Genomic DNA, 177,704 nt, shown 5'->3' with positions numbered 1-177,704 from the left:
TATGGTTTTAAGTGGCATCATCATGTTTTTTTTAACCTATACAAAACATTAATTATTTGTTTTTCAGTGTTTTAATTTTTTTATAGGCAAATAAAATAAGAGAAAACTTGGATTACAACATAGAAGTAATAAAATTAAGTTGAGATTAAGTTTTTTCATAACGTTGCTATTTAAATTATTTGATGCTTAAATTTGTAGGACGTATCTATGTTTTTACAGAATTTTCTTCCTATAAGTATTTTTATAAAAATTGCTTTCAATGGTTACTGTTATGGACAAGTAGCTGGAATGGGGACTCGCCGTTGTCGGCTTAGAGTTCCTTGGTAAAATTCTTTAATTAAACAATTGAGTTTGTATTAGGAGAGAAAAGAAAATGCTAAGGCTGATCTTCGCTCATTAAGATGACATCAATCAATTTTTGAAATTTCCTTGCAGCTTGTCTGGAATTCTGCTTATGATATTTGTTATCATCGTCAAAATAAAAGTCTGACATTTCAATCTTTTGGGATGATTCATTACTTATCACTTTTACTTCATAGAAATCGTAGTGGCTATTTTTCTTTTTTCCTTTAAATTTAGAATTATAGATGGCCTCTTTGTTGGTCTCCAATTCCTGCCACACAGCTCCAATATCAGTTTCTTTTTTCTCAGTTGTTTCACAACAATTTATTTCTAATACGTAAGATTTGTTTGCTTCTTTCCAAAAAAGAAAAGATTTAATATTCCCACTGCTGCATTTGCATTCGTTTAGAATAGGACAGCCTATACACCCGGTTTTATATATTAGAATCTTATCGGTTTCCTTATTCTTAAGTAAGTCTAAAGCATAAGAATGAGCCTGCATATTAACAGAGTCGAAGGTGCGATCCTGTGCATTAGAAATGCTATATAACACTATAAAGAAGCTAATTAAAAGATAATTTCTCATAAGTAATCATTTTTTCCAGTTAACTATATTTCATTCTGGTGTGATAATTAATTGTTAATATACTTATGTTTTTTAAATATAATGCAATTTATGGGCGTGAAGATGAGGGAAACCGCAATTAACTGGCTTGTGCCGGAAGTTTTTTAATTCTTTTTCTAAAAATCGTTATTGATCCTTAATCTGCTATAGTAAATTCTGACGGGAAGTATTATTCATCCAAAATCCCGACTTCCTTTAAATATTGTAAAACTTCCTCTTTAGGTAAAGCTTTTATGGTTCGGCCTTTAAAACCCGTAGTGGTTTCAGCCATAAATAGGGAATTTAAAATAGCTTCTTCGGTAGCTTCAATGACGGCCATAAACAGCGGCGACATCAAATCGTTGGGCACTACTTCTTGTGTTAGGGTTTTGGTCTCTATTTTATAAGGAATCCTCATTCCTTTGGCGGTAGAAAAAGCGATCACATAATCGCCGCTGCCGTTGGAAGCGATTCCACCGGTTTTTGCCAGTCCGAGGAATGCTCGTTTAGCCAGGCGTTCCAGGTTTCGGTTGTTCAGTGGTGCATCGGTAGCGACCACCATCATACAGGAACCATCTACATTATTCTGTAAATTATTGCTAAAACTGTAGTTTCCCAGCTTTTGTCCTACAGGTACGCCGGCAATTTGCAAAACCCCGCCAAAATTACTTTGCGCCAAAACGCCTAAGGTATAACCGCCCAGGCTTTCGGGAAGTTTTCGTGAAGCTGAGCCAATCCCACCTTTATAACCAAAAGCAACGGTGCCCGTCCCGGCGCCAACATTTCCTTCAGCCACTTTGCCGATTTTCGCATTTTGAATTGCTGAAATTACGTCAGCATTGGTCACATGTTGCCCGCGGATATTATTCAAATAGCCATCGTTAGTTTCGCCAACCACGACATTTACCGAGCGTACGTCTTCATTTTTGGGCTGGTTTAGCGTATATTTTATCACCGCATCCATCGCGGTAGGAACGTTTAAGGTGTTGGTAAGGATCACCGGAGTTTCCAGGTTTCCCAGTTCATTAATTTGTGTGCTGCCGGCCAGTTTTCCGAAGCCATTTCCCACAAAAACCGCTGCGGGTACTTTCTGCTGAAAAATATTCCCGCCGTGCGGAAGAATAGCCGTCACGCCGGTACGCACCGAATCTCCTTTAACCAGCGTAGTATGCCCGACTTTTACCCCTTCAACATCGGTAATAGCGTTTAATTCTCCTCTTTCCATTACCCCAATTTTCAGAGGAATTTCTTCCACACGTTGCTGCGCGTTTAAGGTATTCAGCATTAAAAATACTAAGGAAGTGAGCAGGACGTAATTTTTCATTGATAACTGGATTCTTAAATTTTCATAAAGTGGAAAGTTACGAAATACTTTGAATGGCAATTTTCGAAATTAATAGAAGGATTTTTTTCGACGGCTTACTTTTGTACATCCTTTTTCGCAGAATATGTGGACAACACCCCGAGATTCAGGATGGGCGATTTTTTCAATCGGGCATCCGCGGGGTTTTGGTCACGGTTTTTGGCATTTTGCCAAAAAATTCCTTGAAAAAGGCGTCTTTTTCTTTGCTTCGTTTCTTTTGGACGAGCAAAAGAAATGAAGGGCAGGTAAAAACGAACTAGGATTCAAGTAGAAATAACAAGAAAAGAAAATGTGAATGAAGAAGTTATTCCTTTCAATATTAACCTGCTGTAGTTCAAATTATAGATTGTATCTTTGCACCCGCTTTTGGGAGACTGTAAAAAGTTTTTAAAACGTCATCCTGAACTTGTTTCAGGATCTAAGTTGTTCACAATGCAATTATATTAGAATCCCGAAGCAAATTCGGGATAAAGTCTGAACCAGGTTCAGCTTGACGAAAAAAAGATTTTAGAAGCAGCTTTGAAAATAGAATATTATGAGGACAAAGTCGATAAAGAAGAACCGTATTAATGTAGTAACCCTTGGTTGCAGCAAGAATGTGTATGATAGTGAGGTGTTGATGGGGCAGCTTAAGGGCAACAATAAAGACGTGGTGCACGAGCAGGACGGTAATATTGTGGTGATTAATACCTGCGGATTTATAGACAACGCCAAAGAAGAATCGGTAAATACCATCCTGGAGTTTGTAGAACAGAAACAACAGGGTGAAGTAGATAAAGTTTTTGTAACCGGTTGTTTAAGCGAGCGTTACAAGCCAGATCTTCAAAAAGAAATCCCTGATGTAGACCAGTATTTTGGTACTACAGAACTTCCCGGATTATTAAAAGCCCTGGAAGCCGATTATAAACACGAATTGCTTGGGGAGCGTCTAACCACAACTCCCAAGAATTACGCTTATCTTAAAATTGCCGAAGGTTGTGACAGGCCCTGTTCTTTTTGTGCGATTCCTTTAATGCGCGGTGGCCATAAATCGACTCCAATTGAAGACCTGGTTACAGAAGCGAAGAATCTTGCGGCAAATGGCGTAAAAGAATTAATTCTTATCGCACAGGATCTAACCTATTACGGACTTGATCTTTATAAGAAAAGAAATTTAGCCGAATTGCTTGAAAACCTTGCTAAGGTTGAAGGCATTGAGTGGATTAGGTTGCATTATGCATTTCCAACCGGTTTCCCAATGGATGTGCTGGATGTGATGAAACGTGAGCCTAAGATCTGTAATTATATCGATATTCCGTTACAGCATATCAATACTGAATTGTTGAAATCTATGCGTCGCGGAACTACTAGCGAAAAAACTACAAAACTACTAAAAGATTTCAGGAAATATGTTCCTGAAATGGCCATTAGAACCACACTTATTGTAGGTTACCCGGGAGAAACCCAGGAGCAGTTTGAGGAAATGAGAGATTGGGTAGAGGAGATGCGTTTTGAGCGTTTAGGCTGCTTTACTTATTCTCACGAAGAAAACACACACGCCTATAATTTGGAAGACGATGTGCCACAAGAGGTAAAACAAGATCGTGCCAACCAGATTATGGAAATACAGAGCCAGATTTCCTGGGAATTAAATCAGCAAAAAATTGGTCAGATCTTTAAAGTTGTGATCGATAGAAAAGAAGGGAACTACTTTGTAGGTAGAACCGAGTTTGATTCACCTGATGTAGATAACGAAGTTTTAATCGATGCCACTACCGTTTACTTAAAAACCGGGGAATTTTACGAAGTAAAAGTGACCGATGCCGCTGATTTCGATCTATATGCCGAACCAATTCACGCAGCTCCAAAACCACAAAGAAAGGAATTGAAAGTAAAGAGCGTTTAAAATCTCCTGGCTTTAGTTTCAGTTTGGGTGAAAAGCTCACTCATTTTAAGAAAGGAATCTACCGCTTTGAATTTATTAAATTCCAAAAGGATAGGTTTCTGGTGTTAATTCATTTTGTGGTTGCAACTTTAAAGGGTGCAGTGCCGTGGTTTTATCAATATGGATAAATGCATCATAACGAGCCGATATTCTTGACGGAACATAATTGCCACGCTCCCTTTCCGGATGGTAAACTACCCCAATCGCACGGTGTTTTATCTTTTCAGAAAAAGCATCATTTAATTCCTGATTTTCATCAAAAATAATAAGTTTATTTTCCGGCCCGCTTTTATGTAATTTATACTCCAAACTGTTTGGGATTGCTTCGGGAACTTTCATTTTTTGCATGGGTGCACCCCAGTTTCTACCGGCCATAACAGATCCTGAATAAGAACCAAATCCAACCAGTACCACCCCTTCTTTGCTGTGCTGTTCCCTTACTAATTGGCCAACATTTACTAATCCGCTTGCTGCCATATCTGTAGCCCTTGCATCCCCAATATGAGTGTTATGTTCCCAGATAATCACTTTAGCCTCATCAGGGTGATGATCCATAAGTCGGTTTAATGTTTCCACCATATGCCGGTCGCGAACATTCCAGGAATCGTCACCAAACCCGGCCATAGCTTTATAATATTTTTCAGCGTTTGCCATAACCAAAGCATTTAGCTCGGCATTTAAACCTGCTTCTTCTGCGCCGTCATAACTATGCGCTTTTTCTCTCACTTGTTTTAGCAATTGTACCACCTCATTCTTACAATCTCCTTTTGAAGTAGAGAAAACAGAAGCATAGGAATCTTTTTCTTTAAAAGGTTCAAAACAATTAAGAGCATCTTTTGCTAATTCAGCCGTTTCCGGGTCTTCCTGCTGGAGATAATTAACTATAGAATTCATAGATTCCCAGAGGCTATAGACATCAAGACCATAAAAGCCAATTTTTTCCTCCTGTTTTCTCTTCAAATTAAAATCTTTTAACCAGGTTGCAAAAGCGGCAGTATCCCAATTGGCCCACATCCAGGTAGGCCAGCGATTAAATTCTTTTAAGACCTCCTGAATATTTTCTCCTGAATTCTTATAAGATTTAATCCATTTATTGATTTTATAACAATCTGGCCAGTCACCTTCAACCGCTATAAAAGAAAATCCTTTTTCATTTATAAGCCGTTTAGATATTTGTGCTCGCCAGGTATAATATTCGTGGGTTCCATGACTGGCTTCCCCCAGGAGTACATATTTTGCATCTCCTATTTTTTCCAGTAAAGGATCTAAATCGGCAGAACTTTCCAACCGGTGATAAAATTTTTCAATTTCAGGCTTTTGAATTTTATCTGAAGACATACTTAGCATATTAGGTTAATAGTCTTAAGATAAGCATTTATGCAGAAAACAGGATTTTTGGAGATTATAAAAAAAGTATAAATCCTTCAGATTATGAGGAGAAATTATTGAAAAGGATTTTAGGATTTGGAGTTGCTGTTCTTCTTCCTTTTTTTATAATCCAGTAATATATAAATAAGATAGGCAACCAAGCCTATTCCACCTATCCAGTAGAGCCCGTCTTTTAATTTGGAAGGATCTTCAGCAAAATAAGCGATGGCTATTGTTAAAGGCAGCATTCCGCAGAGGGTGGCATAAATAAACTTTTTTAAATCCATTCCCAGCATACCCGCGATAAAACTGATAGAATCGTTAGATAAAAAGGGGGAAATCCTGAATAGAATTACCGATCCAAATCCATAATTTCCAATCCAGAAATCCATTTTCTTCAAATTATCCTCCCCAAATATTTTAGTAAGAAATACCCCTTTTAATTTTTCACCAATAAAATATCCAATATAGGAAGCAAGTACCACACCGGTTAATGAAATAAGGCTTCCCCACCAAACACCATAAGCCATAACCGCCACGATTATAGGGATCCAGGAAGGAAAAATAATTAGGAACATTTGAAGAATAATAAACAAAATAATAGCTACCGGTCCCCAAACGCCAAAATCTTTAAAATATGCCCGGGTTATTTCTGTATTACCGTTAGTTAAAACCCTTATAGTGGTATCTACAAAGTCCTTGAAACCTGGGAGTGTAAAGTAAGCTGTTAGTAATAAAAGTAATATTACCCCGGAAAGAATAAAAGAAGAATATTTGGAAGCTGAATTCTTCAAACCTTATATAATTTTATAATAGAAATAAAAAGTTACAAAATTATATATGATTGATTTTAAACTTAATAACTTTTAAAGTAGAATTTCCCCTCCTTTTGGCTATCTGTTTTAATTATACTGATAGAAAATTCCCTGCGGAAAAGGAGTCCATAAACAGGCTTTAAGTCCGGAGGCTTTTAATGCAGAATTCGTCCAGGTGTTGCAGGTTTTAAAAAGGTGGAAAGAAGTTTTAGCTAAATAGAACGCATCATCCTGATAATAGTTTAGATCTGAAACAGGGTGAATTTCACTATTATTTTCAGCGTTTACAGTTTCTAAAATATATTCAGTTAGCTTTTTATATTGATCTTCTGAAACTGAAATTTTAACCAGGTTTTCTGAAACTGGTACTTTTTGATAAAACCGGGTATGTAGGGCGCTTTGAGATTTTAAGAAAAGTGCTTTAAAAGCAACATTGAGTTTTAGATCTTCCCACTGCGGGGTATTTCTATAAAAATTAAGATCACCCCAACCAAACCCTATAATTTCTGAATTTTGCGGATTTGATAGGGTGTGCTTAGGTTTAAAAATACTATCCCAATTAATGATTTCAGAATGGACCGGAAGCAAAATATCGGTGTGCATATCCTGTTTGTAGTGGTAGATTTCAATATTCGCGTTTTTAGTTTCAAAATTAGAATTTACGGGAATTAACGAACCAATTAATGCCATCACCAGATAAACTATAGCGGGAGATAACAGGATCAAAAGGAATTTGAAGAAGTAGCGTAAAGCTTGTTTCATTCTTTTAAGATATTGAATTTCGTTCAGTTTGTCATATTTCTAGTTTGATAAAAATAAAACGTAAATAGGTCATTTTTTATAAAATTAATCGTCATTACGAACGGAGTGAAGTAACCTGTCAAATTCTATTAATGGTCTACAGATGCTTCGTACCTCGCAATGACAAAGATTATATCATGGAAAATTCAGCTTTTGCTTTTGTTATAGATTTTGAAAGCCATCAATATTTTATTCAGTTTAAATTTTTAAAATAATTATTATCTTTCCTGTAATATTCTAAAACTTATGCCACAAATTTCTAAAAAAGTCACTTTTTTCCGAAGAAACTATTTCTTCATTATGGGAGGAATTTGGGGATTAATGGGAGTTTTAATGATTATTTTTCAAGTCATGGACGTTATGGCTTATGGTTATACGCTTATCGGCCTTATTTATGCTGTTGTAGGATATTTGAAAAGAGATCTGGCATTAGAATTTATAAGCTGGGATGATGAAAAAATAGAGATTAGTGAGTGGCAGCAAAGCACACGATCTTATAAATGGGAGAATATTGACGGAATTAATGTTTCAGCAACTAATCTAACTATTAAATCGGGTCCGGCTGATGGCACTATGGTAGAGCTTAAAGGTTATACCAACGCTGATATTGAAAAACTAAAAACCGAATTGATTCCCGCGCAAACTTTAGCGACTGCCTGATGCAAAAAATAGTAAAACATACCAGCTTCTTTAAGAAGAATCTATACTTTATTCTCGCTGTTTTCTGGCTTCTTTTGGGCCTGGCAAACTATATTTTTGTTGAGGGAAGTGTAGCGATTTTAATATCTTGCCTGTATTTAGTTTCCGGTTTATTGTATGCCTGGCTCGCGTTTAAACAAAAAGATAGAAATACAGAATATATTGCCTGGGACGATGAAAAATTGGTTGTAGCGAGGTTACATCAAAAACCTAAAACTTATAAATTTGGCCCGGAATTAAATATTGACGTAAGCAATTACCACTTGATTATTAAAGCTCCAAAAGCTAAAGGAGATATAGTTGAATTAAAGGGATTTTTAGAAGAGGACATAGATTTACTGCGGGAAAAATTCGGGAAGCAGGCTATGGCCTAATCTCTAATTTTTGAAATCAGTTTAAAATCAATACTATCAGCTTCATTTAATTTATACTGAAAAATAGCTTCCCCGGCTATATGCCCATCTTCGTAAGCGGCCCAAATAAAACGCTGATTCAAAATTTCGGTATCTATAAAACGCATCGTGCCGCCTAAAACAGATTCGTCAGGAATAAGTTGAGCATTTCGTTCTAAAGAGGTTACAATAAAAGTTTCAGGGTTTTGCATCGTATCAAAGTCTTCAGTAAAAACTATAGGATTCCGACTTTTCAATAATCTTAATTCCTTTTCCAGCAAATCATTTTCAATCTTTAAATCGTTAAGATCGGCTTCAAGATTATCTATTCGCAATTTTGTTTTTTCCTTTTCCGCTTCGTTAGTGCAACTAAGTAATAATATTATTGCTGGGAGTAAAAATATTTTTTTCATAAGTCTAAATTAAGAGAATTAATCTCTGGCAAATGAAAAGAAATTCATAAAAAATAAACGAATTTTCAGATTGTTATATTAAGATTTAAACTTCAGTTCATAAAATAAGTCCAGTCTTTATTTATAATTCCTGCATTACTAAATAAGTAGTATAAGCAAGGTAGGCCACTAATAGAATTAAAGCTTCCCAGCGATCCAGTCTTCTTCTCTTACCGGTAAACATAGCTAAAAGTAGAAATAATGTTCCACCGGCCAGGATATAAAGGTCCTGGTTGAAATTTAAATTGAAATTAATTGGATTTATAATTGATGCTGCAGATAGAATAAGGAAAATATTAAAGATGTTAGAACCAATAATATTACCCACAGCAATGTCGGCATTCTTTTTGGCCGCAGCTACCACCGAGGTGGCCAGTTCGGGCAGGGAAGTTCCCGCAGCCACGACAGTAAGACCAATAATTTTTTGACTAATTCCCATACTTTCGGCAATTTCTATTGCATTATTTACTACCAGTTGGCCCCCTAAAACCAGACCCGCGAGGCCGCCAATAATAAAAATGGTAGTTTTTAAAGGAGACAGGAGTTTGATGTTATCTTCTTCTACCACATCGTCATTTTTGAGTTGTTTGTACACATAAAATAGAAATGCCAGGAAACAGAATAGTAGAATAAATCCGTCTAAAGTACTTAGTATACTGGGTTGATCGGGAGAAATAACCTGATCGTTTACCATCATAAAAAGAATTACTACCGCTATAAGTGAAATAGGAATTTCCTTCCACGCAGTACTGGATTGTACTGCCAGCGGAGTAATAAGCCCTGTAATTCCCAGGATAATAAACAGGTTGAAATTATTACTACCTATCACATTTCCAAAAACGATATCTGAATACCCATCGGCAGCGGCAAAGGTGTTCACCACCAACTCTGGTGCAGAAGTTCCAAAAGCTACAATGGTTAAACCAATAGCAAGGTTAGAAATATTAAATTTTTTGGCCAGGGCAGAAGCACCTTCAACCATATAATTGGCTCCAAAAATTAGGACTACCAGTCCTAAAACAAGTAAAATTGCAGGTAATATCATTATTCGTTAATTTCATTTAATAAAACCGGTTTTCCTAAGCCAAGCTCTTCCAGTTTTTCCATCTGTGTTTCGGCATCTCCAACGATTAAAAAGTACATTTTTTCGGGGTTTATATATTTTTCAGCCAATTCTCTTATATCTAAAACGGTAAGCTCATTTACCATTTTCTCCCGCTGCTTAATGTAATTATACTCACGGCCAAAAGTGCTAATTTCACTAAGCATATCCAGTTTTGAATTTAAAGTTTCAAACTTCCTGGCGTTGCTTTTAATCATAAAGCCACGGGTGACTTCCATATCTTCCCCGTCAAAATTATGCGGATAATTTTCTATAATTTCTTTAATAAGTTTTACCGCATCAAAAGTAATATTACTGCGAACGCCGCTGGAAATTAGAAATAAACCTTGATTTTTTCCTGCATTAAATCCAGAGCGAATTCCGTAGGTGTAGCCTTTGCCTTCCCGTAATTCCTGGGTGAGCTGCGAGGCAAATCCGCCGCCGCCTAAACGATAATTCATAACTTCGGCTGCATAAAAATCATCATCGGTAGCGGCCAGGGCAGGAGCACCAAAGCGTAAAACCGATTGCTTGGCGCCCGGAACATCGTAAAAATAAATTTGAGATTCCTGTGGGAGTTCAAGCTGAGCAACTTCTGGCATTTTAACCGATTTTGGTGGCCAGGCTACCGAAAGCGCCCGAATACCTTTTACCGCATCTTCTTTTTCTATTGCGCCCACTACGTGAAAAACACTGCGTTTAGGACTAAGATTTGCTGAATAATAATCTTTAAGATCTTCCAGGGTGATATTATTTACCGAAGATTCGGTACCTAAATTATTATGTCCTAAAATATGGTTTTCGCCATAAATTAGCTTCCTAAATTCGTTATTGGCAACACTATTTGGATCGGCTTTTTGTTGCTGAATTCTGCTAAGCGCTTGCTGTTTTACCAGTTTGAATTCGGTAGAATCCCAGCGAGGTTCCAATAATATTTCCTGAACCAAATCTATGGTTTTAGCATAATTTTTTGCGAGTGTGCTGCCACTTAAAACAATTTTTTCATCTTCCGCATTTACATTAATATCGGCTCCTAATAATTGAATGGCTTCTTCCAGTTCTTCGGGAGTCTTATTTTTAGTTCCTTTGGTCATTAAATTAGCCAAAAGATTAGAAACGCCTACTTTATTAGGGCTTTCCAGTAATAATCCGCCTTGCATCTCCAGGCTAAATTTTACCAGTGGAACTTCATTATTAGTGATTCCATAAACCTTAAGCCCGGAAGGAAGTATATTTTCCCAAATTTTTGGGACTGTCAATTCAGGTGCGCTGCTATATGGAGGTTCTACACTTCGGTCAAAACTGGAAGGAGTTTTTTGGTAAGAAGCGTCTGCAGATGCATTCACTTCTTCTTCAGCATTTTCAACTATTTTTTCTTCTATAACTTCAGCTTCTTCAGAATTTTCTAAAGCAAGTGCCACCTGCGCTTGCGGAACAAAACTTGTAGCGACAAAATGTTTTCCTTTTATATATTTTTCATAAACACGTTTTACATCTTCCGGCGTAACCGCAAGTATTTTTTCTACATCTTTATTAATATAATTCGGATCGTTTGCAAAAATCTGATATTGTGCCAGCTGAAATCCTTTGCCTAAAACACTGGCCAGGCTATTATAGAAGTCGGTTTCCTGTTGTGCTTTAATTCGTCTTAGATCCCGCTCGGGAATACCTTTGGCTTCAAAATTTTTAAAGGTTTCAAAAACCGCGCTTTCTACGGAATCTAAATCAACTTCATTATAAGCGGTAACCTGCAGCATTAGTTGTCCCGCTAATTCTGAAGTGTAATCATACATTCTAACCCGATCTGTAAGTTCTTTTTCTGATACCAGGTTTTGATACAACGGCGCGTTTTTTCCCTCGCTTAAATATTTTGCCAGCACTTCTAAAGCATAGGTGTCTTCGTGGTAGGAATATACGGCCGGCCACGCGATAGTTAGTTGGGGAAGCCGCGCAAAATTATCTTGGTAATAGAGTTTTTTAGTTTCGGAAAGTGCTACCAATTGCTTTTCTTCTCGTTCAATTTTGGGACCACGCGGTATTCCATCAAAATATTTGTGAATCCATTCTTTGGCTTGCTCCTTATCAAAATCGCCAGCAATACTTAAGGTTACATTATTGGGGACATACCAATTGTTATAAAACTCCTTTACATCCTGAAGCGTAGCATTTTGAAGATCTTCTAACGAGCCAATTACCTGCCAGTTATATGGATGATCCTCAGGATATAAATTCTTATCTATCACATACATAGTATGGCCATAAGGGCGGTTATCCACCCCCTGTCTTTTTTCGTTTTTTACTACCTGTTTTTCTTTTGCAAGCACGGGTTCTGTAACCGTGTTGATAAAATAACCAAGTTTATCGGCTTCAGCCCAGATCATTTTTTCCAAAGCGTCTTTTGGTACGGTTTGAAAATAATTGGTGCGATCCCGGCTGGTAGAACCATTGGCACCAGAGCCTCCAATTCTCGCGCTTAGTTTATCAAGGCCACCTTTTCCAAGATTTTCAGATTCTAAAAAAAGTAAATGCTCAAAAAGATGGGCAAAACCGGTTCGGCCTTCTTTTTCACGGGCAGAACCTACGTGTGCGGTTAATGCTACCGCTACAACGGGATCTGATTTATCTACGTGAAAAATAACGTTTAAGCCATTTTCTAAGGTGTATGTTTCAAAATCTACATTAAAATCAGTTGGTTCCTGGGATTGGATATTTTGAGAAATTGCAAAGCTGCAAAGCAGTAAAAGTATAATTCTGAATTTCATTAAGTTCAATTTTAGCAAACCAAAATTAGTGTTTATTTCGATTGTTTCAGAATAAATCATTGGAGTCCTAAATATAAAAAGCCACGAATACACGAATATTAGGTTTTGTTATTGCGAGACCTGTTTAGCGTTTGTTGTTTACTTTAAATTTTAAGCTTAAAAACCCTCAAATGAGCGTAGAATAAATTAGTGAATTTGTGGTAAGAGAAAGAGTTTCGTTAAGAAAAATACCTGCGAGGTTAAAAGAAACCTCGCAGGATAATTCAATAAAATTATTCGTGCATTCGTGGCAAAAGAATTCTAATCTTTTAAAGTCTGAATTTATTATTATTTACCAAAAAAACTGAATTTGCGAAGAACAATTTCCCGTTCTCCCAGAATGCCCGGAATAATGGATTATCTACCATATAAATAACACTTCCGCTTCCCATTCTTTCTTCACCAAATACAAGTGAATTTTTAAGATTTTTAATAGCAGAATTCCCTGCAAAGCCTGCTACGATTTCCGGTTTTTGAATAAAGGCAACGTTGTAACCTTCATCGAGTAATTTATAGCTATCGCTGCTTAATTTTAAACTCAAATAGGTGTCGCTGTAGCCAAAAGCCATTGGGTGGGTATTGTCCAATTTGGTTTTTACAATGCTTCCCGTGATCATATTTTTTGCGCTTTCCCGCTCTCTTTGTGCATACGGAATTAAATTCCCTGTAGCCGTAGAATCTTTGGTTTCCGACTTGTTTTCTTTAAGATTAAAACCATCTTTCCCAGCAAAAATGCCTACAGCATGACCAATGGCAATAAGTTTTCCGCCATTGCTTACCCAGTCTTTTACCTTCTTCAAGGTATCTTCATCTAAAACACTGGAATAATTACCTTCCGGCATTATTAGGACATCAAATTGAGGCAGGTCTATATTCTCAAAATAATCGGTATTTAAAGAGGTGAGAGGATAATTAAGATCCTGTTCGAAAAAGTACCAAATCTCGCCATAATTTAAAGAAGAAGTGCCTTCGCCTTTTAAAACAGCAACTTTTGGCGGATTGATAAGTTTCACTTCCGGAGAGCCAAAATCGGGTCCGCTACCGGCAAAACTGGTGTTTGCCGCGATAAGTTGTCGTTGATGTTTATTTGCGATTTCAACTACAGTTTTGTCAAAATCTTCTTTGGTCTTATTATCACTTTTTGTGATGATTAAACTTCCATGATCAAATTTCTTTCCTTCACTGGTAAAAGGAATTTCCGTAAAACGCACTTTAATATTTTCCTTTAGCAATTCGGCTAAAAATTGGGCATCCTGCATGGCGTTCCATTTTGTAACATAACCAGCTCCCGATGGATTTGCCGTATTTTTTCTTTCGGTATTTGTAGAATTTGTTTCTGAAGAAACTTCGCGTGTGCTCGCTACTGCTTCTAAACCGTAGGCGTAGGGCAAGCTCCAGGCAGTAATATCGTAAGTAAGGGAATCGGTTAGGGTAGTGGAAGGCTCAAAAAGCACGTTCACCATCTTACCTTTTGGCTGATTTGTATTGATCACCAGGGTGTTTTTATCAGCATTGAATCTGCCTGTTTTTCCTTCTGTATAATTAAATCCGTTTAGCCTTCCAGAAGCTGCTTTTTGATATTGTATTTCGTGCTTATCGAGCAATTCTTTTAGCGAAGCGATCTTATCAGGATTTCCTTTTACTGCGTAAGATTTGTATTCCAGCTCTGTATTATCAAAATATTTCTTGAATTCAGTATTTAAAGCATCGATATTTTTAGTAGCAACCTCAATAGTTGACAACCCGGTGGTGTGATGGTGCGCTACACGGTCTTTTAAAGTGAGTTCGTAACCTTCATCGGTATTAATTCCCAATCCGGCACGTCCGTGACCAGCTTGCTCGTAGGTCATTCCAATCGCTCCCATATAGGTTGGATAAGTATCACCATAACTTGGGTATAGCAAATCAAATCGTTCTTTGGTAAAAAATAACCAGCCTTCTTTATCAAAATATTGGGCGTGGTTTTTTCCTATTTCGGTTTGAAATTCCCTTTGGAAAGGGGTGATAATTTCGTGAAAAGGCTCTGCCGCGGGAGCAAAATAATAAGGCTCATTAATGCCCTGTTCGTGAAAATCTACGTGAATATGTGGCATCCACTGGTTATAGATTTTAAGTCTTTGCTGCGTTTCAACCTGCGTGGCCCAGGCCCAGTCGCGGTTAAGATCGAATAAATAATGGTTTGGTCTCCCGCCCGGCCAGGGTTCGTGGTGTTCGGCTGCTGCTTGCAATGGGCTGTAGGGCTCAGCTTTTACCTGGTTGTACCAGTTTACGTATCTATCTCGCCCATCAGGATTTACGTTGGGGTCTATAATTACCACGGTATTTTCCAGCCAATCCTGTTTTTCGATGATCAAGGCATATAAAGTTTTCATCGCAGCTTCGGTACTGGAAGCTTCATTGCCGTGCACATTATAACTTAACCAAACAATGGCTTTATCGGCTTCTCCATCAGTTTCAGAAATTCCGGTGTTTGCAAGATGCTTGTTTCTAATCTCTTCCAGGTTTTGCAAATTTTCTTCCGAAGAAATTACCGCATAAGTAAGTGGGCGCCTTTCGTTGGTTTTTCCGTAAGTATGGTATTGTACCAGCGGAGAATTTTTAGCTACCTGTTCAAAATAATTTACCACATCGGCGTGGCGGGAGAATTGTTCGCCAATCTCGTAGCCTAGAAATTCTTCCGGACTTTGTAATTGCGCATTGGTTTGTAAACCTAAAAAAAGAAAGACGACAGCGAGTAAAGTTGATTTCATTAATTGATTTTAAATGTTGAATGCCTTTGTAAACCACCTCGGGTTTCTAGATAAGCGATTAAATCTTGTTTTCGTCAAGCTGAACTTGTTTCAGCTTCTAGCATGTTTCATATTAATTAGATCTTAGATCCTGAAATAAATTCAGGATGACGGCTTTAAGCAAAATCAAAAATGCCTACCACAAATAATCGAGTAAAAACAGTATCTAACGCCAAATTAACTAAAAATTAGCGAATAAAATTCTTAACTTCGGTATCTTTACCATCCAAAAAATTGCTAATGCCAACCGAGTGTATTCCGTACAAAGAAACCAATTATTTTACCGAGCTTATTTTAGATTATCTCGTTGAAAAAGAGGAGTTAAAAACTTTCTATAATCGCTTTCCAAACCTGGAAAATTTTAAAGCGCAAATAGAAGAAAAGTCATCTTTTCCGATAAAAACGCGAGAAATTCTGGTAAAAGCTTTAAAAGAGCAATATTCCGGATTGGAAATTTCAGAAGCCACTCAAAGAAATATTGATGCGCTGGCAGAAGAAAAAACCTTTACCGTAGTAACCGGGCATCAACTTAATTTATTTACCGGTCCGCTTTATTTTTTATATAAAATTGTTTCTACAATTAATCTTACCCGAAAATTAAAAGAAAAATATCCTGAAAATAATCTCGTGCCGGTGTATTGGATGGCCACCGAAGATCACGATTTTGAGGAGATCAATTTCTTTAATTTAAACGGGAAAAAGTTTCAGTGGGCCAATGCGCCAAAAAATGCCGAAAATGATGCCGTAGGAAATTTATCTACCGATGGCCTCGAGGATGTTTTTAAACTTTTTTCAGCTGAAATTGGTGGGGGGAAAGATGCCGATTATTTAAAGGAACTATTTAAAAAAGCTTACCTGCAGCACGATAATCTTGCCGAGGCAACTTTATATCTCGCCAATGAACTTTTTAAGCAAGAAGGTTTGGTGATACTGGATGCGCAGCGAAAAGAACTCAAAAAGCTTTTTATCCCTTATGCCAAAAATGAACTTTTAGAACAAATTTCGCATAAAACTACCACGAAAACTGCCGAAAAACTGAATGATCTTGGATATAATGTTCAGGTGAATCCAAGGGAAATCAACCTGTTTTATTTGAATAATGGTTTACGGGAAAGAATTATTGAAAAAGATGGCGAATATTTTGTGCACGAAACCGAAATACAATGGCGCAAGAATGAAATTTTAAAGGAATTAAAGGAATTTCCGGAAAAATTTAGTCCAAATGTAATGCTTCGTCCTTTATACCAGGAAGTGATTTTACCCAACCTTTGTTATATAGGCGGTGGCGGTGAGATCGCGTACTGGCTGGAATTAAAAGAATATTTTGAGGCCGAAAATGTTGTTTTTCCGGTTTTATTGCTTCGGAATTCGGCTTTAATCCAATCAGCAAAACTGGATGAAAAGCGAAAGAAATTAAATATTTCAAACAAAGAATTATTTCTAAAACAGCACGAACTTATCAATAGAAAAGTGCGACAAATTTCAAATATAGATATTGATTTTTCTGAACAGAAAGAACATTTGGTGGCGCAATTTCAGGAGATGTATAATTTGGCAGAGAAAACCGATAAATCTTTTCTTGGCGCGGTAAAAGCCCAGGAAGTAAAACAATTAAAAGGCCTCGATAATCTCGAAAAACGTCTTTTAAAAGCACAAAAACGAAAACTGGAAGATGAGGTAAGTAGAATTACAGAGCTTCAGAATGAGCTCTTTCCGAATAAAGGTTTACAGGAACGCCAGACCAATTTTTCGGAAATTTATGCCGAATACGGTTCCGAATTGATTTCAGTATTATTAAAAGAATTAGACCCGCTACAAGCGGAATTTAAAATTTTGACTTTTGGAAAAGAATAAAATGCATACCATAGATATGGACCTGGTAGAAATGACGCTAGACGTTATGAAATATGCCATAGACCGTATCTCTAACATTACTCCCGAAATGGGAGCACCCAAAAAAGAAGAAGAATTATTTAGAATTGTTGGTGAGACCGTTACCCCGGAAGGGATTGGTGGCGAAAACGCTTTTCAGCTTTTTCGTGATGTTTTGGTGAAAGCCACGGTGCCAATAGATCATCCAAGGCATTTGGCCTTTGTACCCGCAGCACCAACCCGGGCAGCAATTATGTTCGATTTAGTGACCTCGGCTTCCAGTATTCACGGTGCGTACTGGATGGAAGGTGCCGGCGGAATTTTTTGTGAAAACCAGGCAATGAAATGGTTGGTTTCACTTACCGGATTGCCCGAAGGTGCTTTTGGCGTTTTTACCAGTGGTGGCACAGCGGCAAATCTTTCGGCTATGGTGGCCGCAAGAGAAGCCTGGCGTGACCGCGATAGCCAGAATGTAGGAAAAAAAGCTTTGATGCTCACGTCTCACGGGGCGCATAGTTCTATTCAGGCTATGGCAAAAGTGATTGATGCCGATGTGGTGATGATAGATTGTGAAGAAGAAAATCTTACCGGTCGCGAACTACAGAATGGGATTAATGAATTGGAGGAAAAAGACCGAAATCGTCTTTTTGCCGTGGTAGCTACAGGTGGAACTACAAATGCGGGTATTATAGATCAATTAGATACCATTGCTGATGTTTGTGAAAAAGAAAATGTATGGTTTCACGTAGACTGCGCATACGGTGGCGGTGCTTTGGCAGCTCCTTCGGTTAGGCATTTATTTAATGGAGTTGAGCGAGCCGATAGTATTACCATAGATCCGCATAAGTGGTTATTTTCTCCTTACGATTGTGGAGCGGTTATATATAAAGACCTGGAATTGGCGAAAAATGCGCATTCCCAGAAAGGTGCCTACCTGGAAATTTTTAAAGATGAAGGAGCCCAGGGTTTCAACCCGGCCGATTATCAAATTCAGTTAACAAGAAGAATTAGAGGAATGCCTCTTTGGTTTTCTTTAGCGATGCACGGTACCAATAAATACCGTCAGGCCATTGAAACCGGAATTGAACTTGCTAAAAAAGCAGCTAAAAAGATTGAAGAACGGGATAATTTGGAGTTAGTAAGACCGGCTAGTTTATCGGTGGTTTTATTCCGAAGAAAAGGATGGAGCCCTGAAGAATATAAAGACTGGACGTATAAGAATCATCGGGAAGGCCTGGCGTTAGTAACGCCAACTACCTGGAAAAAGGAAACCGTAGTTCGTTTTTGTTTTATCAATCCTGATACTACTGAAGAAGATATTGATATGATTTTGGATACTATGAATTAGAATTTATTAGGTTCTTTATAACGTCATCCTGAATTTATTTCAGGATATAGGTTTTGGATAAAAAATCTGTTAGAATTCCGAAGTAAAATCGGGATAAAGTCTGAAACAGGTTAGCATTGGCGTATTTTTAAAATGCTTGTATCTAGGCTTATTATCTACTATAATCTAAATCGAAATCTGCCTGATTTGGAAGGCTCTTCTTTCATTTTTTGCTCGCCCAACAAACGAAACAAAAAAAGGCGTCCTATGTGGAGGTGTTTTTTTGGCTTCAAGGCCAAAAAATCGCAAATCAGCAGCTAAATTTTTTCCAAGGCTTCAAAAATTATTTACGCTGCTGATTTGCTACACTTACACACGGAAATTACAACTCGCTAAGCTCGTCGAACCTCAATTTCCTACAAGCTAAATACTTTTTTATCACGCGTCTTAGCTTGACGGGGGTTACCATTTTTAATAACAACTTTTTTAATCAATCTCATAATTTAACCGCATCGTAATAGATGCGGTTTTTTTCTTATCGCCTGTATTATAAGCGCCACTCCAGCTATAATCTTCCCCACTATTTTGACCGGTGATTTGGAAAACGCCCATATTGGCATTTTTAAGTTCACCTAAACTACCCCCGCTATTTTCGGCAATTCGTTCTGCTCTTAAGCGGGCATCTTCAGTAGCTTTAGAGATCATTTCAATTTTAAGATCGGCGAGTTTGGTATAATAATATCTAGGTGGTGTAGAATTAAACTGAACACCTTTGTTAAGAAGTTCAGTGATTTCACGAGAAACTTCTTCTACAAGTTCCACATCTGCAGATTCAATTTTTACATTCTGGGTAAGCTGGTAGCCCTGGAAGATGCTGCCCACATAATTTCCATTCTGGTATTGATTTTCACGCTGCTCTGATGTTTGCACCGAATTAAAAACAATATTATCTTCTTTAATTCCTTTTTCTATTAGGTAGGTTCTTACCGTTTCTTTATCAGAATTCAAATCGTTGTACGCTGCTTCTAGATTGGGGCTCATTCGGCTAAAACTACCTTCCCAAACAATAAGGTCTGAGGTGAAATTTTCGCTTCCGGAACCGGTTACCGAAATAACTCCATCGGGATTTGCCCTGCTCACATAAGATTCTCCCAGGAACCAGGCAGCAATCACAATTGCAATAGCAAAAATTATAGCACTTATATATTTCATTTTTGATAAAATTTTATTCAGAATAAAGATAGAAAATAAACCCGCTGGTTATTTTATTTTTGGCTCAAATTCTTACTTTTGCCTATGCAAAAAAACGTACTCATTTTAGACTTCGGCTCGCAGTACACGCAACTGATTGCAAGGCGTGTGAGAGAACTCAATATTTACTGCGAAATTGTTCCATTCAACAAAATTCCAGACGATATTTCAAGCTTTAAAGCGGTAATCCTTTCGGGGAGTCCGTTTTCTGTACGGGGAGAAGATGCTCCGCATCCAGATCTCTCTAAGATTCGTGGGAAACTACCAATCCTGGCAGTATGTTATGGAGCGCAGTATTTTGCCCATTTCCATGGAGGAAAAGTAGAGGCTTCAGAGACGAGGGAATATGGAAGAGCAAATCTTTCGGTAATAAAAGATGGCGAAACCTTGTTTGACGGGATTATGGAAAATTCCCAGGTTTGGATGAGCCATAGTGATACCATAAAAGAATTGCCGGCCAACAGTGTGAGAATTGCCAGTACTACAGATGTTCTTAATGCAGCTTACCGAATTGAAGGCGAACAAACTTTTGGAATACAATTTCATCCTGAAGTTTATCATTCTACCGACGGAAAGCAATTGCTGGAAAACTTTTTAGTGAAAATTGCCGATGTAGCGCAAACCTGGACACCGGGTAAATTTGTTGATCTAACGGTTTCAGAATTAAAGGAAAAAATAGGAGACGATAAAGTAGTCTTAGGTTTAAGCGGTGGCGTAGATTCTAGTGTTGCTGCGGTTTTATTGCATAAAGCTATTGGGAAAAACCTTTATTGCATCTTTGTAAATAACGGTTTGCTTCGTAAAGGAGAATTTGAAAGCGTTTTAGACCAGTATAAAGATATGGGGCTAAATGTAAAGGGAGTTGATGCTTCGGCACGATTTCTGGATGCCCTTTCAGGAGTAAGTGATCCCGAAGAAAAACGAAAAGCTATTGGAAATGCGTTTATTGAAGTTTTTGATGACGAAGCGCACAAAATAAAAGACGTAACCTGGCTAGCACAGGGAACTATATATCCCGATGTTATTGAATCGGTTTCGGTAAACGGAGGTCCTTCCGCAACCATAAAGTCGCACCATAATGTTGGTGGATTGCCAGATTTTATGAAACTAAAGATCGTTGAGCCTTTAAAAATGCTTTTTAAAGATGAAGTGCGAAGAGTAGGCGCCGAAATGGGAATTGATGATGAACTGTTAGGCAGACATCCATTTCCGGGTCCGGGACTTGCTATTAGAATTCTGGGAGATATTACCGCTGAAAAAGTTCGTATTTTGCAGGAAGTAGATCATATCTTTATCCAGGGATTAAGAGACTGGATGTTGTATGATAAAGTATGGCAGGCTGGCGCTATTTTGCTACCAGTAAGCTCTGTTGGAGTTATGGGAGATGAGCGTACTTATGAGAAAGTAGTAGCCTTAAGAGCCGTAGAATCTACTGATGGAATGACGGCAGACTGGGTGAATTTACCTTACGAATTTTTGCAAAAAACCTCGAATACTATAATAAATCGGGTTAAAGGCGTTAATAGAGTAGTGTATGATATAAGCTCAAAACCACCGGCTACTATAGAATGGGAATAAAATTTGAGCTTAATTAAACTCTCTTTGAGAGATTAAACCAATAAATATGAAATACCTTTTAATAGTTTGTTTTTTATTTCAGCTGTCTACTCTTTCGGCGTCAGCCCAGGAATTTAAATACCATACGGTAGAAGCCGGGGAAACTGTTTACAGCATCGCTAAAGCCTACAATATTTCAGAAGAAGCGATCTATAAATACAATCCCGATGCTAAAGGCAATCTAGAGGTATCTTCAAAATTAGTGATTCCATTAAGTCAACAGGAAAAAGAAGTTTCGGCTGAGACTGAGGATATTCAGTTTATCAGCCATACAGTAAAGCGAAAAGAAACTTTATATAGACTTTCCAAGGATTATAACGTTGAAATTGATGAGATTAAAAGGTTTAATAAGCACCTTTATTCAGAAGAATTACAGCGTGGTGAAGAGATCTCAATTCCGCAGCGAAAAAAAGCTTCAGGGAATACCGAATTAGCTTCTTCCAGAGAGCTTGATATTCCTAAAGCTGTTAATCAAGAAATTTCAGAAACTCGTGAGCACGTAGTTTTACCAAAGGAAACCAAATACGGGATAGCTCGTAAATATGGGATTACGGTAAAAGAACTGGAAGAATTAAACCCAAAAGTAGATGTGTTAAAGCCCGGTGTTATGATACGCGTAGGTACCGATGTTTTAAACGAACCGGTAATTCTAACCGATGAGGTTTTTGAATTTTATGAAGTAAAACCTAAAGAAACTTTATTCGGACTTTCAAGAAAGTTTGATGTTCCGCAGGATTCGCTAATTTCTTTAAACCCGGCTTTAGAAGATGGTTTGAAAATAGGAATGGTTTTAAAAGTACCCAATACCGGTGCAGGAGAAGGAAATCTTGAAGAAGGCGAAACCGAAGAATTAGCCAGTGATACCGAAGGTACAGATGCAGGGAAAAGGTTAGATTTAACTAATAACCTAAGCAATTTTGACACGAAACAACTGGTAGTCTTTTTGCCCTATAATTTGAATCAAATAGACCAGGATTCTATTGCTAATTATAAAGACGCGATTTTAGAAGATCGGGTTTTACGTATTTCCCTGGATTTTTACAGTGGTGTACTTATGGCGGTGGAAGAGGCGAAAAGCCTTGGAATTTCTACCCAACTTAAAACTTTTGATACTCGTAGAAGTGTGCAGGAGGTTACTAATATTATTAATAGCAATAATTTTAGTAATGTAGATGCCGTAATTGGACCATTGTTACAAAATACCATAGAGGCTACGGCTTCTAAATTAACGCAGTATAATGTTCCGGTAATAAGTCCGTTGTCCAACCGCGAGATGCGATCTTACCCAAATCTTTTTCAGTCCCGTCCAACCGATGAAATTCTGAAAAATGCGATGTTCGATTACCTGCAGAAAAATTCGGGTGGCAAAAATATAGTTATTATTGCCGATGGAGCTAAAAACCAGGTTAAGAACGAACTGACTCAAGTTTTACCAAATTCAAGAGTAATTCTTCCTTCAGCGAATTATTTAAGTGCAGAAAAAATTCAGGCTCAACTTTCAGAAACCCAGGAAAACTGGGTAATTCTTGAGTCTTCTAATGTTGGTTTGTTGAGCAGTGCAACTTCAGCATTAAACCGTTTGGCAAGAAACCACCAAATTAAATTATTTACTACAGAGAAGAATAGTGGTTACGAAGATGATAATGTAGATAATGAGCATTTAGGGCGACTTAATTTCCATTATCCTTCGGTAGACAAGGAATTTGACACTGCATCTTCAGAAGAATTTATAGAAGCTTATAAAGAGGAATTTGATATGATTCCCAATCAATATGTAATTAGAGGTTACGATCTTACTATGGATGTGCTGTTGAGATTAGCTTCTGCTGAAGATCTTTACGATTCTTTTGAAAAGTATACCGGTTTTACCGAATACCACGAGAATAAATTTCATTATACTTCAAAACGCAATGGCGGTTTCTTTAATGACGCCGTTTATATTATGAGTTTAGATGAGGAACTTAATTTAAAAGTTGTTAATGACCAGCAAAGTAATTTATACCGGGAGTTTAAGGACTGAGGCCGAACACCTTAAAAGTGGTGCTAAAATTATTACCGATGCCCCAACCGATAATCACGGTAAAGGCGAGGCGTTTTCTCCTACAGACACTGTGGCCACCGCTTTAGCGAGTTGTATGCTTACCGTTATGGGAATTAAAGCAGAAGATCTAAAACTCAATTTAAAAGGCACTACTGCTGAAGTTACTAAAACCATGGAGGCAAATCCCAGGAGAATCTCTAAAGTGGAAATTGCAATAACTTTTCCCGAAAAATATTCGGAAAAATCGAAGAAAATCCTGGAACATACTGCAAAAACCTGCCCGGTTCTACAAAGTCTTCATCCAGATATGGAGAAGCTCATTAGCTTTAATTATTTATGAAAAGCTACTGTTTCCTTCTAATTTTAATCTTCTCTGTACAGGTTTTTGCGCAGGAAAATGATAAAATAAGCTGGAATGCAGAAGAATCTTTAAGCTGGAACGATTTTAAAGCAAGTCCTAAAAAGCATCTTCCATATAAAGCGAATACCAATTCGGGCCTATCCTTCTCCTGGAATGCTACCGAAAGTAGCAGCGGAATAGAACTTAATTATGAAGTTGGCAGCAACTTTTATCCAAACCGCTCCTGGGTGAAAGAAATTGAAGAGGTAGATTATTTGCTGGCACACGAGCAATTACATTTTGATATTACCGAGTTGCACGCCAGGAAACTTAGAAAAGCGCTGAAAAATTACGAGCCCGGCCCAAAGATGAAAAAAGAATTAAACGATATTTATTCTGAAATAGAACAGCAGCGCCGGCAAATGCAAAATCGGTTTGATAAAGAAACCAACCACAGTATTAATAAGGAAGTCGAGTTTAAATGGCGTTTGTTTATAAAGCAGGAATTAGAAAAATTAAGTGAATTTTCCAGCTAAAGTGTTGAAACTTCTTTCTTCGCAGTTTCAAATTCATCCATCATTTCTTTTACAATTTCAGCGGCGGGTTTTATCTCGTTGATTAATCCTGAGATTTGGCCAATTTCAAGTTCTCCTTCTTCCAGGTCGCCTTCAAACATTCCTTTTTTAGCGCGAGCCCGACCTAAAAGTTCAATAAGTTGTTCTTTTGAAGGATTTTCAGCATATAATTTTTGAACATCTTCAAAGAATTTATTTTTCAGGAGTCTTACTGGAGCGAGTTCTTTAAGGGTTAGTTTAGTATCACCTTCCTGGGCTTTCACCACCATTTCTTTAAAATTCTGGTGCGAAGAAGCTTCGGGAGTGGCCACAAATCGGCTACCTACCTGGACTGCGTCGGCGCCTAAAACCATTGCTGCCAGCATTCCGCGGCCGGTGGCAATTCCGCCTGCGGCAATCAATGGAATATTGATTTTTTCTTTCACCATTGGAATTAAAGTAAAAGTGGTAGTTTCATCTCTACCATTATGCCCGCCGGCTTCAAAACCTTCAGCCACTACAGCATCTACGCCGGCTTCCTGAGACTTAAGGGCGAATTTCACTCCGCTAACTACGTGTACCACTTTAATTCCCTGTTTCTGTAAATGTTTGGTCCAGGTTTTAGGATTTCCAGCAGAAGTAAAAACGATTTCCACTTTTTCCTGGATAATAATTTCCATGATCTTATCAATATCCGGATAGAGTAGGGGTACGTTTACCGCAAATGGCTTATTGGTAGCATTTTTACATTTTTCAATATGTTCTTTAAGGATTTCGGGATACATAGAGCCTGCACCAATAACCCCTAATCCGCCGGCATTACTAACGGCGCTGGCAAGTTTCCAGCCGCTGGCCCAAACCATACCGGCCTGGATAATTGGATATTTTATATTAAAAAGCTGTGTGATTTTATTGTTGGGCATTGCTTAAATTTTCCTCGAATTTAAGAAATAACCCCCGAACCTAATAATTCTTCGCCCTCATACCAGGCTACAAATTGACCCTCGGTAATTGAAGCTTGAGGTTCATCAAAAATCACATACATTCCAGCCTCGGTTTGATGCAATGTTGCATCTTGTAAGGGTTGGCGATAGCGGATTCTGGCTTTTACCTTTAAAGTTTCATCAGTATTTATTGCAAGGTCTTTTCTAACCCAATGCACTTCGTCCTTATTGATAAAAAGTCCTTTTCTATAAATTCCCGGGTGATTTTTTCCCTGTCCGGTATAAATTACATTATCCACCACGTCGGTATCTATTACAAACAGTGGTTCTGGAGTTCCACCTACGGCAAGGCCTTTTCGCTGTCCTTTGGTGAAATAATGAGCGCCCTGGTGTTTTCCAACAACTTTTCCATCTGCAGTAGAATACTCATATTTTTTTGCCAGAAAATCGAGTTCTTCTTTTTTGTTGCTGAATTCAGGAATTTCAGCAGAAAATAAGTCTTTTTCGGCTTCAATTTCTATGATCTTGCCTTCTTTAGGTTGTAATTTTTGCTGAAGAAAATCTGGTAATCTTACTTTTCCTATAAAACATAATCCTTGCGAATCCTTTTTATCGGCAGTAACCAGGTTTTGTTCTGAAGCAATTTTTCTTACTTCAGATTTCTGTAATTCGCCTATGGGAAATAAGGTTTTTGAAAGCTGCTCTTGCGTTAGCTGACAAAGAAAATAAGACTGGTCTTTATTATTGTCTTTTCCGGAAAGTAATTGATAAATGGTTTCCCCGTTTTCCTGAATTTCTCCTTTTCGGCAATAGTGACCGGTAGCGACATAATCGGCACCTAATGAAAGGGCAATTTTCATAAAAACATCGAATTTGATCTCGCGGTTACAAAGAACATCGGGATTTGGCGTACGGCCACGTTCGTATTCATTGAACATATAATCAACGATACGTTCTTTATACTGTTCGCTAAGATCTACGGTTTGAAAAGGAATTCCCAGTTTATCGGCTACCATCATAGCATCATTGCTGTCATCCAGCCAGGGGCATTCGTCAGAAATAGTTACCGAATCGTCGTGCCAGTTTTTCATAAAAAGGCCAATTACATCGTAACCCTGCTGTTGCAAAAGATACGCTGACACACTGGAATCTACTCCGCCCGATAAACCTACGACTACTTTCTTTTTCATAAACCTATAATTGAAATCCTTTCTGCATAAAGTCGGAAAAGGGAGTGCAAAATTACGAAATTTTAGGAGAAAGGTTTATTGGGAAAATGTAGTAAAATAATAATGGGCAGCACAAGCCACCCATTAAATAATAATAATATTTATCGATTATTTTTCGAAGGTTAGGCTAACACCAGGTAATGAGGGGACTGAAAATATAAAGCGACTGTCTCCTGAAAATTCAACATTTCCCGTTTGTCTACCAAAGAAAGGTAAATTGAAAGTATACTGGCCATTACTATTTCTTTCCCAATCTGCCGTACTAGTTTCTGACAGACATTCACCTTCAACCTCCTCATAAACTTCGGAATTTGCCGTATTGTTGGCTTGGAAAGTAATATTAGAATTAAGATTGCATTGACTTAATTCATCATCAGAAAATTCATTTTCTAATTCAACTACATACCAGGTGCCAAGAATAGGATCACCATCTCCATTAGCATCATCATCTTCACTGCAGGAGGTTAATAGGGCAATACTAAAAAGCATTAAAAAAAGTTTCTTCATAACGTAGGTTTTTATCTTTTGTAAATATACAATTTTAAGTAAGTAATAGAATTAAGCGTAAATAAGGATTAATTATTGTATAAAATTGCTAAAACGTATTTGTTGATTTGTTTAAACAAAATATATTTTGATTAAATATTTAACTATTGTCTCAAAATAATTAACAAACATTAAACAATTAATAATGGGTTTCTCGTTTACTTTTACGCTATAACAAAAAATTAGAACTATGAAAACTATTAAATTTACAAAACTTGCCCTACTGGCATTCCTGGCTTTTGGTCTCTTTTCCTGTAGTGACGATGACGACGGAGGAGATGTTATTATGCCAACAAACACAATTGCTGATTTTGTGGCCGAAAATGATGATTATTCTTCTTTACAAGCTGCTTTAGAAGTAACCGGATTGGATGCTACTTTAGATGGCTCTGCTAATTACACAGTTTTTGCCCCAAATAACGCTGCCTTTAATTCATTTTTATCGGCTAACGGATTCAGTAGTCTTGATGAAGTGCCCACAGATGTTTTAACAGAAATTCTTTTAAACCACGTTCAGGAAGGTGAAATCACCTCTGGTGCGCTTTCTACCGGCTATATTGAAAGTATGGCTACCGGTATGGCTTCAGATTCACCTTTGAGCCTTTATATTAATACCGACGACGGGGTAATGATTAACGGAGTTTCAACCGTAACAACTGCCGATGTTGAAGTAGACAATGGAGTGATTCACGCTGTTAATGCTGTTATTGGACTGCCTGATATTACCACTTTTGCCACTGCCGATCCTAATTTTGATATTCTTGTACAGGCGCTTACTGCAGATGAGTCGTTTACGTTTGTAGAAACTTTAATGATGACAGACGCCCCGGCACCATTTACTGTTTTTGCCCCTACTAATGCTGCTTTCGCTGATGTACTTGCCGAGTTAGAGTTAGCAGGTTTGGGTGATATTCCAGCCGATCTTTTATCAAGTATTTTAACCTACCACGTAGTTGCCAGTTCAAATGTTCGTGCAGGTGATCTTAGTGATGGTATGATGGTAGAAACTCTTGAAACAGGAAGTTTCACTATCAACCTGGGAGATAATGTAACTATTACTGATGAAAATGGAAGAACAGCAACAATTATCGCTACCAATATTCAGGCGAATAATGGTGTAATTCACGCTTTAAATACTGTACTTCTTCCTGAAAATGATGCGATTGAAATAGAAACAAATACTATCGCAGATTTCGTAGCCGGAAACGAGAATTATTCTTCTTTACTTGTTGCTTTAGAAAAGACAGGTTTAACTTCAACCTTTACCGGTACCGATGAGTATACTGTTTTTGCTCCTGATAACGCTGCTTTTACAGCCTTTTTGAATGATAACGGATTCAATAGTCTTGATGAAGTACCTGAAGCCTTATTAACCCAGGTACTATTAAACCACGTTCAACCGGGTACAATTATGTCTGGTGATCTAAGTACAGGTTATATTCCAGGTTTGGCCGTATGGGGAGCTTCAGAAGAACCTTTAAGTATGTATATTAATACTGAAGACGGAGTAACGATTAATGGAATTTCTTCTGTAACCACTGCAGATGTTGAAGCTGATAATGGTGTAATTCACGCGGTAGATGCTGTAATTGGCTTACCAGATGTAACAACTTTTGCCACTGCCGATCCTAATTTTGATGTTCTTGTACAGGCCCTAACAAGAGAAGAGTCTTTTACATTTGTTGAAACACTTATGATGAGTGAAGATCCTGCTCCTTTTACTGTTTTCGCTCCTACAAATGATGCTTTTGTTGCATTATTAGATGAACTTGGAGTTGATTCTCTTGCAGATATTGATGCTGCAACTTTGGAAGCTGTTTTAAACTACCACGTAGTTGCCGGAGCAAACGTAAGATCTGGAGATCTATCTGATGATATGATGGTAGAAACTTTACAGGGAGGTGAATTTACCGTAAACCTGGGAGATAATGTAGTTATTACTGATGAAAGGGAAAGAACTGCCACAGTTATCGCAGCCGATGTTCAGGCTACCAATGGTGTAATTCACGCGCTAGATACTGTTCTGCTTCCTGCTGAATAATTTTTGATTGATTTAATAAAAGGTAAAAGCCCCGGGAAATTAATTTCTGGGGCTTTTTTAGTTGGTACTTAAAAGTTTTAAATGTCATCCTGAATTTATTTCAGAGCCTGCTCCGAAATTTTCGGAGATCTAAATTGTCAATAAAAACAAGTTAGAAGCTGAAACAAGCTCAGCTTGACGAAAGAAAATTTATTCTTCAGCTTTATCTACAACCAGTCTTTCATCGCGGTTAGCGATTTCCCAGGCAGTAAGAAAAACTAATTGTGCTCTTTTCTTTAAAGCTTCATATTCAATTTTTTCAGCGGTATCTGTTGGTTTGTGATAATCTGGGTGAACCCCGTTAAAGTAAAAAATTACCGGAATATTATTTTTCGCGAAGTTGTAATGGTCACTTCGGTAATAAAAACGGTTAGGATCATTTTCATCATTATAAGTATAATCCAGTTCCATATTCATATATTCTGAATTCACATTTTCACTAAGTTCGTGAAGATCTGTACTTAATTTATCACTTCCTATAAGGTAAATATAATTATCGTTCCCTTCGTGATCCTTGTCTATACGGCCAATCATATCCATATTAAGATTGGCAACGGTATTAGCTAAAGGAAATACAGGATTTTCTACATAATATTTTGAGCCTAAAAGGCCTTTTTCTTCACCGGTTAAATGGATAAAAAGGATAGATCTTTTAGGAGTATATCCATCTTTTTGAGCTTCTTTAAACGCCTCAGCAACTTCCAGGATAGCCATTGGGCCAGAACCACCGTCGTCTGCTCCATTAAAAATATTCCCTTCATCATCTACACCTACGTGATCGTAATGTGAGGTGATCACTAAGATTTCTTCAGGTTTTTCACTTCCCTTAATATATCCCAATACATTTTCTGAAGCTTTAAGCTTTCCATTAAAGAATTCAGTTGGAATTTCCTGGTAGTAGTTTGAATATCCTTCTGGCGCTTCAATCCCCATTTTTTGATATTCATTTACAATAAATTCGGCTGCTTTTTTCTGTCCCGGTTCTCCGGTATTTCTACCTTCGTACTCGTCACTTGCAAAAGTGGTAAGATTATTTTGTAATTCAGATGTTGTAATGGTTTCAGCATACTCCATCGGGTTTGCATTTTCAACATTTTTTTGTGTGCCACAGGCTACCACTCCGGCAGTTACGGCCACTAAAAGCATTTTTTTCATAGTTTATGTAATTTTTTTATTAGATACTTCGTTAAATAATCCCGAAGTTTTTATTAAAGTCGCAGCAAGATAGCAGTTTCAGATTAATTTTCAGAGAGGTCTTCAAAAAATTCTTTTCCCAACGACAATGGAGATCTATATAAATTAAGATTTACTTGGGAATATATTTCCCATAATTCTTAATTAGCTTTTCCAGTGATTGTTGCTAGTTTAGTACTTTTTCTATTGTTTCTTTTGTAAGTGGAGCCATAACTTTATAACCTGCTAGATTTGGGTGAACCCCATCTTCTGAATATTGTTTGGGTAAACCTTCTTTTTTATCTTTTAGCGGCGTAAAAAGATCTAGATAAGTATGGTTATTTTCCCCGGCAAATTTTGCTAACCAGGTATTGATTTCGGCTATTTTTTGAACTGGTTCCAATCCGGGGCGCCAGGGATAATCGTAAACGGGTAGGATAGAAGCAAGAATAACTTTAATATTATTGGCCTGGGCAAGTTGTGCCATTGCCTTAATGTTATTGGTAATCATTTCTACGGAAGAAAATCCAGTGTTTCCCGCTATGTCGTTGGTGCCAGCAAGAATTACTACCGCTTTGGGGTTAAGTGCTACCACATCTGGCATAAACCGAATAAGCATTTGTGGGGTTGTTTGTCCACTTATTCCGCGGCCGCCGAAATTATTTTTCTCGAAGAATTGCGGCTGTGCATTTACCCAGTCTTCGGTTATGGAATTACCCATAAAGACCACATCGGGATAATTTTTAGTTTCAATTATTTTTTCATTTTCAGTTTTATACTTTTTAAGATTGGCCCAATCCTGTTCCATAAGTTCAGGGTATTCTGTTTTTTGCGAAAATGAGAAATTGCTTAAAAGGATTACAACAGAAATTAAAATTACTTTTTTCATAAGTTTAAAAGTATAAAATTGAATTTATTCTGTCTCAAAAATTTAATCAAAAAAAGTATTAAAACCCCACCGATACCTTTGTACGCAATAAAGTGTTTATCTCGGGTTGATTGCCAAAAATGGTACTTGCCCCAACATCTATATTTACATTATTAAAATTTCCTCTTAGCCCGGCACCAACTTCTGTTTGAGGATACAGAAGATCCATATGTGGAGTGCTGATTCGTTCTTCATGATTAAAGGACGGAGTTAAATATCGGCCAAAAAGATAAAAGCTAAACCGCTGGTTAAATTTGTTTTCAAAATTGGCACTAAAGCTGCCGTGAAATCCGGGAGCTTTGTTATTAAAAATAGTGTTTTGCTGCGCTTAAAGTGATTAGAAGTTTATCGGTTTCATAATTAAATGTTTGATTGTTTAATTTATAATAGCCTAAGCCATCAAAAGTATTTTGTGCTTTGTATCGTGAGGTGTATAAATTACTGGATGTTAATTCTTGGTTATTTAATTTGTTTGAGCGTTCCTGGGCGTCTTTATCTAAAAAGGACAAAAGAAATATTAAGGAAAGGAGATGAATAGGTGATGACAATTTTCTCATAAAAATATTGAATTATAATGCATCAGACTTTTAAAAATATACTGGTTTTTATTTTTTAAAAGAGGTTAAAGCTTAATAAACAGTAATGTAGAAATTATTAGGGACTTTAGGGCTAAAGAAATATTAAATATGCTAAAGGCTGATAATTAGGTGGTTTGTGAAAAGCCTGAAAAAACTTATAGAAAAGCTTGTGTGTTTTTGTAAAAGCTTGTTATATTTGCATCCGCTAAGCAGAAAAGCTTAGCATTTTATTGGAGGAATGGCAGAGTGGTCGATTGCGGCAGTCTTGAAAACTGTTGACTGTAACAGGTCCGGGGGTTCGAATCCCTCTTCCTCCGCAACTTATCTTACAAAATATCACAAAAAGCCCCAAACCCTATGGTTTTGGGGCTTTTTTATTTTTCAATATTTCAAAAAATACCAAAGAATATCAAGCTAGGAGGTGTCAAATTCGGTGTCACTTGAATAACTGAAATTAGTGACACCTTTATGATGAATATTCCTACAAAAATATTTTAACATTTTGATTTTTAGTGTTTTATGATTGATATAATTTCGTACTTTAGAAATGTATTAATCTAAAAAATCTAAAGTCATGGATACAAATTTCTTCCATATTTTTTATCTAAGAGGTGGCGCAAAAAATTCTTTATCACCAATCTACCTTCGCGTCACACTAAGAGGTAAGCGAGCAGCCACTAGTCTTCGTAGAAAAATTTCCACTGAAGATTGGAATTCTTCAGCAGGAAGGGCCAAGGGGAATACTGAGAAAGCGAAAATTCTGAATAGATATTTATCCAAAGTTGAAAACGACCTCTATATATCTCATCAAAAACTTTTAGAAAAGGGAACGAAGTTTACTGCTCAGGACTTGGTGGACACATTTTTAGGAAAAGACAAAAAAAGAGAAGACCAGGAAAAGATGCTTCTAGATATTTTCCAGGAGCATAATGATCGTATGAATAGACTTGTAGGTAAAGATTTTGCCGCAGGAACGGCTGAAAGATATAGAACGGCTAAAAAGCATGTAGAAAATTATATAAAGAAGGAGTACAAAACTTCTGATATTCCCGTAAAAGATGTAAATCTCAAATTTATTACCGGGTTTGAATATTATTTAAAAACTGAAAGAAACTGTGCGCATAATTCAGCCATTAAATACGTGACAAATTTTAAAAAAATCATTCGTATAGCATTATCCAACGAATGGATAACAAAAGACCCTTTTCAGAATTGGAAAGGTAAATTAAAAATAGTAGACCGGGAGTTTCTAACAGAAGGGGAACTTCAGGCTTTGATATCAAAAGAAATTAAAAACGAGCGGCTGGGTTTGATTAAAGATATTTTTACGTTTAGTTGTTTCACAGGGCTTAGTTATGCTGAGGTAAAAAAACTCTCAGAAAAAGATGTGGTTATTGGTATTGATGGTAAGAGATGGATAAAAACTAAGAGAACAAAGACCAAGACCAGATGCAGTGTTCCAATTCTTCCGGTAGCAGAGGCTATATTGGAAAAATATTCTTCGCACCCCAAGGTAAGTGAGAAGCGTTTACTTCCAATTTTCAGCAATCAAAAAACGAATGCTTATATTAAGGAAATAGCAGATCTCTGTGGCATCAATAAAAACCTGACATTTCATTTGGCCAGGCATACCTTTGCTACAACTGTAACACTATCTAACGGAGTCCCTATTGAGAGTGTTAGTAAAATGCTGGGGCATAAAAACCTGCAGACTACACAACATTATGCGAAGATTTTGGATAAAAAGGTCAGTGATGATATGGCTGTTCTGAAAGATCATTTAATATCCAAAAATTTCTGGGGCAAGGGCTAATTAAGGTTTTATATCGGCTTATTACTTGAACTAATCTGGCGATCAAAGTATAGAGGTGTTCCTTTTAACTAGTCCAAAAAATGGACTAGTAGAAAACAGGTAGGGTACTAGCTAAAAACGAGCTTTGAAGTAGCTTTGGTTCTCCTATGTTCTAAAAAATAAACAAAGGCGCTATCGCGCTTTAAACATATCAAACTTTGGCCAGTAAGTTTTATAATTTTAATCCTTTCCATAAACCTTTCCTTTATGTTTTCAGCTTTTGCCGCCTTTTAAAAAGAAAAAGAGGGCAAATAGTATCAATTAGCTGAAAACGGTAGTTTCCTTCTACAAAGACAATATTGTTCGGCTTATCATTGTAGTCTAAGCAGAGCTCCATAGCTTTTTTGTTAGGAATAAATGCCTCATAATTCTTTTTAACCTCCAGCAATTTTTGCTTTTGGGCACAATTTTTAAGCCTGCATGCAGTTGCCGGTGAGATATGAAAGATATTACCAATGCCTAATACAGAAAGGGGAGCGGGTGCTTCTTTATAATTGAAGTGAGGAGATAGAAAATGATAGGTACTGCCTTTTATCTGTACGCTTTTCTTTCTCCTTACTTTTCTCCAGAAGTCTTTATGTAGATATCCATAAATAATGGCCCCTGTAATAGCTTTAATGTTTCGATAGGAATCAAAATCCACCGGATAGGAAAGCCTGACTTTCCAGTTATTATCGCTTCTTGTTCTTTCAAAGGATTTAATGATATAATACCCGGTTTTTGTGTTGTATTTCAGCCATCCTTTTTCTATCAGGAATTGGATATACTTTATGGTAGTTTTTCGGGAGCTGATTTCTTCAGTGAGTTCCAGAAATAGGAGTTCCTCATTATCAAGTTTTGTCTTTCCGCATTTATAGAGCAGTTTTAAGGCCAAAAAGAATTGTAGCTTTTTTGCATAGCCTTGTTGCTGTGCGTCTATAAATAGCTGAATGGGAACTGAGATTTCCGAAGTCATTTTGCTAAGAATTAGAACAGACCCTACTTTTTCTATGCCGATTGATAAAATCTTTAATATCCTTCAGGCTGTAATAGATCTTTCCTTTCACCTGAGCAAATTCAATAAGTCCTTCTTCCCGCCAGTTTTGCGCCGTTTTAGCGCTTATTTTAAATAGCTGAATAAAATCGGCATTATCCAGTAGAATAATTCCGGGATCTTTAATTTGCCGTAGTTTGAATTCCCTGGTAAGCTCTTCTATCTTAGCTTCCAGGGAATGCATACTTACTAAAAATGGATGCTTGTTTGTTTTCATAATTTCATCAGTTTGTCATTACATTTTTTGAATCGATAAGTGTCTTCTCTGAAATCGTTCCTTACCAGGATTAATCATATCCTCAATATTTGTCCCAGGACAAATATTTTGTACAATCCTGCTTTAAACCAATACCGGTTTAAAAGACAATAAATTCCTAAAAAGATTTTTAGATAAGTACTCTTGTCAGCGAAGTCAAATCAAATATTATGGACAAAAGAGTACTATAATGGCTAAAATTTCAGCTATTTAAAATTAAATAATATTTTGATTTTAAAACACTTAAGTGTGATTTTTTTGGGAGCATTAAATTTGATGCCATTTGTGATATTTTGATAATGTAAAACTTAAAAATCAGCCTTCAAGATCACAAATTCAACCAAAAGACACTAAATAAAATGATGGCTTTAAAACCATTTACTTTTTTCATCTGGAGCATTTTCCTTTTGGACGTCAAAAAGAGCGAAAAAGTAGAAAAGAATGATAATTTCCGTTCTTTAAATTCATTTACTTCTTTCAGCGCCTTCGCATTACCTTTTGATGCCGCTATATCTTCAGGCTTTGAAATTATAGAGGAGCTATAAATAGCCCAGCGGTTTATGCGCTCCGGTTAATTTCAAAGCTTGTTCCTTGAGCAGCAAAAGGGAAGACGGTAAAAAAAGGTTTTAAAAGAAAAAGGACTAAAATCTGGATCGGGGAATTATTTATAAAAATCAGGATGGGTATCGTCTTGTTCATAATCCCTTATACGATTTGCGTAATTATTTTTAGGATCTGCAGCTTCCATAATTGACATCAAAATTGCCAAAGTGGGGTTTACTTTATTCTTCTCCATATCCTTCGTTATGGCGATCACTGCATTGATTCTTTTCTTAATGATATTTTCAATCCTCCTGCCGGTAGGTCCAAAATTTTCTTTGGGAGAAATCTCGTTGTAAAAGAAAAAATCCAGCATTCCGGCCAATGCTTCAGAATGTGTTTTGTAATGAGTCCTGGAAAATTGTTGAAAGCGTTCGGCTATTTTCTTTTCGATGGTAATGTTCTTAACCTCCTTCATAATTTCATTTTTTTGAGGTTTACTGGTTTTTTGAACCATTTTATTGGGGATTCAAGCCCAAAACCAGTAAATCCAGAATTTTATAATATCTCTATCGTTTTTAATCACTTGGTAAACAGATAATTAAATCAGAAAAGGTAAGCGTAACGCGGCTCTGCCCGTTACCCTCTTGCTTTACCTTTTCGTCCCACAGGGACAAAAATTTCAACTATTAAATAGAATTTAATAGCTCTTTAATTACTGAGAAATCGAATCTCATTTTTTATGATTGGAAAAGAAAATCTTTGAAATTAATTATAGGTATAAGGGGAAATAATTGAGAATTCTGTAAAATGAAAAGGAGGAAGGAAGCTGAAAGCGGAATTGATTTTTATGTAATCTAATAAAAGGACTTAAGTGGAAAACCAGATCCTGGAATGAAGCGTTTCCGTCATTTCTGCGGAAGAAGCGAAATGGAAGGTGAAGGTTTTTCGCTTGTGTCAGGTGCCAGTGAATGAAGCTCTTTAGCCTGGAGGTACGTAGGACTAAAGTGCTGAATGGAGTGAAAACCGCTCATTTAACTCCAAAAATTATTTAATTCTCTATTTTATTCTTAATATATTGTTAATAACTATAGAATGAACTTCTTAAACTACGAACGGATAATTTATAGCTTTGGATTCCCTACTATTTTAATTTTAAAGAGAACTCGCATAGAATGAAATCAAACCTTAGATAGATAAGATTTCCAAAGTATTTAGAGTTTTTTAGATATAAATTATTTCCTATTTGGAATGGGAACAATATTATACCGGGGAATTAAAATTAGAAGATTACAATATTACTCAAATGCATTAATGTAATTGACGGCGGCGAAGCCATGTGTTTTTTTACAATAATGTATCAATTTGGAAGGAATTACTGCTGATAAACTTATTCATCTAACTAATGAAAATCTGAGTTTTATCTTTTTTCCATATAGTTTTGCCAGGTTACAAGAACATATTTCTTTTTTCCGTTTTCATACCTGGTAAGAAAACCAAATTCATATACAAAGAGGTAAACTTCCTTTTTGCTGTTTTTCCAGAAATGTGTAAAGAAATTAGGATCGAAGCCGTGTTGTTTTAAAATGTCAGCTCTAACCGTAGCTTTCCCTGCTTTGTTGAAGCTTTTTAGAATTCGTCTATTGGTTTTTAACTGGCGATCTACCTTTGCATAAAAACCTGCAGCTCCTTCTTTGGTTTTTTGATAATGCCAGGCACTTTTGCAATAGGGATCGCAGAACTTTTTATCTGGACGGCCCTCCAATTTTTTATTACAGGCCAGGCAATATTTTTCAGTCTCCATAATTAAAAAGCCGTTTTAGTCGTATAATATACGGATAATAAACGTTTTAGGGTTTAAGTCTGTTTACATTTATATACCAATAAATGAGCAGGCAATATGGATAGGAAGTATATTACTCTAAAGAATTTAATCATTGATAAGGAAAAATGTATAGGATTAAAATTCTTCAGCGATAAAGTAGTGCAGGCGATGGTGGACAACTTACCAGATATACAATGGAGTGAGAAGTTTCGCATGAATTATATTTTAAACTCACCCGAGAACCTTGAACTTATATTTAGGACCTTCCGTGGGGTTGCCTGGATCAATTGTAATCATTTTTATGCTAAGGCCAGTTTTGGACGCGAGGAAGAACCTGTGAACATTCAACAACTGCAAAATAGGGAAGAGGTAAGCGGAAAGCGATATTGCCCTGGAAGTTACCTGAAAAAGTTAGAATTAAAGCGGTATGCCAATAGTACGATCAAAACCTATGTTTCTTGTTTCGAAACATTCATAAATCATTATAGTAATAGGGAGATAAAGGATTTGAATGAAGAAGATGTAAGATTATATCTTCAGAAATTGATACGAGAGGATTTCTCTCATTCTTATATTAACCAGGCCATTAATGCTATTAAATTCTATTATGAAGTAGTACTGGAAATGCCCAATAGGTTTTATGCCATAGAACGTCCAAGACCTATAGAACAACTGCCTAAAGTGCTTGCTAAAGAAGAAATAGTTGCTATTATTGAGAATACGAATAATATTAAGCACCGATGTATTGTAAGCCTGCTTTATTCGGCCGGTTTAAGAAGAATTGAACTCTTAAATTTAAAATTGGAAGATATTGATAGTAAGAGGATGGTGATTAAGGTAAGATCGGGGAAGGGAAATAAAGATAGGTTTACAATCCTAAGCGAAAAATTACTTGGTGATCTACGAAAATACTATAAAGAATGGCGACCGACTAATTTTTTGTTTGAAGGCCCGGGCAGGAAAGCCTATAGTCCCGAAAGTGTTTCTTGTATAGTGAGAAATGCTGCTGAAAAAGCGAAGATCAAGAAGCGAGTGACACCTCATATGTTACGACATTCCTTTGCAACCCATCTTTTAGAGAATGGAACCGATTTACGATATATCCAGGTACTGCTAGGACATAGAAGCACCAAAACCACAGAAATTTATACGCACGTGGCTACAAATATTTTTTTAAAGATCAAAAATCCACTAGATTAGTCAGGTAAAGACATAATAGATATAAATGTAATACTGCATTTATACATACGTTGGCAACAAGCTAAAAAAACAATACTAACTGAATGACAACAATCGAAATAAGAAAAATAATTGCTGATTCTGAATATTCTGATTGGTTGAATTCTGTAAACTTACAAATTGTATATCCACATTTGGACTTTGACCAAACTTTAACTGGATTTAGTAGTGTTTTTAAATTTTTAGAACAACAAATTGATGGATGGTCAAAATTCGGAGAAAACATACCAAATGAACTAAAAGCATCAAAAAAACAGTTTTCAAATTTTAAAACAAGACTAGAAAACTATATAAATGCTTACGTTATTAACCAAAATTATAACGAAAGCCAATTAAACAGCTACTGGAATTCGGAAAAAAACCAAATTCAAAACAATAAAAATCTATTCGTTTACGATTCACCACAATCTGAATTTCTAATTAAAATTCATAGAGAAGTTCCTAAATATTATTCTGGAGCTTATAATTTTATAATGGGTAATTATAATATTTCCAATAAAGATTCAATGATTGGACATATTTTAGCTTATGAATTTGAATTAAAAGATTATACGGAATTAACCAAACGTAGAAACAAGGAAAAATCTTCAATTGGTCGTTTAAGAAATGACTTTAGAAATCAGCTATCTGAAAGCGAAACTCATTTATCAGAACATCTAAAATCTGCCAATGTTGAGTTTGATAATTACACACGAAAAATTGACGACCTAAAAACTGAAAAAGAAACGAATTTTGATGATTGGTTTGTTAAATCTAAAAAAGAGTTTACTGAATTCGATACCTCTTCAAAGGAAAAAATTACAGATTTAGAGCATACTTATGAGGAATTATTGAGATTGAAAAAGCCAGCTGAATATTGGAATCAAAGAGCAACAAAACTTAATAAAGAGGGATGGAAAGCTATTTATTGGTTAGTTGGTTTAGTTGCATTTGCGTGCGTTACATTGTATCTATTATTATGGCTAACACCAGACGGAATGTTATTGAGCTTTATAAAAGGGCAAGCAAGTGCAATTAAATGGTCTATTATCTATGTAACATTTATTTCATTTTTAGCATTTGGAATACGTGCATTAAATAAAGTTGCTTTTAGTTCATTTCACCTTGCGAGAGATGCAGAAGAAAGAGAACAATTGACATATGTGTATTTATCACTAATTAAAGATTCAGCAGTTGATGAAAAAGAAAAGTCTTTAATTATGCAATCACTGTTTAGTAGAGCAGATACTGGATTATTAAAAGGCGATTCTGGACCAGCAATGCCGAACGATATTAGTACAAAAATATTTGGTGGAAATTAAAAGCCAGTTGCCAACAATGTATAAAATTAATTGCTTGGTTTTAGCCTACTTACGAAAATCCTCGCAGATTTTCTATTCGGTTTTTATTTGCTAAATTAGTAACTTAAACCACGCAACTAATCTTATACGAGACCGTTACATACAATTTTAAAACAACTAAAATGATAAAAAACAACATTCTAAAACTTTTAATACTAGCCATATTTCCAGTTTTAATTTCTGGAATAATCCGACACGATGTGGATAAAGAAAAATATATCGAGCTTGCTAAACGCGCAGAATTTCAAAGTGTTGGTGAAATTTGGATTAATACCTATTTTTCCGGTTCTGCCGTGTTAATTTCCGATAAATATGTCTTAACAGCAGCGCATAATGTTATTGAGAGCGATACGCGAATAGATACAATAAATAATAATGGGCAAATATTTTACGCTAATGTTCCAATTAATCATCGAGTGGTAAAATCTGATAGTTTATTTGTAAGATTAGATAATAAACGTCTTTCTGTAGATGAAGTGATAGTGCACCCTAAGTACCTTTCTGATATTGACAGGGGAGAATACGACTTAGTTCTTTTAAAATTAAAGAAACCTGTAAAAAACATTGAACCTGCCAACCTAAGTTTTTCAACAGATGAGATAAATTCTAATGTCACAGGTGTAGGATACGGAGCATCAGGTGTGGCAGACAAAGAAGATGTTTCAATGAAAATGGAGAAATTAGCAGGACAGAACGTAGTTGATTCGATTGGCGGATTATCTGAAAATGGATTAAAAATTTATTTGTTTTCCGACTTCGACTCTCCTGATGATCCTCGAGCAAACAAGCTTGGCAGCCCCACGCCTAGAGAACTTGAATATTTAAGTGCCGCAGGAGATAGTGGAGGTGGTTTATTTAGAGAAAACCAAAACAATAGAATGGAACTGATAGCTATTAATAAAGGCACTCAATTTGACCACAGACAATTTCAAAAAACAATTCATTATGGTCAAACAATGAGATGGACTCGATTAGCTCCGTTTCAAGAATGGATATCGAAAACTGTATGTAACAACATATAAAAACAATGCTTAACCTGACTGAATCGAAAGTCCGTGCTCGCTTGCTCAGCGGATTGTCCTGCGGACAATCACGCGCGCCAGCTCTGTTTTTATACGAGACGTTATACCAAATTATTAAAAAGAAAATCAACTATGCGACATCTTAAATTCTTAACTCTGCTTTTATTCATTTTCACAACTCAAAATTTCTATTCTCAAGAAAATCGTTTGGTCGATAAAAAAATAGATTTATTTTTAAGTAATTTAACTGGAGAAGAATTTTCAGGGACAATATTGGTAGCAAAAGGAGATAGTATTCTCCAGAAACGAGCTTATGGATTAGCTAGTAAAGAACTAGATGTAAAAAATAAAATTGATACAAAGTTTAATATAGCTTCAATAACAAAAACATTTACTGCAGTTGCCATTCTTCAACTATATGAAGAGGGGAAGATTGATTTAGAAACACCGATTGGAAAATATTTGAAAGACTACCCAAATGAGAAGGTTAGAAATTCTGTAACCATATCTCAATTATTAACTCATACCGCTGGATTGCCCAACTTTTATGTAACTAACTTTTTAGACAAATGTAAATTTGGATTTGAAGAAGTAAAGGACTTTGTACCATTATTTGTGAATGATACCCTACTTTCAGAGCCAGGAACGGAATACCATTATGATGCAGCTGGATATGTATTACTTGGATTAATTATAGAAGAAGTTACTGGCACAAATTATTATGATTACCTTAAAGAAAATATATTTCAAAAAGCTAAAATGTCAAATACTTCAGCTTTTGGTGTTGAAGCAATAATAGAAAATAAAGCTAATGGCTATACTTTTGCCGGTGATACAACCCAACCCTTAAGGAATAATATTTTCTATTTATCAAAAGCTTCACCTGGAGGTTTTCATTATTCCACTGTCGAAGATTTATTCAATTTCAACAAAGCACTTTTCAACGACGAATTAATAAGTAAAAAAACTTTGGATTTAATGATCGAACCAAGAGTTAAAGGTTATAACACACATTTAGGCTATGGAATAGATATAGATCAACGGTATGAGGAAGTTATTCTAGGTCATAGCGGAGGATGGTATGGAATCAGTGGTGAGATAATCTATTTACCAGAATCAGATTATACCATAACAATTTTATCGAACGTAGATTCAAGTACGGATTCAGGGAAAGCAATGGTATCTGACTTCTTTAAAGAATTACTAGCAGGTAAAATGGAGGAGAAATAACTTGGTATAACAACTTATAAAAACAATGCTATCATAGTGCTTAATCCTTAGTCTGTGCTCGTTTGCTTAGCGGATTGTCCTGCGGACAATCACGCCCGCCAGCTCGCACAGTTTTTATACGGGACGTTGTGTGCAATACCCGAAAAACCGTTAATGATTGAAAAATCCAACTACTGATTTAAAAAATGTCTAAACTTTCTGAATATAGAGAAAAACTTAATCTTACACAAGATGAACTGGCTGAAAAGGCAGGCATATCAGTCCGTACCATTCAAAGAATTGAATCTGGAGCAAAACCAAAAGGACATACTTTGAGAACATTGTCAGAAGTATTAAAGATTTCCGAAAATGATTTAAGAGAAAATAAATTAGAAACTAAACTCATCGATTTTAAATTGGTCAAAATCATTAATCTTTCATCAATTGTAGGTATTGTTCTTCCACCGATTAACATACTACTTCCTTTCTTCATTATGAAACGTAATAAAGAAATCAACGAAGTCACAAAACAAATCATTTCTATTCAAATTTTATGGACAATAATTGCATTTACTTGCTTCATATTAAGCCCATTTGTGAGAAAATGGTTCGATATAAGCAATCAATTGACCCTCATAATAATCATACTTTCTGTACTTGTCAACTTGTTTATTATAGTTAGAAATACTATTTCAATTGATAAAAACCAAAAACTCTTTATTTGTCTGAATTTTAGTTTTTTATAAAAATTGTCAGCTTATTGTCGTTTGATTGTCAGGTGCTTTAGCAACCCTTTATCAAAGAATTTTAAGATACTTGCAAAGTAAAAACATCAATCAAATCAATAATGAAAATGTACAAATCAATTTTAGCAATTATCTTATGCTTTACTCTACAATTGGGTTTTTCTCAAGTAAGTAAAGACTCATCAATTTTTCTAAACCTTAAAAAAGCAGACAGCCTTATCTTTAATGAAGGGTTTAACAAATGTAATTACGATGCTTTGAAAGAAGTCCTTCATAAGGATTTAGAATTTTTTCACGACCAAAATGGTACTCAAAATTTAGAACAATTTTACAACTCATTTTCTAAAAGCATTTGTTCAAACGTAAATTTCAAACCCATTAGAAAATTAATCAATGAAACACTTCAAGTTTATCCTCTTAAAAACGAAGGGGAAATTTATGGAGCCATACAAACGGGAGAGCATATATTTTATATTAAAGAACCTAACAAAGAAATTTATGCAACCGAACAAGGAAAGTTTATCCACACTTGGGTGTTAGAAAACGGAAAATGGAAAGTAAAAAGAATATTGAGCTACGAACATAGTCCACCAGCAAAAGAATATGGAGCTAAATTCAATGCTGATTATACTTACGAACTATTTGACAACGACAAACAAATTGAAAAACTATTAGCAAAACATAAAATTCCATCGATTTCAATTGGTTATATAAAAAACGGAGAATTACAACAAGTTCGAAATTTTGGTTTTCAAGAAAAAGGTAAACCTATTTCTTCTCAAAGTATATACAAAGTAGCTTCATTAACAAAACCCATTGTAGCAATGGTGGTGCTAAAATTAATTGAGGATGGAAGCTGGAAGTTGGATGAACCTGTTTCGAAATACTTTATAGATGATGATATAGCAAAAAGCCAATATCTTAATAAACTTACCACAAGACATATTTTGTCGCATCAGTCTGGTTTTCCTAATTGGAGGTATTTAACAGAAGATAAAAAATTGTCTTTTCAGTATGAACCTGGAACAAAATGGCAATATTCTGGAGAAGGTTTTGAATATCTTCGAAAAGCAATTGAGAAAAAAATGGGTCGTCCATTTGATAAAATTGCGCAAGAAAAATTATTTAATCCACTTGGAATGAATAAAACATTTTTTAATTGGACAGCAAATTTCGATGAAAATTTATACGCAGTAGAACACGATGAAAATGAAAACTCTATAAACTATGAAAAGTACACAAATACAAATGCTGCCGCAAATTTGATGACTACAGCAGAAGATTATTCTAAATTTTTGGTTCATATATTGAATGGGGCTGGCTTATCAGAAAATCTATATAATGAATTTTTAACACCTCAATCTCACGAAAAAGAGGGTATTGATTGGAGTTTGGGAATGCAAATGCTATTGGATTTACCAAATAACGAAACTGCATTTATGCATACTGGTGGAGATTATGGAACAAAAACCATTGCTTTAATCTTAAAAAATTCCAAACAAGGTTTAGTCTTATTTTCAAATTCAGAAAATGGAATGGTTCTTTGGCAAAAAATTATTTCGGAATATTTTGGAGAAACTGGACAAGAAATTGTGAGAAGAAATTTAGAATAAAGCAGCGAAAAAGTACTGCACACAACAACGTATATAACTCATAGCTAGTTATTTAAAAATTCAAAGTTAGTACATATTTGCAAAATCGCCAAATTTTTTAATTTGGCTTTTTGCATTTATAAGGAAAAATAAAAATTCAAAAATTCGGCTTGTGTTTAACCGAAAAATCTGTACCTTTTTATACGCTACAAGCCATATACAAGACCGTTGCCCACAATCGCTCAAAATAAGAGAACGTGAAAATCTATAAGGCAAATAATCCTGGCAAAGAATGACGGGTAAGCGAACTGATATGCAGGACGGATTAATTGCAGACGAGCACTCAGCTGGTGGAAAACGCAGACAATGCGGAGCGGACTGATAAAGAAAACGGATTTAGAATGATAAATTTCGGACTTCCACTCAAACGGAGGAATACGCAAGTAATACGCGTCGGACTGATAATTACAAAGTATTGAAGCGGACTATCACTCGGCTGGGATTAAAAACGGACAAAGGAACGTGCTCACTCAAACGTATCGCGACAGTGGGCAACACTATATAAAAACAATGCTATCTTAGTGATGAGTTCAGCGTTTGGGCTTGTTTGCACTGCCGATTGTCCTGCGGACAATCGGGCTCGCTGGCTCGCACTGTTTTTATACGCAACGTTGTGCACCATTGCATTAAAAATTGAGGAAAGAAGTAAATGAATCTGACTCGACACTATAAAGAGCTTTACGAAAGTTCAATCAAAAAAATCGGAAAAGGCGATTATCAAACGGATTCCCTAATTGATTCTCCATTTGATAAAAGATTTGGAATAACCTTACTTATCAGACCGCCTCAAGAAATTAAAAATGAAATTGAGCCATTCTTAGAAGAATTAAAACAAATAGATTCTTCTCAATATTATTATCCAAATTCAGACATTCATATCACAGTAATGTCAATCATTTCGTGTTATGAAGGTTTTCAAATAGATCAAATTTCGGTTTCTGACTACTCCAATTTGATAAAGCAGAGTTTAAAAGGAATTGACAAATTCGAAATAAAATTCCAGGGAATTACAGTTTCTGATTCAGGAATAATGATTCAAGGTTTTCCAGAAAATGAGATGTTGAACAATATGAGAAACAATTTAAGGACAAATTTTAAAAATTCAAATCTGGAGCAATCTATTGACAAAAGATATACGATCCAAACTGCACACGCTACAATAGTTAGATTTAGAAAAGAACTTCAAAATAACAAAGCGTTTTTAGCAGGTATCGAGAAATATAAAAACTATGATTTTGGAAGTTTTGAGATAAAGGAATTGGAATTGGTTTTCAACGATTGGTATCAAAGAGAACAAAACTCGATATTGTTAGGTAAATTTGAACTATAGCAACGTTGCACAACAAAATATAAAAACAATGCTAACTTAGTGTCGAATCGAAACTTTGTGGGTATTTGGTAAGTCTGGTTTTTCCTGCGGAAAAATCATTGCTCGCCCGCTCGCACAGTTTTTATACGAGACGTTAGCCATAATTTAACCGCCAACCCAAATGAAAAGGGAGGATTTGAAATATGAATACATCAAGAAAAGGATTATTCAAGAACAGCAGTTTTTTCAATGGCTTCAAGTTTTATTCAGACTTAATATTGAGATAAATCAAGGATACAATCATAATTCAGCGGACCTATTCGTAGTCAAATTGTATCAGCTCTTGACTGAAGGAAAAACTTATTGTGAAGATGTTATTTCCAGATTGCCCTCGTCCGAAATCGAAAAAATTCATTTTTTTGAACATATTTTAAAGTTCATCGGACAATTTGAAACTGACATTTCAATAGCTGAGCTTGACTTTTTGGAGTACAAAAGACACAATATCTGCCACATTTTTCAGAATGGTTATGAACAAGTACAAGCCGATTTAAGAATCAAAAAGCATCTTAAAAACCGAGAATTATCGGAGATAGATAAAAATTTAAATAGCATAATCGGTTCTGAAGAAAACGAGTTTGAAGTGCAGAAAAAACTCTTTAAAAAGTACTATTCCTTGATTGAAAAATTAAGAACTGACTTGATAAGTATTCAAAAACAAGGAAACGGTGAAAAAAACTATGGCTAATAACTAAGCGTTCGTGTGGCCGGTACGGCCAAACATGAACGCCCTGTTGACTAAACCGGTTCTTTCCCGGTCAGCCATATATGGGGATTAGTTTGTTTTTAGGAGAGAAAATTTGGTAGTAGGTCATCTAAATCTCTATGCAAGATGTCGGCTTTGGATTATAGATCCTGGGTATAATTGCTTTTTACACTGTTTCTTTTACTGCTACTTACAGTATTTACTGTCATTTTGATCGTTTTAAAGCATAATTTTCCTGTTACGCCCGGAAGAATCGTTTCTTATACTCATTTATTTGATTGTTTTCTTAGTTTTTCTATCCAGTATCCTGGTGGGCCTCGGGCCGTAAAAGTAGTAAGGGTTACCAGTTTTCCTTTTTTACACACTGGGCAAAGCTGGTGTTGTAATGGTTTACGCTCATTGAGTTGTATCCGTCCCAGCCTTTTTCGTAGCTTGGTAATCGTAATTTTTTTATGGTAGGTACTCAAGATTCCATAATGTCGGATGCGAACAAAGCCTTTGGGAAGTACGTGAAGCGCGAACCGCCTTATGAACGCTGCATCGGATAAACGTAACAAGGATTTCTTTCCCCCGAGGCGGTAATCCTTTACAGTAAATGTAACGCTTTCATTATCCAAGTTTTTTATCCGGTGGTTACTGATGGCGATTTTGTGGGTATATCGGCCAAGATATTCCACCACCTGGGCGGGACCTAAAAATGGACGCTTGCAGTAAACTACCCATTTGTGTTTGAACAGGCTTTCATAGAAGTCCGTGGATTGCGATTCCAGTTCCTTGCGAAGGGAAGCCACAAAACGAGCTCTAAAAACGGTGCTCATAGCCTTGACCGGGAACAGGTATTTGCCTTTGCTTTTTGCAGATTTCCATTGACCACTTTGGGTAATACCACCCCCGGGAACAATACAATGCAGGTGGGGATGCAAAGACAGGTTTTGTCCCCAGGTGTGCAGGATAGCGATCATCCCCGGTTTGGCACCTAGAAATTTATGGTTATATGAAAACCCCTTGATTACCTGCCAGGCTATTTTAAATAGTAGGGCATACATTTTTTTAGGTTCGTACAGGCATAGGCGGTTGAGGGCTGATGGCAAGGTAAAGACCACGTGGAAGTAAGGCACGTTTAGAAGTTCTTCTTCCCGTGCCCGGATCCATTCCTCCTTTTTATGTCCCTGGCACTTGGGACAATGACGGTTCCGGCAACTATTGTAACTAAGGTGAAGCTTATGGCAGGAAGGATTGTTACAGCGGTCGATATGGCCACCCAGGGCAGCAGTGCGGCATTTGCGCAAGGCGTGCAGGGTTCTTACTTGCCAGCTGTTGTAACAATATTTGGATAAAGATTCCGTGTTCCTTTCCAGCACCTGGGCCACCTCGTGGGCAGCAGGTTTCACTCCTTATAGAGCCGATCCAACGGACTGAAGGGCTTCTGCCTACCGAGTTGTGCCACGTGAAGGTAGGTGAGTGTGGTTTGGATATCTGCGTGTCCCAGTAAATCTTTGACACTGATAATATCCAATCCCATTTCCAAAAGGTGGGTGGCATAGCTGTGCCGAAGGCTGTGGGTAGTGATTCCTTTTTGGATCCCGCTTTGTTTACGGGCTTCCCGAACAATCCATTGCACTCCCATTGCCGATAACTGGGATGGATTGCCCTTCCTGTCGTAGCCATTGAAACACCAGGTGGTAGGATGATCTGCAGCGATATACTTTTTTAGACCCCGGATCTGCATTTGGGATAATGGAACATAACGGTCTTTTCTGCCTTTGCCCTGACGGATGTGAAGCATTTTACGATCAAAATCCAGGTCTTTCAGTTGAAGGCTGCGAAGTTCAAAACAGCGAAGGCCGCAGCCATAAAGCATCGCCAGTACCAACCGGTGTTTGAGCAGTTTTGGGGTTTTAAGCAGTTGCTTGATCTCACTGCGGCTTAGTACCACTGGAAGTTTTTGGGGCCGTTCTATAGAAGGTAACATAACCCGCATTGCTTTCATCCCGGAGATTCGATAGGCATAGCGAAGACCATAGACCGTATGTTTAAAAAAACTATCTGATGGTGTTTTATGTTGGGACTTTAAAATGTGCAGGTAGTCCAAAACCTGTTCTTCATCAAGGTCCAGGGGACTACATTTAAAATGGAGGGACATATGCGCAAGGCATCGGGCATAGTTGGTAAGGGTACTTTGGCTTTTACCGGCGAGTTCTACGGAACGCTTTAATTTACGGTACAGCTGATCAAACTCGGGTACAGAATTACAGGCCCTCTCTATGAGGGTAGTACTTTTTTTTCATAACTTTCAATGAATTAATTACACAATACCTAAAGGTAGTGAATAGTGATTTAGATCTCTGAAGCTACCTTTAGGTTTAGTTCAACAATATATAAAACAACGCACTAACTAGTCCTAAGTCGAAAGTCCGTTTAAGATGGGCAGCCTACTAGCATTTTTTATATTAAAAGTTGGCACCAAGCCATTTCAACTACATAAGGAGAAATTCGGGTCAAGAAGAAATTGATTATATTAGCTATATGAAAATAAAAGATAGTATAAAAGCTAAATTGTTTGATTTTACCACACTATGTAAATTATATAATGTGAAGAATCTTTATGCTTTCGGATCTGCCACTACAGAAAGATTTGATGAAGCTTCAAGTGACATAGATCTACTTATTGAAATAGAAGAAAATGATCCATTAGAAAGAGGAGAAAAACTTTTAGCTATTTGGGATAAATTAGAAGAATTCTTCCAAAGAAAAGTTGATTTGTTGACTGAGTCTTCTCTTAAAAATCCTGTTCTCAGAAAAAATATTGAGGCTACTAAAATTCTTATCTATGACGGAAAAAGGCAAGAAGTATCTCTCTGATATATTAATGGCTATTGACTTGATAGAGAATTTTATAGCTGACACACCAGATTTTATCTCTTACCAAGAGGATTTAAAAACACAAAGCGCTATAGAGAGACAATTAGCGATAATTGGTGAAGCCCTAAACAAATTAAAACAATATGAATCTGATCTGTCTATCCAGCATGATAAACAGATAATTGGGTTTAGAAACCGACTTGTTCACGCATATGATAGTATTGATAATACTATTGTGTGGGTAATTGTAAAAAGACATTTACAGGAATTTAAACTGGAAATAAAGAAATTAGCATTTACCAATAACATATAAAGAAAAAGCTCAAACCTGTCTCAATTTGAAACCCCTTGCTTAATTACCACCACTACTTTAGCTCAGACAATTAAATAGTTCTAATTAGGAAAACTTGTACGATTTAAAACGAATTTTAATAACCTCAAAGAAGGATAGTTCGATTAGCTAAAAAATAATTGATAATAGATGAAGTTTAAAGTTTTAAAAATAGTCATTTTAATATTTTTATTCTGGGGCTGTAATAGAAATAATGAAGAAAGAATCTATCGTTTTGTTATTGAGAATGATTCAGGTTATGATATCAACCTGGAAATTTTTGAAAGTGATAGTAATGATTTTGTGAAAATTTTTACTATCCCAAATTCAGACTTTGTTAGTAAAGATTTTCAATCCTCGGATATGGGTAGAGTTTATGGAATTCAGGATTTTTTTGAAGGAGATTCCGTGAATGTAATTTATGGGAATAACTTAAAAATAGAATCTTATAAATGTGAATTTTTAGAGACAGAAAATAATGGTTGTAGTCAGGATGGTAATATTATAAATGATGGCGATCCGCGGTGTGAACGCGATAGGGTAGGAGACCTTTATAAAAGAACCTATACATTTATACCTGAAACTTTTTAGAGCCAAACCTCAATGAGAGCGGATAGTGATAAATCAAATCGGCAGTAGATTTAAAAGTATCTCAGAGTTAAAGTTTGGTTAAAGGTGTCAAATTCGGTTACACTTAAAATGCCCCCCTTCTGAAGCGCCAGTATTTATGAGATATTCGCATTTTTGGATAGTTCCTCTTCCTCCGCCACTTAACTTACAGAATAGCTTAAAAAGCCCCAAAACTCACCGTTTTGGGGCTTTTTTGTTTTTGAGTATTTCAAAAGTACTATAGAACATCAAACTATTCGGTTACACCTTCATTTCTGATGTTCATATTCTGTTACACTTTAAAAGTAGAAGGGATTGGTGTCCGCTGGTTGTTTAATGAAACTCTTTTTCCTGGAAGCACGAAATGGGAATGTGCTGAGTGGAATATTTGATCGATCTTTTACCTCCAGAAAATACGTAATTCATGATTTTATTCTTAATATTTTGTTAATAACTATAAGAAAAACGCTTTATACTTGTGTGGATAATTTATAGATTTGGATTCCCTACACTAATTATAATTCAAAGTTTACTCGCATAGATAAAATGAAGTCGGTTATCATAAATAGATGCGAATTCTATATACTTTTCGAGTTTTTAAACTTAAAGTAAGCCCTGATTATATTTAATTAGGAAATTAAAAATAGCAGATTCATCGCTAAAAGCAAGTGTATCAATGTAATTGACGGCGGCGAAGCCATGTAATTTTTTGATTAAGATGTATGGCTTTAAAAAAGGGAATAACCAGAATGCATTTTAATATATAAGGATAAAGGTTGAGTATTTTTCTCCATATAGGTTTGCCAGGTTACAAGAATATATTTCTTTTATTCTTCAGGATATTTAAAAACAAAAAAGCCGAAATAAATTCGGCTTTTTCAGTCACTTTAGGACAACCATCTTTCAAAATTTAAAGGATGGCCCCTCTTGCCCATAAAGTGTCCCCAACACGTTTGTTTTTAATTAATTAGCTCCTTCTGTATCAGAACAACTCCAGTTCTCCATATCGTCCCAATCATCTTCTTCATATTCCTCTGTCCATAAACTACAATCCTTGTAACTTTCATAAAAGTTGATAACGGCCTGTCTATAATCTTCACAATTTTCTTCTGTTGGATTATTAATGTAAGTATTGGCTACGGTCATCACATCTTCATAAGAGTTTTCAAAATCGGTACAGCCTGCACTTATATCGTCCGTCTCCTCAATACTGTCATCATCTTCGGAACATGCAGTGAGAAATACAAGTGAAAAGAATGTTAACAGTGATAAAAATTTTATTCTTTGATTCATAATATTGATTTATTGGTTAATAAATTACTTATTACATATTCTTAAACCAGGTTTCAAATTTACTCCCCAGTACCGGCACAGGTTCCTGTTTTCCGTTTACAGCATTTAGGAGGCCCATAATCCATAAAACAAGCAGGCAAAGCGAACCTGCAAAGCTTGCAACCCATCCTAAGACTGGAATAAGTCCTACTATAAAAATGGCAAAGCCAACAAGGCACAATCCCAGAGATTGTTTTATATGATAAGTAGCAAACTCGTTGTTTTTATCTTTATTCATTATAAAAGCTGCTACCAGGCCTATTAGGGTTAGATAAGCTATAATTCCTATAGATTTGTCTTCGGTTTTCTCAATATTTTCGGCTAAACTTTCTTGGTTTTCCATAGTTGAATTTATAAGACGTGTTTTTATAGACTAAATTTTACACCTGCACCTAATACTAATTGGCCGCCGTCTATAATCACATATTTCACTTCAGCAAAAGGAGTGATATTACTATCTATATTAAAATTGGCACCTGCTCCCAGGTTTAGTCCAAACCGGCCATCGCTGGATTCAACACCTCCAAAACTTTCATCTCCCCAGTCAAAACTTACATGGGTATAATTAAGTCCGCCAAGGCCATAGAAACCCAGGTTTTCATTATTCACAAAATAATAGTTTGCATTTCCATTAATCTCCCACCAGTTTAGACTTCCACCATATTGATCACCCGGGAAATAATAGATAAAGGCCGGTGAAATGCTCAGGTTTTCAAGAATGGGAAATTCAGCATTAGCTCCAGCACCAATAGCTTCTACTTCGGTTCCATAATTTAGCATTACGCCAATTCGAGTGTCTTGTTGAGCTGAACTCACATAAATTCCTGTAAAAAAGAAAAAAATAGCTGCTAGTAATTTAGTTTTCATAATGAAGGTTTAATTAGTCGGTTTTCGTTTTGATTTCTGAGTGTGAAGATGCAAGCATTATCTTCGGTTTTCAAGACTTAATGAGTATAAGCACCTTATGAATTAGTTAAATGAAGAATTGTAATAATTGGGTTGTTTCAGCTAAAAAATCAGTTTCTCTAAGTCAAAACCCTGTTTCCCTAATATAAAAGCGTATTTTATCCTTAATTTTTTATTAATTGACTAATAACAATTAAATTAGGTAAGCAATAAATTTAAAAGCCGCTCCTTAACATTTAATTCCACCCTTTAGAAGAATAAATTTTCGAAAAGATGAAAGTAGCTATAATAGACGATGAAGTACACTGCGTAGAAGGCCTGGTGCTCCACCTGCGTAAAAATTTTCCTGATGCTGAAATCATCTATAAAGGCACCCGGCCGGAATCTGCTCTAGAAGTTTTGCCAAACACCAAAGTAGATTTAATTTTTCTTGATGTGGAAATGCCGGGAATGAATGGCTTTGAACTGTTAGATCAATTACCGGAAACCAATTTTGATGTAATTTTTACCACTGCCTACAGTCAATATGCCGCCCAGGCTTTTAAAGCTAAGGCTGTAAACTATTTGCTGAAACCTATAGATGAAACCGAATTTAGGGAGGCAATTTTAGACTGGCAGGAAGAACGCAAGAAGAAAAACAATCTTTCTTCTGAAAAAATAAGCGACTTGCTTACTTATATGCGGCGGGAAGGTATTTTAAAAAATAAAATAGCCCTCCCGGTGGCCGATGGGTATGAGTTTATTGAAACTAATGAAATTCTCTATGCACAAAGTCAGAATAACTACACGCAGCTTTTTCTCTCTGATAAGCGAAAACTGGTGCTTAGTAAAACCCTGAAAGAATTTGAAAAACTACTTGACAAGTATTTCTTTATTCGCATTCACAAATCTTACCTCATCAATCCAAACTATATGAAAAAATATTACAAAAATGATGGTGGCTATTTGGTCATGCAGGATGGGAAAACCATTCCTGTAAGCAAAACCAAAAAAGATTTAATCACCAGTCTTTTTGATGCCATCACTAAAACTTCCTAAACCTGATAAAACCTATGGCACTGCTTCAGTTTAGAAATTTCAGTATATTAATTTTGGTGATTTTTCCTGCAATATTTTTCCTCTCTGCCGGTTTATCAGCCCAGCCTAAAATAGACAGTCTAACCACTCAATTTCAGCAGACCGAAAGTGATTCGCTTAAAGTAGTCACACAAATTCAATTAAGCCGGCAAATTCATCGTGAGGCACATAATGAGGAGGAAGAATTACAGTATGCACAAGGAGCGGTGCAAAAAGCGCTGCAGTTAAACGATACCTTGCTGTACGCCCTCGCTTTAGATAATTTAGGACTTTTATTTCGTTACCATCAAAATTACGACGAATCTTTACCGCTGCATACAAAAGCCTACAACCTGGTAAAAGACAAAGACATCAATCCGCTTAACAAGATGATATTTGCCAACAATGCTGGAGTAGCGGGGCGGTATAATCATAATTATGATACGGCGGTTTCCTATTATATGGAAGCGCTTAAAATTGCTGAAAGGGAAAACGATCTTAAAAATATTGCTATTGCCAGCAATGGTATTGGCAACGCTTTAACTTCCATTCCTGGCCGTGCTGACCAGGCTTTGGACTATTTTGAGCGATCCCTGGAAGCCGAAAAAGAACGTAATAACAGTCTTGGTGTGGCAATGAATTACCTTTCTATTGGAGATTATTATATCGATAAAAGTAATTTCACAAAAGCCAGGGAGTATTTAAACGAACTTTTGGAAATTAACCGAGAGCGAGAAGACCAATACGGTTTGGCGATTACCAACGAATTTTTAGGGAAATCTTATTTGGTAGAAGGCCGAAATTTGAACCGGGCCAAAGAATTCTTTACTATTTCTCTTGAAGGTTTTCAACAAATGGGAGACAGGCAAAAACAAGCTGAAATTTTATCCAGCCTGGGCGATATTGAGCAAAAACAAGGCCGGCCTATAAGTGCAGAAGAATATTACCAAAATTCACTTGACCTGGCTTCAGGCTTAAACTTACACGGTTTGCTCATGCAAAATTACCTGCGAATGGCCCATCTAAAGGAAGAGACCGGTGAACCCGCTGAAGCTTTATCTTATTACAAGCAGGGAAAAGCTTATGAAGACAGCATAAAACTAAGTGAACAGAATGTAGAAATAGCAGCCCTGGTAAGAAAATACGACCTGGAAAAGAAGGAAAATCGAATTGAATTGCTTCAAAAAGACCGGGCACTACAAGAAGCCCGGCTGGATACCCAGGAACAATTACTGGAAGAACGCCGAATTTTAATGCTATTGATGGGAATAGGATTATTGCTCATTTTAATCATTTTCTTTTTGCAATACCGCAATGCCCAAACAAAAAAGAAAACCAACGCACGTATTTTAAAGGAAGAGAAGGAAAAAATGAAAGCGATTTACGAGCGTAACCTTGCCCGTGCTGAAATTTTGGTAACCCGCCTGCAAATAAATCCGCATTTTTTATTTAATAGTCTTAATGCAATTACCTACCTCATCCAAACCAAGGAAAACGAAAAGGCTATGAAGTACCTGGTAGTTTTTAGTCGTTATACCCGAATGGTTTTGGAAACCTCTCAAAAACATATTATTCCGCTTAGTGAAGAAATAAAACTCACCCGTTACTACCTAACCCTGGAAGAAAATCGTTTTGAAAAAGATTTCACTTACGAGATTAAGGTAGAAGAATCAGCAGTAAAAGGCATTAGTATTCCCCCGCTTTTACTGCAGCCTTTTATTGAAAATGCGATTTGGCACGGCTTGTTGCCCAGCAAACGCGATAAAAAACAACTGCTTATAAATATTATTCCTAATGAAAAGGAAATCACTATAATTATAGACGATAATGGAGTAGGCCGAAAAAATGCCGGGAGAAAAACAACCTCTGGTAAAAAACATAAAAGTATGGGAATGCAAATAATTCAGGAGCGTATAAGCCTTTATAACAAAAGCTATTCAGGAAAGATTACCTATGAAATTATCGATAAAAAAGATGAAAATTGTAAACCTGAAGGAACAAGGGTGGTGTTAACACTCCAAAGAATTGAAGGAAAAAAACCAGATGATAACTTCAATAAATTTGAAGCCCTCCCTTCCGAAGCGGAAATTTCTTAAATGAATACGATTATAGGTTTTTCTCTTTTTAATCATACTGGAATTTAGTGGGATTAGACATAAAACTTAATTGAAAGGGTAAGTTCTCCCAACATTTATACTTTAAAATTTGAAAAAGCCCCAAACAGTACATTTGGGGCTTTTTCTTTCTGTAATCTCCAATTACTTCAAGCATAGTTTATTAAAGATCGCAAGCTTTCTCTGCTTCTTCCATGAGATCTTTCATTGTAAAAACTCCATCTTCACCATGCGTTGGTACCCAATCTCGATTGTTGCCTAAAAACGAGTCTCTATCAAGTTCTAAAAGACCTATAAGCACTTCTGCGACTATTCTGCCGCCCACGGGGCCCAGGCCTTCTCCTGATGAGAACTGTGTGTCATCATCCTGTCTACCTATTACTTCTGCTTCTGCCAAAATATAATACCAAAGCGGTATGCCTGCAGACAAATCAACATCCTCCATTTTCACCTTGTTGTTCACAAAGTCTACCACTTGCTCAATTTCGCTTTCTTCCCTTTGCATATGTCTCGCAACATTTTCTCCAGAAGGTAGAAGAAAGCTTTGCCCTCTTCTAAAATTCCTTGTTGCTAAAGATTTATCATTGGGATCATCAGAGGGCACAAAAGGTAATTCCAGTAAAATAGGGGCCAGGGTGGTATCCAGTTTTTCGGCCTTTTGGAAATCTGTACCAAAATCGAAAAAAGCGTCCCACTCAATAGCCTGGTCGCTACTGGTAATTCTTGAAAAACCTTTTCCAAATTCACTAGAAAAGATACTTTTCATATCGCCGTCTTGTTGTAGTTTTAAATTCTGCGCAATCATAGTATGACCGAATCTAAATGCTGCTACAGAAAATTCTACCGGAATAAAAGCACTATAGATAGGTTTATAAAATTTACGGCCATTACCTAAAATATCAGCCACTAAATATTTCCCGCACATTATTGGTAGAAATTCATTAACAACAACCCATTGATAATGCCATGTGGTTATTTTTCTTGCTTCTTCGTATAAATGCTCAGGACTATAATCTGAATTAGCGTCTTTAAGCATTTTATAATTGGCATTATAAAATCTAATTAAAGCTAGCTGCATTTGAGAAATCACCCTGTTTTCATCATTTCTGGGATCTCCAATTACAGCAGTTCCCTTTCCATTCCGTTGCAGATCATGCTTTTCCGTAGCTTTATTTTGATCCATATTATTGTTACTCAATGCGGTTAACAGATAAAAACCTTCCTCTCTTGGTCGGTATAAAAAAGGATCATCCTCGGGGCCACCTCCAAAAACACTATCCAGATCTAAATTAGCAGAACGTGAGTTTTCAATTTCATTTGGATTATTAATACTACTAAAACTTGTAGAGGTATCAAAAGTAATATCATGGTCTATAAACTGACCAAAAAATACCATTCCTAACGGAACTGAATCAGTAAATTTAGGAGAATTACCTCCATTCATTGGTCCATCTATTTTCCCCAACCCAGCTAACTGCGATGGCGGATTATAAAGTGGAGGCAATTCTCTAAACATTCTGCCAAAACGGCCAAAACTTTCTTTTTCAAAAGAATGATGCGAACAAAGCACGTTTTTACCCTCAAAACTGTGCATTCCATGGTGATTTGAATCTGACATGATAAACTGGTTTTTAATTATTAATAAAATTTTTAATACGGTATATCCCTGGAGCCTATAGATATTTCATCTTGCGGGTGCAATTTGAAATACGCTAAGCCGGGTATAATAGTTTATCTATCACCTTCTAATTGATCATAAAAAATGACCGTCTAGGGTGAATAGAGCTAAAATCGGGATATAAATAACCCGGGATTATAAAAGATTGTAGGGGATATGTTGAGGGTATAATCTTAAAATAAACCTGTGTTGGGATTAGGGTTTATTTTCTTTGATTCTAATAAAAAAACTTGAAATTACACTTAATTTAGAAAGAGTTTCATTCAAATATAAATACCAAAAACTACTGAAAATTAGCGCTTTAAATCAACTTTGAAGCAATGTAATAAAAAATTTTAACTATTCTTCTTAAAAGAAAAATATTTTTCAGCTTCAATTTAATGCTACTATTTTTTTAAGAAGTCATAATTTTTATCACTTTACCTCTAAAGGGGTATCTACTTAATAATAGTTTAACCTTTTTGAGCAATGTTTATGAAAAATTTAAAAAACCTTATTTTCTATAGTTAGAACCTGCACTTATTTTTACGAATTCACGCTATAAAAATAATTTTTTAAAACTAACTAATGATTTTTCAAAACTCTAACCTTCAGCAAAATGAGCCAAGTTATGTAATAAAGAAAATGTTTTTTGTCATTTTCTGTTGTATTTTTTTATTAACTACCAATAATACCTACGGCCAGTTTTTTGAAAAAGAAGATTCATTTATTGAAAAATCTGGAGATGCTTCGGTTATCTTGCTTCCAATTTCGGCCTTTGCTACTTCTTTAATTTTAAAAGATAAAACCGGGTCCTGGCAATTTACAAAGGGGTTTTTACTCAATTTGGCAGTAACCGGCGCAGGAAAGTATTTAATAAATAAAGAACGGCCGCTACAGGGTGGAGGTTATGCTTTCCCTTCTGGACATACCTCGGTTGCTTTTCAGGGGGCTTCATTTTTTCATCGTAGATATGGTTTTAAATATAGTATTCCCGCCTATATTCTTGCCGGTTTTACGGGATATAGTAGATTAAATGCGAAACGACACGATGGCTGGGATGTGCTTGCAGGTGCGGCAATAGGAATAGGTAGCACTTTCTTTTTCACCACTCCCTATGAAGATCAACAAATGGAAGTCACTTTTTCCAGTGGAGATGATGCTTATCTCCTGGGTTTTAGATACACATTTTAAATAGTAATTTTCGTTATTTCTTTAGCTGTTTGGGAATACCGGACGTAGGTTTATCACTAATTTCAAGCCTGAAAATGAATGTATTAGCTTTTGCCTTCCTGGCAAAAAATTAGGATAATGTGATTTTCATCATTTTTATAAAATTATTCTTGCTATAGGTTTGCATACTTACTGAACTAATTTACAGTGGTATGAATGTACTTATTTTGACAGATCTCTCTGAGGTAGCAAGAAACGCCGGAAGTTATGCAGTACAGTTTCTGGGCGATATTCCGGTGAATTTTTATATGCTTAATATAAGAGAATTTAATCCTGAAGCCAGCCTGGAAGAGGAAAAGAAGGAGCTTGCCCTAAGAAAGTTGCACCAAAGAATGGACGAACTTCAGGAAATAAGTCAGAATAAAGATCACAAATTTTTCGCTTTATATTCAGAAAGTGATCTCCTAACAGCCACTCGTAAATATGCCGATGAAAAAAATGTAGACCTTATTGTAATGGGGGCGGCTCATAAAGGCCATTCTCCCTTCACAATTATTGGTAACCATACTTATGAAGTCATTAAAAAAATAAGATATAATATCTTAGCGGTAGCTGAGCATTGCCAGTATAAACCTCTAAAGAAAATGATATTCCCAATAGCTTATTCCACTTCCCTAAACAAAGATGTTCTTGCCATCTTTAATAAACCACAAATAGCTGAAGGTGCAGCTTTAACCGTGGTAGAAGTAGGAGATCCCGCGAAGGGAGTAGACGTGGAAGCCGGAAGAGAAATTTTCTCTCAAATTAAGACCAGGAAAGTGAAACTGATACCATTTAAAGATAAAAACATTTTTTCTGATGATAACCTACAAAAAATCCAGGATCGTTTTGATATGATCGTTATGATGGGAAAAAACCTGGGCTTATGCGATAGTTTTCTTCATACCAAGCGCGGCATTTATTCTAAAGTATCAAATTCACTTCCCATTCTGGTGTTACATTAAGTTTAAAAACAATCTATTTTTAAATCAAATTATTTTTTACCAGCCCTTGTAAGCTCCCGGTAAAGAAATTCTTTCAGCTCCTGGTTTTCCAATTCTAATCTTCTGTTTTCTTCTAATAAGGAAGACTGCACTTCCAGTTCAATAAAAGTTACTATAAGTCCGTTAATTACTTCTTCATTTTCAGAAAAACAAGGTTGAATACACTTTAAGAATCTGCGTTCATCATTTATTTTAATTTCTTTTTTGAGCACGGTTTCAGTAATTAAAACACCTCTAATATTTTCAATAAAAGAGCTGTGTTTCATCTTTTCTTTAATCCCGCAAATATTCCTTTCTAAATGTTCTTTCTTCAGCTCAAAAAGTTTTCCAGCGGCCGGGGTAAAATCTTTTAAATATAATTGAGCATCAATAAAAAGCTGAGGAACAATAGAATTTTCAAAATACTGGTTTAAAAAATTATTCTGGATAGAACTATTGCGCATAGTATCTTCCTGAATTTTATGAGTAGAGATCATGATGTTACGATTATTGAATAAAACAAATTAGAGAATTCGGAGTGCCAGAATTTTGGCAAACCGAATTCTCATTATAAAAATGCCCGGGTAATTTTGCCTGGCTAAATCTTGTTTAGCCTTGCTTTAAATTAACCCCCGACTTTCCTTCTGCCCTTCATTTTCTTTTCTTCAAGTTTACGTGCAGCTTTTTCTTGTTTTCGTGCTTTTAAATCGACTTTTGAAGGTTTTAATTTTGCACCTCGCTTTGCCATTTTATTATAATTTTAATGTGAACAAAAATTTTAACTAAACACATGCCTGTAGTAAAACCTTTATATAGCGAGTTGGGTTTCCCGCTAAGGGAAATAATAAATAACTTGAGGCAAGCCTCAAAACTTTCAAATCTCGATAATCGAGTAAGTTATAATTGAAATAAAGGATACAGGTTACGTAAGCACACTCGCGAGTGCTTAATAAGTCGGAAAGATGATCTTAAGTTTAGAAAAAGCCTGGTTCATAGCTAAATCACTAAAAATTAAAATATTAACCTGCAATTTACAACCTTCTTTCATATAAACCAAAAAGAAAAAATAAAGGCAAGAAAGAAGATTTGGAATGGGGCAGGGGAATTATTAAATCCCGGAAGTGGAGTTTTAAGTTTAAAAATCTTCTTTTTGTACCTTTAGAATTGGTATTTTCAAATTATTAATCGGGAGTGAGAAATAGCAGTATTTATGGAGAGTCTTATTAGGAAAACTATGGAAAGGACCCTGGGGGAAGAAATTTCTGCAGAAATGCTTACCGATTTAAATAAACTATCTTTTGAAAAAACCTATGAGAAAAAGGAATATTTAGTTGAAGCCGGTAGCACCTGTAATTACCAGTTTTTTATTCTTGAAGGAGCTTGTTTTTCTTATTACCTTAGTGAAAAAGGCGATAAAAATGTTATCCAACTGGCTATTGAAGAATACTGGATAACAGATGCTTCCAGTTATTTTAGAGGTACCGAAGCTGTTTCAACTATTGAGGCGCTGGAACCCACCAGGGCATTACTTATTAAGAAAGAAAACTTTGAAAAACTATGCCGTATGCACCCGTTATTCGATAGGTTTTTTAGAATTTTACTCCAAAATTCATTAGCTTCCTTACATACAAGAATTGCCAAAACTATTAGTGAAGATGCAGATCATAGATATAAAAATTTTTCAAAACGCTACCCGCATTTTATTAAACGCATTCCCCAATATCTTATCGCATCTTACCTGGGAATTAAACCCCAATCTTTAAGCAGGATTCGTAAGAAGCTCTATTAAACTCCCGGTTTATTAACATAGGTGAATTAATTTAATAAGTTTCTTAGCCATCTTTGTATATCTATTTTTTAAGTAACTTAAAAAGTAGAATCTTACAGATGCCTTTTTGAAAAATAGGCTTCGTAAGTTGTTAAGATTTTTATCTCGATTATCAGGTAAAGTTATATTCAATATTATAAAAAAGAAATATGAAAGTTAAAATATGGTCAGATGTAAGATGTCCTTTTTGCTACATTGGAAAGAAAAAATTTGAAGCTGCGCTGGCAAAATTTCCGCAGGAGAATGAAGTGGAGGTTGAATGGAAAAGTTATCAATTAGACCCTAATCTACAAACAGATCCTAATCTTAGCACCCTGGAGTATTTTGTTAAAACAAAAGGTGTAAGCGAAGCACAGGCAAGAGAAATGTTTAGCGGCGCAACCAATATGGCTGCTGAAGTAGGTCTTAAGTTCAACCTGGAAACTTCGGTTACCGCCAACTCGTTTATGGCACACAGGCTTATTCAATTAGCTAAATCTAAAGGCCTGGGAAATGAAATTGAAGAAGCCCTGTTTAAGGCTCATTTTGAAGAAGCAAAAAATATAGATGATGCTGAAGTTTTACAGGAAATAGGTATTTCTATAGGGCTAAAAGCTGAAGTAGTAAAAAACACCCTACAATCTGATGCTTTTGCTTATGATGTGAAACAGGACGAAATGGAAGCCCGTAATATTGGGGTAAGAGGTGTTCCGTTTTTTGTGATAGATGATAAATATGCTATCTCTGGAGCTCAGCCATCAGATGCTTTTTTACAAACCCTGGAGAAAGCCTGGGAAGAATTTAAACCAAAGAAAAATCAGTTGGAAATTTCTAAAGGAGATTCGTGTTCAACTGAGGGAAATTGTGATTAAAAAAATAGAATTATGAAAATAGCACTAATAGGCGCCACAGGTTTCGTGGGATCTGAAGTTTTAAAAGAGGCATTAACTAGAGGCCATGAAGTAACCGCCATTGCGCGTAATACAGAAAATATTGCTGAAGCCCATTTGCTTAAAAAAGTAGATGTAGATGTGAAAAATATAGAAAAACTGGCCAACGCAGTTAAGGATAGTGAGGTTGTGATAAGTGCATTTAATCCGGGTTGGTCTAATCCTAATATTTATAATGATTATTTAGAAGGAGCCAAAGCTATACAACAGGCCGTAAAAAAAGCTGGTGTAAAGCGATTAATAGTTGTTGGCGGTGCTGGTAGCCTGTTTTTAAATGAAAGAACAAGGGTGATAGATTCTCCAAATTTTCCGGAAGAAATTAAACCCGGAGCAACGGCGGCCAGCGAATATCTTGAAATTCTTAAAAGAGAAAAAGAGCTGGATTGGACTTTCTTTAGCCCTGCAATTGGTATGGCTCCCGGGAAACCTCAAGAACGTAGAAATACTTATAGAAAAGGCTTTGAAAAGCCCGTATTTGATGAGGATGGGAAAAGCGAGTTATCTGTGCAGGATACTGCCGTGGTCCTGGTAGATGAAGCCGAGAATGCAGCACATATAAATCAACGCTTTACAGCAGCCTATTAAACAATGAAACTTTATTAATTAATCTAAACTAAATATTATGAAACAAGTATTTTCTTTTTTGTTTGTCGCTTTTTTAAGCACAAGCATTTTCGCACAAACAACCTGGAAAGCCGATCCGGCTCATACCCAGGTTTCTTTTGACATTGTACACCTCGGAATTGCCGAAATAGAAGGTCAATTTGGAGAATTTGAAGGCAGTATTACAGCATCTGAAGACGATTTTAGTAATGCTGAATACGAAATGGAAATAGATGTAGCCTCTATTAATACTGGAGTAGACAGAAGGGACGGCCACCTTAAAAGTGCTGATTTCTTTGATGTAGAAAACCATCCTAAGATGAGTTTTAAAAGTAATTCTTCAGAAAAAATTGGTGATAATAAATATAAAGTGACCGGAGATCTTACTTTTCATGGCGTTACAAAACCTGTTACTTTAGAGGTTTGGCATCGTGGTACGGTAGAAAATCCGCAGAGTAAAAATTTAACTTCAGGTTTTGCAATTACAGGAACCATAAAACGATCTGACTTTAATTTAGGAGCCAATTTCCCTGAGCCAATGCTTAGTGATGAGGTAAATATTGAAGTAGACGGAGAATTCATTAAACAATAAATATTTAGAGGAGGCTATAAATTCCTGTTTAAAAAAATTTAGCCTCCTCTTTTTAAAATAAATAGAATGTCAACCCTTTCAGATTTTAATAAATTCACAGCCAACCTGCCCAGGCAGGAGCAACCAATGCCCGTTTTGTTTATTGGTCATGGTTCACCTATGAATGGCATTCAGGATAACGAATTTAGTTCCGGTTGGAAGAAAATGGCTAAAGACATGCCTACTCCAAAAGCTGTTTTGGTAGTTTCGGCCCATTGGCTCACGAACGGAACCAGAATTACCAGTATGGAATTTCCCAAAACCATTCATGATTTTGGAGGTTTCCCTCAGGAATTATTTCAGGTTCAGTATCCTGCGCCGGGAAGTCCTACAATAGCCCGGGAAACTAAAAACCTGGTAAAATCTACGGCGATTGTAGAAGATCATGATTGGGGTTTAGATCATGGCGCCTGGACCGTAGTTAGGCATATGTACCCCGAAGCAAATATTCCTGTTTTACAACTTAGTATAGACCATAATAAAGACGAAAACTATCATTTTGAGCTTACTAAAGAACTCATGGAACATAGAAATAAAGGAGTTTTAATTATTGGTAGCGGTAATATGGTTCATAATCTAAGAATGTTGGCCTGGGATAAAATAGAAGAACCGGGTTATGGTTACGATTGGGCTTTGGAGATGAATGCTAAATTCAAAAAGTATATTTCTGAAGGCGATTTTAGTAGGCTTATTAATTATAAAAACCTTGGAGCTGAGGCGAAACTGGCCATTCCTACTCCAGAACATTATATTCCCTTGCTTTACACTCTTGGGCTCAAAGCTAAAAATGAAAAACTTTCCTTTTTTAATGATAAAGCCGTAGCGGGTTCTCTAACAATGACTTCAGTTAAAATCGGCTGATGCTGTTTCTTTCTAAAATAAATGTCTTTAAATTCTTTAGAAAATATTCTAAAATGAATTTCTGAATATTAAATCTTCGAAAACGTTTGAATATTTTCCTTTAAACTGATACCCGTCATTTTTCAACACTTCCTTTGCATATAATTTTGTGGTTATAAAAGCAGTAAAGATGATGACCACAACGCCACTTACCGACCTGGAAATTGCCCAAAAGATTGATTTAAAACCTATTACTGAAATTGCCAAAAAATTAGCTCTTGATGCTGAAGAAATTGAAATGTACGGAAAGTACAAAGCCAAACTTCCGCTAAATAGAATTAATAAAGAAAAGATAAAAAATAACAACCTTATCCTGGTTTCGGCAATTTCCCCAACTCCCGCCGGTGAAGGGAAAACAACCGTTTCTATAAGACTTTCTGAAGCTTTAAACCAACTTGGCAAAAAAACTACGGTGGTTTTGCGTGAACCTTCTTTAGGTCCTGTTTTTGGTATTAAGGGTGGCGCCACAGGAGGAGGTTTTTCTCAGGTTCTTCCTATGGAAGATATAAATCTTCATTTTACGGGAGATTTTTCAGCGATAGAAAAAGCTCATAATCTTCTTGCTGCCCTGGTAGATAATAATTATAGTCAAAAATAAATAATCTGGGACTTGACCCTCGTACTATTTCGCTTAAAAGAGTGATGGATGTCAACGATCGTGCGCTTAGAAATATTGTAATTGGCCTTGGAGGAACAGGTTCTGGAATTCCACGGGAAAGCGGATTTGACATTACTGCGGCTTCAGAAATTATGGCCATAATGTGCCTTGCCGAAAACCTGGACGATTTAAAAGGACGTTTAGGAAATATTTTTATTGGTTATACTTATGGAAAAAAGCCAATTTTTGCACGAGATCTTAATGCTGAAGGTGCAATGGCTACCTTACTTAAAGACGCGCTTAAACCAAACCTGGTACAAACTATTGAAGGTAATCCCGCCATTATTCATTTAGGTCCTTTTGCAAATATTGCCCAGGGAACCAACTCAGTTATTGCCACGCGAATGGGAATGAGCCTTTCAGATTATACGGTGACCGAGGCTGGTTTTGGCTTTGATCTTGGTGCAGAAAAATTTCTTGATATTAAATGCCAAAGCGCCGGTTTGGCGCCTAAAGTGGTGGTAATGACCACTACTATTAGGGCTCTTAAGTATCACGGTGGAGCCGATTTAAAAACACTTACAATTCCTAATGTTGAAGCTTTAATTAATGGGCTTCCCAACCTTGAGAAACACCTGGAGAATGCAAAATTGTATAATATAACTCCCGTTATTGCCATTAACAGGTTTTATAATGATAGCGATGAAGAAATACAGGTTATTTTTGATTTGGCCCGAAAATTAAATATTAAAGTTGCCCTTTCTGATGGTTGGGCAAAAGGTGGAGCAGGAGCGTTAGACCTGGCGGCCAAAGTAATAGAAGCTATTGAAGAAAATAGTTCTGATTTTAAACCCCTGTACAAATGGGAACAGGATGTGGTGACTAAAATTGAAACTATTGCGAAAAAAATATATGGGGCTAATAGGGTAGAATTTTCATCTAAAGCAAAGAAAAACCTGAAGACTATTTTAGATCTGGGACTGGAGGAATTGCCAGTTTGTATTGCAAAAACTCAAAAATCATTATCAGATAATCCGGCGCTATTAGGAAGACCTACAGGATTTACACTCACTGTTAGGGAGATTGAAATAGCTGCCGGTGCAGGCTTTCTTATACCTATAACCGGTGATATGATGCGAATGCCGGGATTACCTGTACATCCTGCTTCAGAAAATATAACAGTAGATTTGGAAGGAAATATTTCGGGGCTGGTTTAAGGGTAAGATCTATTTTTTTTTCAAATAAAAAAACCTTCCGGCGAATACCGGAAGGTTTTTAACTTTTTAAAAGGTTTACTCTTTAACGGGGTAAAAATGCGCTTAGGCAATTTATTCTGCAGTTTTTGTAAATAATTCTCCTGCTTTAAGCCTTCGGTTGTATTCCTTTAAGTCATTTCTAACTTCACCAGACATTATATATAGGCCTATAATATTGGGGAAAGACATAATTAAAATCATCATATCAGAGAAATCAAGCACAGCTCCCAGTCCTACTGAAGCACCAATCACTACAAAAACCAGGAACATAGATTTGAAAACCAATTCGCTCCTGTTGGTTTTTCCGAATATATAGGTCCACGCTCTTAACCCGTAATAAGACCAGGAAATCATAGTAGAAAATGCAAAGAGAAAAACCACAATACTCAACACATAAGGAAACCACGGCATTACGGTAGCAAAAGCTCCAGAGGTAAGTTGTACCCCACCAACGCCCTCTACCTCGTGCATGCCGGTAAAAATAAGAACAAGTGCAGTTAAAGTACAGATAATTACCGTGTCTATAAAAGGTTCAATTAACGCTACATAGCCTTCAGAAGCTGGATGCCTGGTTTTTCCGGCACTATGAGCTATTGCCGCCGAACCAACTCCAGATTCGCTAGAGAATGCAGCCCTTTGAAATCCTACAATAAGTACGCCTATCACTCCACCTTTTAAGGCTGTTGCATTAAAAGCGCCATTATAAATCGCAGAAAATGCTGCACCTATATTTTCAAAATTTACACCAATAACCACAAGCGCAGAAACCACATATATTAGAGCCATTAAGGGAACAATCTTCCCGGTTACTTTGCCTATACTCTCAATGCCACCAAGAATAACTAAACCTACAAGGCCTGAAAGAGCGAGGCCAAAATAAAAACCATTTCCTTCCATAAATTCAAACTGACTGGCAAGAATCTCGAAAGATTGATTGGCCTGAAACATATTCCCTCCACCTAGTGTTGCTCCGATACACAGTACTGCAAAGAAAACAGCCAGAACTTTCCCAAAACTTTTCATATTTCTTCGTTCCAGCCCGTGTTGTAAATAATTCATAGGACCACCAAAAATCTTTCCTTCTTTATTAATAACCCTATATTTAATTCCAAGGGTACATTCCACAAATTTTGAAGCCATACCTAAAAGTCCGGCGATAATCATCCAAAAAGTTGCTCCGGCTCCTCCCAAAGATATAGCGATAGCCACACCGGCGATATTTCCCAGTCCTACGGTAGCAGAAACTGCGGTTGCCATGGTTTGAAAATGAGTGATCTTACCCGGGGCGGTAGGGTCATCATATTTTCCGCGTGCGAGGTCTATAGAATGTTTTACCCCTTTAAAATTGATAAAACCCATTTTAACGGTAAAAAATGCAGCACCAAATATTAACCAAATAACTATAAGAGGAATATTATGGGTTTTGGGGTCTCCATTTGGGTGAGTAACTGGCAGGGGAGTAGGGTATTTAATTTCGGCTAAATTATGAGCGCCTGTTTTAATAAGATGATCGCTGTTATTGGAATCGTAAATTACATCTCCGGCTTTGGTTAAGTGTTTTAGATTTCCGCTTGTAGTGGCATAAATATTTAAATCACCTTTATTTTCGGAATTTACTATGGCAATAAGATCTCCTTCATTCACATTCTTCCCTTCATTAATTTTCCATTCCTTAAGTAAATAGCGATCATTTACCGAAGGACTCCAACCCGGGATGGGCACTTTAGCAACTTCAGCATACACTACAGGATCATAAATTCCAAATGTGGTAAACGGGTCCCAGAATAAGAAATTCCCCAGGCTTTCTACCAGCGGAACAGCAGCACCATTAAAATGTTCGGTAATTGCTTTAGGTTTTATTTTAAACTCCCGGGTAAGAGTGGCACCTTTACTATCTGTGATTTTGACTTTATAAGGAATTCCTTCGGTAAGACCGTAAGCCGATTTTGATTCAAGCCCAGTATTTTTATCAGACCATTTATAGGTATAGGGAGGTTGCCCACCTGAAACCTCCAAATCAATAAATCCGTCATTAATTAAATTAGAAATATTTCCAGCTTTAGCATCTATCTTAAGTTGCTGGGCATTTAACATTGAAAGCGGAAGTAAAAGGATTAAAAGAAAATATTTTTTCATAGTTTAATTTCTAAATTTGAAACTCCACACCGCTAAAAAGCAGCGTTTCTTCCTAAAGAAATCATTGGGTTTGCTTTTATGTATTTTAATTTAATCTTTGGATGAAAACGAAGTGATAAAAAAAGGGAAAATCATTCAAATTAGAAGAAACTCTTAGGTCACCTTATTTTCATCAGGTAGATAAAATTATAAATAAGAAAAGCATAAGTTCCCGTGACCGCCGAGAAGAAAAATAAAATGGTTTTTAGCCTGGTTTTATTTTTTATGAAATTTGAAAAATTAGCTGTAAATATAATGTATAATCCTTAGTTAGAAAAATTGAAAAACACACATTTAAATTGGAAAAGATTAAGGTTGCTTCTCAAATATTTTAGAAGCGCATAATTTTTTCCTATTTTTAGTTTCTTAAACCTGCCATAACATGAAGAACATTTTAGTAGCCGTAGACCGTAAAAATGATGCTGATTTACTTATTTCACACGCGGTTAATATTGCTAAATTAACAAACGCCAAAATCTGGATAATTCACGTAACTGTAGCTGATCCTGATGATTTTCTTGCCCGGGAGGCCGGACCTCAATATGTTTATGAAAAGAGAGCTGAGGACCGAAAAAAAGAAAAAGCTACCATAGAAAAGTGGGCCGAAGATGTTGCAAAAGATCATAATGTAGAAGTAGAGGGCCGTATAATTGAAGGTTCTGTAATAAAGTCTATTAAAAAGTTGGTAGATGAGTGTAATATTGATTTGGTAGTTGCCGGCCACAAGAAAAAAAACCTGGTGTATGGCCTGTTTACCTCAAACAAGAAAAAAGATCTTATAGACGAACTTCAAATTCCTTTATTAGCGGTCCCGCTAGGATAGATTTCTCATTTTCTGAGATAATAATGCGATTTAGCTCTTAAATTAAAAGTTAAGTGCAAGATCGCTTTGTTTTAATTCAAAAAGTTGCATTGTGCGATTCTTATCGTAATTCTAAACACACTTTGAATCTGTAGAGGAATTTTTTTAAAAAAATATTCTTTTAATTTTTTTAGGAATAAAGATTTAAGTCCATGTTATAAATTGTTAAACCTTTTTTATAGGCTAACTTGTTCATTAACTTTAAGATATAACCATAAAAACAAAAAATTATGAGTATCGTAAAAGTTATTGAAGTAATTGCAAGTTCAACAGAGAGTTTTGATGATGCAACCAGAAATGCCCTTGCAGAGGCTTCTAAAAGTGTAAAAAATATAGAATCGGTTTACGTGAAAGAGATGCACGCGAATGTGATTAATAATAAAATTGCTTCGTACGCAGTGAACGCGAAGATATCATTTAAAAAAGAGAGCTAAATTTAGTTCGTTTGAGTTTTGGGGAAGTAGTTTATTAATTAAACGCTTCCCCATTTTTATGTTTACTTCCCATTCAAAGCCCCTAAAATCCTAAATTTCTATATTATTCGAATTTGTTTTCTTCTGGAAAATTATACAGAATTTTCCTAAAAATAAATCTCTATTTTATTACAAAGTTGATTAATACAGGATTTCCCCCGTTTCAAAAATGTATTAATAGTTTTAAATTAAAGGTGAACTTTTTTGGATAATAACTTTAGAATATGGTGGAAAATTACCTTTAAAAATTCTGGACAAATTATTTTGAGGGCTAAAAGCTTCAATAATATCTTTTCAGTAAAATAAGTTTTTACCACTACTTTTTTATAGCGAATTTCTATATAGGTTCTATGTCTAACCTTAATATTTGTGCTATGAATCCTTTTTATATTTTTTTGGAGAATTACAAAACAGCCACATCAGGGTTTCATTTTCTGGCTAAACTATTTATTTTATTAATTCTGGCCTGGATAGTAGTTGCGGCTATTTTTGCAGTATTAGGAACTCTTAACCTAATATTTTAGGCTGCTATTTTATAAAGTAACTAAGATAGCTTTTTGGCTGTCCCGGGTTAGCTTTGCGCCGGCATCACAAAACTGAAAACAGTTTCTTTGTCTGAAGAGCTTACTTTTATCTCTCCATTGTGTGCTGCTGCAATTTCTGAGGCAATATAAAGCCCCAGGCCTAAACCTTTTTTGGGCTCTTCTCCTTCAAGACGATAAAATGGTTGAAATAATTTTTCCCTTACTTCTTTAGGGATTTTCGTCCCATTGTTAGTAATTTCTAATTTAAACTCTCCATTTAAGCATACCGCTTCAAGTTCTATAGATTCATCTGGTGTACCATGAGTTACTGCATTTCCTAAAAGGTTAGAACATAATTGTGCAATACGGTCTGGATCACAATTTACCGGATTTTCTAATTGAATCTTAGAAGAAATTTTCTGTTGGGGAGAAATAATCTTTAATTCGTTAATCACCTGTTTCAATACATCTTCCAGTTTTTTGGAATCGGCAGTTTTATTAAGCTTTATACCTTCTCCCAGGCGGCCGCGGGCAAAATCTAAAAGATTATCTATTAAACCTTCCATCCTGATGCTGGTAGATTTAATAAGGGAAGCATTCCGCTTTACAATATCTTCCTTACTAAATTTCATTAAAATTTCAGCACTCATTCGCGTAGTGGCGATGGGGTTTTTTAGATCGTGACCTAAAATTGCAATAAATTGTTCCCGCAATTCAGCTATTTGGTGTTCTTCGTTTAATTCTGCAACTGCATTCTCCTTTTCTTCAATTGCTTCCAGGTGAAAGCTAATTAATTCAGCATAGAGTTGAAACATCCCTCTAATTTCTTCGGTATCAATTTTAGCTATCTTTTTATCTATGGCGCAAATAGTACCAAAAAAACTTCCATCTTTTTTATATAAAGGAACCGAAATATAACTTGAAAAACCATACATCGCGGGAGTTGGATGCTTGGCATAAGTTTCGCTTGTGGCTACATTATCTATAAAAACAGCCTGTTCGTGCTGGCGTACCTCGTTACAAATAGTAGTTTCTACTTTTAATTCATCTCCGGGTTTTAAGCCGAATTTAATTTTATCGTTTACAGCGCAGGTAATCCATTTATCTTCTGTGACCCGGGCAATAGCGGTAAAACCCATCCCGGTTGTAAGACAAATAATATCCAATAACTGAGTAACGATGGGGATTTTATTAATATTTGCAACGTCTGCTTTATAATTTTTATGCGTAGTGGAAGTCTTAATAAGAATAATTTTTTGTGTATAAAAAGTTTATAAAATTAGTAAAAATTTTCGATTTCTGAAATAGGTCCAATTCAGTTTACGCGCTTTATATCAATTTTTTACCTGTTCATTACCAAAAAAATGTAGTCTGGATCATTCCTTATTATTTCACCTGTTTTGCTACATAACTTTAAGATATAATTAAATACAAGCTTGTACCTAAACCGTTTATAAATCTTAAAAATTAATTGTTATGAAAACATTAGTCGTTATTTTGATGCTTGTGAGCTTTAGCTTTAGTAGCTACGCCCAGAGAATTACACAACTGGAAGAAACAAGAATTGCTTATTCTCCTCTTGTTCTCGAGGCAACCGATAATCCCGATGAATACCGCTATAATGTGAGCGATAGTTTTGCTGCTGAATTCACTAAAAATCCGATGGCATTTATGGAGTCTTATTTTGATATTTCTAAATTTATTGAAGAAGTGAAATATAAAGATTATGATAGTTATTTAGTACGTTTCCAATCTAGTAAAGGATTTCTTGAAGCCAATTATTCAAAAGAAGGAGTATTAAACCGAACCAGGCAACTATTTAAAGATATTGCTTTGCCTCTCGCAGTAAGAAATGAATTATGGAGACAAACCGAAGGCTGGAGTATGGTAAAGAATAATTACAAAGCCAGGGGGCAGGGGAAGCTTCTGGATAAAGAACTTTATCGAATTAAAGTTGTGAAAAATGATAAATCAAAGATTATTAAAATTGATCCTAAAAATATAAATGAAGAGCGTGTGGCCGGTATGTAATTTCTTCAGAAACTTTAACTAATGCCTGTAAAGTATAAACTTCAGTCTAAATGAAGCTTTTAAAAAACTTTACAGGCTTTTTTATGCTTTATATCAAATAGGAGACTATTCACAGCATAAAATATATCCCTGGTAGCAGAATTAGGTTTATTCATTCACTAAATTATTTGATATCAATTACTTAGATTCAAAAAAAAATATTCAACAAGAAAAAATAGTTTTAAATTACATGGGTATATCTCAAATGTAAAATTATGAAAGCACTTGTTGTAGATGATGAAGAACTGGCAAGAAGAAGAGTGCTTAACCTGCTTGCTGAAGTAAAGGAAATTGAAGTTTTGGGAGAATGCTCCAATGGGAAATCGGCGATTACTCAAATTAATAAGCTTAAGCCGGGACTTGTTTTTCTTGATATTAGTATGAAAGATATGAGTGGATTTGAAGTGCTGCAGAAGCTTCATGTGAACCCAAAACCGATAGTTGTATTTGTTACTGCTTATGATAATTATGCCACAAAAGCTTTTGATGTAGATGCGTTCGATTTTCTTCTGAAACCCTTTCGCGACGAGCGGTTTTTTAAAACTATAAAAAAAGTACTTAATATCTCAAATAATGAAGTTCAGGAAAATTTTGAAAAACGCCTGCAAACTTTATTTGAAGTTTATAGCAAAGACAGGAAAACTTCCAAAATTCCCTTAAAACTTCCGGTTAGGCAGGGTAATAAAACCGTTTTACTAACACCCAACGAGATTAGTTATATCTGTGCTTCTGGCTATTATGCTGAAATTTATACTGAAAATAGTAAATATTTACTGCGGGAATCTTTAAATAACCTTGAAGAGTTTTTTAAAAACCATGCCTTTTTCAGAATTCATAGATCGGCCATTATTAATCTGAATCATATTAAAGAAATTGTGCATTCAGATTTCTCTGAAGTAGATGTAAAAATGAGAGACAATAAATTATTACGCATCAGCAAATCCAATAAAAAGGAATTATTCGATAAACTCGGAATTTAAAGAACCTCAAGATGAGCTTTTCAGCCTTAAAAAATAAATATATAGACGTAAAGCTTATTTTGCTTTTGGCGGCTTTCTACACGTTATTCAACCTGGTATATTTAGGCAAACTGGCTTATATGCGCGCCTTCGTTTCCCGGGAGACCGTAGAATCCTGGCACGACATTTTTATCCATAATTTGCTTATAGACTGGATTATTGTAGTGGTTTATATGAGCCTGATTGCGATAAGTACTAAGCGCCTTTTAAATAAAAATTATTCGTGGATAAAAATTTTTTTACTGCATACCTTATTTTCAATATTAATAGGGTTTGTAATTCGTTTTTTCTTTGATCTCTACGGAATTTTACTCGGGCTCATGACTTTTGCCGACTATAGTTTAAAAGCCAGTATAGACCAAATGATATTCGTAATAGATCTTAATTTTTTGATCTACTTTGCGATGATTTTTATCATCTACACCTATTATTATTTAAAACAGGTAAAAGAGACCGAGAAGCAAAAGACGCTACTGGAATCTCAACTTACCAATACGCGTATGAAGATGTTATCTTCTCAGCTACAGCCGCATTTTTTATTCAATACCTTAAACTCTATTTCGGTTTTAGTTGAAATAGATGCTAAAAAAGCCCAGGATACCATTGCAGATCTAAGCGACCTGCTTCGTGAAATTTTATACAGTAGCGAGAACTATAAAGTTACCCTGAGAAAGGAATTACGAATGCTGGACTATTATTTAAATATTCTCACTCTTAGGTTTTCAGATCATTTGATAATCGAGAAGAATATAGACGAAAGCCTGTTAGATCATTTAGTGCCATCACTGCTATTACAACCCATTATAGAAAATTCGGTTAAACACGGTTATTCTTACCATAATATACATTTAAAAATTGTGATCAATATTTTTAAATCCAGAGGGTTCCTGGTGCTTAGTGTATACAATAATGGAAAACCACTTACCGAAAAACAAGAGGCTTTGTTAGAAAAAGGAGTGGGGATTTCTAATACCAGGGATCGTTTACTTACGCTTTACGGAAAAAGGGCCAGTTTTAAAATACGCAATAAAGAGGCTGGAGTAGAAACCATAATAAAAATTCCCTTTTCCAAAACCTGATTATAAGCTTAAACGTTCCCCGTTTTTACTGGCAGATTCATATATTTTTTCCAGGATTATAATATCCTTCAATCCATCTTCCCCGGGAACCATAACCTTTTTATCGTTGATAATTGCCAGGGCATCATCATCCATTTGTACAGCTTGCTGATTTTTCCCGAATGGAGCTAAAACAGTCCCATCGCTGGCTTTTCCTTTCACCCCCGAGTATGATTGGAAAGGTCTTAAATAATACCAGCCATCTTTGCAATCTACTTCAAGATTATTCATACTTTCTCCAAAACTGGTTCTGCAATTAGCAGTAATTCCGTTAGGAAATTCAAGATCAAAAACCGTAGTTTCATCAACTTCATCAAAAATTTCTGGTCTGTTAATTATATGTTTTGCACTCACCGAGATTGGTTCTAAGCCAGTGGTATAGCGCGCTGCATTTAACGGGTAAACGCCCATATCATACATAGCACCGCCACCCATTTCTTTTTCCAGTTTCCAGGGATTCATAGGGTCTCCATAATAACCGGCTTCGGCTTTTAGGTTTTTCATCTTACCAAAAGGTTTGGTTTCAGCCCATTTCATTAAGGTTTGCGTATTTTTTTCGTGCTGCATTCTATAACCAATAGAAAGTTTTACCCCATTTTTATTACAGGCCTCAATTATTTGTTGGCATTCTTCCGAGGTTTTTGCCATAGGCTTTTCACACCAAACGTGTTTCCCTGCATTGGCGGCCTTAATTGCATACTTTGCGTGAAGCCCCGTGGGTACCACAATATAGATTACATCTATATCATCGTTATTGGCAATCTCATCCATATTTTCATAATTATACACGTTTTGATCTTTAATCCCGTATTTCTTTTGCCATACCGGTATTTTCTCAGGACTTCCAGTTACAATACCTCGTAATTCGCAATAATCGGTTTCCTGAAGCGCCGGTGCAAGTTGTCCGGTACTGTAGTTTCCAAGCCCTACCAGGGCTACGCCTAATTTTTCTTTATTTTTATGAAGTAGAAAATTGGGAATTGGAAGTGTAGTAGCGGCCACAAATAGCCCTGATTTTTTAATAAATGTCCTGCGATCTTGCATAATTATGTTTTTTGCCTGAACCCAAAAGTTACTCAAGCTTTTTTAAAATTTGCAGTCAAAAATTATATTTAACTATTTTTTAAAAACTGATTACCAGTGCTAAGTATGAATTTTCTTAACTTAAAAGTCAAATCAAAACCTGATTAATTATGAAAAAAATACTTTTTTTAACCGGTGATTTCGCTGAAGATTATGAAACTATGGTTCCTTTCCAGATGTTAGAAATGTTGGGCTACACCGTGCATACGGTATGCCCGGGAAAAAAGAAAGGCGACAAGATAAAAACTGCAATTCACGATTTTGAAGGAGACCAAACCTACACTGAAAAACCAGGTCATTTGTTTGAACTCAATTATTCTTTTGATGAGGTATTTGCAGACGATTATAACGGATTTGTAATGGCCGGCGGCCGGGCACCAGAATATCTTAGGCTGAATAAAAAAGTAATTGAAATCACTAAGCATTTCTTTGAAAAAGATAAACCGGTGGCTTCTATTTGCCACGCTATCCAAATTCTTACCGTAGCAAAAGTTTTAAAAGGCAGAACACTCACCGCATACCCCACAATTGGTCCAGAAATAGAACTGGTAGGAGGGAATTATAAAGAAGTTAAGCCTACTGAAGCAGTGGTAGATGGCAACCTGGTAACATCACCAGCCTGGCCGGGTCACGCCGCATTTATTAGAGAATTTGTAAAATTACTCGGGGCAAAAATTGAGATTTAAGATTGGGGCTTAACCACCCCTTTCTTCAGTTGCGCTGAATTCATTCCCCTCCTTGAAAAGGAGGGGAGGTTTTTTTATCTATCACTTTGCAAATTCAGTGATTTTTCCCTCAATAAATTCCTGAATTTCTTCCGGAGGGGTTTTAAAATCGAACCATTGTATATCGTGGTCTTTTCTAAACCAGGTAAGCTGTCTTTTTGCGAATCTTCGGGTGTTTTTCTTAATTTCTGAAACTGCCGTTTCGAGGGAAATTTTTCCTTCCAAATAACTAAAAAGTTCTTTATAGCCTACGGTGTTTAAAGCATTTAAATGTTTGTGAGCAAAAAGTTTTTCTGCTTCTTCCAGTAATCCTTCATTCATCATTAAATCTACACGCCGGTTTATACGTTCATAGATTATTTCACGATCGGCAGTAAGGCCTATGCTTATCGGGATAAAATCACGCTGTTTTTTAGGCTGATTTAAATAAGAGGAATATGGTTTTCCTGAAGTTATGCAAACTTCTAGCGCTCTTATAACTCGCTGCGGATTTTCAACATCGGCTACATTATAATATTCAGGATCGTATTTTTGGAGTTCCTTTTGTAAAGGAACCAATCCATTTTCTTCATACTTTAAGTTCAAATTTTCCCTAATTTCTGCAGGAACTTCGGGAAAATAATCCAGGCCTTGCAGAACGCTTTTGGTGTATAAACCGCTGCCGCCTACCATTATCACAACATCGTGATTCTGGAAAATTTCTTCTAATTTCTGAATCGCATCAGCTTCAAAATCGCCCACATTATAAGCATCTTCAATAGAAATATGTTGAATAAAATGATGTTTCGCAGCTTCCAGTTCTTCGGTTGAAGGGACTGCGGTGCCAATTCGCATTTCCTTATAAAACTGCCGGGAATCTGCTGAAATTATTTCAGTATTAAACTTTTTAGCGAGATTGATGGCCAGGGAAGTTTTACCGATAGCGGTAGGCCCAACTACATTAAGCAAGTAATTAGTGTTCATGAAGTGGTTTTCCGCAGTTATGGCAAAATTCAGCATCATCCATATGTTTGGTTTCGTTGCAATGCGGGCAAACCTGGGTATTGGTAGGAATCTTATTTTTTTGAGCCCGGGTAATTTCAGAAGTCACAATACCGGTTGGTACGGCAATAATTCCGTAACCTACAATCATAATAAATGATGCGATAAACCTACCAAGCGGAGTAATGGGGTGAATATCTCCAAATCCCACGGTAGTAAGGGTAACAATCGCCCAATAAATACTAAGCGGAATATTATCAAAACCTCCTTCTTCTCCTTCAACCAAATGCATTACCGTTCCCATAATTACACAAATAATAAGCACGGCAAAGAGGAAAACAATAATTTTTGGACGGCTGTTACGTAAGGCTAATAAAAGTCGGTTGGATTCGCCTATATAACGTGTAATCTTTAAAATTCTAAATACTCTAAGCAATCTTAAGGCTCTTACTGCAAAAAGTAAATTATGACCCCCAAATAGAAAAGCCAGATAGGTGGGAAGGGTGGAGAGTAAATCTACAATACCATAGAAACTAAAAATATAATTTTTAGGTTTTTTAATAGCAATAATCCTTAAAATGTATTCTATGGTGAAAATTATGGTAATAATCCATTCAGCAATATAAAAATGCCAGTAATACTTTAAGTTAAGGCTGCTTACGCTTTCCAGCATTACCAGGATAATACTTATGGCGATAACAACAAGTAGAGCAACGTCAAAAAATTTACCCGCCGGGGTATCGGCTTCGTAAATTATTTCGTGGATTTTAGACTTCCAGCCTGGTTTGGGTTGCGTTCTGCTCAAAAATAGAATTTTTAGGAATTATTCAAATTTAAATAAATTGCTGAAGCATCTAAGTAAATTAAAATTTATTTAAGTAGCTGGCGCTAATGGTATAATTTTTAACCGGGAATTTCGGCGTAAATAGCTTTGAATAATATGTTGGGCGTCGCGATCGTTTTTCATAGGGGTAATTATAGATCTAATAATATCTATATTATTAATCTGGTGGTTTAAATTGAAATATCCAATTCCTTTAAATTCACCATCTTCCACCAGCAATGCACTTTTTTCGTCTATATCACGACCACGATCTATAACCAGCATATGCTGGGTTTTATAAGAATGCTGATTGATTAATGCTCTCACTTTCTCATTATAAGCTTCAGCCGATTCTTCTTTTATACAGGCACCGTTGCATTTTTCTATGGTATAATTAAAGCAGTTTCCATTGCCTTTTTCAAGATTACAGAGCCTGGGGCAGAGTTCATATTTTGTTATCCACATCTCTAAAACGTTGCGAGCTCGTTTTAAAGAAGAAAAAGTAGTGATACTATTTTTCTTACCGGCACGACCAATTTTTAAATTAATATAACCCTCGTTATCGGCAGAGTGGTAGAGGGCGTGGCTAAAGATATTCTTTTTTAAAACCTTATTGAATTTAGGCTTATTATGTTTTATCTCCTGATTTTCTTTTAAAAGTGCTGCCAGTTCGTTTCCCGTGGCTTCAAAACTAACCGAGCTAACTTCTTTCTGCATTTCACGAGCTTTACGCTGCTCGTTGGTAAAATGCTGGGTTACTCGCTTTTTAATATTCCTGCTTTTTCCAATGTAAATAATCTCACCTTCTTCATTATGAAAGTAATAAACGCCCGTAATTCCCGGTAAATCTTCAAGGATATAAACAAGCCGGGTATCTATTTGACGTTTTGATTCTAATTTTACCGCATCTTTTAGAATATTCTTTTCAATATCTTTTGCGAGTAGCATTTTAAAAAGCTTTACAGTTGCCTGGGCATCTCCACTGGCACGATGCCTGTCACTTAAAGGAATTCCAAGAGCTCTAACAAGTTTTCCTAAACTATAAGAAGCCTGGCCGGGAATAAGTTTTTTAGAAAGTTCTACGGTACATAGTGATCTTCTTTCAAAATCAAAACCAAGTCTTTTAAATTCGGTTCTAAGAATTCTATAATCAAATTTAGCATTGTGGGCTACCAGTACACAATCTTCTGTAATTTCTACAATGCGCCTGGCTACTTCGTAAAATTTTGGAGCATTACGAAGCATATCGTTATTAATTCCCGTGAGGTTAACCACAAAGGGTTGAATTGGTTTTTCGGGATTTACAAGGCTTATAAATTGGTCTACTACTTTTAAACCATCAAATTTATAAATTGCGATTTCTGTAATTCCTTCTTCGTTATATTTACCACCGGTGGTTTCTATGTCTACTACTGCGTACAAAAAAAATTTTCTATCTCTTAATAATTCCTTTCACCAAAAATATCACTCCCTATGCGTACCATATTACTACCGCAATCTAAAGCGATTTTATAATCTCCGCTCATTCCCATAGAAAGGATATTCATATTTGAATATGTCTCTTTAAAATCGTTAAAAACCGATTTAAGGTGTTCAAATTCTTTTTTAACCTGAGTTTCATCATCAGTAAAAGTGGCCATTCCCATAAGTCCTTTTACTTTTACGCGATCTAAACTTTTAAACTTTTCTGAATCTAATATTTCACGAGCTTCTTCTGCTGAAATGCCATACTTACTATCCTCTTCGGCAATTTTAATTTGCAGAAGACAATCTATAGACCGGTCATTTTTGTCGGCTTCTTTATTAATTTCTTTCAATAATTTTAAACTATCTACCGCGTGAATAAGGGAAACATAAGGCGCCATATATTTTACCTTATTTCGCTGTACGTGGCCCACCATATGCCATTTAATATCTTTTGGAAGTTCTTCCCATTTATCAGTCATTTCCTGAATTTTATTCTCTCCAAAATGTCTTTGGCCGGCCTCGTAGGCTTCTAGAAGATCTTCTGTAGGTTTGGTTTTAGAAATAGCCACTAAAGTGACATCTTCAGGCAGTTCAGTTTTATATTTTTTTATATTTTCAGAAATACTCATGCAATCAATTTTTAGTTGGTTTCAAACTCGTAGATGGTAAGGCCGTTTAAAAGTTTGGGTTCAATATAGGTGCTTTTGGGAGGCATGGTTAAACCTTCGTCGGCTGTTTCTTTTATTTCTTCAATACTTAAGGGGAGCATTCCAAAACCGACTGCAAATTCACCTTTATCTATACGGGTTTTAAGCTCAATTAAATCATTTTTACCGTGAATATAAGAAATACGCTTATCATTTCTAAGGTCTTTAATTCCCAAAATTGGCTGTAGCACTTTCTTATACAGAATATATGGGTCTAATTTAGTCAAAGAATCTCCAAATTCATAGTTTGTTTTTCGTAAATAAAGCGAATAAAATTCCCCGTCTAAATACATATTAAAATGATGCTTTTGCTGGGGTTTATAAACTTCCATCCCGTGGTTTTCAATTCTGAAATATTCATCCAATTGGATAAGAAATTCTTCTTTGGTATTCCCGTTTAAATCGGTAATGAGTCTGCTGTATTCGTGGATATTAAGGTTACTTTCTGAAATAAGGTAACTCATAAAATAGTTGTAGGGTTCTTTCCCCGTATGGTTGGAATTAGCCTTCCTGGATTCCTGTGCCAGTAAATAAGAAGAAGCGCTCCTATGATGACCATCTGCAATATACAAATGCGGCATTTGGTCAAATTCTTCTTTAATTTGACTTAATAAATCTTCCTCGTCAATTTTCCAGAGATAATGAATTTCCCGGTTTACGGTGGCAAATTCGTATTCGGCTCGAGTTTGCATAACCTGCTCAATCACCTCATTTATCTTGGAATTATCGGGATAGGTGAGCAGAACCGGCTCGGTATTAAAGCCCACTACTTTTAGATAATCTTTAAACAAAGTTTCACGGCTCGCAATTGTATCTTCGTGTTTTTTAATGAGGTTATTCTCATAATCTTCGGCACTGGCAGCAGCAATAATACCACAACAAGTAGTTTCCCTGCTTACTATTTTATAAAGATAATAGGCCGGTTTTTCATCTTTTATAAATGAATTTTCTTCCCTGAATTCCAGGTAGCGATTTTTTACCATCTGGAAGCGCTGCCCACCAGTTATCTCGTGCTGAAATTTATAACCCGGATTCAGAATATGTAAAAATGAATACGGGTTATACTGCAAAATCGCTCTTATTTCAGCTTCAGTATAATCTTCAAAAGATTTTGTAGCTACAAGGCCGGCTTTGGCCCGTTGCGGTCTAACCGCTCTAAATGGAAGTATTTTGGTCAAATTCTACAAATAATTTAGCTGAATTGTGAAGAAACCTTTTCGGCTTTTTTACTTTCAGAATAGTCATAAAAACCTTCACCAGATTTTATTCCCAGTTTCCCGGCCATCACCATATTAGTCAATAGAGGACAGGGTGCGTATTTCGGATTTTTAAAACCGTCGTACATCACTTCCAGAATTGAGTGGCAAACATCTAAACCAATAAAGTCGGCTAATTGAAGCGGGCCCATTGGGTGCGCCATTCCAAGTTTCATTACGGTATCTATCTCTTTTACTCCCGCAACGCCATTATAATAGGTTTCAATCGCCTCGTTAATCATTGGCATTAAAATTCGGTTAGCCACAAAACCGGGATAGTCATTCGCTTCAACCGGAACTTTATTTAGTTTTTCTGAAAGCTCCATAATAGCCGAGGTAACTTCGTTGCTGGTGCTGTAGCCACGAATAATCTCTACCAGTTTCATAATTGGCACCGGGTTCATAAAATGCATTCCAATAACACGCTCTGGATTAGAAACTACTGAAGCGATTTTTGTAATAGAAATTGAAGAAGTATTACTCGCTAAAATGGTTTCTGCTGAGCAATTTTCGTCCAGTTGCTTAAAGATCTTGAGTTTTAGGTCTTCATTTTCTGTAGCAGCTTCAACTACAAGATCAATTTCTTTAACACCTTTAGGGATATCGGTATACGTGGTGATGTTGTTAAGCGTTGCTTCTTTATCTGCCGCACTTATTTTTTCTTTAGAAACCATTCGGTCTAAATTCCCAGAAATAGTTTTCATTCCCTTATCCAGACTTTCTTCTGAAATGTCTATAAGGTTTACTTTGTATCCAAATTGGGCAAAAGTGTGGGCGATCCCGTTGCCCATAGTTCCTGCTCCAATAACTGCTATATTTTTCATTTTGTGTGGTTTTTTATATGAATTTCAGTTTTAAAATCGACTGAAATAGATTTTATATTACTTACTAAAACTTTCAATAACTCCGTTGGCAACGCGCAAGGCTTCAGCGCCCTGCTCCAGCGTCACTATTGGAGTGGTATTATTATTTATGGCGTCGGCAAAAGTTTCCAACTCGTCTAAAATGGCGTTGTTTGGAGAAACATCAGGATTATCAAAATAGATTTGTTTTTTTACTCCTTCTGCATTTTGCAAGATCATCGCGTAATCATCTTCTTTTTCGGGGGCGTCTTTCATTTTCACCACCTCGCATTTTTTCTCCAGAAAATCTACCGAAATATAAGCGTCTCGCTGAAAAAACCTGGATTTACGCATATTTTTCATTGAAATTCGGCTGGCGGTTAAGTTGGCCACACACCCGTTTTCAAATTCAATTCTAGCGTTGGCAATATCTGGCGTATCACTAATTACTGAAACTCCGCTGGCATTGATATTTTTCACCTTCGACTTTACTACGCTTAGAACAGCATCAATATCGTGAATCATTAAATCCAGAACTACAGGAACATCTGTGCCACGCGGGTTAAATTCCGCAAGGCGATGCGCCTCAATAAACATAGGGTTTTCAATTCGGGAAGCTACAGCTCTAAAGGCAGGGTTAAAGCGTTCTACGTGACCAACCTGGCCTTTTACGCCGTGTTTTTTTGCTAAAGCGATAAGTTCTTCGGCTTCTGCAAAAGTGTTGGTAATGGGTTTTTCTATAAAAAGATGTTTACCTGCGGTAATTGTTTTTTTAGCTACTTCAAAATGGGAAAGGGTAGGGGTTACTACATCTACCACATCTACCGCGGCGATGAGTTCTTCTATAGTATCGAATTTTTTATAACCGAATTCCGCAGAAATCTTTTCAGCATTTTCTGAATTGGCATCGTAAAAACCTACAAGCTCATATTTTTCAGATTGGTTGAGTAATTTCAAATGTATCTTTCCTAAGTGTCCTGCACCAAGCACGCCTACTTTCAGCATATTATTTAGCATTTTTCACAAAAATAGTATTTTGATTGCAAATAGTTTAGCAATAAAGAGGAGAATCTCCCCCGTTTTCGCTTGGCATCTTTGACTTCTAATGAGTATTTTTGCAGTTTAAAGGGTGAAAAAGTGATTGAAGATAACTATAGACATAAGGGGAAAAGACAGCAGTTGGTAAAAACCGTAAAGAAAAAGGGAATTACCGATAAAGCCGTTTTAGGTGCAATTGGGAAAATTCCCAGGCATCTCTTTATGGATAGTAGTTTTGAAGATCACGCCTACCAGGATAAAGCTTTTCCTATTGCTGCAGACCAAACGATTTCTCAACCTTATACAGTAGCTTTTCAAACCGAAAAACTGGAGATTGAAAAAGGCGATAAGGTTCTTGAAATCGGAACCGGTAGCGGTTATCAAACCGCGGTTTTATGTGAGCTTGGTGCAAAAGTTTACAGCATAGAACGCCAGCGAGAGCTTTATAGAAAAACAAAAATGTTTTTGAATAAAATAGGCTATCGGCCTAAGCATCTTAGTTTTGGAGATGGCTACAAAGGAATGCCAGATTATGCACCTTTTGATAAAATAATTGTAACAGCCGGCGCTCCTTTTGTTCCTAAAGATCTTTTAGGGCAGTTAAAGGTTGGAGGCAGGATGGTAATTCCTGTAGGAGACGATGTGCAAACTATGACCCTTTTTATAAGAAAATCTCCTACAGAATTCGATAAAACCGAATTCGGACAATTTAGGTTCGTGCCTTTACTTGGCGATAAGAATTAGAAAAATATAATTCAATTAAGTTAGTTATTATAGTAGGTAGAACTTATTTTAATCTTCGTGGAATATCCATACGTTCGTGTAAAATCCTTATAATCTCTATAATGTTGTTTTCCGTTTTTCGGTAAAATATTAGATGAGATTTCACTTTCGTAACTCGATAATTTTTTCGTGTTTGCTCGGCAGATTTTCCGGTCATAAAATTATCTGTTACAAATTCTATTTCTTCAATTATCAGGTTGTAGTATCTATCAGCTTGTGTTCTAGACCATTTTTTGAGTGTATAAAACCAAATATTTTCTAAATCCTCAATCGCTTGCTGACTTATACCATATTTTTTACTCATCGATATTGGAATGTAATTTTTTTAAGTGCTCCCTTGGATCAAAATTTTCTACAAACCCACTTTCTTCACCAATTTCTAAAGCTTTGATCAGTTCTAACTCTTTCCGTTCTTCTCTCTCCAATAATCTCAACGCTGATTGAATAACTTCGTTAGCCGAATTATATCTTCCAGATTTCACCTCTTCATTGATGAAATCTTCAAAATAATCTCCAAGCGATATTAAAGTGTTTTTTCCCATTTTGAAAATTTATAATCTAAATATAGCACATTTTGTTAGCGCCTCAAAACCTATAATAGTTCAAATAAAAAAGCCGGTTTAAAATATTTAAACCGGCTTTCTTTAATTTAAGCTACAATTAGCTTATTTCTTCTTCTGTTGATTTTTTTGCTGTTCTGCCTGCTCCATCATTTCCTGCATTTTCCTGGTGAACTTATTCTGCTTTTTAGGCTTTTTCTTGTTCTCCTGGATTTTCGCGTGAATTTTATCTTCATCAATAATCACATATTTAATCACCAACATAATACCAATGGTAATCAGGTTAGAGGTGAAGTAGTATAATGAAAGTCCACTCGCATAGTTGTTAAAGAAAAACAACATCATTAGCGGAGACAGGTACATAATAAATTTCATATTAGGCATTCCCGGTTGCTGGGCCTGCTGCATACTCTGTCCCGTAGTCATCATCATATATATAAAGATTGCGATAGATGCTAAAATTGGGAATAAACTCACGTGATCCCCATAAAATGGAATGTTGAAAGGTAACTCAGCTATAGTATCATAACTCGATAAATCGTCTGCCCATAAAAATCCTTTTTGCCTTAGTTGGAAAGCACTTGGGAAGAACTGGAATAAAGCATAGAAAACCGGAATTTGCATTAAGGCCGGCAAACAACCACTCATTGGGCTGGCTCCTGCTTTGCTATACAGCTTCATAGTTTCTTGCTGTTTTTTCATCGCATTATCCTTATACTTCTCGTTAAGTTCGTTAATTTCAGGTCTTAAAACCTTCATTTTAGCTTGTGAGAGATAAGATTTGTAAGTAACCGGAGAGAGTACAATTCTCACAACAATAGTCATTACAATAATCGCGATACCGTAGCTTGGGAGAACTCCGCTTAAAAATGCGAAGAATGGGATAAATACGTATTTATTGATCCACCCAAAAATTCCCCAACCTAATGGTACAATTTCATCAAGGTTACGGTCGTAATCGTTTAAGATCTTATAATCTGTTGGCCCGTAGTACCAGTTCATATTATAATTTAGCTCCCCACCATTTAATTCTAAAGGCAACTGTGCAGCAAAATCTTTAGTATAAACCGTATCTATTTCTTCGTCTTCAACAAGGTTTCGAGAAGTGAATTTACCTCGGCTAAAAGGAGTGTCGGTCAATAATATAGAGGTAAAGAAATGCTGTTTATACGCAACATAAGTAATATTCTCGTCTTCCTGTTCTTCAAAATCACCGCTTCCTAAGTAATCATCATCCCCTTCATCGTATTCATAAATGAGGTCGGTATAACGATTTTCGTAAGAAATACTTTTCGCGTGGCGGTAACCTTTTAGCTGCCAGTTCATATTGATATCCCTGGAGCTGTTAAATACGTCATTTAAGCCCTGAGATCTAATACTAAAATCCAGCATGTATTCACCCGGTTTCAGTACATAACGATATTCAAGGAATTCGTTTTCTGAAACTTTAAGCTTCATAGAGATAATCTGGTTATCTCCATTTTGGGTTACTTCGGGTTCAAAATAAAGATTTTCAGTGTCTAAAGTTCTGCCGTCTGTGGTGGTGAAATTAATGTTGAAAGAAGCATTTCCGTCTTTAATTAAATAAACCGGAATAGAATCGAAGGTTTTATAATTGGTTAACCTTGCTTCTGAAATATATCCACCTTTATTATCAATTTTAAGTTCTAAAACATCATTGGAAATTGTGGTCGTATTTTCTGTAGCCGATGGAAGACTTGCCGAATAACCAAAAGCGCCCAAACGTTCGCGAGCCTGGGCAAGCGCAGTAGAGTCGGCTCCAGGAGTTTGATTTTGTTGTTGTGGAGGTTGGTTAGCATCGGTATTGCCGGGTACTTCAACCTGTTCGGTTTCTTGTTGCGGTTCTACTTCTGCTTCAGAGGGACTGTTGGTATACAACATCCAAAGTAAAATTCCACCAATAAGTATAAATCCAATTAAGGACTGAACATCAAATTTCTTTTCTTCCATGCTTTTCTAAACTATAACTTGCTTTTGGTCAATAAGTCGGCCACTTTTATTTTTGTGCCAGACTGGCATTTTTTCTTTTTTTCGAAAAATCGAAGGCAGCCTTAATAAAGGCTATAAAGACCGGGTGCGGAGTAGCAACCGTACTTTTATATTCTGGGTGGTATTGTACGCCTACAAACCAGGGATGGTCTTTAAGTTCTATAACTTCTACCAGGCCTGTTTCAGGATTTATTCCGGTGCTTAGCATTCCTGCTTTTTCCAGTTCTTCCTTGTATTTATTGTTGTATTCGTAACGGTGGCGATGTCTTTCTTTAATTTCGCTTTTACCGTATGCTTTGTAGATTTTGGAACCTTCTGTAAGTTTACAATCCCAGGCTCCAAGTCGCATTGTTCCGCCTTTGTGAGTTACCTCTTTTTGTTCTTCCATAAGATCTATAACCGGATGTTTGGTTTTAGGATCCATTTCGGTAGAATTGGCAGTTTTTAACTTTAATACGTTTCTGGCAAATTCAATTACTGCCATTTGCATTCCTAAACAAATACCTAAAAACGGTAAATTTCTTTCCCGGGCATATTTTACCGCGTCTATTTTACCCTCTACACCACGTTCGCCAAATCCCGGCGCTACCAAAATTCCGTCTAAATTGGCGAATTTATGGTCTATGGTATTTTCATTTATAAATTCTGAATGAATGCTTTCTACATTCACCTTTACCTCATTTTCTGCACCTGCATGAATAAAAGCTTCCAAAATAGATTTATAAGAATCCTGAAGCTCAACATATTTCCCAATTAAGCCAATAGTAATTTCGGCTTTAGGATTTTTATGCCTATCTAAAAACTGGTTCCAGCGATCTAAATTTGGCGTTGTTTCATCGGGTAAATGTAATTTCTTTAAGGTAACGGTGTCCAGGCCTTCTTTCAGCATTAAATTTGGAACATCGTAAATAGTAGCCGCATCAATACTCTGGATTACCGCTTCCTGTCTCACGTTACAGAAAATAGCCAGTTTACGACGAATATCGTCTGAAAGTTCGTGCTCGGTTCTACATACCAAAATATCGGCTTTAAGTCCGCTTTCCATCAAAGTTTTTACACTGTGCTGGGTTGGTTTGGTTTTAAGCTCGCCTGCAGCGGCAAGATAGGGGACAAGCGTAAGATGAATAATTAAAGCGTTTTCATCGCCTAATTCCCATTTTAATTGGCGAACTGCTTCAATATAAGGTAAAGATTCAATGTCGCCTACAGTTCCTCCAATTTCAGTAATTACAATATCGTAATCACCATTTTGACCAAGAATCTGGATGCGATCTTTAATTTCATTGGTAATATGTGGAACAACCTGAACGGTTTTTCCTAAAAATTCCCCACGGCGTTCTTTTTCAATTACACTTTGGTAAATACGGCCGGTAGTTACATTATTTGCCTGGGAAGTATTAACGTTTAAAAAGCGTTCGTAATGGCCAAGGTCAAGATCGGTTTCGGCGCCATCCTCGGTTACATAGCATTCGCCGTGTTCGTAAGGATTTAAGGTTCCGGGATCTACGTTAATGTAGGGGTCGAGTTTCTGAATAGTGGTTCTAAATCCACGCGCTTGTAATAATTTTGCCAGAGAAGCTGCTATAATTCCTTTTCCCAGGGAAGAAGAAACGCCGCCGGTGACAAAAATATACTTGGTTTCGGCCATCTTAAGAAGTGTTTGTTGCGTTGTTTGATTCAGGGCGCTAAATTACAAAGAAGAATAGAAAAGCCGTTAATTTTAAACCTAATATTTTTAAAGTTAAAACTCTGTTTTAGACTGAAGAATACTCAGGGTTTTGGAAACTTTCTTCTTATATCTCTAAGTAATTGTTCCATCCCATTGAGTTTAAGTTCAAACACCTCACTCATTTGCTGGCCAAGTTTGCCTTCGGGGAAACCTTTTTGGCGATACCAAACCAAATAATATTCTGGAATGTCGCTTAAATAATAGCCTTTGTATTTTCCAAAATGCATTTTAGCGTGTGCAAGTTCTAAAAGTGCTTTGTGGTTTGGTTTTAAACTCATTTATTCAATAATCGGGATTGTTTAGGAAATGAATGCCTCTGCAGTTTACCATTGTTGCAAAATCGGTTGGAGCCGTGCAAACTTACTTTTGTTTAAAGGCTTTTCTATAAATTCTATAACCGCAGGGTATTCTTTAGCTTTATTACGGTCTACAGCACTGGTGCTGGAGGTAAGAATAATTATTCTATGTTCATGGCCTTTAGCTTTTAATAAATCAAGAAACTCCCAGCCATTCATTTCGGGCATATTTAGGTCTAAAAATATAAGCGTGTTTTGCCGTTCTTCCAGGTAAACCAGGGCTTCTTCGGGATTGGTAAAATCTACAACATCTTTATCGTAACCTTCTATTTCCAGGAGTTTTCGGGTAATAAAATTGGCTATGGGCTGGTCGTCTACCAGGATAATGGTGCTCATAACTTTTTTGCTTTTAGCTGGGTTAATTCCGAAGATGCCATTTCAATAACTTCTCTTAAAACCTTATCCATTTCTTCTGATGATTGTTTAAGTTTTGGTACGAGTTCTTCCCTGCAGGTTTTATCATCAAAAACTTCAAAAAGTTGTACTATACCCTGAATTCTCGATAAAGGTTCTCTCACATTATGCGCATTTAAAGCTGAAATATGCAATAATTTCTCATTTTTTTCAACCACTTCTTTAGTTCGTTCGGCAATAGTTTGTTTTTGATTTTCTACAATTTGATTGATCTTTTTATTCTGATTTTTAATGACGTCTAATGCCTGTAATAAAGACTGATTTTTATGATAAAGCTCTTCTTTTAAATAAATTTCCTGAAACTTAGCCTGGAAACTATCGCTTATTAATTTCAACATTTCAATATCGCCAACATCAAAAGCTTTATTCTTATCTGATATTAGGGAAACAGTAAAATCTACATCCATTTTTTTAAAGCTCCAACACCATAATGAGGGAGACTCTAAAGCAGTAGAATCAATTTTTTCACTTAATTGAGACGGAATTTCTTCAGTTTTAACCGGAATATTATTTTCTAAAATCTGCAATTCGTGCGAAAGTAAATTTTCTTTTGAAATAAGTTCAAATTCACCTCGCGAATTACACTGGCAATAGACCAGGTAAGACCCCGCCTGGTTTATACTAATTCTAAAAAGATGAAAATTAAGCAGATATTTTAGAAAACGCACTGAAACCTGCGAAACTTCTTCCAAACTCTTACAACGATTTAAATTGTTGCTGAATTTAGAAAAAGTTTCATAGGTAATTCTATAAACCCGGGAAGTTCTGTCTTGTAGGGATTCCATAATCTTCGGACTTATTCCGGAGTTTCCAGCAATTCGTTGTCTATTTTAATCCCTGATACATCAGCAATAGTATTCAACATATTTACTAAATCGGCCTGGGCCATTAATTCCTGGATTTCCTTTTGAGAAAAACCAGCTTTTTCCAGTTCCTCAAAATCTGCATCTGAAACTTCGCTATGATTTAGCGCCGCATTAGTTACAATTTTAACGGCAGTTCTAAAACTGGCCGGCATAGAAGGAGAATCTATATTTTCTGTAGCTTTAAAACCTTCATCTTCAGAGATCATAGCGCTCATACTATCAGCGAAAATCCCGTGAGCATGCGAGCAATAATTGCAACCCCGTTCCTTAGATACATTGTAGATAATAAGTTGTTTAAGCACATTCGGAACTTCTCCTTCCATTAAAGTATTCTTTAATTTACTCCAGTTACCTTTTAATAAAGTAGCATTGGTGCCCTGGCATTTAAACCAGTTTAAAACAAAGGGAAGTTGAAGAGTTTTTTTGGTATCGTCATAAATTTCCTGAACTTGGGGAGAGGCTTCATCATAGGAAACCATCGGGTAGCGTGCTGTAGAATTCATTCTGGTAATTGTTTATAATAGATTAGGGTTTTTTAAGGTTGTCCAAAATAAGTCAATATTTTAAAACGTCCTAAATTAATTTAGTGGTAATGGGCTTTTAACAACAGGCTGGTTTTTTAATTTTAAATCAACAAATTTGAAAAGTATATTTTTGTGATAGATTTTAAAAAATGAAGTACCAGTACCAAATAAGAGTAAGCCCAGAAGAGGCTGCAAATCAGCATAAACTTACGCAAGCGGTTTCCCGACACGGAGGCATAGCTCTAAAAGATATTACTTATGTAAATATCTTAAAGCGATCTATAGATGCCCGGCAAAAAGCCATAAAGATCAATTTAAAAGTTGATGTTTATGTAAAAGAAGCATTTAAAGAAGATAAAATTTATCTCCCAGATTACCAGAATGTAGCAACCAAAGAGGGAATTATAATTGTTGGGGCCGGTCCCGCAGGCCTGTTTGCGGCCTTGCGATGTATTGAATTAGGATTTAAACCTATAATTATTGAACGTGGAAAGGATGTTAGAACCCGTAGACGCGATCTAAAAGCTTTAAATATTGAGCATATTGTAAACGAAGATTCTAATTACTGTTTTGGGGAAGGTGGCGCTGGCACTTATAGCGATGGCAAATTATACACCCGATCTAAAAAACGGGGTGATGTAGATAGAATTTTGAAATTACTTGTTGGTTTTGGCGCTACCCCAGAGATTATGGTAGATGCACATCCGCATATTGGCACGAATAAACTTCCGGCGATAATAGCAGATATTAGGGAACTAATTATTAATTGTGGCGGAGAAGTTCTTTTTGAAACCCGGGTGACCGATATTCTGGTGGCGAATAATAAAGTTACCGGAATTAAAACCTTAAAAGGTGAAACAATTAATTCTAAAAAAGTTATCCTCGCCACAGGACATTCGGCCAGGGATATTTTTGAACTTTTACATAGAAAAAATATAAAAATTGAAGCCAAGGCCTTTGCGATTGGCGTTAGGGTAGAACACCCACAGGAATTAATAGATAAAATTCAATATAAATGTGATTCCAGGGGAGAATTTCTTCCACCTTCACCATATAGCATCGTAAAACAAATAGGCGGCAGGGGAATGTACTCTTTTTGTATGTGCCCCGGCGGAATTATAGCTCCCTGCGCTACCGCACCCGGTGAAGTTGTTACTAATGGTTGGTCTCCCAGTAAACGCGATCAACCAACCGCAAATTCGGGAATTGTGATAGAATTGAGATTATCAGATTTTAAAAATGTCGAAAAGAATCCCCTGGCAGCAATGGAATTCCAGAAGCACATAGAACAAAAAGCCTGGTTAGAGGGCGGAAGCACCCAAAAAGTGCCGGCTCAACGTTTAGTAGATTTTACCCAAGGAAAAATTTCTACAAATTTGCCGGTGACTTCTTATAAACCCGGCATTACTTCAACCGATTTAAGTGAAGTTTTCCCAGATTTTATTCATAAAACTTTACAGGAAGGTTTTAAAGAATTCAACAAAAGTATGCGAGGTTTTTTAACCAATGAAGCCGTAGTTCACGCGCCAGAATCCAGGACTTCCTCCCCGGTAAGAATCCCGAGAGATCCTTATAGTTTTGAGCATATACAAATAAAAGGGCTTTACCCCTGCGGGGAAGGCGCCGGTTACGCCGGCGGAATTATTTCTGCAGCAATAGACGGGGAGAGATGTGCCGAAAAATGCGTGGAGAGTTTACAGAATTCTTAGTATTTTGAAAGGTTAAATTATTGATAATTGTCAAGACATTAATAGTGTTGATTTTGGTTTTTTTTATCTTCATTTTTTGAAAACAACCACCATTAAAAATCAAGATTATGCCCATAGTAGGTTCCTTAATAAAAAGTCTTATAGATCTTCGTGATACTATTGTTTCTGAACCGGAAGCAGAAGAAGCCCAAAAAGAGGTACTTACAAAACTGCTTAAAAAAGCTAAAGACACCCAGTTTGGAAAACATTACGATTTTGAATCAATTTTAAAATCTGATGATATTCAAAAAACCTTTGCTGAAAAGGTGCCTTATTTTGATTATAACAAATTGGAGAAGGAATGGTGGCATAAATTACACGATGGTGAAAAGGACGTAACCTGGCCGGGAAGACCTCCATATTTTGCAGTAAGTTCGGGAACTACCGGAACAAGCAGTAAGCGTATCCCGGTTACCGATGAAATGCTGGAGTCTATTAGAAAAGCAGGAATTAAACAGGTGAGTGCCCTCAGTAATTTTGATCTTCCGCCAGATTTCTTTGAAAAGGAGATTATGATGCTGGGAAGCTCTACCGATTTGGAGAAAGAAGGAGACCATAAAGAAGGTGAAATTAGCGGAATTAGCGCAAGTAATATTCCTTTTTGGTTTCGCGGATATTATAAACCCGGGGAAGAAATTTCAAAAATCGAAGAATGGGATGAGCGAGTTCAACGTATTGCCGAAAACGCTAAGAACTGGGATATTGGAGCCCTAAGTGGAATCCCCTCCTGGTTAGAACTTATGATGAAAAAGGTTATTGAATATAATAATCTTGATAACATTCATGATATCTGGCCAAACCTAAGAGTTTACGCTTCTGGCGGAGTTGCATTTGAGCCTTACGAAAAGAGTTTTAATGCTTTATTGGGCCACCCAATTACGGTTATTGATACATATTTGGCTTCAGAAGGATTTTTGGCAGTACAGGCAAGACCTGATACCAATGCTATGAAACTTATTCTGGATAACGGCATTTACTTTGAATTTGTTCCTTTTAAGGCTGAATATATTAACCAGGATGGTTCTATTGTGGAAGATGCCCCGGTAATTTCTTTAGATGAAGTTGAAGAAGAAAAAGACTATGTACTGCTTATCAGTACCGTTTCTGGTGCCTGGAGATATTTAATTGGTGATACTATTAAATTTACCGATGTTGGACGTAAAGAAATTCGCATCACCGGGAGAACAAAATTCTTCTTAAATGTGGTTGGTTCTCAACTTTCAGTAAATAAAATGAATGATGCCGTACAGGAACTTGAAGATAAATTTGATATTAAAATTCCTGAATTCACCCTGGCTGCGGTAAGAATTGATGGTGAGTTTCATCACCACTGGTATTTGGGAACCGAAGGCGATACTCTAGAAGAAGAACTTAAAGAGGCTTTAGATGAATCGCTTAAAAATGCTAATAAGAATTATAAAGTTGCGCGTTCTAAAGCTTTAAAAGGCGTGAAAGTGACTAAAGTACATCCCGATATGTTCCCTGAATGGAATGCCGCTAATAAGAAAAAAGGCGGGCAGGTAAAAATGGAAAAAGTTATGGACGAGGAGAAATTTGCAAAATGGGAAAAGTTTGTAAAAGAACAAAAAGCCTAATCGTCGTCTTCGTCAATTTCATCAATTAAAGCCATAATTTCTTCCTGCGAGAGGTAAAGTTTTTTGATTCTTGCCTTATAGGCATCAGCAAGGTGGGTGTGGTTTAAAATAAAATCTTTAGTGGCAATAATATATTTTCCAAGTCCGTGGTTTACGGCATAGGTGTCTGCGGCTCTTTCGGCTTCCTGAATATATCTTTTTGAAGTAAGGTATTTAATTCCAAACCATACCATATTCGCTGCACTACGTTCACGATAATCCATAATGTGCCCCAGCTCGTGGCCAATCCAGCCAATAAGCACCTCTGACGGAACATTTTTTACATCAAAGACTTCATCTTCAATTTTAATGTGTTCGCTTATCATTACAAAATAAGAACGATTTTTTTTATTCTTTAGTAATCCCGAAACTTTTGGCTGTGCCTGCATAAAAGACTTCTGAATCTTCTTTTTGAATTTGAATTCAATTGGGGTGTTTTTTAATTCCGGATAGTGCGAAAGTGCTACGTAAGTTTCTCTCCAAATTTCATCTGGGACAATTTTATTTTCAAACTTTAAAGTATCTTTTTGTTTCATTTGTTCCTGGGCATAAAGCGCACTCCAATTCCATTGGCAAAAAAGAATTGCGGTGATTAGAAAAAAATATTTTTTAAGTGTAGAATTCAAATTAGCTTTTCTGTATAAAGCTAAAAATATAGTAAACCAGCTGGTTTCGCCAAGAAAGTTCTTATAAAATAAACATAAAAAAAGGCCATCTATACAGATGACCTAATTTTATATCGATTTCTAAAACTAATTTAGAAATTATCCCTGCATTAGCTGTTGTAATCTCTGTTGTAGTTCAGTATCGGTTTGGAGTGCCATTGCGATTTTCTCGTAACGTGCAACATCAAGACCTTCTTCTGAAATAGCATTTTCCATTTCTTTCTGAAATTCGCCTTGCATCCCTTCAATTTCTGAAACAACTTCTTTGTGCTTTGTCAGTTCATCTTCAGTAGCATCAACCTCGGTATTTGGGTCTAAAGAAGCCTGGTGAATTTCATTAAAACGCTGAATGTCAAATCCGCTATCTTCTACTTTCCTCGCCATCTCCTGTTGCGCCTGTTGGTTTACCATTCTAATTTTCTGGTAAGCATCAGCAAATTTAGAAAGCTCCTCGTCACTAACATCTATATCTACAGTTTGCTGTTGTTGCTGTGGTAGTTGTTGAGTTTGGGCAAATACATTTGCTGATCCTAATAATGCAAAAGCAAATAATAAACCTGCAATCTTTTTTGATTTAATCATAATCGTTGTTTAAAGTTTTTAATGAGGCACAATCTAAAAAGATCATATTGCTACACAAAAGATATTGATAATTAATTTCGGTTTTTTAGAGAAACTTAACTCAAATTGAGAGCCTTGTTAAATTTCTGCTCTAAAATCCCCGGGCAGAGATTACTTCCAGATTAATTGGTTCTCCTATGTCTTCTTCCAATTGTTTTTTGATGTCTCTCATTTCATCCCCACTTAGGTTTTCTGGTCCTACCAGGGTAAGAGAAACCCGCAAGGGATCTCCAAACCTAACTTTCACGTCTCTAATCACTAATTCGTTTACAGTAGAGCCTTCTAGTTCCCGCGTAATACTGGCTTCTTTTTTAATTCGGTTAAAAGAAAGGGAAAGAGGAACCATTACCATACCAATTAAAATTAGGGTATAAACCAAACCGAGTTTTGCTCGTTTAAAAGGTGCAAAACCAAGAATAAGAAAGGTGATCCCGGCAAACATAATAATACCCGCAAGGTTAGTTAGATATAATAAAAAAGCTCCTGAAAATACCTGCCAATCCCACCAACCAATTCCAATTCCCGACACCGCCAATGGTGGGACCAGGGCAACTGCAATAGCTACTCCCGCGAGACTTTTTGCAATTCCTTCTTTGGCATGTGCATATGCTGCCGCAACCCCAGAGGCTACTGCAATTCCCATATCTAAGAGGGTGGGGGATAGGCGCGCATCAATTTCAGAAGTAATTAATTTTATTGGAATAATGAGTGTAACACCCGAAGAGAATAAAAGCGAAACCCCTGTTCCAATTAGAATGGTGATAATTCCTCTCTTCAGCATATTGGTATCATAACGAACCATCCCCATCGCAAAAGAAACGATAGGTGAAATAATAGGGGCCAGAATCATTGCTCCAATAATAACGGGAGAAGAATTAGCGAAAAGCCCAAAAGTGGCGATAAGTGTTGAAAGGATCATCATTACCACATAAATAGAGGTGGTTTTTGAGTTTTCCCGCAATACTTTAAACAGTTCCTGGAATTCCTCGGTGGTGGCTCGAGGAAAAATTGGTAGGGTACGTTTGGTTAACTCTTCACGTTTTTCACCCGTAGGCAGCGTATCGGTCTTATTGCTCTTTTTAAGGTTTGCTTCATCTTTTTCTGTGCAATATTTACTGGCTTGTGCCAGGCACAAAGATTCGGGTTCTACCCTAAGTAATATTTCTTTGGCTTTTTCTTTTTCTCCATCTATAGTAAATTCTATTTCAGAAGAATTTTTAATGTGCAGTTTGGCAATTTTTATTCTTCCAATAAAGGAAGGCGTTCTGTCTAGTTGCTTACCGCCCGGAAGTAAACTGCGCAATAAAAACCAGATTAATTGCAATAAATTAGTTGGCGAAATTATAAGTGTAGTAAACATTCCATCGTTCAAAGAACTTTCGGAAACCAGTCTTCTGGCTACCACCGAGCTTAAAGCATGTTCTACTACAATTATTCCCAGTGCCGAAGTATGAATTATTTTTTCATCTTCAGAACTTATTACATACGAGTTATGCGAAAGGGAAGATAGATGTCTTATGTTTTTGAAAAATGTATAAACTTCTCTAACAAAATTGTTGTTTTGATGATCTTCAGTGAAAATAAAAACATTTCCAATATTCACCGACTGGAAAATGGGAATATCGTTACAGTAGAGCATATCCAGGTTATGCGCTTCTTCATTTTCCAGAATTTCTTTTATAACTTCCTTAGGGTCGTTGGCAATGCCTAAACCTTTGGTAGTATATGTATTTTCTGGGTGAGGGAGAATTCCAACTTTGTGGTTTTGCTTCGCGGCTTTTGGTAAAAATTCCCTTAGAAATTCATCGCTTAAATAAGTAACTATTATATCGTCTTTTCCTGCTTCAAATTCGGTTTCAGGGTAATCTATGGTTTGTTTTTCGGTATTTTCTAATAAGGGAAAAATATCATTTTCCACAGTTTCCCTATCATCAGGATGATGTAAAATATACAGCATAGTTTTCTATTGCGATTGCAAGCGCCAAGATAAGGCTTTTTGAAATCGGCACTAAAAGTTTAACCTGAGTTTTTGAGTTCTCCCCTAAGAATAATATAAGCTTACTCTTCCTCTTTTAAATATTTATCTAAAAATTGTTTTATTTGCCTGTAACCTTCAATTTCATTTTCCTTTTTTATGAATCCATGACCTTCATCTTCAAAAACAACATATTCTACCGGTACATTATTTTCTTTTAGAGCTGCAACAATTTCATCTGATTCAACCTGAAGCACTCGAGGGTCGTTAGCGCCCTGTAAAACCATAACGGGATTTTTAACCTGTTCAGCGTGAAAAAGCGGTGATTTATTATAAAGTGCTACCGAATCTTTTACAGGATCTCCCATTTTTTCGTAAAGTGCTTCGCGGAATGCTTCCCAGTAAGGCGGAATAGATTTTAAGGTACGCAACCAGTTAGTCACCCCAAATATATTTACACCTGCTTCAAACTCATCTGGAGTAAAGGTCATGGCCGCCATCGTCATATAACCACCATAGCTGCCTCCAAGAATTCCTATTTTTTCTGAATCTATATATTCCTGTTCCTGCAGCCATTTTTTACCCCAAATACAATCTTTTAGATCTTCCTCTCCGTGTTTTTTATCGTCCATTTTAAAGAAAGTCTTTCCATAACCGCTACTACCACGATTATTTACAGCTAAAATTGCATAACCCTGATTTACCAAATACTGGATTAAAGCTGAATAACCTACCCGGGATTGCCCTCCGGGTCCGCCGTGAACCCATACCAGGGCGGGAACTTTATTATCTTTTGTAGCTTGATGAGGTTTGTAATAAATAGCGGGAATTTCCAGTCCGTCAAAAGATTCGTAGCGTACAACTTCAGCTGAAACCAGATCGTCGGGATTTATGTCAGGGTTTAAAGTATTGGTTAATTTCTTTAAATCTCCCGATGAAAAATTATAAACAAATAGATTATTAGGAGCTTTTGCGGTACCAATGGTAAGCCGCATTAGTTCTTCACTATCAGAAATATTTACTGCTACAATATCTTCATTTTCCATATCGGGAAGATCAACTTCCTCACCGGTTTTGGTATTTTCAATAATTAAGCTGTTTTTCCCGTCTTCATTAATGCCTATAACCCTGTATTTATCATTTTCACTAAGATAACTATACATTACGTCCCAGTTGGTCTCAAACAAATTGCTGCTTTGGTCAGTTTCAAGATTATATGCTATTAAACTTTTAAATTCCCTACCTGCATTGGTAATGTAATAGAAATGTTCATCATTTTTATCAAAACCGGAAGCTGAATATTGAGCTGATTCTTCAGAAAGTTCTGTCATTTCTTCGGTTTCTAAATTTTATAAATACAGCTTATTTTCACTGGTGGTAATAGATTTGGTAAGGGCAATTAATTTCCCGTTGTGAGAAATATCTTCAAAAGAGAGATTTTCTTCATTTTTATAAATTAACTCACTTTCCCTGCTTCGCATATCCATTTCGTATAAATCAAAAAACTGCGGATTCCTTTTATTTGAAAGATAATAGAAACCGGTTTTCTCATTGTTCCATCCGGCAAATTGTGCTTTTTCATTTTCTCCGGGAGTAAGATCGGTAGGAGTTTCATTTGGCTCAAGCAGGTAAATATGGTTGATTTCATTTCCGCCTTTATCTGCCGAGTAAAGGATATTCTCAGAATTTGGAACATAATCTATAGCGAAATAAGAATCTTCTTCAGAAGAAGTTATTTGTTGCATTTCTGCGGAAGAAATATCAATTTCAAACAAATTAAAAATTCCACTTTTGTCAGAACTTACCAGTAGTTTATCTTCATCAGGAGAAAAATAACCTCCGCCTATCCGGGTATTTTCATAAAACTGTTCAATGCTATAATCTTCGGGTTCCTGGTTTTGTTGCGCAAATACGGGGAGGCTAAGAAAAGCCATTAGGTAAACAAAATATTTCATAATTAGAAGTTTTGGTTGGTTATGTGGTTTGATAATCAGTAATTTAAATAAACTAAATTTACGTAATTTTCGCTGAACTGGTTTATATAGCCTATTTTTTGCAAAAAGTGGGGTTTATCACTATTTTAAAGAAAAAATATCTAAGTATGAAAAATAAGAATCTAACTTCAATTATATTATTTGCCGCTACTACAGCTTCAAAAGAGTTTAACTTTAGAAAAGATCACGATACTATAAGGGTAAAAGATCTAAAGACTTCCGTAAAGTTTTACAAAGATATTTTTGGGTTAGAACAAATAGATAACGGTGGCCTTGGAGACCATATTAAATGGTTTAAGCTGGGTAATAATGTACAGCTGCATTTGGTGGAAAGCGATACGGAAATAGAGAAAAATAAAGGTTTTCACTCTGCTTTTAATACCGAGAACCTATCGGAATTTATGGAATTCCTTAAAGATAAGAACATTCCTTTTGAAAACGGGAAAGGTGAAAAAAACACGATTACCAACCGCCCGGACGGGGTTAAACAAATTTATTTTCAGGATCCCGATGGATACTGGATAGAGGTGAACGACAGTAAGGTTTAGCTTTTTACCGCATATTCCTTTTTAAGCAAGCCAAGTTCTTCAATAGTTTTTAAAACACCGTTTTCGTTGTTATCAAAATTGGTTAAATACTTACTTGCTTTAATTATCTCGGGATGCGCGTTTTTCATTGCGTAGCTATATTTCGCGTTTTGCATCATTTCCAGGTCATTGAGATAATCTCCAAAAACCAGGGTTTCTTCAGAAGAAATATTTAATTCTTCCTGGATACCGCTAATTGCATTTCCTTTATTTGCAGTAATAGAAGTGATATCTATAAATACATGGGCGGCAATTGCTACTTTATAATCAGTGGCATATTCTTCTAAATGCGGGTAGGTATTTTCTTCAACCCCATTAAAATTACAAAAAGTTACTTTTAAAAATGTGTCGTCTACCTGGGTGAGATCGTCTACTTTTTTTATCTTTTTATAAAATTTGTTGATTTCGTTAAAAAAGCTATCGTCTTTACTTTCTATATACGCCGAATTTTTCCCGCAAAGTACTAAGTGTGTATTAGAAAGTTCCCTACCTTTTCTTACAAAATCCATCGCGGCTGTTTTGTCTAAAGGGTTTACATACAGATCTTTTCCTTTATGCACTACGTGAGTACCATTTTCGGCAAAAAACATCATTCGGTCTTTAATTCTTTCAAATTTGCTCTCCAGATTGTAAAACTGCCGGCCACTTGCCACAGCGAACATTATTCCTTTATTATTAAGTGATTCTTCTATCTCCCAAAAATCTGGATGTATCTCGTGCTCGTCGTTCAACAAAGTTCCATCCATATCGGTCACAATCAGTTTTATCATAGCGCAAAATTAAGCTGCAAATATAAAAGATTAGAATTGGGTATAAGTTAAGAAAGCATCAAATGTCCTACTATCTAAATAGAAATTCTTGATGTATGTCTTTGATTCCCAAAAAGCTGAAGTGGTATTCGCTATTTTTATTTAAAATAATTATAAATAAGCTTTTGAAAAAGGGATTTCGTTTTTACATTTGCCGCGTATTTAAATCCAATCTAAATAAAAACACTGACTAATGAAGCTTTCAAATAGCCTGATTATGTTCTTTCTTTTAGCTATTCAAATTAGCTTTGCACAAAATAACGGTGCAATTAAAGGAAATGTAGTAAATAATGCAGCAAACCCGCTGTCTAATGTTAATGTTGAAGTTAAAGGCCTTCAAATTGGTGATGAAACCAATAATAGGGGAGAATTTACATTAAGAAATATTCCGGAGGGAAACTATACACTACAAATTTCTTATGTAGGGTATGAGACCCAGAATTTAAAAGTTAGCGTACAGCCTGGCGCAACTACCAATATTCCTTCTATTGTTTTATTAGGAAAGGAAGAGCAGTTGGGAACCGTGGTTTTAAGGGGAAATGGAAACGGAAATAAATTTACCCGAAATACCAGCGTGAGTGTAGCAAAGATGCCACTTAAAAAGATCGAAAATCCACAGGTTTATAATAATATTACCGCTGAGCTTTTACAGGAACAGGTAATTACCAATTTTGACGATGCGATTAAAAACGCTTCAGGACTTACCAAACTTTGGGAATCTACCGGCCGTGGAAATGATGGTGCAGGATATTTCTCGCTTAGAGGTTTTCCTGTGCAACCAACTTTAGTAAACGGTTTGCCGGCACTAACTAACGGGAGCCCAGATCCTGCCAATATGGAAAATATTGAAGTAATTAAAGGCCCGTCTGGAACACTTTACGGAAGTAGCCTGGTGTCTTACGGTGGTTTAATTAACATCACCACCAAAAAGCCTTATAATTATTTTGGCGGAAATGTTTCTTACACTTTAGGAAGCTTCGGACTTAACCGTGTAACTGCCGATGTTAATACTCCGCTTGATGAAACCGGTGATGTTGCTTTAAGAGTAAACACTGCTTACCATACCGAAAACAGTTTTCAGGATGCCGGCTTTAATAAATCTTTATTTGTAGCGCCTTCGTTAAGCTATAAAGTAAATGATAAACTTTCATTTTTTATAAATACTGAATTTTACGATTCTGAAAGTACAAATCCTTTAATGTTATTCGTAGATAGAGGTGCACCGCTTAGAGCTACCAATATAGAAGAATTAGGTTATAACAACGAGCTTTCTTACACCAGTAACGATCTTACTGTAGAGAACCCCACTTTTAGCCTGCAGGCGCAAATGAATTATGAACTTTCTGATAGCTGGACTTCTCAAACGGCAGTTTCAACAGGATCGGCTAAAGCATTGGGGAATTATTCATATTTATATGAAACTACTCAGTTTAATCAGGGTAGAGAAGAGGTGCCTGGTGAAGCAACAAATTTAGATGAAGGACTTGTGTTTTCCCGCTACATTAGTAATCAAAATTCTACAACTATAAGTAATGATATTCAGCAGAATTTTATCGGAGATTTTGAAATCGCAGGAATGCGTAACCGCACGGTAGTTGGTTTAGATTATTTCAATAGAAAAGTAATTGATAACAATAGCGGATATGTTGGAAATGGTGAGGTTTATACTGGTAAGGCCAGCCTTCAGAATGTAAACGAAAGTGTTTACGATATCTACGAGCCTGAAAACTATATCACCAATTACGATAGCGGAATTCTAAGTAAAGAAGGTGTAGCCGGCTTATTAGAAAACGTAAATAGGAATAATAATATCGCTGAAGAAGATATTTATAGCGCCTATATTTCTAACGTTCTTAATTTTACTCCGCAATTGGCTGTAATGACCAGTCTAAGATTAGACCAGTTTGAAACTGAAACCAATAGCCAGACCGCACTATCTCCAAAATTTGGAGTGGTTTATCAACCGGTTTTAGATAAAGTAGCGCTATTCGCAAATTACATGGATGGTTTTAGCAACGTGGGCCCAAGACAGGTAGATAACCTGGAGACCGGAGAAACAAGAACTATAGTTTTTGATCCTGAAAGAGCAAAACAATTTGAAGTTGGGACCAAATTAAACCTGCTTAAAAATCATCTTTCTGCTACCTTAAGTTATTACGATATCCAGGTTTCTAATATGGTAATGCAAGATGCTGAAAACCCTTTTAATCTTGTTCAGGATGGAGAGCAATATAGCCGCGGATTTGAAGCCAGTCTTACCGCCAGCCCTTTTGAAGGTTTAAATTTAATTGCAGGATTTAGCCATAACGATAGCGAATTAACTGAATCTGATCAAACTGATTTTCTTGGAAGAAGACCGGAATCTGCTGGGCCGGAAACTTTAGCTAACTTCTGGGCAAGCTATCGTTTTGTTCAGGGAAATCTTAAAGGTTTCGGACTTGGTTTTGGCGGAAATTATGCTAGTGAGAATATGATCTTTAACCGTCAAACTGCTGGTATTTTTACTCTTCCTTCTTACACGATTTTAAATGCTTCATTATTCTATAATGTAGATAAATTTGGAATTAATTTGAAGTTGAATAATCTTACCAACGAAGAATATTATACCGGTTGGTCTACAATAAATCCTCAAAGACCAAGAAACTTTGCGGCGAGTTTAACTTATAATTTCTAATTAAATAAATTAATATGGTCACCATCAAAATTGTTTTGAGTTTTGGTGGTGGCCTATTTATATGCAGAAAAAAACAAAAAATAAAGGATTAAAGAAGTGGATTGCAAAACTTCATTTGTGGCTGGGACTGGGTTCCGGTCTTATTGTTTTTATAGTAGCAGTTACCGGATGTATTTTTGTTTTTCATGACGAGATTAAGGACATTACCCGCGATTATCGCAAGGTCGCCTCTCAAGAATCAACATTTGTAGCGCCTTCAAAACTTCAAAAAAAAACAAAATCGCTTTTTCCTGAAGCCCAACCGGGAATGGTTGTTTACCAGGGCAGGGACCGTTCAGCTTTTGTTTATTCTGTGATAAATGAGGTGCCGCATCATATTTATTTCAATCCCTATTCTGCTGAATTTCTTCAGAAAGAAAACCTGGAAGACGATTTTTATCTAATTGTAGAAGATTTACATATGCATCTCTGGCTTCCGGAGAAAATTGGAAAACAGGTAGTAGGAATTTCTACATTAATTTTCGTTTTCATGCTTATTTCTGGAATAGTGCTTTGGTGGCCGAAAAAGCGAAAAAACTTCAAGAAACGTCTTCAAATAAGATGGGATGCCAAATGGCGCCGTGTAAATTACGACTGGCATAGTATAACCGGATTATATATTTCACTTCTGGCTTTGTTTATAGCCATTATGGGACTTAGTTTTTCTTATGAATGGATGAATCACGGCCTGTACGACGTGGCAAATCTATGGCAGGAAAAACCGGAAGACCGGTTAAATATTCAAATTGAAGATGCTAAATATTCTGAAAACGCCCTGGATATTGCAATAGTTGAAACCTTAAAACAACGGCCTGAAGATGAAATGTTTTTTGTGTGGGAACAGGGTGGAAGCGCACCAATAACTACAGGATCTTATCCTGAAGCTCTGGATTATGATCACCAATCTAACTTTTATTTTCATCCGGAAACCGGGGAATTATTGAAAAATCACGAATACTCTAGCAAAAGTGCCGGGATGAAATTACAGGAAATGACCTTTGGTTTACACACGGGCCAGTATTTTGATCTACCCGGAAAAATAATCGCATTTTTTCTAAGCTTATTTGTAGCCGCTCTTCCCGTTAGCGGATTTATAATTTGGTTTGGTCGTAGGAATAAAAAAAAGTAAGCCAAAAGCTTAAAAAAGTATCCAGTCTACAATTCCGCCTACAATGGCTATAAAAACAGCCAACCATAACGATGGGAGAAAACCTTCGGTCTTAAAATCGCTACTAAACTGGTCGGCAATTTCTATAATAATCGCGTATGCAATAACCCTGGTTATAAATCCTAATCCCAGGAAATAAAAAATCCCGAAAGTGGCTACGTTCAGTAATAAAGTGAGGACCCAGCTTAATAAAAAACTCAGCACTCCAATAATTAATGCTACAATAATAGCCGTTTTAAAGCCGTCTAATTTTACCTTGGGCATTATATTAGCCGCGGCGAGTAAAACCAGGGCATCTATAACAATATGCACTATCCATTGAAGCATGGCTTTCTATATTTTTTGGTTAGGTTATTTAAAGATAGAAAAATTTAGCCAAAAACTTAAAAGCAATTTTACTCGATAATCGAGATTTCCCTGCTAAATATCAGGAGCTGCGCGGTAGTTTATTTAGGGTGTTTTTCTAAAGTAGTAGGTTGCTGATTGGTAAGAATCTCCCAAATAGCTTTAAAATTAGCCAGTTGTTCGCGGCGTTTAATAGTTTCAGAAGAGGTATATGCAACGGGAGCGGCTTCTAATCCTTTATAGTCGGCATCCAGATTTTTAGCAATATAAAGACTTCTGGGTAAGTGAAATTTTTGCGTGATTACTATGGCGTCTTCGATTTCAAAAACAGATTTTGCTCTAAACATACTATCGTAAGTATCAAAGCCAGAATGATCTAAGATAATATCTTCAGAAGAAACTCCTTTTTTCAATAAATAATTTTTAATGGCATTTACTTCATCATAATCATCGGTTCTATGATCGCCACTCACCAGAAAATTTTCAATCTTATTTAACTTATAAAGTTGGTAAGCAGTTTCTACCCGATCTTCAAGAATTGGAGATAATTTTCCATCAGCATGTACACTAGCGCCAAGAATTATTCCTGTTTTTGCTGAAGGAATCTGGGTGATTTCAGAATAGATTAGGCCAGAAGTTTCTTTTTGTACATAAGCTTCTAATCCAAATATTATAAGGATGCTTATAATAACAAAAAGTGCAAAAGCGAGAATTAGTTTTCTAAACAGCTTCATAAGGCGGCGCCAATTATAAAACGAAGATAAAGAATTATAGTTTACCTATTTGTTTAATTTATTGAGGAAGCTTTATGCATAAAAAGTGATTGATTACCTTTGAAAGTCTTAAAAGAATACTTGAAACATGAGCAATATAAAAGCTTTACAATGGCGTTATGCCACTAAAAAGTTCGATCCGCAAAAAATTCTCTCTATAGAGAAAATAAACATTCTTAAAGAAGCCTTTAATTTAACTGCTACCTCTTATGGCTTACAACCTTTAAAAATGGTTGTGGTGCGTAATAAAGAATTGCAGGAGCAATTAAAAACTGCTTCCTGGGAGCAGCAACAGTTAAACACTGCGTCTCACGTTTTAGTGATTTGTATTGAAAAGAAAGTTGATAAGAATTTTATTGAAAAATACTTTAAAAGGGTAAAACACATACGCGAAACTCCAGATGATATTTTAGATCCTTTTAAAAAATCTTTGGTAAATAGTTTTGAATCTAAAGCCGAAGAAGAAGTGCACGCCTGGGCACTAAATCAGGCTTATTTAACTTTGGGAACACTTTTAACCGTTTGTGCTACCGAAGAAATAGATGCCTGCCCAATGGAAGGTTTTGAACCCGATAAATATGATGAGCTCTTAAATTTAGGAGAACGCAATTTAAGATCGGTTCTGGTTTTACCGGTAGGTTACCGTGCAGAAGACGATATGTTTTCTGAATTTAAAAAGGTGCGAAGACCTTTAGATGATGTGATTATTGAAGTAAATTAATAATTCACGTACCGGGTAATTTCAAGTCCGTAGCCAATCATCCCAACCCGTTTGGTTTGTTGAGAGTTTGAAAGCAACTTGATTTTATGAATTTCCAGATCGTGTAGAATCTGTGCACCAATTCCAAAATCTTTATTATCCATATTAATAGGCGGAGCTTTAACTTCGCCTTTTTTCTGGCGTTCTTTTAGCTCTGCAAGTCGTGGTAAAAGATTTAAAGATTGTAATGCAGGATTTATAAAAACAATTGCACCGCGGCCTTCCTCGTTTATAGCCCTAAACATATTATCCAATTTCTTGTCGGCATCATTGGTTAATGTTCCAAGAATATCGTTATTAATTAGCGTAGAGTTTACCCTAACCAGAATTTCTTCATCGTTTTTCCAGCTACCTTTAGTAAGTGCTAAATGAACCTGATTATTTGTAGTTTGACGATAAGCCCTTAATCTAAATTTCCCAAAACGGGTATCTAAATCAAAATCTTCTTTCTTTTCAATTAGAGAATCGTGTTGCATTCTGTAAGCAACAAGGGCTTCAATAGAAACAATTTTAAGATCGAATTTCTGGGCAACTTCCATTAACTGAGGGAGTCTTGCCATAGAACCATCTTCATTCATTATTTCTACAATAACTCCTGCAGGTTCAAAACCGGCAAGCCTGGCAAAATCTATAGCAGCTTCGGTATGCCCTGTTCTTCGTAATACGCCGCCTTCTTTAGCTTTAAGCGGAAAAATATGCCCGGGACGGTTAAGGTCTATGGGTTTGGTTTCAGGATTTATTAAAGACTGAATGGTTTTAGCCCTGTCTGAAGCTGAAATTCCTGTAGTAACACCCTTACCGCGTAAATCTACCGAGATGGTAAAACCGGTTTCCATAGGATCGGTGTTGTTACTTACCATCATTTCCAGTTTCAGGTTTTTACAACGTTCTTCAGTAATTGGTGCACAAATGAGTCCGCGGCCGTGAGTAGCCATAAAATTGATCATTTCCGGAGTCACTTTTTCTGCGGCGGCAACAAAATCTCCTTCATTTTCCCTGTCTTCATCATCTACCACAATAACAACCTTGCCTTCACGGATATCGTCTATTGCTTCCTGAATGCTGTGAAGTTTAAGCGGAGTTTGGGTAGTGGTTTCCTGAGCCATGTTATGTGTTATTTTGGGCTGCAAAGATATTTAATCTATTTTTCTTTTCGGCTTAATAATACCAGCTTTTTTAAGAGCTTTACGTATAGGTTCGGTAATATTATCAAAAGCAAAAAGACCCTGGTCTGTAGTAGCTCTGTAGGTGAGATAAATTCCTAATGGTAACATAATTAAAGTAGAAAGCCAGGTGGCCAAAAACGGACTTACACTACCGTCTTCGGCGCTGTTTTTAGCAAATATGCCAATAAAGTGATAGGTAAGAAAAAGTAGAACAGCAACAACCATAGGTAATCCCATCCCGCCTTTTCTAATTATAGCGCCTAAAGGTGCACCCACAAAAAATAAGATAATACAGGCAGCGGCCAGCACATATTTTTCGTGTAGGGCTATTTCAAATTTGTTGATTTGTTTAGTAGAATTTTTTAACTCAGATTTTTTAATATTTAAATGAGAAAGTGCCCCATTGATAGACCCAAGCGAGAGATTAACAATTTGAATAGCCTGGTAGGTATCGTATTCTTCCAGAATTGTATTTTCTATTTCTTTTATAGAATCTGACGGATTAAGATTTACTTCGATTTTATCAAAATCTGTTCGGCGGTACATATTTTCGCTAAGATTTCTTTTCTTTTCGTTATGAGCGGTAGAAAATGAATCTATACTTTGCTTGAGTTCAGAAATATTAAGCATTCCCTGGGTGTTACTGTAACTCTCATCTTCCAGGTCTACATTATTAAAATCTGAAAGATCCAGGTTTATGGTATATTCTTCAAAATAACTCTTGGCGAAAGGTTTATTTCTTCTTTTAGAATAATCTGAAGGTTGAATTTCGTCGTAATAATTACCGTCTTTTAGAATTAGAGAAAGTACCTCAGAATCTGTACTGCCCATTAATTCACCTTCTTTGGCCTTCATTACGGTAAAGTTTCCGCTACGGGCAGTTTTTTTATGGATAATAACATCGGTTAGATACTGGCCGTTATCGCCACTTTTATCGTCAACTTTAATATTTATGGTTCCCAAATCGTTAAAAACCCCTTCGGTAATGGCCATTGCCGGTTTTAATTTGGCAATATTTTTCCTAAGATTTATAGATTTATATTCTGCGGCGGGAATAACATTATTAGCAAAAAAGAATGCAGTAACGCTTACTAAAAGAATGAATAAAGTTAAGCTACGCATAGCTCTTTGAAGTGAAATCCCCGAAGATTTCATTGCCGCAAACTCATAATTTTCGGCAAAATTACCAAAAGTCATTATGGAAGTAAGCAGGATAGTAAGTGGTAAAACCAGTGGCACCAGTTTGGGAGAGAAATAGAGAAGGAATTTAAGAATAATTTCAGTATCCAAATCTTTCCCGGCCAGTTCACCTATGTACAGCCAAATGGTTTGGAGTACAAAGATGAACATTAAGATAATAAAAACAGTAAAAAACGTTTTTAGGTAACTGGTGAGTATGTACCGGTCTAATATTTTCAATTTAGTCTAATCTATTGATGTAAAAATCTTCGTAACGATCTTCTTCAAAGGTAAAAAGGTTTTGTGCCAGTTCCTGGTCGGTTTTAAAGCTTTTTACGGTAATAGTTATTTTGGTGTTATTATCCTGAGTTTGGATAAGATTATAAATATGCTTGGTTTGACTGTCTATTCCCAATAGGATATTCTTAACCTCGGCATCACTATCTTTTGGAGTTAATTTTACATATTGAATTTTACGGCCATTCAAGTTTTGAGCGGCATCCATCTCATAATTGTAACCTTCTTCATAAAAGGTGAACATTTTTGACGGAGTGATATTATTTTCTTCCTCTTCAACATAGGTAGAAATATTTATCTCTTCGTCTTCAGGAATAATGGTATAAATTTTCTCTCCATCAAACATTTGGGTAGTTCCCATTAAATTTAGTACATATTTTTCTCCTGCAATACTTACATCCCCACGGGTTTCCTGGTTTACATTCGCTGCATTATTTTGTAGGGTGTATTTAAAATCTATCACCATATTGTCATAGCTTTTAACTTTAGAAGAAACTTCTTTTAAAAGGTTTTCAGCTTTTTGAGAATTCTGGGCGCTTAAGCTCAGGGTGAAAACAGCGAGCGTAATTAAAATTAAATTTTTCATCTTAGTAATTAGGTGTATTATTCTTCGTTTAATAATTGATCTAAAGCTGCAAGATCTGTCACTAAAACCTGTCGGGCTTTACTTCCTTCAAAAGGTCCTACAATGCCGGCTGCTTCTAATTGATCTATAATCCTACCGGCGCGATTGTACCCTAATTTTAGTTTACGTTGCAGCAAAGAAGCAGAGCCTTGTTGAGCCGTAACGATCACCTCGGCAGCTTCTCTAAAGAGTTTATCTCTTTCGCTTACATCTATATCAACACCTGTGCCACTATCGTCTGCTTCGTAGGCAGGAAGTTGGTGCGCTTCTGGATAAGCCTTTTGCGAACCAATAAATTCTGTTATTTTATCCACTTCAGGAGTGTCTACAAAAGCACATTGTAAACGCCTAAGTTCATTACCCTGGGTAAAAAGCATATCTCCACGACCAATAAGCTGATCGGCTCCCTGGCCGTCTAAAATCGTCCTGGAATCTATTTTTGAAGTTACCCTAAAAGCAATTCTAGCCGGGAAGTTGGCTTTGATAATACCCGTAATTACGTTTACCGATGGCCTTTGTGTAGCAATTATTAAGTGAATCCCAATGGCCCGGGCCAGCTGTGCTAAACGGGCAATTGGGGTTTCTACTTCTTTCCCGGCGGTCATTATTAAATCGGCAAATTCATCTACCACTAATACAATGTATGGCAGGAATTTATGGCCGTTTTCGGGATTTAATTTTCTGGCTTTAAACTTAACGTTGTATTCTTTAATATTACGAACCATTGCATCTTTAAGCAATTCGTAACGATTATCCATTTCAATACATAAAGAATTCAGAGTATTTATAACCTTAGTATTATCGGTAATAATTGCATCTCCTGAATCTGGGAGTTTTGCCAGATAATGTCTTTCAATTTTATTGAAAAGCGTAAGTTCTACTTTTTTAGGATCTACCAGCACAAATTTTACTTCAGCAGGATGTTTGCTATAGAGTAGGGAAGTAAGAATGGCATTTAATCCAACCGATTTACCCTGACCTGTTGCCCCGGCCATTAGCATATGCGGCATTTTTGCGAGATCTACCACAAAAGTTTCGTTAGAAATGGTTTTTCCTAGGGCCATTGGTAATTCCATTTCAGCATTTTGGAATTTTGGCGAAGCAATTACCGAACGCATAGAAACAATAGTTGCGTTTTTATTAGGAACTTCAATACCAATAGTCCCTTTCCCCGGAATAGGCGCAATAATACGAATACCTAATGCTGAAAGGGAAAGCGCAATATCGTCTTCCAGGTTTTTAATTTTTGAGATTCTAATTCCGGCTTCCGGGACAATTTCGTATAAAGTTACGGTTGGGCCAACCGTAGCCTTAATTTGAGCGATCTCAATTTTGTAATTTTTAAGCGTATCTACAATACGGTTTTTATGCTCTTCCAGCTCTTCCTGGTCTACCGTAATACCGCCACCATATTCCTGAAGCAACTCCAAGGTTGGAAATTTATAATTACTTAGTTCTAAAGTGGGGTCAAATTCCCCAAAATCTTTCACGATTTTGTTACTAATTTTATCTTCATCCAACTCTTCTTCCTGCGCTGTTTCCACTTCCATTTCTACTTCTTCAGGCTCAACCGGTTTAGGTTTTGGAGTAGGTGCAGGTTTTTCTTCTTTTGGAGGTGTGGTATCCAGTTTTATTTCTGCTGAAGATTTTTCAGCTGGTTTATCGGCTTTTGGGATAGATTTTTCCTTCCAGTCGGTTTCTTCTTCTGTTGCTGAAATTTCTTCCTCATTAGACTTAAATTCTTTATTAAGGCTATCTTTTTTAGATTTTAGAAAGCTTCCTATTAATTCAGGCGTAAGATTTAATCTTAAAGTTAAGTAAGCAATAAATAAGAACAACATCAATAAAATTGTTCCGAAGAAACCTAAATAATCCTGAAGGAAATCGTTCATTTCAAAGCCAATTCGGCCGCCCAGTAGCGGATTTTTAGCAGCGAAAAAACCGAAGAAAATAGCTAGCCACAACATAATTAAAATACCCCAAAACCAGGATTCCCTTAGTTTTGTAGATTTTACGCCAAGAAAAAGATGAAATCCGCTGTAGCTTACTAAAATTGAAAAGATAAAAGCGGCAACGCCAAATCCTTTGTACATAAAAAAGTCACTAACTGAAGCGCCAAATTTGCTTAGCCAGTTTTTGGTTTCTACTTCACGATTTGAGAATTCGCCAAGCGTGCTTTGGTCTACCTGCCAATTGAATAAAAACGAAATAAATGCAACACTTAAAGCGAGGCCAAATAACATTAAGAAACTGCCTAAAACTACCTTTTGTTGCCGGTTAAGTTTAAAGGAAAATTTAGTCGACTTTTTCCCGGTGCTTGTTTTAGTCCTGGTTTTCTTTTTGGCCATAGATGATTTGTAGGATTTTGAGCAAAAATACAAATTAGCCCCGTCTAAAATAAAGAAAATTGCTTTCAGTTTATGGGGTGCTGTTTTGTATGCTTAAACGTTCAAATCTAAGCAATTATTTTTTGAGAAATATAGAGGAAAATCATTCAGCATCTAAAAGCCTTAGATTCTGAAAGCTACTGAAGAATATTTTAAAAAATATAAGGAAAGTAAATAAACGCACCAATAATTACCGCAGTTACTGCGGCGATGAATACTGCGCCAGCGGCAATATCTTTTATATGCCCAATTTTACTATGAAAATCTGGATGCACAAAGTCTGCCATTGCTTCAAGACCTGAATTTAGTCCTTCGGCAGTCATCACCAGGCCTATAGCTACAAACTGAAACATCCATTCGGTTTTATTAATATCAAAGAAATACCCGGCAATACACATAATTATTGCGAGCACAAATTGCACTTGTATGCTCTGCTCGTGTTTTAGTAGCAACCAGGCACCTTTAATGGCATAGCCGCCTCCTCTAATTCTTTTTCCGAGGAAACTATCCCGCATTATAACAGGGTTTTAAGAGCTGCCAGGTAATCTGGTTCTTCGCCAATTTCAGGAACTTGCTGGCTGTGAATTACATTGCCGTTTTCATCTAAAACAATTACTACTCTAGAAAGTAAAGCTTCAAATGGGCCATCCATAATTTCAAGGCCGTAATCTTTTCCGAAGTTTCTATCTCTAAAATCTGATAGGTTAATTACGTTTTCCAAACCTTCATCGTTCACAAAACGCTTTTGAGCGAATGGTAAATCGCGGGAAATACAAAGTACAACGGTATTATCAAGTTCTGTAGCTCTCTCGTTAAATTTTCTAACTGAAGTTGCACAAACCCCTGTGTCTATACTTGGAAAAATATTAAGAATTACACGCTTTCCTTTAAAATCGTTTAAAGTTGCGGTACTAAGATCTGATTTAATGAGGGCGAAATGGGGTGCTCTCTCTCCTTTTTCTGGAAGGTTACCATAGGTGTTAATTTTTTCACCTTTTAATGTTATTTGCGACATGGATGTTTTCTATTAAATTGGATTGATAAATTTAGAACATCTGTTTTAGGGATTTACTAAAATTATCATAAAAACAAAGGGCTGCCTCAATATAAGACAGCCCTTTTTAAATTATAATTAAAACGCGATTTTTAACGGTCTATAGAACCAACTACTTTTTGCATAAAGTTGTTGCAGGCATCTTTTTCTGGAGTACCTCCATCTATAGAATGCTTTACTTCTACAGCTCCGCATAAGTTCGAGATCAATTCACCTATCACATCCATTTCCTCGTCTTTTACGGAACGATGTTCAGAATAGCTTTCAAGGACTTCTATGGTATGTTCCAGTTTTTGAGCCTCGTTCTCGCGTGCTAAATGTTTAATTACTGGTAACTTCATTTACTAGGTCTTTTAGAGGTTCAAATTTGTTAGTTTGTACCTGATTAACGAAACTTCCGTTTTTAAAAGTGGCAAAAGTTGGTAGGTTATCTACATTTGCCAGTTTTCTGGATTCCGGGTATTTTTCGGCATCTACCAATAAGAACGTTGCATTCTCATTTTCTGAAGCCAATTTTTTAAATTTAGGCTTCATTAATCGGCAGTTACCGCACCATCCGGCCATATATTGTACCACAACGGTTTCGTTATCTGAAACTATTTCGTTTAAATTATCTTGTTCAAGTTCTTTTATCATAACAATCTCTTTCCCTTTTTTCTTAGTTTAAGCTTAGGTAAGAAGCAACTCCGTCTCTATCGGCGTTCATTGCGTCTTTACCTTCTTCCCAGTTTGCAGGACAAACCTCACCTTTTTCCTGTACGTGAGTGTAAGCATCTACAAGTCTTAAGAATTCTGCTACGTTTCTACCAAGTGGCATATCGTTTACACCTTCGTGGAAGATTTTACCTTCTTCATCAATCAGGTAAGTAGCACGGTAAGTTACGTTGTCTCCTTCTAGAGTAACATCTCCGGTTTCTTCATCATAAGATTCTCCGGTAATATCTAGAATTCCAAGACGTGAACTTAGGTTTCTGTTAGAATCTGCAAGGATTGGATATTTAACGCCTTCAATTCCTCCATTATCTTTTGGAGTATTTAACCAGGCAAAATGTACTTCTGGAGTATCACAAGAAGCTCCAACTACCATTACATTTCTTTTTTCAAATTCTTCAGCAGCTTTTTGGAAAGCGTGTAATTCTGTAGGGCAAACAAAGGTGAAATCTTTAGGGTACCAGAATAACAATACTTTTTTCTTGTTTTTCTGTGCTTCTTCCAAAATATTTAGTTGAAAGGTATCACCCATTTCATCCATTGCGTTTACGCTTAAATTTGGAAATTTTTTTCCTACTAATGACATATTAATTCTGTTTTTTATTGGTTTAACTTACATTGTAATTCTTGTGCAAATTTAAGGAAAGTTTCCCCTTAAAAAAGTTATTGAAATTTTAAAATACTATACAATAATAAGTTTTACTTATTGCTATTACGAAACTAAATAGAGAGGTTTTATTTAAGAGTTGTTTTACCAGTAAAAACAGGGGTTTTAAGCATTTTGAGTTTTAGGAGATTCGCTTAATTCCTTGATTTTTATGCTAAAAGCAGCAAAAAGCAAGGTCATAAACGGACTCAAATAATTGAAGAAAGCATAACCGGCATAACTAAGGGTTGGTACACCCAAAACACCACTGTGATACGCCCCGCATGTATTCCACGGAATTAATACTGAAGTAACCGTCCCCGAGTCTTCCAAAGCTCTACTCAAATTTTCTGGAGCAAGACCTTTATCGCGGTAAGCCTTGGCAAACATTTTTCCCGGAACTACAATCGCTAAATATTGATCTGAAGCAGTAGCGTTTAAAGCCAGACAGCTAAAAACCGTACTGGCAAATAAACCAAAGGTGGTATGGAATAAATTTAATAAAGCCTTGCTAATTCTCGCCAGTGCACCAATAGCTTCCATAATTCCGCCAAAAACCATGGCGCAAATAATTAGCCAGATTGTACCTAACATTCCCGCCATTCCGCCGGCAGAAAACAAATCGTTTAAGTTTTCATTATCGGTTTCAACTGCAGTTTCTACAGTAATTGCCTGCATAACGCCCCGGTAGCCACTAACAAAATCCAGGTTTGTGGTACCTGCAATTTGCGCTACAATTTCAGGTTGAAAAAATAAAGCGGCGGCAGCACCAAGTAGCGTACCCAATAATAAAGCGATTAAAGGGGAAGTCTTTTTTACTATTAATGCAATTACAATTATGGGTACTAAAAATAACCAGGGAGATATTCTAAAAGAATTTTCTATGGATGCAAGAATAGCAGAAGTATCGGTAGTTCCCGACGTATCTAAATTCAATCCAATAATCACAAAAATAATTAGGGTTATGGTGACCGTGGGAACGGTGGTAAGGGTCATATATCTAATATGCGTAAACAAATCGGTTCCAGCCATTGCTGGTGCAAGGTTGGTAGTATCGCTTAAAGGTGATAATTTATCTCCAAAATAAGCCCCGGAAAGAATTGCTCCCGCTGTCATCCCTACCGAAATTCCTAAAGCTTCCGCGATTCCTATTAAGGCAATACCAACGGTGGCTGATGTGGTCCAGCTACTTCCTGTCGCGACTGAGATCACAGCACAAATAATGACACACGCGGCGAGAAAGATCGTAGGATTTAAAATTTGTAATCCGTAGTAGATCATTGTGGGAATAATTCCTGAAATGAGCCAGGTTCCCGCCAAAGCTCCAACCATTAACAGAATAAGAATTGCCCCGGCTGTACTTTGAATATTCCCGGCAACCTCATCTATCATTTTATCGTATTCCACATTGTTAAAATATCCAACAATAGCTGCAACAGCACCTCCAAGCAACAAGACAAACTGGTTGGAACCGCTTAATGAATCGTCTCCAAAAACAAACACATTAAAGGCCAGCATTGCGATAAGCGCAAAAACAGGAATTAATGCAGGCCAAATACCGAGTTCTTTATTGGTAGGAATTTGTTTAGTTTGAGACGGGTCTTGGTTTTCCATTAAAGCTTGAAGTATATGTAGAAAACCTTATCAAAAAAGGTTTTCGGTTGAATTTATTTTAATCAGATTTTTCTATTCGCCTGTAATTTTACGATTTTACAGGAAAATGAGCAAGTTTTCTATAAAACTATAAATTGATTAAAATTTATATCCAACTCCAAGTTGAATTCCAAAGGTGGTAAGTTTTTGGTGGAAATTTTTTTCTTCAAAAGGGATTACGGCATACCTTCTAAAATTAGGGTTTACATAAATATTGAAATTATTAAACGCATATTGGGCGCCTAATCCAAAACCAACACCAATTCCCGCTTGTGGATCTACAGATTCACTTTCTGAGCCTTGAAAATCCATTACAGGGCCTCCATTTACAAAGAAATAATCCAGGAAATTATAATTAGCAAAAATAGGGATAGAAGTGGTTTGTAATTCTTCAGAGCGCGTAGTTTGTTCGGGCATTGGTGCTGAGGTAATGAGCACATCACCACGCCAGTAGTTTAGACCGGTTTCCAGGGATAGGTTATCGGTTACAGAAAGTAAATATCGAAATCCAAATTCGTAAGAGTTTTCAATGTCAGCGCTTCCGCCTCCGGTAATTTCTTCACTTCTTAATAAATCGCTGTTGGTAAACCCGAAATAAAGCCGAACTTCATTTTGAGATTGTGCAAAAGCACTAAGGCTAAAAAATAGGAGGAATAGTGGGAGTAGTAGTTTTTTCAAAGTTTTATTTTTTGTGAATATACAAAAAAGAGAAAGTCCGAAAATATTACCACCCTTTAACGATTTTATTTTCGGACTTTTTTCTTTATTAAACCATCTCCTCATCCATTATGCCCACTTCAGCCATACAGGATTTCATCAATTTATAAGTACGTTCTATATCATTATCCAAACCAATAGAAAAACGAATAAGTCCGTTGCTTAGGCCCATTTCCTCCTGCTCTTCGATTGGGATTTCAGAAGATGTGGAGCTTCCGGGTGCACTAAACAGGGTTTTGTAAAAACCTAAACTTACGGCAAGGTAACCCAGGTTTTTTTCCTGCATTAGTTCCATTAGCGCGTTGGCTTTATCCAGGCTACCCACATCTACGGTCAATAAACCACCAAAACCGTAATCTTCATTCATCATCTTTTTAAAAGTTTCGTGGCCGGGATGTGTTTTTAATCCTGGGTAAACCGTTCTTAAGCCGTCCTCCTGGAATTTTTTAGCCAAAAACATAGCATTATGGCTATGCTGTTTTATCCGAATATGGAGTGTTCTTAAATTTTTTAAAACCGAAGCCGCTCGCATGCTATCCATTGTTGGACCAAGTAACATATTAGCACCATCGTTAACACTACGAAGCGCGTTGATGAAATCCTGACTTCCGCAGGTAACGCCACCAACCGTATCACTGCTGCCATTAATGAATTTAGTTAGGCTATGGATTACCACATCGGCTCCCAATTCTTTCGGACTAATGGAAAGTGGTGAAAACGTATTATCTACCACAAAGGTGAGCTGATGCTTTTTTGCGATTTTTGCTAAAGCTTCAAGATCTGCAACTTCTAAAAGCGGATTACTTACCGATTCGCAGTAAAGCACTTTGGTATTTTTGGTAATGGCAGCTTCAACGCTTTCAAGATTTGTAATATCTACAAAAGAGGTTTTGATATTAAACTTCGGAATAAAATTCTTCATAAACGCATAAGTTCCCCCGTAAACAGTTCGGCTGGAAACAATATGATCGCCGGCCTGGCACAGCTGAAGCAGGGTAGAAGAGATAGCGCCCATCCCACTGGCGGCTACATTTGCGGTTTCGGTACCTTCCATTGCGGCCAGGGCTTCACCCAAATATAAATTTGAAGGGGAAGAATGCCTGGAATAAAGGTAGCAACCCTCTGAATTTCCTTCAAACGTATCGAACATGGTTTTTGCCGAAAGAAAAGTGTAAGTAGAGGAATCGGAAATTGAAGGATTTACTCCTCCAAATTCGCCAAAATACTGAAGGTCCTGGATATTATCTGCAGGTTTATATTTCATCTTTATCAAATTTATAGTTCTCTCAAAATTACAGACTAATAGAATTAAAATCAATAGGGATGGTTTAATTCGGTAAATAAAACTATATATGTGCTATTTATTAGATTTATAATCAGTAAATACTTATTTTAGTAATTAAGCGTAGAAAAATTTTCTTTATGAAATTAGACCAAAAAGATCTCCAAATTTTAAAACATCTTCAGCAGGATAGTAAAATGACTAATAAAGAGATTTCCAACAAGCTGAAACTTTCGGTTACAGCGGTTTTTGAAAGAATTAAACGCCTGGAACGGGAAGGGGTGATTTCTAAATATGTGGCACTTGTTTCGCCAGATAAAGTGGAAAAGAATTTTATGGTTTTTTGCCAGATAAAACTTATTCAGCATTCCCGGTCTTATTTAACGAAATTTGAAAGTGAGGTCACAAAACTTACTGAGGTTTTGGAATGCTATCACGTAAGTGGCGAATATGATTATATCTTGAAAGTTATTGTAAAAGATATGGAAGCTTACCGTGAATTTATGGTTACCAAACTCACTAATTTAGATCACATTGGTAGTACTCAAAGTACTTTTATAATAAGTCCGGTGAAAAGCACTACAGCTATACCTTTATAGTATTTAAGTTAAAGTGTTATTAAAAATAACAATAAGATCACAAAATATTTAAAATAGTTTACAGTAAGTAAATTTTAATTGAATAGTCTTTATTTTTACTTTAAGAAGTACATTCTTGAAATCTATAAATTATTGAATATTAGTAAAATATAAGATTTTTTTAGCTTCTGTTTTCATTTAATAATTCTTCAGTTTTTCTCTCCAAATATCAGTGTTAGAAGCTCTTTCTAATTGGTTTTCAGTAAGAAAGCCGTATGAAATAAGAAAATAATATTGTATATTAACAAGCATCGAAAAAAAGTGGGGCTTTTATTTATTCCTTCTCGCTTTTTGTATGTTTTAGATTAACCATTCAACTGAACAACCAAATATTTTATGACTGAAGAGCAAACTAAATCTCAGCAGCTCCTTGACAGGAGAAAAAACATTGTCGCCAACGGAGTTGGTGTTTTCAATACAGCCACAGTTAAAAAAGCAAAAGGTGCAATAATTACTGATGTAGACGGAAAAGAACACATAGATTTTGCCGGGGGGATTGGTGTGGTAAACGCAGGCCATTGTCCCGAACCTGTTGTGAAAGCTATACAGGAACAGGCTGAAAAGTACTTACATACCAGTTTTAACGTGGTGACCTATGAGCCTTATATTCAACTCTGTGAAGAACTGGCTGAAATTCTTCCGCATGGAGAGAAAACCAAAGCTATGCTTATTAGCACGGGTGCAGAAGCTGTAGAAAATGCCATTAAAATTGCCCGCCAGGCCACCAAAAGACCAGCCGTAATTTGTTATACAGAAGCATATCACGGCCGTACACTTATGGGTATGAGCCTAACCAGTAAAGTAAATTATAAATTTTCTTCAGGACCTTTTGCTCCGGAAGTTTACCGAATTCCCTTTCCCAATTTTTACAAATATCACGGTACGCAAAGTATGGAGGAATTTGTAGAGACAGAGTTAAAGAGACTTAAGGAAAGCGCCCACAGTATGGTAGATATAAATAGCGTTGCTGCTATTATTGTTGAACCAATTCAGGGGGAAGGTGGGTTTAATCCAATTCCGCAGAAATACCTCGAAGGCCTACGTTCCTTTTGTGATGAACACGGAGTTTTATTAATTTTTGATGAAATTCAAAGTGGTTTTTGCCGTACAGGCCATTGGGCCAGCTGGCAGCATTACGGCGTACAACCAGATATTAGCACTTATGCAAAATCTATGGGCTCCGGGCTTCCTATTGCCGCTGTTCTTGGAAGGGCTGAAATTATGGATGCTGCCGAACCGGGAACCATTGGTGGCACTTACATTGGGAGTCCTGTTTGTTGTGCAGCCGCCCTTGCTACTATTAAATTAATGAAAGATGAGAACCTAAACGAGCGAGCAATCTATATAGGTAAGCTCATTACTGAAAGAATGGAAAATTTTAAGAAAAATTGTCCAGAGATTGGTGATGTACGAGGATTAGGTGCTATGATTGGAATAGAATTTATTAAGGATAACGACCCCGGAAAACCCCATACAGAACTTTGTGCTAACATTGTAAAAGGATGCGCAGAAGATGGTTTAATACTTATAAGCGCAGGTACTTTTAAAAATGTAATAAGAATATTATGCCCTCTCGTAATCACCGATGAACAATTAAATAGCGCCCTGGATATTCTTGAAAATCAAATAAAAAAGCATACCTAAATTTTTTCAAATTGAATTTTCTAAAAAGAAGATACAGTGACACTGTTGTGCTCATTTTTGAATTAAATTAATCAGTAGTTGTTTGATAATAAACTAAATAAATAAAATCCGTGAAAATATTTTCTACGGGTAATAAGAAATAAAAATATATGAATCCATTTGCAATAGCAGGAATACAGATGAAAGTTTCGGCAGTCGCCTCAAATGTTGAGATGATGAAGTTGAAACTTGATATTACCATGAGCCTTTACCCCTGGGTAGATATGGTAGTTTTTAGTGAATTATGTGGCTACGGCCCTTTAACTCATAATGCACAGGAAATACCGGGAGATTTTGAAAAAGAGATGCAGGCCGCAGCTAAAAAACACGGGGTTTGGTTATTACCGGGTTCTATATTCGAAAAAAGTGAAGGTAAAATTTATAATACCGCAACAGTAATAAACCCTCAGGGGGAAATTGTTACGCGTTATCGAAAAATGTTTCCTTTTTACCCTTACGAAGTAGGAGTAACTCCGGGTTCTGGTTTCTGCGTTTTTGACGTTCCGGGAGTGGCAAAATTTGGGATATCTATTTGTTACGATATGTGGTTTCCTGAAACTGTGCGTACCCTCGCAGTTATGGGAGCCGAAGTAATTCTACACCCCACCATGACCGGTACTATAGACAGGGATATAGAATTATCAATTGTAAGGGCTATGGCCGCGGTGAATCAGTGTTATTTCTTTGATGTTAACGGACTGGAATCAGGCGGAAATGGAAGATCCCTGGTTTGTGGACCCGATGGCCGGGTAATTTACCAGGCCGAGGGCAACGAGGAGATTTTTCCGTTAGAACTCAATATTAATAGGGTAAAAAGAAGCCGGGAACTAGGAGTTTTACGACTGGGACAACCATTAAAAAGTTTTAGAGATCATATAGGTGATTTCAATATTTATCAAAAAGGCACTCAATTGCCGTATCTCAATTCCCTTGGGCCACTTATAAAGCCTACGAGATTAGATAATCTTGCCAAGTTAAAAATGAAAGAACACGAATATGAACCACCTGAAAATCCTACAGGATATAAAGGTTTTGGAGCATAATTAAAAAACAGGAACTATGGGAGGAACATCACAAAAGAAGAAAAAAGAAAAACAGGAAGAAACGCTAAAAGATTTTATTAGCTGGTTTGAAATTCCTGCAATTAATTTCCAGCAGGCGGTAGATTTTTATAACCGTATTTTTAATATGGATATGGAAACACAATTTGACGGAAATTATGCGATGGCATTTTTCCCGGCAGAAAAGGGAATTGGAGGGGCCATTGTTACAGGTCCAAATTCTATTCCGGGAATAATAGGGCCCTTGCTTTATCTCAATGCAGGTAAAGACCTAAACCGTATTTTAAATAGAGTTGAAGCAGCCGGGGGAAGAATTGTGATGACCAAAACCCTGATTAATCCTGAATCGGGTTATTTCGCCATTTTTATAGATTCTGAAGGGAATAAACTCGCTTTACATTCAAAAGAATAATTATGCCAGAGAAAAAATTAGATAGTGCACATTATTATAATATCGCTCAATGTAGAGTAGAATCCTGGAACACCTTAAAAAGTGAGTCGACTAAACTTCATTCTTCCCTTCGAGGATCAGAAGATGAAAAAAAACATAAGAAAAATCTTCGACAACTTCTCAAGGAATTGGAAGGGGTAGAATGCTTTTTCGCATTTCCGGGTTTATCCTGTATAGATACGCTACGCGAAATGTTAGATAGACAGGAACATACCGCGGCTTCCCATAAAATTGCAGAAATCACAAAGAACCTGGTAAGTGACCGGTATAGAAGCAATCCAGATTTTTTAGAAGATGAAGATCCCGGAGCAGACCTTACCGATAAAGGAGAATATACCGAAGTTGCCAGGAAAAATTATTTTGAAGTCATGTTTGTGGAAGATATTTCCCAGGCAGAAGAAAATAAACTTAGGCACGACCTAAAAGAAATGCGCCTTTCTAATGAACAATTTGCGTATGGAATTGTGGTACAACGTTCTTTTGAAGATGCTTTAATTGCGCTTCAGTTTAATTTTAATATCCAGGCGGTTGTAATTCGCTATGCGCCTCCTTATCATTCAAAAAAGATTACTCCGGTAATCAAACCTTTTATTCAGAATATTTTAAAATTGAAATATGGTTCCAAACCGCCTACCGAGTTAGGTCCTATTTTAGGAACTATGGTAAAAAAATTCAGGCCAGAACTGGATTCTTATTATGTTACCGATACTGCTTTAAGTAATTTAAAAGATAGTACTTTAAAAACCTTTAGAAGAATTTTTTATAGAACCGAAGATTTACAGGAATTACACCTTACCGTGATTAGAGGAATAAGCGAACGCTATGAAACTCCATTTTTTTCGGCCTTAAAAGATTATAGTAAAAAGCCTACCGGAATTTTTCACGCCATGCCAATTTCGCGGGGAAATTCGGTTTTTAAGTCAAGATGGATCAACGATTTTGGAAATTTTTACGGTCGAAATATGTTCCTGGCCGAAACTTCTTCTACCACCGGAGGTTTAGATTCTTTATTGCAACCAACCGGTTCGCTTAAAAAAGCGCAGCAAAAGGCCAGCGATGCCTATGGTTCCAGAAATACATATTTTGTAACCAATGGTACTTCTACCGCCAATAAAATAGTAGTGCAGGCCCTGGTAAAACCTGGAGATGTAATTTTAATAGACCGGGATTGCCATAAATCGCATCATTATGGATTGGTGTTAGCAGGGGCTTATCCTGTTTATCTCGACTCTTACCCTATAGAAGAATATTCTATGTATGGTGCAGTACCGCTCAAACAGATAAAAGAAAAATTACTTCAGTTAAAAAAGGCGGGAAGGTTAAGTTTGGTGAAAATGCTGTTGTTAACCAATTGCACTTTTGACGGACTTGTTTACAATGTTGAAAAAGTTATGCAGGAAGTTCTGGCCATTAAACCAGATATGATCTTTCTATGGGATGAAGCCTGGTTTGCGTTTGCCGGTTTTACCTACAATTATAAGCAACGTACGGGGATGTTTGTAGCTCAAAAGCTATTTAATAAATACCAAAGCGATAGTTACCGGGAAGAATACAACGCGCATATTAAAGGATTGAAAAAGAATGAAATACCGAGCCTTCCAAATCCAGATGAGGTTAGAATAAGGGTTTATTCTACGCAGAGTACCCATAAAACACTTAGTAGCTTCAGGCAGGGTTCTATGATCCATATTTGGGATGAAGATTTCCGTAAAAAAAGTGAAAATACATTTATGGAAGCCTACATGACACATACTTCTACTTCTCCTAATTACCAGATGCTTGCCTCGTTGGATGTGGGCAGAAGACAGGTGCAATTTGAAGGCTATGAGCTGGTAGAAAAAAGTATAGAATTAGCTATGGTCTTAAGAGCAAAGGTTAATGACCATCCAAAACTGAAGAAATATTTTGATGTTTTAACCATAGGAAATTTTATTCCGAAGCAACATCGTAAATCGGGCATCAAGGAATATTATAATTCTAAAGAAGGCTGGAACAGGATGGAAACTGCCTGGGAACAGGATGAGTTTGTTTTAGATCCAACCAAAATCACTTTACATATAGGTAGAACAGGAGTAGACGGAGATACTTTTAAGAACCGATATTTAATGGATAAATTTAATATTCAGATTAATAAAACTTCCAGGAATACGGTGTTGTTTATGACGAATATTGGAACCACAAGAGGGAGTGTAACTTATTTAACCAATGCATTGTTAAAAATAGCCGATGAGTTGGACCAGGAATTCAAAACCCTGAGCCAGAAAGAGGGAAACAACCGTAGGGATAGAATTAAATCTTTAACCGAAGATTTCCCACCATTACCAGATTTTAGTTATTTCCATCATTCCTTTCAGGCAGTTCCTGGAGTTCCGGGTGGTAATATTAGAGAAGCATTTTTCCTCGCTTACAACGAAGAAAATTATGAATATATGCCACTAACCGATTGTTTGCCGGCGATGGAAGAAAACCGCATCCTGGTAGCATCATCTTTTATAATTCCTTATCCACCGGGATTTCCGGTGCTTGTTCCCGGGCAGGTAGTAAGCAAAGAAATAATAAGATTTCTTACCGCATTAGATGTTTCTGAAATTCACGGCTACCGGGCAGATCTCGGCCTAAGAATTTTTAAGGATAATGTGCTAAATCGTCAGAAAACAGTGAGTTCTATGGGCTCTATGGGGAACAATTCGAAGAAAAAGATCACTAACTTAAAAAATTAAAATTATGGAATCTAAGAAACCAAAATCTTCCAATAAAAAGGGAGTAACAAATACAAAAAAAACAACGCCTGAAAAAGAACCGGTTTCCCCGGAACGTAGCGCGAAAAAAGACCGTAAATTAAAGGTTACCGAAGAAAAGCCATTAAAAGGAAAGAAATCTGTGCCTTTAGATTCTACGGCGCAGCAAGGTAAAGCACCGGGTTCTTCTGCTGCCAAAAAGAAAAAAGCTGCTAAAACTTTGAGTGCAAGAAAGACTAAAACCACTACCACCACAAAAAAGGAAGTTGGAGGCACTAAGGCGACCGGTAAAAAATTAGCTACCAATGCTCCAAGACAGTATAAAAGCAAGAATGCGCTGGAGGGAGTTTCAGATATTCGAAGATCTTTTCACAAAAACGAAGAACCTTTATATTTTATAAGCGCCACAAATTTTAATCTTTTAGGTGCCGATGAATGGATTAAAGGATTCAAATTTATTTGCCATATAGAATGTTTTGATGGTCTTCACCCTAATGTTTTTTCGCCTAAGACCGAAATTCCTCATGATGATTTTGAAGGAATAGAAGACATTAATAATTACTTATTACAACATCCCGAAGTTCAGGATTATTTAAAAACACGTTCTGTAAACGGCAAAGCAGGGAAAGCGATGTTTCTTATGTTTAATGAAAAAACGGAAGAGCTTGCAGAAAAATTAGGCCTGGAAATTATGTTTCCAAAAGCTGAAATGCGAACTTTTCTGGATAACAAAGTAAATACCAATCGTATTGCAGAAAAAGCAGGAGTGGCCTGTGTACCTTATGTTCTTACCAAAGTAGATAATTACGAACATCTTAGAGAAGTTTCAAATCACCTGGGAAATGAGTTGGTAATTCAGACTCCTTTTGGCGATTCGGGCCATACTACTTTCTTTATTTCTAATGAAGAAGAATACCAAAAACACGCTGAAGAAATTGAAAAAGAAGAAGAAGTAAAGGTAATGAAGCGTATTCGTTGCCGTGGTTCTGCCATAGAAGCTTGTGTAACCAGGCATGGAACGATTGTAGCTCCGCTTATGACAGAACTTGTAGGCTTTAAAGACCTTACTCCATATGAAGGTGGTTGGTGTGGTAACGAGATTTATCCAAATGCTTTTACGCCCGAGTTAAGAGATAAAGCAATAGAATATACCCAATTATTCGGAAATCAATTACGGGAAGAAGGTTATAAAGGATATTTTGAACTCGACTTCTTAATAGATCAGGATAATGGAGAGATCTATTTAGGTGAATTAAATCCACGGGTAACAGGAGCCAGTTCCATAACCAACCACGCTGTATTTGCCCTGGCAGATGCACCATTATTCGTTTTTCATATTCTGGAGTGGATGGATATTGATTATGACCTTGATATAGAAGCCATAAACAACCGTTGGGCCCGCCAGGAAAATATAGATAGTTGGAGCCAGCTTATTATAAAACATACCGAAGACACTATAGAATATGTGACAAACGCACCAAACTCTGGTATTTACAGAATGTATGATACCGGCCATATTCAGTTTGACAGAATGGATACTCACCGTAGGGCAGTGGAAAATGAAAATGAAGCGTTTTTCTTACGAATTACCCGAAAAGGAGATTATTTATATGAAGGGGCAGATATGGGAATTCTGGTAAGCCGCGGGCGTATGATGACCGATGATTTTAGGCTTAATAACAGGGCTAAACACTGGATTAAAGCCATTAGAGCACAATACACTTCTGAAATGGTAGAAGACAAGAAAAAGCCAAAATTATCAGGAACTTTAACTAAATAATATGGGAGGAATTTGTTGGATTAAAAGGAAATAAAACTACTTTGCCACAGTAATAAATCAATATTATTTAAAAACCATTCTAAATGCAGTTACATTTTAATGCTATTTCAGAACCCGGAAAACCGGGTTCCAAATGGCAAAAATTATATAATACTCACTGGACCGCTTATAAAAGTTGGCTTAAATCAAAAGGAACAACAAATTATCCAGACCTTAAAACCTCACAGAAAGCACTTAAAAAGTATATGCCAGAGATGTGGCCTACTTATCAGCGCTTATGCAAATTAGTGAAAGGCGATAAGGTAGCCGCAAGATTTTTAACAGGCTTTCAGCCTCCTGCTTATATAAGTGGCTGCTCACAGGCGGTTACTACAGGCAAAGATATTCAGTTGGTTAGAAATTACGATTTTCATCCAGATCTTATGGAAGGAACTCAATTGCTAACCTCCTGGAATGGCAAAAAAGTAATCGCTACCAGCGATTGTCTTATTGGGGTTGTAGACGGAATGAATGAAGATGGCCTGGCCATTTCTCTCACTTTTGGAGGTAGAAAAGAGGTAGGAGTAGGTTTCGGGATTCCGTTTATTTTGCGTTACGTGTTAGAATTTTGTAGCAATGTAGATGAAGCTGTAGCTGCTTTAATCAGAATTCCTTCTCATATGTCTTACAATGTAACTGTAGTGGACAGGACCGGAAAGTTTAAAACCGTACAACTGGCGCCAGATAAAGCACCACTGGTTACTAATGCGGCTTTTACTACCAATCATCAGGGAACTATAGACTGGCCAGAAAACGCTGCATTTAATAAAACCCAGGAACGCTCTTCTTTTCTGAAAAAAATTCTATCAGAAAAAAATATAAATTCTGTACGAGTAGCGGATGCTTTTCTTAAAGCTCCGTTATATAATACAAAATTCAAGGAAGGTTTTGGAACTTTATTTACTTCGGTTTACCGTCCTTTAGAAGGAAAAGTAGAACTTCGTTGGCCTGAAACTTCAGTACAGCAAAGTTTTGAAAACTTCCAGGAAGTTTATAAACTAATAAATTACGAACCTGCCCAGGTGGCTACTGAATGGTGGAATCAGCAGGAGGTTGAAGTGGCTCAAACAGTAGAAGATCCGTTTGAAGAGCAATATGCTGAAAATGTAGATTGGCAGGAAACTGTTACCGAAATTATGGTTAATGCTATGGCTAAGGCTCACCCATCAACAAATGAGCGAGATCTTGAAAAATTAAGAGAAAAAATAATTAATAATGGAGAAGTATCCTGGCAGGCAGTAGCCGGTTTCTGGAGTAAAATGGGAACAGGCTACGCCCAATCCTGGAGGAGTTAGGCATTTCTGTTAAACAATTTTCTATTAAACCTGGTGCTATAAATAAAGGATATCTCCTATTTATTTCACCAGGTTTTTTAGTTAAAAATTCTTCGGAGTAATTTTAATTTAATACTCCATAAAAAATAAAATACAATGGAATTTTATAGCACAAATCCCTACAATGGGGAACAAGTTGGAAAATATACGGCTAAGACGGAAGAGGAAACCATAGAGGTTTTAAATAATTCTGGGAAAGCTTTTAAAGAATGGAAGAAAACATCACTTTCTTACCGAACCGACCTTATAAGAAAAGCCGGAGAGGTTTTAAGGGATAATATAGAAGAATATGCCCAAATGATTACCCAGGAAATGGGAAAACCAATTTCTGAATCTAGAGCTGAGGTTAATAAATGCGCCTGGGTTTGTGATTATTATGCTGAAAATGCTGAAGAATTTCTTGCTTCGGAAGAAATAAAAACCGATGCAACTCATAGTTATGTAAGGCACGATCCCTTGGGTAGTGTTTTTGCGATTATGCCCTGGAATTTCCCATTCTGGCAGGTTTTTAGGTTTGCCGCACCAACTCTTACTGCCGGTAATACCGGGGTTTTAAAACACGCTCCCAATGTTTTTGGTTGTGCTATAAAGATCGAAGAAGTTTTTGAAAAAGCAGGATATCCAAAAGGTGTTTTTCAGAATTTAATTGTACATCACGATCAAACCGAATTGATTATTGCCCACGAGGCTGTGCAGGCGGTTACTTTAACGGGGAGTGAAGCTGCAGGATCTGCAGTAGCACAGCTTTCGGGAAAATATATTAAAAAAAGTTTACTGGAGTTGGGAGGAAATAATTCCTTTATTGTTTGGGAAGATGCTGATATTGACCGTGCTGTAAAAACAGCGGTTTCTGCCAGGATGTTAAACTGCGGACAAAGCTGTATTGCAGCGAAACGTTTTATTCTTCTGGAAGGGATTTACGATGAATTTGTTTCAAAATTTAAGGTTGCAGTAAACGAATTAAAACCCGGAGACACTATGGAAGATGCTACGCAGGTTGGTACGCTGGCGAGGAAAGATTTGGCAGATCAACTTCAAAACCAGGTCAAAAGATCTTTAGAAGAGGGAGCTGAGTTGCTACTTGGCGGAGAGCAGGATAACTGTTTTCATCAACCCACTATCCTTGGGAATGTAAAGCCGGGAATGGCTGCTTTTGACGAAGAAACATTTGGCCCACTTGCAGCAATTATTAAAGCAAAAAGCATAGAAGAAGCATTTGAACTTTCAGAAAAATCAAAGTTTGGTTTAGGAACAACGGTTTTTACCAAAAACATAGAAAAAGCTATGGAGATGGCGGGCCACGTCAGTGAAGGGGCTTATTTTGTAAATGAACTGGTAAAATCTGATCCCAGGCTTCCCTTTGGCGGAACCAAAAGATCTGGGTATGGCAGAGAGCTTGCAAAAGAAGGAATGATGGAGTTTGTTAATAAGAAAACAGTTTATGTTAAAGCCTAAATCATAATTTTATGAACATTGGTCATTGCCCTGAATAGTTGTACTTTTGTGTTTACTTTGTCAAAAAATCAACATAAAATATAGAATTATGAGTAAATATGATGTTGCAGTTATAGGTTCGGGCCCCGGAGGATATGTGGCCGCTATACGCTGCGCGCAACTGGGAATGAAAACTGCTATCATAGAAAAATATTCAACCTTGGGTGGAACCTGCCTTAATGTAGGTTGTATTCCAAGTAAAGCTTTGCTGGATTCTTCACATCATTATCACGATGCGGTAAAACATTTTGAAGAACACGGAATTGAAATTCCCGGGGAAGTAAAAGTTAATCTTGAGAAAATGATGGAACGTAAATCTTCGGTGGTAAGTCAAACTTGCGACGGAGTAAAGTTCCTGATGGATAAAAATAAAATTGATGTTTTTGAAGGTGTAGGCTCTTTTAAAGATAAAACCCACATTAATATTGAGAAAAACGATGGTGAAACCGAAACCATTGAAGCTGCGAAAACCATTATAGCTACAGGTTCAAAACCTGCAAACCTTCCGTTTATCGAGTTAGATAAAGAAAGAATTATCACTTCTACCGAGGCTTTAAAGCTTAAGGAAATACCCAAGCACATGATTGTGATTGGTGGCGGAGTGATCGGCCTGGAATTAGGTCAGGTTTATCGCCGTTTGGGAGCTGAGGTTACCGTGGTTGAATTTTTAGACCGAATTATACCTACAATGGATAGCGCACTGTCTAAAGAACTTCAAAAAGTACTGAAGAAGCAAGGCGTAAAATTCCATACTTCTACCAAAGTGAAATCGGTAGAGCGTAAAGGAGACGAAATCATTATTAAAGCTGACGATAAGAAAGATAAGGAAGTAGAATTTAAAGGAGATTACTGTCTTGTTTCTGTAGGCCGTAAACCTTTTACTGATGGGTTAAATGCCGATGCTGCCGGGGTTAAAGTGACCGATAAAGGAATGATAGAGGTAAACGAAAATTTACAAACCAATGTAGATAATATTTATGCAATTGGCGATGTGGTTCGTGGTGCAATGCTGGCTCATAAAGCCGAAGAAGAAGGAACTTTTGTTGCTGAAACTATCGCCGGTCAAAAACCGCATATAGATTATAACCTAATTCCGGGTGTTGTTTATACCTGGCCAGAAGTTGCTGCGGTAGGGAAGACCGAAGAAGAACTTAAAGAAGAAGGAATAAAGTATAAAGAAGGAAAATTCCCAATGCGTGCTCTTGGACGTTCCAGAGCGAGTGGAGATACAGACGGATTTGTAAAAATTCTAGCCGATGAAAAAACCGATGAGGTTTTAGGCGTGCATATGATTGGTGCTCGTACCGCCGATCTTATTGCTGAAGCTGTAACTGCAATGGAATATAGAGCATCTGCTGAAGATATTGCCAGGATGAGCCACGCTCACCCAACTTATGCTGAAGCCGTTAAGGAAGCCGCTCTTGCCGCAACCGATAATCGTGCGCTACACGTATAATTTTTGAATTAAATTTTATATAAAAATGGCTGTTTGATATAATTTTTAAACAGCCATTTTTTATTTTATTACCTGGATTAGTAATATAGTATTGTGCTTATGTATTTTAAGAATTACTTTTTTCTATAAGCTTTATTCTTTTACTATTCCAATTTAGAATAACACGATAATTTCTAAAAAAATCTAAACCAAAGATCTTATCTAAATACTGCTCTGAATACACCTTTACATCTTTTAAAGTAGAATTTCCGAATTCTATTTCATTAATTGTTCCGGTATAAGATTCTCTCGTTGATTTTTGCCCTCCGTAAACTCCAATAACACCCTGAGTATTAGATTCTGTAAAATCTGAAATTTCACCATTTTCTGTTTGCTTTTTAAACTCCGAAAATGGTATAACGATGCCTCCATTATACCCTGTATCCACAGCAAAATTCCAAACTTTTTTTCCATTTATTTTAGCAGCAATAGAAGGTAATCCTGCAACACCAATAAATAACTTATTCTCAATTATTTCTTCAGGTAAGCTTACTTTTGATTCATTATCAGTTATGGTAATTTGTTGTTTGTTAAAATCAATATCCCAAATAGCGTGTTGCATTAAATTTGACCCTATAAATCCGTCAATATTCAAAGAAGACCATATTGGTGTCGCGTTAAAATCATTTATTAAAGCTGTCGTTCCAACAAAATCTATCTCTCCAATTTGAATGGTTTCTATTCTTGTATATTTATTTTGTTGTGATTTATTATAAACATCAGAAGCATTTACAGAATCGATAACTTTCATATTTAAACTTTCAGCAAGTTCTTTTGATACAAGCGTAGGTGTTCCTGTGTCTAAGAGAAATCTATAGGTCTTATTTTCTATTTCTACAGGTACAATTATCCATCCTTTTTTAAGCTCAAAAGGAAAAGTAACTTTATAGTTTTCCTGCTCTGTTTTTCCTTCTTTAAAATATTTAGCGGCTTTACTACCTGAACAGCTGTATATAAGAATAAGTGTTATTAAATAAATAAATACTTTGGCTATTTTCATTTTTTAAATTTTGGTAATACAGTTTTTAGCTTATTCAAGCTAAACAATCAGTATCTAACTTTCAACTAAATTACACCTCCGAAGAAATTTTGAATCAGGCTTTGAAAAAGATTAAGGGTTGCGATTTAAAGGTAATTGTAACTTTAAATTATTATCTAAACCTCCAATTTCTTTAATTCCTTGTAATTTTTATTCAAACGTCTTAGTAGAATTCCGTAGATCACCCGGTAGAATAACCATATAATTCCCAGGAAAACTGCCAGTCCACCTAACATTATTCCAGCAAACATTAGCCATTGTAGCGGAGTAAAACTATATTTTTCAACATCTTCAACCACGGTATTAGTGGCATGATAATTCATAAAAAAGTAAGTATAAATAAGGGTAATTAGCGCAGTGGAAATTAAAATATAACCTATATAGTATTTTACAGTTTTTCTTGTTCGTAGAATATTTTTAATCAACTTCGCCACACTATCTGTAGAAGATATTCTTCGGTAGTTCTTATAAAAGCAATAGATAAAGAAAAAGGTTATTCCATAATTAATAGCATACGTTACTACGGTAAATTCTTTTAAATGAATACGTTCCATTTCGGCCCAGTATTCATGATCTGCCCAGAAAATAGTAATAAGTGCCCAGAATAGAAATTCAAGAATACTAATTACAAAAATCCATTTTACAATTGAAGATGAGCGCTTCAACAGCATCTTATAGATTTCATCGTAGGAAAGCTGGGGAATATTACCTTCCCGTTTTTTCCAGTCTTTTTTTAATAAATCCAGTCCATCCATTATTCTCTACGGATTTAAAATGTTTTTTAACTTAGTTTTTACCCTGTTCATCTTCACTCTTGCATTTACTTCAGTAATACCCAGGGTTTCAGAAATATCTCTATAATTTTTATCTTCGAGATATAAAAAAACGAGTGCTTTTTCAATATCGTTTAATTCCTGAATTGCCGAGTACATTACTTTTAATTGTTGCTCGGTCTCATCATCATATTCTTCGGCTTTAATTTTAAAATCTACAGTATCAAAATCCTGCGTTTTTATACTTCTTTTTTTCTTTCGGTATAAAGTGATGGCCGTATTTAAGGCAACCCTGTACATCCATGTACTAAATTTTGCTTCTCCCCTAAACTTGGGGTAAGCTTTCCACAGTTGAATAGTAATTTCCTGAAATAGGTCGTTGTGGGAATCCTGATCATTAGTATAAATACGACATATTTTATGCGCTATATTCTGGTGTTTCTCCAGGTTTTTTACAAACTGATGTTCTAGTTCTTTATCCACAATAATTGGTTAGCTCTTATATGTAGTATAACAGGCTGTAATGTTACAAAAAAGTATAAAGTATAGTTAATGCAGGCTTATTTTTTCAGCCAAAGCGGGAGAAAACTTAAATTTGAGTGCATAACTTCCATAAAAAGGGAGCGATCTAAATCTCGATTATCGAGTAAAACCAACCTTTATGAATATTCCAAGAACAAATTTACCTAGAGTCGTTATTATTGGTGGCGGTTTTGCTGGAATGGCAATGGTAAGAAAATTAATTGGCGAAGACGTTCAAACCGTTATTTTAGACCGTCATAACTATCATACTTTCCAGCCTTTATTATACCAGGTTTCTACCTCTGGTTTAGAACCAGATTCTATTGCATATCCTATGCGTAAAATTACACGTAATAGTAAAAAATGTCTTTTTAGAATGGCTGAGGTGAAATCTATAAATACCGAAAAAAGTTATATCGAAACTTCTATTGGCGATTTAATTTATGATTACCTGGTAATCGCTACCGGATCCAAGACTAATTTCTTCGGAAATAAAAGTATTGAGAAGAATGGAATGTGGATGAAAACCGTTCCGCAGGCATTGAATATTCGAAGTTTAATTCTTGAAAATTTAGAACAGGCTGTAATTACTGATGACCCTGAAAAACGAAAAGCACTACTTAACTTTGTTTTAGTAGGTGCGGGGCCAACCGGCGTAGAGCTTAGTGGCGCCATTGCAGAATTAAAGAATCATATTGTACCTAACGATTACCCCGATATAAACCCTAACGAAATGAATATTCATTTGCTGGAGGGATTAGATAGGGTTTTACCACCTATGAGCGAAAAAGCTTCTAAAAAAGCTCATGCTTTTTTGGAAGAGTTGGGAGTTAAGGTTCATTTAAATACCATGGTAGAGGAATATGATGGCCATTTAGTGACCACCAACACAGACCTCGCCCTAAAAACCGAAACTTTTATCTGGGCCGCAGGAGTAACCGGGGCACCGGTTAAAGGCCTAAAGGCAGAAGCCATGGTAGAAAAAGCCAATAGATATGAAGTGAATGCTTTTAACCAGATTAAAGGTTATGAGAATATTTTTGCAATTGGAGATATTGCGCTAATGCAAACTGAAGCCTATCCAAAAGGGCATCCCATGGTTGCTCAACCGGCAATTCAGCAGGGGAAACATTTGGCTAAAAATATTATGAATATCCTGGAAGGAAAACAACTGGAAGCGTTTAAATATAAAGATAAAGGAACTATGGCCACTGTAGGTAGAAACCGTGCGGTAGTAGATATAGAACAGGGTTCTTTCGGCGGATTTTTCGCCTGGTTTATCTGGATGTTTGTACACCTTTGGTTTCTAATTGGCTTTAGGAACCGGCTGGTAACTTTCTTTAACTGGCTGTATAACTATTGGAATTATGATAAAGCCGCGAGGCTAATTATCAGGCCATTTAAAGGTTATGAAAAGCAAATGAAAGTTGATAAAGAAGAGATATAAAAATTAAAAATGCAGTTAAGGTTTTTTCGCTTAACTGCATTTTTAAATTGTAATTATCTCATTTTCTTTATCTCCTTGTTATAATCTTCTGCAAGGCTGGTTTTTTGTTTCTCGGTTAAGGCTTTTCCGGCCATTTGAAAAACTTCCTGTTCTTCTTCATCAAGATGATGAGTTACCTTATGTTCAAGTTCTTTAGCGATTTTTAGCCAGTTAGAAGCGTCCATTTCAGTATCTTCTAATTCTTCTATTAATTCATCCATTTCGTGATGCTCGGCCACACTATGCCTGGCTTTTTCCTGTGTAAGATCTTTCTTGATCAACGGAATATAAAAATGCCTTTCTTCGGCATCGGCGTGAATTTTTAATTCGTGTTTTAACTGCTCAAAAATCTTTTTTCTTTCTTCGGTATCACCGTGGGTTTCTACCAATTTAGCCACAAGATCTCGTTGTATTTCATGTTCCTCGCGTAATGCTTCAAAAATATTCATAATTTAGTATGGGTTTTGTATCGAAATTATAGATTTATAAGTTAAGGAAAATATAATCAGGTGATTTCTTTATAGTTTAAATCGGTTCTAAAGAATAAATTACGGTTCAGTTTAAGTTTTCTACAATTCAGAAATTTTAATTAGTAAAGAAATTGGCTTTCTCGCATCTTAGCTCCTGTAAATAAAAATTGATGAAATTTTTTCTGAAAATATTAAAGATTAGTTTGGTGATAACCGCCCTGGTGGTTTTTCTTGAATTACTTTTTAGTGAATTTAATCTTGAAATTTTCCTGGAGTTGGAAACCTGGCTGCTATATTTTTCTTACAGTTTTATCCTCACCTTTATAAATGCTAGTTATTTCTGGTGGTTTGGAGCGAAAATTAGCTGGGAGAATGCAACCTTAAAAAAAGTACTTTTAGGCTCTTTGGGCTCTGTTATTTTAACCCTAATAGGTTTCTTTTTTTGTCGCTTATTGCATCACGTAGTTTATGATGGAGTCCCATTTCAGGAATTTTTGAGCAACGAAAGAATGTCTTTTTATCTTTTTCCTTTGCTTTTCACTACTATTATTTCCCTGTTTTTCCATCTTATTTATTTCTACAAAGCTTTACAGGAAAAGAAGATAAAGGAGCAAAAGATAATCGCCGGTACGGCTTCGGCTAAATTTGATGCGCTTAAAAATCAATTAGATCCGCATTTTTTATTTAATAGTTTAAATGTTTTAAGTGCTTTAATTGATGAAAACCCCGAGCAGGCACAAAAGTTTACCAGTGCGCTTTCTAAGGTTTATCGTTACGTTCTTGAACAAAAAAATAAGGAATTGGTTGATCTTGAAGAAGAATTAAAATTCGCCAAAACCTATATGGAATTGCTGAAAATGCGTTTTGAAGATGCTATTGTTTTTAATTTTCCTTCAAATTTAAAGAATCCCGAGGCAAAAGTTGTCCCGCTTTCGCTGCAGTTACTTTTAGAAAATACTATAAAGCACAATACTGTAAATTCTGAAAATCCATTAGAGATTAGCATTGTAGAAGAAGATAGAAATTTGGTGGTGAAAAATAATCTTCAGCCCAAAGCAATTCTCAAGCGAGGTAGTGGAGTAGGGCTTTCAAATATTAAACAGCGCTATCATTTGCTAACCGACAGGAAAGTGCAAATAGACAATTCAAATAACCTTTTCAGCGTAAAATTACCGCTGTTAACCAAAATTGTAAAAATGGAAGAAAAACCACCGGTGTTTGCCGAGCAGGATGCGTATTTGCGCGCAAAAAAACAAGTAAAAGCAGAACGTGAATTCTATGGTAATTTAACATCTTATTTAATTGTAATTCCTGTCTTGGGGTTATTCAATTACCTCACCTACAGCGGATTTATTTGGGCTATTTTTCCGGCAATAGGTTGGGGCATAGGAGTGTTTTTTCACGGCTTATCGGTTTTTAATTATAATCTTTTACTCGGAAAAAATTGGGAAGAGCGAAAAATTAAAGAATTAATGCAAAAAGATAAAATCAACTAATTATGGAAACTTCAGAAGATAAATATTTAAAAGCCCGGGAACGGGTTAAAGAATTACGGGAGTTCTACAATCATTTATTCTCCTATATTTTAGTGAATTTATTTTTAGCTGGAATTAATTACTATACGAATCAATGGGAATATCCCTGGTTTTTATGGGTTGTAGGCGGTTGGGGAATTGGTTTAGCCTTTGATGCTCTAAAAGCCTTTAGGTTAAACCCTATGTTTGATAAACGCTGGGAAGAACGTAAAATTAGGGAATATATGGAAAAGGAAGAAAAACAGCGTTGGGAGTAATGGAAATAGTAATTGTTGAAGACGAAAAACCTGCCGCACGCCGCTTACAGAGAATGCTGAAAAAGCTGAATTTGGAAGTAAATACTATGTTACACTCGGTAAAAGAAGGAATTGAATGGTTTAATAAAAATCCTGAACCCGATCTCGTTTTTCTTGATATTCAACTTAGTGATGGCATCTCCTTTGAAATATTTGACAAGGTGAAAATTAACAGCGCTGTTATTTTTACCACTGCTTACGATGAATATGCGCTAAAAGCTTTTAAACTGAATAGTGTAGATTACCTCCTGAAACCCATAGATGAAGAAGAATTGGAAAATGCAGTTAACAAGTTCAGGGAAAATTACCAGAAGAATAATTCCCAAATTGATTTTAATGCTTTTAGAAGAATTCTTGAAACCGGTGGCAAACCAGATTATAAAACGCGTTTTACCATTCAGGTTGGGCAGCATTTAAAAATTATTTCAACCAGCGAAATTTGTTGTTTTTATTCTGAAAATAAAGCGTCTTATCTTACAACAAGTTCCGGTAGAAATTATCCTGTAGATATTTCGCTTGAAAACCTGGAAAACGACCTAGATCCTGAAAAATTCTTCAGAATTAACCGTAAATCTATTGTGAATATTGATTGCATAGAAGATATTATTAGCTACACCAACAGCCGTTTAGAAGTTAAGTTGAATGCTTTTTCTGGGTTTCAATTAATTGTAAGTCGGGAGCGGGTTAAAGACTTTAAAAATTGGATTTCTTAGCCTTAGACTGTTAAAATAGAATATTTTAAAACCTTACGACTTATTTCTTCGTAAATATTGATGAAGACTGGATTTTAAACAACTTTGTTTTCTTCCGGTTTTCTATTTCTATTTTTTTGGTTGGTTATGTGAAGGTTTACTGTATAAGATATGGTGAACCTTCATTTTTTAATGATGGAGATTCAACTAAAATGTTTTGTTTTAAAATTAAGGTGCAGCTACAGTTCCTAAAACATATAGTTGTTCCATTGTTGGAGTTTCACTACCGCCCTCAGGCTCTAAGGTAATTCCAAAAGCTTCAGACTGGTTTGGGTTTTCCAGACTAAAAACTTTATTATCATCGGCTTCAAAATTTGCCAGTAAACCTAAACTGGTAGGAGTAAGAGGTTGCATGGTAAGTGACCAAACCTGGTAAACTTTTCCTCTGGGAGGTTCAGGTAGCTCTTTGGCATCTATATAAGCGGTATTCTCCTGGGTATTCCAATAAACGGATGCAAAGGCTTCAGGAGCTACCTGCTGACCTTTTAGCGGGATTCGCTGTACGTTTCTGTCCCTTATAACCGCAAGTAATTCTTCTGCTTTTTCAGCATCCTCACGGGCGTTAGCGATTTGTTCTTCCATTTGAACATTTCTGGCATTGGCAGCTTGTAAATCTTCTCTTAATTCGTTGGTGCGGTTAAAGAAAACAAATAAGCCGATAAGCAATAATAAACTTGCTGCCCAACCGGAATAGGTAATCCAGTTTATGCTTCTAACCGGAGTCGCTACCGGAGCGGTTCCCGTTGGTGATTTGCTTAACTTCTCTTTTATTGAAGAAATTAAATGTTCAGCATTATTTGGAGCCGTAGCAGCTGAAAGTGTAAGTAATGCTTTTTCAATTTCTTCAACTTCGGCTTTAACTTCAGGATATTCTTTTAGCACACGACTAACCTCTCTACTTTCTTTTTCAGAAAGTGCTCCATAAACATATAGTTCAAGAATTCCAGACGATATGTACTTTTGAATATCCATTACTTAATTACCATTGCTCTTAATTTATCTATACAAACGCGGTTTCTGGTTTTCACCGTGCCCAGTGGCATATCTAATTCTTCTGAAGTTTCTTTTTGAGTATAGCCTTTAAAAAATAAATAATCAATCAATTTTTTACAAACCGGTTTTAAAGCGTCTATGTATTTTTTAAGACCTATAGAATCCACAGCTTCAGAGAAATTAGTTTTAGCCTCTAATATATCTACGAAGTTATCGGTCTTAAGGTTTTGTTGGTCGTTTTTAAAATCTTTAGAGCGTATTTTATCTATAGAAGCATTTCGGGCAATATTAAGAATCCAGGTGAAAAACCGGCCTTTATCTGAATTGTAACTGGGTGCTTTGTCCCAGATTTTTAAAAACACATCCTGCAATACTTCTTCAGCAACTTTTTCGTCTCTAATTATGGTAAAAATAATTCCATAAGTACTTTCAGAATATAAATGGTAAATACGCTCAAAGGCACGTTCGTTACCCTTTTGAAGTTCTAAAATTAAAGCGTCTTGTTGCATAAATAGATAATGACTTGCCGGGTAAAAATATGATAAACTCCCGTGTAAAAAAATAAAAAGCGGCAATTTGCCGCTTTTTATTAATTCTTATGTGAAAAGATTTACATTTTTATTACTCCACATCCAACTCTGGTGCCTGCAGCTCCAGAAGGTTGAGAGGTGAAATCATCAACTCCGTCGTGAACTATTATTGCTTTTCCAACAATATTCTTGTTTTCATCGTCACAATCTATACACCATTCATCTGTAGTCATGCTCACAGTACCTTCTCCATTGGCATCAACTTCAAAGTTGCCTATATCGCCTTTGTGGTAGCCTTCAGCATCACCCCACTTACCATGTTTTTCGTTGGTTGGGTTCCAGTGGCCCCCGGCAGAAGTTCCATCTTCAGCAGAGCAGTCTGCTTTCTGGTGAATATGGATCGCGTGTTGACCCTCGGCTAAACCTGTGATGGTAGCTTCCATAGTAACTTCTCCATTTTCCTGGGTAAAAGTTACTTCACCACCTAAGTTGCTTCCGCTTTTAGGCTCTAGAGGTACAGTTATTTCTTTAACTTCTTCCTCGTCTTGCTGTGCTTCCATTTCAGAATTCATTTCTGTTTCGGCAGCGTTTTCAGCGTCATTGTCTTTTTTGTCGTTTTTACAGCCAATTATAAATAAAGAGGCGCAAAATACTAATGATAAACTTATTCTTTTCATAATCTATTGATTGGTTTTTAGATTAAACATTACTAAATTAAGCCTATCCCAAGGCCTGACCAAAGATTTAAGGATAGGTTAACAAACTCAGTTTTTCAGCATTCTAAATTAGTTTGGTAGTAATATTTGTTTCAGAAGTTAAACTTCTGTGTACCGGGCAACGATCGGCAATTTCCAAAAGTCTTTGTTTTTGCTTTTCATCTAAATCCCCAACGAGCTTAATTTCCCTTCTAAAAGTATCTATTTTTGAAGTTTTCTCTTCGCAGTTTTTGCAATCTGTACTATGTTCGCGGGAATAATGAACGTGGGTTTCAACGTCTTCTAAGGGCCAGTCTTTTCGTTTAGCATACATTTGAAGCGTCATAGAAGTACAGGAAGCCAGGCCAGAAGATAAGAACTGATATGGAGTAGGGCCGTAATCTTTACCGCCGGCTTTTATAGGTTCGTCTGCCAGGAAAGTATGGTTCCCGGCCTTCATTTGGGTGGTAAACCCATCTTCTGCTTCTAAGCCTGCTACCACATCAGCTTCCGATTCTGGTACTTCTTTCTTAGGAATGTCTAAATATCTTGAAGCCCAGGAAGCAATAACATTTCCGGCATAAGAGGCATCTTCTTTATTGGCAAGCAAATGTTGCGAACCGTCCAGGGAAATAAAACTTTTAGGATGCCGGGCAGCAATATAAAGTTCTTCGGCATTTTTAATACTTACAATTTTGTCCTGTGGCGAGTGCATTATTAACAGTGACTTTTTAAGCTCACCCAGGTAAGATTTTAATTCGTGTTTATCAATATCTTCAAGAAATTGCTTCTTTATTTTAAAAGGTCTACCGCCAATATTTACCTGTGCCTCACCGTTTTTCTCAATTTCCTCAACATTATTTTGTATTAAATGCTGAACATGAGCAGTAGTTGAAGGCGCTGCTATAGTGGTTACCGCTTTAACCGATTTTAATTCTTTTGCAGCGAATAAAACTGCTGCACCACCTAACGAATGTCCAATTAAAAGGCTGGGTGCTGTAAATTCTTCCTCTAAATAAGTTGCAGCAGCCAGAAGATCCTGAATATTTCCTGAAAAATTACTTTCTGAAAATTCTCCTTCGCTTTCTCCCAGTCCTGTAAAATCGAAACGTAATACTCCATAGCCGTTTCGGGCCAACGTTCTACTGATATTTTTAGCAGCAAAAAAGTTCTTATTACAGGTAAAACAATGGGCGAAGAGCACAAAATTATGAGGATCCTGGTTAAATGGAAGCTCTAAATATCCAGATAAATCGTCTCCATTTTTATTCTTAAAGTTTACTTTTTCCGTTTTCATCTATAAGTTTTTATTCAAGGTACAAATTGTTTGCAATGGCTAAAACAAAAAAGCTGATTGAAATTCAAAAAAATAGTTTTTTTGAATTTCAATCAGCTTTTAATAACAAGGAGTTTCTGCTTATTCCAGTTCCCTTATTTTAATATTTCGAAACCAAACTTTATCACTATGATCTTGTAAAGCAATGTGGCCTTCCCGATTTTTACCGAAATCTTCCCAGTCTTTAAACTTTGAGTTTTCTACCAATTTGCTCCATTCTTCCCCATGGACCGGGAACTCGTTTATTAAAGTTCCATTTAAACGTACAGAACCTTTATTGGTTTTATGGTTAATTCTAATTACGGTTTTATTCCATTCTCCCGCATTTTTGGTTTTATCTTCACTTGGCGGCATCATATCATAAAGTGCACCGGCTTGTCTAACCTCACCATTTTTTGCATCTGGATGCAGTTTATTATCCAATAACTGAATTTCGGGACCTGTTAAATATGGTTCAGAAAATTCTTCACTTTCCTGAACACCCCACATAATTCCGCTATTTCCTCCTTCTGAAATTTTCCATTCCAGGGAAAGTTCAAAATTAGTATAGGTTTTTTCTGAAATAAGATTCTCAGTACCTTCACGTTCTCCTTCAGCAGGGGTAAAAGCAAGCACGCCATCTTTTACCTGCCACTGGTTTGAAATTGAATCAGCGTTAAAGGCTTTCCAGCCATCAAGGTTTTGCCCGTTGAACAAGTTGGTGTAATTTTCCTCATCATTAGCCATTGCCGTAGTATCGTTCGCTGCATCAGCTTCATAGGCCTCTTTTGCTTCCTGGTCTTCTCTATCTGATTTATTATCAGATTTACAGGCGGTGGCCATAATTGTAGCCGTTACTAGAATTAAACTTACTTTTTTCATTTTATATAATTAGTTGATTCCTAAGATTCGTTTTAATTTCTTTTCGTCAATTTCGCTTCCTGCAAAATCATCAAATTTCTTTTGAGTAGCTTCAATAATATGACTTTGAATAAAAGGAGCTCCCTCGCGAGCACCCTGGTCTGGAGATTTAATACAGCACTCCCATTCCAAAACCGCCCAAACATCGCAACCATATTCGGTTAATTTTGAAAAAATGGTTTTAAAATCTACCTGGCCATCTCCGGGATGTCTATATCTTCCCGCTCTGTCTATCCAGTCACCATAACCTCCAAAAGAACCTTTTTTCCCCGTAGGGTTAAATTCAGCATCTTTTACATGAAACATTTTTATGAATTCGTGGTAATGGTCTATATATGAAATATAATCTAATTGTTGCAGCACAAAATGGCTGGGATCATACAATAAATTAACCCGTTTGTGATTATTGGTTGCTTCAAGAAAGCGTTCAAAAGTAACTCCGTCGTGAAGGTCTTCTCCTGGGTGAACTTCATAACAAACATCTACGTTTTGTTCATCAAATTCATTTAAAATAGGTAGCCAGCGTTTTGCAAGTTCCTTGAATCCCATTTCTACCAAACCTTCCGGTCTTTGCGGCCAGGGATGAGCGGTATGCCAAAGCAAAGACCCGCTAAATGTACCGTGCACATCAAGACCAAAATTACGGCTTGCGCGAGCTGCACTTTTCATTTGTTCTACGGCCCATTCGGTTCTGGCCTTTGGATTGCCTTTAACTTCTTTTGGAGCAAAATTATCAAACATAGTATCGTACGCCGAATGTACTGCCACGAGTTGTCCCTGTAAATGGGTACAAAGCTCTGTGATTTCCAGTCCGTAAGATTCTACTTTTCCTTTAATCTCGTCGCAATAATCTTTGCTTTCTCCAGCTTTGGTTAAATCTATCAAAGCTGATTCCCAGGTTGGGATTTGTATTCCTTTATATCCTAAATCTGCCGCCCATTCGCATAAACCATCCAAACTATTGAAAGGCTTTTCTGTATCCATAAATTGGGCTAAATAAACCGCAGGTCCTTTTACTGTTTTCATCTCATTAATTTTTTATGCGTCTATTTTTATCCAAACATTTCCTTTAGAGTGAGACTCTACTACTTTTTCAATAAAGTTCATACCACGTATACCATCTTTCATAGTAGGAAATTCAGCAGGGTGATATTTTTCACCATTAATGGCGCGAGCAACTCCTTTATAAATATTTCCCATAGAATCAAAAATACCTTCTGGATGTCCCGGAGGTAGTTTTGTACCGTCTAAAGACAGGGCAGAATTGTATTCGTGCCCCGGTTTTAAAACCTTCATAGGTTGCCCTTCTTCTAATTTGTAAAGGTAATTTGGGTTTTCCTGTTCCCATTTTAAACCGGCTTTTTTTCCATAAATCTTAACCGCAAAGTTATTTTCTTCCCCGGTAGCGATCTGGCTTGATCTAAGCACTCCTTTTACAAATTCTGAAAAACGAAGAAGCACTGTGCCGTCAACATCCATCTTATTGTCAGAATATACATAGTTCAGATCGGCTAAAAGCTCTTTTACTTCCAGGCCTGTTACATATTCAATCATATCAAAAGCGTGGGTGCCAATATCGCCAATACAACAACTTATTCCACCTTTTTCGGGATCAAGGCGCCAAATACTGTTTCTTTGTTCTTTATCGTGTATAATTGAATTTATCCAACCCTGATAATATTGCACATCAATTTTTTGAACTTCTCCAATCTCTCCGGCAGCAATCATTTCTTTCATTTGCCTAATCATTGGGTAACCGGTATAGGTATAGGTTACCGCAAAAACCGTTTTAGATTTGGTAAGTGTCTCTTCAAGTATTTTTGCTTCTTGGTAAGTGGTGGTCATTGGCTTTTCACAGATTACGTGAAAACCGTTTTCCAGCAGCTGTTTTGCCATTGGAAAATGTAAAAAATTTGGGGTAAGAATAGAAACAGCCTTTATTCGCTCTTCTTCGGGCAGTTTGGCTTCTTCTGCAATTAAATGGTCCAGGTCTTTATAAACCCTATCGGTACCAATGCCAAGTTCTCTAGCAAATTCCTGACTTTCTTTTAATTCTGGATTAAAAACCCCGCCTACAAATTCAAATTTATCGTACATAGAAGAAGCTACCCGGTGTAAAACTCCTATAAGGGAATCTCCACCGCCGCCTAATACTCCTAATTTTATTTTTTTACCCATATTTCAGTAATTTTTTGATTGGTTATATTTCAATATCTTTTTTGGCTATTTTTTCATCTTTAAAGAAAATAGCAAATAATATAAGAACTACAAAAGCAAATGCCGCGGGGAAGATCCAAATTTGTTCCCAATTATGGCTGCCATCGGCGTTCAAATACATGTCGCTAACCTGCCCCGCTACCCAGAAACCAATAAGCATCCCCACACCATAGGTGGCTAAAGTAATTAAGCCCTGAGCGGCACTTTTAATTTTTGGCCCCGCTTTGGAGTCGGTATATATTTGTCCCGAAACAAAGAAAAAGTCATAGCAAATTCCGTGAAGGCCAATTCCTATTATTAACATAAAAGCAAGTTCCCCGGTATCACCATAGGCAAACAGCAAATATCTAACCGTCCAAGCTAACATTCCTGCCAGGATGGTAATCTTAAATCCGAATTTTTTAAAGAAATAAGGAATAAGTAGAAGAAACAAAGCTTCTGATACCTGACCTATAGACATTTTTGCTGTAGGATCTTCCATTCCAATTTCAGAAAGAAAAGGATTGGCATTTTGGTAATAAAAAGCCAGTGGAATAGAAATTAGAATTGAGGAAATAAAGAAAATAAGGAAGTTCTTGCCTTTAAGTAGGCCAATTGCTTCCAGTCCTAAAATATCGGAAATTGAAACTTTTTCTCCTTTGCTGCTCGGTGGAGTTTTAGGTAGACTAAAACTGAATAAGCCTAACATAGCAGAAGCTATTGCAGCCATTAAAAAGGTATATCGAAGCATTCCTTCTGCACGACCCTCGGCAGAATCCCATGCAAAAACGAGACTTATTATTAACCCTGAAATTATCCATCCTATGGTTCCAAATACTCGAATACTTGAAAATTGTTTAGAAGGATCTGACATTTGATAAAAAGAAATGGAATTTACTAAAGCCAGGGTAGGCATATAAATAATCATATACCCTAAAACATAAGGATAAAAATTGCTAAAATCTTCTGCCTGAAACATCATATAAAGCAATAAGGCACCAACAAGATGAAGTACCCCAAGGATGCGTTCGGCATTAAAAAAACGGTCGGCAATTAGCCCAATAATAAAGGGAGCTACAATTGCTCCCCAGGATTGAGTAGAAAAAGCCATAGCCGTTTGTGCACCTGTGGCTTCTAAATTTTGTGGTAAAAAAGTACCTAAAGTTACAAACCACCCTCCCCAAATAAAGAATTCGAGGAACATCATGGTTGATAGCTGGAATCTGGTTAAACTTTTCATTATCTTTTGTAGCTTCTCTTAGTTATTGTTGCTGTTTAATTTGCTCCCAACTTCTATTAAAAGTTCTTTAGTGGCTTTTATACCTTCCTCAGGAGATAAATTCTCTCCTTCATATTCTACTCCAATGAAACCGGTGTATCCTGCATCCTGAACAATTTTTAAGATTCTCTCATAATCAAGGCTGGTTTCTTCCCCTTCGTCATTAAAATCGTAAGATTTGGCGCTCACAGCTTTTGCATGAGGCATCATTTCTTCTATTCCCTGGTACTTTGGATATTCCTCTACACATTTTGCTTCCCAACGTTCACCGCCCTGTCTTTTAAGGCAAAAATTACCAAAATCTGGAAGGGTACCGCAGTTTTCCATATTTACATCTTCAATTACTTCTACAAGAAGTGCCGCGTTAGAAGAAAGATATCCGTGATTTTCTACTAAAACATTCACATTTTTTCCTGCTGCATATTCGCTAAGCGCTTTTAAGCCTTTGGCAGCTGAAGCTTTCCATTCTTCCGGTTCTTCACTACCAAAAAGATTAACTCTTATAGAGTGGGCGCCTAAAAAATTAGCGGCATCAACCCATTTTTTATGATTTTCTACGGCTTTTTCACGTTCAGCCTGGTTAGGGCTGGCTAATTCGCCTTCACCGTCTACCATAATTAGAACGTTCTCTACATCAAATTCTTCGCTCTTTGCCTTTAAAGTATCCAGCACTTTTTGCATTGCTTCTTCAGGATTATTGGCTTCACTAATGCGCTGGCCGTAAAAGCTACTAACATATTCAATGCCTTCAAATCCCATTTCGTTCGCTTTTTCAGCAAAATCTATTGGATCTAATTCTCCGGCAAAAATTGGCTTATTAAGAGACCATTGTGCAAGAGAAAGTTTAAAAAATGGTTCAGCATTTTCTTCGGTTTTAACTTCAGCGGTTGCTGCGTTGTCTTTTTCAGCTTTTTGATCTTTACAGGAAAAAATTCCGAAGGAGATAAAAAGGAATAATAAATAATAAGAAAGTTTGGTTGGTCTTAGGTTCATAAAATAGGTTTAAGGGTTATTAGAATGTGATTTTACTGATAATTTAAAATCTTAAAAGTATACTTTTTTTTAAAGAAGCAAAATTATAACCATAAATTTATATATTTGAAGGCATTCGATTAACTAAATTATTAATTAACTACAAGACAGTGAGCAATTATTATGAAAAAAACACTTATGATGCAATAGTCGTAGGTACAGGAATTAGCGGTGGTTGGGCCGCCAAAGAGCTTAGTGAAAAAGGATTTAAAACCCTTGTGCTTGAACGTGGACGTATGGTAAAACATATTGAAGATTATCCAACAATGAACGATGATCCCTGGGATTATAAGTTTAAAGGACAATTAACACGCGAAGAAGAAAAACGTCAGCAAAAACAAGCACGTACCGGTTATACTACTAATAAAGCCAGCGCACATTGGTTTGTAGACGATATTAAACACCCTTATAATGAAGTAAAAAGATTTGACTGGATGCGTGGGTATCACGTGGGAGGAAGATCTATTATGTGGGGACGTCACAGCTACCGCTTGAGTGATTTAGATTTTACCGCAAATAAAGAAGATGGCCACGGTGTAGACTGGCCAATTCGCTATAAAGATATTGCACCCTGGTATGATTATGTTGAATCATATATTGGCGTGAGTGGTGAAAACCTTGGGTTAAGCCAATTACCCGATGGGAAATTTCTTCCGCAAATGCCGCTAAACTGCGTTGAAGATCACCTTAAAAAAAGTATGGCCGACAATTTTAGCGACGGCCGTGTGCTAACCGCAGGTAGGGTTGCGCATATTACTGGTGATAAAGAATTTGAAGGTAGGTCTAGTTGCCAATTTAGAAACCGTTGTATTAGAGGTTGTCCTTACGGCGCTTACTTTAGCAGTAACTCTTCTACATTACCGGCGGCAGAACGAACTGGCAATATGACTTTAAGACCTAATTCTGTAGTAAAACAGGTTGTTTACGATCCTGAAACCAAACTGGCTACAGGGGTAAAAGTTATAGATACCGAAACTAAGGAGGAAATAGAGTTTAAAGCCAATGTTATTTTCCTTTGCGCTTCTGCCATTGCATCTACAAGCATTCTAATGCAGTCAAAATCTGATAGGTTTGAGAATGGTTTGGGGAATGATAGTGGAGAACTGGGGCATAATGTAATGGACCACCATTTTAAAGCCGGAGCATCTGGTAAATATGATGGTTTTGAAGACCAATATTATAAAGGAAGAAAACCTAACGGAATTTATTTGCCCCGTTTTAGAAATATTAATGGAAGCGATAACCTTGGATTTACCCGTGGTTATGGTTACCAGGGTGGTGCAAGTCGTGGAGACTGGAGTGAAGGCATTGCTGAAGCTTCTTACGGCAAAGAATTAAAAGAAGCCATTGTGAAGCCGGGTGGCTGGACCATGGGCTTAATGGGCTTTGGGGAAACCTTACCTTACCACGAAAATAAAATGAGCCTGGATTATGATAAAACCGATGAATGGGGCTTGCCAACAGTAACTTTTGATGCAGAGTTCAAAGAAAATGAACTTAAAATGAGAGAAGATATGGTAGGCCAAGCAATAGAGATGTTGGAAAAAGGCGGATTTGAAGATGTACAGGGTTATGATGATATTGGCGCACCGGGACTTGGAATTCACGAAATGGGAACTGCCAGAATGGGAAGAGATCCTAAAACTTCGGTTTTAAACGGAAACAATCAGGTACACGCCGTTCCTAATGTATATGTTACCGATGGTTCTTTTATGACTTCTGCTGGTTGTCAAAACCCATCATTAACTTATATGGCAATGACTGCAAGGGCTGCAGACCACGCTTCTAAAAATTTTAAAAAATCATCTAACGCTTAATTATTAGGATTATGAATAGAAGACAGGCATTAAGAAACATAGGACTTGGAGCGGGGGCTATAATTGTAGGTCCAACTACTTTAAACCTTTTGCAAAGCTGTAAAAATGACCCTTCTTATAACTGGGAGCCCACTTTTTTAAGTGCTTCTAACGGATTTGCGTTAAAACAGATTTTAGAAGTTATAATTCCAAAAACTGATACTCCTGGTGCTAATGATTTAAACATAGCCGAATTCATAGATTCTTATATGGAAGAGGTTGCTCACCAGGACAGGCAGGAGAAATTCAAACAATCTGCTGATGCTTTTTCCAGGGCGTTTAAAAATGAATTTGATAAAGATGCAGGAGAAGGTAGTGCTGAAGAATATGAGCAAATTGTAGCAAAATATCTTAGAGCAACTCCGGCAGAAAGAGATGAAATAGCCAAACGAAATACAGAAACCCAGGATCCGCAGGATAAAGATCAAAAAATAACTTTAGATGCTGATGCAGGTACTTTAGCTTATTTAGAAGAAGTAAGAAGTATGGGAATATGGGCTTATAAAACCAGTGAACAAATTGGTGAAGAAGTAATGTGGTACGATCCAATTCCCGGGGAATATATTCCTTGTGGTTCAGTAGATGAACTGGGAGGTGGAAAAGCTATGTCGCTTTAGTTTTTAAAGAGTACAGTGAATAAATATCAAACCTCACAGATTTTAAAAACCTGTGAGGTTTTTTTAGTATTAAATGCACCAAGACTTGTTTTGAAGACACAATATGTTTTCCCACAACTGCCAGCCGCGCAGTTTAATTCAGGTTTTTGCCGTATTAAAAGAAAGTCTAAAAAGTACTATTTTCGTTAAGCTACCCCGAATCTTTGGAATTGTATCAGCTTCTAACGTGGTTTGATTATCAATTATCTTAGATCCTGAAACAAGTTCAGGATGATAAATTTCAAGAGGATAAGAGATAGTATTCTATTCTAGTATTGGAAAATATATTTCAGCTTCCCATAAAGATTCATCTCCACCCATTTGCGGATTATCTTTAAATATTTCCAGGATATTTTCGCTTTTAACCTCAATATTATTTTTTTCAGCATAATCAAGTAAATGAAACCAGGCATTATGCGAAAACATATAATTCCCGTGAAAACTCGCTTTTAAAGCTTTTTCTGAAGTAATTTTTTGAATATCAATTAATAAATCTTTAGGATAGGTTTGCATTTTTGCGATTGGGAAACAAAAACTGAAATTGATATTTTTAGTCTGTTTATTCCAGGAATTAATGAGAATTCTAGGCCTGCCCAGGGTTTCTAAATCGTTCTCCAGGATATAATTAGAAAGTATATCTATAGTCTTCATCATTTCAAAGGCTTTTTGATCTACTTTACTGTTGGTGGTAATACAGGCACAGGTGTTCTCAGGAATAACACTTTTTCCTTCAAGTTGAACGGTATATAATGCTCTATTGGTAGATAAAGCTTTTTTAAAATAGGCAATTTCAGCTTTCATTTCTTTCTGAAATTTGTTTTGACCTATCAGCAAGAAGAAGCGATCTTTAAAAGAATTATTTTTATTGCTTACCTTAACCTTTACCTCACTTATTGAATCGTTTTTGGGTTTAATAATCCAAGTGAGTTCATAACTTTCTGCATTCAATTCCGTTTCCTGAATTACCTTGGAAAAATCAGATTTAATTTCAGAATTATTGATTTCCATTTTATCAAAAATTGGAGAATCTACCCTATAAACTATTTCACCTGGAAGCGCTTTTGCTTCAAATTTTATAGCGTAATCATTATTTTTAATCGTAAAATACCAAAGCAAAAAAAGCACAGGTAGACCAATAAGAAACAGTAGCCAGTATTTTTTTGACATTAAATTAGTATGTAAGAGGTTGTATGTTGAGGTTTTCTACTACGTGGTTGCCAAGATTTCTTCCCTGTACAATCCCATTTTCTACAGCAGAGCGGTAATGAATTCCGCCATATAATCTACTTATAGCGGCTTCGTTGGCTGCGTGAGAAAAGGAATTAAACGATCTTATTGGTAATCCGTATTTTACCTCGGTGTCATCTTCAAAATTGAATTCTTCACCAAAAATACGGGTAAGAACAATAGAAGCCGCCCCCGAAACTACTGAATGCCCACTAGAATATTCAGGAAAGGGTGGCGTTTGCAGTACAGGTTTCCAATTCTCGTCTATATGCTTATTAATTAAAGTTTCAGGCCTTACCAGGTTACTTCTGTATTTTTCGTCCCAACAACTTATAAACCCGTCGGCCAAAGCGATAGCAGTTGTGGTATAGGCATATGAACTTTGTGCGAAGTCTAACTCTGCCTTTTTAGAAGCAATTTTGCAAATTCCCATCCAGTGTCCGCCAGGAGTGATTTTCTTAGTCGCAAACATAAGATGACCGCGTTGGGTAGACACATAAGGATTGCAATCCCAAAATTGAGCAATTTTCATTTCTTCGGCTTCATCTCCTTTTTTCTCCATTTCGTTTTTAATCTCGTAGACTTCAACGAGCTCTTCGTAAAAAGCGGTTCCTTTTTTTAATGAAAACTCGGGATGAGGTAAAGGTTTAAATTGGGAAGCAGAATCTAATGTAAAAGGTCTAATTTTTGGCCAGTGAGGCTCAATACCATCCATATAAGATGGAGGGGTAGGCTGCCAACGGGCGGGATCGTCACTATACACCGAGTATTTGGGCATAGTGCGGGTTTCTTTATAATTATCTTTATCTATCCAGGAGGAAAGATGCTGAGCAACCGCCAGGCCATAATCTTTTGAGGAATTAAACTCATCTTTATTCGTTTTTTCCCATTCTGAGTAAAGACTGTCACGGTAAGTGGTAAGTAAGTCTTCAGAAAAAATTAATTTTTTTCCAATTTCAATTTTTGCCACAAGCGCGGCGAGTTTATAATTGATATTTGCAGTAGAATCTACACTAGGAATAGGTTCCAGCTCTTCAAATTTTGAAGTGAGATCTATTAAATCTTTATTTTCCTGCCGCATAATTTGATAAGCAGCCAGGTTGGAGTAAGCATAAATTCGGCTGGCTACAGGTGGTGAAAAAATATCGTGCACCATAATATCGGTAATTTTATCTACCGTTTGGTGATAATTTTCGGCTGTAACTACAATAGGTTTTTCTTCCTGGGAACAGGAAGTTAAAATTAATGTGCTTATAAAAAAATAAAGATATTTTTTCATTTAATTGTTCAATTTATAAAATTGTGGTTTACCATTGTTCAGGCTTAGCATAAGATAATCTTTTCCCTTAAAATTAATTAAATCAAGGCTTCTTACACTCTTTTGGGTAAGATTTAATCCCAACTCAACTCCTTCTAAAACCTCACCATTTTTCGTGATTATATTTCCCGCTAATGCATCAAATCTTCCGTGGTAGGGTGTTATTCCAAAATAATTGCCGGCAACCAGTACTTCTTCCTGATTATCTTTATTAAAATCGGCTTTTAAAAATGCTAAAATAGGCGCTACCTGTAATGCACTTTCAAAGGGCTTAAAAATATACTTTCCTTCCTGATTTAGCAAATATCCCGACGCCATTGTATGCACTTTCAGTAATTTAGCTTCTTCCAGGCTTTCTTTTTCAAAAACTTCTTCAATAGTTTTCCCGGCAAAATCTTTATACTGGGGGAACTTCTTTCGTAAATAGGAAAGCTGGCCTACCAGTTCATCTAGCCCGTTTGCGGGATAATATTTTTGATTTTTAGCATAAGCTAGAATTGTTTCTGTACTACCATTTTTGTCGAAATCTGAATAAAACATTTTTAGCGGAAATTCTGCCGAAGCCGGGAATTTAGTATTCAGGCCCCAGTTTCCGAGTAAATAATCCATTTTTCCATCGTTATTTATATCAAACGGAATAATTGTTTGCCATAAACCATTTAGTTTTTGACCAAAAATTTCTTTTGAAACATTCTCTAAATTTCCATTATTATTTCTGAAAAATTGCGGAGACATCCATTCTCCAATAACAATTAGATCTTCCTGACCATCCTGGTCAAAATCTGTCCAAATCGCATCGCTAACCATTCCTATTTTTTCAAGCTCTGAATTTTCCTGGATGCGGAAATTACCATTTTCATTAATGAGTAGGTAGGAAGAGGGGATCTTGCCAAAATCGTTTGATACTGCAGCGCCACCCACAAAAATATCCAGGTCGCCATCGCCGTCAATATCGCCTAATTTTGCAACTGAAGTGTTTTCGAAAAATTGCGGTAATTTTTTAGCTTTTAATTCGCTGTTTTCAAACCAATATAATTTATCTAAAAGGGCATCTGCTTCTCCGTAAAATTCTCCACCACCTGAAGTGACAAAAAGTTCATTCTTATTATCCTGGTTGAGATCTTCAATAATGGCTGATGTATTTTCGGTTTTTTCATCATTTTTCAACAATTCAAAATCCTGCTTTTTAAAAATGTTTTCCTGCTGAAAATAAATTTCTGCAGGTTCAAATTTTGAATTTCCGAAGAAGATATCATCCAGGCCGTTGCCATTTAAATCGCCAACGGCAACCGCGGGGCCCCGGTCAGAAATTTGATAAGGAATCAATTTTTGCCTGTCAAAATCGGTATACCTGTTTTCTCTATGGTTAAAGGTAATTCCCGGTAGAGAATCTACCTTTTTAAACCATGGCTTTGGCGCAAGAAAAAGTTTTTTATAATCAATAGCATCACGCTTTTGGTTTGGACTTATTACCAAATGCTGATTTAAATCCAGTTTTTCCTTTTTTTGGTAAGTATTGTCTGGCCAGATAATAAGTAGCGAATCTAACTTTTCTTTCTTCGGAAATCCAAAATGAATAATGGGTTCTGAAGAAGACTGAAACCCCCTGGAATTATAAAGCTGCCGCGTTTGCATTTTTCCTTCCTGCCAGGTAATTGCTTTGGTGCCAATGCCAAAGGTGTTTTGAGTATCTAGCTTAAAAGATATTTTTAAATAATTTGAAGTTGAGTCTGCCCGGTTTTCATAAATGCTCGCATTTGCATTAATATTATTGCTTACTATATCCAAATCCCCGTCATTGTCCAGATCGGCATAGGCGAGGCCCGTAGAAATAACCGAATCTCGAGCCATCCATTTCCCCGATTGGTCTTTAAAATTTAGGCTGTTAGAACCTTTAAAAACGTAATTATGCACCTTTCCTGAAGGCATCATTTCTAAAGCTTCATTATCTACTAAACGCGTATTATTTATTTTTTTCTGGATCTGGTTGCTGGAAACGTATTTTATATAATCTAAATCATTTGGACGTTTGGGTATCCCGGTAGCTATATAAAGATCCTGAAAGCCATCCTGGTTAAAATCGGCAAATAGGGGAGCCCAACTCCAATCTGTGGCAGCTACACCGCTTAAAAGACCGGTTTCCTGAAAATATTCCCCCTGCTGATTTATTTGCAGCATATTTCGGGTGTACTGGTAGTGATAGCCTAATTCTTCGGTCTTTAATTTATCTAAATCGCGTGGGTCGTCTCCTACAGAGGCTTTTAAAACCTTTTCATCCTGGGGAAGCATATCCAGGGTAAGAATATCTATAAATCCATCATTATTTACATCGGCGGCGTCATTTCCCATAGAAAACCGACTAACATGCCCAAATTTAGATTTTAGCGTTTCGGTAAAAGTACCGTCTCCATTATTCAAATAATAATAATCATCTTCGTGAAAATCGTTACTCACGTAGATATCTGTGAAACCGTCATTATTAAAATCGGCAGTTGCGAGTCCGAGTCCGTAACCATTAGCGCCACCATAAATCCCGGCTTCTTCGCTAACGTCCACAAATTTTCCATTATCATTTCTTAAAAGTTTATCACCGCTTTCAGCAATACGTTTATTTCTAATATCTGCCGGGCCGTAAGTATTCACCGTGTGAACAGCGTGATTAAGCAGATACATATCCAGATCGCCATCATTATCAAAATCGAAAAAAGCAGCTGTAGAAGAATAATTTTGAAAATCCAGCCCGAATTCTTCAGCTTTTTCAGAAAATGTGCCGTCACCATTATTGATGAATAATTCGTTTTTCCCGTTTAAACCGTTTATTCCAGAGACTGCACAAACATAGATATCTAACAAACCATTACCGTTAACATCGGCCATAACAACTCCTGTATTCCAATTAGACGTGCCTGAAACTCCTGCCTTTTCGGTAATATCTTCAAACTGCAAGTTTCCTTTATTAAGAAAAAGTTTATTTTTTACCTGATTTCCGGTTAGGTAAATATCTGGTAAACCATCCTTATTTATATCGCCCACAGCAACGCCGCCGCCATTATAGAAATACAAATAATCTAAAATATTTAGCGCATTTGTTTCGGTAAGATCGTTGCTAAAATTTAGGCCTGTGGTTTCTGCCGGCAGGTTTTCAAAAAGAAAATCTTCCGAAGTTTTTTCTTTCTCACAGGAAGTGAGAAAGATGAATAAAAATACCAGGCTAAAGAGCTTTCTCATCAAACTTAAAGATTTTTGGTTCCTGATTATTTATGGCTACCAGAATAAGAATTTCTCCATTTTTATTTGATATTTTCCTGATGTGTTTCACTTCACCTTCAACTAAAAATCCTGCTTTCTCTGAAGAAATAATTTCCATCTCACCATTCCCACTCACCTTTAGGAGAAGCCCTTTACTTGCATCCAAACGCCCAAATTGGGGTTTTAAGTTGAAATTGTTTCCGGCGAGTAAAAAATAACTATTTCCATTTTTGGTAGTTAGATGTTCAATAGCGTGAATACTCGATAACTGCGCCTCGGTTGGAAGTTCTTTAAACTCATAATTACCTTCAGCATTATTTAAAGCAAGAAAACTTTTAAAAGTGGTTATCTCTTTTACAATGGAATTTTCTACAATTTTTTCTGAAAAAAGTTCCTGAATTGACTTCGTAGCATATTCTGAAAATTTAAGATTCTGCTTTTTTATTGCTGAAATTTGCCCTGCCAGTTCTCTTCTTAAATGAATTGGGATATCTCTACCATCAATATTTCTGGTAAAAATTTGTTCTATAGTGCCATTACTATCAAAATCGTTGATATAAACTTTAACCGGATTTTCGGCTGAAGTTTGATAGAACGAGTTGGTACCGCGATTTCCTAAAATAAAATCAGGATTTTCATCTCCATTTATATCTGAAACCGACAAACTTGTCCAGGCTCCGGAAAATTCGTTCAGATTATTATCTGCCAGGTTAAAAGAATTTCCGTTGTTTTGAAGAATTTTAGGCGCCATCCAGTCGCCGGTTAAAATTAGGTCTTTTTTCCCATCAGCATTTGTATCTTCCCAGGTGGCATCGGTAATCATTCCCAGGTCGTTAAGTATATAAGCTTTAGCATCGGTTACATCTTTAAAACTGCCTTTTCCGTCATTTTCTAATAGCTGATGTTTGGGGTTAATTCCAAAAATTCCCGGAACGCTTCTCTTTCCTATAAACAAATCTATGTCACCATCATTATCAAAATCATATGGCGCGATCACTGAAGTATTTTGTGCAGAATTAGGTAGTTCATATTCTGAAGCGCTAAAACTCCCATTTCCCTGATTTATATAAATTCTATCGCGAAATACTTCTTTATCTACATTTGCTTCATTCCCGCCTGAACCTACTATCAGGTCTGGTTTATTATCGCCATTTACATCAGCAAAAACTGCATAGGTATCTTCAAAACTTGAATTTGAGGTAAAAATTTCAAGATTTCTTTCGCTAAAGCTTCCAGAATTATTCTGTAGATAAAGAACTCCGGCCTGGCCTTTTGCGCCTCCTAAATAAAATTCATCATTTCCATCACCATTTATGTCGCTTACAGCTAATGCCGGGCCTTCACGCGATAACATTTTTGGTATTAGACCTTCGTAATCGTAATCTATATAATTATTCTCTTTGTGGTTTTGAAGTTTTGTATTTATTTCAGTAAAAATTGGTTGCGTTTGTTTTTTTTGTGAATCAAAAGTTGAATTCGCCTCTGTTTGACTCAGTTCCAAAGTGGTATTGATCGTGGGTTTTTTAATAACTTGTGTAGCTTTGTTGGGCCAGATAATTTGGAGAGAATCGATTTTTTTAGTTTTTCCCAGGCCAAATGTTAGACTGTAATCTATTGAAGATTGAAAACCTCGCGTAGGAATTAATTCTTGAGAAAGCACCTGGTTATCAAGATAGAGTAGGGCTTTGCTACCAATTGCAAAAGTGTTTTTTCCCTCCCCTTTTAGATTCAATTTCAGGTAATTATTTTCTAATTGTTCTGAAGTTTTGTTTTTATAAATAAATACCTCCTGATTTACGTTATTGACAACAAGGTCTAGATCACCATCATTATCCAGATCGGCGTAAGCGGAACCGTTAGAGAAGCTGGGTTCATTTAGGCCCCAATCTTTAGTTTTATTATCAAATGTTAGGTCTTGATTATTCTGAAATGCATAATTAGGAATAGGATTGCTAGGCATTTCACTAAGAATGGAGTCAAATTCTTTTTTCTTACCGGTAAGAACCATTTCCTGAAGAATATCGTTGGCAAAGAAATCCATAAAATCCTGGTTAGTGAGATCGTGGTAGATGCCGTTACTCACATAAATATCTTTGAAACCGTCATTATCCATATCAAAAATTAGGGCGCCCCAACTCCAGTCTGTTTGTGCAACACCACTTTGAAATGCGATTTCAGAGAAGGAATTTTCACCCGTATTGAGCTGTAGAGTATTTTGCATAAATTGGTGATAGAAATCCCTACTTTCTTTGAGTTTATAGATATCATATCGTTCAAAATCTGAAGTCTCTTTAAGGCGTTTATCGCTTTCCGGAAGCATATCGGTAACAAAGATCTCAGGACGCGCATCGTTGTTTATGTCGGCCATATCTGCGCCCATCGAAGAAAGACTTAAATGGGAAACACGGTTTTTAATATCTTCAGTAAAAGTACCATCACCATTATTGATATAAAGATAATCGCGTTCATAAAAGTCGTTAGAAATATAAAGATCCGGGAGTTGATCGTTGTTTACATCACCTACCGTAACTCCAAGTCCAAAACCTATTAAGCTTCCGTAAATTCCTGCTTCTTCGCTAACATCGGTGAATTTCCCATCATCGTTGCGTAGTAACTTATCACCCCCGCCCTTAAAAATTTCTGGTAAATCCCAATCTTCACTTCTTAGATCACGTTTGTTATTAAAACTTAGGCTGGAAACCGGGATAAAGCTGTTATTAAGAATATATACGTCAAGATCACCGTCCCCGTCATAATCAAAGAAAGCGGCGTGAGTGGTAAATCCATTTTCATCTAAATTATAGGAAGCGGCGTCTTCAGTAAAAGTAAGATCCCCATTATTGAGAAAAAGTTCATTTTTACGATCTGCACCTTCAATATTTCCGGCATTGCTCACATAGATATCTAGGAGTCCGTCGTAATTAATATCTACCATACTTACACCGGTACTCCAGTTTTTTGTTCCTACCGTTCCTGAGCTTTTTGTAATATCTTCAAATTTAAAATCGCCTTTATTTAAATAGAGTTTATTTTTACCAAGATTTGAGGTTAAATAAATATCAGGTAGACCGTCGTTATTGATGTCGCCCATACCTACACCCGCACCATTATAGAAATTTCTATATCGAAAAATGTTGAAATCTTTAGTATTGGTTATTTTGTTTTCAAAATTGATTCCCGTTTCAGCAGATGACATTTTGGAGAATAATGCATCCTTATTTTCTTTTTCCGCAAGCATTTCATTTTCTGTTTTATCATTAGCACAAGCCATAAAAAACAGCATAATAAAGATTGAACCAAAAATTGAAGATGATAAATGAGAAGTGATTTTCATTGAGAAAAACAGGTTAGAAGGGAGGCTATTTTAATTGGCAATTTAAACAAAATTTAAGAAGAATTTAGGAGTCTAAAAGAAAAGAGACTAAAAATGCAAATGCATTGATAGTCTCTTTAAATAAAAACTATTTCAAGAATTAGTAACCTTCGTTTTGTTCTAAATTAGGATTAGATGTTAAGGCTGTGGTAGGAATAGGGAACAAGACTCTATATTCTTCGGAAGCCGGTTTGAATCCCCACTCTTGGGTAAATTGACCAAAACGGATAAGATCTTGTCTTCTCCACATCTCATTATATAACTCTCTTCCTCTTTCGTCAAGTATTTCCTGATCGGTTACTGCTGATATTGGGGTGGCATCTCTCAACACGCGTAACTCGTTAATCAACTCTAAAGCTGATTCTTCAGAGGTTCCACCTCTATGAATAGCTTCTGCTTTCATAAGATGAGCATCAGCAAATCGGAATAAAATCATATGTTCTGCATAAGATCCATTGGAGGGATGGTACTTAAGTACCCTAACTCCAGTATTATCGGGATTACCTACTAAAGCGGGAAGTTCAGCGGTGTAAAAGAGAGGGTTACCGCCGCGGTCTACAGTTTCACTTCCATCCAGCTCATGCTGCTGACCATATAAAAATCCTATTCCAATATCTGAACCATCGATAAAACCATCATCATCTACATCGTTATTTCCTTCAAAAAAACCTTCAGCTGCAGCAACCGTCGTTCCTTCAAGAGGTACAAAGCCCCGTCTTTCTTCCTGACCTACATCAGGGTGATTGGTATCCGCTGGACCTTCAAATAGATCATAAAATTCTGCAAGTGTTGAAAATCCATTCCAACCTCCGGCATCCTGTCCTGGTGCACCCTGGTTGTAATGTAATCCATTCCAGATTCTAGAACCTACTCCTGTAGTTGTAAACCAGATAGTTTCTGTATCTACTGAAGGTTCAAAAATTTCAAAAAAACCACTCTGTAATCCAAAACCTAATTCTTCAATAGCTTCTACGTGGGTAATAACCTGATTCATATCTTCAACTGCAGGTTCGCCACCTACATAGATATGCTTATTGAGATATAACTTAGCCATAAGATAATGTGCTGCTGCCTTATTGGCAAAATTAGCTTCGGCACCAGGACCAACTTCTCGTAGATCTGATAAAGCATCGGTAATATCTGTCATTACAAAATCGAATGCTTCATCCCGTGTCATAACTCTAGGGTTTTCATCAGCTCCCTGATCAACTTCTCTAAAAGGAACCTGTCCGAAAAGATCCATCACCCAATACATACTAAAGGCTCTAAGGAATTTTGCCTCTGCTATTTGCTCTGGGTTAGCATTACTTTCTGGAGCAATAATTTCAGATAAATTAAAAACATTTCTGTTATTATTGTTCCACGTGTTCAAAAGAAATTGATGGTTGGGATCCCATGTATGTTGGTGAAGTGTTCGCCAAAGGCCATTATCACCCCAGTCCGTACCTCTTGTCGGTACTACCATTTCATCTGACGTAACCTCTTGTAGTGCATAAAGATTTTCCTGAGTATTCATCTGATCTCTTAAAGCATTATAATTGTTTGCAAGAGCAGAAGGTACATCGCTTACCCCGGAAAAGCCATCATCTGAACCTTCACGAAAAACCGAATCGGTTTCCTCTAGTTCCAGGTCGGTACATGCCGTAATACTAAAGATTGCTCCAAGTATTAAAACTGATTTTATAAATTTATTTTTCATTTTTCTTTTTTTTAAAATGATAAGTTCACTCCTAAAGTTACCGTTCTCGCACGAGGGTATGAAGTGTATTCAATTCCCGCGGTAGGAATCCCATTTAAGGATTTATCGGTATTTACTTCAGGGTCTAAACCGGAATAATTTGTAATAAGGAAAAGATTTTGACCGGTTAGGCTTACCCTTAAAGCATTTAAGAAACTATTTTCACCTACTTCAAAGTTATACCCTAGAGTAGCGTTTTGTAACCTTAAGAAATCTCCTTTTTCTAAGAAACGGGTGGATACATCAGGAGCGTTGCCCACTGATTCTCCATTTCCGATGACATTCCTAGTAACATTCGCCCCCGAGCCCAGAGAACCTGCAGTAAAGAAGGCATTTTCTGTATTATTATAAACCCAGAAGTCGAATTGACCGGTAAGGAAGGCTGATAGGTCCCAGTTTTTATATTCTACTCTAGTCGATATGCCTAAATTAGTTGTAGGTAAAGCACTTTTACCTACAAATTCTTGGACGTCTCCATTAGGATAGATGGTTTGCCCACTCTCATCAAAGCCGCCAAATTCTCTAAGATAATAGGAGAAGAGGGGTTGGCCTTCTGCTAGAAGTTGAGCATAGGCATTGGTTAGTCCCTGACCATTAATTCCACCGGTTTGAATGGCTCCATCAAAATCTTCAACCATGTTTTCATTATAGGAAATATTAAAACCCAGATTCCAATAAAAATCCTCCTCTTGAAATAAATCATAATCGATACTAAATTCAACCCCCTCATTTATCACATTTGCATCAAGATTTTCCCATACGAAATCTTGAGCCGCAGGTTGAGCAGAGAAAGTTTGGAATAAGAGATCGGTTGTGTTTTTACGGTAGAAATCTAATGAACCGCTCAAACGATCTTGCAGAAACCCGAAATCTAGACCAATATTGGTCTGGCTTGTTTCTTCCCATTTAAGATCTGCGTTTCGGAAGGTTACCTGTCCTGTTCCAGGAACATTTACAGTGCCCCCATCGCTTATGCCTATTCCGCCAAACCTATCACGTGGAGTATATAGGTTGTAAGGTATTTCTTGATTACCAGTTACGCCATAGCCTAATCTAAGTTTTAAGGTGGAAAAGGTCTCAGGCACGAAATCTTCATCTCCTAATTGCCAGGCAAATGCTCCAGAGGGAAAGTATCCATATTGATTATTTCCTCCAAACCTGGTAGAACCATCCGCTCTAAGGGTGGCAGTGAATAAATATTTTTCTGCTATCGTATAATTCAGCCTTCCAAAAAAAGATTGCAATTCATCAATGGTGTGAAAAGTATCTCCTGCCACCGCTCCAACATTGATTCCGGATGGTGTATTAGGACGATCTGTTGCAATTTCAGGAAATAACCTGTTTACGAAGAAGCCATTTGAATCAAATCCGTATTGTTGGTAGGATCCATTAATACTACCTTCCAAAATATCTCTTGAACGCTGAAGATCAGCAACCATTGCTCCCATGTTGGTGCTCTCAAATCCCCAACCCTGTGCATTAATTCCCTGACGGTCAAATTCTTGATAGGAATAGCCCGCTAGTACGTCAAGTTTTGAATTTTCAAATTCCAATTCATAATTAAGAGTAAATTCCAATAGAGTATTTGTACTTTCAATTTCGTTGATTTGGGATCTACCATTACCCGGCACAGCACTTCCAACGCCTACAATATCTCCAGAAATTCCAAAACCTCTATAAGACTCAGCTTTGTCATATCCAAGATTCAGCTTAGCGGATAAATTTTCCAATACAGAGTACTCTGTAGAAAAATTGATCAGGAAGCGGTCTGTTTCTGTTTCGTCCGAAACATATTTTAACATAGCATTGGGATTTATCTGTCCTTCGTAAAAGGCTGGGTCAGATGGGGAAGTAGGGGTCATCATATACGTAGCTCCGATAAGATCTCCTTCGGAACCTGCGTTATTTGAAATAGGTGCTCTTTGATCATTTACTCTTGAAATGGATGTCTGTAAACCTAATTTAAGTTTATCATCAAATAGCCTATGATTTACATTCAATCTTCCCGAAAGACGCTCCATAGATGAGTTTTCTACGATACCCATAAGGTCTGAATAGCCAATAGATGCCCTATAGTTTCCCTGATTGTAGGAGTTGGAATAAGAAAGATTATGTTCCTGGGTAAATGCAGTCCTCATAATCTCATCCTGCCAGTCCGTATCACCCCCGTAATCCAACGCATCTGCATCAAGGCTGGTATCAGAGTAGGCATCTAACCATTCTTCACGATCGAGCAAATCATATTTATTTGCCGGAGTAGCAACTCCAAGATTAGCACTGTAATCAAATCTAGCTTGCATACCACGACCTGATTTGGTAGTGATGATTACAACTCCATTAGCACCTCTAGAACCGTATATAGCAGTTGCAGAAGCATCCTTTAAAACACTCATGCTTTCTATATCCTGTGGATTAAGAAAATTCAAAGGATTTTTAGGGGAACTGTCCCCAAATCCTGCATTTGTTCCACCTGCTGAAACATCGTCACCAGCCAATGGTACACCGTCTACAACGAAAAGAGGGTCGTTTCCACCTCTTACAGAAGTAGTTCCCCGAATCCGAATGTTAACTCCTCCACCGGGTTCACCACTTGTAGTAGTAACCTGTAACCCGGCCGTCCGCCCTTGAATAAGTTCTTCCGGGGAAGCTACTACACCTCGGTTGAAATCTTCAGTTGAAACTGTAGAAACGGCGCCGGTGGCATCTCTTCTTTCTACATTACCATAACCAATAACCACTACTTCGCTAAGGGCACTGGCATCTTCTGCCATTGTCGCATTAATAGAAGTTCTTCCGTTTACCGAAATCTCTTGTTGGGCATAGCCTACAAAGCTAAATACCAGAACACCATCACCTGGAACATCGTTTAACGAATAATTTCCGTCAAAGTCGGTTACCGTACCATTAGAGGTACCTTTAACCACAACGTTCACTCCCGGTAAGGGCATTTCCCCATCGGTTACCGTTCCTGTTATTGTTTCCTGCGCCTGGACAAATCCGAAGCTGCAGATAGCAAACAGAAACAAACCGATTTTGAGTAATCCTTGTTTCATAAATTTAATTTTACAGTTGATTAATTAAACCATTAAGTTGATGACCTAAATTAGTAAAAAATTATGCTAAATATTAAGTAGTCTATACACGCAAACGTTTTCGTGTTTTCAAAGATGTGAATATTGAAGGGGTTTTTTAGACTAAAATTGAAGCTAAAATTTTATTAAAAATATCGTAATACGAGGTAAACAGCTGTCTTACAGAATTGTAAAAATTAAATGTAATAATTACACGTGATGAAATTGTAATTTTATAATTTTTGTTGATAAAATTTCATTTTATTCCCTTTAATAGGTCATTATTGATAGTTTTTTGGCCGAAATTTTGACAGAAATTTCTTCCTTTTCTCCAATATATTCACCATCAACCTGAAAAGCGACCGGTTTTCTACAAAAAACTCTAGCACTTTTAACCGGTATTATCTCCACAAATTCAGAGTTTACATCAGTTTCATTACGCAAAGTTTTTAGAATCTCCAGGATGTCGAAATTTTTGAATAAAAGGATTTCAAAAACACCATCATCTATTTTTCCTTTGGGATTTACATTAGCACCGGTGCCGTATTTTTTTGCATTGGCAAATGCCAAGAGAATTCCTTTTTTGGTAATAGTCTTATTTTCTAATTCTATTTCAAATTCAAAAGGATATTTACTTTCCCAAAGAGTAGGTATAGATTGTAGCAAATAGCCCATTTTTCCTCGTATTCTGGAATGTTCGTAATTTTTAATTAATTCAGCATTTAATCCCAAATCACTTATGTGCAGGCAGAGTTCTCCATTAATTTCAAGCATATCCATTTCTTTATGTTCATTACCCAGCGCTATTTTCAATTGTTCTTCCAGGATGTTGGGAATGCCCAGGTTAACAGCAAGCCCGTTGGCTGAACCTGCAGGAAAGATTGCTATAGGAATTAGAAAATTAATTAAAGCCTCTGCTACTTGTTTTATAGTCCCGTCGCCACCCGCTACAAAAACCCGATCAAAATTATTTTCGGTAACCAATTTCTGAATTTTCTCACGATCATTTTTACCGGTTGTTTTATAGGTTACGAGTCCAGCATTAATTTTTAAAAGCTCATATTCAAGAGTTTGTATTATATGCTCCTTACTAAGACCTCCTGAAATTGGGTTTACAACAAGTAGTACTTTTTGTATTTCTTTCATATAGCTTCTAAAATATGCTTAAATTTAATTATTTTGGAGTAAGAAAAATTCAATAAAAATCTAAAATTTTGAAGTTAGATCTAAAACTTTATCGTGGTTATGTTAATAATCAGGAGCTGGTTGTATCTGGCCATTTATTTAAATCCTGGGCGCCAGATAAGTACAGGCTGGATAGAAAAGGAATAAAACATGCGGTAGCTATTATTCATATGTTTCGCATTAGTCCTTTAAAAAACAAGGAAATCACCTTGAAATTTCGCAATACTACAGTAACCACTAAAACCCTGGACGATGGCTATTTTAGATTTACAATTCCTTTTTCAGAAGAATTAAAAAGCGGCTGGCATGAATACGAGGTGAGTTGTAATATCAAGGATTTTGGAATGATAGAGAAGGGGGAATTATTAAAACCGCACCCATCTAAATACGGTATAATTTCAGATATAGATGATACTTTTCTTATTTCACATAGCAATAGCTTTTTTAAAAAGTTATATGTGATGCTTTCCAAAAACATCAATAAGCGCAAGATTTTTGATGACGTTGTAGATCATTATAAAGAATTGAGCCGTGCGGGGCAGGACTCTGAGCATGCTTCCAATTCCTTCTTTTATGTTTCCAGCAGTGAGTGGAATTTATATGAGTTTATCAATGAATTTGCCAAGATGCACCAGTTGCCTAAAGCGGTAATTAAACTAAAGAAAATTAAAACTGGGATTTCAGATTTTCTCTCTACCGGCCGCGGAAGCCACGATCATAAATTTGAAAAGATAAAAGATATTATTTCTTTTTATCCCCACATTCCTTATGTACTATTAGGAGACGATTCCCAGAAAGATGCCCATATTTACGAGCGTATATGTAAAATTTTTCCAAAGAGGTTAAAAGCAGTTTATATACGACAAACCGGAAGAAAAAAGAAGCCGGAAATCAATACAATTCTCAAGAATATAGAAAGCCTTGGCGTAAGTATTTGTTACTTTAAACATAGCAATAAGGCCATTAAACATTCCCGCGCAGAAGGGATTATTTAAAGTTTTTGAATCCTATATTTGCTGCAATTAACTCGCTGTTTAAATATAAAAAACCAAAGTTTAAGTCGATATTTTAATTACTCTGAAATTTCATTTTTTGAACGTACAAGACTATATAAAATCCAGGGCCCAATTGCCCGCAAAAAGTATTCAGCATACTATTGCACTTTTAGAAGCCGATGCTACAATTCCGTTTATTTCCCGCTACCGTAAGGAAGCCACCGGCAATTTAGATGAGGTTGCTGTTGAAAAAATTGCGCTGTTACTCAATTCTTTTAACGAACTCGAAAAGCGAAAAGCAGCGGTACTTAAAGCCATAAAGACTCAAAATGAGTTAACTGAAGCTTTAGCGGAAAAAATTGATAAAGCCAACACTTTAACCGAAGTTGAAGACCTTTATTTGCCTTTTAAAAAGAAAAGAAAAACAAAGGCTGATGCAGCCAGGGAAGCCGGTTTAGAACCACTTGCCAAAATCTTAATGGCCCAGAATACAGCCAATATTGACCTCTCGGTAAAACAATTTCTTTCTGAAAATATAAAAACTAAAGAAGAAGCTTTTAACGGGGCCGGGCATATTATTGCAGAATGGATTAATGAAAATACTTATGTTAGAAATTCCCTTAGAAGATTATATGCCCGAAAAGCGCAACTAAGTACCAAATGGGTGAAAACAGAAGAAGAACATCCCGAAGCTTCCAAATTCTCACAGTTTGAAAAGTGGGAAGAACCGCTTAAAAGAATTCCTTCACACAGATTTTTAGCAATTCACCGTGCTGAAAAATTGGGGATAATTAAACTAAAAATTGAAGTGGATAAAGCGGAAGCTTTAAACTTAATTGAAAAAGCAATAATTAAAAATCCCGGTTTTTCTGGAGTAAAATATTTAAAAGAAGCGTTTGAAGATGCTTTTACACGATTGCTGAAAAAATCTTTTGCAACAGAATTTCTAAATGAAGCCAAGGAAAAAGCAGATGAAGATGCCATCGCCGTATTTGCTTCAAATCTTGAGCAACTTTTAATGGAAGCTCCTTTGGGGAGTAAACGAATTCTCGCATTGGACCCGGGTTTTAAATCAGGTTGCAAATTGGTATGTTTGGATGAACAGGGGAATTTATTACATAATGAAACAATATTTCCTCATCCCCCACAAAAGAAAATTGATGCGGCATCAGCAAAGATTAAAAGTTTAGTGAATGCTTACAAAATTGAAGCTATAGCTATAGGTAATGGCACCGCAGCCAGGGAAACCGAGCAATTTATTAAAAACATTTATTTACCAAAAGAAGTTTCGGTTTTTACGGTTAATGAAGCAGGAGCTTCGGTTTATTCTGCTTCAAAAATTGCCAGGGAAGAATTTCCTAATTATGATGTCACGGTGCGTGGAGCAGTTTCTATAGGCAGAAGATTGGGTGATCCGTTGGCCGAACTGGTGAAAATAGATCCAAAATCAATAGGAGTAGGGCAGTACCAGCACGAAGTAGATCAAACTAAGTTAAAGGAGAAACTTGATGTAGTAGTGATGCGTTGTGTAAATAAAATAGGCGTAAACTTAAATACTGCAAGTAAGGAACTACTTTCCTATGTTTCTGGAATTGGCCCGGGATTGGCACAAAATATTCTGGATTACAGAAAAGAAAATAAACGTTTTACAAGCAGAAAAGAATTGCTAAAAGTATCTCGCCTGGGAGAAAAAGCTTTTGAACAATCTGCCGGATTTTTAAGAATTAAAAATGCTAAGAATCCATTAGATAATTCGGCTGTGCATCCAGAAAGTTACTTTGTGGTAGAAAAAATGGCGAAAAATAATGCCTTGAAGCCGGAAGAACTAATAGGAAATACTGAAGTTCTTGAAAAAATAAAACCGGAAGATTATATTTCTGATAATATTGGATTACTGAGTTTAAAAGATATACTAGGAGAATTAAAAAAACCTGGAGCCGATCCCAGGGCAAAGAAAAAAGCCTTTAGTTTTGATCCTTCAGTAAAAAGTATTAACGATTTAAAGCCGGGTATGAAACTGCCGGGAATAGTAAATAATATAACCAATTTTGGCTGCTTTGTAGATATTGGAATCAAAGAAAGCGGGCTCATCCATATTTCAAAACTTGCCAATGAATTTATAAGTGATGTAAATTCGGTGGTTAAACTCAACCAGGAACTGGAAGTGACTGTACTTTCTGTAGATGAAGAAAAAAAGAGGGTTCAACTTTCTTTAATAGATTAATACAACGAGGCTGTTGAAAACTGGTAACAGCCTCGTTTGTTTTAAACTTTCTAATTTCTTTTTCTAAAATTTGCACCGTCAAATTCTTCCCGTTCATAAAATTCATCATCAGCGTAATGAGCTTTGCTATGACGGTCTCTACGATCATTTTCATCGTCAATAATTTTCCCTTCCCTTTGTTCAGAAATTGGCTTATCGGCATATTCCTCTTCTTTTCGGCGTTGGAGGTGCTCATCTTCTCTTTCAGCAGCAGACGGACGATTATAAGAGCTTAAAACAGTTTCTTCATAATGCCTATCTGGATTAGCACCACCTTCAATGCGTTTTGTTTCAGCAAAGGTTTGGTGCGTGATTCTTGAAGTATAGATGTATTTTTCATCTTCTTCGAGTTCTACCAGGCCTATGGGTACAATTACGTGATTTTGGCCGTCTTTGTTTACAAACTCCTTGATTTCAGGATCTGCGGGTTTACCATAGGGATCGTGCCGGGAATCTATAATGGTCTGGTCTACTTCCACATCTACGTAAACTACGCGATCAAGATTTTTATTAATAAGTAAATTATCAACTTTTCCAACTACACGTTTGTCCGCATCTCTTACCACCCAGCCCCGAATATCGGGATAACCGCCTGCAATCTTATAGTCTTTTAACTCACTTAAATAATATAGATTCTTATTCTTTATATCCTTGCTCATAATTCACAATTTTTTAGTTATGCAATCAATTCTTTTGAATAAAGAAAACTGATCTTGCTATTTTCCTTAAAATAAATGCCTGAAGTATCATTCAATTCTTCAATATCATTGGCATCATCAATATTATCAACATCGTCAGTAGTGTCATCATAAGCGAAAACATAAAATAATATTCCCAGTATGATGATAGCGATTAAAAGAATCCAGGGCCAAACCGTTTTTTTCTTTTCAACTTTAATTTCTGCCATAATTTTAGTTTTTGGTTAGACTCTTAAAATTAAATAATCCTGACCTTTAACATAGCTAAGATTACCCCAAACAATTGTTAATTAGATCATAAGCAAAAAAAGTGGATCTTGTAAATATCATTTTTAGAAAAAGATTTTAAAGAATCCAAATGAAAAAAATAGAATTCTGTTAAAAGAAAAAAGGGAAACTTTTCAATTTCCCTTTTGGTAATCTATTTCCTTTTCCGATAATTTTTATCATCGAATTCTTTCTTGTTATAGAAATCTTCATCATCGGTATGATCTCTTCTGCCAGAAGCAGCGTCTGTCTTTGTCTTTGTAGCCCCGGGCCTGGAGTCTTTATTTTTTTCGCTCGAGAAACTTGTTTTTTTAGAATTTGAAGGATTAAAATCATCCTTTATTTTACCACCGTCACTACCTTTTTTAGTAGTAGGCTCGTTACGAGAAACATCTGAATCTTTTGAGTGTGTTTCCCGATCACTTGTTGTAGTAGCGGTATCTTTGTCAAATTTTGCCTGTCTGCTTTCGTCTTGCTTACTACTATCAGAAGAAGTAATACCCCTGTTATAAGAAGCTAAAACAACTTCTTCATATTCCCGGTCTATATTAGCACCTTTCTTCTTTCTCTTAGTTTCGGCAAACGTTCTGTGGTTCACCTTGTCTGTATAAATAAACTTGTCATCCTCATTTAATTTTACCAGACCAATAGGAATTATAAGGTGTTCTTCGCCCTTTTTATTTACAAATTCGTGAACTCCTTCGCTTGCAGAAGACTGGTAGGGTTCGTGATTTGCTTCAAGGATACTCCTGTCTACTTCTACATCAAGGTAAACAACGCGTTCTGTATTTTTATTTACAAGAAAGTTGTCTACTTTTCCTATAACCCGGTTGTCTACATCTTTTACTTTCCAGCCGCGTACATCTGGATCATTACTTGCTACTTTATAGTCTGAAAGTTCATTTAAATAGAACAAATGTTTATCTCTATTTCTGTTGTTATTATCATTAGTTGCCATAATCTTTTTAAATTTTTAATTAGCTCATTTTCATATTCTGTACTACATCGCCAGCTTCTTTATAAAAAGAATTAACTGCATCTTTTTGATTCAGGGTAGGCGTTGAAGGATCAATATTTTGTAATGCTGTTTTTACCTCCTGAACATCCTGGGAAATGTCAGGAAATTTTTCTTCCTGCATTTTCTCCATAAGGTCTACTATTTTGGCACCCACATCGTTAATAGTATTTGCGTGGGTAAGTGCTTGCGGATCCTCTTTTATATCTCTTACATCATCTTTGAGTTCCTGAATTTCAACCTCAGTATTAATATTGGCTTCTTCTGATCTATTTTCTAGAGCATTTATGAGATATACCAGGGCCTGACTACTATATTCATGGTCTATTCCCATTTTTTCCTGGTCACTAATATGGGTGAGATATTTAGAAACACTTTCATCTCCAGAAAGGTTATCTTCTTCCCAGCTTGCGGTTTCAGTATCTTCTTCCGTCTCCATAGGTGTTGCAACCTGTTCGGTATTTTCCTCTTCATTAAAATCATCATCGTCATTGTTATCGGCGATCACAAAATATAATATTACTGCGAGTATTATTAGCCCAAGAAGAATCCATGGCCAAATAGGTTTTTTCTTTTCAATTTTAATTTCTGCCATAATCTTAGTTTTTGTTTGGTTAGACTACTAAGGTTAAAAAATATTGTTACTAACTATTATTAAGGTTAGCCCAAACTATTGTTAATTAGGTCATAAGCCAAAAAAAAGGCATCCCTACGGAATGCCTTTATAAAAATAAATATGTATAAAAGTTTATTTTAAAAGATCTTTAAGTCGCTTCCAGGCTTTATCGTGTGCTTCTTTATTTGGTTTTTTGGCATCTGGTTGGTGGCCACTGCGCATAAAGGCGTGGCCGGCGCCCTCGTAGATCTCATATTTATACGTCTTGTCGGCTTCTTTCATCATTTTTTCACTGGCCTCAATGGTAGAATTTACCCTATTATCATCACCGCCGTAATAGCCATAAACCGGTGCTGAAATATTTGCAATTACTGAAGCATCTTCAGGACCGGTTCCGTAGAAAACGTGCGCTGAAGAGATTTCCTGGTTATTTGTAGCATACTTAAAGGTTTGTGAACCACCCCAGCAAAAACCAACTACAGTAACTTCTCCGGTTGATGCCGAATCTTCTTTAATATAGTTGAAGACAGCATCAAGATCTGCAGTTACCTGTTCTGGGTCTAAAGCATAAATGGCGTCTCTTGCAGCATCAGGATTTTCAAAATCTGTGGTTCGACGTTTACCTTGAGTATTTGAAATTAAATCTGGAGCGATTACCAGGTAACCGGCTTCAGCAAGTTTATCGGCAAACAACCTTGCCCAGTCATTTAAACCACGGTTTTCGTGAATTACAATTACAGATTTTGTAGCTCCATTTGTTTCGGGATAGGCTACAAAAGCCTGAAACTCCCTATCACCGTGAGATAAAGTAACCCATTCGTGATGTCTTGGAGAATCAGAAAGTTCTTCGGCTTCAGTTTTTTGAGCCATTGTAGTATCGGCTTCAACTTGAGCTTCCTCCTTATTAGACTCTTTTTTATCATTTTTATTTCCACAGGAAAAAAGCGAAAATGCAAAGACAAACAGCAGGAAGACGTGGTTTAAATGTTTCATAACTATAAAGTTTTAATTGAATATTCTTTCAATTTCCTATCTGAAAACGCCGGAAGGAAAAACTACTACACTTTCGTGACCGTCTTTTCCAACCGCTGCTACGCCAAAGAAGAAATTATCTATAACAATTCCGTCAAGGGTGAATTCACTTACATCACCTACAAATCGGGAATATTGCCACTGCGCTTCAGTTGTTTCTCTCCAGTAAATCTTATAACCGGCAATATCGCCTTCAACCTTATCCCATCTTAATTTTGCCGAAGGTTCTACAATTCCTCCAATTTCAACGTTTTTAGGTGCCGGTGGAGCCCACGCAAGACTTGCCATATTTATCGCATTTACTGCGGTAAGTTTTTTAGCATAATTGAAATTTACCCCTTCTATAACATCGCCATATTCAATACCGTTTTCGGTTCTAATATCCTGGTGTTGGCGGTTGTAATTTTCGTGGGCTTCCATAATCCTAATTCCGGCGAAGCCAAGATCGTTGAATGGCCTGTGGTGACCACCACGACCAAAACGGTCTAAACGATAGATCATCATCGGGTTCATTTCGGGCATATAAGTTTCAGTAGTTTTATGTACATAACGAGCAAGTTGTCGTGAAATACCGTCTACCTCACCACCGTAAAACCTACGCATAGTTCTTTCTCTTTCAGATTCATTTGGAGGAACGGGTTCAGAAAATATTCTAAAAGTGCGATTATCAATTACGCCATCTACACCTTCAATATTCCCAATCATATCGTTATTTAAAACTCCAATAATTTCCCAGTCATTATCTTTAGCATACTCTGCAAGGCCTTTGCCGCCAAACAAGCCCTGTTCTTCACCAGAAAGACCAACGTAAACCACGCTGCTTTCAAACTCATATTGCGATAAAACCCTTGCGGCTTCTATGGCTCCGGCCATACCGCTGGCATTATCGTTGGCTCCGGGTGCATCGGTTTCAAAATCCATAGTATTGCTGGCGCGAGAATCTATATCACCGCTCATAATAATATAACGGTTTGGATATTTGGTTCCTTTTTGAACCGCAACCACATTTACCACCCAGGCATCGTGCGGAATGCGTTCGCCATCTTCTGTAGTAACAAAGTCTTTTTGGTAAAAAACATCAAGACAATTATCGCAATTATTAGATATATTATCGAATTCAGATTTTATCCATCTACGTGCGGCACCTATTCCACGGGTGTCAGAAATTGTATCACTAAATGTATTTCTTGTTCCAAAACCGGCAAGTTTCCTAATATCGGCTTCAATCCTATCTGCAGAAACGCTATCTATTATTTCGTAAATACGCTCATCGGTTTGCGCATTTGTTTGTTGAAAAATGAGTCCTGAAAATAAGAGTAGGGCAAGACTGGGTATATTTCTAATCATAAAATTATTTTTTTAAGCTTCTAAAATACCTAATGTTTAGGTGATTTCACAATTAAATACGCTTTAGAAGTTTTATGAAACAAAAAAATCCCGACAAATAATGCCGGGATTTTAAATCACATTCTAATTAACTACAATTTAGCTTGCTTTCATATTATGAATTTCAGCTTTTGCTTCGTGTGCTTTTTGATCAGCTTTCGAGTTAGAAAGGCTGGCTTTAGTTTTGTTCTTTAAAGCATCAACTTTGTGGCTTAAAGAGTCAGAAAATTCATTGAATTTTCCTTTAGTTCCTTGTATAGCTTCGTTGCTTGAATCTGAAATCGCCTTTCTGGTATCTGCACCTTTTTTAGGGGCAAATAATAGTCCTAAGGCCGCTCCTGCAGCTGCTCCTGATATTAATCCTAATAACATTTTTCCTGATTTCATCGATCTAAGTTTTTAAGTTTTGGTTCGTATTTTTGTTTAATGTAAAATTAGATCATAATCACGCCGTTACCATATTTTTGAAGTTAAGTTATGCATAAACTTTCTTAGAAAATGTCAAGGAATTTAACAGTTTAAAGGCTTATGAATTTTCAGCAAACTTTTTAAGTATATCTCTTACCTTTAAAGTGTCTTCAACATAATAACGTGCACTGGTTTTTTTCATTCCAACTTTAACCGTAAAAGAATTTTCTGGAAGTTCCTCAAACATATATTCATCTGTCCAGTCGTCTCCAATGGCAAAGATGAAATCGTAATCTTTGCCGACCAGTTTTTTATTAGAAGCTTTTCCCTTATTTACTCCGCTACTTTTTATTTCCAGTACTTTATTTCCTTCAAGAACGCTAAGCCCGCGATTTGAGATTAATTCTTTTAAAACATTAGAAAGCTCATTGGCCCTTATTTCACCAAGTTCGGGATCGGCTTTTCTGTAATGCCAGGCCAGCGAATAGTTTTTATCTTCTATAAATGTACCGGGAGTTCTATCTACAAAAGTTTCAATTACCGGGCGCACCGCACTCATCCAATCATTATTCACATTTTCTGAAAGTTCCCATTCGCTGTCTTTTTGGCGCATCCAAACCCCGTGTTCTGAAATAAGTTCTACAGGAATTTCCTTCCACCACGAACCAAGGGTGTCTTTATCTCTACCGCTAATAAGAACTACATCTGTATTTGCTGATTGATTTAATTTGTGAACTAAATCTATTAATTCCTGGTCTGGTTTTGCTTTTTCGGGCTTATCGGTAAAGTTTACTAATGTTCCATCGTAGTCGAGAAATAGGATTCGGTTCTTCGCATTTTTAAATTTCTCCAGAATTTCATCTGAAACTTTAGAGGAAATTCTTCTCGCTTTAAACGCATCTCTATCCTGACTCGTTTCATGTAGGGCTTTCATAAAATCGTTTGCCCATTTTTCTACACTATAGCGTTTTAATCGCTTTTGAAGTATTTTATTACGTTGTTTTTGTTCTTCTTCAGGCATTTCTATGGCCTGAATTAGAGTTTCTGAAATTTGCTCAAAATTATTTGGGTTTATAATTAAAGCTTCATTCATTTCGTGAGCGGCACCAGCCATTTCACTTAAAATAAGTACTCCGGTTTGATTTATTCTCGTAGCCACAAATTCTTTGGCAACCAGGTTCATCCCGTCCCTTATAGGAGTTAATAATGCAATATCACAACTCGTGTAAAGGTCAATTAAATTTTCAAAAGGCATAGAGCGGTAAAAATACCAGATAGGCGTCCAGCTCACGGTAGAGAATTTACCGTTTATTCTTCCAACCAATTCATCTATTTCCCTTTTTAAGCGTTGATATTGCGGAACGTTAGATCTTGAAGGTACTGCAAGCATCACCAATCTTACTTTTTCAATGAATTCTGGATGGTTATCAAGAAAATATTCAAAAGCCCTAATTCTATTGGCGATACCTTTTGTATAATCCAGGCGGTCTATACTTAGAATAAGTTTAGCTTCAGGGGTTTCATTGGTATGATGGTCTAACCTGCGTTGTAACTCGGTGCGTTGCTCTTCGGTATTTTTAAAATGATTTAAAGCGGCGTCTTCAAATTTGTTATAATCTATCCCCATTGGGAAAGAATCTACTTTTACAATTCTCTCTGGCAGGGTAATTTCATTAAAACTTACCTGGTGACGTAAAATTCGACTTACAGAACTTAAAAAATGCCTTTCATAATCGTACGTATGAAAACCAATTAGATCTGCACCCAGTACTCCTTTTAAAACTTCATCACGCCAGGGCAGGGTTCTAAAAACCTCATAAGAAGGAAATGGGATATGATTAAAGAAACCAATAATGGCTTCAGGCTGTTGTTTCCTAATCATATTTGGCACTAAAAGTAATTGATAATCGTGTACCCAAATGTGGTCCCCATCTTCATAATGTTTCAGAACTTCTTCGGCATATTTTTTATTTACGCTTTTATAAATTTCCCAGTGATCTTTATCGGCTTCGGTATATTCCATAAAATAATGAAAAAGCGGCCAAATGGTACGATTACTAAACCCATAATAAAATCCTTCAATTTCTTCTTCACTAAGATTTACAGCAACACAATCTTCTTTTCTGGCTTTTTCCTTAACATCTTCTAAAAGATTTTCCGGAATTTCCTCTTCGGTAAGTCCGCTCCAACCAATCCAAATACTATCACCATCCTTATGGAATGATTTTAAGCCTGTTGCGAGGCCCCCTACACTTGGCGTGACCTCCAGGTTATTCTCTTCAAGGTTAATTTGTAATGGTAATCGGTTGGAAATTATTATTGTCTTACTCATAATTATATGTGAATGCTGTTGTTGCGAAATTGATTTTTATTAAATTTCCGAAAATCATTTTACACGACAAGTCTTTTTAAAGAATTTTAAGAGTATATGGAGAATTTAGATTACGGAATTATAGGGAATTGCAAGAGTGCTGCGCTAATATCAAAAACAGGTTCGTTAGAATGGTGTTGTTTGCCAAATTTTGCTTCGTCTGCAGTTTTTGCAAAACTACTGGACGAGAAAAAAGGAGGAAGTTTTGAAATTATAGTAGACGATTCTTATAACATTACCCAGGAATATCTTTGGGAAACCAATATTCTAAATACTGAATTTAGTGATGGTGAAAATTCTTTTCAGGTTATAGATTTTATGCCGCGTTATCCCCGGGAAGACGGTTCTTTTTACGCCCCGCCAGATATAATAAGGTTTATTAGATTAATTAGCGGAAAGCCTAAGTTTAAAGTAAAATATGATCCTCGTTTAGATTTTGCCCGTGAAAAAACCTACAATGAATTTAAAGGAAATTATATTAAAAGTTTTACCAAAGAAGGTAAATACGATTCTCTTTTTCTCTATTCGAGTTTTGATTTGAATGATGTTCTGGAAGGTAAAGAACTTGAATTAACCGGAAACGCATATTTTTTGCTCGGTTATCACGAAAAGCTTATTACCCAATCTTTAGATCGCTCTTATTTAAAATTTCAGCGCACCAAAACCTATTGGATGAATTGGAGCGCCAAGACTACCCGCTATACGCATTACGAAAATGAAATAATGCGCAGCGCTTTGGTTTTAAAGTGCCTTAGTTACAAAAAATCTGGTGCAGTTTTAGCCGCAGCCACCACTTCTTTGCCCGAAACCATTGGCGAAGAACGCAACTGGGATTATCGTTTCTGCTGGATTCGTGATGCTTCTATGGTAATTAAAGTAATGGCAGGCCTTGGCCATATAAAATCGGCTAAAGATTTTCTTCAATTTATCATAGATATTATCCCAGATAAAGATGAGAAAATCCAGATTATGTATGGAATTAACGGGGAGAAGGAGCTTACCGAACATATTTTAGATCACTTATCAGGTTATAAAGATTCTCATCCCGTAAGGACCGGAAATGCTGCTTATATTCAGAAGCAAAATGATATCTACGGAATTTTGATGGAGGTAATCTATCAGCAGTTCAATCAATTTGAAACATCTTTAGAGAATTCTGAAGAACTGTGGACCGTGGTACGCGGAATAGTAAGTATTGTTGAAGAAAACTGGCAAAAGCCTGATAAAGGAATTTGGGAATTACGTACCGAAGACCGACACTTCGTATTTTCAAAACTACTATGTTGGGTGGCGATAGACCGGGCAATAAAGATTGGAGAAGTTTTAAGAATGGGTATTAACGATACACATTGGAAGTCTTTACGTGCCGAAATTTATAATGATATTTATAATAACGGCTGGAATGAAGAAGTACAGGCATATACCCAATATTATGGGTCTAAAGATTTAGATGCTTCAACTTTATTAATGGAGCAATATGGGTTTATTGAAGCGAAAGATCCTCGTTTTGTGAGTACGGTACACGCCACAGAAAGGGAATTGTGTAAAGATGGGTTAATGTACAGGTATAAGAATAAAGACGATTTTGGGGAACCAACTTCATCATTTACCATTTGTACCTTCTGGTTAATTGATAGTCTTTTCAAGATAGGAGAGAGGAAAAAAGCAAAACAAATGTTTGACCAGTTATTATCTTACAGTAATCACCTGGGATTGTTTAGTGAAGATATAGATTTTGAAACCAAAAGGTTGCTGGGTAATTTCCCTCAAGCCTATTCGCATTTAGCGTTAATAGAAACCGCTGCCAATTTTAGTTTAGGAACAACCTCTGAAGAAACCTGGCTTAGCGAGTTTTAGGATTTTGAAAGGACTATCTCATAAACTGTGTAAATAGAAAAATAACAGGGGTCGCGACCCCTGTTATTTTTTTGTCTAATTTTAAATTTTACACAGTATGAAAAAAGAGGATTTATTTAACGATGAATTTTTGA

The 177,704-nt window shown here is 36.4% G+C and carries 158 protein-coding genes, 1 tRNA gene and 1 pseudogene; 65 read left to right on the top strand and 95 right to left on the bottom strand.

The window, feature by feature from the left end:
* Window positions 1-376 precede the first annotated feature (376 nt).
* On the bottom strand, window positions 377-928 hold the full coding sequence (locus tag J0871_RS15085; protein WP_208226072.1) for a hypothetical protein: 552 nt from the start codon (window positions 926-928) through the stop codon (window positions 377-379).
* A gap of 208 nt (window positions 929-1,136) precedes the next feature.
* Window positions 1,137-2,270 carry a P1 family peptidase gene (locus J0871_RS15080; protein WP_208226071.1) on the bottom strand — a complete coding sequence of 378 codons (1,134 nt, stop codon included), beginning with the start codon at window positions 2,268-2,270 and terminating at the stop codon, window positions 1,137-1,139.
* 574 nt (window positions 2,271-2,844) lie between these two features.
* On the opposite strand from J0871_RS15080, the gene rimO reads away from it, so the two are divergent.
* Window positions 2,845-4,194, top strand: a complete 1,350-nt coding sequence (rimO, locus tag J0871_RS15075) for a 30S ribosomal protein S12 methylthiotransferase RimO (RefSeq protein WP_208226070.1) — start codon at window positions 2,845-2,847, stop codon at window positions 4,192-4,194.
* A 75-nt stretch (window positions 4,195-4,269) separates the two neighbouring features.
* On the opposite strand, the gene J0871_RS15070 is transcribed toward rimO, so the two are convergent.
* From J0871_RS15070 to J0871_RS15060, 3 genes are all read right to left on the bottom strand, one after another.
* Window positions 4,270-5,571 carry an erythromycin esterase family protein gene (locus J0871_RS15070; RefSeq protein ID WP_208226069.1) on the bottom strand — a complete coding sequence of 434 codons (1,302 nt, stop codon included), beginning with the start codon at window positions 5,569-5,571 and terminating at the stop codon, window positions 4,270-4,272.
* Between the two features lie 119 nt (window positions 5,572-5,690).
* The gene (locus tag J0871_RS15065) at window positions 5,691-6,395 is read right to left on the bottom strand and encodes a VTT domain-containing protein (RefSeq protein WP_208226068.1); all 705 of its coding nucleotides are present in this window, start codon (window positions 6,393-6,395) and stop codon (window positions 5,691-5,693) included.
* A gap of 108 nt (window positions 6,396-6,503) precedes the next feature.
* Complete coding sequence (locus J0871_RS15060; RefSeq protein WP_208226067.1) at window positions 6,504-7,178, bottom strand: TIGR02117 family protein; 675 nt, start codon at window positions 7,176-7,178, stop codon at window positions 6,504-6,506.
* 285 nt (window positions 7,179-7,463) lie between these two features.
* Here J0871_RS15060 and J0871_RS15055 point away from each other — a divergent pair, with 285 nt between their 5' ends.
* Window positions 7,464-7,877, top strand: a complete 414-nt coding sequence (locus J0871_RS15055) for a DUF3784 domain-containing protein (protein WP_208226066.1) — start codon at window positions 7,464-7,466, stop codon at window positions 7,875-7,877.
* Window positions 7,877-8,290, top strand: coding sequence for a hypothetical protein (locus J0871_RS15050; protein ID WP_208226065.1), 414 nt, complete (start codon window positions 7,877-7,879; stop codon window positions 8,288-8,290). Before J0871_RS15055 ends, J0871_RS15050 begins: the two co-directional genes overlap by 1 nt.
* On the opposite strand, the gene J0871_RS15045 is transcribed toward J0871_RS15050, so the two are convergent.
* The 4 genes from J0871_RS15045 to J0871_RS15030 all read right to left on the bottom strand — a co-directional run bounded on the left by J0871_RS15045 (window position 8,287) and on the right by J0871_RS15030 (window position 15,413).
* Window positions 8,287-8,721: a hypothetical protein gene (locus tag J0871_RS15045; protein WP_208226064.1), complete on the bottom strand. Its 435-nt coding sequence runs from the start codon at window positions 8,719-8,721 to the stop codon at window positions 8,287-8,289. The genes J0871_RS15050 and J0871_RS15045 overlap by 4 nt on opposite strands.
* Window positions 8,722-8,842: 121 nt before the next feature.
* Window positions 8,843-9,805 carry a calcium/sodium antiporter gene (locus tag J0871_RS15040; RefSeq protein ID WP_208226063.1) on the bottom strand — a complete coding sequence of 321 codons (963 nt, stop codon included), beginning with the start codon at window positions 9,803-9,805 and terminating at the stop codon, window positions 8,843-8,845.
* On the bottom strand, window positions 9,805-12,624 hold the full coding sequence (locus J0871_RS15035; protein WP_208226062.1) for a pitrilysin family protein: 2,820 nt from the start codon (window positions 12,622-12,624) through the stop codon (window positions 9,805-9,807). Before J0871_RS15035 ends, J0871_RS15040 begins: the two co-directional genes overlap by 1 nt.
* Before the next feature lie 308 nt (window positions 12,625-12,932).
* Window positions 12,933-15,413, bottom strand: a complete 2,481-nt coding sequence (locus J0871_RS15030; protein WP_208226061.1) for a M14 family metallopeptidase — start codon at window positions 15,411-15,413, stop codon at window positions 12,933-12,935.
* Between the two features lie 279 nt (window positions 15,414-15,692).
* On the opposite strand from J0871_RS15030, the gene bshC reads away from it, so the two are divergent.
* The gene (gene bshC / locus J0871_RS15025; RefSeq protein ID WP_208226060.1) at window positions 15,693-17,306 is read left to right on the top strand and encodes a bacillithiol biosynthesis cysteine-adding enzyme BshC; all 1,614 of its coding nucleotides are present in this window, start codon (window positions 15,693-15,695) and stop codon (window positions 17,304-17,306) included.
* 1 nt (window position 17,307) lies between these two features.
* The gene (locus J0871_RS15020; protein ID WP_208226078.1) at window positions 17,308-18,672 is read left to right on the top strand and encodes an aminotransferase class V-fold PLP-dependent enzyme; all 1,365 of its coding nucleotides are present in this window, start codon (window positions 17,308-17,310) and stop codon (window positions 18,670-18,672) included.
* Window positions 18,673-19,137: 465 nt separating this feature from the next.
* On the opposite strand, the gene J0871_RS15015 is transcribed toward J0871_RS15020, so the two are convergent.
* A complete protein-coding gene (locus J0871_RS15015; RefSeq protein ID WP_208226059.1) occupies window positions 19,138-19,863 on the bottom strand; it encodes an SIMPL domain-containing protein in 726 nt (241 codons plus the stop codon).
* Between the two features lie 84 nt (window positions 19,864-19,947).
* Here J0871_RS15015 and guaA point away from each other — a divergent pair, with 84 nt between their 5' ends.
* Genes guaA through J0871_RS14995 form a run of 4 tightly spaced genes read left to right on the top strand, consistent with a single transcriptional unit; the run spans window position 19,948 to window position 24,436 of the window.
* Window positions 19,948-21,480, top strand: a complete 1,533-nt coding sequence (gene guaA / locus J0871_RS15010) for a glutamine-hydrolyzing GMP synthase (protein WP_208226058.1) — start codon at window positions 19,948-19,950, stop codon at window positions 21,478-21,480.
* A 46-nt stretch (window positions 21,481-21,526) separates the two neighbouring features.
* Entirely contained in the window at window positions 21,527-23,539 is a 2,013-nt protein-coding gene (locus tag J0871_RS15005; protein ID WP_208226057.1) for a LysM peptidoglycan-binding domain-containing protein, read from the top strand.
* A complete protein-coding gene (locus tag J0871_RS15000) occupies window positions 23,499-23,900 on the top strand; it encodes an OsmC family protein (protein WP_208226056.1) in 402 nt (133 codons plus the stop codon). Before J0871_RS15005 ends, J0871_RS15000 begins: the two co-directional genes overlap by 41 nt.
* The gene (locus J0871_RS14995; protein ID WP_208226055.1) at window positions 23,897-24,436 is read left to right on the top strand and encodes a DUF922 domain-containing protein; all 540 of its coding nucleotides are present in this window, start codon (window positions 23,897-23,899) and stop codon (window positions 24,434-24,436) included. Before J0871_RS15000 ends, J0871_RS14995 begins: the two co-directional genes overlap by 4 nt.
* On the opposite strand, the gene J0871_RS14990 is transcribed toward J0871_RS14995, so the two are convergent.
* The 3 genes from J0871_RS14990 to J0871_RS14980 all read right to left on the bottom strand — a co-directional run bounded on the left by J0871_RS14990 (window position 24,433) and on the right by J0871_RS14980 (window position 27,134).
* Window positions 24,433-25,377: a nitronate monooxygenase gene (locus tag J0871_RS14990; protein WP_208226054.1), complete on the bottom strand. Its 945-nt coding sequence runs from the start codon at window positions 25,375-25,377 to the stop codon at window positions 24,433-24,435. The genes J0871_RS14995 and J0871_RS14990 overlap by 4 nt on opposite strands.
* Before the next feature lie 20 nt (window positions 25,378-25,397).
* Window positions 25,398-26,588: a tRNA 2-thiouridine(34) synthase MnmA gene (gene mnmA, locus J0871_RS14985; protein ID WP_208226053.1), complete on the bottom strand. Its 1,191-nt coding sequence runs from the start codon at window positions 26,586-26,588 to the stop codon at window positions 25,398-25,400.
* Window positions 26,589-26,735: 147 nt separating this feature from the next.
* Entirely contained in the window at window positions 26,736-27,134 is a 399-nt protein-coding gene (locus J0871_RS14980; RefSeq protein ID WP_208226052.1) for a lipocalin family protein, read from the bottom strand.
* 229 nt (window positions 27,135-27,363) lie between these two features.
* Here J0871_RS14980 and J0871_RS14975 point away from each other — a divergent pair, with 229 nt between their 5' ends.
* Window positions 27,364-29,214, top strand: coding sequence for a fasciclin domain-containing protein (locus tag J0871_RS14975; protein ID WP_208226051.1), 1,851 nt, complete (start codon window positions 27,364-27,366; stop codon window positions 29,212-29,214).
* Between the two features lie 189 nt (window positions 29,215-29,403).
* On the opposite strand, the gene J0871_RS14970 is transcribed toward J0871_RS14975, so the two are convergent.
* The 4 genes from J0871_RS14970 to J0871_RS14955 all read right to left on the bottom strand — a co-directional run bounded on the left by J0871_RS14970 (window position 29,404) and on the right by J0871_RS14955 (window position 31,911).
* The gene (locus tag J0871_RS14970) at window positions 29,404-30,408 is read right to left on the bottom strand and encodes a M28 family metallopeptidase (protein WP_208226050.1); all 1,005 of its coding nucleotides are present in this window, start codon (window positions 30,406-30,408) and stop codon (window positions 29,404-29,406) included.
* Between the two features lie 205 nt (window positions 30,409-30,613).
* Window positions 30,614-31,315: an SGNH/GDSL hydrolase family protein gene (locus tag J0871_RS14965; protein ID WP_208226049.1), complete on the bottom strand. Its 702-nt coding sequence runs from the start codon at window positions 31,313-31,315 to the stop codon at window positions 30,614-30,616.
* Between the two features lie 58 nt (window positions 31,316-31,373).
* Entirely contained in the window at window positions 31,374-31,523 is a 150-nt protein-coding gene (locus J0871_RS14960; protein WP_208226048.1) for a hypothetical protein, read from the bottom strand.
* 136 nt (window positions 31,524-31,659) lie between these two features.
* Complete coding sequence (locus tag J0871_RS14955) at window positions 31,660-31,911, bottom strand: hypothetical protein (RefSeq protein WP_208226047.1); 252 nt, start codon at window positions 31,909-31,911, stop codon at window positions 31,660-31,662.
* A 253-nt stretch (window positions 31,912-32,164) separates the two neighbouring features.
* Between J0871_RS14955 and J0871_RS14950 the strand changes: the two genes are divergently transcribed.
* Window positions 32,165-32,249: transfer RNA gene (locus J0871_RS14950), tRNA-Ser, on the top strand.
* 257 nt (window positions 32,250-32,506) lie between these two features.
* Entirely contained in the window at window positions 32,507-33,745 is a 1,239-nt protein-coding gene (locus tag J0871_RS14945) for a site-specific integrase (protein ID WP_208226046.1), read from the top strand.
* Between the two features lie 244 nt (window positions 33,746-33,989).
* Here the strand turns inward: J0871_RS14945 and J0871_RS14940 are convergent, their stop codons facing one another.
* Window positions 33,990-34,739, bottom strand: coding sequence for a hypothetical protein (locus J0871_RS14940; protein ID WP_208226045.1), 750 nt, complete (start codon window positions 34,737-34,739; stop codon window positions 33,990-33,992).
* A gap of 4 nt (window positions 34,740-34,743) precedes the next feature.
* Window positions 34,744-35,034: a helix-turn-helix domain-containing protein gene (locus J0871_RS14935; protein ID WP_243870514.1), complete on the bottom strand. Its 291-nt coding sequence runs from the start codon at window positions 35,032-35,034 to the stop codon at window positions 34,744-34,746.
* Between the two features lie 398 nt (window positions 35,035-35,432).
* On the opposite strand from J0871_RS14935, the gene J0871_RS14930 reads away from it, so the two are divergent.
* Entirely contained in the window at window positions 35,433-35,618 is a 186-nt protein-coding gene (locus J0871_RS14930; protein WP_208226044.1) for a hypothetical protein, read from the top strand.
* 116 nt (window positions 35,619-35,734) lie between these two features.
* Here J0871_RS14930 and J0871_RS14925 read toward each other — a convergent pair whose 3' ends face one another.
* Both J0871_RS14925 and J0871_RS14920 read right to left on the bottom strand, forming a co-directional pair.
* Window positions 35,735-36,091, bottom strand: coding sequence for a BfmA/BtgA family mobilization protein (locus J0871_RS14925; RefSeq protein ID WP_208226043.1), 357 nt, complete (start codon window positions 36,089-36,091; stop codon window positions 35,735-35,737).
* Between the two features lie 942 nt (window positions 36,092-37,033).
* Complete coding sequence (locus J0871_RS14920; protein WP_208226042.1) at window positions 37,034-37,417, bottom strand: hypothetical protein; 384 nt, start codon at window positions 37,415-37,417, stop codon at window positions 37,034-37,036.
* Window positions 37,418-37,513: 96 nt separating this feature from the next.
* On the opposite strand from J0871_RS14920, the gene xerA reads away from it, so the two are divergent.
* The 8 genes from xerA (at window position 37,514) to J0871_RS14880 (ending at window position 46,703) form a co-directional block, all read left to right on the top strand.
* Window positions 37,514-38,638, top strand: a complete 1,125-nt coding sequence (gene xerA, locus J0871_RS14915) for a site-specific tyrosine recombinase/integron integrase (protein ID WP_208226041.1) — start codon at window positions 37,514-37,516, stop codon at window positions 38,636-38,638.
* Window positions 38,639-38,721: 83 nt separating this feature from the next.
* The gene (locus tag J0871_RS14910) at window positions 38,722-39,978 is read left to right on the top strand and encodes a DUF6161 domain-containing protein (protein ID WP_208226040.1); all 1,257 of its coding nucleotides are present in this window, start codon (window positions 38,722-38,724) and stop codon (window positions 39,976-39,978) included.
* A gap of 161 nt (window positions 39,979-40,139) precedes the next feature.
* Complete coding sequence (locus J0871_RS14905; protein WP_208226039.1) at window positions 40,140-41,039, top strand: trypsin-like serine protease; 900 nt, start codon at window positions 40,140-40,142, stop codon at window positions 41,037-41,039.
* Between the two features lie 132 nt (window positions 41,040-41,171).
* Complete coding sequence (locus J0871_RS14900; protein WP_208226038.1) at window positions 41,172-42,269, top strand: serine hydrolase domain-containing protein; 1,098 nt, start codon at window positions 41,172-41,174, stop codon at window positions 42,267-42,269.
* 185 nt (window positions 42,270-42,454) lie between these two features.
* A complete protein-coding gene (locus tag J0871_RS14895; protein WP_208226037.1) occupies window positions 42,455-42,994 on the top strand; it encodes a helix-turn-helix domain-containing protein in 540 nt (179 codons plus the stop codon).
* A gap of 107 nt (window positions 42,995-43,101) precedes the next feature.
* On the top strand, window positions 43,102-44,607 hold the full coding sequence (locus J0871_RS14890; RefSeq protein WP_208226036.1) for a serine hydrolase: 1,506 nt from the start codon (window positions 43,102-43,104) through the stop codon (window positions 44,605-44,607).
* A 688-nt stretch (window positions 44,608-45,295) separates the two neighbouring features.
* Entirely contained in the window at window positions 45,296-45,976 is a 681-nt protein-coding gene (locus J0871_RS14885; RefSeq protein WP_208226035.1) for a mutarotase, read from the top strand.
* A gap of 160 nt (window positions 45,977-46,136) precedes the next feature.
* Window positions 46,137-46,703, top strand: coding sequence for a hypothetical protein (locus J0871_RS14880; protein ID WP_208226034.1), 567 nt, complete (start codon window positions 46,137-46,139; stop codon window positions 46,701-46,703).
* Window positions 46,704-46,987: 284 nt separating this feature from the next.
* Here J0871_RS14880 and J0871_RS14875 read toward each other — a convergent pair whose 3' ends face one another.
* Both J0871_RS14875 and J0871_RS14870 read right to left on the bottom strand, forming a co-directional pair.
* Window positions 46,988-48,112 carry an IS91 family transposase gene (locus tag J0871_RS14875; RefSeq protein WP_208226033.1) on the bottom strand — a complete coding sequence of 375 codons (1,125 nt, stop codon included), beginning with the start codon at window positions 48,110-48,112 and terminating at the stop codon, window positions 46,988-46,990.
* Window positions 48,109-48,693 (bottom strand): tyrosine-type recombinase/integrase, encoded by a 585-nt coding sequence (locus tag J0871_RS14870; RefSeq protein WP_346014349.1) that lies wholly within the window; start codon window positions 48,691-48,693, stop codon window positions 48,109-48,111. Before J0871_RS14870 ends, J0871_RS14875 begins: the two co-directional genes overlap by 4 nt.
* A 554-nt stretch (window positions 48,694-49,247) precedes the next feature.
* Between J0871_RS14870 and J0871_RS14865 the strand changes: the two genes are divergently transcribed.
* The 3 genes from J0871_RS14865 to J0871_RS14855 all read left to right on the top strand — a co-directional run bounded on the left by J0871_RS14865 (window position 49,248) and on the right by J0871_RS14855 (window position 50,505).
* Complete coding sequence (locus J0871_RS14865) at window positions 49,248-49,583, top strand: nucleotidyltransferase domain-containing protein (protein ID WP_243870513.1); 336 nt, start codon at window positions 49,248-49,250, stop codon at window positions 49,581-49,583.
* Window positions 49,552-49,896 carry a HepT-like ribonuclease domain-containing protein gene (locus J0871_RS14860; RefSeq protein ID WP_208226031.1) on the top strand — a complete coding sequence of 115 codons (345 nt, stop codon included), beginning with the start codon at window positions 49,552-49,554 and terminating at the stop codon, window positions 49,894-49,896. Before J0871_RS14865 ends, J0871_RS14860 begins: the two co-directional genes overlap by 32 nt.
* A gap of 168 nt (window positions 49,897-50,064) precedes the next feature.
* On the top strand, window positions 50,065-50,505 hold the full coding sequence (locus tag J0871_RS14855) for a hypothetical protein (RefSeq protein WP_208226030.1): 441 nt from the start codon (window positions 50,065-50,067) through the stop codon (window positions 50,503-50,505).
* A 981-nt stretch (window positions 50,506-51,486) separates the two neighbouring features.
* Here J0871_RS14855 and J0871_RS14850 read toward each other — a convergent pair.
* The 3 genes from J0871_RS14850 to J0871_RS14840 are packed head-to-tail and all read right to left on the bottom strand — an operon-like array spanning window position 51,487 to window position 52,722.
* The gene (locus J0871_RS14850) at window positions 51,487-51,816 is read right to left on the bottom strand and encodes a hypothetical protein (protein WP_075327350.1); all 330 of its coding nucleotides are present in this window, start codon (window positions 51,814-51,816) and stop codon (window positions 51,487-51,489) included.
* Window positions 51,817-51,847: 31 nt separating this feature from the next.
* Window positions 51,848-52,198 carry a hypothetical protein gene (locus J0871_RS14845; RefSeq protein WP_208226029.1) on the bottom strand — a complete coding sequence of 117 codons (351 nt, stop codon included), beginning with the start codon at window positions 52,196-52,198 and terminating at the stop codon, window positions 51,848-51,850.
* A gap of 23 nt (window positions 52,199-52,221) precedes the next feature.
* Entirely contained in the window at window positions 52,222-52,722 is a 501-nt protein-coding gene (locus J0871_RS14840; RefSeq protein ID WP_093305922.1) for an outer membrane beta-barrel protein, read from the bottom strand.
* Between the two features lie 312 nt (window positions 52,723-53,034).
* On the opposite strand from J0871_RS14840, the gene J0871_RS14835 reads away from it, so the two are divergent.
* Both J0871_RS14835 and J0871_RS14830 read left to right on the top strand, forming a co-directional pair.
* Window positions 53,035-53,799, top strand: a complete 765-nt coding sequence (locus J0871_RS14835) for a LytTR family DNA-binding domain-containing protein (RefSeq protein WP_075327347.1) — start codon at window positions 53,035-53,037, stop codon at window positions 53,797-53,799.
* Window positions 53,800-53,813: 14 nt separating this feature from the next.
* Window positions 53,814-55,913: a tetratricopeptide repeat protein gene (locus J0871_RS14830; protein ID WP_208226028.1), complete on the top strand. Its 2,100-nt coding sequence runs from the start codon at window positions 53,814-53,816 to the stop codon at window positions 55,911-55,913.
* A gap of 181 nt (window positions 55,914-56,094) precedes the next feature.
* Here the strand turns inward: J0871_RS14830 and J0871_RS14825 are convergent, their stop codons facing one another.
* Window positions 56,095-57,549, bottom strand: coding sequence for a heme peroxidase family protein (locus tag J0871_RS14825; RefSeq protein ID WP_208226027.1), 1,455 nt, complete (start codon window positions 57,547-57,549; stop codon window positions 56,095-56,097).
* Window positions 57,550-58,176: 627 nt separating this feature from the next.
* Between J0871_RS14825 and J0871_RS14820 the strand changes: the two genes are divergently transcribed.
* Together J0871_RS14820 and J0871_RS14815 are read left to right on the top strand one after the other, a co-directional pair.
* A complete protein-coding gene (locus J0871_RS14820) occupies window positions 58,177-58,782 on the top strand; it encodes a phosphatase PAP2 family protein (RefSeq protein ID WP_243870512.1) in 606 nt (201 codons plus the stop codon).
* 191 nt (window positions 58,783-58,973) lie between these two features.
* Entirely contained in the window at window positions 58,974-59,765 is a 792-nt protein-coding gene (locus J0871_RS14815; protein WP_208226026.1) for a universal stress protein, read from the top strand.
* Window positions 59,766-59,794: 29 nt separating this feature from the next.
* Here J0871_RS14815 and J0871_RS14810 read toward each other — a convergent pair whose 3' ends face one another.
* Together J0871_RS14810 and J0871_RS17380 are read right to left on the bottom strand one after the other, a co-directional pair.
* Window positions 59,795-60,280, bottom strand: coding sequence for a PAS domain-containing protein (locus tag J0871_RS14810; RefSeq protein WP_208226025.1), 486 nt, complete (start codon window positions 60,278-60,280; stop codon window positions 59,795-59,797).
* Between the two features lie 128 nt (window positions 60,281-60,408).
* Window positions 60,409-60,531, bottom strand: coding sequence for a hypothetical protein (locus J0871_RS17380; RefSeq protein ID WP_262897401.1), 123 nt, complete (start codon window positions 60,529-60,531; stop codon window positions 60,409-60,411).
* 486 nt (window positions 60,532-61,017) lie between these two features.
* Between J0871_RS17380 and J0871_RS14805 the strand changes: the two genes are divergently transcribed.
* From J0871_RS14805 to J0871_RS14780, 6 genes and pseudogenes are all read left to right on the top strand, one after another.
* Window positions 61,018-61,572: a Crp/Fnr family transcriptional regulator gene (locus J0871_RS14805; protein ID WP_208226024.1), complete on the top strand. Its 555-nt coding sequence runs from the start codon at window positions 61,018-61,020 to the stop codon at window positions 61,570-61,572.
* Window positions 61,573-61,760: 188 nt separating this feature from the next.
* Complete coding sequence (locus tag J0871_RS14800; RefSeq protein ID WP_208226023.1) at window positions 61,761-62,462, top strand: DsbA family oxidoreductase; 702 nt, start codon at window positions 61,761-61,763, stop codon at window positions 62,460-62,462.
* A 12-nt stretch (window positions 62,463-62,474) separates the two neighbouring features.
* Window positions 62,475-63,125 carry an NAD(P)-dependent oxidoreductase gene (locus J0871_RS14795; protein WP_208226022.1) on the top strand — a complete coding sequence of 217 codons (651 nt, stop codon included), beginning with the start codon at window positions 62,475-62,477 and terminating at the stop codon, window positions 63,123-63,125.
* A gap of 37 nt (window positions 63,126-63,162) precedes the next feature.
* Window positions 63,163-63,735, top strand: coding sequence for a YceI family protein (locus J0871_RS14790; RefSeq protein WP_208226021.1), 573 nt, complete (start codon window positions 63,163-63,165; stop codon window positions 63,733-63,735).
* Window positions 63,736-63,801: 66 nt separating this feature from the next.
* Window positions 63,802-64,635 carry a 4,5-DOPA dioxygenase extradiol gene (gene ygiD, locus J0871_RS14785; protein WP_208226020.1) on the top strand — a complete coding sequence of 278 codons (834 nt, stop codon included), beginning with the start codon at window positions 63,802-63,804 and terminating at the stop codon, window positions 64,633-64,635.
* 172 nt (window positions 64,636-64,807) lie between these two features.
* Window positions 64,808-66,489: pseudogene (locus J0871_RS14780) on the top strand (formate--tetrahydrofolate ligase).
* A gap of 111 nt (window positions 66,490-66,600) precedes the next feature.
* Here the strand turns inward: J0871_RS14780 and J0871_RS14775 are convergent.
* Window positions 66,601-68,664, bottom strand: a complete 2,064-nt coding sequence (locus J0871_RS14775) for an amino acid carrier protein (protein WP_208226019.1) — start codon at window positions 68,662-68,664, stop codon at window positions 66,601-66,603.
* A 421-nt stretch (window positions 68,665-69,085) separates the two neighbouring features.
* Between J0871_RS14775 and J0871_RS14770 the strand changes: the two genes are divergently transcribed.
* The gene (locus tag J0871_RS14770) at window positions 69,086-69,526 is read left to right on the top strand and encodes a universal stress protein (RefSeq protein WP_075327336.1); all 441 of its coding nucleotides are present in this window, start codon (window positions 69,086-69,088) and stop codon (window positions 69,524-69,526) included.
* 269 nt (window positions 69,527-69,795) lie between these two features.
* Window positions 69,796-69,999 carry a dodecin family protein gene (locus J0871_RS14765; RefSeq protein WP_075327335.1) on the top strand — a complete coding sequence of 68 codons (204 nt, stop codon included), beginning with the start codon at window positions 69,796-69,798 and terminating at the stop codon, window positions 69,997-69,999.
* A gap of 610 nt (window positions 70,000-70,609) precedes the next feature.
* Here the strand turns inward: J0871_RS14765 and J0871_RS14760 are convergent.
* On the bottom strand, window positions 70,610-71,728 hold the full coding sequence (locus J0871_RS14760; RefSeq protein WP_208226018.1) for an ATP-binding protein: 1,119 nt from the start codon (window positions 71,726-71,728) through the stop codon (window positions 70,610-70,612).
* A 310-nt stretch (window positions 71,729-72,038) separates the two neighbouring features.
* On the opposite strand from J0871_RS14760, the gene J0871_RS14755 reads away from it, so the two are divergent.
* From J0871_RS14755 to J0871_RS14745, 3 genes are all read left to right on the top strand, one after another.
* Window positions 72,039-72,593 carry a hypothetical protein gene (locus tag J0871_RS14755; protein WP_208226017.1) on the top strand — a complete coding sequence of 185 codons (555 nt, stop codon included), beginning with the start codon at window positions 72,039-72,041 and terminating at the stop codon, window positions 72,591-72,593.
* A 254-nt stretch (window positions 72,594-72,847) separates the two neighbouring features.
* Window positions 72,848-73,612, top strand: coding sequence for a LytTR family DNA-binding domain-containing protein (locus J0871_RS14750; protein WP_208226016.1), 765 nt, complete (start codon window positions 72,848-72,850; stop codon window positions 73,610-73,612).
* A gap of 11 nt (window positions 73,613-73,623) precedes the next feature.
* Entirely contained in the window at window positions 73,624-74,730 is a 1,107-nt protein-coding gene (locus J0871_RS14745) for a histidine kinase (protein ID WP_208226015.1), read from the top strand.
* Here the strand turns inward: J0871_RS14745 and J0871_RS14740 are convergent, their stop codons facing one another.
* The gene (locus tag J0871_RS14740; protein ID WP_208226014.1) at window positions 74,731-75,813 is read right to left on the bottom strand and encodes a Gfo/Idh/MocA family oxidoreductase; all 1,083 of its coding nucleotides are present in this window, start codon (window positions 75,811-75,813) and stop codon (window positions 74,731-74,733) included.
* Between the two features lie 149 nt (window positions 75,814-75,962).
* Between J0871_RS14740 and J0871_RS14735 the strand changes: the two genes are divergently transcribed.
* On the top strand, window positions 75,963-76,538 hold the full coding sequence (locus J0871_RS14735; protein ID WP_093305895.1) for a DJ-1/PfpI family protein: 576 nt from the start codon (window positions 75,963-75,965) through the stop codon (window positions 76,536-76,538).
* Between the two features lie 81 nt (window positions 76,539-76,619).
* On the opposite strand, the gene miaA is transcribed toward J0871_RS14735, so the two are convergent.
* The 7 genes from miaA to J0871_RS14700 form a co-directional block, all read right to left on the bottom strand.
* Complete coding sequence (miaA, locus tag J0871_RS14730) at window positions 76,620-77,540, bottom strand: tRNA (adenosine(37)-N6)-dimethylallyltransferase MiaA (RefSeq protein ID WP_208226013.1); 921 nt, start codon at window positions 77,538-77,540, stop codon at window positions 76,620-76,622.
* Window positions 77,530-78,363 (bottom strand): ion transporter, encoded by an 834-nt coding sequence (locus J0871_RS14725; RefSeq protein ID WP_093305891.1) that lies wholly within the window; start codon window positions 78,361-78,363, stop codon window positions 77,530-77,532. The genes miaA and J0871_RS14725 overlap by 11 nt, the downstream gene beginning before the upstream one ends.
* A 69-nt stretch (window positions 78,364-78,432) precedes the next feature.
* The gene (locus tag J0871_RS14720; RefSeq protein WP_208226012.1) at window positions 78,433-79,803 is read right to left on the bottom strand and encodes an exonuclease domain-containing protein; all 1,371 of its coding nucleotides are present in this window, start codon (window positions 79,801-79,803) and stop codon (window positions 78,433-78,435) included.
* 17 nt (window positions 79,804-79,820) lie between these two features.
* On the bottom strand, window positions 79,821-80,477 hold the full coding sequence (locus J0871_RS14715; protein ID WP_208226011.1) for a YggS family pyridoxal phosphate-dependent enzyme: 657 nt from the start codon (window positions 80,475-80,477) through the stop codon (window positions 79,821-79,823).
* An 11-nt stretch (window positions 80,478-80,488) separates the two neighbouring features.
* Window positions 80,489-81,733 (bottom strand): DUF1015 domain-containing protein, encoded by a 1,245-nt coding sequence (locus tag J0871_RS14710; protein ID WP_208226010.1) that lies wholly within the window; start codon window positions 81,731-81,733, stop codon window positions 80,489-80,491.
* A gap of 14 nt (window positions 81,734-81,747) precedes the next feature.
* On the bottom strand, window positions 81,748-82,635 hold the full coding sequence (locus J0871_RS14705; RefSeq protein ID WP_208226009.1) for a 3-hydroxybutyryl-CoA dehydrogenase: 888 nt from the start codon (window positions 82,633-82,635) through the stop codon (window positions 81,748-81,750).
* A gap of 57 nt (window positions 82,636-82,692) precedes the next feature.
* On the bottom strand, window positions 82,693-83,658 hold the full coding sequence (locus tag J0871_RS14700; protein ID WP_208226008.1) for a Gfo/Idh/MocA family oxidoreductase: 966 nt from the start codon (window positions 83,656-83,658) through the stop codon (window positions 82,693-82,695).
* 135 nt (window positions 83,659-83,793) lie between these two features.
* Between J0871_RS14700 and J0871_RS14695 the strand changes: the two genes are divergently transcribed.
* A complete protein-coding gene (locus tag J0871_RS14695; protein WP_075327996.1) occupies window positions 83,794-84,435 on the top strand; it encodes a protein-L-isoaspartate(D-aspartate) O-methyltransferase in 642 nt (213 codons plus the stop codon).
* Window positions 84,436-84,478: 43 nt separating this feature from the next.
* On the opposite strand, the gene J0871_RS14690 is transcribed toward J0871_RS14695, so the two are convergent.
* From J0871_RS14690 to J0871_RS14655, 8 genes are all read right to left on the bottom strand, one after another.
* On the bottom strand, window positions 84,479-84,778 hold the full coding sequence (locus tag J0871_RS14690) for a type II toxin-antitoxin system RelE/ParE family toxin (RefSeq protein WP_208226007.1): 300 nt from the start codon (window positions 84,776-84,778) through the stop codon (window positions 84,479-84,481).
* Complete coding sequence (locus tag J0871_RS14685) at window positions 84,771-85,016, bottom strand: type II toxin-antitoxin system ParD family antitoxin (RefSeq protein ID WP_208226006.1); 246 nt, start codon at window positions 85,014-85,016, stop codon at window positions 84,771-84,773. The genes J0871_RS14690 and J0871_RS14685 overlap by 8 nt, the downstream gene beginning before the upstream one ends.
* A gap of 123 nt (window positions 85,017-85,139) precedes the next feature.
* Window positions 85,140-87,005: a membrane protein insertase YidC gene (yidC, locus tag J0871_RS14680; protein ID WP_208226005.1), complete on the bottom strand. Its 1,866-nt coding sequence runs from the start codon at window positions 87,003-87,005 to the stop codon at window positions 85,140-85,142.
* A 46-nt stretch (window positions 87,006-87,051) separates the two neighbouring features.
* Window positions 87,052-88,692: a CTP synthase gene (locus tag J0871_RS14675; RefSeq protein ID WP_075327321.1), complete on the bottom strand. Its 1,641-nt coding sequence runs from the start codon at window positions 88,690-88,692 to the stop codon at window positions 87,052-87,054.
* 122 nt (window positions 88,693-88,814) lie between these two features.
* Window positions 88,815-89,051, bottom strand: a complete 237-nt coding sequence (locus J0871_RS14670) for a DUF3820 family protein (protein WP_093305874.1) — start codon at window positions 89,049-89,051, stop codon at window positions 88,815-88,817.
* 45 nt (window positions 89,052-89,096) lie between these two features.
* Window positions 89,097-89,465 carry a response regulator gene (locus J0871_RS14665; RefSeq protein WP_208226004.1) on the bottom strand — a complete coding sequence of 123 codons (369 nt, stop codon included), beginning with the start codon at window positions 89,463-89,465 and terminating at the stop codon, window positions 89,097-89,099.
* Window positions 89,462-90,328, bottom strand: a complete 867-nt coding sequence (locus J0871_RS14660; protein WP_208226003.1) for a histidine kinase — start codon at window positions 90,326-90,328, stop codon at window positions 89,462-89,464. Before J0871_RS14660 ends, J0871_RS14665 begins: the two co-directional genes overlap by 4 nt.
* 11 nt (window positions 90,329-90,339) lie before the next feature.
* Window positions 90,340-90,912 (bottom strand): carboxymuconolactone decarboxylase family protein, encoded by a 573-nt coding sequence (locus J0871_RS14655; protein WP_075327317.1) that lies wholly within the window; start codon window positions 90,910-90,912, stop codon window positions 90,340-90,342.
* Between the two features lie 170 nt (window positions 90,913-91,082).
* Between J0871_RS14655 and J0871_RS14650 the strand changes: the two genes are divergently transcribed.
* Together J0871_RS14650 and J0871_RS14645 are read left to right on the top strand one after the other, a co-directional pair.
* A complete protein-coding gene (locus J0871_RS14650) occupies window positions 91,083-92,642 on the top strand; it encodes an FAD-dependent protein (protein ID WP_208226002.1) in 1,560 nt (519 codons plus the stop codon).
* A 107-nt stretch (window positions 92,643-92,749) separates the two neighbouring features.
* Entirely contained in the window at window positions 92,750-94,276 is a 1,527-nt protein-coding gene (locus J0871_RS14645) for a GH3 auxin-responsive promoter family protein (RefSeq protein WP_208226001.1), read from the top strand.
* On the opposite strand, the gene J0871_RS14640 is transcribed toward J0871_RS14645, so the two are convergent.
* The 5 genes from J0871_RS14640 to J0871_RS14620 form a co-directional block, all read right to left on the bottom strand.
* The gene (locus tag J0871_RS14640; protein WP_075327995.1) at window positions 94,273-94,851 is read right to left on the bottom strand and encodes a hypothetical protein; all 579 of its coding nucleotides are present in this window, start codon (window positions 94,849-94,851) and stop codon (window positions 94,273-94,275) included. The genes J0871_RS14645 and J0871_RS14640 overlap by 4 nt on opposite strands.
* 228 nt (window positions 94,852-95,079) lie before the next feature.
* Complete coding sequence (locus tag J0871_RS14635) at window positions 95,080-95,562, bottom strand: DUF4168 domain-containing protein (RefSeq protein ID WP_208226000.1); 483 nt, start codon at window positions 95,560-95,562, stop codon at window positions 95,080-95,082.
* A 130-nt stretch (window positions 95,563-95,692) separates the two neighbouring features.
* Window positions 95,693-97,558, bottom strand: a complete 1,866-nt coding sequence (locus J0871_RS14630; RefSeq protein WP_208225999.1) for a DUF389 domain-containing protein — start codon at window positions 97,556-97,558, stop codon at window positions 95,693-95,695.
* A gap of 101 nt (window positions 97,559-97,659) precedes the next feature.
* Entirely contained in the window at window positions 97,660-98,907 is a 1,248-nt protein-coding gene (locus tag J0871_RS14625; RefSeq protein ID WP_208225998.1) for a S9 family peptidase, read from the bottom strand.
* A gap of 18 nt (window positions 98,908-98,925) precedes the next feature.
* The gene (locus tag J0871_RS14620) at window positions 98,926-99,531 is read right to left on the bottom strand and encodes a DPP IV N-terminal domain-containing protein (protein ID WP_208225997.1); all 606 of its coding nucleotides are present in this window, start codon (window positions 99,529-99,531) and stop codon (window positions 98,926-98,928) included.
* 146 nt (window positions 99,532-99,677) lie between these two features.
* Here J0871_RS14620 and J0871_RS14615 point away from each other — a divergent pair, with 146 nt between their 5' ends.
* Entirely contained in the window at window positions 99,678-100,118 is a 441-nt protein-coding gene (locus J0871_RS14615) for a VOC family protein (protein ID WP_208225996.1), read from the top strand.
* On the opposite strand, the gene J0871_RS14610 is transcribed toward J0871_RS14615, so the two are convergent.
* Window positions 100,115-100,927 (bottom strand): HAD family hydrolase, encoded by an 813-nt coding sequence (locus J0871_RS14610; protein WP_208225995.1) that lies wholly within the window; start codon window positions 100,925-100,927, stop codon window positions 100,115-100,117. The genes J0871_RS14615 and J0871_RS14610 overlap by 4 nt on opposite strands.
* Before the next feature lie 232 nt (window positions 100,928-101,159).
* On the opposite strand from J0871_RS14610, the gene J0871_RS14605 reads away from it, so the two are divergent.
* On the top strand, window positions 101,160-103,640 hold the full coding sequence (locus J0871_RS14605) for a TonB-dependent receptor (protein ID WP_243870511.1): 2,481 nt from the start codon (window positions 101,160-101,162) through the stop codon (window positions 103,638-103,640).
* Window positions 103,641-103,701: 61 nt separating this feature from the next.
* Window positions 103,702-104,808 (top strand): PepSY-associated TM helix domain-containing protein, encoded by a 1,107-nt coding sequence (locus J0871_RS14600; protein WP_208225994.1) that lies wholly within the window; start codon window positions 103,702-103,704, stop codon window positions 104,806-104,808.
* 9 nt (window positions 104,809-104,817) lie between these two features.
* Here the strand turns inward: J0871_RS14600 and J0871_RS14595 are convergent, their stop codons facing one another.
* Both J0871_RS14595 and J0871_RS14590 read right to left on the bottom strand, forming a co-directional pair.
* Window positions 104,818-105,174: a phage holin family protein gene (locus J0871_RS14595; protein WP_075327307.1), complete on the bottom strand. Its 357-nt coding sequence runs from the start codon at window positions 105,172-105,174 to the stop codon at window positions 104,818-104,820.
* Window positions 105,175-105,293: 119 nt separating this feature from the next.
* Complete coding sequence (locus J0871_RS14590; RefSeq protein WP_208225993.1) at window positions 105,294-105,926, bottom strand: ElyC/SanA/YdcF family protein; 633 nt, start codon at window positions 105,924-105,926, stop codon at window positions 105,294-105,296.
* Between the two features lie 127 nt (window positions 105,927-106,053).
* On the opposite strand from J0871_RS14590, the gene J0871_RS14585 reads away from it, so the two are divergent.
* Window positions 106,054-106,686: an NAD(P)H-dependent oxidoreductase gene (locus tag J0871_RS14585; RefSeq protein WP_075327305.1), complete on the top strand. Its 633-nt coding sequence runs from the start codon at window positions 106,054-106,056 to the stop codon at window positions 106,684-106,686.
* On the opposite strand, the gene ribB is transcribed toward J0871_RS14585, so the two are convergent.
* The 12 genes from ribB to J0871_RS14525 all read right to left on the bottom strand — a co-directional run bounded on the left by ribB (window position 106,683) and on the right by J0871_RS14525 (window position 118,424).
* Entirely contained in the window at window positions 106,683-107,831 is a 1,149-nt protein-coding gene (ribB, locus tag J0871_RS14580; protein WP_208225992.1) for a 3,4-dihydroxy-2-butanone-4-phosphate synthase, read from the bottom strand. The genes J0871_RS14585 and ribB overlap by 4 nt on opposite strands.
* Before the next feature lie 30 nt (window positions 107,832-107,861).
* The gene (locus tag J0871_RS14575) at window positions 107,862-109,310 is read right to left on the bottom strand and encodes an LptF/LptG family permease (RefSeq protein WP_075327303.1); all 1,449 of its coding nucleotides are present in this window, start codon (window positions 109,308-109,310) and stop codon (window positions 107,862-107,864) included.
* Window position 109,311: 1 nt separating this feature from the next.
* A complete protein-coding gene (locus J0871_RS14570) occupies window positions 109,312-109,953 on the bottom strand; it encodes an outer membrane lipoprotein carrier protein LolA (RefSeq protein ID WP_075327302.1) in 642 nt (213 codons plus the stop codon).
* 17 nt (window positions 109,954-109,970) lie between these two features.
* Complete coding sequence (locus J0871_RS14565) at window positions 109,971-112,340, bottom strand: DNA translocase FtsK (protein WP_208225991.1); 2,370 nt, start codon at window positions 112,338-112,340, stop codon at window positions 109,971-109,973.
* 191 nt (window positions 112,341-112,531) lie between these two features.
* Complete coding sequence (locus tag J0871_RS14560; protein WP_208225990.1) at window positions 112,532-112,894, bottom strand: diacylglycerol kinase family protein; 363 nt, start codon at window positions 112,892-112,894, stop codon at window positions 112,532-112,534.
* Entirely contained in the window at window positions 112,894-113,394 is a 501-nt protein-coding gene (gene tpx / locus J0871_RS14555; RefSeq protein WP_208225989.1) for a thiol peroxidase, read from the bottom strand. Before tpx ends, J0871_RS14560 begins: the two co-directional genes overlap by 1 nt.
* 131 nt (window positions 113,395-113,525) lie before the next feature.
* A complete protein-coding gene (locus tag J0871_RS14550; RefSeq protein ID WP_075327298.1) occupies window positions 113,526-113,774 on the bottom strand; it encodes a hypothetical protein in 249 nt (82 codons plus the stop codon).
* Window positions 113,755-114,069, bottom strand: a complete 315-nt coding sequence (locus J0871_RS14545) for a thioredoxin family protein (protein ID WP_075327297.1) — start codon at window positions 114,067-114,069, stop codon at window positions 113,755-113,757. Before J0871_RS14545 ends, J0871_RS14550 begins: the two co-directional genes overlap by 20 nt.
* A gap of 22 nt (window positions 114,070-114,091) precedes the next feature.
* Complete coding sequence (locus J0871_RS14540; RefSeq protein WP_057480715.1) at window positions 114,092-114,730, bottom strand: peroxiredoxin; 639 nt, start codon at window positions 114,728-114,730, stop codon at window positions 114,092-114,094.
* Between the two features lie 186 nt (window positions 114,731-114,916).
* Window positions 114,917-116,404: a Na+/H+ antiporter NhaC gene (gene nhaC / locus J0871_RS14535; protein WP_208225988.1), complete on the bottom strand. Its 1,488-nt coding sequence runs from the start codon at window positions 116,402-116,404 to the stop codon at window positions 114,917-114,919.
* A 138-nt stretch (window positions 116,405-116,542) separates the two neighbouring features.
* Window positions 116,543-117,121, bottom strand: a complete 579-nt coding sequence (locus J0871_RS14530) for an outer membrane beta-barrel protein (RefSeq protein WP_208225987.1) — start codon at window positions 117,119-117,121, stop codon at window positions 116,543-116,545.
* Window positions 117,122-117,209: 88 nt separating this feature from the next.
* Window positions 117,210-118,424: an aminotransferase class I/II-fold pyridoxal phosphate-dependent enzyme gene (locus J0871_RS14525; RefSeq protein ID WP_208225986.1), complete on the bottom strand. Its 1,215-nt coding sequence runs from the start codon at window positions 118,422-118,424 to the stop codon at window positions 117,210-117,212.
* A 158-nt stretch (window positions 118,425-118,582) separates the two neighbouring features.
* Here J0871_RS14525 and J0871_RS14520 point away from each other — a divergent pair, with 158 nt between their 5' ends.
* The 9 genes from J0871_RS14520 (at window position 118,583) to lpdA (ending at window position 131,116) form a co-directional block, all read left to right on the top strand.
* The gene (locus J0871_RS14520; RefSeq protein ID WP_093304914.1) at window positions 118,583-119,041 is read left to right on the top strand and encodes an Lrp/AsnC family transcriptional regulator; all 459 of its coding nucleotides are present in this window, start codon (window positions 118,583-118,585) and stop codon (window positions 119,039-119,041) included.
* Between the two features lie 375 nt (window positions 119,042-119,416).
* Complete coding sequence (locus J0871_RS14515; RefSeq protein ID WP_208225985.1) at window positions 119,417-120,724, top strand: aspartate aminotransferase family protein; 1,308 nt, start codon at window positions 119,417-119,419, stop codon at window positions 120,722-120,724.
* A gap of 149 nt (window positions 120,725-120,873) precedes the next feature.
* On the top strand, window positions 120,874-121,806 hold the full coding sequence (locus J0871_RS14510) for a carbon-nitrogen hydrolase family protein (protein WP_208225984.1): 933 nt from the start codon (window positions 120,874-120,876) through the stop codon (window positions 121,804-121,806).
* A gap of 16 nt (window positions 121,807-121,822) precedes the next feature.
* The gene (locus J0871_RS14505; RefSeq protein ID WP_208225983.1) at window positions 121,823-122,236 is read left to right on the top strand and encodes a VOC family protein; all 414 of its coding nucleotides are present in this window, start codon (window positions 121,823-121,825) and stop codon (window positions 122,234-122,236) included.
* Between the two features lie 2 nt (window positions 122,237-122,238).
* Window positions 122,239-124,995 (top strand): aminotransferase class I/II-fold pyridoxal phosphate-dependent enzyme, encoded by a 2,757-nt coding sequence (locus J0871_RS14500; protein ID WP_208225982.1) that lies wholly within the window; start codon window positions 122,239-122,241, stop codon window positions 124,993-124,995.
* A gap of 4 nt (window positions 124,996-124,999) precedes the next feature.
* Entirely contained in the window at window positions 125,000-126,793 is a 1,794-nt protein-coding gene (locus J0871_RS14495) for a biotin carboxylase (RefSeq protein ID WP_208225981.1), read from the top strand.
* An 83-nt stretch (window positions 126,794-126,876) separates the two neighbouring features.
* Window positions 126,877-128,127 carry a C45 family peptidase gene (locus tag J0871_RS14490; protein WP_208225980.1) on the top strand — a complete coding sequence of 417 codons (1,251 nt, stop codon included), beginning with the start codon at window positions 126,877-126,879 and terminating at the stop codon, window positions 128,125-128,127.
* A gap of 135 nt (window positions 128,128-128,262) precedes the next feature.
* Window positions 128,263-129,621 carry an NAD-dependent succinate-semialdehyde dehydrogenase gene (locus J0871_RS14485; protein WP_208225979.1) on the top strand — a complete coding sequence of 453 codons (1,359 nt, stop codon included), beginning with the start codon at window positions 128,263-128,265 and terminating at the stop codon, window positions 129,619-129,621.
* Between the two features lie 88 nt (window positions 129,622-129,709).
* Window positions 129,710-131,116, top strand: a complete 1,407-nt coding sequence (lpdA, locus tag J0871_RS14480) for a dihydrolipoyl dehydrogenase (protein WP_208225978.1) — start codon at window positions 129,710-129,712, stop codon at window positions 131,114-131,116.
* A 106-nt stretch (window positions 131,117-131,222) separates the two neighbouring features.
* Here the strand turns inward: lpdA and J0871_RS14475 are convergent, their stop codons facing one another.
* The 3 genes from J0871_RS14475 to J0871_RS14465 all read right to left on the bottom strand — a co-directional run bounded on the left by J0871_RS14475 (window position 131,223) and on the right by J0871_RS14465 (window position 133,450).
* Window positions 131,223-132,155 carry an aspartyl protease family protein gene (locus J0871_RS14475; protein ID WP_208225977.1) on the bottom strand — a complete coding sequence of 311 codons (933 nt, stop codon included), beginning with the start codon at window positions 132,153-132,155 and terminating at the stop codon, window positions 131,223-131,225.
* Window positions 132,156-132,310: 155 nt separating this feature from the next.
* Window positions 132,311-132,949: a hypothetical protein gene (locus J0871_RS14470; RefSeq protein WP_208225976.1), complete on the bottom strand. Its 639-nt coding sequence runs from the start codon at window positions 132,947-132,949 to the stop codon at window positions 132,311-132,313.
* A 6-nt stretch (window positions 132,950-132,955) separates the two neighbouring features.
* Window positions 132,956-133,450 (bottom strand): sigma-70 family RNA polymerase sigma factor, encoded by a 495-nt coding sequence (locus J0871_RS14465; protein ID WP_075327291.1) that lies wholly within the window; start codon window positions 133,448-133,450, stop codon window positions 132,956-132,958.
* Window positions 133,451-133,628: 178 nt separating this feature from the next.
* Here J0871_RS14465 and J0871_RS14460 point away from each other — a divergent pair, with 178 nt between their 5' ends.
* Window positions 133,629-134,936 (top strand): NAD(P)/FAD-dependent oxidoreductase, encoded by a 1,308-nt coding sequence (locus J0871_RS14460; protein ID WP_208225975.1) that lies wholly within the window; start codon window positions 133,629-133,631, stop codon window positions 134,934-134,936.
* Window positions 134,937-134,989: 53 nt separating this feature from the next.
* On the opposite strand, the gene J0871_RS14455 is transcribed toward J0871_RS14460, so the two are convergent.
* Window positions 134,990-135,424: a hemerythrin domain-containing protein gene (locus J0871_RS14455; RefSeq protein ID WP_208225974.1), complete on the bottom strand. Its 435-nt coding sequence runs from the start codon at window positions 135,422-135,424 to the stop codon at window positions 134,990-134,992.
* A gap of 191 nt (window positions 135,425-135,615) precedes the next feature.
* Here J0871_RS14455 and J0871_RS14450 point away from each other — a divergent pair, with 191 nt between their 5' ends.
* From J0871_RS14450 to J0871_RS14440, 3 genes are read left to right on the top strand one after another with little or no spacing between them, the layout of a single operon-like run.
* On the top strand, window positions 135,616-136,941 hold the full coding sequence (locus tag J0871_RS14450) for a 2TM domain-containing protein (protein WP_208225973.1): 1,326 nt from the start codon (window positions 135,616-135,618) through the stop codon (window positions 136,939-136,941).
* 2 nt (window positions 136,942-136,943) lie between these two features.
* A complete protein-coding gene (locus J0871_RS14445) occupies window positions 136,944-137,237 on the top strand; it encodes a 2TM domain-containing protein (protein WP_075327287.1) in 294 nt (97 codons plus the stop codon).
* Window positions 137,237-137,989 carry a LytTR family DNA-binding domain-containing protein gene (locus tag J0871_RS14440; RefSeq protein WP_208225972.1) on the top strand — a complete coding sequence of 251 codons (753 nt, stop codon included), beginning with the start codon at window positions 137,237-137,239 and terminating at the stop codon, window positions 137,987-137,989. Before J0871_RS14445 ends, J0871_RS14440 begins: the two co-directional genes overlap by 1 nt.
* A 207-nt stretch (window positions 137,990-138,196) precedes the next feature.
* Here J0871_RS14440 and J0871_RS14435 read toward each other — a convergent pair whose 3' ends face one another.
* The 9 genes from J0871_RS14435 to J0871_RS14395 form a co-directional block, all read right to left on the bottom strand.
* Window positions 138,197-139,000, bottom strand: coding sequence for an anti-sigma factor (locus J0871_RS14435; RefSeq protein WP_208225971.1), 804 nt, complete (start codon window positions 138,998-139,000; stop codon window positions 138,197-138,199).
* Window positions 139,000-139,530, bottom strand: coding sequence for a sigma-70 family RNA polymerase sigma factor (locus tag J0871_RS14430; protein ID WP_075327284.1), 531 nt, complete (start codon window positions 139,528-139,530; stop codon window positions 139,000-139,002). Before J0871_RS14430 ends, J0871_RS14435 begins: the two co-directional genes overlap by 1 nt.
* Before the next feature lie 101 nt (window positions 139,531-139,631).
* Window positions 139,632-140,228 (bottom strand): superoxide dismutase family protein, encoded by a 597-nt coding sequence (locus J0871_RS14425; RefSeq protein WP_075327283.1) that lies wholly within the window; start codon window positions 140,226-140,228, stop codon window positions 139,632-139,634.
* 103 nt (window positions 140,229-140,331) lie between these two features.
* Window positions 140,332-141,543: a bifunctional alpha/beta hydrolase/OsmC family protein gene (locus tag J0871_RS14420; protein ID WP_208225970.1), complete on the bottom strand. Its 1,212-nt coding sequence runs from the start codon at window positions 141,541-141,543 to the stop codon at window positions 140,332-140,334.
* Window positions 141,544-141,663: 120 nt separating this feature from the next.
* On the bottom strand, window positions 141,664-142,443 hold the full coding sequence (locus J0871_RS14415) for a DUF1080 domain-containing protein (protein ID WP_208225969.1): 780 nt from the start codon (window positions 142,441-142,443) through the stop codon (window positions 141,664-141,666).
* Between the two features lie 9 nt (window positions 142,444-142,452).
* On the bottom strand, window positions 142,453-143,508 hold the full coding sequence (locus J0871_RS14410) for a sugar phosphate isomerase/epimerase (RefSeq protein ID WP_208225968.1): 1,056 nt from the start codon (window positions 143,506-143,508) through the stop codon (window positions 142,453-142,455).
* A 12-nt stretch (window positions 143,509-143,520) separates the two neighbouring features.
* Window positions 143,521-144,660: a Gfo/Idh/MocA family oxidoreductase gene (locus J0871_RS14405; RefSeq protein ID WP_208225967.1), complete on the bottom strand. Its 1,140-nt coding sequence runs from the start codon at window positions 144,658-144,660 to the stop codon at window positions 143,521-143,523.
* Window positions 144,661-144,682: 22 nt separating this feature from the next.
* Complete coding sequence (locus J0871_RS14400; protein WP_208225966.1) at window positions 144,683-145,918, bottom strand: nucleoside permease; 1,236 nt, start codon at window positions 145,916-145,918, stop codon at window positions 144,683-144,685.
* An 18-nt stretch (window positions 145,919-145,936) separates the two neighbouring features.
* On the bottom strand, window positions 145,937-146,950 hold the full coding sequence (locus J0871_RS14395) for a sugar phosphate isomerase/epimerase family protein (protein ID WP_208225965.1): 1,014 nt from the start codon (window positions 146,948-146,950) through the stop codon (window positions 145,937-145,939).
* Window positions 146,951-147,099: 149 nt separating this feature from the next.
* Between J0871_RS14395 and J0871_RS14390 the strand changes: the two genes are divergently transcribed.
* Window positions 147,100-148,806 carry a GMC family oxidoreductase gene (locus tag J0871_RS14390; protein WP_208225964.1) on the top strand — a complete coding sequence of 569 codons (1,707 nt, stop codon included), beginning with the start codon at window positions 147,100-147,102 and terminating at the stop codon, window positions 148,804-148,806.
* A gap of 11 nt (window positions 148,807-148,817) precedes the next feature.
* On the top strand, window positions 148,818-149,462 hold the full coding sequence (locus J0871_RS14385; protein ID WP_208225963.1) for a gluconate 2-dehydrogenase subunit 3 family protein: 645 nt from the start codon (window positions 148,818-148,820) through the stop codon (window positions 149,460-149,462).
* Window positions 149,463-149,765: 303 nt separating this feature from the next.
* Here the strand turns inward: J0871_RS14385 and J0871_RS14380 are convergent, their stop codons facing one another.
* The 7 genes from J0871_RS14380 to J0871_RS14350 all read right to left on the bottom strand — a co-directional run bounded on the left by J0871_RS14380 (window position 149,766) and on the right by J0871_RS14350 (window position 164,623).
* Entirely contained in the window at window positions 149,766-150,668 is a 903-nt protein-coding gene (locus J0871_RS14380) for a hypothetical protein (protein WP_208225962.1), read from the bottom strand.
* Between the two features lie 4 nt (window positions 150,669-150,672).
* A complete protein-coding gene (locus tag J0871_RS14375; RefSeq protein ID WP_208225961.1) occupies window positions 150,673-152,007 on the bottom strand; it encodes a vanadium-dependent haloperoxidase in 1,335 nt (444 codons plus the stop codon).
* Window positions 152,008-155,274: a VCBS repeat-containing protein gene (locus J0871_RS14370; RefSeq protein WP_208225960.1), complete on the bottom strand. Its 3,267-nt coding sequence runs from the start codon at window positions 155,272-155,274 to the stop codon at window positions 152,008-152,010. It abuts the gene before it with no gap.
* Window positions 155,258-158,629, bottom strand: coding sequence for a VCBS repeat-containing protein (locus J0871_RS14365; protein WP_208225959.1), 3,372 nt, complete (start codon window positions 158,627-158,629; stop codon window positions 155,258-155,260). The genes J0871_RS14370 and J0871_RS14365 overlap by 17 nt, the downstream gene beginning before the upstream one ends.
* Before the next feature lie 139 nt (window positions 158,630-158,768).
* Window positions 158,769-160,367 (bottom strand): RagB/SusD family nutrient uptake outer membrane protein, encoded by a 1,599-nt coding sequence (locus J0871_RS14360; protein ID WP_208225958.1) that lies wholly within the window; start codon window positions 160,365-160,367, stop codon window positions 158,769-158,771.
* An 11-nt stretch (window positions 160,368-160,378) separates the two neighbouring features.
* Entirely contained in the window at window positions 160,379-163,459 is a 3,081-nt protein-coding gene (locus tag J0871_RS14355) for a TonB-dependent receptor (protein ID WP_208225957.1), read from the bottom strand.
* 288 nt (window positions 163,460-163,747) lie between these two features.
* On the bottom strand, window positions 163,748-164,623 hold the full coding sequence (locus J0871_RS14350) for a diacylglycerol kinase family protein (RefSeq protein WP_208225956.1): 876 nt from the start codon (window positions 164,621-164,623) through the stop codon (window positions 163,748-163,750).
* Window positions 164,624-164,691: 68 nt separating this feature from the next.
* On the opposite strand from J0871_RS14350, the gene J0871_RS14345 reads away from it, so the two are divergent.
* Together J0871_RS14345 and J0871_RS14340 are read left to right on the top strand one after the other, a co-directional pair.
* A complete protein-coding gene (locus J0871_RS14345) occupies window positions 164,692-165,657 on the top strand; it encodes an App1 family protein (protein WP_208225955.1) in 966 nt (321 codons plus the stop codon).
* A gap of 97 nt (window positions 165,658-165,754) precedes the next feature.
* Entirely contained in the window at window positions 165,755-167,881 is a 2,127-nt protein-coding gene (locus tag J0871_RS14340) for a Tex family protein (protein WP_208225954.1), read from the top strand.
* Between the two features lie 50 nt (window positions 167,882-167,931).
* Here J0871_RS14340 and J0871_RS14335 read toward each other — a convergent pair whose 3' ends face one another.
* The 8 genes from J0871_RS14335 to J0871_RS14300 all read right to left on the bottom strand — a co-directional run bounded on the left by J0871_RS14335 (window position 167,932) and on the right by J0871_RS14300 (window position 175,674).
* Window positions 167,932-168,579, bottom strand: coding sequence for a photosystem reaction center subunit H (locus tag J0871_RS14335; RefSeq protein WP_208225953.1), 648 nt, complete (start codon window positions 168,577-168,579; stop codon window positions 167,932-167,934).
* Between the two features lie 17 nt (window positions 168,580-168,596).
* A complete protein-coding gene (locus J0871_RS14330) occupies window positions 168,597-168,827 on the bottom strand; it encodes a hypothetical protein (RefSeq protein ID WP_208225952.1) in 231 nt (76 codons plus the stop codon).
* A 212-nt stretch (window positions 168,828-169,039) separates the two neighbouring features.
* On the bottom strand, window positions 169,040-169,843 hold the full coding sequence (locus tag J0871_RS14325; RefSeq protein WP_208225951.1) for a PRC-barrel domain-containing protein: 804 nt from the start codon (window positions 169,841-169,843) through the stop codon (window positions 169,040-169,042).
* Between the two features lie 19 nt (window positions 169,844-169,862).
* A complete protein-coding gene (locus tag J0871_RS14320; RefSeq protein WP_208226079.1) occupies window positions 169,863-170,495 on the bottom strand; it encodes a hypothetical protein in 633 nt (210 codons plus the stop codon).
* A gap of 153 nt (window positions 170,496-170,648) precedes the next feature.
* Window positions 170,649-171,509: a dienelactone hydrolase family protein gene (locus J0871_RS14315; RefSeq protein WP_208225950.1), complete on the bottom strand. Its 861-nt coding sequence runs from the start codon at window positions 171,507-171,509 to the stop codon at window positions 170,649-170,651.
* Between the two features lie 36 nt (window positions 171,510-171,545).
* Window positions 171,546-172,895, bottom strand: a complete 1,350-nt coding sequence (locus tag J0871_RS14310; protein ID WP_208225949.1) for a M28 family metallopeptidase — start codon at window positions 172,893-172,895, stop codon at window positions 171,546-171,548.
* Between the two features lie 138 nt (window positions 172,896-173,033).
* On the bottom strand, window positions 173,034-173,321 hold the full coding sequence (locus J0871_RS14305; RefSeq protein WP_075327262.1) for a YtxH domain-containing protein: 288 nt from the start codon (window positions 173,319-173,321) through the stop codon (window positions 173,034-173,036).
* Window positions 173,322-173,460: 139 nt separating this feature from the next.
* Window positions 173,461-175,674: a bifunctional alpha,alpha-trehalose-phosphate synthase (UDP-forming)/trehalose-phosphatase gene (locus J0871_RS14300; RefSeq protein WP_208225948.1), complete on the bottom strand. Its 2,214-nt coding sequence runs from the start codon at window positions 175,672-175,674 to the stop codon at window positions 173,461-173,463.
* 96 nt (window positions 175,675-175,770) lie between these two features.
* Between J0871_RS14300 and J0871_RS14295 the strand changes: the two genes are divergently transcribed.
* On the top strand, window positions 175,771-177,570 hold the full coding sequence (locus tag J0871_RS14295; RefSeq protein WP_208225947.1) for a glycoside hydrolase family 15 protein: 1,800 nt from the start codon (window positions 175,771-175,773) through the stop codon (window positions 177,568-177,570).
* Window positions 177,571-177,704 lie beyond the last annotated feature (134 nt).

This window comes from Salegentibacter sp. BDJ18 (genome assembly GCF_017579965.1).
Lineage (GTDB): Bacteria > Bacteroidota > Bacteroidia > Flavobacteriales > Flavobacteriaceae > Salegentibacter.
Note: the sequence above shows the minus strand (reverse complement) of the source record. Positions and strands in the feature narration are given on the sequence as shown.

Excerpts from the sequence above, each read along its gene's own strand:
- J0871_RS14525 (WP_208225986.1), bottom strand. The coding sequence starts at position 118,424 with ATGAAATATAAACCTGCAGATAATATCCAGGACCTTCAGTATTTTGGC.
- J0871_RS14470 (WP_208225976.1), bottom strand. The coding sequence starts at position 132,949 with ATGGATGGACTGGATTTATTAAAAAAAGACTGGAAAAAACGGGAAGGT.
- J0871_RS14505 (WP_208225983.1), top strand. The coding sequence starts at position 121,823 with ATGGGAGGAACATCACAAAAGAAGAAAAAAGAAAAACAGGAAGAAACG.
- J0871_RS14460 (WP_208225975.1), top strand. The coding sequence starts at position 133,629 with ATGAATATTCCAAGAACAAATTTACCTAGAGTCGTTATTATTGGTGGC.
- bshC (WP_208226060.1), top strand. The coding sequence starts at position 15,693 with ATGCCAACCGAGTGTATTCCGTACAAAGAAACCAATTATTTTACCGAG.
- J0871_RS14930 (WP_208226044.1), top strand. The coding sequence starts at position 35,433 with ATGATGGCTTTAAAACCATTTACTTTTTTCATCTGGAGCATTTTCCTT.
- ygiD (WP_208226020.1), top strand. The coding sequence starts at position 63,802 with ATGTCAACCCTTTCAGATTTTAATAAATTCACAGCCAACCTGCCCAGG.
- J0871_RS15055 (WP_208226066.1), top strand. The coding sequence starts at position 7,464 with ATGCCACAAATTTCTAAAAAAGTCACTTTTTTCCGAAGAAACTATTTC.
- J0871_RS14660 (WP_208226003.1), bottom strand. The coding sequence starts at position 90,328 with ATGGAATCCCTACAAGACAGAACTTCCCGGGTTTATAGAATTACCTAT.
- J0871_RS14910 (WP_208226040.1), top strand. The coding sequence starts at position 38,722 with ATGACAACAATCGAAATAAGAAAAATAATTGCTGATTCTGAATATTCT.
- yidC (WP_208226005.1), bottom strand. The coding sequence starts at position 87,005 with ATGGAAGAAAAGAAATTTGATGTTCAGTCCTTAATTGGATTTATACTT.
- J0871_RS17380 (WP_262897401.1), bottom strand. The coding sequence starts at position 60,531 with ATGGCAAAGCGAGGTGCAAAATTAAAACCTTCAAAAGTCGATTTAAAA.
- J0871_RS14405 (WP_208225967.1), bottom strand. The coding sequence starts at position 144,660 with ATGGGTAAAAAAATAAAATTAGGAGTATTAGGCGGCGGTGGAGATTCC.
- J0871_RS14370 (WP_208225960.1), bottom strand. The coding sequence starts at position 155,274 with ATGAGAAAGCTCTTTAGCCTGGTATTTTTATTCATCTTTCTCACTTCC.
- J0871_RS14735 (WP_093305895.1), top strand. The coding sequence starts at position 75,963 with ATGAAAAAAATACTTTTTTTAACCGGTGATTTCGCTGAAGATTATGAA.
- J0871_RS14395 (WP_208225965.1), bottom strand. The coding sequence starts at position 146,950 with ATGAACCTAAGACCAACCAAACTTTCTTATTATTTATTATTCCTTTTT.
- J0871_RS14450 (WP_208225973.1), top strand. The coding sequence starts at position 135,616 with ATGAAATTTTTTCTGAAAATATTAAAGATTAGTTTGGTGATAACCGCC.
- J0871_RS14455 (WP_208225974.1), bottom strand. The coding sequence starts at position 135,424 with ATGAATATTTTTGAAGCATTACGCGAGGAACATGAAATACAACGAGAT.
- J0871_RS15035 (WP_208226062.1), bottom strand. The coding sequence starts at position 12,624 with ATGAAATTCAGAATTATACTTTTACTGCTTTGCAGCTTTGCAATTTCT.
- J0871_RS14980 (WP_208226052.1), bottom strand. The coding sequence starts at position 27,134 with ATGAAGAAACTTTTTTTAATGCTTTTTAGTATTGCCCTATTAACCTCC.
- J0871_RS14625 (WP_208225998.1), bottom strand. The coding sequence starts at position 98,907 with ATGACAGAACTTTCTGAAGAATCAGCTCAATATTCAGCTTCCGGTTTT.
- J0871_RS14665 (WP_208226004.1), bottom strand. The coding sequence starts at position 89,465 with ATGAGCACCATTATCCTGGTAGACGACCAGCCCATAGCCAATTTTATT.
- J0871_RS14425 (WP_075327283.1), bottom strand. The coding sequence starts at position 140,228 with ATGAAAAGAATAAGTTTATCATTAGTATTTTGCGCCTCTTTATTTATA.
- J0871_RS14740 (WP_208226014.1), bottom strand. The coding sequence starts at position 75,813 with ATGCAAGATCGCAGGACATTTATTAAAAAATCAGGGCTATTTGTGGCC.
- J0871_RS14380 (WP_208225962.1), bottom strand. The coding sequence starts at position 150,668 with ATGTCAAAAAAATACTGGCTACTGTTTCTTATTGGTCTACCTGTGCTT.
- J0871_RS14860 (WP_208226031.1), top strand. The coding sequence starts at position 49,552 with ATGACGGAAAAAGGCAAGAAGTATCTCTCTGATATATTAATGGCTATT.
- xerA (WP_208226041.1), top strand. The coding sequence starts at position 37,514 with ATGGATAGGAAGTATATTACTCTAAAGAATTTAATCATTGATAAGGAA.
- J0871_RS14305 (WP_075327262.1), bottom strand. The coding sequence starts at position 173,321 with ATGAAATCAGGAAAAATGTTATTAGGATTAATATCAGGAGCAGCTGCA.
- mnmA (WP_208226053.1), bottom strand. The coding sequence starts at position 26,588 with ATGAAAAAGAAAGTAGTCGTAGGTTTATCGGGCGGAGTAGATTCCAGT.
- J0871_RS14635 (WP_208226000.1), bottom strand. The coding sequence starts at position 95,562 with ATGATTAAATCAAAAAAGATTGCAGGTTTATTATTTGCTTTTGCATTA.
- J0871_RS14685 (WP_208226006.1), bottom strand. The coding sequence starts at position 85,016 with ATGGGAAAAAACACTTTAATATCGCTTGGAGATTATTTTGAAGATTTC.
- J0871_RS14815 (WP_208226026.1), top strand. The coding sequence starts at position 58,974 with ATGAATGTACTTATTTTGACAGATCTCTCTGAGGTAGCAAGAAACGCC.
- J0871_RS15050 (WP_208226065.1), top strand. The coding sequence starts at position 7,877 with ATGCAAAAAATAGTAAAACATACCAGCTTCTTTAAGAAGAATCTATAC.
- J0871_RS14545 (WP_075327297.1), bottom strand. The coding sequence starts at position 114,069 with ATGATAAAAGAACTTGAACAAGATAATTTAAACGAAATAGTTTCAGAT.
- nhaC (WP_208225988.1), bottom strand. The coding sequence starts at position 116,404 with ATGGAAAACCAAGACCCGTCTCAAACTAAACAAATTCCTACCAATAAA.
- J0871_RS14445 (WP_075327287.1), top strand. The coding sequence starts at position 136,944 with ATGGAAACTTCAGAAGATAAATATTTAAAAGCCCGGGAACGGGTTAAA.
- J0871_RS14360 (WP_208225958.1), bottom strand. The coding sequence starts at position 160,367 with ATGAAAAATAAATTTATAAAATCAGTTTTAATACTTGGAGCAATCTTT.
- J0871_RS14800 (WP_208226023.1), top strand. The coding sequence starts at position 61,761 with ATGAAAGTTAAAATATGGTCAGATGTAAGATGTCCTTTTTGCTACATT.
- J0871_RS14325 (WP_208225951.1), bottom strand. The coding sequence starts at position 169,843 with ATGGCAACTAATGATAATAACAACAGAAATAGAGATAAACATTTGTTC.
- J0871_RS14565 (WP_208225991.1), bottom strand. The coding sequence starts at position 112,340 with ATGGCCAAAAAGAAAACCAGGACTAAAACAAGCACCGGGAAAAAGTCG.
- J0871_RS14965 (WP_208226049.1), bottom strand. The coding sequence starts at position 31,315 with ATGAAAAAAGTAATTTTAATTTCTGTTGTAATCCTTTTAAGCAATTTC.
- J0871_RS14845 (WP_208226029.1), bottom strand. The coding sequence starts at position 52,198 with ATGGAAAACCAAGAAAGTTTAGCCGAAAATATTGAGAAAACCGAAGAC.
- J0871_RS14400 (WP_208225966.1), bottom strand. The coding sequence starts at position 145,918 with ATGAAAAGTTTAACCAGATTCCAGCTATCAACCATGATGTTCCTCGAA.
- J0871_RS14820 (WP_243870512.1), top strand. The coding sequence starts at position 58,177 with ATGATTTTTCAAAACTCTAACCTTCAGCAAAATGAGCCAAGTTATGTA.
- J0871_RS14775 (WP_208226019.1), bottom strand. The coding sequence starts at position 68,664 with ATGAAAAAATATTTTCTTTTAATCCTTTTACTTCCGCTTTCAATGTTA.
- J0871_RS15015 (WP_208226059.1), bottom strand. The coding sequence starts at position 19,863 with ATGAAATATATAAGTGCTATAATTTTTGCTATTGCAATTGTGATTGCT.
- J0871_RS14995 (WP_208226055.1), top strand. The coding sequence starts at position 23,897 with ATGAAAAGCTACTGTTTCCTTCTAATTTTAATCTTCTCTGTACAGGTT.
- J0871_RS14350 (WP_208225956.1), bottom strand. The coding sequence starts at position 164,623 with ATGAAAGAAATACAAAAAGTACTACTTGTTGTAAACCCAATTTCAGGA.
- J0871_RS14970 (WP_208226050.1), bottom strand. The coding sequence starts at position 30,408 with ATGAAAAAAATGCTTTTAGTGGCCGTAACTGCCGGAGTGGTAGCCTGT.
- J0871_RS14975 (WP_208226051.1), top strand. The coding sequence starts at position 27,364 with ATGAAAACTATTAAATTTACAAAACTTGCCCTACTGGCATTCCTGGCT.
- J0871_RS14890 (WP_208226036.1), top strand. The coding sequence starts at position 43,102 with ATGTACAAATCAATTTTAGCAATTATCTTATGCTTTACTCTACAATTG.
- J0871_RS15000 (WP_208226056.1), top strand. The coding sequence starts at position 23,499 with ATGACCAGCAAAGTAATTTATACCGGGAGTTTAAGGACTGAGGCCGAA.
- J0871_RS14885 (WP_208226035.1), top strand. The coding sequence starts at position 45,296 with ATGAATCTGACTCGACACTATAAAGAGCTTTACGAAAGTTCAATCAAA.
- J0871_RS14295 (WP_208225947.1), top strand. The coding sequence starts at position 175,771 with ATGGAGAATTTAGATTACGGAATTATAGGGAATTGCAAGAGTGCTGCG.
- J0871_RS14420 (WP_208225970.1), bottom strand. The coding sequence starts at position 141,543 with ATGAAAACGGAAAAAGTAAACTTTAAGAATAAAAATGGAGACGATTTA.
- lpdA (WP_208225978.1), top strand. The coding sequence starts at position 129,710 with ATGAGTAAATATGATGTTGCAGTTATAGGTTCGGGCCCCGGAGGATAT.
- J0871_RS14320 (WP_208226079.1), bottom strand. The coding sequence starts at position 170,495 with ATGGCAGAAATTAAAATTGAAAAGAAAAAACCTATTTGGCCATGGATT.
- J0871_RS14770 (WP_075327336.1), top strand. The coding sequence starts at position 69,086 with ATGAAGAACATTTTAGTAGCCGTAGACCGTAAAAATGATGCTGATTTA.
- ribB (WP_208225992.1), bottom strand. The coding sequence starts at position 107,831 with ATGGCTCAGGAAACCACTACCCAAACTCCGCTTAAACTTCACAGCATT.
- J0871_RS14840 (WP_093305922.1), bottom strand. The coding sequence starts at position 52,722 with ATGAAAACTAAATTACTAGCAGCTATTTTTTTCTTTTTTACAGGAATT.
- J0871_RS14500 (WP_208225982.1), top strand. The coding sequence starts at position 122,239 with ATGCCAGAGAAAAAATTAGATAGTGCACATTATTATAATATCGCTCAA.
- J0871_RS15030 (WP_208226061.1), bottom strand. The coding sequence starts at position 15,413 with ATGAAATCAACTTTACTCGCTGTCGTCTTTCTTTTTTTAGGTTTACAA.
- J0871_RS14595 (WP_075327307.1), bottom strand. The coding sequence starts at position 105,174 with ATGCTTCAATGGATAGTGCATATTGTTATAGATGCCCTGGTTTTACTC.
- J0871_RS14905 (WP_208226039.1), top strand. The coding sequence starts at position 40,140 with ATGATAAAAAACAACATTCTAAAACTTTTAATACTAGCCATATTTCCA.
- J0871_RS14795 (WP_208226022.1), top strand. The coding sequence starts at position 62,475 with ATGAAAATAGCACTAATAGGCGCCACAGGTTTCGTGGGATCTGAAGTT.
- J0871_RS14440 (WP_208225972.1), top strand. The coding sequence starts at position 137,237 with ATGGAAATAGTAATTGTTGAAGACGAAAAACCTGCCGCACGCCGCTTA.
- J0871_RS14385 (WP_208225963.1), top strand. The coding sequence starts at position 148,818 with ATGAATAGAAGACAGGCATTAAGAAACATAGGACTTGGAGCGGGGGCT.
- J0871_RS14865 (WP_243870513.1), top strand. The coding sequence starts at position 49,248 with ATGAAAATAAAAGATAGTATAAAAGCTAAATTGTTTGATTTTACCACA.
- J0871_RS14475 (WP_208225977.1), bottom strand. The coding sequence starts at position 132,155 with ATGAAAATAGCCAAAGTATTTATTTATTTAATAACACTTATTCTTATA.
- J0871_RS14945 (WP_208226046.1), top strand. The coding sequence starts at position 32,507 with ATGGATACAAATTTCTTCCATATTTTTTATCTAAGAGGTGGCGCAAAA.
- J0871_RS14700 (WP_208226008.1), bottom strand. The coding sequence starts at position 83,658 with ATGCTGAAAGTAGGCGTGCTTGGTGCAGGACACTTAGGAAAGATACAT.
- J0871_RS14550 (WP_075327298.1), bottom strand. The coding sequence starts at position 113,774 with ATGAAGTTACCAGTAATTAAACATTTAGCACGCGAGAACGAGGCTCAA.
- J0871_RS14810 (WP_208226025.1), bottom strand. The coding sequence starts at position 60,280 with ATGATCTCTACTCATAAAATTCAGGAAGATACTATGCGCAATAGTTCT.
- J0871_RS14615 (WP_208225996.1), top strand. The coding sequence starts at position 99,678 with ATGAAAAATAAGAATCTAACTTCAATTATATTATTTGCCGCTACTACA.
- J0871_RS14990 (WP_208226054.1), bottom strand. The coding sequence starts at position 25,377 with ATGCCCAACAATAAAATCACACAGCTTTTTAATATAAAATATCCAATT.
- J0871_RS14410 (WP_208225968.1), bottom strand. The coding sequence starts at position 143,508 with ATGAAAACAGTAAAAGGACCTGCGGTTTATTTAGCCCAATTTATGGAT.
- J0871_RS14335 (WP_208225953.1), bottom strand. The coding sequence starts at position 168,579 with ATGAGCAAGGATATAAAGAATAAGAATCTATATTATTTAAGTGAGTTA.
- J0871_RS14765 (WP_075327335.1), top strand. The coding sequence starts at position 69,796 with ATGAGTATCGTAAAAGTTATTGAAGTAATTGCAAGTTCAACAGAGAGT.
- J0871_RS14825 (WP_208226027.1), bottom strand. The coding sequence starts at position 57,549 with ATGTCAGATTCAAATCACCATGGAATGCACAGTTTTGAGGGTAAAAAC.
- J0871_RS14510 (WP_208225984.1), top strand. The coding sequence starts at position 120,874 with ATGAATCCATTTGCAATAGCAGGAATACAGATGAAAGTTTCGGCAGTC.
- J0871_RS14920 (WP_208226042.1), bottom strand. The coding sequence starts at position 37,417 with ATGGAGACTGAAAAATATTGCCTGGCCTGTAATAAAAAATTGGAGGGC.
- J0871_RS14300 (WP_208225948.1), bottom strand. The coding sequence starts at position 175,674 with ATGAGTAAGACAATAATAATTTCCAACCGATTACCATTACAAATTAAC.
- J0871_RS14645 (WP_208226001.1), top strand. The coding sequence starts at position 92,750 with ATGCCCATAGTAGGTTCCTTAATAAAAAGTCTTATAGATCTTCGTGAT.
- J0871_RS14485 (WP_208225979.1), top strand. The coding sequence starts at position 128,263 with ATGGAATTTTATAGCACAAATCCCTACAATGGGGAACAAGTTGGAAAA.
- rimO (WP_208226070.1), top strand. The coding sequence starts at position 2,845 with ATGAGGACAAAGTCGATAAAGAAGAACCGTATTAATGTAGTAACCCTT.
- J0871_RS14935 (WP_243870514.1), bottom strand. The coding sequence starts at position 35,034 with ATGAAAACAAACAAGCATCCATTTTTAGTAAGTATGCATTCCCTGGAA.
- J0871_RS14745 (WP_208226015.1), top strand. The coding sequence starts at position 73,624 with ATGAGCTTTTCAGCCTTAAAAAATAAATATATAGACGTAAAGCTTATT.
- J0871_RS14330 (WP_208225952.1), bottom strand. The coding sequence starts at position 168,827 with ATGGCAGAAATTAAAGTTGAAAAGAAAAAAACGGTTTGGCCCTGGATT.
- J0871_RS15070 (WP_208226069.1), bottom strand. The coding sequence starts at position 5,571 with ATGTCTTCAGATAAAATTCAAAAGCCTGAAATTGAAAAATTTTATCAC.
- tpx (WP_208225989.1), bottom strand. The coding sequence starts at position 113,394 with ATGTCGCAAATAACATTAAAAGGTGAAAAAATTAACACCTATGGTAAC.
- J0871_RS14880 (WP_208226034.1), top strand. The coding sequence starts at position 46,137 with ATGAAAAGGGAGGATTTGAAATATGAATACATCAAGAAAAGGATTATT.
- J0871_RS14520 (WP_093304914.1), top strand. The coding sequence starts at position 118,583 with ATGAAATTAGACCAAAAAGATCTCCAAATTTTAAAACATCTTCAGCAG.
- J0871_RS14675 (WP_075327321.1), bottom strand. The coding sequence starts at position 88,692 with ATGGCCGAAACCAAGTATATTTTTGTCACCGGCGGCGTTTCTTCTTCC.
- guaA (WP_208226058.1), top strand. The coding sequence starts at position 19,948 with ATGCAAAAAAACGTACTCATTTTAGACTTCGGCTCGCAGTACACGCAA.
- J0871_RS14715 (WP_208226011.1), bottom strand. The coding sequence starts at position 80,477 with ATGAGTATTTCTGAAAATATAAAAAAATATAAAACTGAACTGCCTGAA.
- J0871_RS14655 (WP_075327317.1), bottom strand. The coding sequence starts at position 90,912 with ATGAATTCTACAGCACGCTACCCGATGGTTTCCTATGATGAAGCCTCT.
- J0871_RS14570 (WP_075327302.1), bottom strand. The coding sequence starts at position 109,953 with ATGAAAAATTTAATTTTAATTACGCTCGCTGTTTTCACCCTGAGCTTA.
- J0871_RS14610 (WP_208225995.1), bottom strand. The coding sequence starts at position 100,927 with ATGATAAAACTGATTGTGACCGATATGGATGGAACTTTGTTGAACGAC.
- J0871_RS14755 (WP_208226017.1), top strand. The coding sequence starts at position 72,039 with ATGAAAACATTAGTCGTTATTTTGATGCTTGTGAGCTTTAGCTTTAGT.
- J0871_RS14940 (WP_208226045.1), bottom strand. The coding sequence starts at position 34,739 with ATGACTTCGGAAATCTCAGTTCCCATTCAGCTATTTATAGACGCACAG.
- J0871_RS14415 (WP_208225969.1), bottom strand. The coding sequence starts at position 142,443 with ATGAAAAAAGTAAGTTTAATTCTAGTAACGGCTACAATTATGGCCACC.
- J0871_RS14790 (WP_208226021.1), top strand. The coding sequence starts at position 63,163 with ATGAAACAAGTATTTTCTTTTTTGTTTGTCGCTTTTTTAAGCACAAGC.
- J0871_RS14605 (WP_243870511.1), top strand. The coding sequence starts at position 101,160 with ATGAAGCTTTCAAATAGCCTGATTATGTTCTTTCTTTTAGCTATTCAA.
- J0871_RS15045 (WP_208226064.1), bottom strand. The coding sequence starts at position 8,721 with ATGAAAAAAATATTTTTACTCCCAGCAATAATATTATTACTTAGTTGC.
- J0871_RS14870 (WP_346014349.1), bottom strand. The coding sequence starts at position 48,693 with ATGTTACCTTCTATAGAACGGCCCCAAAAACTTCCAGTGGTACTAAGC.
- J0871_RS14705 (WP_208226009.1), bottom strand. The coding sequence starts at position 82,635 with ATGAAAAATATAGCAGTTATTGGAGCAGGAACTATGGGCAACGGGATC.
- J0871_RS14835 (WP_075327347.1), top strand. The coding sequence starts at position 53,035 with ATGAAAGTAGCTATAATAGACGATGAAGTACACTGCGTAGAAGGCCTG.
- J0871_RS14805 (WP_208226024.1), top strand. The coding sequence starts at position 61,018 with ATGGAAAGGACCCTGGGGGAAGAAATTTCTGCAGAAATGCTTACCGAT.
- J0871_RS15085 (WP_208226072.1), bottom strand. The coding sequence starts at position 928 with ATGAGAAATTATCTTTTAATTAGCTTCTTTATAGTGTTATATAGCATT.
- J0871_RS15060 (WP_208226067.1), bottom strand. The coding sequence starts at position 7,178 with ATGAAACAAGCTTTACGCTACTTCTTCAAATTCCTTTTGATCCTGTTA.
- J0871_RS14830 (WP_208226028.1), top strand. The coding sequence starts at position 53,814 with ATGGCACTGCTTCAGTTTAGAAATTTCAGTATATTAATTTTGGTGATT.
- J0871_RS14900 (WP_208226038.1), top strand. The coding sequence starts at position 41,172 with ATGCGACATCTTAAATTCTTAACTCTGCTTTTATTCATTTTCACAACT.
- J0871_RS14585 (WP_075327305.1), top strand. The coding sequence starts at position 106,054 with ATGAGCAATATAAAAGCTTTACAATGGCGTTATGCCACTAAAAAGTTC.
- J0871_RS14925 (WP_208226043.1), bottom strand. The coding sequence starts at position 36,091 with ATGAAGGAGGTTAAGAACATTACCATCGAAAAGAAAATAGCCGAACGC.
- J0871_RS14960 (WP_208226048.1), bottom strand. The coding sequence starts at position 31,523 with ATGGATCTTCTGTATCCTCAAACAGAAGTTGGTGCCGGGCTAAGAGGA.
- J0871_RS14600 (WP_208225994.1), top strand. The coding sequence starts at position 103,702 with ATGCAGAAAAAAACAAAAAATAAAGGATTAAAGAAGTGGATTGCAAAA.
- J0871_RS14540 (WP_057480715.1), bottom strand. The coding sequence starts at position 114,730 with ATGTCATTAGTAGGAAAAAAATTTCCAAATTTAAGCGTAAACGCAATG.
- J0871_RS14495 (WP_208225981.1), top strand. The coding sequence starts at position 125,000 with ATGGAATCTAAGAAACCAAAATCTTCCAATAAAAAGGGAGTAACAAAT.
- J0871_RS14620 (WP_208225997.1), bottom strand. The coding sequence starts at position 99,531 with ATGAAATATTTTGTTTACCTAATGGCTTTTCTTAGCCTCCCCGTATTT.
- J0871_RS14750 (WP_208226016.1), top strand. The coding sequence starts at position 72,848 with ATGAAAGCACTTGTTGTAGATGATGAAGAACTGGCAAGAAGAAGAGTG.
- J0871_RS14430 (WP_075327284.1), bottom strand. The coding sequence starts at position 139,530 with ATGCAACAAGACGCTTTAATTTTAGAACTTCAAAAGGGTAACGAACGT.
- J0871_RS15040 (WP_208226063.1), bottom strand. The coding sequence starts at position 9,805 with ATGATATTACCTGCAATTTTACTTGTTTTAGGACTGGTAGTCCTAATT.
- J0871_RS14315 (WP_208225950.1), bottom strand. The coding sequence starts at position 171,509 with ATGAAACATTTAAACCACGTCTTCCTGCTGTTTGTCTTTGCATTTTCG.
- J0871_RS14955 (WP_208226047.1), bottom strand. The coding sequence starts at position 31,911 with ATGAGAAAATTGTCATCACCTATTCATCTCCTTTCCTTAATATTTCTT.
- J0871_RS14310 (WP_208225949.1), bottom strand. The coding sequence starts at position 172,895 with ATGATTAGAAATATACCCAGTCTTGCCCTACTCTTATTTTCAGGACTC.
- miaA (WP_208226013.1), bottom strand. The coding sequence starts at position 77,540 with ATGAACACTAATTACTTGCTTAATGTAGTTGGGCCTACCGCTATCGGT.
- J0871_RS15020 (WP_208226078.1), top strand. The coding sequence starts at position 17,308 with ATGCATACCATAGATATGGACCTGGTAGAAATGACGCTAGACGTTATG.
- J0871_RS14850 (WP_075327350.1), bottom strand. The coding sequence starts at position 51,816 with ATGAATCAAAGAATAAAATTTTTATCACTGTTAACATTCTTTTCACTT.
- J0871_RS14375 (WP_208225961.1), bottom strand. The coding sequence starts at position 152,007 with ATGAAAAAATATCTTTATTTTTTTATAAGCACATTAATTTTAACTTCC.
- J0871_RS14515 (WP_208225985.1), top strand. The coding sequence starts at position 119,417 with ATGACTGAAGAGCAAACTAAATCTCAGCAGCTCCTTGACAGGAGAAAA.
- J0871_RS15080 (WP_208226071.1), bottom strand. The coding sequence starts at position 2,270 with ATGAAAAATTACGTCCTGCTCACTTCCTTAGTATTTTTAATGCTGAAT.
- J0871_RS14355 (WP_208225957.1), bottom strand. The coding sequence starts at position 163,459 with ATGAAACAAGGATTACTCAAAATCGGTTTGTTTCTGTTTGCTATCTGC.
- J0871_RS14855 (WP_208226030.1), top strand. The coding sequence starts at position 50,065 with ATGAAGTTTAAAGTTTTAAAAATAGTCATTTTAATATTTTTATTCTGG.
- J0871_RS14630 (WP_208225999.1), bottom strand. The coding sequence starts at position 97,558 with ATGCTGTATATTTTACATCATCCTGATGATAGGGAAACTGTGGAAAAT.
- J0871_RS15005 (WP_208226057.1), top strand. The coding sequence starts at position 21,527 with ATGAAATACCTTTTAATAGTTTGTTTTTTATTTCAGCTGTCTACTCTT.
- J0871_RS14435 (WP_208225971.1), bottom strand. The coding sequence starts at position 139,000 with ATGGATATTCAAAAGTACATATCGTCTGGAATTCTTGAACTATATGTT.
- J0871_RS14650 (WP_208226002.1), top strand. The coding sequence starts at position 91,083 with ATGAAGTACCAGTACCAAATAAGAGTAAGCCCAGAAGAGGCTGCAAAT.
- J0871_RS14560 (WP_208225990.1), bottom strand. The coding sequence starts at position 112,894 with ATGCGGGATAGTTTCCTCGGAAAAAGAATTAGAGGAGGCGGCTATGCC.
- J0871_RS14690 (WP_208226007.1), bottom strand. The coding sequence starts at position 84,778 with ATGAGTAAAAAATATGGTATAAGTCAGCAAGCGATTGAGGATTTAGAA.
- J0871_RS14490 (WP_208225980.1), top strand. The coding sequence starts at position 126,877 with ATGCAGTTACATTTTAATGCTATTTCAGAACCCGGAAAACCGGGTTCC.
- J0871_RS14670 (WP_093305874.1), bottom strand. The coding sequence starts at position 89,051 with ATGAGTTTAAAACCAAACCACAAAGCACTTTTAGAACTTGCACACGCT.
- J0871_RS14365 (WP_208225959.1), bottom strand. The coding sequence starts at position 158,629 with ATGAAAATCACTTCTCATTTATCATCTTCAATTTTTGGTTCAATCTTT.
- J0871_RS14640 (WP_075327995.1), bottom strand. The coding sequence starts at position 94,851 with ATGAAACAAAAAGATACTTTAAAGTTTGAAAATAAAATTGTCCCAGAT.
- J0871_RS14590 (WP_208225993.1), bottom strand. The coding sequence starts at position 105,926 with ATGAAGCTGTTTAGAAAACTAATTCTCGCTTTTGCACTTTTTGTTATT.
- J0871_RS14895 (WP_208226037.1), top strand. The coding sequence starts at position 42,455 with ATGTCTAAACTTTCTGAATATAGAGAAAAACTTAATCTTACACAAGAT.